Annotated in this window: 191 protein-coding genes, 1 tRNA gene and 1 riboswitch (2 of these 193 cut by a window edge); of the genes, 81 read left to right on the top strand and 111 right to left on the bottom strand. The window is 33.7% G+C overall.

Annotated features, from left to right (window positions below):
- From bamA to murI, 4 genes are all read left to right on the top strand, one after another.
- On the top strand, nucleotides 1-2648 hold the 3' portion of the coding sequence (gene bamA / locus ACM55F_RS01905; RefSeq protein WP_416852016.1) for an outer membrane protein assembly factor BamA. The gene continues 97 nt to the left of window position 1, outside the view; 2648 of the gene's 2745 nt are visible here — the last part of the coding sequence; the start codon falls outside the window, past its left edge; its stop codon occupies nucleotides 2646-2648.
- Nucleotides 2649-2685: 37 nt separating this feature from the next.
- Entirely contained in the window at nucleotides 2686-3918 is a 1233-nt protein-coding gene (locus tag ACM55F_RS01900) for an OmpH/Skp family outer membrane protein (RefSeq protein ID WP_416852015.1), read from the top strand.
- Between the two features lie 20 nt (nucleotides 3919-3938).
- Nucleotides 3939-4439 carry an OmpH/Skp family outer membrane protein gene (locus ACM55F_RS01895; RefSeq protein WP_416852014.1) on the top strand — a complete coding sequence of 167 codons (501 nt, stop codon included), beginning with the start codon at nucleotides 3939-3941 and terminating at the stop codon, nucleotides 4437-4439.
- A 110-nt stretch (nucleotides 4440-4549) separates the two neighbouring features.
- Nucleotides 4550-5326, top strand: a complete 777-nt coding sequence (gene murI, locus ACM55F_RS01890; protein WP_416852012.1) for a glutamate racemase — start codon at nucleotides 4550-4552, stop codon at nucleotides 5324-5326.
- 1 nt (nucleotide 5327) lies between these two features.
- Here the strand turns inward: murI and ACM55F_RS01885 are convergent, their stop codons facing one another.
- Together ACM55F_RS01885 and ACM55F_RS01880 are read right to left on the bottom strand one after the other, a co-directional pair.
- Nucleotides 5328-6563 carry an aromatic hydrocarbon degradation protein gene (locus ACM55F_RS01885; protein WP_416852010.1) on the bottom strand — a complete coding sequence of 412 codons (1236 nt, stop codon included), beginning with the start codon at nucleotides 6561-6563 and terminating at the stop codon, nucleotides 5328-5330.
- Nucleotides 6564-7886, bottom strand: a complete 1323-nt coding sequence (locus ACM55F_RS01880; protein ID WP_416852008.1) for a DUF4270 family protein — start codon at nucleotides 7884-7886, stop codon at nucleotides 6564-6566.
- 262 nt (nucleotides 7887-8148) lie between these two features.
- Between ACM55F_RS01880 and ACM55F_RS01875 the strand changes: the two genes are divergently transcribed.
- The 5 genes from ACM55F_RS01875 (at nucleotide 8149) to ACM55F_RS01855 (ending at nucleotide 12193) form a co-directional block, all read left to right on the top strand.
- Nucleotides 8149-8964 carry a hypothetical protein gene (locus tag ACM55F_RS01875; protein ID WP_416852007.1) on the top strand — a complete coding sequence of 272 codons (816 nt, stop codon included), beginning with the start codon at nucleotides 8149-8151 and terminating at the stop codon, nucleotides 8962-8964.
- A 16-nt stretch (nucleotides 8965-8980) separates the two neighbouring features.
- Nucleotides 8981-9988 (top strand): Kelch repeat-containing protein, encoded by a 1008-nt coding sequence (locus ACM55F_RS01870; protein WP_416852006.1) that lies wholly within the window; start codon nucleotides 8981-8983, stop codon nucleotides 9986-9988.
- 136 nt (nucleotides 9989-10124) lie between these two features.
- Complete coding sequence (locus tag ACM55F_RS01865; protein WP_416852005.1) at nucleotides 10125-10337, top strand: DUF4907 domain-containing protein; 213 nt, start codon at nucleotides 10125-10127, stop codon at nucleotides 10335-10337.
- Nucleotides 10338-11426: a sensor histidine kinase gene (locus ACM55F_RS01860; RefSeq protein ID WP_416852004.1), complete on the top strand. Its 1089-nt coding sequence runs from the start codon at nucleotides 10338-10340 to the stop codon at nucleotides 11424-11426.
- A 53-nt stretch (nucleotides 11427-11479) separates the two neighbouring features.
- Nucleotides 11480-12193 (top strand): LytR/AlgR family response regulator transcription factor, encoded by a 714-nt coding sequence (locus ACM55F_RS01855; RefSeq protein ID WP_416852003.1) that lies wholly within the window; start codon nucleotides 11480-11482, stop codon nucleotides 12191-12193.
- A gap of 13 nt (nucleotides 12194-12206) precedes the next feature.
- Here the strand turns inward: ACM55F_RS01855 and ACM55F_RS01850 are convergent, their stop codons facing one another.
- Nucleotides 12207-12722, bottom strand: coding sequence for a gamma carbonic anhydrase family protein (locus ACM55F_RS01850; RefSeq protein ID WP_416852001.1), 516 nt, complete (start codon nucleotides 12720-12722; stop codon nucleotides 12207-12209).
- Between the two features lie 12 nt (nucleotides 12723-12734).
- Nucleotides 12735-13733 (bottom strand): PorP/SprF family type IX secretion system membrane protein, encoded by a 999-nt coding sequence (locus ACM55F_RS01845; RefSeq protein ID WP_416852000.1) that lies wholly within the window; start codon nucleotides 13731-13733, stop codon nucleotides 12735-12737.
- Between the two features lie 153 nt (nucleotides 13734-13886).
- Between ACM55F_RS01845 and ACM55F_RS01840 the strand changes: the two genes are divergently transcribed.
- The 4 genes from ACM55F_RS01840 (at nucleotide 13887) to ACM55F_RS01825 (ending at nucleotide 16964) form a co-directional block, all read left to right on the top strand.
- Nucleotides 13887-14786: a NifU family protein gene (locus ACM55F_RS01840; RefSeq protein WP_416851998.1), complete on the top strand. Its 900-nt coding sequence runs from the start codon at nucleotides 13887-13889 to the stop codon at nucleotides 14784-14786.
- Between the two features lie 126 nt (nucleotides 14787-14912).
- Complete coding sequence (locus ACM55F_RS01835) at nucleotides 14913-15113, top strand: dodecin family protein (RefSeq protein ID WP_416851996.1); 201 nt, start codon at nucleotides 14913-14915, stop codon at nucleotides 15111-15113.
- A 345-nt stretch (nucleotides 15114-15458) separates the two neighbouring features.
- Nucleotides 15459-16055, top strand: a complete 597-nt coding sequence (locus ACM55F_RS01830) for a hypothetical protein (RefSeq protein WP_416851994.1) — start codon at nucleotides 15459-15461, stop codon at nucleotides 16053-16055.
- 81 nt (nucleotides 16056-16136) lie between these two features.
- A complete protein-coding gene (locus tag ACM55F_RS01825; protein ID WP_416851992.1) occupies nucleotides 16137-16964 on the top strand; it encodes a mechanosensitive ion channel family protein in 828 nt (275 codons plus the stop codon).
- Between the two features lie 9 nt (nucleotides 16965-16973).
- Here ACM55F_RS01825 and tsaB read toward each other — a convergent pair whose 3' ends face one another.
- The 3 genes from tsaB to ACM55F_RS01810 form a co-directional block, all read right to left on the bottom strand.
- Entirely contained in the window at nucleotides 16974-17642 is a 669-nt protein-coding gene (gene tsaB, locus ACM55F_RS01820) for a tRNA (adenosine(37)-N6)-threonylcarbamoyltransferase complex dimerization subunit type 1 TsaB (protein WP_416851991.1), read from the bottom strand.
- 84 nt (nucleotides 17643-17726) lie between these two features.
- Complete coding sequence (locus tag ACM55F_RS01815) at nucleotides 17727-19031, bottom strand: efflux RND transporter periplasmic adaptor subunit (RefSeq protein ID WP_416851989.1); 1305 nt, start codon at nucleotides 19029-19031, stop codon at nucleotides 17727-17729.
- 6 nt (nucleotides 19032-19037) lie between these two features.
- Complete coding sequence (locus ACM55F_RS01810) at nucleotides 19038-20411, bottom strand: TolC family protein (RefSeq protein WP_416851988.1); 1374 nt, start codon at nucleotides 20409-20411, stop codon at nucleotides 19038-19040.
- 194 nt (nucleotides 20412-20605) lie between these two features.
- Here ACM55F_RS01810 and ACM55F_RS01805 point away from each other — a divergent pair, with 194 nt between their 5' ends.
- Nucleotides 20606-22015 (top strand): DUF4403 family protein, encoded by a 1410-nt coding sequence (locus ACM55F_RS01805; RefSeq protein WP_416851986.1) that lies wholly within the window; start codon nucleotides 20606-20608, stop codon nucleotides 22013-22015.
- 10 nt (nucleotides 22016-22025) lie between these two features.
- Here ACM55F_RS01805 and ACM55F_RS01800 read toward each other — a convergent pair whose 3' ends face one another.
- The 28 genes from ACM55F_RS01800 to ACM55F_RS01665 form a co-directional block, all read right to left on the bottom strand.
- A complete protein-coding gene (locus tag ACM55F_RS01800; RefSeq protein ID WP_416851985.1) occupies nucleotides 22026-22295 on the bottom strand; it encodes a hypothetical protein in 270 nt (89 codons plus the stop codon).
- On the bottom strand, nucleotides 22285-22827 hold the full coding sequence (locus tag ACM55F_RS01795) for a DUF420 domain-containing protein (RefSeq protein WP_416851984.1): 543 nt from the start codon (nucleotides 22825-22827) through the stop codon (nucleotides 22285-22287). The genes ACM55F_RS01800 and ACM55F_RS01795 overlap by 11 nt, the downstream gene beginning before the upstream one ends.
- Before the next feature lies 1 nt (nucleotide 22828).
- Entirely contained in the window at nucleotides 22829-23515 is a 687-nt protein-coding gene (locus ACM55F_RS01790) for an SCO family protein (RefSeq protein WP_416851983.1), read from the bottom strand.
- An 11-nt stretch (nucleotides 23516-23526) separates the two neighbouring features.
- Nucleotides 23527-24168, bottom strand: a complete 642-nt coding sequence (locus tag ACM55F_RS01785) for a hypothetical protein (protein ID WP_416851982.1) — start codon at nucleotides 24166-24168, stop codon at nucleotides 23527-23529.
- Between the two features lie 75 nt (nucleotides 24169-24243).
- Nucleotides 24244-24594 carry a cytochrome C oxidase subunit IV family protein gene (locus ACM55F_RS01780; protein ID WP_416851981.1) on the bottom strand — a complete coding sequence of 117 codons (351 nt, stop codon included), beginning with the start codon at nucleotides 24592-24594 and terminating at the stop codon, nucleotides 24244-24246.
- Between the two features lie 18 nt (nucleotides 24595-24612).
- Nucleotides 24613-25590, bottom strand: a complete 978-nt coding sequence (locus ACM55F_RS01775) for a cytochrome c oxidase subunit 3 (protein WP_416851980.1) — start codon at nucleotides 25588-25590, stop codon at nucleotides 24613-24615.
- Nucleotides 25591-25632: 42 nt separating this feature from the next.
- Nucleotides 25633-26220 carry a cytochrome c oxidase subunit 3 gene (locus ACM55F_RS01770; protein ID WP_416851979.1) on the bottom strand — a complete coding sequence of 196 codons (588 nt, stop codon included), beginning with the start codon at nucleotides 26218-26220 and terminating at the stop codon, nucleotides 25633-25635.
- A gap of 2 nt (nucleotides 26221-26222) precedes the next feature.
- Nucleotides 26223-27125 (bottom strand): heme o synthase, encoded by a 903-nt coding sequence (gene cyoE / locus ACM55F_RS01765; protein ID WP_416851977.1) that lies wholly within the window; start codon nucleotides 27123-27125, stop codon nucleotides 26223-26225.
- 106 nt (nucleotides 27126-27231) lie between these two features.
- Nucleotides 27232-29355, bottom strand: coding sequence for a gliding motility protein RemB (locus ACM55F_RS01760; RefSeq protein WP_416851975.1), 2124 nt, complete (start codon nucleotides 29353-29355; stop codon nucleotides 27232-27234).
- Nucleotides 29356-29373: 18 nt separating this feature from the next.
- Entirely contained in the window at nucleotides 29374-30117 is a 744-nt protein-coding gene (gene deoC / locus ACM55F_RS01755; protein WP_416851974.1) for a deoxyribose-phosphate aldolase, read from the bottom strand.
- Between the two features lie 185 nt (nucleotides 30118-30302).
- Nucleotides 30303-30728, bottom strand: coding sequence for a VanZ family protein (locus ACM55F_RS01750; RefSeq protein WP_416851973.1), 426 nt, complete (start codon nucleotides 30726-30728; stop codon nucleotides 30303-30305).
- Nucleotides 30679-31059: a glycine cleavage system protein GcvH gene (gcvH, locus tag ACM55F_RS01745; RefSeq protein WP_416851972.1), complete on the bottom strand. Its 381-nt coding sequence runs from the start codon at nucleotides 31057-31059 to the stop codon at nucleotides 30679-30681. The genes ACM55F_RS01750 and gcvH overlap by 50 nt, the downstream gene beginning before the upstream one ends.
- A gap of 94 nt (nucleotides 31060-31153) precedes the next feature.
- On the bottom strand, nucleotides 31154-38302 hold the full coding sequence (sov, locus tag ACM55F_RS01740; protein WP_416851970.1) for a T9SS outer membrane translocon Sov/SprA: 7149 nt from the start codon (nucleotides 38300-38302) through the stop codon (nucleotides 31154-31156).
- A gap of 23 nt (nucleotides 38303-38325) precedes the next feature.
- Nucleotides 38326-38907 carry a Holliday junction branch migration protein RuvA gene (gene ruvA / locus ACM55F_RS01735; protein ID WP_416851969.1) on the bottom strand — a complete coding sequence of 194 codons (582 nt, stop codon included), beginning with the start codon at nucleotides 38905-38907 and terminating at the stop codon, nucleotides 38326-38328.
- Nucleotides 38908-38995: 88 nt separating this feature from the next.
- Complete coding sequence (locus ACM55F_RS01730) at nucleotides 38996-41287, bottom strand: NADP-dependent malic enzyme (protein WP_416851968.1); 2292 nt, start codon at nucleotides 41285-41287, stop codon at nucleotides 38996-38998.
- Between the two features lie 158 nt (nucleotides 41288-41445).
- Nucleotides 41446-41871: a CBS domain-containing protein gene (locus ACM55F_RS01725; RefSeq protein WP_416851967.1), complete on the bottom strand. Its 426-nt coding sequence runs from the start codon at nucleotides 41869-41871 to the stop codon at nucleotides 41446-41448.
- A gap of 74 nt (nucleotides 41872-41945) precedes the next feature.
- Nucleotides 41946-43811, bottom strand: coding sequence for a trehalase family glycosidase (locus ACM55F_RS01720; protein ID WP_416851966.1), 1866 nt, complete (start codon nucleotides 43809-43811; stop codon nucleotides 41946-41948).
- Entirely contained in the window at nucleotides 43808-45022 is a 1215-nt protein-coding gene (locus ACM55F_RS01715) for an MFS transporter (protein WP_416851965.1), read from the bottom strand. Before ACM55F_RS01715 ends, ACM55F_RS01720 begins: the two co-directional genes overlap by 4 nt.
- 131 nt (nucleotides 45023-45153) lie before the next feature.
- Nucleotides 45154-46890, bottom strand: coding sequence for an alpha-amylase family protein (locus ACM55F_RS01710; protein WP_416851964.1), 1737 nt, complete (start codon nucleotides 46888-46890; stop codon nucleotides 45154-45156).
- Between the two features lie 6 nt (nucleotides 46891-46896).
- Nucleotides 46897-47847, bottom strand: coding sequence for a carbohydrate kinase family protein (locus tag ACM55F_RS01705; RefSeq protein WP_416851963.1), 951 nt, complete (start codon nucleotides 47845-47847; stop codon nucleotides 46897-46899).
- Nucleotide 47848: 1 nt separating this feature from the next.
- Nucleotides 47849-49144, bottom strand: a complete 1296-nt coding sequence (locus ACM55F_RS01700) for an MFS transporter (protein ID WP_416851962.1) — start codon at nucleotides 49142-49144, stop codon at nucleotides 47849-47851.
- Nucleotides 49145-49285: 141 nt separating this feature from the next.
- Complete coding sequence (locus tag ACM55F_RS01695) at nucleotides 49286-50203, bottom strand: GyrI-like domain-containing protein (RefSeq protein ID WP_416851961.1); 918 nt, start codon at nucleotides 50201-50203, stop codon at nucleotides 49286-49288.
- A gap of 2 nt (nucleotides 50204-50205) precedes the next feature.
- Nucleotides 50206-51531, bottom strand: coding sequence for a vanadium-dependent haloperoxidase (locus ACM55F_RS01690; RefSeq protein WP_416851960.1), 1326 nt, complete (start codon nucleotides 51529-51531; stop codon nucleotides 50206-50208).
- Nucleotides 51532-51565: 34 nt separating this feature from the next.
- The gene (locus ACM55F_RS01685; RefSeq protein ID WP_416851959.1) at nucleotides 51566-54826 is read right to left on the bottom strand and encodes a VCBS repeat-containing protein; all 3261 of its coding nucleotides are present in this window, start codon (nucleotides 54824-54826) and stop codon (nucleotides 51566-51568) included.
- Nucleotides 54819-58136 carry a VCBS repeat-containing protein gene (locus ACM55F_RS01680; RefSeq protein ID WP_416851957.1) on the bottom strand — a complete coding sequence of 1106 codons (3318 nt, stop codon included), beginning with the start codon at nucleotides 58134-58136 and terminating at the stop codon, nucleotides 54819-54821. Before ACM55F_RS01680 ends, ACM55F_RS01685 begins: the two co-directional genes overlap by 8 nt.
- Nucleotides 58137-58406: 270 nt before the next feature.
- Nucleotides 58407-59921 carry a RagB/SusD family nutrient uptake outer membrane protein gene (locus tag ACM55F_RS01675; RefSeq protein WP_416851955.1) on the bottom strand — a complete coding sequence of 505 codons (1515 nt, stop codon included), beginning with the start codon at nucleotides 59919-59921 and terminating at the stop codon, nucleotides 58407-58409.
- A gap of 10 nt (nucleotides 59922-59931) precedes the next feature.
- Entirely contained in the window at nucleotides 59932-62904 is a 2973-nt protein-coding gene (locus tag ACM55F_RS01670) for a SusC/RagA family TonB-linked outer membrane protein (RefSeq protein ID WP_416851953.1), read from the bottom strand.
- A gap of 546 nt (nucleotides 62905-63450) precedes the next feature.
- Nucleotides 63451-65460: a glycosyl hydrolase family 95 catalytic domain-containing protein gene (locus ACM55F_RS01665; protein WP_416851952.1), complete on the bottom strand. Its 2010-nt coding sequence runs from the start codon at nucleotides 65458-65460 to the stop codon at nucleotides 63451-63453.
- A 198-nt stretch (nucleotides 65461-65658) separates the two neighbouring features.
- Between ACM55F_RS01665 and ACM55F_RS01660 the strand changes: the two genes are divergently transcribed.
- The 7 genes from ACM55F_RS01660 to ACM55F_RS01630 all read left to right on the top strand — a co-directional run bounded on the left by ACM55F_RS01660 (nucleotide 65659) and on the right by ACM55F_RS01630 (nucleotide 75044).
- Complete coding sequence (locus tag ACM55F_RS01660) at nucleotides 65659-67248, top strand: glycoside hydrolase family 32 protein (RefSeq protein WP_416851951.1); 1590 nt, start codon at nucleotides 65659-65661, stop codon at nucleotides 67246-67248.
- An 85-nt stretch (nucleotides 67249-67333) separates the two neighbouring features.
- Nucleotides 67334-68665, top strand: a complete 1332-nt coding sequence (locus ACM55F_RS01655; RefSeq protein WP_416851950.1) for a sugar porter family MFS transporter — start codon at nucleotides 67334-67336, stop codon at nucleotides 68663-68665.
- On the top strand, nucleotides 68658-69572 hold the full coding sequence (locus ACM55F_RS01650) for a carbohydrate kinase family protein (protein WP_416851949.1): 915 nt from the start codon (nucleotides 68658-68660) through the stop codon (nucleotides 69570-69572). The genes ACM55F_RS01655 and ACM55F_RS01650 overlap by 8 nt, the downstream gene beginning before the upstream one ends.
- A gap of 26 nt (nucleotides 69573-69598) precedes the next feature.
- Nucleotides 69599-71347, top strand: a complete 1749-nt coding sequence (locus ACM55F_RS01645) for a glycoside hydrolase family 13 protein (protein ID WP_416851948.1) — start codon at nucleotides 69599-69601, stop codon at nucleotides 71345-71347.
- 140 nt (nucleotides 71348-71487) lie between these two features.
- On the top strand, nucleotides 71488-72507 hold the full coding sequence (locus ACM55F_RS01640) for a LacI family DNA-binding transcriptional regulator (protein WP_416851947.1): 1020 nt from the start codon (nucleotides 71488-71490) through the stop codon (nucleotides 72505-72507).
- A gap of 240 nt (nucleotides 72508-72747) precedes the next feature.
- Nucleotides 72748-73767, top strand: a complete 1020-nt coding sequence (locus ACM55F_RS01635) for a LacI family DNA-binding transcriptional regulator (RefSeq protein ID WP_416851946.1) — start codon at nucleotides 72748-72750, stop codon at nucleotides 73765-73767.
- A gap of 233 nt (nucleotides 73768-74000) precedes the next feature.
- Complete coding sequence (locus ACM55F_RS01630) at nucleotides 74001-75044, top strand: LacI family DNA-binding transcriptional regulator (protein WP_416851945.1); 1044 nt, start codon at nucleotides 74001-74003, stop codon at nucleotides 75042-75044.
- Nucleotides 75045-75069: 25 nt separating this feature from the next.
- Here the strand turns inward: ACM55F_RS01630 and queG are convergent, their stop codons facing one another.
- The 10 genes from queG to ACM55F_RS01580 all read right to left on the bottom strand — a co-directional run bounded on the left by queG (nucleotide 75070) and on the right by ACM55F_RS01580 (nucleotide 88648).
- Nucleotides 75070-75993, bottom strand: a complete 924-nt coding sequence (gene queG / locus ACM55F_RS01625) for a tRNA epoxyqueuosine(34) reductase QueG (RefSeq protein ID WP_416852043.1) — start codon at nucleotides 75991-75993, stop codon at nucleotides 75070-75072.
- 183 nt (nucleotides 75994-76176) lie between these two features.
- A complete protein-coding gene (gene ruvB / locus ACM55F_RS01620; RefSeq protein WP_314898418.1) occupies nucleotides 76177-77199 on the bottom strand; it encodes a Holliday junction branch migration DNA helicase RuvB in 1023 nt (340 codons plus the stop codon).
- Between the two features lie 139 nt (nucleotides 77200-77338).
- A complete protein-coding gene (locus ACM55F_RS01615; RefSeq protein ID WP_416851944.1) occupies nucleotides 77339-79135 on the bottom strand; it encodes a cytochrome c oxidase subunit I in 1797 nt (598 codons plus the stop codon).
- Nucleotides 79136-79163: 28 nt separating this feature from the next.
- The gene (locus tag ACM55F_RS01610; RefSeq protein ID WP_416851943.1) at nucleotides 79164-80318 is read right to left on the bottom strand and encodes a cytochrome c oxidase subunit II; all 1155 of its coding nucleotides are present in this window, start codon (nucleotides 80316-80318) and stop codon (nucleotides 79164-79166) included.
- A 19-nt stretch (nucleotides 80319-80337) separates the two neighbouring features.
- Nucleotides 80338-81690: a quinol:cytochrome C oxidoreductase gene (locus ACM55F_RS01605; protein ID WP_416851942.1), complete on the bottom strand. Its 1353-nt coding sequence runs from the start codon at nucleotides 81688-81690 to the stop codon at nucleotides 80338-80340.
- A gap of 27 nt (nucleotides 81691-81717) precedes the next feature.
- A complete protein-coding gene (locus tag ACM55F_RS01600; protein ID WP_416851941.1) occupies nucleotides 81718-82263 on the bottom strand; it encodes a c-type cytochrome in 546 nt (181 codons plus the stop codon).
- 8 nt (nucleotides 82264-82271) lie between these two features.
- The gene (locus ACM55F_RS01595; protein ID WP_314898422.1) at nucleotides 82272-82796 is read right to left on the bottom strand and encodes a DUF3341 domain-containing protein; all 525 of its coding nucleotides are present in this window, start codon (nucleotides 82794-82796) and stop codon (nucleotides 82272-82274) included.
- Entirely contained in the window at nucleotides 82789-84192 is a 1404-nt protein-coding gene (gene nrfD / locus ACM55F_RS01590; protein WP_314898424.1) for an NrfD/PsrC family molybdoenzyme membrane anchor subunit, read from the bottom strand. The genes ACM55F_RS01595 and nrfD overlap by 8 nt, the downstream gene beginning before the upstream one ends.
- Before the next feature lie 38 nt (nucleotides 84193-84230).
- Nucleotides 84231-87287: a TAT-variant-translocated molybdopterin oxidoreductase gene (locus ACM55F_RS01585; RefSeq protein ID WP_416851940.1), complete on the bottom strand. Its 3057-nt coding sequence runs from the start codon at nucleotides 87285-87287 to the stop codon at nucleotides 84231-84233.
- Nucleotides 87288-87316: 29 nt separating this feature from the next.
- Entirely contained in the window at nucleotides 87317-88648 is a 1332-nt protein-coding gene (locus ACM55F_RS01580) for a cytochrome c3 family protein (protein WP_416851939.1), read from the bottom strand.
- 218 nt (nucleotides 88649-88866) lie between these two features.
- Between ACM55F_RS01580 and ACM55F_RS01575 the strand changes: the two genes are divergently transcribed.
- Nucleotides 88867-89256, top strand: a complete 390-nt coding sequence (locus ACM55F_RS01575) for an SPOR domain-containing protein (RefSeq protein ID WP_416851938.1) — start codon at nucleotides 88867-88869, stop codon at nucleotides 89254-89256.
- A gap of 171 nt (nucleotides 89257-89427) precedes the next feature.
- Here the strand turns inward: ACM55F_RS01575 and ACM55F_RS01570 are convergent, their stop codons facing one another.
- The 4 genes from ACM55F_RS01570 to rimP form a co-directional block, all read right to left on the bottom strand.
- Nucleotides 89428-91551, bottom strand: coding sequence for a S9 family peptidase (locus ACM55F_RS01570; RefSeq protein ID WP_416851937.1), 2124 nt, complete (start codon nucleotides 91549-91551; stop codon nucleotides 89428-89430).
- Between the two features lie 144 nt (nucleotides 91552-91695).
- A complete protein-coding gene (infB, locus tag ACM55F_RS01565) occupies nucleotides 91696-94593 on the bottom strand; it encodes a translation initiation factor IF-2 (protein WP_416851936.1) in 2898 nt (965 codons plus the stop codon).
- A gap of 112 nt (nucleotides 94594-94705) precedes the next feature.
- Nucleotides 94706-95959, bottom strand: a complete 1254-nt coding sequence (gene nusA / locus ACM55F_RS01560) for a transcription termination factor NusA (RefSeq protein ID WP_416851935.1) — start codon at nucleotides 95957-95959, stop codon at nucleotides 94706-94708.
- 13 nt (nucleotides 95960-95972) lie between these two features.
- Nucleotides 95973-96437, bottom strand: coding sequence for a ribosome assembly cofactor RimP (rimP, locus tag ACM55F_RS01555; protein WP_416851934.1), 465 nt, complete (start codon nucleotides 96435-96437; stop codon nucleotides 95973-95975).
- Nucleotides 96438-96614: 177 nt separating this feature from the next.
- Here rimP and ACM55F_RS01550 point away from each other — a divergent pair, with 177 nt between their 5' ends.
- The gene (locus ACM55F_RS01550; protein WP_416851933.1) at nucleotides 96615-97439 is read left to right on the top strand and encodes a universal stress protein; all 825 of its coding nucleotides are present in this window, start codon (nucleotides 96615-96617) and stop codon (nucleotides 97437-97439) included.
- A gap of 119 nt (nucleotides 97440-97558) precedes the next feature.
- Here the strand turns inward: ACM55F_RS01550 and ACM55F_RS01545 are convergent.
- Nucleotides 97559-97629 (bottom strand) — tRNA-Gln (locus tag ACM55F_RS01545).
- Nucleotides 97630-97876: 247 nt separating this feature from the next.
- Between ACM55F_RS01545 and ACM55F_RS01540 the strand changes: the two genes are divergently transcribed.
- The gene (locus tag ACM55F_RS01540; protein ID WP_416851932.1) at nucleotides 97877-101152 is read left to right on the top strand and encodes a glycosyltransferase family 117 protein; all 3276 of its coding nucleotides are present in this window, start codon (nucleotides 97877-97879) and stop codon (nucleotides 101150-101152) included.
- A gap of 81 nt (nucleotides 101153-101233) precedes the next feature.
- A complete protein-coding gene (locus ACM55F_RS01535) occupies nucleotides 101234-101887 on the top strand; it encodes a polysaccharide deacetylase family protein (protein WP_416851930.1) in 654 nt (217 codons plus the stop codon).
- Nucleotides 101888-101895: 8 nt separating this feature from the next.
- Here ACM55F_RS01535 and ACM55F_RS01530 read toward each other — a convergent pair whose 3' ends face one another.
- The 3 genes from ACM55F_RS01530 to ACM55F_RS01520 all read right to left on the bottom strand — a co-directional run bounded on the left by ACM55F_RS01530 (nucleotide 101896) and on the right by ACM55F_RS01520 (nucleotide 105206).
- Nucleotides 101896-102192 carry a thioredoxin family protein gene (locus ACM55F_RS01530; RefSeq protein ID WP_039108730.1) on the bottom strand — a complete coding sequence of 99 codons (297 nt, stop codon included), beginning with the start codon at nucleotides 102190-102192 and terminating at the stop codon, nucleotides 101896-101898.
- 73 nt (nucleotides 102193-102265) lie between these two features.
- A complete protein-coding gene (locus ACM55F_RS01525; protein ID WP_416851928.1) occupies nucleotides 102266-103501 on the bottom strand; it encodes a metallophosphoesterase in 1236 nt (411 codons plus the stop codon).
- A gap of 193 nt (nucleotides 103502-103694) precedes the next feature.
- On the bottom strand, nucleotides 103695-105206 hold the full coding sequence (locus ACM55F_RS01520) for a hypothetical protein (protein WP_416851927.1): 1512 nt from the start codon (nucleotides 105204-105206) through the stop codon (nucleotides 103695-103697).
- A 371-nt stretch (nucleotides 105207-105577) separates the two neighbouring features.
- On the opposite strand from ACM55F_RS01520, the gene polA reads away from it, so the two are divergent.
- A complete protein-coding gene (gene polA / locus ACM55F_RS01515) occupies nucleotides 105578-108418 on the top strand; it encodes a DNA polymerase I (protein ID WP_416851926.1) in 2841 nt (946 codons plus the stop codon).
- A gap of 86 nt (nucleotides 108419-108504) precedes the next feature.
- Here the strand turns inward: polA and ACM55F_RS01510 are convergent, their stop codons facing one another.
- A complete protein-coding gene (locus ACM55F_RS01510; protein WP_416851925.1) occupies nucleotides 108505-109530 on the bottom strand; it encodes a LacI family DNA-binding transcriptional regulator in 1026 nt (341 codons plus the stop codon).
- A gap of 342 nt (nucleotides 109531-109872) precedes the next feature.
- On the opposite strand from ACM55F_RS01510, the gene rplM reads away from it, so the two are divergent.
- The 15 genes from rplM to ACM55F_RS01435 all read left to right on the top strand — a co-directional run bounded on the left by rplM (nucleotide 109873) and on the right by ACM55F_RS01435 (nucleotide 121854).
- Nucleotides 109873-110328 carry a 50S ribosomal protein L13 gene (rplM, locus tag ACM55F_RS01505; RefSeq protein WP_073204674.1) on the top strand — a complete coding sequence of 152 codons (456 nt, stop codon included), beginning with the start codon at nucleotides 109873-109875 and terminating at the stop codon, nucleotides 110326-110328.
- On the top strand, nucleotides 110328-110714 hold the full coding sequence (gene rpsI / locus ACM55F_RS01500; RefSeq protein ID WP_035669712.1) for a 30S ribosomal protein S9: 387 nt from the start codon (nucleotides 110328-110330) through the stop codon (nucleotides 110712-110714). The genes rplM and rpsI overlap by 1 nt, the downstream gene beginning before the upstream one ends.
- A gap of 173 nt (nucleotides 110715-110887) precedes the next feature.
- Nucleotides 110888-111685: a 30S ribosomal protein S2 gene (gene rpsB, locus ACM55F_RS01495; protein ID WP_039108714.1), complete on the top strand. Its 798-nt coding sequence runs from the start codon at nucleotides 110888-110890 to the stop codon at nucleotides 111683-111685.
- A 132-nt stretch (nucleotides 111686-111817) separates the two neighbouring features.
- Complete coding sequence (tsf, locus tag ACM55F_RS01490) at nucleotides 111818-112642, top strand: translation elongation factor Ts (protein ID WP_416835958.1); 825 nt, start codon at nucleotides 111818-111820, stop codon at nucleotides 112640-112642.
- A 164-nt stretch (nucleotides 112643-112806) separates the two neighbouring features.
- Nucleotides 112807-113460 (top strand): queuosine precursor transporter, encoded by a 654-nt coding sequence (locus ACM55F_RS01485; protein ID WP_416851923.1) that lies wholly within the window; start codon nucleotides 112807-112809, stop codon nucleotides 113458-113460.
- Nucleotides 113461-113463: 3 nt separating this feature from the next.
- A complete protein-coding gene (locus ACM55F_RS01480) occupies nucleotides 113464-114027 on the top strand; it encodes a DNA-3-methyladenine glycosylase I (protein WP_416851922.1) in 564 nt (187 codons plus the stop codon).
- 113 nt (nucleotides 114028-114140) lie between these two features.
- Nucleotides 114141-114237: riboswitch (TPP riboswitch) on the top strand.
- 63 nt (nucleotides 114238-114300) lie between these two features.
- A complete protein-coding gene (gene thiS, locus ACM55F_RS01475; RefSeq protein WP_416851921.1) occupies nucleotides 114301-114507 on the top strand; it encodes a sulfur carrier protein ThiS in 207 nt (68 codons plus the stop codon).
- A gap of 186 nt (nucleotides 114508-114693) precedes the next feature.
- Nucleotides 114694-116517: a phosphomethylpyrimidine synthase ThiC gene (gene thiC / locus ACM55F_RS01470; RefSeq protein ID WP_416851919.1), complete on the top strand. Its 1824-nt coding sequence runs from the start codon at nucleotides 114694-114696 to the stop codon at nucleotides 116515-116517.
- Between the two features lie 77 nt (nucleotides 116518-116594).
- Nucleotides 116595-117194: a thiamine phosphate synthase gene (locus ACM55F_RS01465; protein WP_416851917.1), complete on the top strand. Its 600-nt coding sequence runs from the start codon at nucleotides 116595-116597 to the stop codon at nucleotides 117192-117194.
- A complete protein-coding gene (locus ACM55F_RS01460; RefSeq protein WP_416851916.1) occupies nucleotides 117167-117922 on the top strand; it encodes a hydroxymethylpyrimidine/phosphomethylpyrimidine kinase in 756 nt (251 codons plus the stop codon). Before ACM55F_RS01465 ends, ACM55F_RS01460 begins: the two co-directional genes overlap by 28 nt.
- Nucleotides 117915-118547 carry a thiamine phosphate synthase gene (locus ACM55F_RS01455; RefSeq protein WP_416851915.1) on the top strand — a complete coding sequence of 211 codons (633 nt, stop codon included), beginning with the start codon at nucleotides 117915-117917 and terminating at the stop codon, nucleotides 118545-118547. The genes ACM55F_RS01460 and ACM55F_RS01455 overlap by 8 nt, the downstream gene beginning before the upstream one ends.
- Nucleotides 118534-119304, top strand: a complete 771-nt coding sequence (locus ACM55F_RS01450) for a thiazole synthase (RefSeq protein WP_416851914.1) — start codon at nucleotides 118534-118536, stop codon at nucleotides 119302-119304. Before ACM55F_RS01455 ends, ACM55F_RS01450 begins: the two co-directional genes overlap by 14 nt.
- A gap of 170 nt (nucleotides 119305-119474) precedes the next feature.
- A complete protein-coding gene (locus tag ACM55F_RS01445) occupies nucleotides 119475-119852 on the top strand; it encodes a GxxExxY protein (protein ID WP_416851913.1) in 378 nt (125 codons plus the stop codon).
- Nucleotides 119853-120003: 151 nt separating this feature from the next.
- Complete coding sequence (gene thiH, locus ACM55F_RS01440; RefSeq protein ID WP_416851912.1) at nucleotides 120004-121125, top strand: 2-iminoacetate synthase ThiH; 1122 nt, start codon at nucleotides 120004-120006, stop codon at nucleotides 121123-121125.
- A gap of 18 nt (nucleotides 121126-121143) precedes the next feature.
- A complete protein-coding gene (locus ACM55F_RS01435) occupies nucleotides 121144-121854 on the top strand; it encodes a HesA/MoeB/ThiF family protein (protein WP_416851911.1) in 711 nt (236 codons plus the stop codon).
- 3 nt (nucleotides 121855-121857) lie between these two features.
- Here the strand turns inward: ACM55F_RS01435 and aat are convergent, their stop codons facing one another.
- The 3 genes from aat to ACM55F_RS01420 form a co-directional block, all read right to left on the bottom strand.
- Nucleotides 121858-122496, bottom strand: a complete 639-nt coding sequence (gene aat, locus ACM55F_RS01430) for a leucyl/phenylalanyl-tRNA--protein transferase (protein WP_416851910.1) — start codon at nucleotides 122494-122496, stop codon at nucleotides 121858-121860.
- A 79-nt stretch (nucleotides 122497-122575) separates the two neighbouring features.
- The gene (locus ACM55F_RS01425) at nucleotides 122576-122953 is read right to left on the bottom strand and encodes a DUF3127 domain-containing protein (protein ID WP_039108700.1); all 378 of its coding nucleotides are present in this window, start codon (nucleotides 122951-122953) and stop codon (nucleotides 122576-122578) included.
- A gap of 24 nt (nucleotides 122954-122977) precedes the next feature.
- Complete coding sequence (locus ACM55F_RS01420; RefSeq protein ID WP_416851909.1) at nucleotides 122978-123859, bottom strand: flavin reductase family protein; 882 nt, start codon at nucleotides 123857-123859, stop codon at nucleotides 122978-122980.
- A gap of 164 nt (nucleotides 123860-124023) precedes the next feature.
- Between ACM55F_RS01420 and ACM55F_RS01415 the strand changes: the two genes are divergently transcribed.
- Nucleotides 124024-125178 (top strand): sensor histidine kinase, encoded by a 1155-nt coding sequence (locus ACM55F_RS01415; RefSeq protein WP_416851908.1) that lies wholly within the window; start codon nucleotides 124024-124026, stop codon nucleotides 125176-125178.
- Here the strand turns inward: ACM55F_RS01415 and ACM55F_RS01410 are convergent.
- From ACM55F_RS01410 to greA, 3 genes are all read right to left on the bottom strand, one after another.
- Nucleotides 125170-126342 carry a transglutaminase domain-containing protein gene (locus ACM55F_RS01410; protein ID WP_416851907.1) on the bottom strand — a complete coding sequence of 391 codons (1173 nt, stop codon included), beginning with the start codon at nucleotides 126340-126342 and terminating at the stop codon, nucleotides 125170-125172. The two genes, ACM55F_RS01415 and ACM55F_RS01410, sit on opposite strands and share 9 nt — an antisense overlap.
- Nucleotides 126343-126441: 99 nt before the next feature.
- On the bottom strand, nucleotides 126442-126831 hold the full coding sequence (locus ACM55F_RS01405; RefSeq protein ID WP_416851906.1) for an HIT family protein: 390 nt from the start codon (nucleotides 126829-126831) through the stop codon (nucleotides 126442-126444).
- Between the two features lie 65 nt (nucleotides 126832-126896).
- Complete coding sequence (gene greA, locus ACM55F_RS01400) at nucleotides 126897-127373, bottom strand: transcription elongation factor GreA (RefSeq protein ID WP_416851905.1); 477 nt, start codon at nucleotides 127371-127373, stop codon at nucleotides 126897-126899.
- A gap of 161 nt (nucleotides 127374-127534) precedes the next feature.
- Here greA and ACM55F_RS01395 point away from each other — a divergent pair, with 161 nt between their 5' ends.
- Nucleotides 127535-127954, top strand: coding sequence for a Rieske (2Fe-2S) protein (locus ACM55F_RS01395; protein ID WP_416851904.1), 420 nt, complete (start codon nucleotides 127535-127537; stop codon nucleotides 127952-127954).
- A 55-nt stretch (nucleotides 127955-128009) separates the two neighbouring features.
- Here ACM55F_RS01395 and ACM55F_RS01390 read toward each other — a convergent pair whose 3' ends face one another.
- The 6 genes from ACM55F_RS01390 to ACM55F_RS01365 form a co-directional block, all read right to left on the bottom strand.
- Complete coding sequence (locus ACM55F_RS01390) at nucleotides 128010-130205, bottom strand: TonB-dependent receptor (protein ID WP_416851903.1); 2196 nt, start codon at nucleotides 130203-130205, stop codon at nucleotides 128010-128012.
- A gap of 265 nt (nucleotides 130206-130470) precedes the next feature.
- The gene (gene arfB / locus ACM55F_RS01385) at nucleotides 130471-130875 is read right to left on the bottom strand and encodes an alternative ribosome rescue aminoacyl-tRNA hydrolase ArfB (protein ID WP_416851902.1); all 405 of its coding nucleotides are present in this window, start codon (nucleotides 130873-130875) and stop codon (nucleotides 130471-130473) included.
- 38 nt (nucleotides 130876-130913) lie between these two features.
- The gene (locus tag ACM55F_RS01380) at nucleotides 130914-133037 is read right to left on the bottom strand and encodes a DUF4301 family protein (RefSeq protein ID WP_416851901.1); all 2124 of its coding nucleotides are present in this window, start codon (nucleotides 133035-133037) and stop codon (nucleotides 130914-130916) included.
- Nucleotides 132989-133621, bottom strand: a complete 633-nt coding sequence (gene pnuC, locus ACM55F_RS01375) for a nicotinamide riboside transporter PnuC (RefSeq protein WP_416851900.1) — start codon at nucleotides 133619-133621, stop codon at nucleotides 132989-132991. Before pnuC ends, ACM55F_RS01380 begins: the two co-directional genes overlap by 49 nt.
- Before the next feature lie 18 nt (nucleotides 133622-133639).
- Nucleotides 133640-134398 (bottom strand): phosphoglycerol geranylgeranyltransferase, encoded by a 759-nt coding sequence (locus ACM55F_RS01370; protein ID WP_416851899.1) that lies wholly within the window; start codon nucleotides 134396-134398, stop codon nucleotides 133640-133642.
- A gap of 55 nt (nucleotides 134399-134453) precedes the next feature.
- Complete coding sequence (locus tag ACM55F_RS01365; RefSeq protein WP_416851898.1) at nucleotides 134454-135110, bottom strand: 4'-phosphopantetheinyl transferase family protein; 657 nt, start codon at nucleotides 135108-135110, stop codon at nucleotides 134454-134456.
- A gap of 281 nt (nucleotides 135111-135391) precedes the next feature.
- Here ACM55F_RS01365 and ahcY point away from each other — a divergent pair, with 281 nt between their 5' ends.
- Nucleotides 135392-136708 carry an adenosylhomocysteinase gene (gene ahcY / locus ACM55F_RS01360; RefSeq protein WP_416851897.1) on the top strand — a complete coding sequence of 439 codons (1317 nt, stop codon included), beginning with the start codon at nucleotides 135392-135394 and terminating at the stop codon, nucleotides 136706-136708.
- A gap of 442 nt (nucleotides 136709-137150) precedes the next feature.
- Here ahcY and ACM55F_RS01355 read toward each other — a convergent pair whose 3' ends face one another.
- The 3 genes from ACM55F_RS01355 to rplU all read right to left on the bottom strand — a co-directional run bounded on the left by ACM55F_RS01355 (nucleotide 137151) and on the right by rplU (nucleotide 138966).
- Nucleotides 137151-137933, bottom strand: coding sequence for a hypothetical protein (locus ACM55F_RS01355; RefSeq protein WP_416851896.1), 783 nt, complete (start codon nucleotides 137931-137933; stop codon nucleotides 137151-137153).
- Between the two features lie 317 nt (nucleotides 137934-138250).
- Nucleotides 138251-138517 (bottom strand): 50S ribosomal protein L27, encoded by a 267-nt coding sequence (gene rpmA, locus ACM55F_RS01350; protein WP_086453627.1) that lies wholly within the window; start codon nucleotides 138515-138517, stop codon nucleotides 138251-138253.
- 23 nt (nucleotides 138518-138540) lie between these two features.
- Nucleotides 138541-138966 carry a 50S ribosomal protein L21 gene (gene rplU, locus ACM55F_RS01345; protein ID WP_039108679.1) on the bottom strand — a complete coding sequence of 142 codons (426 nt, stop codon included), beginning with the start codon at nucleotides 138964-138966 and terminating at the stop codon, nucleotides 138541-138543.
- A gap of 264 nt (nucleotides 138967-139230) precedes the next feature.
- On the opposite strand from rplU, the gene ACM55F_RS01340 reads away from it, so the two are divergent.
- Both ACM55F_RS01340 and ACM55F_RS01335 read left to right on the top strand, forming a co-directional pair.
- The gene (locus tag ACM55F_RS01340) at nucleotides 139231-140556 is read left to right on the top strand and encodes a M16 family metallopeptidase (RefSeq protein ID WP_416851895.1); all 1326 of its coding nucleotides are present in this window, start codon (nucleotides 139231-139233) and stop codon (nucleotides 140554-140556) included.
- A 13-nt stretch (nucleotides 140557-140569) separates the two neighbouring features.
- Nucleotides 140570-141985: a M16 family metallopeptidase gene (locus ACM55F_RS01335; RefSeq protein ID WP_416851894.1), complete on the top strand. Its 1416-nt coding sequence runs from the start codon at nucleotides 140570-140572 to the stop codon at nucleotides 141983-141985.
- A 111-nt stretch (nucleotides 141986-142096) separates the two neighbouring features.
- Here ACM55F_RS01335 and ACM55F_RS01330 read toward each other — a convergent pair whose 3' ends face one another.
- Nucleotides 142097-142963, bottom strand: coding sequence for a DMT family transporter (locus tag ACM55F_RS01330; RefSeq protein WP_416851892.1), 867 nt, complete (start codon nucleotides 142961-142963; stop codon nucleotides 142097-142099).
- A 105-nt stretch (nucleotides 142964-143068) separates the two neighbouring features.
- Between ACM55F_RS01330 and ACM55F_RS01325 the strand changes: the two genes are divergently transcribed.
- Nucleotides 143069-143452: a heavy-metal-associated domain-containing protein gene (locus ACM55F_RS01325; protein ID WP_416851891.1), complete on the top strand. Its 384-nt coding sequence runs from the start codon at nucleotides 143069-143071 to the stop codon at nucleotides 143450-143452.
- Nucleotides 143453-143641: 189 nt separating this feature from the next.
- On the opposite strand, the gene gldD is transcribed toward ACM55F_RS01325, so the two are convergent.
- From gldD to mutY, 4 genes are all read right to left on the bottom strand, one after another.
- The gene (gene gldD / locus ACM55F_RS01320; protein WP_416851889.1) at nucleotides 143642-144205 is read right to left on the bottom strand and encodes a gliding motility lipoprotein GldD; all 564 of its coding nucleotides are present in this window, start codon (nucleotides 144203-144205) and stop codon (nucleotides 143642-143644) included.
- An 88-nt stretch (nucleotides 144206-144293) separates the two neighbouring features.
- Complete coding sequence (locus ACM55F_RS01315) at nucleotides 144294-145589, bottom strand: gliding motility-associated protein GldE (protein ID WP_416851888.1); 1296 nt, start codon at nucleotides 145587-145589, stop codon at nucleotides 144294-144296.
- 23 nt (nucleotides 145590-145612) lie between these two features.
- Nucleotides 145613-146053 carry a single-stranded DNA-binding protein gene (locus ACM55F_RS01310; protein ID WP_416851886.1) on the bottom strand — a complete coding sequence of 147 codons (441 nt, stop codon included), beginning with the start codon at nucleotides 146051-146053 and terminating at the stop codon, nucleotides 145613-145615.
- 47 nt (nucleotides 146054-146100) lie between these two features.
- Nucleotides 146101-147138: an A/G-specific adenine glycosylase gene (gene mutY, locus ACM55F_RS01305; RefSeq protein ID WP_416851885.1), complete on the bottom strand. Its 1038-nt coding sequence runs from the start codon at nucleotides 147136-147138 to the stop codon at nucleotides 146101-146103.
- Between the two features lie 133 nt (nucleotides 147139-147271).
- On the opposite strand from mutY, the gene ACM55F_RS01300 reads away from it, so the two are divergent.
- Together ACM55F_RS01300 and ACM55F_RS01295 are read left to right on the top strand one after the other, a co-directional pair.
- Nucleotides 147272-147562 carry an HU family DNA-binding protein gene (locus tag ACM55F_RS01300; RefSeq protein ID WP_016989051.1) on the top strand — a complete coding sequence of 97 codons (291 nt, stop codon included), beginning with the start codon at nucleotides 147272-147274 and terminating at the stop codon, nucleotides 147560-147562.
- A gap of 315 nt (nucleotides 147563-147877) precedes the next feature.
- Nucleotides 147878-149422, top strand: a complete 1545-nt coding sequence (locus ACM55F_RS01295; RefSeq protein WP_416851884.1) for an Rne/Rng family ribonuclease — start codon at nucleotides 147878-147880, stop codon at nucleotides 149420-149422.
- 74 nt (nucleotides 149423-149496) lie between these two features.
- Here the strand turns inward: ACM55F_RS01295 and ACM55F_RS01290 are convergent, their stop codons facing one another.
- A complete protein-coding gene (locus ACM55F_RS01290; RefSeq protein ID WP_416851883.1) occupies nucleotides 149497-150663 on the bottom strand; it encodes an MFS transporter in 1167 nt (388 codons plus the stop codon).
- 209 nt (nucleotides 150664-150872) lie between these two features.
- Between ACM55F_RS01290 and ACM55F_RS01285 the strand changes: the two genes are divergently transcribed.
- Nucleotides 150873-151706 (top strand): AraC family transcriptional regulator, encoded by an 834-nt coding sequence (locus tag ACM55F_RS01285; protein ID WP_416851882.1) that lies wholly within the window; start codon nucleotides 150873-150875, stop codon nucleotides 151704-151706.
- Between the two features lie 82 nt (nucleotides 151707-151788).
- Here the strand turns inward: ACM55F_RS01285 and ACM55F_RS01280 are convergent, their stop codons facing one another.
- The gene (locus tag ACM55F_RS01280; protein ID WP_416851880.1) at nucleotides 151789-152232 is read right to left on the bottom strand and encodes a nucleoside deaminase; all 444 of its coding nucleotides are present in this window, start codon (nucleotides 152230-152232) and stop codon (nucleotides 151789-151791) included.
- Nucleotides 152233-152270: 38 nt separating this feature from the next.
- Here ACM55F_RS01280 and ACM55F_RS01275 point away from each other — a divergent pair, with 38 nt between their 5' ends.
- Together ACM55F_RS01275 and ACM55F_RS01270 are read left to right on the top strand one after the other, a co-directional pair.
- Nucleotides 152271-154052, top strand: coding sequence for a 1-deoxy-D-xylulose-5-phosphate synthase (locus ACM55F_RS01275; RefSeq protein ID WP_416851878.1), 1782 nt, complete (start codon nucleotides 152271-152273; stop codon nucleotides 154050-154052).
- Nucleotides 154053-154089: 37 nt separating this feature from the next.
- Entirely contained in the window at nucleotides 154090-155130 is a 1041-nt protein-coding gene (locus ACM55F_RS01270) for a DUF3078 domain-containing protein (protein ID WP_416851876.1), read from the top strand.
- Nucleotides 155131-155133: 3 nt separating this feature from the next.
- Here the strand turns inward: ACM55F_RS01270 and dgt are convergent, their stop codons facing one another.
- Together dgt and ACM55F_RS01260 are read right to left on the bottom strand one after the other, a co-directional pair.
- Complete coding sequence (gene dgt / locus ACM55F_RS01265) at nucleotides 155134-156480, bottom strand: dGTP triphosphohydrolase (RefSeq protein WP_416851875.1); 1347 nt, start codon at nucleotides 156478-156480, stop codon at nucleotides 155134-155136.
- Nucleotides 156481-156712: 232 nt separating this feature from the next.
- Nucleotides 156713-157174, bottom strand: a complete 462-nt coding sequence (locus ACM55F_RS01260; RefSeq protein WP_282710921.1) for an Lrp/AsnC family transcriptional regulator — start codon at nucleotides 157172-157174, stop codon at nucleotides 156713-156715.
- A gap of 155 nt (nucleotides 157175-157329) precedes the next feature.
- Between ACM55F_RS01260 and metE the strand changes: the two genes are divergently transcribed.
- Nucleotides 157330-159654, top strand: coding sequence for a 5-methyltetrahydropteroyltriglutamate--homocysteine S-methyltransferase (gene metE / locus ACM55F_RS01255; RefSeq protein WP_416851874.1), 2325 nt, complete (start codon nucleotides 157330-157332; stop codon nucleotides 159652-159654).
- 67 nt (nucleotides 159655-159721) lie between these two features.
- Here the strand turns inward: metE and ACM55F_RS01250 are convergent, their stop codons facing one another.
- The 5 genes from ACM55F_RS01250 to ACM55F_RS01230 all read right to left on the bottom strand — a co-directional run bounded on the left by ACM55F_RS01250 (nucleotide 159722) and on the right by ACM55F_RS01230 (nucleotide 165547).
- The gene (locus tag ACM55F_RS01250; RefSeq protein ID WP_416851872.1) at nucleotides 159722-160216 is read right to left on the bottom strand and encodes an RDD family protein; all 495 of its coding nucleotides are present in this window, start codon (nucleotides 160214-160216) and stop codon (nucleotides 159722-159724) included.
- Between the two features lie 127 nt (nucleotides 160217-160343).
- Nucleotides 160344-160826, bottom strand: coding sequence for a GyrI-like domain-containing protein (locus ACM55F_RS01245; RefSeq protein WP_416851871.1), 483 nt, complete (start codon nucleotides 160824-160826; stop codon nucleotides 160344-160346).
- Nucleotides 160827-161097: 271 nt separating this feature from the next.
- A complete protein-coding gene (locus ACM55F_RS01240) occupies nucleotides 161098-163512 on the bottom strand; it encodes a ribonucleoside-diphosphate reductase subunit alpha (RefSeq protein ID WP_416851869.1) in 2415 nt (804 codons plus the stop codon).
- Nucleotides 163513-163739: 227 nt separating this feature from the next.
- Complete coding sequence (locus ACM55F_RS01235) at nucleotides 163740-164717, bottom strand: ribonucleotide-diphosphate reductase subunit beta (protein WP_282727534.1); 978 nt, start codon at nucleotides 164715-164717, stop codon at nucleotides 163740-163742.
- Nucleotides 164718-164980: 263 nt separating this feature from the next.
- The gene (locus ACM55F_RS01230) at nucleotides 164981-165547 is read right to left on the bottom strand and encodes a DUF3109 family protein (RefSeq protein WP_416851867.1); all 567 of its coding nucleotides are present in this window, start codon (nucleotides 165545-165547) and stop codon (nucleotides 164981-164983) included.
- 271 nt (nucleotides 165548-165818) lie between these two features.
- Here ACM55F_RS01230 and ACM55F_RS01225 point away from each other — a divergent pair, with 271 nt between their 5' ends.
- The 4 genes from ACM55F_RS01225 to ACM55F_RS01210 all read left to right on the top strand — a co-directional run bounded on the left by ACM55F_RS01225 (nucleotide 165819) and on the right by ACM55F_RS01210 (nucleotide 168150).
- Nucleotides 165819-166397, top strand: a complete 579-nt coding sequence (locus tag ACM55F_RS01225) for a MarC family protein (protein ID WP_143387537.1) — start codon at nucleotides 165819-165821, stop codon at nucleotides 166395-166397.
- 123 nt (nucleotides 166398-166520) lie between these two features.
- Entirely contained in the window at nucleotides 166521-166724 is a 204-nt protein-coding gene (locus ACM55F_RS01220; protein ID WP_416851865.1) for a hypothetical protein, read from the top strand.
- A 1-nt stretch (nucleotide 166725) separates the two neighbouring features.
- On the top strand, nucleotides 166726-167331 hold the full coding sequence (locus ACM55F_RS01215; RefSeq protein WP_416852042.1) for an FAD-dependent oxidoreductase: 606 nt from the start codon (nucleotides 166726-166728) through the stop codon (nucleotides 167329-167331).
- A 69-nt stretch (nucleotides 167332-167400) separates the two neighbouring features.
- Entirely contained in the window at nucleotides 167401-168150 is a 750-nt protein-coding gene (locus tag ACM55F_RS01210) for a lysophospholipid acyltransferase family protein (RefSeq protein ID WP_416851863.1), read from the top strand.
- A 40-nt stretch (nucleotides 168151-168190) separates the two neighbouring features.
- Here the strand turns inward: ACM55F_RS01210 and ACM55F_RS01205 are convergent, their stop codons facing one another.
- The 4 genes from ACM55F_RS01205 to ACM55F_RS01190 are packed head-to-tail and all read right to left on the bottom strand — an operon-like array spanning nucleotide 168191 to nucleotide 170996.
- Entirely contained in the window at nucleotides 168191-168373 is a 183-nt protein-coding gene (locus ACM55F_RS01205; protein WP_416851862.1) for a hypothetical protein, read from the bottom strand.
- A gap of 17 nt (nucleotides 168374-168390) precedes the next feature.
- A complete protein-coding gene (locus ACM55F_RS01200) occupies nucleotides 168391-169965 on the bottom strand; it encodes a S41 family peptidase (RefSeq protein WP_416851861.1) in 1575 nt (524 codons plus the stop codon).
- A gap of 1 nt (nucleotide 169966) precedes the next feature.
- Nucleotides 169967-170398 (bottom strand): deoxycytidylate deaminase, encoded by a 432-nt coding sequence (locus ACM55F_RS01195; RefSeq protein WP_416851860.1) that lies wholly within the window; start codon nucleotides 170396-170398, stop codon nucleotides 169967-169969.
- A 4-nt stretch (nucleotides 170399-170402) separates the two neighbouring features.
- On the bottom strand, nucleotides 170403-170996 hold the full coding sequence (locus tag ACM55F_RS01190) for a HupE/UreJ family protein (protein ID WP_416851858.1): 594 nt from the start codon (nucleotides 170994-170996) through the stop codon (nucleotides 170403-170405).
- 191 nt (nucleotides 170997-171187) lie between these two features.
- On the opposite strand from ACM55F_RS01190, the gene ACM55F_RS01185 reads away from it, so the two are divergent.
- On the top strand, nucleotides 171188-171619 hold the full coding sequence (locus ACM55F_RS01185; protein WP_416851856.1) for a tellurite resistance TerB family protein: 432 nt from the start codon (nucleotides 171188-171190) through the stop codon (nucleotides 171617-171619).
- A gap of 48 nt (nucleotides 171620-171667) precedes the next feature.
- On the opposite strand, the gene fbp is transcribed toward ACM55F_RS01185, so the two are convergent.
- Nucleotides 171668-172687 carry a class 1 fructose-bisphosphatase gene (gene fbp, locus ACM55F_RS01180; protein WP_416851855.1) on the bottom strand — a complete coding sequence of 340 codons (1020 nt, stop codon included), beginning with the start codon at nucleotides 172685-172687 and terminating at the stop codon, nucleotides 171668-171670.
- Between the two features lie 170 nt (nucleotides 172688-172857).
- On the opposite strand from fbp, the gene ACM55F_RS01175 reads away from it, so the two are divergent.
- The 4 genes from ACM55F_RS01175 (at nucleotide 172858) to ACM55F_RS01160 (ending at nucleotide 179384) form a co-directional block, all read left to right on the top strand.
- Entirely contained in the window at nucleotides 172858-173337 is a 480-nt protein-coding gene (locus ACM55F_RS01175; protein WP_416851854.1) for a GNAT family N-acetyltransferase, read from the top strand.
- Between the two features lie 28 nt (nucleotides 173338-173365).
- A complete protein-coding gene (locus tag ACM55F_RS01170; RefSeq protein ID WP_416851853.1) occupies nucleotides 173366-174622 on the top strand; it encodes an aspartate kinase in 1257 nt (418 codons plus the stop codon).
- Between the two features lie 84 nt (nucleotides 174623-174706).
- Nucleotides 174707-178138 carry a hypothetical protein gene (locus ACM55F_RS01165; protein WP_416851852.1) on the top strand — a complete coding sequence of 1144 codons (3432 nt, stop codon included), beginning with the start codon at nucleotides 174707-174709 and terminating at the stop codon, nucleotides 178136-178138.
- A 175-nt stretch (nucleotides 178139-178313) separates the two neighbouring features.
- Entirely contained in the window at nucleotides 178314-179384 is a 1071-nt protein-coding gene (locus ACM55F_RS01160; protein ID WP_416851851.1) for a glycosyltransferase, read from the top strand.
- A 162-nt stretch (nucleotides 179385-179546) separates the two neighbouring features.
- Here ACM55F_RS01160 and phoU read toward each other — a convergent pair whose 3' ends face one another.
- The 8 genes from phoU to ACM55F_RS01120 all read right to left on the bottom strand — a co-directional run bounded on the left by phoU (nucleotide 179547) and on the right by ACM55F_RS01120 (nucleotide 187663).
- Nucleotides 179547-180224 carry a phosphate signaling complex protein PhoU gene (phoU, locus tag ACM55F_RS01155; protein WP_416851850.1) on the bottom strand — a complete coding sequence of 226 codons (678 nt, stop codon included), beginning with the start codon at nucleotides 180222-180224 and terminating at the stop codon, nucleotides 179547-179549.
- A gap of 78 nt (nucleotides 180225-180302) precedes the next feature.
- Nucleotides 180303-181061, bottom strand: a complete 759-nt coding sequence (pstB, locus tag ACM55F_RS01150) for a phosphate ABC transporter ATP-binding protein PstB (protein WP_416851849.1) — start codon at nucleotides 181059-181061, stop codon at nucleotides 180303-180305.
- A 44-nt stretch (nucleotides 181062-181105) separates the two neighbouring features.
- Nucleotides 181106-182050: a phosphate ABC transporter permease PstA gene (gene pstA / locus ACM55F_RS01145; RefSeq protein ID WP_416851848.1), complete on the bottom strand. Its 945-nt coding sequence runs from the start codon at nucleotides 182048-182050 to the stop codon at nucleotides 181106-181108.
- A gap of 2 nt (nucleotides 182051-182052) precedes the next feature.
- Nucleotides 182053-183306 carry a phosphate ABC transporter permease subunit PstC gene (pstC, locus tag ACM55F_RS01140; protein WP_416851847.1) on the bottom strand — a complete coding sequence of 418 codons (1254 nt, stop codon included), beginning with the start codon at nucleotides 183304-183306 and terminating at the stop codon, nucleotides 182053-182055.
- A gap of 79 nt (nucleotides 183307-183385) precedes the next feature.
- Nucleotides 183386-184219: a phosphate ABC transporter substrate-binding protein gene (locus ACM55F_RS01135; protein ID WP_416851846.1), complete on the bottom strand. Its 834-nt coding sequence runs from the start codon at nucleotides 184217-184219 to the stop codon at nucleotides 183386-183388.
- A gap of 145 nt (nucleotides 184220-184364) precedes the next feature.
- The gene (locus ACM55F_RS01130; protein WP_416851845.1) at nucleotides 184365-185657 is read right to left on the bottom strand and encodes a porin; all 1293 of its coding nucleotides are present in this window, start codon (nucleotides 185655-185657) and stop codon (nucleotides 184365-184367) included.
- Nucleotides 185658-185833: 176 nt separating this feature from the next.
- The gene (locus ACM55F_RS01125) at nucleotides 185834-186922 is read right to left on the bottom strand and encodes a sensor histidine kinase (RefSeq protein WP_416851844.1); all 1089 of its coding nucleotides are present in this window, start codon (nucleotides 186920-186922) and stop codon (nucleotides 185834-185836) included.
- Nucleotides 186923-186979: 57 nt separating this feature from the next.
- Nucleotides 186980-187663 (bottom strand): response regulator transcription factor, encoded by a 684-nt coding sequence (locus ACM55F_RS01120; protein WP_416851843.1) that lies wholly within the window; start codon nucleotides 187661-187663, stop codon nucleotides 186980-186982.
- 226 nt (nucleotides 187664-187889) lie between these two features.
- On the opposite strand from ACM55F_RS01120, the gene ACM55F_RS01115 reads away from it, so the two are divergent.
- The 4 genes from ACM55F_RS01115 to ACM55F_RS01100 all read left to right on the top strand — a co-directional run bounded on the left by ACM55F_RS01115 (nucleotide 187890) and on the right by ACM55F_RS01100 (nucleotide 193624).
- Nucleotides 187890-190670: a TonB-dependent receptor gene (locus ACM55F_RS01115; protein ID WP_416851842.1), complete on the top strand. Its 2781-nt coding sequence runs from the start codon at nucleotides 187890-187892 to the stop codon at nucleotides 190668-190670.
- Between the two features lie 181 nt (nucleotides 190671-190851).
- The gene (locus ACM55F_RS01110) at nucleotides 190852-192042 is read left to right on the top strand and encodes a hypothetical protein (protein WP_416851841.1); all 1191 of its coding nucleotides are present in this window, start codon (nucleotides 190852-190854) and stop codon (nucleotides 192040-192042) included.
- Between the two features lie 107 nt (nucleotides 192043-192149).
- On the top strand, nucleotides 192150-192488 hold the full coding sequence (locus ACM55F_RS01105; RefSeq protein ID WP_416851840.1) for a T9SS type A sorting domain-containing protein: 339 nt from the start codon (nucleotides 192150-192152) through the stop codon (nucleotides 192486-192488).
- A gap of 155 nt (nucleotides 192489-192643) precedes the next feature.
- Nucleotides 192644-193624, top strand: coding sequence for a LuxE/PaaK family acyltransferase (locus ACM55F_RS01100; protein ID WP_416851839.1), 981 nt, complete (start codon nucleotides 192644-192646; stop codon nucleotides 193622-193624).
- A gap of 42 nt (nucleotides 193625-193666) precedes the next feature.
- Here the strand turns inward: ACM55F_RS01100 and tyrS are convergent, their stop codons facing one another.
- Nucleotides 193667-194959 carry a tyrosine--tRNA ligase gene (gene tyrS, locus ACM55F_RS01095; protein ID WP_416851838.1) on the bottom strand — a complete coding sequence of 431 codons (1293 nt, stop codon included), beginning with the start codon at nucleotides 194957-194959 and terminating at the stop codon, nucleotides 193667-193669.
- A gap of 94 nt (nucleotides 194960-195053) precedes the next feature.
- Here tyrS and ACM55F_RS01090 point away from each other — a divergent pair, with 94 nt between their 5' ends.
- Nucleotides 195054-196055 (top strand): NAD-dependent epimerase/dehydratase family protein, encoded by a 1002-nt coding sequence (locus tag ACM55F_RS01090; RefSeq protein ID WP_416851836.1) that lies wholly within the window; start codon nucleotides 195054-195056, stop codon nucleotides 196053-196055.
- On the opposite strand, the gene ACM55F_RS01085 is transcribed toward ACM55F_RS01090, so the two are convergent.
- Genes ACM55F_RS01085 through ACM55F_RS01075 form a run of 3 tightly spaced genes read right to left on the bottom strand, consistent with a single transcriptional unit; the run spans nucleotide 196056 to nucleotide 198594 of the window.
- The gene (locus ACM55F_RS01085; protein ID WP_416851835.1) at nucleotides 196056-196505 is read right to left on the bottom strand and encodes a DUF4296 domain-containing protein; all 450 of its coding nucleotides are present in this window, start codon (nucleotides 196503-196505) and stop codon (nucleotides 196056-196058) included.
- 10 nt (nucleotides 196506-196515) lie between these two features.
- Nucleotides 196516-197856 carry a dihydroorotase gene (locus tag ACM55F_RS01080; RefSeq protein WP_416851834.1) on the bottom strand — a complete coding sequence of 447 codons (1341 nt, stop codon included), beginning with the start codon at nucleotides 197854-197856 and terminating at the stop codon, nucleotides 196516-196518.
- A 12-nt stretch (nucleotides 197857-197868) separates the two neighbouring features.
- Nucleotides 197869-198594 carry a polyprenol monophosphomannose synthase gene (locus ACM55F_RS01075; RefSeq protein WP_416851832.1) on the bottom strand — a complete coding sequence of 242 codons (726 nt, stop codon included), beginning with the start codon at nucleotides 198592-198594 and terminating at the stop codon, nucleotides 197869-197871.
- 105 nt (nucleotides 198595-198699) lie between these two features.
- On the opposite strand from ACM55F_RS01075, the gene ACM55F_RS01070 reads away from it, so the two are divergent.
- From ACM55F_RS01070 to ACM55F_RS01060, 3 genes are all read left to right on the top strand, one after another.
- Nucleotides 198700-199371: a DUF4271 domain-containing protein gene (locus ACM55F_RS01070; RefSeq protein ID WP_416851830.1), complete on the top strand. Its 672-nt coding sequence runs from the start codon at nucleotides 198700-198702 to the stop codon at nucleotides 199369-199371.
- Nucleotides 199372-199384: 13 nt separating this feature from the next.
- The gene (locus ACM55F_RS01065; protein ID WP_416851829.1) at nucleotides 199385-200134 is read left to right on the top strand and encodes a uroporphyrinogen-III synthase; all 750 of its coding nucleotides are present in this window, start codon (nucleotides 199385-199387) and stop codon (nucleotides 200132-200134) included.
- A gap of 345 nt (nucleotides 200135-200479) precedes the next feature.
- On the top strand, nucleotides 200480-200950 hold the full coding sequence (locus ACM55F_RS01060) for an Lrp/AsnC ligand binding domain-containing protein (protein WP_143387568.1): 471 nt from the start codon (nucleotides 200480-200482) through the stop codon (nucleotides 200948-200950).
- Nucleotides 200951-201050: 100 nt separating this feature from the next.
- Here the strand turns inward: ACM55F_RS01060 and ACM55F_RS01055 are convergent, their stop codons facing one another.
- Nucleotides 201051-201740: a zinc metallopeptidase gene (locus ACM55F_RS01055; protein ID WP_196852946.1), complete on the bottom strand. Its 690-nt coding sequence runs from the start codon at nucleotides 201738-201740 to the stop codon at nucleotides 201051-201053.
- Between the two features lie 207 nt (nucleotides 201741-201947).
- Nucleotides 201948-204812: a leucine--tRNA ligase gene (leuS, locus tag ACM55F_RS01050; protein WP_416851828.1), complete on the bottom strand. Its 2865-nt coding sequence runs from the start codon at nucleotides 204810-204812 to the stop codon at nucleotides 201948-201950.
- A 313-nt stretch (nucleotides 204813-205125) separates the two neighbouring features.
- On the opposite strand from leuS, the gene ACM55F_RS01045 reads away from it, so the two are divergent.
- From ACM55F_RS01045 to truB, 6 genes are all read left to right on the top strand, one after another.
- Complete coding sequence (locus tag ACM55F_RS01045; RefSeq protein ID WP_416851827.1) at nucleotides 205126-205473, top strand: winged helix-turn-helix domain-containing protein; 348 nt, start codon at nucleotides 205126-205128, stop codon at nucleotides 205471-205473.
- 159 nt (nucleotides 205474-205632) lie between these two features.
- Nucleotides 205633-208200, top strand: a complete 2568-nt coding sequence (locus ACM55F_RS01040) for a TonB-dependent receptor (RefSeq protein ID WP_416851826.1) — start codon at nucleotides 205633-205635, stop codon at nucleotides 208198-208200.
- Between the two features lie 130 nt (nucleotides 208201-208330).
- Nucleotides 208331-209206, top strand: coding sequence for a cell division protein FtsX (locus ACM55F_RS01035; protein WP_416851825.1), 876 nt, complete (start codon nucleotides 208331-208333; stop codon nucleotides 209204-209206).
- 91 nt (nucleotides 209207-209297) lie between these two features.
- Nucleotides 209298-209537 (top strand): DUF3098 domain-containing protein, encoded by a 240-nt coding sequence (locus ACM55F_RS01030; protein ID WP_416851824.1) that lies wholly within the window; start codon nucleotides 209298-209300, stop codon nucleotides 209535-209537.
- A gap of 82 nt (nucleotides 209538-209619) precedes the next feature.
- Nucleotides 209620-210441 carry an undecaprenyl-diphosphate phosphatase gene (locus tag ACM55F_RS01025; protein WP_416851823.1) on the top strand — a complete coding sequence of 274 codons (822 nt, stop codon included), beginning with the start codon at nucleotides 209620-209622 and terminating at the stop codon, nucleotides 210439-210441.
- A gap of 6 nt (nucleotides 210442-210447) precedes the next feature.
- Nucleotides 210448-211149: a tRNA pseudouridine(55) synthase TruB gene (truB, locus tag ACM55F_RS01020; RefSeq protein WP_416851821.1), complete on the top strand. Its 702-nt coding sequence runs from the start codon at nucleotides 210448-210450 to the stop codon at nucleotides 211147-211149.
- A gap of 375 nt (nucleotides 211150-211524) precedes the next feature.
- Here truB and ACM55F_RS01015 read toward each other — a convergent pair whose 3' ends face one another.
- Nucleotides 211525-212124, bottom strand: coding sequence for a thioredoxin family protein (locus tag ACM55F_RS01015; RefSeq protein ID WP_416851820.1), 600 nt, complete (start codon nucleotides 212122-212124; stop codon nucleotides 211525-211527).
- Nucleotides 212125-212229: 105 nt separating this feature from the next.
- On the opposite strand from ACM55F_RS01015, the gene ACM55F_RS01010 reads away from it, so the two are divergent.
- From ACM55F_RS01010 to ACM55F_RS00995, 4 genes are all read left to right on the top strand, one after another.
- Nucleotides 212230-213009, top strand: coding sequence for a patatin-like phospholipase family protein (locus tag ACM55F_RS01010; RefSeq protein WP_416851819.1), 780 nt, complete (start codon nucleotides 212230-212232; stop codon nucleotides 213007-213009).
- 68 nt (nucleotides 213010-213077) lie between these two features.
- On the top strand, nucleotides 213078-213785 hold the full coding sequence (pyrH, locus tag ACM55F_RS01005) for a UMP kinase (protein ID WP_416851818.1): 708 nt from the start codon (nucleotides 213078-213080) through the stop codon (nucleotides 213783-213785).
- A gap of 82 nt (nucleotides 213786-213867) precedes the next feature.
- Complete coding sequence (gene frr, locus ACM55F_RS01000) at nucleotides 213868-214431, top strand: ribosome recycling factor (protein ID WP_039108610.1); 564 nt, start codon at nucleotides 213868-213870, stop codon at nucleotides 214429-214431.
- A gap of 116 nt (nucleotides 214432-214547) precedes the next feature.
- Nucleotides 214548-217046, top strand: coding sequence for a DUF5686 family protein (locus tag ACM55F_RS00995; protein ID WP_416851817.1), 2499 nt, complete (start codon nucleotides 214548-214550; stop codon nucleotides 217044-217046).
- Here the strand turns inward: ACM55F_RS00995 and ACM55F_RS00990 are convergent.
- The gene (locus ACM55F_RS00990) at nucleotides 217043-217372 is read right to left on the bottom strand and encodes a DMT family transporter (protein ID WP_416851815.1); all 330 of its coding nucleotides are present in this window, start codon (nucleotides 217370-217372) and stop codon (nucleotides 217043-217045) included. The two genes, ACM55F_RS00995 and ACM55F_RS00990, sit on opposite strands and share 4 nt — an antisense overlap.
- Before the next feature lies 1 nt (nucleotide 217373).
- Nucleotides 217374-219644 (bottom strand): cation:proton antiporter domain-containing protein, encoded by a 2271-nt coding sequence (locus ACM55F_RS00985; RefSeq protein ID WP_416851814.1) that lies wholly within the window; start codon nucleotides 219642-219644, stop codon nucleotides 217374-217376.
- A 198-nt stretch (nucleotides 219645-219842) separates the two neighbouring features.
- Between ACM55F_RS00985 and ACM55F_RS00980 the strand changes: the two genes are divergently transcribed.
- Nucleotides 219843-222257, top strand: coding sequence for an efflux RND transporter permease subunit (locus tag ACM55F_RS00980; protein WP_416851813.1), 2415 nt, complete (start codon nucleotides 219843-219845; stop codon nucleotides 222255-222257).
- A 300-nt stretch (nucleotides 222258-222557) separates the two neighbouring features.
- Here the strand turns inward: ACM55F_RS00980 and ACM55F_RS00975 are convergent, their stop codons facing one another.
- The 6 genes from ACM55F_RS00975 to ACM55F_RS00950 form a co-directional block, all read right to left on the bottom strand.
- On the bottom strand, nucleotides 222558-224657 hold the full coding sequence (locus ACM55F_RS00975) for a prolyl oligopeptidase family serine peptidase (protein WP_416851812.1): 2100 nt from the start codon (nucleotides 224655-224657) through the stop codon (nucleotides 222558-222560).
- Nucleotides 224658-225845: 1188 nt separating this feature from the next.
- Nucleotides 225846-228095 (bottom strand): TonB-dependent receptor, encoded by a 2250-nt coding sequence (locus ACM55F_RS00970; protein ID WP_416851811.1) that lies wholly within the window; start codon nucleotides 228093-228095, stop codon nucleotides 225846-225848.
- A 126-nt stretch (nucleotides 228096-228221) separates the two neighbouring features.
- A complete protein-coding gene (locus tag ACM55F_RS00965) occupies nucleotides 228222-228575 on the bottom strand; it encodes a hypothetical protein (protein WP_416851810.1) in 354 nt (117 codons plus the stop codon).
- 248 nt (nucleotides 228576-228823) lie between these two features.
- A complete protein-coding gene (locus tag ACM55F_RS00960; RefSeq protein WP_416851809.1) occupies nucleotides 228824-229813 on the bottom strand; it encodes an aspartate-semialdehyde dehydrogenase in 990 nt (329 codons plus the stop codon).
- Nucleotides 229814-229999: 186 nt separating this feature from the next.
- Nucleotides 230000-230416: a large conductance mechanosensitive channel protein MscL gene (mscL, locus tag ACM55F_RS00955; protein ID WP_416851808.1), complete on the bottom strand. Its 417-nt coding sequence runs from the start codon at nucleotides 230414-230416 to the stop codon at nucleotides 230000-230002.
- An 88-nt stretch (nucleotides 230417-230504) separates the two neighbouring features.
- A protein-coding gene (locus tag ACM55F_RS00950) for a bifunctional UDP-N-acetylmuramoyl-tripeptide:D-alanyl-D-alanine ligase/alanine racemase (protein ID WP_416851807.1) crosses the window boundary here: on the bottom strand, nucleotides 230505-230686 show its 3' portion. Its footprint extends 2266 nt past the window's final position; only the last 182 of its 2448 coding nucleotides appear in the window; its start codon lies off the right edge, out of view; the stop codon is at nucleotides 230505-230507.

The following is a 230686-nucleotide window of genomic DNA, read 5'->3' as shown; positions in this document are numbered from 1 at the left end:
CAGTCCTTACAATTTTGATATTTGGTAGTTTTACTCAAATTAAAGCTCAAGATAGAGTTCCTTTTGACCAAGGAAAAAAATACATTCTAGCCGATGTTGCCGTTATTGGAAAAATAAGTTTCAATTCTCAGACCGTCGTAACTTTTGCAGGACTTCAAAAAGGACAGGAAATAACCATTCCGGGTGAAGAAATAAGCAGTGCTATTAAAAAACTTGGGAAATTAGGACTTTTTGATGAAATTTCATTTTACGTTAACAGAGTCCAAAACGACAGTATTTATCTTGACTTAAACATAGCCGAATTACCTAAGTTAAATGAGGTCAAATTTGTTGGTATTAAGAAAAACAAAACTGAAGCTTTAATTAAAGATAACAGTCTTACTAAAAATAAAATTGTAAACGAAAATTTAATTACTACCACTAAAAACTACATTGAAAATAAATACAAAAAAGACGGTTATTACAATACTAAAGTAACCATAAACACCACTAAAGACACTGCAACAGTAAATCAAGTAAATATGCTTGTAAATATTGATAAAGGTGAAAAAGTAAAAATTCAAGAGATTGATTTTGTTGGGAATACCAAATTATCTGATAAGGTTTTGCGTAAAGCAATGAAAGATACAAAACAGAAAAATCCAATTCGAGTCTTAAAAGCGTCTAAATTTATACAGGCAAAATATAAAACCGACTTAGAAAAAGTAATCGCTGCCTATAAAGAAAAAGGATATCGAGATGCGAGAATACTTTCGGATTCTGTTTCTTTTGATAAAAACAAAAAAGCATTATCTATTAAAATAAATGTAGAAGAGGGAAATAAATACTACTTTGGAAATATTAAATTTTTAGGAAATACTGTTTATTCAGATCAATTGTTGAGCAGAATATTAAGTGTTAAAAAAGGAGAAACATACAATGGTGTACTTCTAGAGAAAAGAATCGCAGACAAATCTAAACCGGACGGTGAGGATATTACCAATTTATATCAAAATAATGGGTATTTATTTTCTAATATAAATGCCGTAGAGGTAAAAACGGCAAACGACACTATCGATTTTGAGATAAGAGTTACTGAAGGACCTTTGGCTTATTTCAATAAGATTACGGTTGTAGGAAATGACAAAACAAATGACCGCGTTATCTATAGAGAATTAAGAACTAAACCAGGAGAAAAATACAGCAAAGAAGAACTAGTGAGAACCATTCGTGAGATAGGACAATTAGGATTTTTTGATCCTGAAACAATTGATCCAAAATTCAAAAATGTAGATTCTGGAGCCGGAACTGTTGATATAGAATACAACCTGGTTGAAAAAGGATCAAGTCAAATAGAACTACAAGGTGGTTATGGCGGTGGTGGTTTTATAGGTACTTTAGGATTATCATTTAACAATTTTTCAGCGAGAAACATTTTCAATAAAGAGTCATACAAACCTTTACCAATGGGTGATGGTCAAAAAGTTTCCTTACGATTACAAGGAAGTACTTACTTTCAAACGTATAGTATGTCATTCTCAGAACCTTGGTTTGGAGGAAAAAAACCAGTTCAATTTAGCACATCGCTATCGTACAGTAAACAGTTTTTAAATAATTACATTACACAAAGAGTTGATAAAACTAAAAGTTTTAATATTATGACTTTGTCTGTTGGTCTAGCTAAGAGATTAACTGTGCCGGACGATTTCTTCGTTTTATCACAATCAATAAGCTACCAACATTATGATTTGCAAAACTACAACACAGGATTATTTACATTTGGAAATGGAACGTCAAGAAACTTAGCCTATACCGTAGGATTAACACGAAGTAATAAAGGGGTGAATCCAATTTTTCCAACGTATGGTTCAGAATTTAGTATTTCAGCTAAACTGACGCCTCCCTATTCATTGATAAACGGCGTTGATTATGCAACATTAGGTGATCAACAAGAATACAAATACAAGTACACAGGTACAACTTACACAGGTTCAAACGGAATACAAGTAAATGATGGAGATTATGTTGAGGCTATTCCTAGCACAACGAACCTTACTCCAAATAAAGTTTCCAATTACCAAGATGCTGCTGCTGACCCTGCAAAAGTGGATCAAAAGAAATTTAATTGGTTAGAATATTATAAAATTAAGTTCAAAGCAGACTGGTACACAAAAATTTATGGTAAATTAGTACTCCGAACATTAACTGAATTTGGATTCCTTGGAGCATACAACCAAGAAAGAGGTGCTGTACCATTTGAAAGATTCTATGTAGGTGGTGATGGATTAGCCAATTATTCGATGGATGGTAGAGAAACCATTCAGCTGAGAGGATATCCAAACAACTCATTGACTCCGGTAAACAGTGCTGGTGAGCAAATTGGGGCAACGGTTTACAATAAATTTTCATTAGAAATGCGTTATCCAATAACATTAAAATCATCGGCATCTATTTATGCATTAACATTTTTAGAAGCAGGTTCGTCTTATGCTAATTTCAAGAGCTATAACCCTTTTGCATTAAGTCGTTCCGCAGGAGCTGGTCTACGAGTATTTATGCCGGCATTTGGATTATTGGGAATTGATTTTGGATATGGATTTGATGCTTTACCAGGAACAACAAAAGCAAATGGATGGGAAACCCATTTTATCATTGGACAACAATTTTAAAAAAATTAGTTAAAAATTTTTCTAATACCTTGAAGTTATGAGAAAACAATTTTTATTTCTATTTTTAGCCCTGATAGCTGCAAATACAATTGTAGCTCAAACCAGAGGAACCAAAGTTGGTTATATCGACATGGAGTATATTCTTCAGAATGTACAAGATTATACGGAAGCCAAAAATCAATTAGAGCAAAAAGCTCAAAAATGGAAGCAAGAGGTCGAAGTTAAAAAAAACGAAATTGATAAGCTGAAAAATGCCTTAAAAGCGGAACAAGCTTTGTTGACAAAAGAACTTATTGATGAAAGAGAAACAGAAATTAAGTTCCTTGAAAATGAAAATTTGGATTACCAACAGAAACGATTCGGGGCTAATGGCGATTTGATTCAACAAAAATCAGTACTGGCAAAGCCGATACAAGATCAGGTTTTTACCGCTATACAAGATATTGCAGAAGCAAAAAAATATGATTTCATTTTTGATAAATCATCTGATTTGACAATGCTTTTTGCAGCAAAAAGATTTGACATTAGCGATCAGGTTTTACGTGTATTGAATCGAACTGAAAAGAGAGAACAATTAAGTAAAAAACAACTTAAAGAAGAGGAAGCAAAAGAAAATAAAGAGGACGCATTGGATGAAAATCCGGTTTTGGCTGACAGACAAAAAATATTGGATGAGAAAAAAGCAGCTAGGGATAAAATTATAGCTGACCGGAAATTACTTCAAGAAGAAAAGAAAAAAGAATTTGAAGAAAGAAGACAACAACTTCTATCTGAGAGAGAAGCGAAAAAGACTGGAATTGTAACCGATAGTAAAAAAACGACAACAACTGATAAAGCCCAAGAAATTGAAGCTTCTAAAATAACTGCTGCCGAAGCAAAACAAAAACAAGCGGAACTTAGAGCAAAAACACTGGAAGATCGTAAGAAACTGATTGAAGATCGCAAAAAAGTAGCTGAAGAAAAAAGAAAACAAATACTCGAGGAAAGAGAAGCCAAAAAAAATGGCACGATTTCTGCCTCTGCTAAAACAGGAGATTTAAAAATTAAAACGACAGTCAATGATTCGACTGGAGTACCTTCAACAACAGCAGTAGAAGATACTAAACTAAAACAAGAGGAGCTAAAAACAAAAATTTTAGAAGATCGTAAAAAAGTACTTGAAGACCGTAAAAAAGCTTTAGAAGAAAAAAGAAAAAAAATACTGGAAGAAAGAGAAGCTACTAAAAAAGCGGCAGCTGAAAAATTAAAAGAAAATACAAACAAAAATTAATACTAAATATTTTAAAAACGATGAAACAAATCAAAACTTTACTAATTGCTGGAATACTTTTCTTTGGTGTAAACCAAACTATTAATGCACAAGCAAAAACAGCTCATGTTGATGTAAGTGAAATCATGTCAAAAATGCCAGCAATGTTAGACGCTCAAAAACAATTGGAGAAATTGAGTGGGACTTATGATGCTGATTACAAAAAAATGGTTGAAGAATACCAAGCAAAATTAAAAAAATACGAAGCAGAATCTGCAACAGTAACTGAAGCTGTAAATGGAGAACGTTCTAAAGAAGTTCAAGATATGCAAAAAAGAATTGTTGATTTTAGAGACAATGCTCAAAAAGAATTACAACAAAAAGAATCTGACATTGTAAAACCTTTAATGGAAAAAGTAAGAACTTCTATCCAAAAAGTTGGTAAAGCAAAAGGGTTTCAATATGTGTTAGATGGTTCTACACTTTTACTTGCTGATGGTCCAAACCTGACTGCTGATGTAAAAAAAGATTTAGGTTTCTAAAAAACCGCTCTAATAGTTTAAAAACTGCTCACCCAAAATATGGGATGAGCAGTTTTTTTTGTTAAAATAAATTTTAGGATATTTAAATGGTAGCACTTAACTTTGTTTCTATGGATAACAATCAACCAATAGGAATTTTTGACTCGGGAATTGGAGGCACTTCGATTTGGAAAGCAATCCATCAATTACTGCCTAATGAAAAAACCATATATCTGGCAGATAGTAAAAATGCCCCTTATGGACAAAAATCGAAAGAAGATATTGTTGCTTTAAGCATTAAAAATACTGATTTTCTGCTAAAAATGAACTGTAAGTTGATTGTAGTAGCTTGTAATACCGCGACTACAAATGCCATTCGAGAATTACGAGAAAAATATGATGTCCCTTTCATAGGTATTGAACCAGCCATAAAACCTGCCGCGACTCATTCTAAGACGCAAATCATAGGAATACTTGCTACACAAGGCACATTAAACAGTGAGCTTTTTAATAAGACTACTGAAATGTATCAAGACACCAAAATAATTGAGCAAGTAGGTCATGGATTAGTACAACTGATTGAAAATGGCGACATCAATTCGCCGGAAATGACAAAACTACTTCACTCCTATCTCACTCCTATGATTGAAGCTAACATTGATTATTTAGTATTAGGTTGCAGCCACTATCCTTATCTGATTCCTCAAATCAAAAAAATTCTTCCGGAGCACATTCAAATTATAGATTCCGGTGAAGCTGTCGCTAAACAAACTCAAAAAATATTAAGAGAAAAAATAGGTTTTTCATCAGCCGAAAAAAGCGAGCCGATTTTCTATACCAATAGCAATTCAAAAGTCTTAACTACGATTTTAGAAAATAAATATACTGTTGAAGAAATTGACTTTTAAACTACTCAAATTTTCTTTTAACAAACCAAATACCATCTAAACATAAATTAAGTGACAATTTATGGTAATTTTCTTTGATAAGGCCATCACTGATTCTCCCTTTTTGCCCATAGGAATAAGTAATATTCAACGCTGAAAAAGTGTTTTCGATAGGAAGTGAAACCCCCAGCGAAAATGACATAGAATTAATTCTTTTATTATCAACCTCCAGATAACCTGTATCATAATTCAATCCCGTTGAATATTGAATCCTATCCGAATAATTTCTTATATTTTTTGACTTACTATAAGAAAATCCCAGTGCAAATTTATCCTGGCTTACAAAATTGCCATACAAATCAGATTGATTTGTATTGTTCCACAACCCTTTACCATAGTCAAGTCTCAGATTTAAGTTGTTTTTAAAAACTTTACTTAAACCCAATCCTATTTCCAATGGCATATAATAATCATCGGTATCCGATTCCAGTTCTGACTCAATAGTCGTAAATCCTGAATTATTGGCAGAAGCTACGGATTGCACTTTGGTGGCATTTATTCTTGTTGGCGATTTTAAATTCATTCCCAAAGTAAACGTAGAATCGACTTTGAACTGACCTCCTAGAGATGCCCTGACTCCATTGTAATTAGTTTTTTTATAAATACTGGTTACAGAATTAGAAATAGTATAATCTCTTTCATCTGTAGTATTTCCAAAAAGAAAAGAGGTAGAAATTCCCAATGCTAGTTTTTTACCAATTCTATACCCATAGGAAATATCAAAATCATTTAATCCACCAGTTCCCGTAGCGTTCAAAGTGTAGTTTTCCTGACTATCCTGAATTGGTAATGATAAATTAGAGATTTTGAATGTGGAACTCGAATAAGGTTTTAGCGCTACACTAAAAGCTGATTTTTGTGTCACCGGAAAAGCAAAAGCAATATGTGAAAACTGAACGTTATTCCGATTTTCTTTTTTTGAATTATTTTTATAACTCGTTAAAATAGATTTACCTCCTACATCAAACAGAAAATGATTTTGATACATAAATCCCAAAGATGCAGGATTGAGATTATTGATAAATCGGTTCGAAGGTAAAGCAATTCCTGAAGATCCTATAGATGGAATCGAACCAAAATCTGAATTATACAAGCTTCCTAAACCGTAAAGTGAATATGGGGAACTGGAAATACTTTGTGAAAACGAAACTGTTGTTATAAAAAGAAACAAACCTACGAATGGTATTTTATTTTTCATTTAATAAGAAATATAATAAATTTTCAATTGAATTTTATTGTTGGCATTTTTCTGATCCCCTAAAACCAATCTGTCAACCGCTTTTGAAATACTGGGCAATGTGAGAATTAATGAAGATTTAGAATCCGATTCCTTTAGCATTTCAGCTTGTAAAAAAGCACCAATCGAAATTTTATACCCAATATTCTCATTAAATTCATCACTTGTAGCATTCAACACTGCATAAATTGGCTTCCCAGCTATAGTATTAAGTGTTCCTTTAATTCTATTTAATTTATCTCCAACAAAAACCCGTAATGAATCCACCAAAGGATATGCAGCCGAATAGGTATTATTTACTGGTTTTACGATTAATTCTGCATCTACAATTGCACCTTTCTCAGAGAGATATTTCAATTGTTTTATGTTAGGAAAATCTATTCGACATGCAATTCCTGTCCCTGATTGAATAAAGGCCCTATTACCTGTTTGCAAACTGGACAACTTACTGGATGAAATAGGCAAATCCTGAATTTGTGTTCCGGTTCTATCCAAAGTGATGTTATTAAATTGCTTTGAGACATCCAGAATAGAGAAGTCTTTGATGAATGAGGTCTCTGAATCGCCTTGGTATTTTGAATAATACAACCGAAGTGCGCTAGACATATTGAATCCTATAATACTGGAAGAATTAGCAGATGCTGACTTGATAACAAATCCTTTGAGATATTCTGTAAACTCATCAAAATTTGATATTTCCAGTTTTTTCAATTTTATAAAAAGGGCATTTCCAAATTCGTTATTCAATTTAACAACTACTGAATCTTTGCTATTTGGTTTTGGTTTAAATGAAATACTACCCAGACTTTCAGTATCATAACTTAAGTTGGAATTATTATAAAAGCTGTCATCATCTACGTTCGGCTTAACCTTTTGTGTCAATTTATGAATACTCAGAGATTGCACTTTTGTTGTATCACCGTAGAAATACGTATCTTCTTTTAAAACCATTTTAATGGAATCGAATACATAATTTGGAGCATCAGTATCAGAACTTTCATTATACAGATTGTAAGTTGTGGCTGAGAGTTGAAAATAACTTTCTGATTTTACTTTTCCTAGAATAGGGTCGTCATAATTTCCAACCAAAATCCTACTTTGACCGGATGTCACTAACGAATCAAAATTAATTGTAGTAACATCAACGGTTAAAGTATCAATCAAAATTACTTTATTATTAAGCGATAGATAATCTGAACCAACAACAAATTCTCCTTCATCAACGTCAGAGTTACACGAGGTTATTATAAGTCCAAAAAACAGCAACAACAATACCTTATACATAAATGTTTTTTGAACAAATATATAAGAGACCACTTTATGCCGCATAATAACATATACCGTTCGAAGCTTTCTATCTATAAAAAGCCAATTCTAATCTACAATTGAGATACAGGTTCTAATTATTCATTCGACCTTACAAATGCCTTGTTTGTCTATGAAATTGGGCGGTATATATATCTTCTTTTTTTTAATTGGATAACGTAGCTACTTTTGAATCAATAAAAAAATAATGAGAATAAAGACTTTAGCAAATCTGTTATTTATGATTCCAATTCTTAATGCATCGGCCCAAAGCGGATATTCCTTAGAGTTGAATATAAAAACACAACCAACGGAGAAAATCACAATAAATGAAACTGGAATCGGGGTGACCTTTTTTGGGAATATTAATTCGAAAAACAAAATAACAAACACCATCAAGTACAAAAATACCGGAATCAATTATTCATTAGAAGATTATGACTTACAAAATAATCTTAATCAGTTTACTGGTTTCGAAAATGATTTTGAATTCTCTCATCAACTTACTGGAAAAACAAAACTGAATTTAGAAATTAATCCAACGGTTAATTTCGAGAGTAATCTCGGAATTTCTGATATATCGCTTTTAGGTGGATTAGAAATGCATCATTCTTTTAATAGATCAAACACAATCAGCATTGGTGTAAAAAGGATGACACTTTTTGGCAAACCGGAAATACTGCCAACATTTTCTTTTTATCATCAAATAAACCGTAACGCATTTGTTGAAGCTGGCTTTCCAAACTCAACTATTTCTTATTCAAATAGCGCTCGAAATAGTTTCAGTTTTACAAATAGTTTCAATGGAAATTTTTACAATCTAGATTCCCCGAAAATTATTAATAACCTGGATGCAGCTACAAAAGTGAGTTTTTCTCAAATGACTTCGGCATTAGAATATGAAAGAAACATGGATTCAAACTGGTTTGTGAGTTTAAAAGGAGGCTATGAATTTAATAAAAAATACAATCTGACAAACAATAGTGGAGATTCAAAATTTGACTTTAAGAGCACTAACGGCTATATTTTTAACCTTGGAATAAAATACAAACATTAATAAATACACCTAAATTATGAATAGTTTTAAAAAAGGAATATTGTTCACTACACTCTTTGCAAGTTTGGTATTTACAGGCTGCAGTAATGATGATGATTCCGAAGATTTAATTGGAAACTGGATCAAAAAATCCTCCTTTGACGGACCTGCGAGATCAAGTGCTACGAGTTTTGTAATTGGCACTTACGCCTTTGTAACTACTGGATACACAGGAGATGAATATCTAAAAGATCTTTGGGCTTATAATTCTACAGGCGATTATTGGGAACAAAAAGCTGATTTTATTGGAACGGCAAGAAGTTCTGCTTCTGGATTTGAATTAAACGAAAAAGGCTATGTAGGTCTGGGTTATGATGGGACTAATAAATTAAAAGATTTCTATCAATACGATCCTACCAGCAATACTTGGACGCAAAAAGCTGATTTTGCAGGAACAGCGCGCTATTCAGCAGTAGGATTTCAAGTGGGCGGTAAAGCGTATTTTGGAACTGGTTATGACGGAAATTATCTGAAAGATTTTTATCAATACGACCCAACTACAGATTCTTGGTCATTGGCAAACGGATTTAGTGGAAACAAGAGAAGAAATGCAACTGTTTTTATAATTGATGATAAAGCCTATTTTGGAACAGGAGTAAATAGCGGAGTTTACCAAGCTGATTTTTGGATGTTTGATCCGGCAACCGATGTATGGACCAGAAAACGCGACATTGATCAAGACACCGAAGACGATTATGATTACAATGATGACTATGTGATTGTACGTTCTAATGCGTCTGGTTTTTCCATGAATGGATTAGGATATATCGCTTGCGGTGAAAGTTCAAAATCGATTTGGGAATACAATCCAGCAACTGATATTTGGTTAGAAAGAACGCCACTTGAAGGATCAGCAAGAACAGATGCAACAGGTTTTTCTATTAATCAACGAGGATTTATAATGCTGGGAAGAACCGGAACATCTTATTTTGATGATTCATGGGAATTTAAACCTTTAGAAGAGCAGAATGATGATGACAATTAATTTAACAAATAAATTCTTCTGGACAACAATCCAGAAGAATTTATCTTTAGTAATTACAAAAAATAATGCGCTCTTAGTATTGGGTTTATTCCTATTTATTTCTTGTAACAAAAATGAAAATTTAAACGTAAAATCTTTGAAAACACCTACGGGCTGGGGTTATTTTATAACTAACAATGAAAAAATTATAATAAAACAAACTGTAATTCCCGTTATTAGCGAAAATAAAAGCTTCAAAACCAAAGAAGAAGCGATGAAAGTTGGAAACTTGGTATTACAAAAATTGAAAGACAATTTATCGCCTACGGTAACAAAAAAAGATTTATTTTTATTAGCTGTAAAAATCTAGATGAACATAGAAGGAATTAAAAACAACAATTTAAACCAAATACTTTTTCATAGTATGATTTGGTGTTTCTTTATTGTTACCTCATTAATTCAGTTTTACGAAAGTCCTTTTCACATTAATACTGATTTCTATGTCCAGTGGATTACAGGGATCCTATTATTCTATCTGAATTATTTATACCTGGTTCCTTTATTGCTTTTGCAAAAAAAATATTGGCAATATTTTACTATTGTAATTTCTATAATAGTCCTTTTTATGATTGTTCGGTATATTTTTTTCATGCCCGAATTTCAAAATATGAGACCTCTCAGAACGATTAATTCATCTGGAAAAGAGATTTTAATAAACCCCAATTTGAAAAGAAAGCAACCGTTTTTTTTAAAGGCTGCTCCATCTTTTTTCTATATATTAATCATTACAATTGGCACAATTATTAAAACTTTGTCTGAATTATATAACAATCAGCAAAATAAATTAATTGCCGAAACACATCGGGCTTCAACTGAATTAAACTATCTAAGGAAACAGACTAATCCTCATTTTTTATTTAATTCCTTAAATAGCATTTATTCATTAGCCTATAAAAAATCCGATTTAGTTCCGGATGCAATTGTAACTTTGTCAGAAATGATGCGATATATGTTGTATGAAACCGATAATAAAACCGTGTTTCTGGAAAAAGAAATCAACTACATTAAAAACTATCTTGAGTTACAAAAACTGCGATTGAATAATATTGAAAATATCACAATTAATATTCATGGCGAGACAAAAAACAAATACATAGAGCCATTGCTTTTGATTTCATTTATTGAAAATGCCTTCAAATATGGCACTGATTATAAAGGAGCTGCTTTTGTAAAAATAAAAATAACAATTGAAGATAATATTTTAGATTTTTGGGTAGAAAACAAAATTGAAAATCACAGAAAAAATCCGGAAAATTCAGGAATAGGGATGACCAATATTGAAAATCGCCTGAATCTCCTTTATCCTAATGCACACCAACTCACTATTATTGAAACCGATAGTAATTACAGCGTTCATTTAAATTTAAAACTAGACCAAATTCAAACTTCTTTCAATTAGGAATTTTGATATTGATTTTAGTTATTCCAAATTCTAAATAAAAAACAAAAAAAATGAAATGTGTAATCATAGATGACGAACCTTTAGCGGTTGATTTAATTAAAGAATTTGTTAGCAAAGTAGATTCTCTTGAGCTGGTGAACACATTCACGAATGCCATTGATGCCATTTCGATAATCAACCAGTCCAATGTTGATTTGATTTTTTTGGATATAGAAATGCCTCATTTTTCGGGAATTGATTTTATTAATGCCATAGAGAAAAAACCGCTAATCATATTTACAACCGCTTATTCTAATTACGCTGTTGAAGGATTTAATCTTGGCGCGGTCGATTATTTGGTAAAACCCATTCCGTTTCATCGGTTTTTAAAATCCGTTTTACGGGCACAACAAATTTTCAATCCACAAAATCTACCAGTAAGTACCAATTTAATTTCCACACCTGAAATTGAACAGGATTTTATGTTTGTAAGGGCTGAATATGAAAATGTAAAATTGAACTTTTCAGATATTTTATTTATCGAAGGATTGAAAGATTATGTCAAAATATACACCACTGACAACAAGTATACACTAACATTAATCAGTCTTATAAAGCTGGAGAATTTACTTTCATCCAAAGGTTTTGCAAGAATTCACAGGTCCTATATCATCAATATAAAACACGTAAAATCAATCCAGAAAAACAAGGTTATAATTGCCGAAAAAAGACTCCCGATTAGCGAAAGCTACAAGAACTCATTCTTTGAAAAGATCAATTTATAAGTGCATTAAAATCCTATTCCTCTTTAAACCAACTAGAATACATTACATAATTATTCGAAATTCGCTCAATTTCACCTGCAAAGTCAGATTGATCAATATCTTTTACCTTTTTGGCAGGAACACCAGCCCAAATCGAACCTGAAGCAACGATTGTGTTTTGAGTAACAACAGCTCCAGCAGCAACAATAGAATTGCTTTCGATGACACAATTATCCATCACAATAGCTCCCATTCCTATCAATACATTGTCATGAATCGTGCAACCATGTACAATCGCATTATGACCAATGGAAACATTATTCCCTATAATTGTTGGATGTTTTTTATACGTACAATGAATTACCGCACCATCCTGAATGTTTACTTTATTACCTATTTTGATGAAGTTCACATCACCCCTAATTACGGCATTAAACCAAACACTACAAGAAGAACCAAAGGCAACATCACCTACAATAGTAGCATTCTCGGCTACATAACAATCTTCAGGTATTGAAGGTGTTTTTCCGTTAACAGATTTAATCAACATGGGTAAAGTAAATTAATTAATTGCTGGACAGTAACATTCATATTTTTCAGCCTTACAAAACAAATTGATCCCCAAAGTAATTTGATGGAATCCTCCATTATCAAATTTTACGGGACCCGATACATTTGAATACGTATAAGCAAACATGAAATTATTGAAATTGACTCCAACTATAGGAGTTATATATTGAAGCTTTTGTTTAGAAATTCCAGCTCCATCGGTGTATTCAGCTCCATCTAAACTTCTACGATAGGATAAACCTCCCCAAAGCTTTCCGAAATCCATACTTTTATATGCTTTAATATTAAAATCAATTGATTTTTCTTTAGTCTTGTCTACAAGTTGAAATAAAACCGATGGTTCCCATACTATTTTATCCGTATTTCCGAAAACATAACCGGCACTCAATAAATATTTTCTTAAATTATCACTTTCATATTCAGTGTAAATATCTCTTCTGGTTTCCATGGCATTTTTAACCGTTCCATGAACATAAAAATCTAAATAATTATAGGACGCTCCAATATCAAAATTGAAATAAGAATCTTTCTGCACAATAGTTCCATCAACAATAGGATCAAAATCACCGGACTGTAAAAACTCCGTTTCGTCTAATTGGCTTTGAATCAATCCAGCACTAATACCAAAAGACAATTGATTCAAATCAATTTCATCTCTGGAAAACATAAGATGATAGGCATAGGTAACTTTTATCCCTTTCTGAGAATGATACCCATTTTTATCATTAAAAAGAATAATCCCCGCTCCTGCTTTTTCACCCACTCTTCCATTAAAACTTAATGTTTGAAGTTCAGGCGCATCGTCTTGACTAAACCATTGTTTCCGCCCAGTAAGTCTAATTTTTGCACAATTTGCAGCGCCAGCCATTGAAGGATGAATTAAATAATAATTATCAGACAGGTAATCAGAATAAACTGCAACACCTTCTTGTGAAAAAGAATATTGGTATACAAAAAACAGGACCGCAAAAAATTTAATTTTGTTATACATAGAAATACTATTATATAAAGAAGATTGCTAAATCAATGAATTGCCCAAATACTTAGTTAATAACTAAATTTTTGTTAATTTATTTTATTAATATTCAAATATAGCTATTCGTGGAAAATAACTTTACTAAATTTGTAAAAATTTACAAAGATTATGATAAAACTTACGATAAAAGAAACACAAAACCCTACTATATTAAAATTTGAATTTCAAGATTTTATTACTCAAAATGAGAGTTTTGAGTTCAAAAACATAGATGAGGCAAAATCTTCTCCCCTCGCACAAAAATTGTTTTACTTGCCATTTGTAAAAACAATTTATATCTCGGGAAACTTCATTGCTATCGAAAAATATAGTATTGTGGAATGGGAAGATGTAAAAGATGCAGTGGCAGAACAAATAGAAAAATTTGTAAACGATGGAGGAACAATCATAACCATAGATGAAAACAAAACTAAAAAACAGCCCATTACGGTTTATGGAGAAACAACTCCAAATCCAGCTGCTTTGAAATTTGTGGTTAGCAAAATGTTGACTAAAAACGCTATTGAATTCAAAAATATTGATCAAACTGGCGCTTCACCATTGGCAAAAGAACTCTTCAAATTTCCTTACGTAAAAGAAATTTTCATTGATGAAAACTACATCTCTGTAACCAAATATGAAATCAATGACTGGCAGGAAATAACCTTAGAAATAAGAAGTTTCATCAAGCAATATATCGAAAACGGAGGAACCGTCTTAGATGAAAATTTTATTGAAACTGTAACAGCTGAAGAAACTATTAAAGCAAAAGAATTTGATAATCTTGATGTTACTTCCCAACAAATCATAAACATATTAGAGGAATATGTAAAACCGGCTGTACAAGCTGATGGGGGTAATATTGCATTCGATTCTTACAATGAAAATGACAAAACCGTAAAAGTAATTTTACAAGGTGCTTGTAGCGGTTGCCCGTCCTCAACATTCACTTTAAAAAGCGGTATCGAAAACATGCTGAAAAGTATGTTGAATGACGAAAACATCAAAGTAGAAGCGGTAAACGCATAAATTCGACACTGACATCGAAAACATAACTATTTGAAAACGTTTTGTTTACATTAAAATATATCTTTTTTTAAATTGAAATTTTAAATAAAATAGGTATATTTATAATTCACTTAACAAATAGAAATTATGTCAGTATTAAAAGTAATTGAAGTACTTTCCAACTCAGATATCAGTTGGGAAGATGCAGCTCGAAAGGGAGTTGCTAAGGCGGCTAAATCTGTAAAACATATACGATCTGTATACGTTAAAGACCATAGTGCATCCGTAAGTGGAGGAGAAATTACAGAATATAGAGTGACCCTAAAATTAACTTTCGAACTCGAATAGATTAATTTAAACAAATTAATTTAAGCGTTTCTTCTGAGACGCTTTTTTTATTTTTAGGAGCTATTTCAAGCTATACGTTACAATCTTTTAACTCGCCAAAAAAGGCGAGTCAAAAAGGATTTTCACTGCTTTATATACCCGATATTGTCTTTACTTGAACCCCGAAAACATACACTCTTCCATTTTTAGCTTCACGATATAAAAATGACGAAACGTTATTTCATGCTTGTCTAAACCAAATATATTTATCGCCAAACACTGATTTTCAGCAAATTATTAATGATTTAATACAGGGATCCTAGAAAAAATTGCTTAATATTGTAAGACTAATCAAATATAAATAACATGGGACTATCTTCATTTTTTAAAAATTTGTTTGGCTCAGCCAAAGAAACAACCAGCGAATTAGCCGACAAAACGGAAACAACTTTTGAAAAAGCAAAAGAAACTGCAGCACCTTATATCGAAAAAGCGGAAACATTTGCAGAAGAAACATTTGAGAAAGTAAAAGAAACTACAGCGCCATATCTAGAAAAAGCAGAAATTTTTGCGGAAGAAACATTTGAAAAAGTAAAAGAAACAGCAGCGCCAATCATAGCAAAAGTAGAGGATTTTACCGGTCAAGCTAAGGAAACAGCAGGTGATGTTTTAGGAAAAGTGGTGGAAACTGTAAAAGAAAAAACTGGCGTAACAGCAGATAAAGTTGAAGAAATAGCAACTGAAACCAAAGCTGTAACTTCGGATACTATAGAAACGATAAAAGAAAAGGCTGATGTAACTGCAGACAAAGTTGAAGATATAGCACGTGAAACCAAAGCAGTAGCTTCGGAAGCGGCCGAAACTATCGCTGAGAAAACAAATGAATTGGCAAAAGATGTCGATTCAGAAGCTACTGAAATTGCCAAAAAAAACATAAATAGAATAGAAGAAGACGCGGATTAATTGATATAAAAATAATTTATTTATATTTTTGCACTTCAAAATTAACCTTCTCTTTTGAGAGGGTTTTTTATTACTAAAAAAATGAACTTAGACCCGAATCAACTTACAAATTACGCAAGTACCTTTCTAAAAGCGCTAATTGATTACTCTCCAAAATTAATTTCTGCATTTCTTATTCTATTTGGTGGACTTTACATCATTCGACTTACCAATAGATTCATTAGAAAAATAATGATAAAAAGGGATTTAGACCCAACACTAACTAAATTTCTTGCTGATATATTGCTTTGGGTTTTAAGAATATTATTATTCGTATCCTTCATCTCAAAACTAGGAATAGAAACTTCTTCTTTTGTAGCCATACTCGGTGCAATGGGACTTGCAGTAGGTTTATCCCTTCAAGGTTCTTTATCTAATTTTGCAGGAGGAATGCTGATTATAATGTTCAAACCATTTAAAGTTGGCCATACAATTGAGGCGCAAGGCGTTATTGGAACAGTAAGTGAAATACAAATATTTGTAACCAAATTAATTACGGCTAACAATCAAACTATTTTTGTTCCAAATGGATCTCTATCGAATGGAACTATTACCAATTACTCCTTACAAGGATTTAGAAGAGCTGATTTGACGATTGCTATTTCCTATGACACTGATATTAAAAAAGCAAAAGATATCATTACTACTGTTTTAAACAACAATCCAAAAATACTTAAAACTCCTATTGCCGAAGTTTCGGTAAAGAATCTGACGGATAATGCCATCCAACTTGCGATTAGACCATGGGCAAATAATGAAGATTTTGGTATTGTTTTCTCTGAAACTTTAGAAAGCTGTAAGTTGGCATTTGATACGGCCGGAATTGTCATCCAACCTTATGTAAGAGAATCATCCAAGGCTAATTCTTAATTAAATATCTTATTTCTTTGAGGTTGTAATCATAAAATCTTTCAGATAATAAGGTTCAAAATAAGCGACATCTACCGTGTCGTTTAGTCTGAATTTTTCAAAACTTAACAAACTCATTTCCTTTGCCGAAGGAAATTTTATTTCGTCTAAAAAAACGAAATTTTCTTTAGTCAGAACTGTTTTACACTTCTCTGCACAATCTCCCACAAAATAAAGTGTTTCCTGAAAATCTTCAAATGAATTTTCAGTAATAATTTCGGCCAAAGTTGCTCTCTTATTTTCAAAATCCGGAGTAAAAATGGCACTATACACTTCCATTCTCCTGGCATCAAGCATCGGAATGATTAATCCACTTGAAACAGTTACCTGAGAAGCCAACGTTTTCAATGTGTCAATTGCAATTAAAGGTATGCCTAGAGCATAACACAGTCCTTTAGCGGCAGAAACTCCAATTCGTAATCCAGTATAAGACCCAGGGCCTTGACTCACCGCGACAGCGACTAAATCTTTGAAAGTAATTCCTACTTCTTGTATAATTTCTTCAATAAAAACATGTAAACGTTCGGCGTGAGAATACCCTTCTTCTGCAATTTCTTTGCACAGAATTGTTTTTCCTTCTTTTGCAAGAGCAACAGAACAGTTTTTGGTGGCGGTTTCAATGTTTAGAATATATTCCAATTGTATATTTTGTTTTTTACATGAAAATCACAATCATAAAATAAAATTTATAATTGTGATTTTCAAATATATGTACTTTATGTATTATTTCTTGCTTTCTTCTTTATCTTTTTCTGTTTTTAATGTTACTTTATCTCCAGAATTAAGCTCTTTAGAAACTGTAGTGTAAGGTCCTGTAATAACCACATCTCCCTTTTTTAGTCCAGTCAAAACTTCAATATTAGTATCATCCTGAATTCCAGTTTTAATGATTCTTATTTTAGCTTTATCACCCACTTTTACAAAAACACATTCAAATTTTTTATCACTTTTAGGTGCTGCTTTTTTTTCATCAGATTGAGGGTCCTCAATTTTTATTTCCTTAACCGCAGCGGTATCTGATTTTACTACAACTGAACTTATTGGCACAGACAAAACATTCTTTTTTGTTTTGGTAATAATATCAACTGTTGCTGTCATTCCCGGTCTAAAAGGAGAATAAGAAGCTGGCTTTCCTTCTAATAAATCCTGATAGGATTCTTTAAGTATTCTTACTTTTACTTTAAAATTTGTCACTTGATCAGCCGTCAAAGCAGAACTCGCCGAATTAGAAATACTCGTAACAATCCCTTGAAACTGTTTTTTTAAATAAGCATCAACTTCAACTTTTGCTTCATCACCCACTTTTATTTTTACAATATCATTTTCATTTACATCAACTTCAACTTCCATATTATTTAGGTTGGCAACTCTCAATATTTCGGTTCCAGCCATTTGTTGTGTTCCCAGTACACGCTCTCCAAGTTCCACATTAAGTACTGAAATTGTTCCGTCAGCAGGCGCATAGATAGTTGTTCTTCCGAGATTATCTTTAGCTTCATTTACAGTCGCCGAAGCACTTTGCACATTAAAGTAAGCGGTTTGTTTGGCTGCTTTTGCCACCTCAAAAGAGGCAATCGCCTTATCCCAATCGGATCTGGAAATAATTCCTTTTTCAAATAAGGTTTTATTTCTGTCGTAACTTGACTTAGCTTCTTTGAATGAAGCATCTGCCTGACTCAAACCTGCTTTTGTTCCTGATAAATTAGAAACGGAACGATTGTATCCTGAAGTATATAAATCAGGGTTTATTTTAACCAACAAATCCCCTTTCTTAACCACTTGCCCTTCTTTTACGTTCAAAGATATAATCTCACCCGATACTTCTGATGATATTTTCACTTCAATCTCAGGTTGAATTTTTCCTGTAGCTGAAACGGTTTCAACAATTGTAATAGCATCAACTTGGGCTATTTCTACTTCTTTTCCTTTATCTTTATTCCCTATAATTCCTTTTTTTGAAAGCACTATCAATAAAGCAATAATTACTACTGCACTACCTAATAAGATATAAATTGTTTTTTTTGACATGGTAAATTAGTTTTTGATAATTGGAATTCCAAAATAGAATTCTAATATTTTTATTTTAAAGATATAATCGTACTTGGTTCTAATAACTTCTGATTGCGCATTAGTAAGTAAAGTCTGTGATTGATTGAAATCGAAAGAATTCATTAAACCTACAGCATATTTTTCTTTAGCATAATTATAGGCTTCTTGTCTTGACTCTAATGCTACTATTGAAGATTCGTGAGCATTTAGCGCCCCTTTGGCATCAGTAAAAGCGGTATATACATTTCTTTGTAAATCCAAGTCCTGTTGTTCTAATGCAATTTTTGATTTTTCTAAACTAACTTTAGAACGCTCTACATTGTTTCTTACTGAAAACCCATTAAATATAGGAATTGATAATTGAGCCCCAAAAGATTGTCCTTTATTGTCACTAAATTGAGTCCAAAAAGGATCAGGGCTTTGAGTTCCAATTATAGTTCCGGTTGTGGGGTCATATTGGGGAACGTCTGCATATGATACACGACTGTTAAAACTATAGAACCCCTGAAGAGTCGGCTGAAAAGCTCCTTTTGCTATAGCTACATTTTTCTCTGCAATTTCTAAATTCGTTTTGGCAATTTTTAATTCGGTTCTACCTTCTTTAGCCTTTTCATAAATAGCAGTAGGAGTTTCAGTCATTATATTATTTTCATCTTTCGCAGAAGTACCCTCAATGACATCAAAATTTTCAAAATCTTTTAATTGTAACAATTGAGCTAAACTTAATTTAGAAATTAATAAGGCATTATCAGCAGCGATAACATTTTGATTGTTTGAGGCTACAGTGGCTTTTATGTCTAATAAATCTCCTCGAGGAATCGAACCTGCATTAACTAATTCTTCAGAACGGCTATATTGTTTTTCATTAATAGCCAATTGTTCTTTTTGCACTTTTAGATTTTCTTTATTAAAAAGCACTTGCAAAAAAGCATTAGCAACATTCAGCGCAACATCTTCCTGCATTTTTAACAGTTGATATTTTCCTGCAACTATCGAAAGATTAGCTTTGCGAAGGGTATTTTGATTTTGCAATCCTTTGTAAATATCAATACCAACATTTGCACCTGCAGAGGTAAATTGTGTCGTTTGATTTCTCAAAAGTCCTGTTGTAATATCCTGATTCAATCCAATATTCCAAGAATGAGAGGCATTGGCATTCAAGGAAGGAAGAAAATTCCCTTTGGCATCTTTTTTATCAATAGCGGCCGCTTTAGAATCTAATTCGGTTTGCTTGATAGAAATGTTGTTTTGTATGGCATATTTTATGCATTCTTCCAAGGTCCAATTTTTGGATTGAGCCTGAATTGTTATGCTACAAACTAACATCATAATTAAACTAAAAAAACTTCTTTTTTCCATATATTTTGAATAAAAGTACAGTATACCTGCTAAACAAATTTAACTTTTTCTATTAAAGAATTATGGAATAATATGAAATATTTCACCCATAAATCAGTTATAAAAACAATTAGACTTTGAAAATTAGCATTTGTTACAAAAAATCCTAAAAATATATTTGTTTTGTTAATTTTGTTCTTTTAAACTAAACTAAAATGCTAAAATTCTTTTCAATCCTACTTATCATTATGCTTACCGTGTGGATTTCCGGATGTTCTACTTCTCAAAAGCTAGCTACATTAAAACCCGAACCAGATGATGCAGTTCCTTTAGTTTATGAAAACATACCTTCTTTTATTAATTTACCAATTAGTATAAAATTAAAAGATATTGAGAACCAAACTAATTCTCTTTTGAATGGATTAATTTATGAGGACAATAACATTGAAGATGATGACATTGAAATGAAAATTTGGAAATTAGCTCCAATTACTATCGAAAATGATCACGAAAATTCCCAGGAAAGAATAAAAACCATTTTACCATTGAAAGCTATTGTAAAATACAGAATCGGCACAAAAAAGTTGGGTATGGAATTATACAACACGAAGGAATTCAACCTTAATGGTGTTGTGACTTTGGCAAGTGATGTGGATTTAATCAATTGGAAACTAAACACAAAAACAGAGCTTAAATCATTAGATTGGAATGAAAGTCCAACGATGACAATCTTTGGAAAAAGCATGCCCGTCACTTATTTAATCAATCCTGGTATAAAGCTTTTTAAATCGAAAATCGAAAAAAAGATTGATGATGCCATTGCAAAATCTATGGACTTTAAACCTAACGTTCTTTCTGCATTAGAAAAAATTTGTACTCCTTTTCAAATGAGTGACACTTATGAAAGTTGGCTTCGAATTGTCCCTATCGAAATTTATTCTACCAGCGCCAAACTAAAAAATGACACTTTTATACTGGGAATGGGAATGAAATGCAACATGGAAACATTGATAGGACGACAACCAGAATCTAAATTTAACAAAAATAAAATCGTTCTAAAACCCGTCATTAAAATTCCTGAAGAAATAACAGCAAATATTGTTGCAGTTTCTACCTATCAAGAAGCTTCAAAAATAATGACCAAAAATTTTTCCGGACAGGAATTTGGCTCAGGAAGCAAGAAAATTAAAGTACAAAACGTAGCTATTTGGCATAAGAACGGTAAGATGATAATTGCTTTAGACGTATTAGGATCTGTTGATGGAACTATTTATCTTACAGGTTTTCCACAATATAGCGACAAAACAAAAGAAGTGTTTTTTGACAAATTAGATTATGCCTTAGACACAAAGAATAAATTAATGCGTACTGCCAACTGGCTTGCTCAGGGATTAATTTTAAAAAAAATTCAGCAGAATTGTCGCTACTCTATAAAACCAAATTTAGAAGAAGGAAAACAAAACATGATGAATTACTTAAAAAATTATTCGCCTATGCCAGGTGTTTATGTAAATGGAAAAATGGAAGATATTCAATTCCAAAAAATTGAACTAACCAACCAGGCCATCATTGCTTTTATCGAAGTAAAAGGAACTGTAAATGTATCAATAGATGGTTTAAAATGAAAGGAATTATCTACTTTGATTTATTCTTTTTCATTCGATAAATAGCATATCCAATACCTGCAACAAGCAGATATGGAACTATCATTAAATAGACAATTCCGTCATTTACCGCAGCTGCTTTCGTCGCATTCCCTTTGCTCGTCAACGCAGCTCGACACATAGCACATTGTGCATTGGCAGATAGCGAAAAGAAGCTTGAAACCAGAAGAAAAATACAAACTGACAACTTACTGATACTATTTTTAGTACTTGGCATTTGATTTTTGGCTTTAGTATACATAATATGGAGAAATCATTAAGTAAACAACTACCCCAGTAACGGCAACATACAACCAAATAGGGAAAGTAATTTTAGCAATTTTTTTATGAGTATCAAATTTTTCTGCCAAAGCTCTAACATATGTAATTAAAACCATTGGAATAATAGCAATGGATAAAATGATATGTGTAATTAAAATAAAAAAATAAAAGTATCTTATTGTCCCTTCACCACCAAATTTGGTAGAATCAGCAGTCATGTGATACGCGACATACATAACAAGAAAAGCTACAGACAAAGCAATTGCTGAAGTCATCAATCTTTCATGAAGCATTCGTTTTCCGTTTTTAATAGCCACTACAGCAGCAATTAAAACAAGAGCAGTCATTCCATTGATAGTTGCGTAAATTGGAGGTAAAAAAGAAAGCGGTTCAACATTATAGCCAAAATCTTTTAGTTTTACTCCAAAAAGAATCGCTACTACAACTGGAATCACAATCGATACTATGATTATAAGCTTACTAAATTTTTGTTCTAATGAATTATCTTCCATTTTATTCTTCTAATAATATATTTATATCCTGCTGAATATTTCTTACCCCTTTTTTATCTAAACCATCGTAATATAAAATCGGATTTCCAAAGTCATCTTTTCGACAACGGATGTAACCATTTTTATCAATTAAGGCAAATAATCCCGAGTGCTCAAAACCTCCTGTCACTTTAGCATTTTCACCTGCATAAAGATTAAAGCCCTTATTGGCTAAATCAAAAACATAGGCCTTATCTCCAGTTAAAAAATTCCAATTTGAAGATTTAACACCTAAAAGAGCAGCGTGCTTTTTCAACACTTCCGGTGTGTCATTTTCAGGATCTATCGTAATAGAAACAATTCCAAAATTAGGATTCCCAAAAAAACTCTTTTCTATAGCCAACATACTCGCATTCATTTTCGGGCAAATTGTCGGGCAGGTTGAAAAGAAAAACTCCAGAACATACACTTTCCCTTTGTAAGTCTCATTAGTTATCTTTTTATTATCCTGATTTACTAATTCGAATTTTGGTGCAGGACCAATCTTGACTAATTTCTCATCTCCTTTGATTGCTGGATTGACTTTATCCAATCGATTCCCTTTTACAACTTCGTTATTTTGAATTTTATCTATTATTTTAGGCACAGCATAAATTCCGAAAATCAATATAATAAATGAAATTCCTATGTATGATTTATTTTTAAGCATAAATAAAAAAATTAAATTTTTCTGCTAGCATTATTATTTTTTTTAAGAGCAGCGCGATATTCATAAAGGATAACTTTAAAATCATCTAACATTTCATTACTTAACTCCGCCGGATGAAACGTATTATAGCCTTCTTTATAATCTTTTACCAGTTTTCTTCCTCTAAGATTTCTTTCTTTATCAATTATATAAACGTTTGGCGTCCCTAAATTCTCATCAAGTTTCCCTACCAACTTTAATTGATCGTAATAAGTATTTATCTCCTGTGGAGAGGTGAAAAGAAAATGCCATTGCGAAACATCGGTAAAAGCGGCTAAAGCATCAATTACTTTTTTAGCATCATTTTCAGTCCCAATAGGACAAATTACGACAAATTGTAAATCTTTGAAGTCATGATACCTTTGATAAATTTTTTGATTTAGATTGAAAAAATTTCCTCTGTTTTTTAAAAGCTCAGTACCCGAAAAACCAAGAATAGTGACTTTCCCGTCTAAACTGATTTTTTTTTCATCTAAAGACTCCCAATTACCAAAATCGGCAGTTTTCGGAGTTATAACAGGTAATTTAGTGAAACTATTTACACCAGATGCAAAAAAAAGATAGGCAACAATAGGCAAAATGAAAAGGACAAATAGGACAATATTTTTTTTCATTGTAATGATAAAATTTAAAGTACAAAAATAAAAAAAGGTACGCAATGCGTACCCTTTTTTTGAATTAATATCTTGTTAAAAATTCCATTTAATAGTAGAATTTTTAAAAACCTCATAAATATAATTCCCTTCAGTCAAAAGAATGAAGAGCAAATATAATATCAGAAAAATTACTGGGTAAACAACTGCACTTCTTAAAGTACTTTTCTCCCCTTCCATGTGCATAAAAGCCCATACAATATAATATGCCTTAAAAATAGTAAGAGCATAAAATATCCAATTAAGTAAATTCATACTTAAAAAATTGTTCATGTGAAGAAAATCTGGTTTCAAAATACCTAGATAAACTTCTATTATTGTTACGGCAGATAGTATTCCGAAAACTTTCCAGATTCTACCAGTATTAGATACGTGTTCGTGTGACATGATAATTACTTTTTGAAATTAAACGAGATAGAAAACTGTAAATACAAATACCCAAACTAAATCAACAAAGTGCCAATAAAGCCCCACTTTTTCTACCATCTCATAGCTTTTTCTTTTTTCATAAGTTCCAACTAATACATTAAAAAATATAATGATATTTATTATTACCCCTGAAAATACGTGAAAACCGTGGAATCCTGTTATAAAGAAAAAGAAATCTGCGAATAATTTACTTCCATATTCGTTTCTGGTTAAGTTCGCTCCTTCTACTACGTAACTAGCTTGGCTCAATCTTAATTCTGACTCTTCTCTAGAAAGAATTGTTTTTTGTTTTTCTTTGGTTATCACCTCAGTTCTGATCAAAAGATCAGGATGTGCTTTGAAACCTGCTTGAACTTCGGCTACAGAATAAGAAGGCAAAGCCGCCTCACTCATAAACCATTTCCCTTTATTTCGAGTCAATTGTTCTCTTTCTTCCGGCAAAGTTGCCGCAAAATCAGCAAGAGCCACACGGTGTCCATCTTTATCGACAAACTGAAGCAAACTACCTCCTTTTGTTTCAATTGCACCATATTCCCCTTTTATAAAGTTTTTCCATTCCCAAGCTTGAGATCCGACGAAAATCAAACCTCCGATAATGGTTAAAAACATATAAACCACGACTTTATTTTTTTTCATTTGATGACCTGCATCAACAGCCAAAACCATTGTTACAGATGAAAAAATCAAAATAAACGTCATTAATGCCACGTAATACATCGGAGCAGATACTCCATGCATAAATGGGAAGTGAGTAAACACTTCATCGGCCAAAGGCCATGTCTCAATAAATTTAAATCTAGAAAAACCATACGCTGCAAGAAATCCAGAGAACGTTAAGGCATCTGATACGATAAAAAACCACATCATCAATTTGCCATAACTTGCTCCCATTGGCTCATTGCCGCCTCCCCAAGTTTTTTCTTCACTATTAGCAGTAGTAACTGTCGCTTCCATAAAAGTTATTCGTTAAAAAGTTCCCAAATTTACGTTTTTTTCTTATTTAAAGAAATATAAAAACAAAAACAAATAAACCCATAATAGATCAAGAAAGTGCCAGTACATTGCACCTAGTTCTATTCCAAGGGTTTGAGTTGAATTGTATTTTTGTTTAAAATGATTATAAATTATAATTAGCAGTGAAATTAGGCCACCAGCAAGGTGAATCAGGTGCACAACCGTTACAACATATAAAAAAGTAGTCGTGATTGAGCTTCCACTTCCTGTGAAATAATAGCCGTTTTCCACTATTTGTCCAAAACCTACAAATTGTAAAATTACAAATAATATCCCTAATGCTAAAGTAGCGAAAAGAAATTTAGTAGTTGCATTTTGATTGTTTTTCTGAATAGCTTTTTTAGCCAAATAAAACGTCACACTGCACCCTATAATAGCTAAAGTACTATAATAAAACGCTGTCGGTAATTGAAAATCCTTTAACCAATCGGCTCTGGATTTACTTACTACGAATGCACTTGTAAGTCCTGCAAACATCATGGTCATACTAGCCATCGCAAATAGCAGTATCAATTTGTATGATCGCGCTGTTCTAGACTTATGTTCGTCTGTTGTCATTGTCATTTCCATAATTATCTTAAAAATTTATCAAATATATAAACTAATTGCAACAATGTTATATAAGAAACACTTACCAGCATCAGGGTCCTAGCTGCTTTTGCAGTTCTTAACTTATACAATTGCACTGCATAATAAAGCATCCAAATACCTAGTAAAAATACAACTATTGCTGTTACCGGGGTAATATACAAACGCCCTGTATAACCAAAAACTGGTATTAGCGAAGCTATAATAAGCCAAACTGTATATAAAATTATTTGTAAAGCCGTTCCTTTATCTTTTTTCCCAGTAGGCAACATAAAGAAACCTGCTTTTTCATAATCTTCATATAAAAACCAGCCAATAGCCCAAAAATGAGGGAATTGCCAGAAAAACTGTATTAGAAATAATGTTCCTGCTTCTATTCCAAACTCTCCTGTTGCCGCAACCCAACCTAACATAAAAGGAATTGCTCCCGGAAAAGCACCTACAAAAACAGACAACGATGTCATGGTTTTTAAAGGAGTATAAACACTGGTATAAAGAAATATTGAAATCGCACCAAACATGGCCGTTTTTGGGTTAATCGTATAAAGCAAAATGATTCCAACAACGGTTAGAAGACTAGCAATAATCAAAGCCGTACTTCGAGACATTCTACCTGCTGGAACGGGACGATTTTTCGTTCGATCCATCAAAGCATCTAAGTCTTTTTCGATAACTTGATTAAAAGCATTAGAAGCGCCCACCATGCAATAGCCACCAATAGCTAATTTGAATAATGTCATCCAACTAAAAGAATGAATATCAAAAATCCCAAGCATAAAACCCGCAATAGACGAAAACACAACGCTAACAGCTAGGCGCGCTTTAGTTATTTCGCGGAAATCAATATAAATAGATTTTAATGAAAGGGTATTTTGTGTTGCGTCCAATGCTACTGTTTATTTGCTTTGTAAAAACTTTTGCAAAAGTAGGGTATCAAAAGGGATTTGGCAAAAAACAATTCATAAAAAAGCTTTTTTAGAAAAATAATTAAAACTAATAATCAAAATACCAATTAAAAACATCGGAACGTATCCCTAAAGTAAACCAATTGGTACTCTCATTGAAAGTAGTTGCCGTATTTTTAGTTGGATCAAAACTTCTATAAATATAGCTTCCAAAAACCTTCAGATTAGTTGCTGGATTTATCAAATAACCGGCCTGAATATCTGTAATAAAAACAGCCGTTTTATTTCCCTGCCCTACTTTCACACCGCTATCCAAAGCCCTATTTTCATCGTAATCTTTATAAATATTCCCTCCGTAATTATAGCTGTCTTCAGCAGTATCAAAATCCAATCCACGGGTAGCCACAGTTATTTTTGCATCAGCAAAATACCTATCTTTATGATAACGGGCTATGGCAATAAACTCCTTAAAATTTCCTCCCCATTGATGCCCTATACTTTGATTGTTATGACCGTAATTTGTGATGGGAACACTATGCGAATATACATAAGGTCGAACGTGATTGTATTCTAACTGCAATAATAAGTCATCTACTTTGAACGCATTGTAATACTTAACTCCTAACTGATAACCGTATTTATTTTTCCAACTATTATCCCTTTCTTTAATATCTCCAAGAGAAAATTCATCAAGAATAAATTGTCCGTATAGATTTATTTGATTATTCCATTTGTATTTATAGGTCAACCCTAAAACCGCATTTCCAGTTCTGGCAGAAGAAGCAAATTCAACGGAACGGTAAAAAATAATTGGATTTACAAAACTCACATCAAATCCTCTATCATTCGTATTGGTCCAGATTACAGATTCAAAGAAACCAAGATTCAATTTATTAGATACATTCCAACTTAAGTAATGGTTTGCCATAAACTTTGTAGCATAGGTCCTTTCGAGTGTAACCTCAGGTCGAACATCTTTCAACCACATATAAGTATTAGTGTATTTTATTTTCCAAAAATTAGTATTTAATTTAAAATAGGGATAAGGACTCGCGGCATCACTTTCTAATAAAGAACGGTATCCATCCCCAATAAAGTTTCTTCCATAACCCAATTGCAAATCAACATATTTACTTGGTGCAAAAGTTATATTGGCTTCCGCCAAAGGAAAATCATACGCATCAGTTTTGAAATCTTTGGCAATTCCCATACCTGGAATAATCGCAGGATTTCCACCAGCAGGCTTTATTGATTCTGCATAACGATTAAAATAATCTGCAAATCGCCCTTGACTTTCAAAAACTGTAGTGGTAAAATTAAGCTGTTTTCCTAATCCCCCACGAAAATTGATTGCCCGCGTATTTACATAAGTGTAATTTGCTTTTGTTTGAGATGCTTTCCCAACCTGCAAATCCAATATAGGATTTAATGTAAACCAATATCCATCACCTTGAATTTCAACCGTATTTTCATTCCATAATTTTCTAGCCCACCAGCCGGAAACATTCTTCTTAAGTTTATTGTTTACCGCTTTTAGATCATAATACTTTGAAACTTCGGCATAAGTATAAGGTTTTGATGCAGTATGATTATTACTGCCAACTTGATTTAAAGAAGCGTCAAACTGAGCATAATAACTGTGTGAAAAAGGAATATTCAAATGACTTTCAAACTGTGGATTATTAAACTTTTTATAAACGATACTATCTAATTCAGTAAGTTGTTTTGTTGGATTTGGCAAAATTTCTGCGCGAGCAAGTGCTTCTGAAGCCAGTTGCTCCGGACTTCTTAACGGAATAGCAATTGCTATTGTATATTTGGAATAGGTTGGCTTCCCGTTATAAGTTGACGGTTTTATTTTAGGAAATACACCAAAAATCCGTTTGGTTTCTTTTATTAACTCTTCATCAATGGCATTAACATAAATCACTTTAAAAACACCGTTACTATCTACTTCAAAAAGAACCTCTACACTTCCCTTAAAATTATTTTGTTTAAGATTTTCAGGAACTTCAAAATTTTGAAAGACAAAATTTTGAACTTGATAATAAAAACAATTTTCTAATTCCTTAGATTGTAAGTTTTCACAATTCAAAAAAACAGGAAATCGTTCGGCCGATGCAGCTGACTGTATTGGGCTATTATTTATTTCTTGCGAATAAATAAAAAAGGAATAAAATGATAAAAGTAATGTTGCAAAACCTTTTTTCATGCTTTTTTCTTTGTGAATTTAGTAATCAGTTTGTGAATTTTGCCCATTTGCAATAGCTTTTGCTCCCGATGATCCGATCCGTTTTACTCCCAATCGAATCATTTCAACAGCCTCTTCATAAGTCCTTACTCCACCTGCCGCTTTTACAGGAAGTGGCGAAGCATTTTCCAACATAATAATAATCGAGTGAATTGTCGCACCATTTGGTAAATTATTTTCCGTTTTATAAAAACCTGTTGACGACTTTACAAAAACCGATTGGTACAACTCTTCTTTAAAATTTGAAATAACACTATTTTTTATCAAAGCAGACAATTGTATAATCTGTTTATCATCAAGTGCCGCCACTTCAATAATCCATTTTACGACCTTATTATTTTCAAGTCCCAAAAGCGTACATTTCAAAATCTCTTCTTTAACTAAATCAACATCTCCTTTTTTAAATGCGTGGTAATTACAAACGAAATCCAAATCATCAGCTCCATCTTCAATCGCCTGAATCGCTTCTGAAAGTTTTTCACTTACACTAGACTTCCCTTCCGGAAAATCAATTACGGTCCCTATTTGTAAATTTGAATTGGCGTCGACAATCATTTTTTTTGCCATAGAAACCATATTCGGCCGAATCATGATCAGCTTAAAATGCTCATCGATGCCTTCCTGAATGAATTCTTTAACAACACTAATTGTATCAGCTTCACTAAGACCTGCTTGCGATGCCGTTTTTAAATAAGTAGAATCTAAATATTGTTTAATATTCATTTTTCTTATGATTTCATAATATCCTTAAAGTCTATTAGCAAAAATACATTTTAAATTCACATTTAATTACTATTAGTGACTACTTCGCAAAGATGCAATGTTATTTTATACATTATTGATTGTAAAAAAAATAAATTCTTTTTGTACTATAAAAAAATCCCACCGAAGTGGGATTGTAATCCATATCAAACTTTATTTAAATTAGTGTACTTATTAAAAAACAAAAGCAAACAAATAGCGAGAGTTGTTCCTGATGAATTTGCTAACACATCCAATAAATCTCCCTTCCTAGTTTTTGTAAATAACTCCTGTGCTATTTCAATCCCTATTCCAAAAAAAACAGAAATCAAAAAAGCCGCTACCAAAGGCTTAAAAATATTTGAACTATTTAAATGCTTCTTAAAAAACAAAAACCAAAGAGATGTTAACACTAAATGAAAAAACGCATGAACAATTTTATCTAAATTTGAAATACGAACAACAGGAATAGCGCTTGATTTTACTAAACAAAAAAAAACTATTATTCCAGTCCAAGATAAAGCTGTCCAAAAATAGAATTGTTTAGGCACCAATAAGCTCTTTGTACGATTCACTTGAAAGCAATGAATCAATTTCTGCTTCGTTTGAAATTTTTATTTTTATCATCCATCCCGCTCCATAGGGATCAGAATTTACACTTTCTGGTGTATTTTCCAAAGCGTCATTAAACGCGATAATTTCACCTGATAATGGAAGAAACAAATCAGAAACAGTTTTTACCGCTTCAACAGTTCCAAAAACCTCATCTTTTTCTAAAGTCTGATCTAAAGTTTCCACTTCAACATATACGATATCCCCTAATTCTTTTTGTGCAAAATCAGTAATTCCTACTGTTGCGATATCGCCGTCAATACTAATCCATTCATGATCTTTAGTGTACTTTAAATTTGCTGGTATGTTCATATAAATACTAATTGATAATTATTAATTGTTATTCAAAATTTTATGTGACAAATGTAACAATCTCAATTCAAATCTTGTTTAGATTTTAAAAAAATTAATTCCCAAAATTATAACGCATCGTAAATCCAGATCTAATATTTGTTAAAGGAAAAGTAGTTGATATTACTGCTTTCGAAAATGAATGATCATAATAGAAAATTGCTGTCAAATTCTTACTAAAAGCATAATCCGCAGTAATCTTTAGAGACCAAATATTTTGCCCTCCCGCCAATTGATTGTTATCATAATCTAAATACCTGACAATCGTTTGATTATTTCGATAGGAAAGATCTCCTTTCAAGTTAATATCACTTTTTATAATTCCCGTTGGATTGTCCGCCAATCTGGAAGAGAAAATTACATCTTTAAATCGATAACCAAGTCCTACAATATATTCGACTCCCTTTACTTCTGTCAATAGATTATTGTCAAAACTCATCGATAGCGCTCTGTCTTTTTTAATCTCTGTAAGTACTTTTAATGAACTTTTCAATTCAAAATCCATTCTTATAAGCGGACTGAATTGCTCCACTAAATTGATGTTCGACATAATCGTTCTATTGAAAAAATTACCGCTTGCATCGACGCCGCTTGGTGCTTTATCATACTCAAAATTAGACCTAAACGCATTAATGGTGTAGGAAGCTCTATAGTTGTGTTGCATGGAAAAGCGTTTGAAATTCTTTTTGAAAAAAGCATAACGCATCAGTCCATTGTATTTCACAGCCCAGTTTGGTATTGGAAAATTTCTGAAAATTCCAAGCGAAACATCTGCTGCGTTAGTTCCTGAGTAAGCTGCTAAAAAAGCAGGCAGCAATACTGCTTGGTTATTTTTACCGTAACCTATAGGATACCCTTCAGCATCAAGATTTGCCGGATTATTGATATCTATCCCACGTTGCGTGGCCAATCGATTAGCAACTGCAAGTCTATTGTTTCTAAAATCTTCAAAAGCGACAGATTCATTTTCATCACTCGTTGAAAAAGATGTTTTAATTAAAACAGTAGAAATTGAAAAAAGACCGTAACTGTATGGTGATCGTGAATTGTATTGTCCATCGGTAACATCATATTGTTCTGAGAAGTTTTTAGAATAGGCTCTGTCTAATGACAAATCAACTTTTAAATCTGGTAACAAATCCACATTAGCTGTAGCTTTAAATAACCTATTGATAACTTGTGAGTAATTTTGATTAAAATCAGGGTAATTGGTAAGCCATCCGTTCTTAGCAGCTTCATATCGAACGTCATCCTGACTTCCAAAAATAAATCCTAAAGAAGGTCTTGATGAACCTAGGAATCCCACACCCGGTGTGTATCCTGGCAGAATTGTACCACTGTTTTCAGTATAATTCATTTGAATATTCTTAATGCTCGTTAAAACCCCAATCAAACCATCTACAAACTCATTGCTTTTTGCAATTTGCGGCGTAGCAGTATTCACAACTTTTTCTCCTGGTTTTGGAGCAGCAGTTTTAGATTTAGCTGCAGGTTTATTTGTGTTTTTTGTTAAGCCCAAATACTTATAAAACGCATCCATATTGAATGTCCCATTCAAATTATGTGAACTTGCATTTTGAACCGTATTCCCTAAATTATAACTATTTCCTTCAATTTCTATTTGAGACAAAGCATTAGAGGAACGCTGCCAGCTGTAATCACCTGTATACGAATAGTTCGCTTTAATAAAACTAAACACTGGAATTTTATTAATGGGTATTTCATAATTCACAACCAATTGTTGCATGTGCTGATTAGGATCTCCTATATCCCAATAACTATCCCATATCGTAAAACTATCGATAGGTTCATTGTCTTCGTTCAAATAGCTTTTTACAATATTGCTGGAAGAAGCTGTATAATTCAATTTTAATGACTTTGTCAAATTATAATTAAAACCATACTGATAATTGAATGCAAAATTTCTTCGGTACAATGGATCTAAACCAATTCCTTCTACATCAACTTGTCTAAATTGCTGACGATTGTACTGTCTGATAATATTAGTATTAAAAGAAATATTCGAAGGCAGGTAATTAAAGTTGAAATCACTCAGTAATTTCCAATAATCACTTTTTTTCATGAAAGCTGTTTTCTTGAACGGCTCGACAGGTTTTGGCTGAAAACTATACGCATAATCAACAGATGAATTTGCCTGTTGGTCAACATAATCCTCTATTTCAAAATCATGTCGCTCTACCTGGTTAAAAGACTGCGAGAAAGTGAAGTTCTCCGGGTCATAAACACGTTGTTTCTGCTCTGGACTTCTTTCTTTTCTAACCCCGATAAAATTGATGCTTTGTCGTTTCGTATAATCAATAGCTCTTCTTTCAATATTCTCTTTTTCGGCTTGGTCAGTGGTATTAGCCAACAACTGTTTTAATTTGATGTCCTGATTAAAAGGATCATATTCCGGAGTAATGGTTTCTTCACCAATAGCATAATTAAACGGCAAGTTAATACCCCATTTTGGAGGCAATAATTTCCCCAAATTAACATTAGTTACTATATTATATTGTTTAGTATCCTCACGATTTCTTTCATTTGGACCTTCTTCTAATGCTCCAAAACCAATCGTACTTTTTTTACCTGTGGCGGAAACTGTAGCAAAATCAGCAAAATTTGAATCTACATTCAACACGGCTGCCATCCCGCCTTGATTGTCCATATCGGCTAAACGCAATTCGTTGAACCAAACTTCTCCTTTAACATCTTGATGGGTTTCGTTGCTTTTTACACCAACCATTAATGTTCGGGCTAAACCAAAATTAGGATTTCCTTTTATACCCAATCTCAGTTTATTATTTTTATTCGCCAAAGAGGGATCTAGTTCCTCTTCGTTTTGATAATAAATTCCATCCAATGGAAGCGTGCTTGGGTCAATGCTCATAGCCAGAATCTTCAATTTGGTCAATAATGCCAATGACAAATCAATTTCATTATCTTCAGGCCAGACTGCTTCGGCACTTAAAGCAGCACAATCAGTACTAGACGCTGAAGAAGGCACCGTAACTTTTAAGGGTATTTCTATTTGATAAAAATTCTGTGTAAAATCATTTCCAAAACGAATAAAACCTACCATTTGATTATCCCGAAGCGCAATTTCATTTGGCAAAGATTCGGCATGTAAAAACATTTTCAATTTTTTGAACTGACGCATGTCTATACTTACATTTTTAAAAACAGCTCTTGAATCTTCCGGTTCTAATCCATCACCAGACACCCTCAAAGACAAGGATTGTTCATTCTGGTTGATAACGGTATTATTGTTATATAACTGTTCTCTAACCACCCCTGGAGGAGTGATGTAATTCACGGGGCATCTCTCATTATTTTCCTGAACATTTACAGCTAACACATCTAAAGTAGTTTCGTCATCAGCAACATTTGTATCATTAAAATCAAGTGTATTGGCATATCTTCTCCATTCTCCTCTTACCAAATCCAGCGCTCCAAAACGAACTGTTACCTGATCATTAAAACCCGTCATAAACATTCTCATGAAACGAATTGATCTAAAATCGGAGATATTTCCAATAGTATTTTCAGGTTGCGAAACAGGTATTTTAAACTGAATCCATCTAGCGTCAGTAATCGCCCCATTTGCCAATGTAACTTGGGTACTTCTTATATCAGTAATGTAATTTTGTCCAATACTCATATTAGGCTCAACATCAATACTATACTCGTAATACGCATTGATTGTATTCATAGTATTATCTCTATTGATATCTTCCACATCAGGAACAGTAGAAGCCCCTCTGTTGGGATCATTAATATCAACAGCGGAATTTCCGTCTACACCATTATACATTTTATATCGGTCTAAAATATCCCCTGAAGCATTCAAATAATAGGTATAATCATCTGCTGCAGGATCAGATTCAGACGCAAAATTACTGTAAACCGCTCCCTCTTTGACATTATCCAAACCATCTAAACCTACATCTTGATTGGTTCTATTATCGGCATTGGCATCAAAAGCGTAAATTAAAGATTGTGATGCAGGCACATCTCCCCAAATTGACTGTGGATTTGCTAATATTTGATCTGGACCAAGTCCATTTTCATATTGTTTTCTTCCATCTTTTAATACATCCTCAGATACTTCCCCTAAATTGAAGTAAATTTTACCCGTGTTTGACTGAGGTATTTCACCACTACCCACATAAGGATCTAATATCCAAAATTGAATATATTCAACATTTCCTTGTTCGAAATTAGTGGAATTTAAAGACCTCATGATCCCTCCAAAATTATCTGTCGGATTTGTAGACACATTCAAACTATTATTATAAGGCCCTCTGTCAGAAGGATAATAACTTAAATCTAATGTATTAACAACTTGAGATTGTCCTTGTGCAATATCAGTTAAAGGATAGAGTTCTTCACTAAAAATTCTTCTGGTGGTATTGAAAGACAATTCTTCATTTGAAATTCCTGATGGTTTTTGAGTATAAAATACAGGATCTATGGAGTACCATGCTAACTTGGCTCTTTTAAAACCATAACTCAAATCGTTAGCACTACCATTAAAGTCATAAGTGCTTCTTGCATTTTTATCAGGAGTAGATGACAAACTCCAAGCATAAGGAGAACGCATGTCGATGGTCGATTGTGAACCTTCAAAATCATCTACGTAAATAGTTGACTCCCCTTCGAAACGATCTGCTTTTGGAGAATCTGGTTTCAAAAATGCAATTTCTCCTCTCACAGAAAGATTAGAAGGCACATCAGTATCCAGATTAGGCAATTTATTTACTAATCGGGTTAAAAAGGGGACTTCAGTAGAAAAATTGGAATTGAATCCATAAATAGTATTATTTACAGATTCCTGACCAAAACTGGATTTTTGAGTAAACGGTCTTTCAGTCATTTTTAAAAAAGTCCCTCCAACCAAAAAATTATCAGAAATTTTATGTTCCACATTGACACCCATAAACCGTCTGGTTTGCTGACCAAAAATTGAATTATTTTCCAACGAAACTTCAATAGGCGTATTAGAGGCTTGAAGAGATGGATCTAGAATTTGAACTCGCCCCAACTGATAATTCACACTATAATCAACTCCTTCAACCAGAACTCGTCCTCCGGCAGTAACCACAACTGAACCTCTGGGAACATTGAAAGCACCAATTGGTATTCCATCACCACCCGTGGATTTGTACTTTCCTCTTAATAAGAACTTATTCTTTTCACTATCTTGTAAAGCACCGGATTGTGTGTTACGATACATGTTTCTAAACACATATTTTTTTTGATTGAGATTATATGTATTTACATCATTGTAATTTTCTCCTGAACCTGTGTTTGACAATTTAGAAAACAAAAGTTCTCCAAATGGCTCTTTAGTTGTAAATATTATTCTACCGTTTTGAGCATCTATCGTCAAGCCTTGCATAAAATCAAAAAAACCATCCCCTCCCGCTTGTGGATCATTATTATAATTCAGTTTATCTAAATTAAATACTTTAAGCAAAGGAGTTTCGGCGACTTCATTTTCTCTTGAAGGATTTGCTGGGAAAGGACTTCCCGGAACTTCGGTAATATAATTTAAAGCAGACGGATCCGTATAAAGAATATTAAATCTGAAGTCTTCCTGTTTCACTTGATAAGCCCCTGGAATCTGATAGATATTTTTCATCATTAGGTTCCAAACCGGATTTTTGACATTGGTCAAATTACTTTTCAGCATTTTCAATATCAAACTTTGCGTTATAATTGCCTGATTTGATTGATTAGCCCCCGTTACAACGGTTGCATCTACTCCATCATTACCAAATTCACCAACTTGATAAACTTTATCTCCAATTGTATATTGATACGCAACGGCTAAAACCTCATCATTAGCTAGTCGCTGTTGCAATGAAATATACCCTAACTGAGTATTAAAAGTATATTCGTTAGGGTTCAATTTTCTGGCATTTTCTAATTTAGAATAGTCCTGACCTTCACTTACAGTACCATTAAATCCAGAACTTGAAGTTACAATTTCACGAATATTATTGTTTAACAAACCACTTCCAGCAGCTATTTGTGCAGGATCATAATCATTATTTGAATTATCTGAAGGAGAATCTACCGGATTATTAAACATCGCAGTTGAAGGATCTAACACAACCACTTCATTATCTGCTAAACCTGTTAATTGCCCTTCACCTAAATCCTGAAGTGCAATAATATTTCTTAGATTATTATTGGTCGTATTTACACGATTTTGTCTGTTGGTAACCCAAATCTCCAATCTTGAAATCTGAACTCTACTATCAATAAAAGGATAGTTTTTTAAGGATGCATCGTATCTGTTTCTAAAATATTGTGACAAGAAAAAGTGTCTGTCGTTATCATAATCCAGTGCATACATATCAAAGTCCTGAATTGTTCCGCCTCCTTGAGCAATTAAACTTTTAGTCTGGGATTTTTGTTCCGAAAATATACCTGTGACAGTAGTTTTACCAAATTGCAATTGTGTTTTTACACCAAATAAACTTTGTGCTCCCCTAATCAGCGAGCTATTCAAAGGCATACTTACATTCCCCACTTCAATTTTCTGAATAATATCATCTTCTGAAGGAGCATATTCCAACTTCATAAGATTTTGAAAAGCAAATGTTGACTGGGTATCGTAATTAGCATTTACATTAAGTCGTGTTCCCACTTTCCCCATCAAGCTCATACTTATCCTTTGATCAAAATCGAAAGAAAGATTCGATCTGTTTCTTGGTGAAAACGAAGGATTATCTTGTTTTGTATAACGCATACCCAAATCCAGTTCGATAGATCCGGTTGGTTTTACATCGATGGTATTACTTCCGAAAATGGACTCAAAAAGCCCTGATTTTACATAATACCTTGGTAATAAATCTTTTTTAGCCGCTTCACTACCTTCTTTTTTCCCTTCTATAGCATCTACTTTTTTCTTGAAATAATCTCGCATAGATTCTTTCAAGAGTAAACTTTCATACTCTTTTGGAGTTAAAATAATAGGATAGTTAATAGAAAATCCATCAACTGAATTAGTGTAAATATACCTATCGGTAACTGGATCATAAGTATAAGCAGAAAGAACACTTTGAGGATCTTTTAACTGGACTTTCCCTGTAGCAAAACCAGTTACAATTGTATCCTGAGCGGCTGGTGTTACCTGAGCTTGCGATACAAAACCACAAAATATGACTAGCAAAAAAATACAAATTTTATGCATATAATCCGTGTTTTGAGTACCTTTTATAAGTTTTTTAAAGCTTTCTTAATAATCGATTCAACAGAAGCCTCTGGATCCTCTTTTACAATTTTTTCTACGATTCGTTCTGAAGTTTTTCGAACAAAACCTAACACCTCCAAAGCAGATAACGCTTCATCTCGATTTGTATTGCTTTGCGACATAGAAACTTCATCTAAATCATACAATTTCAATACTTTTTCTTTCAAATCAAGTATTACTCTTTGTGCCGTTTTGCTACCAATTCCTTTTATAGATTGAATTGTAACTACATCACCTGATGCAATAGCATTTGTAATTTGTTTTGGGTCTAATGATGACAACATGGTTCTGGCAATGCTAGCCCCAATACCTGAAACAGATAATAATAATTTAAAAATTTCCCTTTCTGATTTTTCTACAAAACCAAATAAAGTATGCGCATCTTCTTTTATTTGAAGATGCGTATACAATTTTATAAAGTCAGTATTGGGAAGCAACGAGTAGGTATGTAAGGATATATTTACATGATATCCCACGCCTCCACAATCAATAACTACCTGTGTTGGTGTCTTTTCTACTAATTTCCCCTGTATATGTGCAATCATTTTTTATAATATATGTTACCAAATATAATAAAATTAGCACATAATTTTACTAAATCAATCTATTTAAATGCAGTTCATCGTCAAAGAACTACTCACTTACATTTATTTTTTTCTTCTCTTTTTCTTGTGCATCAATCACTGCAATAGCAGCCATATTAACCATTTCTTCTACGCTTGCTCCTAATTGAAATATGTGAACTGGTTTTCCCATTCCTAACATGATAGGCCCTATTGAATCAACTTTATTTAATTCTTTCAAAAGTTTATAGGTAATATTAGCCGATTCCAAATTAGGAAAAATTAAAGTATTTACTTTTTTACCTGCTAGTTTTGAAAACGGAAATTTTGCTTTTAACATTTCTGGATTCAACGCAAAATCAGCTTGAATTTCTCCATCAATAACCATATCAGGATGGTTTTTATGCAAATAAGCTACTGCTTCTCTTACTTTTGCAGCACTTTCATTTGTAGAAGAGCCAAAATTAGAATATGATATCATAGCAATTACCGGTTCCACTCCAAACATTCTAGCCGTTTTTGCAGTCATAATGGCAATTTTTGCTAAATCATCTGCCGAAGGATTAATATTTATTGCGGTATCCGACAAAAACATAGGTCCACGAGTCGTCATCATCATATTTGTAGTAGCAACAAGCGAAGCTCCTGGAGCTTTATCGATAAGTTGCAACATTGGTTTTACTACAGATGGATAACTTCTGGAATGTCCTGTAACTAATGCATCCGCCTCTCCCTCATTGACCATCATAGCAGCAAAATAGTTTCTTTCACGCATTAATTTCTGAGCATCCAATAAAGATATTCCACGTCTTTGTCTGGATTTCCAATAGGTTTTGGCAAACTTATTTCTTCTAGACTCCTCTTCTTTAATTTTTGGATCTATAATTTGAACATCGGCATCAAAGCCTAGTTCCTCTTTTAATTCCAAAATAATTTCTTTGTTCCCCAATAAAATTGGAAAACCAATCCCTTCTTCTAATACAATTTGAGCCGCTTTAAGAACATCTAAATGATCTGCTTCCGCAAAAACGATTCTTTTTGGATCCATTTTAGCCCTATTGGTAATCAATCGAACCATCTTGTTGTCATTCCCTAAACGATCTAAAAGCTCCTCTTCATACTTTTTCCAATCAGTAATAGGATTTAACGCTACTCCTGAATCCATAGCCGCTTTTGCAACAGCAGGTGCAACAATAGTTATCAATCTTGGGTCGAATGGTTTAGGAATAATATATTCTTTTCCAAAAACCAATTTAGTTGCCCCATAAGCAACATTTACTTGTTCTGGAACTGATTCTTTAGTCAATAAAGCAAGCGCTTTTACAGCTGCCATTTTCATGGCTTCGTTTATTTTGGTTGCACGAACATCAAGCGCTCCTCTAAAAATATATGGAAACCCAAGAACATTATTCACCTGATTAGGAAAATCAGAACGTCCTGTGGCCATGATAACATCTTTTCGAGTTGCGATAGCAAGATTATAATCAATTTCCGGATCTGGATTTGCCATTGCAAAAACGATTGGATTTTCCGCCATTCCCATCAACATTTGTGGAGACATAATCCCTCCTGTTGATAAACCCAAAAAGATATCTGCACCAACTAAAGCTTCTTCAAGACTCATTGGTTTTATGTCTTTAGCATATTTTTGTTGCAAAACAGAAAGAGAAGGATTGTCTTTCGTTAAAACTCCTTTACTGTTAAACATCAATATATTTTCAACTTTTACTCCTAATAAAACATATAAATCGGCACAAGCAAGAGCAGCAGAACCAGCTCCTGAAACGACCATTTTTACATCTTCTGATTTTTTATTAGCCAGTTCTAATGCGTTCAACAAAGCAGCTGATGATATAATAGCTGTTCCGTGTTGATCATCATGCATTACTGGAATATTCAACTCTTCAACCAATCTTCGTTCAATTTCAAAAGACTCCGGCGCTTTAATATCTTCTAAGTTAATTCCACCAAAAGTTGGTGCTATATTTTTAACTGTCTGGATAAATTCTTCAATATCCTTTGTTCCAATTTCGATGTCAAATACATCAATATCGGCAAAAATTTTAAACAACAATCCTTTACCTTCCATTACAGGTTTAGATGCTTCAGGTCCAATATCACCAAGTCCCAATACAGCTGTACCATTAGTAATTACAGCAACTAAATTTCCTTTTGCGGTATATTTATAAACATTATTAACATCTTTTGCAATCTCCAAACACGGCTCGGCTACACCAGGGGAATAAGCCAAAGACAAATCTCTTTGTGTTGCATATTTTTTAGTGGGAACTACTTGAATTTTACCAGGAGTTGGCTTTGCGTGGTATAATAATGCTTCTCTTCTTTTGCTATTTTTGTCCATTGTTTTTAGATTTTATTCTAGCTTACAAAGATAGGAGTCTTGATTTAAAAAAAGAGGACTTTTCCCCCATTCTTTTGTATAAAAACAAGCCTATTTGGATTCCAAAAAAAAGCTGCATTAACTGCAGCTTTTTATAATTATACCTTTTTTGATTCTTTTTATTGGGTAATGTAAGAGTTTAAATGTTGAATTGTATCTTTTTGGATTTCGATTATTGCTTTTACAACATCACTTATGGATATAATTCCTATGACAGTATCGTTTTCTAAAACAGGTAAATGTCTCACCCTTTTAGTACTCATTAATTCCATACAATAATCTAAGTTATCGGAAGGTTTTACTGTAACTACATCTGCCTCCATAATTTCATGAACCAAGGCTTTTTTTGAAGATTTAGCTTTCAAAACAATTTTTCTAGCATAATCTCTCTCAGACAAAACACCCTTCAAAATTCCATCTTCAATGATAAGAATGGCTCCAATGTTTTTTTCGCTCATCACTGTCAATGCTTCGTATACAGTGTTAGTGGAAAGTATGGAATAAACGTCCTTTCCTTTTGTGCTTAATATTTGATTAACAGTCATAATAAATAAGTTTAATTTACCATAAAGTTAAAAAAAATAGTATTCAAATGGTAAATTTATTTATTTATTTCACATTAAAATAATTCATCGGGTGAAGTCAGCTTATTTAGTTCTTGTTTTAAATTGTCACTCAATATTTGCAAACCGTATTGATACGATGCATTTACCCAACCAAATCCTTCCTTGGCGATATAATCAAATTCAGTTCCTACGTTACCATATTCAGCAAAGACTTTATGCGAACTGATTTCTAAATCAAATTTTTCAGGAATGGTTCCGTTATATTCAACCGCATTTTTAGTGATTAACCACAACCATCTGTATACCATTTCTTGAGCCTTATTGAAGAATTTATAGTTAATTAAACCCTCCCACAATAACATTTGATGTGGCGCCCAACCAAATGGATAATCCCATTGTCGTTGTGGTGCATCTTTTGAAAAACTATCACTACTCGCTTTTGTACTTCCTGTAATCCCCCCCATTTTTATAAATTGTGGCAAAGCAATGTCTACTAATTTTTTAGCTTGGTGCTCATTACACAACCCAGCCCATAAAGGAAAAAATGTAGTTGCTGCTTCAAATGGAAATTGTTTTTTATTTACAAAATCATAATCAAAATACATGCTTGATCCTTCATTCCAACACAATTCGTCAATTTTTTCTTTTCTAAAAAATGCTTTTTGTTCCCACTCTTCCGAAGTATATATTACATCTCCAACTTGGAAAGCATTATTGAAATACTCTTTTATCAAATAAGTAATGTCTTTTTCATATTTGTAAAGAAAACTATTGACATCTACCGAGTTTAAATTGGCACACGTATTTATAAGTCTATCTGTAGTATCATGACCACTTTCTCTCAAGCTTCGATCATGAACGAAATACATATCAAGTTCGGCATCAACAAGAGTTCGATTTAAGTATTGTTTTTCAAATTCTCGAATTGGTAAGTTGTATTTTTTAGCATACGGCTCTAAAACATCATCAAAGTGCCCAGGCTCTACCTCGAAGGGCATTCCAACTCCATCTGCTTTATATCGATTTAAACCTGTTGGCGTCAATCGGTTTCCTTGCACCATCCAAACGGAATTATATTCCAAAATAACCGTTTCCAAATGACTTCTCAACCATTCTAAACTTGGCACTTTCTTTTTTACAATTTCGATTATCAACGAAGAATACAACGGTGGTTGCGTTCTTGTCAAGTAATAACTTCTATTCGCATTTAAAATCTTACCGTAATGTATGATTTGATATTTAAAGTTTTCGGCAATGGACATTGCTTTATCCAGTTGATTATCTATGATTAAACCAATACCAATAAAATAGCTATCCCAGCCATACATTTCATTAAATCTTCCTCCAGGAACAACAAAAGGAACGCCTTGTAAACTGTATATTTTTTGTTCTAAAGCCAAAGCCAAAATACCCGGTTTTGTATTTAATGTGTCTACATATTCCATCGAAAAATTTTCGGGCAAAATACCAACTTTAAAATTTTGAAGTTCTTTTTCCAATTCCTGAAAATAAGCAACCCCTTGTTTGTCTTTTGCTGATACATAAAGTGTAGGAACCTCATTAGTCGTTTTTTCGTCGTTAAGAATTTGACATAAACCCTTCCTGTCAATTGTTCTGGTCAATTCATTCCAATAATCTTCTCGAATTTTTCTTGTAATTCGTTGTACCGGATTTTCTTGAATGCGACTTAAATTTATCTCACCACTAACCACTTTATTTTCTTTTAACAAAGCCAATTCCTGTAGCAAATTTGACAAATGATACGTTCCCTCAACAACAATTTCTTGTTTTGTGTTTTCATCAACTAAAGTGAACTTTTTAGGTCCATTATCATCCTTAGTGATTTTTTTATCTTTATCGGTATCTTCCTGAAGTAGTAATTCATGAAATACCTTGTCTATGTTAATTAAGAAATTCATATTTTAGAAGTAAGTTTTTTTAGAATAAAAAATGAAACGAGCAGTAACGACATTGGAATTAAAGTATAGAAAAATGCATTTTCAGGGCCTTCATTTTTGAATAAATAACCAATGATTCTAGATCCAAGAGTACCTCCAAGAGCCGAGAAAACAACGATTAAACCCGTCATTGAACTGTGCATTTTTTTTGGCAAAGCACTCAAAACAACCGAATTTAAAAGTGGATAAATCGGCGCAATAAAAAGTCCAACCAATGGAAATGCAAATCCTATTAATGGAATATCGCTAAGTGAATTGATTTCTTTTACCTCCAACCCAACTGTTTTAGGAAGAACAAAAATAACAATCAACATAGCCATCACGATACAAAAACTGAGTACCCAAATCCAATCAATTTTTTTAGTAATCACACCTGCTAAAAGTCGTCCAACTGCTAAAGTAATTGCCAATATACTCGCCATCATGATGCTGATATTCTCTGGAAGATGCAGGACTTTACTATTAAAAGTTGGCAGCCAAGACATAATCCCTTGTTCAATCATTACAAACAAGAAAGCACTTATTACGAAGACGATAGTGAGAAGCTGAGCAAACAATTTGAACATTTGAGCAAAATCATCGACCAGATTAACTCCCGGAATCTCCGCTTGATTCTCGAATTTTGCAAAAAATAAAAACACAAAAGAGACTATAGAAATTCCGGCCAACAACCAATACACATTTAACCATGAATCTGGATTTGCATCAGAATTAAAAACAGGAAATAAAAAGTAAGCCAAGGCAATTCCTATCATAAAAACTCCTTCAATACTGCTCATCAAGCTATTATGCTCTTTCTGATTTTCCGTAATTGTTCCTATTAATGAGTAAACCGAAACTTTAATCAAAGCAAATGAAACTCCAACAGTTGCAAAAAGTATTTTTGCGGTACCAAATGAGTTTCCAAAATACATATTTATACACGCTACAGAAACCAATGCCAATCCAATAAGCATGGCTTTTTTATATCCAATTCGTGGTAAAAAAGAAGCGATTAAAAAAGAAACTATAGCAATAGGCAAATCTTTAAACGCTTCGAGAATACTTGCTTGTAATTCATCAACACCATAATTTGCTTGTGATTTCAGAATTACAATTCCTACGCTGTTCAGCAAAATTGCAAACACAAAATAATTGAGGTACATGGCAATCTTAACAGTGTTTTTTTGCATTATTTGTTTATTTATGAATTGTTATTATTAATGAATCCAAATTTAAATATTCCTTAAAATTTATTCCTTCAGGCAATCTTCCCACATTTTGAAGTTTTAATACTCCCATTTTTTCGATTACAATATGAAATTTAAAAACTCATAGTGCTTGTCATACCGTTTTCAGTATGGTCAATTGTAAAACGATTGGTTTGAAGGTTTGCCTTTAGATGCGCAACTGTGGTGCCATTCACCCATTTGACATCTATAATAGCATCCACGGCATCATTTATTTCTACATGACCTGAAAATGCATTTGAAGTATTTCTTAAGCGCATAATTTCTAGTTGTTTATTTACAACTTCCGTTTTCAACCCTTGCGCTATATCCTGCATTGTCAATGTGGTACGGTTAATTTCTTTATGTCCGGCACTGCCTCCATTATCTGCAGCTTCATAATTGTTTTTACCTGCAAAAATATCTAAATACCAAACCTGCGGTATTCCTGGCATAAACATTTGAATAACTCTCGCAAGAAGTAACTTCTGTTCGTCTTCACCTAGTGCACTAAAAAATGTAGCATTTATTTGATAATAAGAAATTTTATTCCCTGAAGGATCGTAAAGATTCTTTACACGACCGCCACGTTCCATGATTTTATTCATGATACTTTCTATCTCAGCATCTTCTAACAATCCTTTATTATAAACGCCATTTACCTCCTTGCCTTTTAAATCTAGAACAGGTATTCCATCATGGCAACCAAGCATGTTTACTGTTTTATATCCTTTAGCAATAATTTCCTTAGCCCAACTTAACAAGGCTTTACTAGTTTTATTTTCGATAGTATGTATCGTTAAACCAGGTAAGAAAAAGTCATAGATATAATACCCTTCATTGGCTACCTCATCATGTAAATGCAAACCATATTCTGCGTGAATTTCTGGCAATAGCATCAAATTATTTTGCTGTGCTATTTTCTTAATACGCTCTAAATATTCCCAAGTCCCCGGTTTATTAAAAAAATTGGATTCCCCTACTTGTTTATGCAAATAGGCAAAAGCATCTAATCGAAGGATATTACAACCATAACCATTTAATTTCTTTAGTGTCTCCTCATAAAAATCCCATACTAAAGGCGATGCAGCATTGACATCCATTTGTCCTAAATAAGAACGCTTTTGTTCTACAATTTGTAAAATTTCTGATTTAAAAGGTCTACAATCTTCAAAATTAATGGTCGTAAAATCTTGATTATCATTAATTGCAGTATTAATTACGGCAACAATAAATAGACTTTGCTCTTCAGTCAATCCTTTTACATTTTGTAAATCTGATACAGCAATTGGATTGTAGGTTATTTGCTGATAAAAAGTATTCCAATAAGGCTGTTCTGTACCATCCGGAAAACGTACTTTCAATATAGGCAAACCCGACTTTCTCATGAATAATTTATTGAGAAACTCTGGTTTTGGAATTACAATTCCATCTTCATTTTTTACCCCGTTTCCCACCCAGAATTCATTCCAATTGATAAAAAAATCTTTAAATTTAGATTCATTACCGTGTTGCAGCATGTCTTTAAACTGAGGAGAAGCTACAGAAAGATGATTTAACACAATATCAAATTTCAGCTTTATCTGGAGCTCATTCAAGTCCTTTAAATCTTTTGTGTCTACTAAATCTTTATTTATATCATAATCAATAATAGAAAAACCTCTATCTAAATCACTATTAAAAAAGGTGGGTAACACGTATATTAAAGAAAATACATCTTTAAACTCTGCCATTTTAAGCATGGCTATGGTGTCATTAAATTTTTCTCCAATACTATCTGGATAAACATTGAGCATTACACCATTACTGATTTTTTTACTATTTTGTTGCATCGTATTTTATAAAAGTTTAGAGAGGATATTGATGTTATCCGGTAATCGCCCTACATTTTGTAGTTTTAAAGCTGCTAATTTTAAAGCGATATCCAAACATTCATTAATTGATTTTTCTTTTATATAAGCAAATAAAAATCCAGACCAAAAAGCATCACCAGCTCCAGTGGAGTCCATAACTTTGTCAATTTTTATTGCTGGCATTTGTATTACTTCTTTCCCCTTTTGAGATAATTTCACCCCTTTGCTACCTAAAGTTAAGCAAACAGTATCTACTCCTTGATTGTGAAAAAAATCAAATATCTCTTCATGAGGAAGTTCCTTCTCAAAAAGACGCAGCATATCATCTTCACTAATTTTTATTAATGGATTGAACTGGCAATAGGTTTTGATTACTTTAAAAGCCTTCTTTTGACTTTTCCATAGCTTTCTTGCATAGTTAACATCGATACTTAGCTTACATCCTAAATCATATGCTTCTTGTGCTTTCTTTAAGATAGTTTTCTGTGCAGGATTTTTACTTAAAGCGAAACAGGTAGTATGAAATATCTTTGTATGAGATAGTATTTCCTTTGAAATTTGTTCTTCATAAATGCAACAATCTGCTGAACGATACGGAATAAAATCTGGCGTACCCTCAGACCTTGAAACAAAAATCACGCTAGTCGATTTATCATCCAGGACGTTAAGGTGGTTTGTATTTACTCCAACACTCGTTAATCGTTCCGTAATATAGGAACCAAAACCGTCGTTCCCTACTGTTGCAACCATGATAGTATTCAAACCTAATCGTGTTGAATTCATAGCAACGTTAGTAGGCGAACCTCCTAAATACCTATGATAATCTCTAGTTTCATTAATAAGCACATTTTCTTGATGTCCAATAAAATCTACAAGTACTTCGCCAACACAAAGGATGTCTATTTCATCCATATTATTATTTATTGAATTATTCATTTTATTTTGTCTTTTTTGTTTTTATTAACAAGGTGCATAGAGCAGCAATCAGTAACAATACTCCCGCAAAACTGATAGCTTGACGGGGGTCGTTATCTAAGAAGTTCTTTAAAATGTAACCAAATGATAGGTTTTGGATAATCATTGGAATAACAATCATCATATTAATAATTCCCATATAGACTCCATAACGCTCTTTTGGAACAACAGCTACAACCATCAAATACGGAATGCCCATCATACTTGCCCAAGCAATTCCATAGCCAATAATCACAGCAAAAAACACATATTGATTTTGTACTATTGGAAACCACAAAAAAGAAACGGCTCCTAATAACAGACATACAAAATGAATTATTTTAGCACCGTGTTTTTTGGCCAATTTCGCCAAATAAAAAGCAATTGAGAATGTAACTATAAATCCAAAAGCACCGATTAATCCGTTCCATTCTACCGCTTTTTCGTAGCCCATTACATTCTTTGGAGTTACATTCCATACTGACAATGCAATACTTTTTGAATTGTTTTGCCAATAACACATCATGGCATACCACTGAAACAAATAGACAAGGAATAGTTGCCACATCACCGTTGGCATTTCTAAAACTGCTTTGTAGATATCGATGAAAGGTGAAAAAACATTTAAAGGTTCTGCTTTTAAAATTGCTATTTCTTCTGCTGTTGGTGGGATTTCTTTTGTTTTACTCATACTCCACCAAATAGAAGTTACAGAAAGGACCGCTCCTAAAAAGAAGGAGGCGTAAATCCAAGTTGGTAACGATCCGGTATACCCAACAAAAACAATTGGAAATAGAAATAGCGAAATATAGGCTAGAAACTGTCCGAAACCAGTAAAAAAACTTTGAGCCTGAAAACCTGTTGGTTGTTGTTCTTCATCCAGCGTATCCGCAATAAAAGCGCGATACGGCTCCATAGCAGTATTGTTACCAACATCCAGAATCCAAAGCAAACCTGCTGCCATCCATAATGAACTGCTAAATGGAAATAAAAATAAAGCAATACTACAAATTATGGCTCCAATAAAAAAGTAAGGTTTTCGCCTACCCCATCTGGGATGCCACGTTTTATCACTCATGGCGCCAATTATAGGTTGAATCAACAATCCCGTTAGAGGTCCCGCAAGATTTAGTATCGGAATTTGATCCGGACTTGCATGTAAAAAATCATATATTGGATTCACGGCACTTTGCTGCAAGCCAAAGCTGTATTGTATGCCAAAAAAGCCAACGTTCATATTGATAATCTGCCAAAAACTTAATTTTATTTTACTTCCCATACTTTGGTTTATGTATTGGTTTGTTAATTTTTTCTAAAATTAATTTTTAAATTCCCAATTCAATAAATAATTAAAACAAAAACGTTTTCGGAATAACCGAAAACGTTTTCGAAATGTTAAAATAACAGCTGTAAAAAATATTTATTTTGTCGCAAATGGGATAATTATTATTGCTTCCCATTCCAGTTCAACACCCCCATTAAAAGGATTTGCAAGAAAATGTTCTAATGGTTTATTTTCTATTTTAATATCATTCTTCTTTGCATAATCCCACAAAGCAAACCAGGCTCTGTCTGAAGTTCTGAAACTCCCATAATAGGTAGCCTTCAAACCTCTTATGGCTGACAATGTTTTGAATTTAACAAGCTCATTTTCGATAATTTTGGTGCTCTTATCAATTGGAAAACAATAATTAAAATTGATTGTTTCTTTATCAAGATTCCAACTTTCAATTTCTAAATAAGGTCTTCCTATTATCTTAATATTGTTCTCTCGCAAAAAACCTGTTATAATTGCATCATTTGCGATCATGCTTTGTGCTTTTTCCTGTAATACACTTTTTAAGCTTAAATAAGCTACAAATGTTTCTTCAGAAGAACCTGCGCCATCTATTTTAATTTTAAAGTTTTCTAAATAATTATTTAATCCATTTTTAAAATCGGTAATCTTTTTGATTTGTTCAATCTTAAAATTTGTACTGTAAAAAGGAGCCATAAGTCTATTGTAAATACTGTTATTCAAATCTTTTATGCCAATATTTACTTTAGTCACAGAATCGTTTATCGATTGAATATCCCAAGTATATTCCATATGAGCATTCCCCTTTTTCATTTCTTGTTTAATGAAATCAAAATTTCTCTTCTCAAGAATGACATAATTTTCTTTATTATTTTTCAGTTGTATTGAAGACCATTCTTGAACACCTTGAAAAACGGTTCCTGTAGCAGTTTTAACTTCAAATGAAATAACATAGTCACTCTCTTTTATAAGTAAATACCAAACTAAAAACAATGAAAAAAACACACCAAATCCTATTATAATTTTTTTTCTAACTGTCATTGTTATTTAATCATCTTTAATTTTTTTACAATAAAATCGCCTATATTCTTTCCTTGACCAATTCCATTAATAATTGCTGCTTTGTAATGAATTCCACCATAAAAACGGCTCATTGCCGCCTCTTTAGCAGCAGCATCAAAAGAAGTGAATGTTCTTTTCGGCAATCCAAATTGCAGTTCAGTATCGTCTACAAAAGCAAAATTATCGCCAAAAACAGATGTCAAAACAGTTGCAGAACTATTAGAAACTACAGAGTGACCACTAGAATATTCAGGAAATGGTGGTGTTTGTAATAAAGGCTTCCAGTTTTCATCAATATTTTGGTTGATTACGGTTTCCGGACGCACCACATTACTTCTAAATTTTTCATCCCAACAACTAATAAACCCTTCAAAAATTCCAATCGACGTTTTGGTGTAGGCAAAAACTGTTTTTGCAAAATCGGCATTCGATTTTCTACAGGCAATTTGTACAATTCCCATCCAATGCCCTCCTGGTGTGATTTTCTTTTTGGCAAACATCATGTGACCCTGACTCACTGACACATAGGGATTACAATCCCAGAATTGGGCAATTTTAATTTCCTCTGAATTGTCTCCTTTTTTAATCATCTCTTTGCTTATGTCGTACACTTCTTGTACTTCTTTAAAAAATGGTGATTTTTTTTCTAAAGAAAATGACAAAGCAGGCACTGGCTTAAACTGCGAAGCCGAATCCAAAACCAAAGTCCTGATTTCTCCCCAATGCGGCTCTACGGCATCCATATAGGCTGGAGGAGTTGGCTGCCATCTTCCCGGTTGATTTGCGTAAACAGAAAATTTAGACATGGTTCGGGTTTGTTTGTAATTATCCTTTCCCATCCATTTTTTGATACGTTCAGCCACTTTAAGTCCATATTCTTTGGAAGCTTCAAACTCTACTTCATTTTCATCACTCCATTTTTGATACAAACTATCTCTGAATTTTTCCACTAATTCTTCAGAAAAAACTAATTGCTTAGTTACTTCCATGTGTGCAATCAATGCAGCTATTGGTTGATTCACACCATTCTTTGAATCTAATTTTGGTATAGAATCCAATCCGTTCAGTTGATTTTGGAGACTTGCATAGGTTTTACTATTTTGGGCTATTACTTCATAAGCCGCAATATTTGGGTAGACAAAAATTCTACTCGCAACCGGAGGCGAAAATATATCGTGAATCATAATTTGAGTCACATTATCTATTGCCGCATGATATTCGTTGGTAGTAACTATAATAGATTTATCCTTTTTACAAGAAATAAAAAGAAGGCAAATCACCGCAATACTTAAAATTTTCGTTTTCATTTTTTTATTAATTTGTAGGTTCCTTTTTATATTGTTATTTCTTTATTGAAGGCATTTCATACAACTCCGCCTTTTTATTATTTATGGTAATCAACATGTATTTTTTACCATTGAAATTGATTAGATCCAAATGTCTGACTGCTTTTTGAGTCAAATCAATCCCGATTTGATTTCCTAAAAATATTGTTTTTTCATTTTTGATTAAAGCACCTGAAAATCCGTCAAACCTGCTATGATAAGGGGAAACTCCAAAATAATTACCTGCTACAAAAACTTCCTCCTTGGCATCTGAATCAAAATTGGATTTCAGAAAACTTGTAATTGGTGCAACTTGCATTTTATTCGAAAAAGGAACAAAAGTAAATATCCCTTTATCATTTCTTAAATAACCAGATTTCAAATTATGAACTTCAAACAATTTTCCTTTCTCAAGCATTTTTGGATCAAAAACTTCTTCAAGTGTTTTTCCTGCAAAAGATTTATAACTGTTGAATTTCTTTTTAAGCATCCCGCTGAATTGTTCCGCTAATTCGTCGAGACTCATTGTGGTATAATATTGCCCTTTTTTTTCTATTGCCACAATGGTTTCAAAAGATCCGTTAGTATCAAAATCATCATAATACATCTTCATCGGGAAATCCTGTGAAGCTTTAAATTTAGAATTCATTCCCCAGTTTCCAACCAAATAATCTTCGTCACCATCATGGTCTATATCGAAAGAAAGTACTGATTGCCATAATCCATTGCTTTTTTCTGGAAAAACCGTTGCTGTTACATCCGTGAATTTACCGTTTTTATTAGCAAAAAAAGTAGGCTTCATCCATTCACCCACTATAATCAAATCTATTTTTCCGTCTTTGTTAAAATCACTGAAAATAGCATCCGTAACCATTCCTATTTTCTCAAAAGTTTTATTTTCAACAATAGTGAATACTCCTTTATTGTTGTTCAACAAATAGCAATCCGGCATGCTTCCAAATCTATTATTTATTGAATTATTACCAACAAAAATATCTAAATCCCCATCGTTATCATAATCAAAAGTCTTCACAACCGATGCATTTTGAGCCAGCTTAGGCAAAACTGCATTCAGCAATTGGTTGTTTTTATTTAAATACAAACGGTCTTGCAAATTAGATGCATTTTCACCGCCACCGGAAGCCACATATAAATCATTCGCTTTATCATTATTGAAATCGCCTATAACAACTGAAGCATCTTCAAAAACAGAATCTTTTTCGATTGCAGCAAATCCTTTTTTGACAAATCCATTTGGATTCTGAATATAAATCGCTGCTTTTTTACCTTTCGAAGCTCCAAAGAAAACATCGTCCTTTCCATCTCCATTTAAATCACCAACTGCAGTTGCAGCACCTCGATCAGTGCGTTGGTATGGCATTAATTTTTGTGCTAAAATATCAATAAAATCATTTTCCTGATGCATAAAGTCAATTCCCAAACCAGCTTCTACCTTTTTAAAAATTGGCAAAACTGCCGGATGCAATTTTTTATAATCAAAAGCTTTTCTACTCTGATTGGCTTTTATGGTAAGCGTTTGACACGTTTTAACATTCTTTAATGTTTGGTAGGTTTTATCAGGCCAAATCACCACTAATGAATCAATCTTAGTTGTTTTTCCATAACCAAAATGAATCATAGGTTCCGATGAAGACTGAAACCCTCTGGTGGTCTGCAGTTCTTTAAATTGTTTTTTTCCTTTGGAATAAGAAATTACTTTGGCTCCAATCCCAAAAGTATTTTTCCCGGTAAACCGCAGTTTCAATTTTAAATAGTTTGATTTGGTATCGGTTTTATTGATATAAACCGAAGCAATAGCATTAGTATTATTGGTAATTACATCTAAATCTCCATCGTTATCAATATCAGCATAGGCACTACCATTTGAAATTATAGAATCATTTTCTATCCAATCACTCGAGCGGTTTTTAAACTGCAAATCAGCTGCACCTTGAAAAACATAATTCGTCACATTTCCCTTTGGCATTCTCTTCAACGCTTCTTTATCTAATAACTTCGTCGTACTAATTTTGCTTTTTATTTGATCATTTGAATAATATTTCACATAATCCAAATCATTTGGACGCTTTGGAATTCCGTTACTAACAAAAATATCTTGTTCTCCATCTTGATCATAATCCCCAAATAAAGTACTCCAACTCCAATCGGTTGCTGCTACACCACTCAATAAAGCAGTTTCTGTAAAATGTCCTCCTGCTTGATTTAATTGCAACGTATTTCTGGAGTACTGATAATGATACCCTAGTTTTTCGGTTCTCATTTTTAACATTTGTACATTATCATCCCCTAAGGACGATTTCAAAACTTTTTCGTCTTCTGGAAGCATGTCTAAGCTCAGGATATCCGGAAAACCATCATGATTAACATCTGCAACATCAACACCCATTGAGAATCGGCTGGTGTGACCAAAATACTGTTTCAAACTTTCCGTAAAAGTTCCATCACCATTATTTAGATAGTAATAATCATCTTCGTGAAAATCATTCCCTACATAAATATCTGGATAACCATCTAAATTAAAATCCGAAACCGCTAATCCTAAACCATACCCATTGGCACCTCCAAAAATTCCTGCCTGCTCACTTACATCAACAAATTTTCCGTTATCATTTCGGAATAATTTATCCCCACACTCATAACTTCTTTTATTTCTAATATCGGCATTTCCAAAAGATGATTCAGAGTGAACGGCATGATTCAATAAATACATGTCTAAATCTCCGTCTAAATCATAATCAAAAAAAGCTGCTGAAGAGCTGTAATTATCTAAATCTAATCCGTATTCTGCCGCACTTTCGGTAAACGTATTGTCCTTATTATTGATGAACAATTCATTCTGACCTTCAAAACCATTAATTCCAACTACCGCACAAACATAAATATCAAGATATCCATCTCCATTTACATCAGCCATAACTGTCCCTGCGTTCCAATCACTTTGACTTTCTACACCTGCTTTTACTGAAATATCCTCAAATTTATTTTTCCCTTTATTTAAATACAATTTATTTTTTCCTTGATTGGAAGTAAAATAAATATCTACCAAACCATCATTATTGATGTCGCCAAGAGCCACACCACCACCGTTATAATAGTAGAGATAATCTAAAATGGAAATGTTTTTGGACTCTAATAATTCATTATTGAATGTAATATTGCTTTCCTCGGAAGACAATTTCTCAAATAGTTGCCCTTCTTTTTTGGAACAACCAATTAACAGCAATGAAGCCAGTCCTATTCTAAAAAAATTATTCATTGCGTCTAAATATTTTAGGGGTATTATCATTTACAACTGCTATAATTGAAACCGTTTTATTCTTATCCTTTATTATTCTCACCTGTTTCACTTCGCCTTTTATAAAGAAACCGGATTTATTGTAAGGCATCCATGAGAAAGTTCCATTTTTATTTCCTAAAAGCACGCTGCCATAATTAGCGTCCAATCTGGAGAATTGTGGTTTGAATTCATATTGATTTCCACCCAAGATTAAATCCAAAATCCCGTCATTATTCACATCAATTGTACTAATAGTGTTCACACAAGAAAACTGAACTTCTTTTGGAAGTGCTTTTATCTCAAACTTACCATTTCCTTTGTTGATTGCAATTACACTTTCTTGAATATTTACTGTCTTTTGAATCGAATTATCAACTACTTCTTTAGCAAATAATTCCTGAAATGTTTTCTTAGAATAATCAGCATAGCTCAAATTTTTCTTCTTAATCGAAGGAATCTGTTTTGCTAATTCTTGTTTTAGGTTTATTGGTAAATCCTTCCCATCAATAGATCTGGTTGCTATTTGTTCAATAGTTCCGTTATTATCAAAATCGTTCGTAAACAATTTCATAGGATTCGTATTGGTCGCTTTATAGTTCGTATTTGTTCCTTTATTACCCAGAATCAAATCTTTTTTACCATCATTGTTCAAGTCTACACAGCTAACTGCATTCCAAAAACCATGAAAATTCGTGAGATTCGATTTGAATTCTACCAATCGGCGTCCATTGTTTTTGAAAATCATAGGTGCAGTCCAATCTCCTACCAAAATTAAATCTTTTTTGGAATCATTATCAATATCTTCCCAAACCGCATCGGTTATCATTCCAACCGAGTTAATTTTGAATGCTTTTTTATCAGTCACGTTGGTGAAATTTCCTTTTCCGTCATTTTCCAATAACAAATGTTTAGGATCAATTCCATAAACACCCGGAACGCTTCGGCTTCCTATAAATACGTCGATATCACCATCATTGTCAAAATCATTTGACGCAATTACCGAGACGTTATTATTGGTTGTTGGCATATTGGTTTTGCTTTTTACAAAAACTCCTTTTCCGTTATTCAAATACAGACGGTTTTTATAATTAGCCTGATCCGATTTTTCATTTCCACCAGAACCCACTAATAAATCAATATCTCCATCATTATCAGCATCAAAAAAACTGGCTGCAGTATCTTCATAAATAGCATCTGCATCTAAGTCTTTTTGGCCCGTAACTGAAAAATTACCATTCCCTCTATTTACATATATTTTACCGGCTTGCCCTTTGGCTCCGCCAATAAAAACATCCTCATTTCCATCACCATTTAAATCAGCAACTGCTAGTGAAGGCCCTTCTTGAGAAAGCATTTTAGAGATTAACCCTTCATGATCAAAATCGACATAATCGTTTTCTTTATGCGCTAAAAATTGATTTTTCTTTTCGGTGAGCAATCGTTTTAGCTTGTCATTTTTAGGAACATAATCTACTTTAGCATTTGCAATATTCAAATTTATAGTACAATTATTGGCTATTTTTTTTATTGTCTGAAATTTACCATTTGGCCAAATTACTTGCAATGAATCAATTTTTTTTGTCCCAATTCCAAAAGTCATTACATAATCAATAGACGATTGAAAACCTCTGGAAGGAATTAATTCTTGTCTAAGAATTTCTTTACCCGAAAATAACTCAACAACACTTCCTACAGCAAATTTGTTTTGATTATCTCCTTTTAGTTTTACTTTAACATAGTGATTTTTTTTGTTTTTCTCCGAGTTGTTTCGATATACAAAAGATTCCATATTGACATTATTGACAATCAAATCTAAATCCCCGTCATTATCTAAATCCCCATAAGCAGCGCCATTAGAGAAACTTGGCGTGTCTAATCCCCATTTCATAGCTTCATTGCTAAAGGTCAGGTTTTTATTGTTCTTGTAGGCATAATTGGATATCGGTGTGCTTGGCATTTTACTGATAATTGTTTGAATTTCTTCTTTTTTACCTGTAACCACCATTTTCTGCATAAACTCATTAGCAAAAAAATCAACAAAATCTTGATTGGTTAAATCGTTATATATTCCGTTACAAACATAAATATCTTTGTAACCATCATTATCCATATCAAATAATAAAGCACCCCAACTCCAGTCGGTTTTGGCAACGCCAGCATGATTTGCTATTTCAAGAAATTGATTGTCGCCGTTATTAATTTGCAACGTATTTTGCATATATTGGTTGTAGAAATCCAAATTTACTTTTCTGGTAAATAAATCATAGTTTTCAAAATTTGTAGTCGTTTTTAAGCGTTCGTCCGGTTCCGGTAACATATCAGTTACAAAAATATCGGCTTTCCCGTCATTGTTAACATCGGCCATATCAGCACCCATTGAAGATTGGCTGATGTGTGATGTCCATCCCTGAATTTGTTCGGTAAAGGTTCCATTTTTATTGTTTATGTATAAATAGTCTCTTTCATAAAAATCATTTGAAATATAAATATCCGGATACAAATCTCCATTTACATCCCCTACGGTAACACCTAAACCAAAACCTATCAAACTACCATAGATACCTGATTTCTCACTTACATCAACAAATTTACCATTATCATTACGCAATAGTTTATCACCGCCTCCTTTTAGAATATCAGCGACATCCCAATCCTTATCTCTTAAGTCCCTTTTGTTGGAATAATTAAGACTACTCACAGGAATAAAACTGTTATTTAAAATATAACAATCTAAATCACCGTCTTTATCATAATCAAAAAAAGCGGCATGAGTTGTAATACCAGTGTCAGCAAGATTGTATTGTTCAGCCTTATCAGTAAAAGTCAAGTTACCGTTATTAATAAAAAGTTGGCTTTTTATTATCGAGTTAATGTTATTCCCAGCACTACAAACATAAATATCAAGAAGCCCATCCCCATTAATGTCAACCATTACGACACCAGTTGACCATGACTTATTTCCTTCGACTCCTGCTTTCTTAGAAACATCTTCAAATTTAAAATTACCTTTATTCAAATAAAGTTTGTTAGCCCCTAGATTTGATGTGAAAAATACATCTGAAAGCCCATCATTGTTGACATCCCCTATAGCTACACCACCACCATTATAAAAATTTCGGTATTTGAATATATTCATATCCGCACCATTTTTAACTTCGTTTACAAAATTAATTCCGGTATTTGAAGAATCTAATTTAGAGAATAGGGCATACTCATTTGTTGAATTTTCTTTAGAACAATTGGAGAAAATTAAAATTAAAAGTAGAAATAAAATAATACGATTAAACATATTTAAAAACTATTTGATTAGGTAATTATAATTGACCAATTTATATATAATTCATTATATAAAAAAATTAATACTGCAAATAAATTGTTGTTTTTGAAACTAAAAAAAAGGTTTAATTTTTCTTATAATCTAATGATTATTAGCAATTTTAGTTACTAAAAAATTACTCCAATAAAGTTTAAAAAGCTAGTTTAGTATAAAAAATAAAAGAGGGTATTAAAAATACCCTCTTTATAACTAACTCAAAACATAATTAATTGTAAACAACTCTTAGTAACCAGGGTTTTGTTTTAAATTTGCATTAAACAAAGCATCTGCCGGTATAGGAAACAAAGCATATCTATTATCAGATACATAAGGTTTCAATTCTCTTGAAGCAAGAAATTTACCAAAACGAATCATATCATTTCTTCTCCATCCTTCATGCCATAATTCTTTACCTCTTTCAAGATATACTCCATCCAAAGTTGCTGGAGAAGCAGCTTGACCCGATCTAGCAGCAATATCAGTCATAATAGTTCCAACACTTCCTGCTCCACCTCTTAATACAGCTTCAGCTTTCATTAATAAAGCATCAGAATAACGCATCAATTCGTAGTCATTTTCTGGAGTACCTAAATTTTCAGCATCTGGGATATATTTTTGAGTTCTAATACCTGCAGTTTCTAAAGTAGCACCTCCGGTAATCAAAGTTAATGCAGCAGTATATACTAATGGGTTACCATTTCTATCTTGTAATGGAGTTACACCACCTGGTTTGTACATTTGACCAACTTGAAATCCAACATTGTTACCAAAAGATGCAATAATCGCTGGATCTGCATTTTTAATACGTCTGTCATTAGGATCAAATTTGTTATAGTATTCAGCTACAGTAGCAAAACCATTCCATCCATCAGGTGTTTGGTTATAATGCATACCCGCTCTCCATCTTGATTGGATTCCTCCACCGGCACCACCTCTTAAATTTTTAGAAGAGAATAATATCTCTGGAGATGTATTGTTGTTTGGTTTAAAGTTATCCCAATAATCCGCTGCCAAAGAGCTGCTTATTGCATCTACATGAGATACTACTTTTGTCATATCAGCTGCATCAAAAACATAAGGTCCTGCAGCATCAGCAGCATTGAAAACCCCTTTGTTCAAGTACAATTTAGCTAATAAAAAGTGAGCCGCATCTTTGTTTGCAATACTGGCATCCCCAGCAACACGAGCAGGTAAACTTCCAACTATCGCTTCTAATTCGCTTATTACAAAAGCAGTTGCTTCTTGTCTAGTCCAAACTTTAGGATCAGCTTCTAATGAAGAACCCGCTTCTCTATAAGGTGCTTGACCGTACAAATCAACTACATTATAATAATAAAATGCTCTTAAAAAACGAGCTTGAACTACCTCAGTAGCTGTACCGTTTTCAACAACCAAATTACAATTGTAAACGTTTGATAATAAAGAATTCCATGCTCCTCTAATCTCATTATTATCAGGTGCCCATGTGTGTGTATGCAATTGTCTCCATTTTGCATTATCATCCCAGTCACCACCACGAGTAGGCCCAACTAAAGCATCACTTGACATTTCGTCTAAGGCGAACATTCCGCCTATATCTTGAAAACCTCTTAATCCATTGTATGCACTAGTCAATAAAGATGCTGTATTAACAGTACCTCCTGCAGTATTATCAATAACTACACCATCTAATACTTCTTCATCTAGATTAGTACAACTTACCCCTAGTACAATTGTACTGGCAAATAAGATGCTTTTTATAATATTATTTCTTTTCATTGTTTTTTAATTAAAATGTTACGTTAAGTCCAACAGCTACACTTTTCTCTCTTGGATAAGATAAATACTCCATACCAGCAGAAGGTACACCATTCAAAGATTTATCAGTATCTACCTCAGGATCAGAACCTGAATAATCTGTAATTATAAATAGATTTGATGCATTCACATAGAAACGAGCTGTTTTAATTTTAAACTTCTCTAAAACATCTCCTTTAACTGTATAACCAAATGTTAAATTACCCATTCTTAAGAAATCCCCTTTTTCTAAATATTTAGTAGATGGTGAGTTTGGATCTCCTTGAGCTTGTGGTGAAGCAGCTGCTTCTTGAGTAACGTTTCTACCTCCAAGGAAAGCCCCTTTAAAGAAATAAGCATTAGTTGTATTATTATAGATGTAATGACCAAATGCGCCATAGAAAGAAGCACTAGCATCAAATCCTTTAAAAGCAAGACTAGTAGAGAAACCAACATTTATTTTTGGTAAAGGTTGTTTGTCCAATAATTTTTTAGCCGCAGTACCTAAACCTGTATCATTACCAGCTGCATCAGCATAGATAGAATTTCCACTAGCATCATACCCTCTCCACTCGTACATATAATAAGTATATGCTGGTTTATTGTTTGTAATTACCTGAGCATAAGCATCTGATAATCCTTGACCGTTCAATCCTCCTGTAGAGATGAAACCAGCAAAGTTTTTAACTTCATTGCTTAAGAAAGATGCATTTCCTGAAACATCCCAAGTCAAATCTTCTGTATCAATTACTTTATAATTTAAAGAGACTTCAACACCTTTATTAATTAAATTTCCAGGTAAGTTTTTGAAACGTGGAGATGGTGGTCCTGGTTGCGTAGCAGCTGCAGGTACTGGGAAAATTAAATCCTTAGTATCTCTTTGGAAATAATCCAATGAACCTGTCAATTTATTGTTAAACAATTCAAAATCAGTTCCCACACCATACGATTTAGTAGTTTCCCATCTCAAATCAGCATTAGAATTAGTATCTACAGCCAAAGTACCGTTAATTCCATAAGAACCTCTTGAAATTGCGGAGTTTGGAGCAAATTCTTGATTTCCTGTAATACCGTAATTCCCTCTAATTTTGAAGCTATTCAACAAACCTTCTTTATCTTCTATAACTTTATAAGCTATACCAACAGATGGAAAATAATCGTATTTATTATTTACTCCTAATTTAGTAGATCCATCAGATCTTAAAGTTCCTGTAAGAATTAATTTTTTGTATAATGTAGCATTTACTCTCCCAAAATAAGATTGTAATTCTACTCTATTTCTATAAGAAGAAACTCTAAATTCATTTTGAAGACCACCTTCGATATTATCAATCAAGTTAGTTTGAGCCAAATCAAATCCTTTAGCACTTGAAAAACTTCCATCAGCTGTATAATCATAATAAGAATATCCTACTAATGCATCTAAATTAAAGTTATCACCAAAATCATTATTATAATTCAATGTATGCTCAAAAGTTTTATTAAACTTGTTTTGACTATTGATTGAAGCCTGACCATGTTTAACTTCAGTAGAACCAGGAACAGCTGCCTGAGCAACATTCAAGATATCAATAGTTGGCAATAATTGACTTTTTCTAATAGAATTAGAACTTTCTATACCAAATAAGAATTGGTATTTCAATTTACTGTTGATCTTCCAAGTAGTATTAATACTTCCCAAAACTTTATTAGTATTAGTATAATCTTTGTAAGCATCTAACAACTGTACAGGATTCAAATACGTATTACTTACTACATTATAAGAACCATTTGCATTATAAATTGGCAATGTTGGATTCCAATACAATGCTGTACCAATTAAATTACCAATAAAACCTGCATTATTAGATAACAATGTAGTTTCATCTTTTATAGAAGCGTAAATCAATCTTGATTCAACTTTTAAAGCTCCACCAAAGAAATCATTTGAATTGTAAACCGAAGCACTGTATTTATCTAAACCTGAATTTTTAACAATACCGTTTGTATTAGCTGCTCCAAAAGATACTCTAGTATTTGAGTTTTCGGTTGTTTTGCTAAAAGACAAATCATGATTCATAGAAAATCCATTACGTAAAACTGCATCTTTCCAGTCATAAGTTCTTGATCCTTTATCAACTCCACCAGCAGCAACAAATTCATCTGCACCCATTACACCAAATTTACCTGACATCTTACTGAATTGTACTGATGTACTGTAAGCTAATTGAGGTTCTTTTGATTTTCCTTTTTTAGTAGTAATTACAATTACACCATTAGCACCACGAGAACCGTAGATAGCAGTAGAAGAAGCATCTTTCAATACACTTATACTTTCAATATCATTTTGATTCACAAAGTTCAATGGGTTTCTTGCTGAAGACGCTCCTAATAAATCATCACCACCACCAGAAACACTTCCACCATCTAATGGCACACCATCAATAACAATTAACGGTCCGTTTCCAGAACGAATAGATGAGTTACCACGAACTCTAATAGCAACACCAGCTCCTGGCTCTCCACTAGATTGTGTAACTTGAACACCTGCAACTTTACCTCTCAATAATTGAGCAGGCGAAGGAGAAGATACATTGTCAAAATCTTTTGCTCCAATTTGATCAACTGCACCCGTTGCATCTTTCTTTCTAACTGAACCGTAGCCTATAACTACTACTTCTTTTAATTCAGCTGAGTCTTCTTTTAACACTACATTAACTGTGCTCTTTCCTGCTACATTTACCTCTTGAGTTTTAAGACCAATGTAACTAAAAACTAAAACTGCGTTTGAGCCAACATTCTTGATAGTAAATTTTCCATCGAAATCAGTTTGTGCTCCATTTGTTGTTCCTTTTACTAAAATAGAAGCCCCTGGAAGCGGACCGCTAGAATCAGATATTGTACCGGACACATCTTGCGAGTAGGTCAAACTAGTACATAGCATCGTTAGAAACACCATCAAGCCTTTAATTAGACTATTTTTCATACGTAATAAATAAGTTGGTTAATAATTTGTTTTAATGGTTTGTTTTAAAATATTTCGTAAACATAATACTAATTTTATGATAATTTTAAGAAAATTACTAACTACAACGTTTTCGTTGAGTCGAAAACGTTTTCGATTTTAAAATTAATACTTTAAAATATTAATACTAAAATTATATAAAATATAAAAAAAGATATGAAAAAAAACATATTATTATAATTTACCTTAATTTATGAAACGAAAGACTTAAATATTCCCCAATAAAAAAGTCTTTTAAAAGAAACCATTAAAGATTCTTTGATTTATTTGCCTTTTATATGCATATTCAATAAATAGTCTTTCTATTGAAATAGATGAATCAACTTATCTTTTATGGAATACTTTATTAAGATCCAAACACTTTTGGATTGCTCTATATTTTTACAATAATTTTTATCCCACTGCTTTTTTGGATAATTACTATAAAAAAAGCCACGAATACAACTCTTTTAATAATCTCAAACGGATTAAAAAGTGTATTCGCGGCAAAAAGTATTAGTTTTTATATTATTGTTCTATAGTGATAGTTTTATTATCTAATCCTAAACCAATTATCTTTAGGGACTTCCATTTTTTTGGCAGCAGCCCTTTATTGTATTTCAATCCAAGATCAGTTTGTTCTACACCTCCAAAACCATAAATAACAGCTTGAAGCATCGCACCGGCACCTGTAGCAAAATAAGGATTATTACTATTGGCTGATTCCGAAAATACACCAAAAGGAGGACGGCTGTTAGGCAAATAGGATTTTACAAAATAATTATATGCCTTTTCTTTATCCCCCAAACGCGCGTATAAAACAGATAAAACTCCGGAAGACATGGCCGGACCATCTTTCTTGTCAATTTTCTCTGCATAATATTCCAGATCTCTTTTGATTTGATCTTTATCTGTAATAACGTGTAAAGGATACGCAAGTAAATTAACATCCGCTTGTTTTATTATTTGCCCTCGATATCCTTTATAATTTTGGGTAATACCATTTTCAACATGAATAGCTAATTTATCTGATACTGCTATCCATCTTGGATCAATTGGTTCATTCAAAATTGTAGCTGCCTTAATCGTATTTTTTAGCGACTCAATGGCTGAAGCATTCGTAAAGGCATTATCATCTATGTGTTGCGCATATTCATCAGCGCCCACTACATTTAAAATAGAAAAACTTCCATCCTGATTTTTAACCACACGGCTGACCCAAAAATCAGCGGTCTCTTTCAGCACAGCCCATTCTTTTTTCAACCAAGACTTATCTTGCGTGTAGGAGTAATAATTCCAAAAAGCTATCGAAACATCAGCGGTAATGTGTTGTTCAAAAATCCCTGTCAATGCCCAGGTTGGCGTGGCCTCTTCACCAGTATCATCTGACTCCCAAGGATACATCGCTCCTTTATAACCATAAATAAACGCTTTTTGTTTGGCTTTTTGCAAACGATCTGAACGGTAATCTAAACATGATTTAGCCATGTCAGGCTGTAATGCTAAAAGTGTTGGATACATCCATAGTTCCGTGTCCCAAAAAATATGTCCATTATACCCTTGTGATGATAATCCCATAGGAGCAATACTTTGTCTGGTTCCGGGACGGATGTAAGAATATAAATTATACAAAGCAAAACGAACGCGTTGCTGTGCATCTAAATCCCCTTCAATTTGAATATCTCCTGTACTCCATAATTCAGCCCAAGCTTGCTTGTGACGATTGAGTAATTTATCAATTCCTTCCTGCAAAGCATAAATAGGCTGTCGCTCGGATTCATTCAAAGGATCCGTAACATCTTTTGAAGTACAAATCCCTCCCGCTACTGCAAATCGGTATTTTTTTCCTTTAAGTAATTTTTTAGCAAACCCAACTTCGTTACCATTTTGTTTTAGGGATTCGCTTTGTCCGTCAAAAAGAAAAGTCGTCGAAGCCGCAACCGTATATTTGCCAGTTAATGTTTTAGCAGTTGTTCCAAAAACAGGCATCATATACTGATTGTCTTTTAAAACTCGAAACTGACTTTTAGCATCTTTCAATTCATCTGGAACTATCATATAATTATTCGCAATAATTTCGATGTCTTTATTAGGCATAATTTCAACAATAGCCATTGCAGAAAAAGGAATTGCTCGATTGGCCAAAATCGTATAATTAATACTTGCAAAATCTTTGAAATTAAATGAAGTTGTACTTGTCCCCTCTTTCATAGAAACCACTTGACTCCAGTTGTCTATATTATCAGATTTGATTTCTTGGTTATTTATAGTTAAATGAAGATTCAAAAATTCTATTCCTCTTACAATTCTACTAATTCCATTTTCAGGACTGCCATCATAAACACCATTAAGAATTATCTCTTTTGTTTTTAAAGGGGTATCGTCTGTAACAATTCCTATTTGACCATTTGCCATCGCAACTCCATAATAATTTTCTCTGGAGTTTGCATATAAATGCCACTCATCTGATTTTGTTTGACCAAAAACAATTGGACTCACGAAAAACAGGAATATCAGGCTTTTAAAATTTGAAATCATAATTGTAATTTTTTAAAAATATTTTCAAACTTATATAATTAATTTGTTAAAAAAATAAATAATCTCATATAGTACGTTGATTACAAATCGAAAACGTTTTCGACTTATCGAAAACGTTTTTGATTATCACATATTAAATAATTAAAAAAAAATAATTCTATTTTTATAGAGATAATATAAAAATAAATCATTTTTTAAATGAAATTCATAAGTAAAATCCTATTTATCTTTCTTTCCCTCGCAATCGTATTATCCTTTTTTTCTTGTAAAAAAGAAGAAAGTAATGATGTCATTACAATTCATTCTTCTGAAAAAATAGCAATTGATTCTTCAAAAATATACAAAGAGCCCTTTCGTCCACAATTTCATTTTTCTCCAGAAAAAAACTGGATGAATGATCCTAACGGCATGGTATATTATAAAGGAGTCTATCATTTGTTTTACCAATATTATCCGGAAGACATTGTTTGGGGACCGATGCATTGGGGGCATGCAACCAGTACTGATTTAATTCATTGGCAACAAAAAAAAATTGCCTTATTCCCTGATAAACTTGGAATGATATTTTCCGGAAGTGCTGTAGTGGACTTAAAAAACACTTCTGGTTTAGGAACTTTAGCAAACCCGCCAATGATTGCTATTTTCACCTATCATGATATGGAAGGCGAAAAATCAGGAAAAACAAATTTTCAAACACAAGGATTAGCCTACAGTTTAGACGAAGGAAATACTTGGTTGAAATATGAAGGAAATCCAATCATAGGAAATGTTGATATAAAAGATTTTAGAGACCCCAAAGTTTTTTGGAACTCAGTAACAAATCTTTGGAATTTGGTTTTAGTAGCTGGTGATCATGCTCAATTTTACACTTCAAAAAACCTAATAAATTGGACATTCGAGAGCGAATTTGGCAAAGGCATCGGAGCACATGGCGGCGTTTGGGAATGTCCCGATATTTTCAAGTTAAAAGTAGCCAATTCCAATGAAGAAAAATGGGTTTTGCTTATCAGTATCAATCCTGGCGCACCCAATGGCGGATCAGGTACACAATATTTCATTGGTGATTTTGATGGAAAAAGTTTTAAAACCAAGCAAAAAGAGGTTAAATGGGTTGATTATGGAGCAGATAATTATGCAGGAGTAACTTATAATGATGCACCAAAAAACAAACGCATATTTATAGGATGGATGAGTAATTGGCATTATGCTCGAAATACACCCACAAAAAACTGGAGAAGTGCCATGACGGTACCCAGAGAACTTTCCCTTGAAAAGCTAAGAGGCGATTATGTCCTAAAAAACGCTGCAGTTGAACAACTTAAAAAACAAGTGATTTCTGAATTCTCAAAAGATGTATTGGTCATCCCAGCAAATCAGACTATCACTTTAATTTACGATAATCTTAATCAATCGGAGGTAAAATTTAAGGCGCAGTCAAAAAATCTAAAATTGATATTTTCTAATACAGTAAAAGACTCCTTAGTAATTGATTACAATGTCACAAAAAACATTTTTTCCATCGACAGACGCCATTCTGGATTTGTAAATTTCGAAGAAAATTTCGGAAAAGAGATTCACAAAACTTCAATTCCCAATATTATTTCGAAAACTGTAGAATATCGTATCCTTTTAGACTGGTCCTCGATTGAAATTTTCTTAAATGGCGGTATTTATAGCTTTACAGAACAAATTTTTCCAAAAAAACCTTATACCAATTTAAGCATTCAATCAAATGAAGAGCAGGAAATTAAAAACATTACAATAAACAAGATAAAAGGAATTTGGTAAATTAATATCCTTTCTTAGAAAATCAAAAAACAACCAAAACAACCAAAACAAACAACCAAAACAAATAACCAAAAAACTATAAAAAATGAATAACGTCCGAAATTGGTCTCTTACCGTAGCTGTAGCGGGATTCTTATTTGGTTTTGACACCGTGGTAATATCAGGCGCGAATTTGCCGATCAAAGAATTATGGCACACCACACCATTATTTCATGGAATTTTTATCATGTCTATGGCATTATGGGGAACAGTTTTTGGTGCTTTATTCGGTGGAATTCCATGTGATAGATTGGGCCGAAAAAAGACCCTTTTCTGGATCGGTATCTTATTTTTAGTATCGGCATTAGGTTCTGCATTAGCGCCAGATCCTTATACTTTTTCATTCTTCCGTTTTATAGGAGGAATAGGAGTTGGAGCTTCTTCAGTAGCGGCGCCAATTTATATTTCTGAGATTTCCAGTGCAAAAAACAGAGGAAAGCTAGTTGCTTTATTTCAATTCAATATCGTATTTGGAATCTTGATTGCTTTCTTCTCCAATTACTTGTTTGAAGGTTTTGGAGGCGTAAATGACTGGCGTTGGATGATAGGAATTGTAGCTGTTCCTGCGTTGATTTATAGCATTATAGTTTTACAAATTCCAGACAGCCCGCGTTGGTTAATCTTAAAAAAGAGAGATGATGCAGCCGGTTTGCAGGTATTGGAAATGATCTACGAAAAAGAGGAAGCTTTAGAAAGTTTTAATGAAATTAAAAAAGATGTTATTGATGCTTCAGTGAAAGAAACTATTTTTTCAAACAAATACAAACTGCCTGTTATATTAGCTTTTCTGCTTGCTTTTTTTAATCAATTATCAGGAATCAATTTCATCTTGTATTACGCTCCGGAAATACTGGAAATGGCGGGTTTAGCCTCCAAAGAATCTTTGTTGAATTCCATTTTAATTGGATTAACAAATTTAATCTTCACTATCGTTGGCATGCGATTAATAGATGTTCTGGGAAGAAAACAACTGATGATAATAGGTTCAATTGGATATATTGTGAGTTTAGGAATGGTCGCTTTCGCATTTCACAATAATTTAGGTGCTATTATTTTAATGATATCCATCTTACTATTTATTGCCTCACATGCTATAGGACAAGGAGCGGTAATTTGGGTTTTTATCTCAGAAATATTCCCGAATAATGTTCGTGCTAATGGGCAATCGTTTGGAACCGGGATTCACTGGATTTTTGCAGCCCTAATTACTTTGGCTGGACCAGTTGTTATTGATTTATTTAAAGAAAATCCTTGGCCTATATTTGCCTTTTTTGCCTTTATGATGGTTTTACAATTGGTCTTTGTACTATTTATGATGCCCGAAACTAAAGGATTATCACTAGAAGAATTAGAACATAAAATGCTTAACAATGAATAATATCAAAAAAAAACTCAATGTTGTTTGTTTTGGAGAAGTCTTGTTTGATGTTTTTCCAACACATAAAAAAATTGGCGGAGCACCATTGAATGTAGCACTACGCTTGGCTTCTCTAGGAGTGAATGCTCAAATAATAAGTCGCATCGGAAATGATGAAATAGGCAAAGAGCTATTAAATTTCATCAAAGAAAATGGTGTATCAACAAACACTATTCAAATCGACGAATCCCTTTCAACCGGAGAAGTATTAGTTCAATTAGACAAAAAAGGATCTGCGTCCTACACCATCAATTACCCTGTGGCTTGGGATAAAATCGAATGCAATCCAGAAGTTGAAAGTGTCGTGAAAAAAGCTGATGCATTTGTTTATGGAAGTCTTGTTTGCAGGGATTTAATTTCGTTCAATACTTTATTAGAGCTAATAAATTATGCGAAATACAAAATATTTGATGTCAATTTACGTGCGCCATTTTACACAAAAGAAGTTCTTATTAGATTAATGTTACAATCCGATTTTATAAAATTTAATGATGATGAATTGTATGAAATAAGTGCTTTTTTAAAATCCCCTTACCATTCACTGGAGCAAAATATTCTTTTTATAGCAGAGCATACCAATACAAAACACATCTGTGTAACCAAAGGTAGCCATGGAGCAGTTTTATACTACAACGAAAAAATGTATTACAATAGCGGCTATAAAATTGATGTTGTTGATACCGTAGGATCCGGAGATTCATTTTTGGCCGCATTACTTTGCAAATTATTAAACAATGACGATCCACAAAACGCAATTGATTTTGCCTGTGCGATGGGCGCTTTAGTAGCAAAAAATGAAGGCGCAAACCCAAAAATAACAGATAAAGCAATTCATACATTTATGAACCCTACAAAAAACAACACCTAACATCCAGATAATTAACACAAAAAACCATGAAATCTATTATCAAATTACACTTATTATGTGCTCTGATGTTATTTGCAGCAGGGAGCACATCCGCACAAAACATGTCTGTAAAAACAACTCAAAAGAATGATACAAAATGGTGGAAAGAAGCCGTTGTTTATCAAATATATCCTAGAAGTTTCAAAGACAGTGATGGTGATGGCGTTGGAGATTTAAAAGGAATCATTTCTAAACTGGATTATGTAAAAAGCTTAGGGATAGATGCTGTTTGGCTCAATCCCATTTATACTTCTCCAAATGATGATAATGGTTATGATATTAGCGATTATCGCGAAATCATGAAAGATTTTGGAACAATGGAGGATTTTGATCTTTTGTTAAAAGAGATGCACAAACGAAACATTAAACTCATTATGGATTTAGTGGTGAATCACAGTAGCGACGAACATGAATGGTTCAAACAATCCAGAAGTTCCAGAGATAATAAATATAGAGATTATTACCATTGGTGGCCAGCCGAAAAAGGTAAACCACCTTACAGATGGAGCTTTTTTGACGTGAATAGTGACGCTTGGAAATATGATGCTCAAACGGATTCCTATTATCTTCATTATTTTTCTCAGAAACAACCCGATTTAAATTGGGAAAACCCAAAAGTTAGATATGAAGTTTATGATATCATGAAATTTTGGTTAGACAAAGGCATTGATGGCTTTAGAATGGACGCTTTTCAATTTGCTTCAAAAGACACCACTTGGCCAGAACTACCAAAAGGATATGAAAAAAACATCATAAAGTACTATGGAGTTGGTCCGCATTTACATGACTATTTGCAAGAAATGAACAGAGAAGTTTTTAGCAAATATGATATTATGACCGTTGCGGAAGGTGCCGGGAGTTCTCCTGAAGATGCATTACTATTTGTTGATCCCGATCGAAAAGAATTAAACATGGCTTACCATTTCGAAAGTGTTGATATTGGCAAACATTTAAATGATTTTGGTCTTGTAAAATACAAAGAAATTTTTTCTCGTTATGACGAAGCCTTTAAAGACAAAGGTTGGCTTTCTATTTTTATCGCTAATCACGACCAACCTAGAATGGTCAGCAAATTTGGTAATGATACTCCTGAATTTCGAGAAATTTCATCAAAAATGCTTTCTACTTTTGTGATGACAATGCGAGGAACTCCTTATTATTATTATGGAGATGAATTAGGAATGGTCAACATTCGATTCGATTCCATAGAGGATTATACCGATGTAGATACGCGCAACAAATACATTGGTTTAAAAAATAAAGGTGGCGATTTACAGGCTTTTCTAGAAGGTCAAAAACAAACGTCCAGAGAAAACGGAAGGACTCCTTTTCAATGGGATAAAACTCAAAACGCAGGTTTTACTACTGGAAAACCATGGTTAAAAGTAAACCCTAACTACGAAAGCATTAATGTCGAAGTACAAGAAAAAGACCCAAATTCAGTCTTGAATTATTTTAGAAAATTAGTGCAACTACACAAAAAAGAGCCAACACTTATTTATGGGAAATACACGTTATTAGACAAAGAAAATCCAAATGTATATGCCTACACAAGAGAATTAGATGGTAAAAAATTATTGGTATTATTAAATTTTACTGATAAAAACAGCACTTATAACATTGGGATTTCCACTGCTAAATCTAAAATAATTTTAGACAATTATACTGGAATTAAAAAACTGGAAAACAATATTTTACGCCCTTACGAAGCCATCATAATAGAGTTCAAACAATAATTAAAAACAAAAAATTAGACTAAAATAGATAATTTCCAGTTAAACTGTTTCTTGAAAATTGAATTACAACAAATAAATTGTAAATTCGTTTTTCAAGAAACAGTTTTTTATTCGGCTTTTACTATTTAGAGTATTGAAACATGAATAACACCACTCTCAAACAAATTGCCTCTCAACTGGGAATTTCTATAACAACCGTTTCAAAGTCTTTGAAAGGGTACTCAGATGTTAGTGAAAAAACAAAAAAAACAGTTATCGATTTAGCGAAGCAACTAAATTACACTCCAAATAGTTTTGCTGTAAACTTAAGAACTAAAGAGTCCAAAACAATAGGTTTGATAATCCCTACTCTTGTTCATGATTTTTTTTCAAATGTAATTCAAGGAATTCTTGAAGAAGCTGAGAAGAGAGATTACTTGGTCATTATTTTACAATCAAATGAAAAATTAGAGTTTGAAAAAAAACAAATTGATCTTTTATTGAATAAAAGAGTTGATGGTATTTTAATCTCCTTATCCAATGAAACTGGTGAATTTGAACATTTAAAGACAATTCTTTCTCACAATACTCCACTCGTACTTTTTGATAAAATTGCAAAACTTGTTAACTGTTCTAAAGTAACTATAAATGATAGAAAAGCAGCTTATGATGCTGTTAGTTATCTTATAAAAAAAGGATATAAAAAAATTGCCCATTTTAGGGGTGCCTACTTACCACAGAATTCCATTGACCGATTTTTAGGGTATAAAAAAGCACTCGAAGATAATAACATCCCCTATGATTCATCGTTGGTTTATGTGTGTGACAACAACATGGATTTTGAAAATGGTTATGAAAACGCAAAAAAAATTGTAAATGAGCACCCGGAAATCGATGCGATTTTTGCAGTTACAGATTTAGTAGCTATTGGAATTATTAAATATTTGAACGAAGTAGAAATTGCAATCCCTCAACAGATTGCCGTCTTAGGTTTTAGCAATTGGTTCATGTCTAGCGTAATGAGTCCTAAACTTTCAACAATTGACCAACCTGGATTTGAAATTGGAAAAAAGTCTGCTTCTATTTTATTCGATGAAATTAATTTAAAAAAGAACAATTCACCTGTAATTTTTCAGTCAATTGAATTAGGAACAAGCATAATTGAAAGGCAGTCCACTTAAAAATCTAAGAATTTAACAAGGCAGTAAACTACAGTATTTAACAATTTAACTGATCTGCAATTAATTAATTTATTTTGATAAAAAAAACAGAAATACGATAAAAATTAACATCTTGTAAAAGAATATACTAAAGTATAGCCATTTTTAATAAATATAAATTAAGTCTAAGACTTATCAAATTTTAAAAAAACTGTTCCTGAAAAATATTTTCATAAAATTAAATACGTAGAAATCCAATTCATGAAAGATACCACTCTTAAGGAAATTGCAACAAAATTAGGAATTTCAATAACAACTGTTTCAAAAGCATTGAAAAACTATCCTGATGTTAGTGCAAAAACTAAACAAGCAGTAATTGATCTCGCTCAAAATCTACATTATACACCTAACAGTTTTGCAGTAAACTTAAGAACAAAAGAATCTAAAACAATAGGTTTGATAATCCCTACACTTGTTCATGACTTTTTTTCAAATGTTATTCAAGGAATTCTTGAAGAAGCTGAGAAGAGGGATTACCTGGTTATTATTTTACAATCAAATGAAAAATTCGAGTTTGAAAAAAAACAAATTGACCTTTTATTAAATAAAAGAGTTGATGGAATTTTAATGTCTTTGTCTAACGAAACTGATGAATTTGAACATTTAAAGACTATCCTTTCCCATAATACTCCACTCGTACTTTTTGATAAAATTGCAAAACTTGTTAACTGTTCTAAAGTAACTATTAACGATAGAAAAGCAGCTTATGATGCCGTTAGTTATCTTATAAAAAAAGGATATAAAAAAATTGCCCATTTTAGAGGTTCCTATCTACCCCAAAATTCTATTGATCGATTTTTAGGTTACAAAAAAGCATTGGAAGACAATAACATTGCCTATGATTCGTCTCTAGTTTTTGTATGTGAAAACAACCCGGATTTTGAAGATGGTTACGCAAATGCAAAAAAAGTAGTTAATGAACATCCAGAAATAGACGCTATTTTTGCAGTCACTGATTTAGTTGCGGTTGGAATTATTAAATACTGTAATGAAGTAGGTATTGCTATTCCAACACAAATTGCTGTTTTTGGCTTTAGCAATTGGTTTATGTCAAGTGTAATAAGTCCAAAACTTTCAACCATTGACCAACCCGGATTTGAAATTGGAAGAAAATCAGCATCAATTTTATTCGATGAAATTAATTTAAAAAAGAACAATTCACCTGTAATTTTTCAGTCAATTGAATTAGGAACAAGCATAATTGAAAGGGAATCTACTTAATAATTTTAACTTATTAAAGAAAAACATTTAATTAGTATTTATTTGATTTAACTAATTTCTACAAAACTGTTTATTTTAATAAAAAGCATAGAAATAAGATAAAAAATAATACCTTGGTAAAAAGAATTTAAACTTAAACCTTTTTTTATACTATAAGAGTTTAAAAAAAGAGACACAAGAGAACCGTTTCAAAAAAATATTGTTCTAAAATTAAATACAAAGAAATTTCATTCATGAAAGACATTACACTTAAAGAAATTGCAACGAAATTAGGAATTTCAATAACAACTGTCTCAAAAGCTTTGAAAGACTATCCAGATGTTAGTGCAAAAACGAAACAAGCAGTAATTGAACTTGCTCAAAATCTACATTATACTCCTAATAGTTTTGCAGTTAATTTAAGAACAAAAGAATCAAAAACTATTGGTTTAATTATCCCTGAGGTTGTACATCATTTTTTTTCGAACGTGGTAAATGCTATTATTGATGAAGCCGAAAAAAATGGTTATTTGGTTATTATTTTACAATCAAATGAATCAGTAGCTTTAGAGAAAAAACAGGTAGAACTTTTGATCAAAAAAAGAGTTGATGGAATTATTATTTCACTTTCTAATGAGTCAAATAATGACGATCATTTAAAAGAAATTGTCAACAGGAACATCCCTTTTGTCATGTTTGATAAAATTAACAAATTAATCAACTGTTCAAAAGTAATCATAGATGACCAAAAAGCAGCATTTAATGCTGTTCAACATTTAATTGACAATGGTTGTAAAAAGATTGTTCACATTCGAGGCCCTTTAAATCCTCAAAATTCAATTGACCGCTATATAGGATATAAAAAAGCTTTAGAAAAAAACAATATTCTTTTTGATACAAAATTAGTTTATACATGTGAAACAGTGACTTTTCAGGAAGGATTAGATTTTGCAAAACAGATAATAAAAGATCATCCTGATGTTGATGGAATATTTGCAGTTACAGATTTGGTTGCAGTAGGTGTACTATCGCATTTTAATGACAACAAAATTAAAGTTCCTCAGCAAGTTGCTGTAATTGGTTTCAGTAATTGGTTTATGTCACAAGTATTGACACCCAAATTGAGCACAATAGATCAGCCAACTCATGAAATGGGAATCGAGTCTTTTAATTTATTATTGGAAGAAATGAATTGCCATAAAGAAGGAATTCCTTTTACACCGAGAACTATTGAATTAGAAACCAATGTTATCATAAGAGAATCTTCTCAAAAATCTAATCAAGTTCATTTACCTTAAAATCAACCAATTAAAATACAAAAAATTATTTTAAAAAATCAAAATTTCGTTTAATTCCTTGAAATTTTGCTCTTTTAAGAGGCGAATTTTTAAACACAACTTTAAATGTTTCTTCAGTAATATCATTCCAATCTTTTTTGGACATGAAAAGCAATTCTGGATTTGGATTAAACAACGGTTCATTGTGTGCTTTTGAAAACTTATTCCATGGGCAAACATCCTGACATACATCACACCCAAAAGCCCAATCATCAAACTTACCTTTCATTTCTTGAGGAATATTCTCTTTTAGTTCTATTGTAAAATAAGAAATACATTTACTGCCGTCTACAATATACGGCCCTACAATCGCTTCGGTTGGACAAGCGTCGATACAAGCGGTACAAGTTCCGCAATGATCTGTTGTAGAATTATCATATTCTAAATCTAAGTCGATAATAAGCTCCGCAATAAAATAAAAAGAACCTACTTTTTGAGTCAACAAATTACTGTTTTTACCAATCCAGCCTAAACCACTTTTTGCAGCCCAAGCTTTATCAAGTACAGGAGCCGAATCAACAAATGCTCGTCCTGAAACTTCACCAATACTTGATTGAATAGAAAATAAAAACTCTTTAAGCTTTTCTTTAATTACAAAATGATAATCCTGCCCGTAAGCATATTTTGAAATTTTATAAGAATCCTGATTTTGTAGTTCTTCAGGATAATAATTTAGCAAAAGCGAAACAACACTTTTAGCATCATCGACCAGTAAAGTTGGATTTAAACGTTTGTCGAAATGATTTTCCATGTACGACATTTCACCATTTCTATTTTTATTAAGCCAATTTTCTAACCGTGGCGCTTCATTCTCTAAAAATTCAGCTTTAGAAATACCACAAGACAAAAATCCGAGGCGTTTAGCTTCTGATTTAATGAACTGAGTGTATTTAGATTTTTGAATTATGATACAAAAGTTAAATTAATGGTTTATTCAAACTAGCCCTGATTACTTCACTTAGCTTCTATTTTTATAGGAGTTCAGTGAACTTCGTTTGAAGCGGCATCCTATCTCGTTTTTTTTTTGCGAGATAGATATAGCGAATAGCAGGACACAAGCGTAGCGAACTGACGAAGTAAATAGCTCCTAAAATTAAAACAATCCACCTTGAATATTTGTATTTAATTTTCCTAAATGTTTATAAGCTTTGTCCGTAACTTCTCTTCCTCTAGGCGTTCTCATGATAAACCCCTCTTGAATAAGAAATGGCTCATATACTTCTTCAATTGTTTCGCTACTTTCGGATACGGCTGTCGCCAAAGTTGATAGACCTACTGGTCCCCCTTTGAACTTTTCAATAATTGTAGTTAGTATTTTATTGTCCATTTCATCTAATCCATGAGCATCTACATTAAGTGCTTTTAGTGCATAACGGGCAATTTCTATGTCAATTTTACCATTTCCTTTTATTTGCGCAAAATCACGAACACGACGCAATAATGCATTGGCAATACGTGGTGTACCTCTGCTTCTACCGGCAATTTCAATCGCTGCCTCCATAGTAATAGGCATTTTGAATATGGCAGCACTTCTTTCAACGATTGTGGTTAATAGCTCCGTAGTATAATATTGTAGTCGTGATGATATTCCAAAGCGGGCTCTCATAGGAGCAGTTAACAGTCCAGAACGCGTCGTAGCGCCAATTAATGTAAAAGGGTTTAAGTTGATTTGAACCGTGCGAGCATTTGGGCCAGATTCAATCATTATATCAATTTTGAAGTCTTCCATTGCCGAATACAAATATTCTTCAACTATGGGACTTAAACGATGAATTTCATCAATAAACAACACGTCCCGTTCTTCAAGATTAGTTAATAAACCTGCTAAATCACCAGGCTTGTCTAAAACGGGTCCTGAAGTAATTTTTATGCCTACTTGTAGCTCATTAGCAAGAATATTGGCCAAAGTGGTTTTCCCCAAACCTGGAGGGCCATGAAAAAGGGTGTGATCAAGTGCTTCGTTTCTTTGATTTGCAGCCTGTACAAAAACCTTTAAATTTTCCAGTATTTGGTCTTGACCGGCGAAATCATCAAATGAAAGTGGCCTTAATCTTTTTTCAAGATCAAGTTCTTCTGCATTATAACCGTTTGTTGTTGGATCTAGATTTTCATTCATTTAACAAAGATAAAGAAAGTATTTAGTTTGGCAGAATTCCGTCTGAAGACTTTATTAAAATTGTCCATTAAAATAATTATCCTATCAGTTCAAAATAAAAAAGCCTCTACTTTCGCAGAGGCTGATTAATATATTAAGATTAGTGGTGTAAAACTTCTTCACCTTCCTTCATTGGGACATTTTGAGGTACAAAATCAACATCGTGTGCTGGATTACTGTAATCATAAGGCCAACGATGAACTTCAGGGATTTCTCCTGGCCAGTTACCGTGCATGTGCTCTACAGGCGCAGTCCATTCAAGTGTATTAGATTTCCAAGGATTTTGAACCGCTCTTTTACCGTAGAAAATACTACTGAAAAAGTTGTATAAAAACACCAATTGAAAAGCTCCACCAATCAACGCGAATGTAGTTATAAGAACATTTACATTTTGCAAATCATCAAATAATGGAAAGTTTGTGTTCGTATAATAACGTCTTGGCAAACCAGCTAATCCTATAAAGTGCATTGGAAAAAACACACCATAAGCACAAACTGCAGTTACCCAAAAGTGAACATAACCTAGATTTTTATTAAGCATTCTTCCATACATTTTTGGAAACCAGTGATAAATACCGGCAAACATACCATAAAGAGCAGAAATACCCATTACTAAGTGAAAGTGAGCCACAACAAAATACGTGTCGTGAACATTGATATCCAAAGTACTATCTCCAAGAATAATACCTGTTAAACCACCTGTTATAAAAGTAGAAACTAAACCAATTGAAAACAACATCGCTGGGTTCAATTGTAAATTTCCTTTCCAAAGTGTTGTAATATAATTAAAGGCTTTTACAGCAGAAGGAATCGCAATTAATAAAGTTGTAAATGTAAATACAGACCCTAAGAATGGATTCATCCCTGATATAAACATGTGATGTCCCCAAACAATTGTTGATAAGAATGCGATTGCCAAAATTGACATAATCATCGCTCTGTAACCAAAAATAGGTTTACGAGAATTAGTAGCAATAACTTCAGATGTAATACCTAAAGCAGGCAACAATACAATATAAACTTCAGGATGTCCTAAAAACCAAAATAAGTGTTCAAACAAAACTGGAGAACCACCTTGATAATGCAATACTTCACCAGCAATATAAATGTCAGATAAGAAGAATGATGTTCCAAAACTTCTGTCAAAAATCAGTAATAACGCAGCTGATAACAAAACTGGAAAAGAAACAATACCAATAATTGCAGTCACGAAGAAAGCCCAAATAGTAAGAGGCAATCTTGTCATAGACATTCCTTTAGTTCTAAGATTGATTACTGTAACTACATAGTTTAAAGATCCCATTAATGAAGATGCAATAAATATAGCCATAGAAACTAACCATAATGTCATACCCATCCCTGAACCAGGAATTGCTTGTGGAAGTGCACTCAAAGGCGGATAAATAGTCCAACCGGCTGATGCTGGTCCAGCTTCTACGAATAATGAACAAACCATGATTACACTTGACAAAAAGAATAACCAATAAGAAATCATATTCATAAAACCAGATGCCATATCTCTTGCACCAATCTGAAGAGGAATCAATAAATTACTAAAAGTTCCGCTCAATCCAGCGGTAAGAACGAAGAATACCATTATCGTTCCATGAATTGTAACTAATGCCAAATAAATATCGTTAGCCATAACCCCATTTGGAGCAAATTTATCACCAAGTAATATATTAAATATTTTGAATGATTCTTCTGGCCATGCCAATTGCATTCTAAAAAGCATAGACATACCAACACCAATAACTCCCATAATAATACCTGTTAAAAGGTATTGTTTAGCAATCATTTTGTGATCAATACTAAAAATATATTTAGTAATGAAAGTGTCTTTATGGTGGTGTTCGTGTTCGTGATCTTGTCCGTGATCGTGACCTTCTGCTGACATATATGTATACTTTAAATTTTCTTAATAATTATTTCATAGCTATTTTAGCAACAGCTGCGGTGTCTTTGGTATTTGTAGAATCTTTACCTGTTCCTCCTTCAACGGGAGCTGGTGTATTGGCAGTTTTTACTTCTTGTACTAAAGTTGCTTTATCACTTAACCATTTCTTATAATCCTCTGGAGTATCTACAATAATTTTCATTTGCATATTATAATGAGATGCACCACAAATTTTATTACATAACAACAAATAGTCAAAAGTATAAGGATCAAGTGCAGTTTCTCCTTTGGCTAGCAATTCAGCACTTTTTTTAGCTCTTAGAATGTTTATTTTAGCTACTTTTTCTACCATGAAAGGTAATTCTCTATATTCATCTGTAGTGTAAATTGGCGTAAAAGCAAATTCAGTAACCATTCCAGGAACACAGTTCATCTGAGCTCTAAAATGAGGCATATATGCAGAATGCAAAACATCTTGAGAACGCATTTTAAAATGCACTTTTTTCCCTTTAGGTATATGCAACTCCGTTACAACAATATCATCTTGTGAATAAGGATCAGACAAATCAACTCCAACCGAGTTAGCACCTTCAATAAACCTAACATTAGCTTTACCTAATACATTATCATTTCCTGAATATCTAGCTTTCCAGTTAAATTGTTGCGCATACAATTCTATAACAACAGTGTCTTCTTCTTCATCAACAAACATAATGTTTGTCCAAGCATACAAACCATAAAGGATTAAACCTGCAAGAACAACAGCTGGAATAACACTCCAGATTGCTTCCAATTTATTATTGTCTGCAAAATACAATGCTTTTTGATCTTTTTTACCTCTATATTTAAAAGCAAAATAATGCAAAAGAACTTGAGTGATTGCTTGAACAATAAAAATTAAAACCCAAGTAATATTCATAAGATTATCCACAAGCGCACCATGCTCAGAAGCAGGCGTATGAAGAACTAGCGGACTCCATTTAAACAATCCATAGATTGTAAAAATATAAATGAATGCCAAGAAACCAAACATTAAATAACCTTGTACATTATTATCATTATCAGTAGCTACTTGAGAACTGTCCGAATTTGAACCTACTTGCGTGAGGTCGAATATTTTCGTCAATTGCCACAAAGCAACAGCTAATAAAACTAAAACTATAATTACCAACAAACTTGTCATCTGTTTTTTTCTTTAAATATTAATAATGAAAATGTTTACTTTCTTCTATAAATGGATTTCTTTTTGGCAACAAAGGAGCTTTAGTCAATGCTGTAAAAACAACATAAATAAATAATCCTAGAAAGAAAAGAACCGATGCAATTTCTGAAATTCCGATAAACCATCTATCTCCAACTGTTCCTGGCATTATCATATTAAAGAAATCAATATAATGTCCTAGCAATATTACAATACCTGCCATTACTAGTACCCATGTAATTCTTTTGAAATCTGTATTTATCAAAATCAAAATTGGAAACAAGAAGTTCATCACAACAGCACCAAAGAAAGGAAGATTATACAATTGTATTCTTGTTATAAAATAAGTAACCTCTTCTGGAATATTCGCATACCATATCAACATGAATTGTGAAAACCATAAGTAAGTCCAAAAAACACTTATTCCAAACATAAATTTGGCTAAATCATGAATATGACTTGTATTAACATGTTCTAAATATCCTCTTGATTTTAAATACAACGTTACCATAGTAATCATAGTGATACCGCTTACAAAAAAACTGGCAAAAACATACCAACCAAATAATGTACTGAACCAATGAGGATCAATAGACATAATCCAATCCCATGACATAATCGATTCTGACACGATGAAGAAAACTAAAAATCCTGCAGATATTTTAAAATTCTTTTTGTACAAATTATCATCTGTAGCTTCATCCTGCGCTAAACAATTTTTTCTAGAATAATAACGGTATAAATTCCATCCAAATAAAAATATAGCCGCTCTAACAATCCAAAAAGGAAAATTTAAATACCCAGCTTTCGTTTGGATTATTTTATCGTGAGCTACCACTTCAGGATCTAACCAAATAAATAAATGATTAAAATGCAAACCACATAACACCAAGAAAATAAAAAATAAAACTGATCCTATCGGTAAATATGCAGTTATACCTTGCATTACTCTAAACAGAACCGGAGACCATCCAGCTTGTGCTACTTGTTGTATAGCATAAAAAGCTAATACACCCATTGAAATAAGCAAGAAGAAAATACAAGCAACATATAATGCGGCCCATGGCTTATTTTGCAGTTGATGCAAAACATGTGTTAAATGTTCTTTGTGTTCAGTAGCTTCTTTAGCATCTGTTGCTTCTTTGTGTTCCGCTGCCACTTCATTTTCTTTGTGAGAAGAATTTGAAACTTCATGCTGAACTTCACCATGACCACCATGACTATCAGCAGCAAGCAGATTCTCAACTTCTTGAATATCTTTTGGTGCAGTTAAAAAACCATATCCAATTCCTAAAAGACCAACAGCCATTAAGATGAAAGAAAAAGTTTTTAATTTACTTGAAAATGTATACATATCTATTACGATCAGTTTGTTCAACAATTATAATTCGCTTTTTAGTTTTAGAACATAGTCAGTAACTAACCATCGTTCATGGGCACTCAATTGATTAGCGTGTGAACCCATTGCATTTAAACCATACGTTATTACGTGAAAGACACTTCCTTCAGTAATTGGTCTGTCAGCATAGCTTGGTACTCCAAGAAATTTTTCTCTTTCAACTAATTTACCTTTACCGTTTCCAGTTGCACCGTGACAACTTACACAATAAATTTCAAAAAGTGCTTTCCCCTCTTCAGAATTAGTACTCAATGAATCTAATGGTGACTTAAGATTAGCTTTTGCCAATTCGTAACCAGCAGTAGAATTTTCATAATCATAAACATCGAATCCTCTGTTTATAGTTCCTGATACAGGAAGTTGACCTTCTTTACCATTGTTAAATGCATCCGATTCAGCATAAGTTTCATACCCAACTGACTCATACATATTTGGAAAATACTGATAGTTTGGCGCTGCATTATTATGACAAGACGCAACTAAAATAGTTAAACCAAATAAAAGTGTTATTTTATATATCCTTTTCATAGCTATGATTACTGCTTTTCTATTACTTTAACTTCTACTGCTCCTGTGTTTTTGAAAAATGAAACTAACTCTTCTTCATTATCATTTATAGCAACTTCCATCAAAAAATGATCATCTGTTGTTCTCACATCTGGATTCTCAGCCTGCTTAAATGGCCATAATTTACTTCTCATATAAAAAGTAATAACCATTAAATGCGCCGCAAAAAAAACAGTCTCTTCAAACATAATTGGCACGAATGCCGGCATATTTTCTATGTAACTAAAACTTGGTTTTCCACCAATATCCTGTGGCCAATCCTGAATCATTATATAGTTCATCATCCAAGTTCCAAAAGACAAACCAATCAATCCATAAATAAAAGCACAGATAGCTAACCTTGTAGGAGCAAGCCCCATCGCTTTATCCAAACCGTGTACCGGAAAAGGAGTAAAAACTTCTTCAATATGATGATGTGCTGCACGCGTTTTTTTAACGGCATCCATCAATATATCATCGTCATTGTATATGGCGTATATTACTTTATTACTCATGATGTAAATCTTTATTTGCTTCTCTTTCTCTTTTATAATTATCTCCAGTCCCTTTTAATATTGTTTTTACTTCCGCTTGAGCAATTACCGGGAATGTTCTAGAATATAATAAAAACAACACAAAGAAGAAACCTATTGTTCCAATAAAAATACCAATATCAACGAATGTCGGTGAGAACATTGTCCAAGAAGATGGTAAGTAATCCCTATGTAAAGAAGTTACAATAATTACAAATCTTTCAAACCACATTCCAATATTTACTACAATTGAAATTATAAAAGAAAACATAATACTTGTTCTCAATTTTTTGAACCACATGAATTGTGGTGAAAATACGTTACAAGTCATCATTGACCAATATGCCCACCAGTAAGGTCCCGTAGCTCTGTTTAAGAAAGCATATTGTTCGTATTCTACACCAGAGTACCAAGCAATGAAAAGCTCAGTAATATAGGCAACACCTACTATAGAACCTGTAATCATAATTACAATATTCATTAATTCTATGTGTTGAATTGTAATATAACCTTCTAAATTAGATACTTTTCTCATAATGATAAGCAAAGTATTTACCATTGCAAATCCTGAGAAAACCGCTCCAGCAACAAAGTATGGAGGGAAGATTGTAGTGTGCCATCCAGGGATAACTGAAGTAGCAAAGTCCATCGATACAATAGTGTGTACAGAAAGTACAAGTGGAGTAGCCAAACCTGCAAGAACCAAAGAAACTTCTTCAAAACGTTGCCAGTCTTTAGCTCTACCGCTCCATCCAAAGCTTAATATTGAGTAAACTCTTTTATTAAAAGGAGTTATTGCTCTATCACGTAACATCGCAAAATCAGGCAACAAACCAGTCCACCAGAAAACTAATGAAACAGAAAGATATGTTGAAATTGCAAATACATCCCAAAGTAATGGCGAGTTAAAATTTACCCAAAGAGAACCGAATTGATTCGGAATTGGTAAAACCCAATATGCTAACCATGGACGACCCATGTGAATGATTGGAAATAAACCTGCTTGAATAACTGAGAAAATTGTCATTGCTTCTGCAGAACGGTTAATAGCCATTCTCCATCGTTGACGGAAAAGTAATAATACAGCAGAAATTAAGGTCCCTGCGTGACCAATACCAACCCACCAAACAAAGTTCGTGATATCCCAAGCCCAACCAACTGTTTTATTTAATCCCCATGTTCCAATACCTGTAGATACGGTGTAAATTATACAGCCTAATCCCCAAAGGAAGGCTATTAATGCGATTGAAAATACAATCCACCAATGTTTGTTTGCTTTACCCTCAACAGGTGCAGCTACATCTACAGTTACATCGTGATAAGATTTATCACCTATAACTAAAGGTTTTCTAATGGTTGCTTCGTAGTGAGACGACATAATCCTTTATATTGATTCTTAATTAATTATTTTTTGTACTAGGTATTTCTAACTTTAACGTGATAAATCACATTTGGTTTTGTTCCAACATGCTCCAATAAATGATACATTCTATCATCAGCAGCTAATTTAGCTACTTCCGCTTCTTTATCATTTACATCTCCAAAAATCATTGCTCCTGTAGAACAAGCATTTGAACATGCAGTTTGGAATTCACCATCTACGATTGCTCTTCCTTCTCTTTTTGCTTTTAAAATTGTTGACTGTGTCATTTGAATACACATAGAACATTTTTCCATAACTCCACGAGAACGAACATTAACATCTGGATTTAATACCATACGCCCTAAATCGTCATTCATGTGATAATCGAATTCACTGTTTTTGTTGTACAAGAACCAGTTAAAACGACGCACTTTGTATGGACAGTTGTTAGCACAGTAACGTGTACCAACACATCTGTTATACGCCATATGATTTTGACCTTGACGACCATGTGAAGTTGCAGCAACTGGGCAAACCGTTTCACAAGGTGCATGATTACAATGTTGACACATTACAGGTTGAAAAGAAACTTGTGGGTTATCACCCGCTTTTTCCATTTCATTAAATGTAGATAATGAACTTGATAAACCAGCTATATTTTCTTTTCTTTTATTATCGCCTTCAAATGTACTTTCAGAAGAATAATATCTATCGATACGCAACCAGTGCATGTCGCGACTTCTTCTAACTTCTGATTTCCCAACAACTGGAACGTTATTTTCTGCATGACAAGCAATTACACAAGCACCACAACCGGTACAAGCATTTAAATCGATAGAAAGATTAAAATGATGTCCGATAGAACGGTCAAAAGAATCCCATAAATCAACTTTAGTTGCTTCTACTTCTTTGTGATCTAAAGACACCATTGGTTGTTCGTTCCACTCTTTAGCATCTTTTGTATTGAATATCTCCAAAGAAGTTTCTTTAATAATATCCCCTCTTCCCATCAATGTTTTCTGACCTTGAACACAAGCAAACTCATGTTCTCCTCCAGCTTTCACCAATGCAACAGACTGTACATTATTGAAACCTTTATATAAAGAATAGGCATTTAAACCTACCATCATTTCTTCTTTCAAAGCCGCTTTACGACCATATCCTAAAGCTAGACCAACTGTCCCAACAGCTTGTCCTGGCTGAACAATTACCGGAACATTTTCTAATTTAATTCCATCAGCAGTAGTTATAGTAGCATAACTTCCGTTTAAACCTCCGTTAGCAACAATTTCATTAGACAATTCGTATTTCTTAGCATCAGCATTCGAAACGGTAACATAATTATCCCAAGAAACTCTTGTAATTGGGTCTGGAAACTCTTGCAACCAAGGGTTATTAGCTTGCTGTCCATCTCCCATACCTGTTTTAGTATACAACACAAGTTCTAATCCTTCAGTTGCTTTTGATTTCGCTAAAGCATTTGCAGCAGCACTATAATCAGCAGAACCTGCAGATACCGTTGGTATAATACCAACAAAAACACCATCATGCAATACTTTATTCCATGAAGAACCCGAGATTAATGTTGAAGCATTAGCTTTAATATAATCATAGAATGTCCCTGAAACACCATTTAAAGACAATAAAACATCTTGAAATTGTTTAGTCTTGAAAAGAGGACGAATTGTAGGCTGTGTTATGCCGTAAGTACCTTTTGTAATACTTACATCATTCCATGATTCTAAATAATGAGGAACTGCAGCCGCTATGGTACTTACCAAAGCAGTTTCATCTTCTTTTAGAGAAAATGACACAGAGGTTTTTACTTTTTTAAGTCCTTCAACAAAAGAAATACTATCCGCTAAAGTGTAAACTGGATTAACTCCACTCATAATTAAAGTATGAACACTTCCCGCTTTCATATCATTAATTAATTGAGCCACTTTTTCATTAGATCCTTTTCTTATTTGTCTTACTCCAGAAGTACTGAAAGCCTCACTTGCCAACACTTGGTTGATAGCCAAAACTAACAATTGAGCATTTTTATCTTGAATACCTGACACCAATACCCCTTTTGAACCGGCTGCTTTTAATTGTTGAGCCGCTTTTGTAACTTCTGCTTTAAATTTATCTTCTAAACTTACAGCAACAGAAGAACCAGTTACAATATTATATATATGGACTAAAGCTTGTTTTTGATTAGCCGTAGACATCGGTAAACGTTTATCAGCAGCAGCACCAGACAAAGTCATATTAGCTTCTAGTTGAAAATGACGAGACATTTTTCCGTTTTTCGGAATTCTACCTTGAGCATAACCAGAATCATAACCCCCACCTTGCCAATCTCCTAGAAAATCTGCACCAACAGAAACTATAAGAGAAGCTTTTGAAAAATCATAATCCACCAAAGCTCTTTCACCGTAAACTGTTTCAAATGCATCAAGTGCTTCTGACGAAGAAACAGCATCATAAACTACGTGTTTTGAGTTTGGATTTTTAGCAATAAAATCAGCAATCAATTTTTCAGTTGAAGGACTTGCTAATGTATTTGTTAATAAGACAATTTGACCGCCTTTTGCTTTGGCATCATCAATACTTGACTTAATTTTTGAATCAACAACAGACCAAGTTGCATCTTTACCCTCGATTTTTGGTTCTTTCAAACGCATGTTATCATATAATGATAAGATAGACGCATGAATTCTTGCATTGGCAGTAAATTTTGCTCCAGTAATAGTATTATTATCTATTTTAATAGGACGACCTTCACGTGTTTTAACTAAAAGGTTTGCAAAATCATAACCGTCAAAAACAGAAGTTGCGTAATAATCTGCTACTCCAGGAATAATTTGCTCTGGTTGTAACACATAAGGTATTGACTTGTGCACAGGTCCTTCGCAAGCCGCAAGCGTAGCTGCCGCAGTACTAAATCCAACGTACTTTAAAAAATCACGACGTGTTGTAGAAGAAGATGACAATGCATCATTATTTCCTAAAAATTCATCTGTAGGAATTTCTTCAACAAATTCGTTGTTTTTAAGCGCCTCAACAATAGAACTATTTCCGTCTAGTTCTTCAACACTTTTCCAGTATTTTTTGTTTGATGACATATATAAATATTAAAATCTTAATAATTTGATTAATAGTGACATTTACCACATTCTAAACCTCCCATTTGCGCAGCAGTCAATTTGTCTACACCATATTTTTTAGAAAGCTGTTCATGGATTTTAGCATAATATTCATTGCCTTCCATCTTAACATCTGTTTTTCTGTGGCAATCAACACACCAACCCATTGTAAGCGGAGCGAACTGTTTTTGAATTTCATATTCCTGAACTGGACCATGACAAGTCTGACATTCAATTCCTGCAACCGTAACGTGTTGTGAGTGATTAAAATAAACAAAATCAGGCAAGTTATGAATTCGAACCCATTTTACAGGCTGCGTTTTTCCAGTATAAGATTGAGTTGTTTTATCCCAACCCACTGCTGTATATAATTTTTGGATTTGCTCATCATAAAATGCTTTGCTGTATTCAGGAGTAGCAGTAGTTTCAGCAACTTCTGAAATATTTTTATGACAGTTCATACAAACATTCAACGAAGGAATACCTGCATTTTTACTTACACGCGCAGCAGAGTGACAATATTTACAATTTATTTCATTATCCCCAGCATGTATCTTGTGTGAATAATGAATTGGCTGAATTGGCGCATAATCTTGATCAACACCAACCTGCATTAAAAAACCATACACAAAATAAGCACCTGACAACAATAGAAAAATTGAAGTAACTAAGACTAAAAATTGATTTCTTGCAAATGCTTTCCAAATTGGCAATGTTGCTTCTTTTGGCGCAACTTCTATTCCATTTGATTTAGCAACTTTTCGCAAAACATTGTTTACTAAAAACAACATTACTACAAGCATTGCCATAACAAGCGCCAGAGCACCTAGAATAACATTATTTGAAATACCACCGCTTTCAGTACCTGCAGTACCAGCTGCCGCAACAGCACCTGCCACTACCGGAGCTTCCGCTTTTGGCTCTGAGGTATACGCAATAATATTATCAATATCCCCAGTTGACAATTGAGGAAAAGCAGTCATTACTGCTTTATTGTTTTCATCAAAAACTTTTACAGCTTGAGCATCACCAGATTTAATCAAATCAGAGCTATTACTAACCCATTTGTAAATCCACGACATTTCATACTTACCAGACACACCTCTAAGAGCTGGACCCGTAGATTTCGCATCTAATTTATGACATGCAGCACAATTTGCATTAAAAAGTTCTTTACCTTTTACAGCATCTCCACCTGTTGCCGCAGCAGGAGCTGCAGACGCATCGACTGCTGCAGGTGCAGCGTCTTGAGCAAATGAAGTTAGAGAGAAAATTAGCGTTAAAGCTAAGCCTAAATATAATTTTCTTGACATCGAATTATGGTTACCCACCTTTTTCATATAGTATAATGATTATCCACTAAAATTGGTACGGTTTTTTCTATAAACATTTTGAGAAAAAACGAATACATTATTTTAAAACTTGGACAAAAATACGACTTAAGAACTATTCTCAAAACCTTAAAATAGTCTTAAATTCAATTTATATTAATTCTAAATAATATTTATTATTTCGTTTCAATCTATAAATAGTACTTTTGCACAAAAACTATCACATTATGAGAATTTTAACAAATAGAAAAGCCTTTTTTTACGCAGTTACTTTATGCCTCACCACAAGCTATATAAATGCCCAAGATGCAAATATCTCAGTAAGTCAAGACCCTAAATTCGAACAATTACTAAATGAAAAAAGAAAAACAAACGTTTCAAATGCTGTAAATGACCGGTATAAAATTCAAATTTTTAGTGGCGAAAGTGAAAAGGCAAAGAAAACATTGATCGAATTCAAACAAGAATTTAGCGACATCGACGGAACAATCGTATTCAACACCCCTAACTATAAGGTTTGGATTGGGAATTTTAAAACACGGATTGAAGCAGAAAGAAATCTAATTGAGATTAGAAAAAAATACAATAACGTGCATTTGATAAAACCTAACAAATAAAATTTATCTTTATTTTAAATTGCAACATTCAAAAGAAATCACCAATAAAAAACAACTAAAAAAAGCAAGTCGAATAAAGTTGCTTTTTTGTTTTTTAACCATCATTACGGGTACAAAATCAGAGACATTTACAGCATTCCTGACTAGCACTTAGAAGAGCGGATACCCAAACTACTTAATGATTCCTTCTAAGGTGAATAAGAACGAATAGGCTAGAGATACATCTTTTAAATAATCAAAACGTCCACTCGCACCGCCGTGGCCAAATTCCATATTCGTTTTAAGTAACAAAACATTATTATCCGTTTTTGTGGCTCTTAGTTTAGCAACCCATTTTGCAGGTTCAAAATATTGCACTTGACTGTCATGTAATCCTGTGGTTACTAACATATTTGGATACCTTTTCGCTTCGATATTTTCATATGGACTATAACTCTTCATATAAAAATAGGCTTCTTTATTTTTCGGATTTCCCCATTCGTCAAATTCATTTGTGGTCAACGGAATACTTTCGTCCAACATCGTGTTAACAACATCTACAAACGGTACAGCCGCAATAATTCCATGCCACATTTCCGGAGCCATATTTGCAACTGCACCCATTAGTAATCCCCCAGCACTTCCTCCATTAGCATACAAATGATCTTTGCTAGTATAGTTTTCATTGATTAAGAATTGACCACAATCAATAAAATCCGTGAAGGTATTTTTCTTTTTCATCATTTTACCGTCTTCATACCATTGCCTCCCCATTTCTTGACCACCACGTATGTGCGCAATCGCAAAAACAAAACCTCTGTCTAACAAACTTAAACGCGTACTGCTGAAACCCGCATCCGAGCTACTCCCATAACTACCATAAGAATAAAGCAGCAATGGCGCTTTACCGTCTTTCTTAAAACCTTTTTTATACACTAATGAGATTGGAATCTTTGTTCCATCAATTGCAGTGGCATACAAACGTTCCGAAACATATTCGGAAGCTTTATAATCCCCAATGACTTCCTGTTGTTTCATCAGCTTTTTGTCACGGGTCAATAGGTTATAATCATAAGTGGAATTGGGGATAGTTAAGGAAGTGTAACCGTAACGTAAAGTTGTGCTGTTGTATTCTTGATTTGCACCGAAATAAGCTGTGTAAGTTGCTTCTCCAAAATTAAGGTAATGTTCCGAATTATCTATTAAATTCTTAACACACATGGTTACCAATCCACCTTTTCGTTCATTAATAACGATAAAATCTTTAAATTCTTCTATGTCCTGCAGCAATACCTCTTTTCGATGTGGTATAACTTCTTTCCAATTGTCCGCATTGGTATTATTTAATGAACATTCCATTAATTTAAAATTCAAAGCCCTATCTTTATTAGTCCGAATTAAAAACTTATCTACCAATGGGACAATATCATATAAAACATCTTTCATACGTTGCTGAAATACTTTAAATACATCATTTGGTTTTAAAGCATCAATCATTCTAAATTCTGAAGACATGGTTGAACGGGATACAATGAAAATGTATTTACTGTTTTTGCTTTTCCCAACACCTATATAGTTACTCTTATCTTTTTCGTCGTATACAATAACATCTTTTACAGAACCCAACACATGGCGCTTTATCTTTTCAGACAAAAGTGTTATAGGGTTTTTGAACGTATAAAAAAATGTTTTGTTATCATTAGCCCAACAAGGATCACCTTCTGTATTTACAACAATGTCTTTCAGGATTTTACCTGTTTCAAGATTTTTTATATAGATAGTATATTGTCTTCTGCTTACTTCATCCACCCCAAAAGCCAATAGTTTATTATTTTCGCTTACAGCAAATCCTGAAGCAGCATAATAAGGATGTCCTTCGGCCATTTTATCAATATCCAGCAACACTTCTTCTACAGCATCCAAGCTTCCTTTTTTACGACAGTATTTGTAATATTGCTTTCCTTCTTCCGTTCTTGAATAATAGTAATACCCATTTTTAAAGACTGGTAAACTTTCATCTTTTTCTTTTATTCTGGCTTTCATTTCCTGGAACAAATCGACTTGCATCTTTTTCGTACCGATCATTGAAATTTCTAAATATGCATTTTCCGCTTTCAAATAATCAACCACTTTAGTACTATCAGGCCCTTTTCCAAAATAATCATACATCCAATAATAATTGTCCAATACTTTGTCATCGTGAATTGTACGCCAATGTACTTTTTTTTCTGCAACTGGAGTTGCTACAGGTTGAAATTGCGCACTTACAATTGCTTTAAAAAAAAACATACTTAATAATACTAATGTCTTATTCATAATTCATTTGATTTTTATTACGTTTATAAATATTTTCAACTGTCACTTCCACAATAGCATAACTCTATTTATATCAAAACATTAACCCTAAGGTAAAAAAAAATCCCGACGAATCGGGATTTTAATTTTTAATATATTGAAATTTTATTTCAATTTCTTTTTAACTGCTACCTCATGGTACGATTCAATAACATCTCTTTCTTCAATGTCATTATAACCTTTTACTTGAATACCACAATCGTATCCTTTAGCTACTTCTTTTACATCATCTTTGAAACGTTTCAACGCTAACAATTCTCCTGTAAACACAACAACACCTTCTCTAATGATTCTCATTTTAGCACTTCTGGCAATTTTACCATCCATTACCATACAACCTGCAATTGAACCAACTTTAGAGATTTTGAATATCTCTCTAATCTCAGCAGTACCAAGAATTTCTTCTTTCATTTCAGGAGCTAACATTCCTTCCATTGCATCTTTCAAGTCATCGATCGCTGCATAAATAATAGAGTAGTAACGGATATCGATTTCCTCTTTGTCAGCTAATTGTCTTGCATTTCCTGCAGGACGAACATTAAATCCGATAATAATTGCATCTGAAGCAGAAGCTAACATTACGTCAGTTTCTGTAATTGCCCCAACACCTTTATGAATAATATTAATTTGAATTTCTTCAGTAGATAATTTAGAGAACGAATCAGACAATGCTTCAACAGAACCATCTACATCTCCTTTAAGGATAATGTTCAATTCTTTAAATTGACCCAATGCAATTCTACGTCCAATTTCATCTAATGTAATATGACGTTGTGTACGTACGGATTGCTCACGCATCAATTGAGAACGTTTTGAAGCAATTTGTTTAGCTTCTTTCTCATCTTCAAAAATATTGAACTTATCACCCGCAGTTGCTGCTCCATCAAGACCTAGAACTGAAACTGGAGTCGAAGGACCCGCAACAGTAACTACATTCCCTCTTTCATCATGCATGGCTTTAATTTTACCATGATGCTTACCAGCCAACATATAATCTCCAATTTTCAAAGTTCCGTTTTGAACTAATATCGTAGAAACATATCCTTTTCCTTTATCAAGGAAAGCCTCAACAACAGTTCCAGAAGCCGCTTTATTTGGATTTGCTTTCAAATCTAAAAGTTCCGCTTCTAACAATACTTTTTCTAATAATTCTTTAACACCAGTACCTACTTTCGCAGAAATATCATGTGATTGAATTTTTCCTCCCCAATCTTCTACAAGTAAATTCATACCTGCTAATCTTTCTTTTACTTTTTCAGGATTAGCATTTGGCTTATCAATTTTATTGATAGCAAATATGATAGGAACCCCAGCTGCTTGAGCATGGCTAATTGCTTCTTTAGTTTGCGGCATGATGTCATCATCAGCAGCAATCACAATAATAGCAATATCTGTAACTTGAGCACCACGCGCACGCATCGCAGTAAACGCTTCGTGACCCGGTGTATCTAAGAATGCAATTTTTTGTCCGTTATCTAAAGTTACTCCGTAGGCACCAATATGTTGTGTTATTCCTCCAGACTCACCTGCAATTACGTTTTCTTTACGAATGTAATCCAGTAACGATGTTTTACCGTGATCGACGTGCCCCATTACCGTTACAATTGGCGCTCTGAAAACTAAATCTTCTTCTCTGTCTTCAACAACCTGAATTGCTTCTTCGATGTCTACAGTGATAAATTCAACTTCATAACCAAATTCATCAGCAACGATAGTCAATGTTTCTGCATCAAGACGTTGATTCATGGTAACCATGATTCCAAGTGACATACACGTACCAATAACTTTAGTAATTGGCACATCCATCATGATAGCAATTTCACCTACAGTAACAAACTCAGTAACCTTAATAGTTTTACTTCCTTCGTCAATAGCTCTTTGCTCATCATCAGATTTCTGACGGTGCGTATCTCTTTTATCTCTTCTATATTTAGCCGCTTTAGATTTACCACCTTTACCTTGTAATTTTTCTAAAGTCTCTCTAATCTGATTTTTAACTTCTTCTTCAGTAGGCTCCACTTTTGCAACAATTGCAGGTCTGTTTCCTTTTACAAAACCAGGTCTTGCACTTCTGTTAGCATTGAATCCACCGCCACCTACATTAGGTGTAATCTTATTAGGATTTGGCGCACCAGGAACTCCCGGTGTTGCAGGCGGTCTAGGAGCACCCGGTTTAGGAGCAATCCTTTTACGCTTGTTTTTATTTGCATTGGCTGCAGCCGAACCTGGAGCACCGGGTTTATTCGGAGTGATTTTTGGCTCTTCTTTTTTCTTTTTCGGTTTGTTGAATTGAGATAAATCAATTATTTGACCCGTTAAAGTAGTTCCCGATAGTTTTTGATATTGCGTTGTGATGGTTTCATCAACAGGTGCTTCATCAACCTTAACTGCTTCGGTTTTCGCAACCACTTTTGGTTCAGCAGGGACTTCTTTTACAGTCTCTGTTTTAACCTCTTTTATCCCAACAACAGGTTTTACCTCTTTTTTGTCTGAAACAACTTTTTCTTCCAAAGGTTTTTCTGGTGACGGTTTTTCTGCTGAAACTTCTTTTTGAACAGCTTTTACCTCAGGCACTTTAGCCACGGGAATCTCCGCTTTTTCAACAGCTTTTACAGGTGGAACGATTGAAGGTTTCTTAGGATTAAGATCAATCTTACCCACTTGAACAGGACCTGCTATAACAGCTCTCGCTTTTATAACCTCTTGCTGCTTAAGACGCTCTTCCTCTATTTTACGTTTGTCTTCGATTTCTTTCTCTCGTTCTAAACGCAAAGCTTCTTTTTCTTTTCTTTTCTCTTCCCCTACTTCTTTAGAAGCCTCCTTATTCCCTTTGTCACCTGCAAACTGACCGCACAAGACATTGTATACATCATCAGAAATTTTTGCGTTTGGATTTGCTTCAATAGCAATCCCCTTATCTTTTAGATAATCCACAGCTCTTTCTAAAGAAATATTCAATTCCCTTAAAACTTTGTTTATTCTAATAATTCTCTCTTCAGACATAAAACCTTTTTATTATTACCTTTTTTGTTATTCCTCACTTTACTCCCAACTCGATACCTACCGAGCAAGAATTAATTGTAAAGTGGCATGTTTATCGTTGAAGACACATTGACTAACTGTCAAATTCTTCTTTCAATATTCTCATTACATCCAGAATAGTTTCCTCTTCCAGGTCTGTTCTTCTTACTAAATCTTCTACTTCTTGTTTTAAGATACTTTTTGCTGTATCCAAACCAATTTTTGCAAATTCTTCAATAACCCAGTCTTCGATTTCATCTGAAAACTCAGTTAATTCAACATCATCCTCATCAGCAGTAGCACCTGCAACATCGCCTTCACGAATAACGTCTAGCTCATAACCAGTCAATAAACCTGCTAATTTAATATTGTGTCCGCCACGACCAATTGCTTTTGAAACTTCTTCAAGCTTCAAGAAAACTTCTGCTCTTTTTGTATCTTCATTTATCTTAATAGAAGACACTTTTGCAGGACTTAATGCTCTCGTTATATACAGTTGAATGTTATTTGTGTAATTAATAACATCGATATTTTCGTTTCCTAATTCACGAACAATTCCATGAATACGAGATCCTTTCATCCCCACACAAGCTCCTACCGGATCAATTCTATCGTCATAAGAATCAACGGCTACTTTTGCTTTTTCACCAGGTATTCTTACCACTTTTTTAACCATGATTAAACCGTCAAATACTTCAGGAATTTCTTGTTCAAATAATTTTTCCAAAAACTTCTCAGAAGTTCTGGACATAATAATTTGAGGTTTATTTCCTTTTAATTCAACGCTTTCTATTATTCCTCTAACATTATCTCCCTTGCGGAAAAAGTCAGAAGGTATTTGTTTTTCTTTTGGTAATATAATTTCATTTCCTTCATCATCAACCAAAATCACGACTCTTGGACGCACATGGTGTACTTCAGCAGTATAGATATCACCTATTAAATCTTTAAATTGTTTGTAAAGATTCGTGTTATCATGTTCATGAATTTTAGAAATTAAATTCTGACGTAAAGCTAAAATTGCTCTTCTTCCTAAATCAATTAATTTTACTTCTTCGGAAACTTCTTCACCAATTTCGAAATCAGGCTCAATTTTTCTAGCTTCAGTCAAAGTAATTTCAAGATGATCAAAATCTAAGTCTTCATCAGCAACGATTACTCTTCTCTGCCATATCTCCATATCTCCTTTATCAGGATTTATAATGATATCGAAATTATCATCTGAACCGTATTTTTTCTTCAATGCATTTCTAAATACATCTTCCAAAATTGCCATAAGCGTTACACGATCAATAAGTTTATCGTCTTTAAACTCTGAGAATGAATCGATTAATGCTAAATTTTCCATGCGAATTCTTTAATTAAAATGTTACTGTAACAATTGCTTCTTTAATATCTCCGTAAGGCAGTTTAAGTTCTTTTTGAACTGTTTCCTTTCCTTTTCCTATCTTTTTAGGCTCTCTTGCTTTCCAAGACAAAATTACAAAATCATCATTAGCTTCCACTAATTCCGCTTCAATTATTTCTGTCCCAGTCTTTACGATCAATGTGCGCCCTATATTTTTCTTGTATTGTCTTACTAATTTCAATGCCGACCCAACTCCTACCGAAGCTACTTCTAAAGAATAATCTTGTTCCTCACGATCCAAATTATTATCTATAAAACGACTCACATCGATACAATCCTGAAGCGCCACTCCATTATCTCCGTCCAAAGTCACAATAACCTTGAAAGCATCCGTAATAATGAGGTCTATCAAAAAAATTGATGGCTTTTCTAAAAGGCATTCCGCCAATAACGTATTTACTTTTTCTTTAAATGTCATATTTTTATAAAAAGAGGGGACATTTAGTCCCCTCATTATCTAGATTTTAATAAATAACGGTGCAAATATAGTGTTTTTTTTTATTAATTGAAATAATCGATTGCTGTTAAAATATTTCTTACCTTTAATATAGCATTAAAATAACTGTTTTTTACATAATTTAATACTTTTTTAATTATGAAACGAATTTTAGTACCAACCGATTTTTCAGAACACGCCGAGGACGCCTTGAAAGTAGCCGCACAAATTGCCAAAAAAAATAATTGCGAAATATTCTTACTGCACATGTTGGAACTTCCAAGCCAAATGAGCGACGCTATTTCTGGCGGGAGCGGCATTCCAGAAGTAATGCTATTTATAAAAAAAGCAAACGAAACCTTTCAAAAAATTAAAGAACATCCCTATTTAAATGGCATTTCAGTTAGCGAAACTGTACAATTCGAAAGAGCTTCGAATGGCATATTGTCATTCTGCAAAAAGAACAAAATTGATTTAATTATCATGGGATCACACGGATCTTCAGGAATTGAAGAAATGCTAATTGGTTCCAATACTGAAAAAGTAGTACGCCTTTCAGACATACCTGTTTTAGTTATTAAAAAAGATATCGGCAAATTTGATGCTAGAAATTTCGTTTTTGCGTCTGATTTTTCGAAAGAGATAAAAAAACCATTCAAAAAAATGATTGAATTTGCTAAAATTTTTGATGTAAATCTATTTTTAGTAATGATTTGCACTCCCAATAATTTCAAAACAACCCTAGCTTCCGAAAAAATAATGAGTGATTTTATTTCTGATTTTGATATTCAAAACTACTCCTTACACATTTTTAATGATGTGAATGTCGAAAATGGAATACTCAATTTTTCAAATACTATTAATGCCGATTTAATCGGACTTTGTACACATGGCAGAACTGGATTAGCACATTTTTTTAACGGAAGTATTAGTGAGGACCTAGTAAACCATACCGTTAAACCAGTAATTACTTTTAAAATTTGATTTTTAGTACTAAAAACAAACCTTAAAATACCAAAAAAAAAATCATCCAGCATTTACTTCAAAACTTCAACAAAATCTTTCAATAAAAAAAGCCTCTCAAAAAATTGAGAGGCTTTACGTTGGTCTACAAGGACTCGAACCTTGAAAGACTGCACCAAAAACAGTTGTGTTACCATTACACCATAGACCAGCATTGCTTTTGCTAAGCGAGTGCAAATTTAATACAAATTTTAATTTGTACAAATTTTTAAGTGCTTTTTATTCAAAAAAATTTCATAAAAAATCACAAACACCCTTTAAAATTTAGAAAAAGTCTAGAAACCAAGCTGTTGCTTCACTTCATTTGTTTTTTAGAAATTTTTGTTAATGCTCGTATCGTTACATAAAAAAACATTTTCTTTGTAACTCAAAATTTAACTACAATTTAGCACTGAAATATGGCAGCATTCAATTTCAATAAATGGAATACGATTATAGGTTGGTTTACATTTGGAATCGCATTAATAACATATACACTCACAGTTGAACCCACAATGAGTTTTTGGGATTGTGGCGAATACATTGCCACAGCAGCAAAATTAGAAGTAGGGCATCCACCTGGAGCGCCTTTATTTCAAATGATTGGTGCCTTTTTTGCTATGTTTGCTTCAGACGATCAGCATGTTGCGTTAATGGTCAATATGATGTCCGTTTTCTCAAGTGCCTTTACTATATTATTTATGTATTGGTCCTCAACAATTTTATTAAAAAAACTAATTTCTAGATTTTCCGAAACAAATACAAATAATGATATTGTTATTTTAGGCAGTTCATTTGTAGGCACCTTAGCCTATACTTTTTCCGATAGTTTTTGGTTTAATGCCGTGGAAGCCGAGGTTTACGCCATGGCATCTTTATTAATTTCCTTATTATTTTGGTTAGGTTTACACTGGGAACAAGACATGGAGACGCCCAGAGGAAATAAATGGTTATTGATCATTTCACTTGTTATAGGACTTTCGTTTGGAGTACATTTCATGGCTTTATTAACAATCCCAGCCATTGGTTTTCTTTATTATTTCAAACATTATAAAGTTGTCACTGTCAAAAATTTCATCATTGCAAATATTGTAGTTATTGCCATTTTACTATTTATATTCAAATTATTACTACCATTAACAATGGCTTTCTTTGGTAAAACCGAAGTTTTTATGGTAAACAAAATGGGAATGCCATTTGATTCAGGGAGTATTTTTGTTGGACTTCTATTCATTGCTTTCTTTTACTTTGGTTTAAAATACACGAAACATAAAGGTTTGGTGTTCTACAATACAATAATCCTTTGTATCTTATTTATTTTAATTGGTTTCTCCACTTGGATGATGTTACCTATCAGAGCGAATGCCAATACAGTAATTAATGAAAACAAACCTTCGGATGCCGCTGAAGTTCTTGCTTATTATAACAGAGAGCAATATGGCGTAAATCCTTTATTTTACGGTTCTCAATATACCGAAACCTTTGCTGGTTTAGACAAAGACAATCCTTATTTAGACAAAGCTCCAAACTACGAAAGAGACCATAAAACAGGCAAATATATCATCACAAATAATTTTAAAAATGCCGAACAAAATAGTGATGACAATCAAAAAACTATTTTACCTAGAATGTGGAGTACCGACCATGTAGCGAATTATATGAATTTCTCAAACCCTCCAGAATTCAAAATTAATCCAGATTATCCGTATGAAGATGATTTAGCAAAATATGGTATTGACCCAAGTAAATTAACCGAAGAAGAATACAACAAAGCCATTGCGCAGTTAAAAAATGAAGTCGAAAAAACAGTAACTGAATTCAGACAAGCATATGCCCAAAAACAAATTGACAATGACGGTTATGTTTCTTTCTTGAAAAGCTATAGCGATTACTTAATCATAGAAAAACCAACAACGGTTGACAATTTTAGTTTTATGTTCGAATACCAATTTGGTTATATGTATTGGAGGTATTTGATGTGGAATTTTGTTGGGCGCCAAAGCGACGTACAAGGAAAATACGATAATTTAGACGGAAATTGGATTAGCGGAATAAAATTTATTGACAGCCTGCATCTGGGTTCACAAGATAATTTACCATCAGATGTATTGAATAATAAGGGCCGAAATGTCTATTTCTTTTTGCCTTTTATACTTGGACTTATTGGTTTGATGTATCATGCTAATAAAGATTTAAAGAGTTTTTATGTTTTATTAGTCTTATTTTTATTTACTGGTCTAGCACTAAAAATTTACTTAAACGAAAGACCTTTTGAACCTCGTGAAAGAGATTATGCTTTAGTAGGTTCTTTCTATGTATTTGCCATCTGGATAGGATTTGGAGTGTATGCACTATACGAAAGTGCCTGTAAATATTTGACTCCAAAAATAGCTGGACCACTACTCATTGGAGCCAGTTTATTAGCCGCTCCGGTTCTTATGGCCTCTCAAAACTGGGATGACCATGATCGTTCTGATAAATATACCGCAGTCGCAATGGCAAAAGCATATCTTACTTCTTGCGATCCAAATGCAATACTGTTTACCATTGGAGACAATGACACTTTCCCGCTTTGGTACGCTCAGGAAATTGAAAAAGTAAGGACAGACGTTAAGATTGTAAATACTAGTCTTTTCATGACCGATTGGTATATTGACCAAATGAAAACCAAGACATACGAATCAGACCCTTTACCTATTTCGTTTATACACGATGAATATGTAGGAGACAAACTGGATTATGTAGCTCATATTCCAAAAGTAGAAAGTAGATGGGAAGTAAAAGACTTTATAAGTTTTATTAAAAACCCAAAATCTACTGTTGAAATGCAAAATGGACAAACTATTCATTTTTACCCAACAAACAAATTAAGAATTCCTGTTGATAAAAATGCTATCATCAAGAACAAAGTTGTTTCTGCCCAATACAATGATTCAATTGTTCCTTACATCGACATTGACATCAAAGGAAATGCGTTATACAAAAACAGATTGATGATGCTTGATATTGTAGCAAATAACAACTGGAAAAGACCTATTTACTTTAGTGGTGGCGCCTTTGACAATGAAGATTATTTATGGATGAAAGATTATCTTCAGTTAGACGGAATGGTTTATAAGTTAGTTCCTTTAAAAACCAAAATGGGCAAAGATGACAATCAAATGGAAATGGGACAGATTGATGCTGACAAAATGTATTCGAACGTTATGAAATGGGATTGGGGAAATAGTGAAAGTTTAACAATTTATCATGATCCTGAAACCAGAAGAAATAGTATTACGTACCGAATGAATCTTGCCCGATTAATGAACCAGTTAATAGCTGAAGGAAAGAAAGACAAGGCTAAAAGCATTATCGATTTAGCCATGACAAAAATGCCTTTGGATAAATTTGGCTATTACTCTCTAGTTGAGCCATTTGCCAAAGGATATTATGCTATTGGAGAAAAAGCAAAAGCGCAAGAACTACTGGAAAAATTGATGGCAAAATATAAAGAAAATCTAAACTACTATGTTAATCTTAATGCTGTAGATCAAACCGATATTGCAGTAGACATAATAACAGATATTGAACGCTACAGAAGCTTGCTTCTTGTAATGAAAGAAAGCGGTGATTCAACTTTTTACAATAAAAATAAAATAATTTTCAACACGTATATTAAAATGTTTGAACGTTTTGGTCGCGATAAAGAGTAATTTAATTATAAAATTTGACTAGCAAAAATGTAGCGATATTGAAAAATGTCGCTACATTTTTTTACTTTTAAAATAAAAAAAATGAACTTTTACTGGACAAAAACAAATCAGATTATAAAACAAATATTCTCAAATTTCATTTGGGATATACCCAATACTGAAAACAAAGTTTATCTCACCTTTGACGATGGACCTATTCCAGAAATCACAGAATGGGTTTTAGAGGAGTTAAGAAAACATAACTCAAAAGCAACTTTTTTCTGTATTGGAGATAATATTAACAAACATCCTGAACTATTCAAAAAAGTAATTCGTGACGGTCATGCTATAGGGAATCATACATTCAATCATCTGAATGGTTGGAAAACAGCAACGCAGGATTATTTAGCGAACACAGAGTTATGTCAGGAAATGATTTACAAACATTCTGAAGTTTTAAATCTAAAACCTAAACTCTTCCGCCCGCCTTATGGTAAGATAAAAACATCTCAATCTAAACAAATACGAAAATTAGGATACCAAATAATAATGTGGGATGTACTAAGTGCTGATTTCGATCAAAACCAATCTAAGGAAGCTTGTTTAGAAAATGTACTTTCAAACGTAAAATCAGGAAGTATAATTGTATTTCATGACAGTATAAAAGCCTTCAAAAACTTAGAATATGCACTTCCTAGAACTTTAGCTTATTTAAACGAAAACAACTTTATTTGCGATGTTATAAAACAGAAATAAGAACAATACTAAAATTGCTCTTGAACAATACTAATAATAGTGTTAGCATCTAATTCTCCTGATTGTCTCCAAATCATTAAACCCTCTTTATAAATCATTAGCGTAGGAAGACCTTTTATTCGCAAAGCTTCCGCTAATTCTTGGTTTTTATCAACATCTATTTTAATTACTTTTGCTTTATCGCCAAGCGCTGCAGCAACATCTCTAATAACAGGATGCATTGAAACAGAAGATTCGTTCCAATCCGTATAAAAGTCAATCAACACAGGAATTTGTGTATTTATAAGTTCTCCAAATTTTGACATAAAAGCAAAAATTTAATTTTCTAAATCTACTAAAAAAAGATAATTATTCTACAAATGTAACATTTTAAACGAATTAAGCCACATCCTTGCCTTTTTTTAGTTCGATGACAGTAATTTCAGGCATTATTCCAACTCTTCCAGGATAAGCATGAAAGCCAAACCCTCTATTTACATAAACATACCGTCCTACATTTTCATATAAACCAGCCCATTGCTTGTAAACGTATTGCGCCAAACTCCATTTGAAATAACCAGGAATTTCTATTCCAAATTGCATTCCGTGTGTATGACCTGAAAGTGTTAAGTGAAAATGTTTATCATGATGCTGCACTTCATGTTCCCAATGAGAAGGGTCATGACTCATCAAAATTTTGAAATCTTCTTTCTTTACATGTTGAGACGCTTTATTTATATCTCCCGCTTTCTTAAAATTATGCCCCCAATTTTCTACACCAATTAATGCAATTTTATCATCCCCTTTTTCAATAAAAGTGTGTTCGTTTAACAACAGTTTAAAATCAATTTCACCATATAAATTTTTTATGGCTTGAAAATTATCTTCCTTATCCTTTTCTGTAGGCCAGGTTACATACTCCCCATAATCATGATTCCCTAAAACCGAATATTTTCCATACTCATGTTTTTTTATTCTGTTGAACGTTTCAATCCAAGGATGCATTTCCTTAGCATCTGTATTTACAATATCACCGGTAAACAAAATCAGATCTGAATTCTGTTCGTTCACTAAATCTATCGCATAATTTATTTTCTCTGGATTATCAAAACTTCCGCTATGAACATCCGATATTTGAGTAATTGTAAAACCATCAAACGCATCAGGTAAATCCGGAAAAAAGATCTGTTGTTTGATTACTTTATAATTGTATTTACCTATCGTCACTCCATAAATTAGTGATAAAAAAGGGACTGCTGCCAATCCCAACCCAATCTGACTGACAAATTTCCTTCTTGAAGCAAAAAAAGCTACACTATCATTCCTCTCTAGAAAATAATTTACTGACCCCGCTCCAACTCTAAAAATATCTTCTCCTATTAATACAAGAGTCAGAATTAATTTTGGAACATAAACAATAAGAAGCAAACCCATGATAACCATCATTTGTTTGGTTTGCCCTACGCTTCGGTCAAATTGCATCAAAGAATAAACAATATATATTAAAACTAATATGCTTATAAGCTGAATTGAAAACAATACTGGCTTTGATTTTATCAAGGTTTTCAAAACTTGAAAAGTATAAAGCTCAATAATAAGAAGGATTAAACACAAGAATACGATACGAAAGATCATTTTAATCAGATTTTAGACAAAATAACAAAACAATTAATTAAAATGGATTGGTATTAATTAAAATTTAACTGTTGATTAAACCTTAATAAAGTCACAAATACCCTAAAAAGACAAAAACAATCATATATAGCAAATAAAAAACCGCATTATTCTAAAAATAAACAATACGATTTTTACAAATTATAATTTTTTTTTATTTCATAGACATATTATAAGAACGAAACGTAAGTGTTTTATCAGCACCCGTTAGTCTTGCTGCATGTAATTCAATATAATCACCGCTATTTAATTGTACGGTCCCAGTAACTGGAAAACTTTGCATAAAACCAGAATTCGAGTCAATATAGGTTTCTGAAGATGTTATAATACTTGGCTGGCCAGATGTTGAATATTTAACAAAAAAAAACAAATAGTCTGACACGCCAGATCCTGCAGCTTCAAATGATATTGAGGCAGAAACAGCAAAAGTTCTTGATTTTCTACCTAAATAAGCCAGTCTATTATTTGTTTCACCATTAACCCTATACAAGTTAGTAGAAACTGTCGTCCCGGGTATTTTGTATGCTGTGGTGGCAGTAGGAAATGTAAGGGTAGGAGAAGTGACAGTTCTATTCAAATATAAATTTCCTGTTGCAAAAGAATCTCCTTCATTTGGAATTCCTGTTGAACGTACTGACCAAAAATCATTAAAATTATATCCAATATAGCTACCTACCGTATATCCTTTTACATACTTTCCTGTTGTAAGCGTACCAGTAAAAACAACCGATTCAACTACCGCATCTCCAGTAATTGTCGGATTGCTTGAGATATCAAGACCAACACTCACTCCGGAGACTTGGCTAAATCCACCCGTTTTTTCAACTAAGCCAAAAGTTCCTTGAAATGCTTCATAAGTTCCAGAATTATTCCCAAACCAAGCTGCATTACTAAGCAACACTTTACTGATATCTTTATAAATAATTCCTGTAGTATTTCCTACATACTGTACGATACTTACAAAAGCTAATACGAAATTTTCAATTTTACCTACATTAGAAGAGCTCGCAACGATACAATCTCTTAAAACTAAACTTTGTGTTTGTGTCCCTAACGCTATAGATCCTGTACCTATAACATTAAAAACATTACCACTTGTTGCTGTCAAGGTTAATACCTTGATAGAACCTCCTGTTGTACCCGTAAAAAGATCTCCAGACACCTTAATTAATTTGTCTTCCCCAGCATCCATACCAATAAGATAAGCATTATTCAATTCTATAGGCAGATTAACCGTGACTGAACCATTAATTTCATACAACGTTCCAGCATCTAAAAGATATTTAGAACCATCACCTGCGGCCAATTCTGTTGCCAAAACAGTCGCTAAAACATCTGTAGATTTAATAATTTTGAATTTTAGTCTGCCATTAGCTTCGCTACTCATCTTGTTCCAAGATGTTAAAGTTGAATTGTAATGATAAAAAGATTTCAAATCCGTATCATACACTATAAGACCGTCTGCTGGAGATCCAATTTCGGTCCGTTGAACTGTTGTCATTCTGGGTGTCAACATCCCTTGGGTTGTTGATGAAACATCCAATACTGAACTTGCATGGGGTGTGATAGTTCCTATACCTACTTGGGCAAACACATTTGTCGTTATTATTATGAAAAATAATAGGGAGGCTTGCAAAACCATTTTAGCAGAGTAATTTTTTTTCATAATACACGAATTAAAAGATTAAATATAAAGAACATCATTAGACTCTAACATCATCTAATAAATTTACACAATATAACGTTTAAATACGTATTTTATCGATTAAATACATATATTTTATTAATATATATTTATAATCCTATAAAATTTAATTTACCATGATTGCTATTTTAAGATAAGTAATCATTTTCCCTCAGATTATAATTATACAGCATTTACCCTCTTCAAAGAAATTTTCTATTAAGCAATTTTTACACTGCATTTTTTCGACTTCACAAAGTAAATTCAGACATGAATTCTAAGAAATATTTCAAACTGTCTGTTCTTTATCTGACAAGTTTTGTACTTTTGAAAACTTTACAAAATCACAATTCATGTCACAACAAAAACGTCTTTTCCTTCTCGATGCTTATGCCTTAATCTTTCGAGGCTATTATGCTTTTATAAAAAATCCACGAATCAATTCTAAAGGAATGGATACATCGGCTATTATGGGATTCATGAATTCCCTGATGGATGTAATAAAAAGAGAAAAACCAGATCACTTAGCAGTTGCTTTTGACAATGGCGGAAGTCAATTAAGAAACGACATATTCCCAGAATATAAAGCCCATCGTGATGCTACTCCAGAAGCTATAAAAATTGCTATTCCTTATATACAGGATTTACTGAAAGCCATGCATATTCCAATCATTGAAGTCAAAGGTTATGAAGCCGATGATTTAATTGGAACAATTGCTAAACAAGCCGAAAAACAGAATTACAAAGTCTTCATGGTTACACCAGATAAGGATTTTGCACAACTAGTTTCCGAAAATATTTTCATGTATAAACCTGCCCGAATGGGTAACGGGATAGAAATTTGGGGAATTCCTGAAGTATTGGCAAAATTCGAAATTGAAAGACCAGATCAAGTGATTGATTTTCTTGGAATGATGGGCGATGCTGCTGATAATATTCCCGGATTACCTGGTGTAGGCGAAGTTACTGCAAAGAAATTATTAAAGGAATTCGGAACGATGGAAAATCTTTTAGCAAATACTGATAAGCTAAAAGGAAAAATGAAAGAGAACATCGAAGCCAATAAAGAAAAAGGATTATTATCTAAAACCTTGGCTACTATTTTACTTGACTGTCCTGTAGTTTTTGACGAAACAGATTACGAATTATCAACTCCTGATGTTGAAAAAACAGATGCACTTTTCAACGAATTAGAATTTCGTAGAATGGCGGAACAATTTGATGCAATATTTAAAAAAGGCGGAACTGCAACAGCGAATAAACCCGTTGATGAAGCCAAATTATATAAAAAACCACAACCCAAAAACGAGGAACAATTTGATCTTTTTGGAAGCACAATTACAGATGAGACTTCGGAAGAAACACGCCATCAATATTATAATTCGTTAGAAAACACGGAGCATTCCTATCAAATCATTCAAGGCGATTTAGGACTAAAATTATTGTTGCAAAATTTACAAAACCAGACTTCCGTTTGTTTTGATACCGAAACAACAGGATTAGATGCTTTGCATGCGGAATTAGTTGGAATCTCATTTTCATATGAAAAAGGTAAAGGTTTCTATGTTCCATTTCCAGAAAATCAAGATGAAGCACAAACTTTAATCGAAAAATTTATTCCTTTTTTCGAAAATGAATCTATTGAAAAAATTGGACAAAATTTAAAATATGATTTAAAAATTCTTTCTAATTACAACATTAAAGTAGAAGGAAAATTATTCGATACGATGATTGCTCATTACCTGATTAATCCAGATATGCGCCATAATATGGATATTTTAGCGGAAACGTATTTAAAGTATTCTCCTCAATCCATTGAAGCTTTAATTGGAAAAAAAGGAAAAAACCAGAAATCAATGCGCGACGTTGAACTGGAAGAAATTAAAGAATATGCTGTTGAAGATGCTGACGTAACCTTACAACTCAAGGAAATATTCACCTTGGAGTTAGACAAAACCAGCACCAAAAAACTTTTTGAGGAAATCGAAATTCCATTGGTAAAGGTCTTAGCTGACATGGAAAAGGAAGGGATTCGTGTAGATGTAGATTTCTTGAAATCACTTTCAAAAACATTAGACGATGACATTAAAATATTAGAAGCAAACATTTTTGAAACTGCCGGAGAGAAATTCAATCTGGCTTCTCCAAAACAATTAGGTGATATTTTATTCGATAAATTAAAAATTGGAGGAGTAAAACAAAAGAAAACCAAGACCGGTCAATATGCAACCGGAGAGGAAATTTTGAGTTATTTGTCTACCGAAAACCCAATTGTAAAAGACATCCTTGATTGGCGACAATTGGTAAAACTGCAAAATACCTATGTCGAGGCTTTGCCAAACCAAGTAGATAAAATCACGCAACGCATCCACACCGATTATATGCAAACGGTGGCTGCAACAGGTCGTTTGAGTTCGAATAATCCGAACTTACAAAACATTCCTATTCGTACCGAACGTGGCCGACAAATAAGAAAAGCATTCGTGGCCCGAGATGAAAACTACACTTTGGTTTCTGCTGATTATTCCCAAATAGAATTGCGTGTAATTGCCGCATTAAGTGGTGAAGAAAATATGATTAAGGCATTCCAAAATCATGAAGACATTCATAAATCTACCGCTTCAAAAGTATTTAATGTTCCACTGGAAGAAGTGACGCGCGAACAAAGAAGTCATGCCAAAACGGTGAATTTCGGTATTATTTATGGTGTTTCGGCTTTTGGATTGAGCAATCAAACTTCCTTATCCAGAAGTGAAAGTGCCGCTTTAATTGAAGCGTATTACAAAACGTATCCAAGATTAAAATCCTATATTCAGGAACAAATTGATTTTGCGAGAGACAATGGATATGTACAAACAGTTCTGGGTCGTCGTCGTTATTTGAAAGATATTAATTCTCAAAATGCAATTGTTCGCGGTGGCGCAGAACGAAATGCGGTAAATGCCCCGATACAAGGAAGCGCTGCTGATATCATTAAAATCGCAATGATTAATATTCATAAAAAACTAACGTCCGAAAACTGGAAAAGCAAAATGCTCTTGCAGGTTCACGATGAGCTTGTGTTTGACGTGCACAATTCGGAACTCGAAAAAATCCAACCGATGATAAAATACGAAATGGAACATGCTTTCAAGCTCGATGTACCTTTGGATGTTGATTTAGGAACAGGAAAAGACTGGCTGGAAGCGCACTAGAATTACCCCTTTTTATCTATACTCATAAAAAAATCTCTAATCATTAAAAAACGATTAGAGATTTTTTTAAACTAATTTATGTCGAATTACAATTTCCTCGTTGATTCTCTTTCTTTCAATTTTGTTTTGATTACCACTGTCTCATAAGGTAGATCCTCTTCTTTTGACTCTAATCTGTCGATAAGCAATTTAGCAGCAACTTCGCCTATTTCAATTCCGTGCTGGCTTACCGTCGTTAAACTTGGAGATAATCTTCTGGAAGCAAGAATTCCATCTGCAAATCCTATAATAGAAATTTCTTCCGGTACTTTATACCCTTTTTTAATGGCAATTCGCAACGCAGCCACTGAGTCATTTTCTTCCAAAGCAAAGATTCCGTCAATTTTATTATTATCAAAAACAGTTTTAATTTTATCTTTCAAATCATCCTCAGAATCAGTTCGGATAATTAAATTTTCATTTACAGGCATATTATTTTTTTCCAATGCCTTAAGATATCCTTCTGCTCTTAACTTACCGACACTTAAATTATCTACCGAAGAAAATAAAGCAATGTTTTTACAGCCTAAATCTATTAAACGTTGTGTAGAATTTAAAGCTGAATCGAAATCATCAACTATTACTTTATCACATTCTACGCCTTCAGCAATTCTATCGAACATAACTATAGGAGTACCATCATTAATAATTTCTTTGAAATGATTGTATTCATGAAGTTTTTGTGCTTCTTCTGAAACAGACAAGATAAATCCGTCAATGGTTCCATTACTCAACATTTCAAGAGTATGCGCTTCTTTTTCTAATGATTCATTAGAAATACACATTATTACATTGTACCCTTTTTCATCAGCAATTTTTTCAATTCCGCTAAATACTTTTGCAAAAAAAGAATTCAAAATATTAGGAATAATTACCCCAATCGTTTTTGTTTTTCTGTTTTTAAGATTTAGACCAATAACGTTTGGTTTGTAATTTTTTAGTTTTGCGTATTCTTTGATTTTAATTTTTGTTAATTCACTAATTTCAGGACTATCATTAAGTGCTTTTGAAACTGTAGAAACAGAAACATTTAGTTCTTTTGCAATTTGTTTTAAAGTTGCTTTAGCTTTCATAGGTCGGAATTTATTGCTTTTTAATGATTATAAAAAAGGGCAATTTAAAATAGATAAATAATTGTGTTTCTTAAACAAAATAGTTATTTCATAATGTAAAAACTGCGTTTACAAAAGTGGAATATACAAATTTTATTTGACAACAAATGTAATACAATTATTGAAAGACCTGTTATAAGTATAATTCGAAAAAACATATCTTAAATTTAATCTAAATATACATTTGATTATCAGAGTAAAAACAAGGAGAAAATAATCTTTTAAGGTATTTGTATTTAAAATAATTAATTGTACTTTTGCAACCCCTTTATCGGGGATGGAATGTTTAATTAAAAAAATATTATGGACGCATTAAGCTACAAGACACAATCAGCAAGCAAAGCCACAGTTACAAAAGAGTGGATTGTTGTAGATGCTGATGGTCATAACTTAGGTCGTCTTGCTTCAAAAGTCGCTATGATTTTGAGAGGTAAGTACAAACCAAGTTACACACCACACGTGGACTGCGGTGATAACGTAATCGTTATCAACTCAGAAAAAATCAACCTTACAGGTAACAAAATGGATGAAAAAACATACATCCGTCACACTGGTTACCCAGGAGGTCAAAGAACTTTAACTGCTAAAGTACTGCAAGCTAAAAATCCTGCATTATTAGTAGAGAAAGCTATTAAAGGGATGTTACCTAAAAATAAATTAGGAGCTGAACTTTTTAGAAATTTAAATGTTGTTGTAGGATCAGAGCACAAACAAGGCGCTCAAAAACCTAAAACAGTTAACCTTAACGATCTTAAGTAATGGGAGTTATTCACAAAATCGGTAGAAGAAAAACCGCTGTTGCACGTGTTTATGTTTCGGAAGGAACAGGAGTAATCACTGTAAACAAAAAAGCATTCGAAACATACTTCCCAACTGCAACTTTACAATACAAAGTTTTACAACCAATGTCTATGACAGAAAATGTAAGCAACTTTGACGTAAAAGTTAACGTTTACGGTGGTGGTTCAACTGGTCAAGCAGAAGCTGTAAGAATGGCATTAGCACGTGTTATGTGTGAAGTAAATGCTGAAAACAGAGGAATATTGAAACCAGAAGGTTTATTAACAAGAGATCCAAGAATGGTTGAACGTAAGAAATTCGGTCAGAAGAAAGCTCGTAAGAGATTCCAATTCTCTAAACGTTAATATTACCTGTCTTGTTCAAATGGGACAAGACATCGTTCATTTATTATTGAATTTAAAAAAACAGTTGTTGTTGCTCTCCTACTGAGGTAGGAAATAGTTTAGCATCTAAATGTATAAAGCCGAGAAATCGCCATTTATTCATTGCTAATCAACAGAACGTAAACTAGAACAAAATGGCAAACAAAGTAGAAGTAAAAGAATTACTAGAAGCAGGTGTTCACTTCGGACACATGACTAGAAAATGGGATCCAAACATGGCTCCTTACATTTATATGGAGCGTAATGGTATTCACATTATCAATCTATATAAAACTGCAGCAAAAATTGAAGAAGCTAATGAAGCTTTGAAAAAAATCGCTGCATCAGGTAGAAAAATATTATTCGTTGCTACCAAAAAACAAGCAAAAGACATCGTTGCTGAAAAAGCAAAAGCTGCAAACATGCCTTACATCACTGAAAGATGGCCTGGTGGAATGCTAACTAACTTCGTAACTATCCGTAAAGCTGTTAAAAAAATGGCTACTATTGATAAAATGAAGAAAGATGGTACATTCATGACCCTTTCTAAAAAAGAGCGTTTACAAGTGGATCGTCTTCGTGCTAAATTAGAGAAAAATTTAGGTTCAATCGCTGACATGTCTAGACTACCAGCTGCATTGTTCGTAGTTGATATCAAAGCGGAACACATCGCAATAAAAGAAGCTCAAAAATTAAACATTCCAGTTTTCGCAATGGTGGATACTAATTCTGACCCAAGAGAGGTTGAATTCGTAATCCCATCTAACGATGATGCTTCTAAATCAATTGATAAAATTTTATCTTTAGTTACAGCTGCAATCGTTGAAGGACTTTCTGATAGAGGTTCTGACAAAGAAGGTGAAGCTACTGCTGAAGTTGTTGCTCCTGCTGCTGAAGCTGTAGAAGTAGCTCCTGCTGTAGAAGCAGCTGCTCCAACTGCAACTGAAGAATAAATAAACATTTAATTCCAAGTTTTAATTCCTCTCCATAAAAAATTAGAAACCTAAAGTTGATAATTTAATAAAATTGGAAATTGGATTTGAAACTTGGAATTTTTTACTTTTAACCTTAAAAAATAATACAACATGGCAACAATTACTGCTGCAGACGTAAATAAATTAAGAACAATCACTGGTGCAGGAATGATGGACTGCAAAAAAGCTTTGGTTGAAGCAGACGGAGATTTTGATTTAGCTATCGAAAACCTACGTAAAAAAGGACAAAAAGTAGCTGCTAACCGTTCAGATAGAGAATCTACTGAAGGTGCTGCAATTGCTGTTGTAAATGCTGACAAAACTGCTGGTGTAGTTATCACATTAAACTGTGAAACTGACTTCGTAGGTATGAATGAAAATTTTGTAAAAATGGCTACTGAAATGGCTAATTTAGCATTGACTTTTGATACTAAAGAAGCATTTTTAGCAGCTGACTTCAATGGAGTTACTGTTGCTGATAAATTAATCGAGCAAACTGGAGTTATTGGTGAAAAACTAGAAATCAGAACTTTTGAGAAATTAGAAGGTGCTTTTATCGGGTCTTACATCCACTCTGGAAACAAAATTGCAACTTTAGTTGGTCTTTCTGCAAAAATTGAAGGTGCTGATGAAGTAGCAAGAAACATCGCTATGCAAGCTGCAGCTATGTCACCTATCGCATTAGACGAAAGTGGTGTAGACGCTGAAACTATCGAAAAAGAAATAGAAATTGCTAAAGATATCCTACGTCAAGAAGGAAAACCAGAAGCAATGTTAGACAATATCGCTAAAGGTAAATTGGCTCGTTTCTTTAAAGACAATACTTTAGTAAACCAAGATTATATCAAAGACAACAAAATGAGCGTTGCTGCTTATGCTAAATCTTTAGATAAAGATCTTATCGTTACAGGTTTCAAAAGAGCTGCTTTAGGATAATTTATTCTATCCCGAAGTTTCGGGACTGTTTCAGAATCTCTAATTTATTTTAGGAGCTTTCTAAACCAAATATAAAATCCCATTTTGTTGTAAAAACAAGATGGGATTTTTTTATTATCTAAAAAGAAATTAAAATACTAAATTTGGGAAACTAATAGTTTTTTATGTTTAGATCCAAAAAAGATATTGTGTTCGTAATCCTAGCAGGAATCTTCATTACCAATGCAGTTGTAGCTGAATTAATTGGTGGAAAATTGATACAAGTGGGTCCTTTCGTTATGAGTATCGGAATTTTGCCATGGCCAGTAGTTTTCCTCACTACCGATTTAATCAATGAATACTTTGGAGAAAAAGGAGTAAAAAAACTGTCTTTAATCACTGCTGGTTTAATTGCTTATGCTTTTATCCTTTTGTTTTTAGCCATAAGCATTCCCGCAGCAAAAGGAATAAGTCCGGTAAACGACGATCAATTCTTTGCAGTTTTTGGACAAAGCATGTGGATAATTGTTGGAAGTATCATCGCCTTCTTGGTTTCTCAATTAATTGATGTAACTATTTTTTGGTTTTTCAAAAACCGTACAGGTAATAAAAAAATATGGCTCAGAGCAACGGGTTCCACTATAGTTTCCCAATTATTCGATTCTTTTATTGTACTTGGAATTGCTTTTTGGTTACCCGGAAAAATTAACTTTGATACTTTTATAACTTCCGCTTTGACGGGTTATACATTCAAACTAGGAATTGCTATTTTATTGACCCCGCTAATATATTTGGGACACCACCTTATAAAAAAATATTTATCAGAAGAAAAGGAATAAATCATGGAAGAAAAAATAAGATGTAAATGGTGTGTTGGTATTGAGATTTACGAAAAATATCACGATGAAGAATGGGGAGTTCCTGTTTATGATGATCAAAAATTATTTGAATTTCTAATTTTGGAAACCTTTCAAGCCGGGTTAAGTTGGATTACAATTTTAAAAAAGAGAGAAAACTTCAAATTAGCCTTTGATGATTTTGACTATAAAAAAGTCGCTCTTTATACCGAAGATAAAATCCAGGAATTACTTCAAGACGCAGGCATTATTCGCAATCAGTTAAAAATTCGTGCAGCAGTTTCAAATGCGGTTGCCTTCATGAAAGTACAAGATGAATTTGGCACTTTTTCCAAATACATTTGGGAATTCACTGAAGGAAAACCAATAAATAACAATAGAAAAACCCTGAAAGGAGTACCTGCCACCACTCCACTTTCTGACGCTATCAGTAAAGATTTGAAAAAACGCGGGTTTAAATTTGTGGGATCCACCGTAGTTTATGCCCATATGCAAGCAACGGGAATGGTCGATGATCACGTAGAAGATTGCTGGAAGAAAACTAAGTAATCAGATTGCAGTGGCAGTTTTCAGCTATCGAAAATATCACAAAAAACATTTAGGCCACCATAACTTTAAACATTAAACTTTAAGCATCTAAACAAAAAAACTATTACATTTGCTCCACACTTTAGGGGTGTCTACAACATTGTAGGCTGAGAATTACCCTCTGAACCTGATCTAGTTCATACTAGCGTAGGGAAAAGTAAGAAGACTTCTGCGCACATTTATGTGTCATTGTAGCCATTCCTAAAGTATAACTGTATACTAAACTCAAAAGGAATGGAGCTCAAAATCAACAATCAAACAAAACAATTTGCAACTAACAGTCTTACTGTTCAGGCACTTCTTGACTTGGAAATTCCCATCAAACAAAACGGAATTGCCGTAGCCATTAACAATACCGTGATTCCAAAATCCAACTGGAATTCCCATCCTATACAAGAAACCGACGACATTCTCATCATCTCTGCAACTCAAGGAGGATAGTTTGGCTGCTCGAGCGGGCTATCCATTTCAAGTCCGCAGTTGCAACCCTATAAAACATAGTATTAGTCAAAGCTTCCTTACGGTCGCTTTACTAATCCTTGTTTTATTTGTCTTTCAACTTTACGGGCTTTCCATTACTATCCCTAGCAGAAGACAAACACTCCTAAAATCATAAAATTCAAACAAATGAATAACGAAGAAAAAATCTCAAGAACTCCTTTCCCAAACTCTACAAAAATTTACGTGGACGGAACAATTCATCCCATAAAAGTAGCGATGCGAGAAATTGCATTGGCAGACACTAAATTATCTAACGGACGAATAGAAAAAAATCCACCGGTAACCGTTTACGATACTTCCGGCCCATTCACCGACCCAAATATTGAAATCGACATTCGAAAAGGATTACCACGCATCCGTGAACAATGGATTTTGGATCGTAATGATGTAGAAGAATTGACTGAAATCTCTTCTGAATATGGAAAAAAGCGTTTGAATGACGAAAAACTAAACGAATTGCGTTTTGAATATTTGCACAAACCCATGCGTGCCAAAAAGGGAGCTAATGTATCTCAATTGTATTACGCAAAACAGGGAATCATTACACCCGAAATGGAATACATTGCCATTCGTGAAAACCAACGCTTGGAGTTGATAAATGAACAAACCAAAGCCATGCAATGCCAACACGGCGGAAACAGTTTTGGAGCCAATACCCCAAAATCTAAAATCACACCTGAATTTGTCCGTAGCGAAGTAGCCAGAGGTCGTGCCATTATTCCAAACAACATCAACCACCCAGAAAGCGAACCTATGATTGTAGGTCGTAACTTCTTGGTGAAAATTAATGCTAACATTGGAAACAGTGCCGTAACATCAACTATCGAAGAAGAAGTAGAAAAAGCGGTTTGGGCTTGTCGTTGGGGAGCTGATACGATTATGGATTTATCAACAGGTAAAAATATTCACGAAACCAGAGAATGGATTATCCGAAATTCTCCAGTACCTATTGGAACGGTGCCTATTTACCAAGCTTTGGAGAAAGTAAACGGTGTTGCCGAAGATTTAACTTGGGAAGTATTCCGCGATACTTTAATAGAACAAGCCGAACAAGGTGTTTCTTATTTTACAATCCATGCCGGTGTTTTATTGCGTTACATCCATTTAACGGCAAATCGCGTTACCGGAATTGTTTCCCGTGGTGGTTCCATCATGGCAAAATGGTGTTTGTTTCACCACAAAGAAAACTTTCTTTATACTCATTTCGAGGAAATTTGCGAAATCATGAAACAGTATGATGTAGCTTTTTCATTAGGAGACGGATTGCGCCCGGGTTCTATTGCCGATGCAAATGACGCCGCACAATTTGCCGAATTAGAAACACTTGGTGAACTGACAAAAGTAGCCTGGAAACACGATGTCCAAGTATTTATTGAAGGTCCTGGTCACGTGCCGATGCACATGATTAAAGAAAACATGGACAAACAATTGGAACATTGTGATGAAGCTCCTTTTTATACTTTAGGACCATTAACGACAGATATCGCCCCGGGTTATGACCACATCACCTCAGCCATTGGTGCAGCTATGATTGGCTGGTACGGATGCGCGATGTTATGCTATGTTACGCCAAAAGAACACCTTGGTTTACCCAACAAAAAAGACGTAAAAGACGGTGTTATCACCTATAAGATTTCCGCTCATGCAGCCGACTTAGCCAAAGGTCATCCGGGATCACAATACCGTGACAATGCCTTGAGTAAAGCCCGTTTCGAATTCCGTTGGGAAGACCAATTTAACTTGTCTTTAGATCCGGATACAGCTCGTGAATTTCACGATGAAACATTACCGGCAGATGGCGCAAAAGTGGCTCATTTTTGTTCCATGTGCGGTCCAAAATTCTGTTCTATGAAAATTTCGCAGGAAATTCGTGATGTTGCTGAAGCTGAGAAAGGCATGAAAGAGAAATCAGAAGAGTTTATTGAACAAGGAAAAGAAATTTACATCTAAAAAGAGGGAAGTGGGAAGTTAGAGGTGGGAAGTTAAACTTCACCTCTAACCTCTAACTTCTTATCTCTAACCTAACAATGATAGTAATCACAAGTCCAATTCTGATAGCTAATGAAATCGACACCGTTCATTCTCTTTTTGAGAATGGATTGGAGTTGCTTCATATTCGAAAGCCTGATTTTTCCGAAGCAGAAATGATTTTTTTTCTATCAGAAATAAAATCAGATTTCAGACAACAATTGGTATTGCACGGCCACCATCAATTGGCTACAGAGTTTGGCATACATCGCATTCATTTTACGGAAAAAATGAGAGCCGAAACATCTGAAGAAAGTTTAAAAAAAAGTAAAGAACGAGAATTTAAACTCTCCACTTCCATTCACAAAATGGTTGATTTTGAAAAATTATCTGATGTTTTCGATTATGCATTTTTCGGACCCGTTTTCGAAAGTATTTCTAAACCAAATTACATTTCGGATATTGATTTTGAAAAAGAATTAAAACAAAGAAATACAAAAAAAACTGCACTGATTGCTCTTGGAGGAATTACATCCGATAAAATCAAAACTGCATTAGAATATGGTTTTGAAGATGTGGCGCTTTTAGGCACCATTTGGAACAGCAATAACTCAATAGAAAATTTCAAACTATGTCAGCAAATCGCCCTTTCGTATTAACAATTGCAGGCTTTGATCCTTCTGGAGGTGCAGGGATTTTGGCAGATGCGAAAACATTTGAGCAACATCATGTGTATGGGTTTGCTGTCAATACCGGCAATACCATTCAAACCGAAAATGAGTTCTTCGAAATAGAATGGACCGCCTTAGATTTTGTTTTGAAATCATTGGAAAAATTGTTCTACAACTATACTATCAAAGCCGTAAAAATTGGAATTGTTCCTTCATTGAATTATTTAAAAGAAATTGTTTCACTTGTAAAAAAACTTTCGCCAAAAACAAAAATCGTTTGGGATACCGTTTTAAAATCCACTACCGACTTCGATTTTATAATCATCAAAAACCAAGCTGTTTTGATCGAAATATTAGAAAAAATTGATTTGATAACACCGAATTACAATGAGATTTTGCAACTGTCTTCGGAAGAAATCAAGGCAGAAACAATTGCCGTAACCCTTTCTAAATATTGCCCCGTTCTGCTAAAAGGAGGTCATAATCCAGACGAAATAGGTGTTGATTATTTATATCTGGAAAATACGATTTTCAAGCTTACACCAAATAACACTTTGGTTTTCGAAAAGCATGGCTCCGGTTGCGTATTATCATCAGCCATTGCGGCAAATATAGCTTTGGGACAAGACCTGAAAACAGCTTGCAGTAATGCCAAAAAATATATAGAAACCTACTTACAATCTAACCAAACCAAATTAGGACACCATCATGTATAACAAGTTACAATACATTTCACAGGGAAATACAGTCGAAGAGCAATTGTACAACATTCACAGAGCGCTGGATAACGGTTGTGATTGGATACAATTGCGATTCAAAAACCAAAATGCGATTGAAGTTTTCACTTTGGCGGAAGCCGTAAAAATGTTATGCAAAGAATATTTAGCCACTTTTATCATCAATGACAACGTCCATTTAGCACAACAATTAGATGCTGATGGAGTCCATTTAGGTTTGAGTGACATGAACATTGAAGAAGCAAGATTCATTTTAGGAAAAACAAAAATTATTGGAGGCACCGCAAATACTTTTGATGATGTACTTCAAAGAACAGCCGAAAATTGTGATTATATTGGTTTGGGACCATTCCAATTTACAACTACCAAACAAAATTTAAGTCCAATTCTAGGATTGGAAGGATATCGTTCGATTATCGGTCAAATGAAAATAAAAAATATCAAAGTTCCCATTTATGCCATTGGAGGCATCACACTTGAAAATGTAGAAAGTTTAATGAAAACTGGAATTCACGGAATAGCTGTTTCCGGTTTGATTACACAAACCGAAAATGCATCGCAACTTATCAATCAACTTAACGAGAAATTATATGTTACCATTTAAAATAGGAGACAAAACCTTCGGATCCCGCTTGTTTTTAGGCACAGGGAAATTCGGTTCCAATCAACAGATGGAAGAAGCCATTCTAGCGTCAGGAAGCGAGCTAGTAACCGTAGCTTTAAAACGTGTTGATTTAGAAACTGAAACAGATGCCATTTTATCACATCTGAAACACCCGAAAATTAATTTATTACCTAATACTTCAGGCGCAAGAAATGCCAAAGAAGCCATTTTTGCAGCACAATTAGCCCGAGAAGCATTAGAAACCAATTGGCTTAAACTGGAAATTCATCCCGATCCAAAGTATTTAATGCCTGATGCGATAGAAACCTTAAAAGCTACGGAAGCATTAGCCAAATTAGGATTTATCGTTCTGCCTTACATTCATGCGGATCCAGTTTTGTGCAAACGTTTAGAAGACGCCGGAACTTCGGCTGTGATGCCTTTGGGATCGCCGATTGGAAGTAACAAAGGATTAAAAACTATCGATTTTTTAGAAATTATTATCGAACAAAGTAGAGTCCCTGTAATTATAGATGCAGGAATTGGGGTACCTTCTGATGCTGCAAAAGCAATGGAACTTGGAGCTGACGCGGTTTTGGTAAATACTGCGATTGCTGTGGCAGGAAACCCAATACTGATGGCAGAAGCTTTCAGAGAAGCTGTTATTGCAGGCCGAAAAGCCTACGAAGCGCAACTAGCACAAAAGGTTAATCATGCAATAGCTTCAAGTCCTTTGACAGCATTTTTATATGAGTAAGATATTTTTAAATGACATGCAGATTTTGCAAATTTTCATAGATAAAATTTAACAAACATATTTTAAAATCTGCTAAAATCCTTAAAATCTGCGTGCAACAGAAATTTATAATTGTATTAAAATAACTACATTTAATTTTTAATTAGTGCTAATTTTTAAATTCTTAAAAAATGACAGAAAACGACATATCATACCAAATTAGAGGAGCAATTTTTAAGGTTTACAACACACTCGGTCCAGGTTTATTTGAATCCGTCTATGAAAGTGCATTATATTATGAATTAACAAAATCTAATTTAAAAGTTCAAAGACAACTTGAAATCACTATTCCTTATGACGAAATCATATTAGATGTTGCTTTTAAAATTGATTTATTAGTAGAAGACAAAGTAATCATTGAGTTAAAATCGGTTGAGGATTTAGGACCTATACATTATAAACAAATCACAAACTATTTAAAACTTACTAATAAAAAACTAGGAATTCTTGTCAATTTCAACACTGTCAATATTTTAGATGATATTAAACGAATTGCAAATAAAATATAAATTGAGAATTAAAAATGAGCACGCAGATTTTGCAGATTTACGCAGACAAAATTAAAAATACGCTTAAAAAAAATTACAAAAATTTGCAAAAATTTGCAAAATCTGCTCGCAACAAAACAGCATCTTTTTTTTGGTAAAAAAAAATCATAAAATGAACACATTTAAATCGGTATTTAATCAATACGATTGGGAAACAATCAAAACAAAAATATACAGTACCACTTCAATAGAAGTCGAATATGCGTTGGCCAAAAACAAACGCAGTCTCGATGATTTTCTGGCGTTAATTTCACCCGCTGCCCAACCCTATTTAGAGCAAATGGCACAACTGGCCCATGAATTAACCAAAAAAAGATTTGGCAAAACGATTCAGATGTATGCTCCTTTGTATTTAAGTAACGAATGTCAGAACATTTGCACCTATTGTGGTTTTAGTTTGGATAACAAAATCAAGCGAAAAACACTTACTGAAAGTGAAATTACGCTAGAAATTGAGGTCTTAAAAAAAGCGGGATTTGATCATGTTTTGTTGGTTACCGGCGAAGCAAATCATACTGTAAACGTTCATTATTTTCTAAAGACAATTGCTCAAATAAAAAACGATTTTTCTACTATTTCAGCCGAAGTACAACCACTTTCAACAAAAGAATACGAGCAATTGCATAACGCTGGAATCTATTCGATTTTAGTATACCAAGAAACGTATCATCGTGATGTTTACAAGCAATACCACACAAAAGGAAAAAAATCCAATTTCGATTTTCGTTTGGAAACACCGGATCGAGTAGGAACTGCAGGTATTCATAAAATTGGATTGGGTGTTTTATTAGGATTGGAAGATTGGCGTACGGACAGTTTTTTCAATGCCTTGCATTTGGATTATTTACAAAAAACATATTGGCAAACTAAATATGCGGTTTCTTTCCCTAGATTAAGACCCGCAGAAGGAGTTATTGAGCCCAACTTTATCATGGATGATACTGATTTGACCCAACTCATTTGTGCCTACCGTTTGTGGAATGAAGATTTAGAAATCTCCATGTCAACCCGTGAAAATGAAAAATTTCGTGATAATATTATTCCTATTGGGATTACCAGTATGAGTGCCGGTTCTAAAACTAATCCTGGCGGTTATGTCGTTGATCCACAATCATTGGAGCAATTTGAAATCAGTGACGAACGATCGGCTTCGGAGATTGCGAAAGTCATTTCCAGTAGAGGATACGAACCCGTTTGGAAAGACTGGGACAGAAGTTATACAAATATAGATTAACATTTTAGATTGCAGAAAATGAGTATTATTCAAGATTTTTTACGATATAACCGACAAATGATGTTACCGGAAATAGGTGATTCAGGACAAGAAAAACTCAAGAAAGCTAAAGTTTTAGTGATTGGCGCAGGCGGATTGGGTTGTCCTATTTTACAATACGTGGCAACTGCAGGAGTAGGAACCATCGGAATTGTAGATTTTGACACAATAGAATTACACAACCTTCACCGTCAAATTTTATATACTGAGGAGCAAGTTGGCAAATCAAAAGCAATTACGGCAAAATCAGTTTTGGAAACTTTAAATCCATTGATTGATATTATCGCTTTTGAAGAAAAACTAACTATGGAAAACGCCACACAAATCATCATGAATTTTGATGTAGTTGTTGATGGGAGCGATAATTTTGCAACTCGTTATTTAGTTAACGATACTTGTGTGATGTTAGGAAAATCATTAGTCTACGGCAGCATTTTAAACTTTGAGGGACAAATGGCGGTTTTTAATCATAATGGGAATAAAAATCTTCGTGACTTATTCCCTGAACCACCAAATCCAAAAGATGTTCCCAATTGTAATTTGAATGGTGTATTGGGCACACTTCCGGGGATGATTGGTACAATGATGGCGCATGAAACTTTGAAGCTGATTATGGATTTACCAACATTGGACAATGAATTGGTTCTTTTTAATACGCTAGATTGGAGTTTTAAAAAATTAAGATTTTAAGTGTTATTTGCTTTTCAATATTTCCATAAAATCCGTTCTTTCAATTTCACGGCAGCCCAAACTTTCGAGATGCGGATTATAAACTTGGCAATCCAACAGTTTATAATTTTCTTTTTTTAATTGGTTGACCAAAGCAATAAAAGCCACTTTTGAAGCATTCGAAACTGTAGAAAACATACTTTCCCCACAGAAAACATGTCCTAAATCGACACCATACAAACCTCCAACTAATTCATCATCTTGCCAAACTTCTACCGATTTAGCTATACCTAATTCATGGAGTTTGCAATAGGCTTCAATCATGTCATTGGTAATCCAAGTCCCGTTTTGACCGTCTCGTTTTATGTTTTGACAGTTTGAAATTACATCCCTGAAATTCTGATTAAACGTAACCTTAAAAATATTTCTATTGAGAATGTTGCGCATACTCTTGGAAACAATCAATTCATCCAGAAACAAAACCATTCTGGGGTTAGGTGACCACCAAGTAATAGGTTCTCCATCTTCAAACCATGGAAAAATCCCATTCGCATAAGCAAGCTGTAGTCGCTCAGTCGACAAATCTCCTCCAAGAGCAAGAATACCCGTAGAATTAGTCTGAGAAACTGGAGGAAAGAATAGTGCTGCAGTTAAATAATACATTCTTTATTAAAAAATAAAACCCGACAGTTAAAAGATAGCTGTCGGGTTTGATTACTACATCAATAGAAAATCAAATGATTTAGAATGGTAAATCGTCTGCTTCTTCTTCGTTTAAGTTTGTTGCTGGTGCAAATGCTTCAGCAGCTGGCATTGGAGGCATTTGTGCAGAAGGAGCTTCAGCTTGAACTTTTCCTATTCTCCATCCTTGGATTGTATTGAAATAAACAGTTTCTCCCTGAGGATTTGTCCATTCTCTACCTCTTAAATTAATATCAATTTTCACCGCTTCTCCTACTTGAAAACCGTTCAATAAGTCACATTTATCCTGAACAAACTGAACTAGAATATGTTGTGGATATTGCTCATCAGTAGTAACAACTACATCTCTTTTTTTGAAACCTCCAGATCCAACTTCTTTAGTTTGATCGATCATTTTAATTTTTCCTGTAACTTCCATCTTCTATGTTTTAATTGTTTTGCTCTATTTTTTTCTTTCAGCCAAAAGTACTTTCCATGCTGAAAACACATCATTACTATCTAAATATTTTTTAGCTTCTAAATGTACTTTTATAGTATCATCGGAGCTTAAAACGCCTTTTACAGCAAAATTCTGTTTTACAAATATACTAACTTCTTCCATTGTAGGCAAGGCTTCAATATTACCTAACATTCCTAAATCATTTCCATTAAAAACTGTGCTTTCCTTTATAAAATTAGGAATTGCATCCACACCTATACCTAGTGTTGACAATGGCTTTGGCACTTCAAAAAGACCTTGATTCGATCTGGAATACCAGTTGCCTCCTAATCTGGAAACCAAGTCAATTTTATATTGATCAATAGCTCCGTTTTCGTCTAAAACGGATTCATCAATATGAATGCGCACTACTTCACAAAGCACTAAATTCCCGGCTCCTCCTTCAGTTCCCAAAGGAATAATCTGAGTGACTTTACATTCAAATTGAACTGGTGATTCTTTTACTCTAAAAGGTTTTACCACCTCAGAAGCAATTGGCGTCAAGCCAGATTTTATAAACTCATCTACTCCATCAGCATATTCTGTACTTGCTAAAGATGTTTGTTGCACCATCTCATAATTCACCACATTAATTACCACTTCCCGAGTTGCTTCGGCATTGATTAACGTGTGTTTTATCGAATTATCACGAACGCGTCTTGCTGGTGAAAAAATAAGAATTGGAGGATTGGCACTGAACACATTAAAGAAACTAAAAGGCGATACATTAGGAATTCCATTGACACCAATAGTACTGGCAAAAGCTATAGGCCTTGGCCCAACTGAACTTTGCAAATAGCCTTGCAACTTAGCTGTTTCAATACTTTTAGGATCAATACTAATCATATATTTTTAATTTATCTTCGAAAGATACAAAAGTAGACAAATGAATCAAGTTTAAGAAGTAGTAATCGAGATTTAGAATATAATTATTCTAAAAATAATTCTTTGCATAAAACTAAAATAATAGTGCTGATATTTCGTTATATTTATACCTCAAAATTGAATTTATGCAGTTTTCTGAAAGAAAAAATACAACTCGTTGGATTATAATTTTTGCATCTTTTTTAATAATTTCATTAATTCTCTGGAACACGTACACTTTTTTTCAAATCTTCAAGAATGAAGAACGATTAAAAATGAACCTTTGGGCGAAAGCACAAAAAACACTTATCAATGCAGGCGAAAATACTGATGTGGAACTTCCGCTCCAAATTTTCAGTAACAACACTTCGATTCCCATTATACTCACTGAGAATGACAGCATCATAAATACAGTCAATATTGATGAGGAAATTGTAAAAGACAAACAAAAAGTTGAAACTTTTTTATCTGGTCTAAAAAATGAAAATGAGCCTATTGTTATTGAATATGTACCTGGGAAATTTCAAAAACTCTATTATGGTAATTCGGCATTACTGAATAAACTTAAATATTACCCGATTGCTTTATTACTCATTATAGTACTATTTGGCGGCTTAGTTTATAATTTCTATCGAAGTACCAAAATGGCCACGCAAAATAAACTTTGGGCAGGAATGGCGAAAGAAACCGCACACCAAATAGGAACACCACTTTCTTCTTTGATAGGTTGGGTTGAACTCTTGAAATCCGAAAATGTAGATGAAAGCACTACTTTCGAAATTGAAAAAGATATTGAACGTTTACAAACCATAACAGATCGTTTTTCGAAAATAGGCTCGGAACCAAAATTAGAAAACAAAGACATTGTAGCTGAAACACTGCAGTCTTACGATTATCTGCAATCTCGATTTTCAAAACAAATTGAATTTTCATTTAAAGCACCAAAGTCACCTATTATGGTTTCACTTAATCCAACTCTACACAGTTGGACCATTGAAAATTTGGTAAAAAATGCAATCGATGCCATGAAAGGAAGAGGGAAATTAGCTCTGGAAATCGAGCAAGAAGGGGATTATGTAAAAATAAACATTATGGATTCAGGAGGTGGAATTCAGAAAAAACAATTCAAAACCATATTTGAACCTGGTTTTACGACTAAAAAACGGGGTTGGGGCTTAGGGCTTTCTTTAACAAAAAGAATTGTGGAAGAATACCATAAAGGAACCATAAAAGTGCTTAATTCCGAAATAGGAAAAGGGACAACAATGCAGGTCAGTTTTAAAAAAAGTGCTTTAGTTTAATAGAATTCCAGACCAAAAAACCTTTGTAAACATAGTTTTTCTGACTATTTTAGACTTACTCAAATATTCTTGTACAAATAACTCATGTTCTTTTGCTTGCGCCAAAACATCACTGATAGATTTTTTCAACGAAGTTAAATTAGAAGAATTCTCAGTTCCAACCGAACCGATTGCATAAATAGCGCCTTGACATTTAACTAATTTTTCAATTGGCGCTTCAATCATTCGGCTAATTTCATCATCAGACAAAATGGGCTTAAACTTATTATTTCTATAATGAACAAATTCGTTTAATAAGTCGACAGCTTCATTGTAATTATTGACTATTGAATTCAATTTTTCAACATTCGAATTTCGTCGTAAATAAGTCATCTCTTTCTTTTTACCTTCCAGACGTTGTAAAATCATAGTGTTTTTTACCCCATTTTTCTCTATTCTTGCTGCTGACTCAAATAATTTATCAATTTCTGATAAAGTATTATATTCACCAATTTCACTTTCAAAATTGAAATATTTCTTCGATTTATTAATTTGAGTTCTCCCTTCATAAAACTCATTATTGGTAATTGGATAATTTAAAAACTGCCATAAATAATCAAAAGGAATATGGGAAGAAATCAATTTTGTGGGTTCCGCCTTAAAGTAATTCTCATTTAATTTTTTGAAAAATTTTCCATTACTGACGTAGCCGGAAGCCCAAGTAGGGTCAAACAAGTACCACTTATTGTCAATTTTTGCAGCACACCAGGCATGAGCCAAATTTGCTACTTTTCCATATTGCTTTGTATAGCCTTCTATTATGTATGACTGTATTCCTATTTTATTCGAAATATCATTAAAAACGGTAGCATAATGAATACAAACCCCTTTCTTTGTTTTCAAGGTTTTCGCTATTTGCTGTTGTGGAGTTTCATTGAAGTTAACCGTAAGCATATTAACAACATCATAGCTAACATTTGATGCCGTCCAATAAAAAGCCGCACGAATTTTATCGGTATCTGTTTTAAAATTATCATTTATATAATCAGCAATAGCCTGAGTAGAATTAGTAGAACTAATGGGAATATTAGACATTTTATTGTCAATCAAAGCATGTCCTGCATTAACCTGACCGAAACTTAAAATGGTAAAAAAGAAAGAAATAATTAAATAAATATTTTTCATCTTACAGAGTACTAGACTTATAAATTAGAAAGGGAATAGATTTTCACCTATTCCCTTTCTAAACGAAAACCGTACCAATTTATTTTTTTTGTGCAACTATTATAAATTGGCTTTAATACGTATTGTTAATGCTTCAAATTCTTCTTTTGAAAGTGACACTTTATTTTGAAAACGCATTTCATCCATTTCATTCAATGGGATCAAATGAACGTGTGCATGAGGAACTTCAAGGCCTATAACCGCCATTCCAATTCTTTTACATGGAACCGTTTTCTCCAATGCAATGGCTATTTTTTTTGAGAACTGCATTAGTCCAATATACAAATCATCTTCAATATCAAAAATCTTATCAATTTCCTGTTTTGGAATGCAAAGCGTATGTCCTTTTGCGTTTGGATTTACATCCAAAAATGCCAAAAAATTATCATCCTCAGCGATTTTATAACAAGGGATTTCTCCGTTTACGATTTTAGTGAAAATACTTGACATATTTGATGTATGATATTTGATGTACAATATTGAAAACTACTACTATAAATAACTGAATACTGGATTTAGTCTCGGGAAATTTCTAGAATTTCGAATTTCAAAACACCATTAGGAACTGTAATCTCAGCAAATTCGCCAACAGATTTCCCTAGTAAACCTTTTCCAATTGGTGAGGTTACAGAGATTTTTCCTGTCTTTAAATCGGCTTCACTTTCGGCTACCAACGTGTATTTCATTTCCATTCCATTGTTTTGGTTTTTGATTTTTACATTAGACAAAACCAATACTTTAGAAAGATCAAGATGCGTTTCATCGATTAATCGAGCGTTAGAATGTACTTCTTCCAGTTTTGCAATTCGCATTTCAAGCATTCCTTGTGCTTCTTTGGCTGCATCATATTCTGCATTTTCAGACAAATCACCTTTATCTCTTGCCTCAGCTATATCTGCAGATGCTTTTGGACGCATTACACTTTTCAAATAATCTAATTCTTCTCTTAACTTCTTTAATCCTTCTGCGGTGTAATAAGATACTGTGCTCATAATTTCGTCATTTATATAAATAGAAAAAATCCCATCAGGACGGGATTTCTTTCCACAAAGATACTATTAATTTTTTTAGCCTATAAATATATGTTAATCATATATAATTCAAAGTTAAATAAATTAAATTTGTTTCGCTAATTCTTTTACTATATTTTAAAATGAAAAAATACATCCTACTTTTCCTTATTATTTCTTTTTTCTTTAGTTGTAGCGATAATGGTTTTGACAATAAAAATCCATATCTCCCAAATTATAGTTTTACCATAGATATCAATATGAATTTACCGGCATATTCTAATCTTCAGTATCCAAGTAACGCAATTTATTATTCAGGTGTTGGCGCTAAAGGGATATTTGTATTCAATACCGGAAGTGGCTATAATGCATTCGATGCCGCTTGTCCTAATCAAGCGCTAAGTAGCTGCTCTACTATGACTATAAAGGGAATTAATATCGTTTGTCCTTGTGACAGCAAAGAATATAGTTTGTTTACGGGTCAAGCCCAAGGAGGCGCACAATATCCCTTAAAACAATATCGAGTAGAAGTGAATGGAAATGTATTGCGGGTATATAATTAAAAAAGCCTGAAAATTTTTAATTTCCAGACTTTAAAACTAGATAACTATTATAAATCTAGAACTTCAGTGTTAAGCCTACAAGAAAGTTGATTCCAGCTTGAGGATAATATCCAGCTCCTTCTATTGTTGTAATTGCCGGCGGATTAGAATAATCCTCATCATAGGTATAGAAATAGCCATTCGATACATACTTATAGTCAAAAACATTATTTACCAAACCAGACAGCAATACTGATTTAAAAATTGCCTTAGGCTTAAATTCATACGAAATGTTTATATCATTTACATAATAAGCTTTTAATTTAGACGCTTCAGAATCTATATTTCCCATATATTGATCACCAACAATCTTTGACAACAAGGATACCTGAAAATTATTTATCGGCATAAAAGTCATAATATTACCCGCGATAAAATTTGGAGAATAAGCTATGTTTGTATTTCCTAAAGACGATAAAACACCATCTCTTTTAAAATAAAAATCTTTATTTTTATTTGTACTTATGGTAACATTCGGACGAATAATTAAATTATCTAAAATTGCAACAGTAGCATCAATCTCAATTCCAAAGCGATAACTATCTCCACTGTTTTTCCTAATAGGACTTCCTACATCATCCAACTCCCCTGTTAGAATCAATTGGTCTTTATACCCCATATAATAAATATTAGCATTCCATTTTACTTTTGCCGAAGCATGGCGCAATCCTAACTCAAAATCATCTAGTTTTTCAGGTCTTGGACTTCCGTTTTCATAATCAGTTCTGTTTGGTTCCCGATTGGCTTTAGCATACGAAAAATACAATTTGCTTTTAGCATTGATATCAAAATTCAATCCTGCCTTTGGATTGAAAAAATTAAAGGTATCATTTACCAAACCTGTTTCGTAACTGTTGGCTTTGTATTGAACACTTCTAAACTGTAAATCTCCGAATAGGCTTATTCTCTCCGTTATTTGATAATTTGCTTTTGCAAAAACATTTCCATCAGTTTTCGTTGCAAAATCGTCATAATAATGATTTCCCAATTCACTTTGAGAAGCATATCGTGCCCAAATTACTTTTCCAAAATGATCGCCTTCGTATTTGTTATAACCGCCTCCAAAAATGACATCTAGTTTTTCAGTTGTATAATTTGCAGAAAATGTGGTTCCGTAGAAATCATTATCCAACCATTTTTGACGAATTAAATCGGTTGTAGTTACTATACCAATTGGCTGTAATCCATAATCAGCGAAATCAGCATCTTCTTTATAATTTTCATAATACCCTTTCCCTTTGGTGTAATGAAAAGCTAAATTCGTGCTCCAATTTTTTGAAATTTTTTCGTTCCAATGTAATTGAGAGTGATCTTGTTGGTAATTATCCGTTTCATTATCATAATAGCGTGTTTGGCCAAACTCATCCGTAAAAATTCCGGCTGAATTAAACGTTCTGTCGCTGTTTAAAGTTGCTTCGTCAATTCCATTCCAAGATTGATACGTTTTCTCTTTTCCACCAAAAACCAAGGCTTTAATTAACGTTGTTTTCCCCACATAAGTTCCTTGAAGAAAATAAGATTTCAAATCAGATGCAGCTCTATCAATGTAACCATCCGATTTCAAAGCAGATAAACGTCCCGCGATTTCGAAATGATCATTCATCAAACCTGTACTGAATTTTACCGTATGTTTTCTGGTATTGAAACTTCCAAAAGAGTTCGAGATTTCACCTGTGCTTTCTTTCGCAAAATTATCAGTAAGCATATTTAAACTGGCACCAAAAGCTCCTGCTCCATTTGTAGAAGTCCCTACGCCGCGTTGCAATTGCAAACTCTCCACTGAAGACGCAAAATCAGGCATATTTACCCAATACGTTCCATGACTTTCAGAATCATTGTAAGGAATCCCGTTGATAGTAACATTCACTCTTGTTGCATCACTTCCGCGGACACGAATTCCAGTGTAACCCACGCCGTTTCCAGCATCAGAAGTTGTGACAACTGACGGCAGATAATTCATCAGAATAGGAATATCTTGTCCTAAATTTCGGAATCTGATTTCTTTTTTGTCCAAATTGCTAAAACTAACCGGTGTTTTTGTGGTCACACGAACTGCCGAAACCAAAACTTCATCGAGTTGGCTGACTTTGGTAGTGTCTTTAACTTGTGAAAAAGAATAAATGGATAATAGAGAAAAGATAATAGACAGCAAAAATCTTGAACTTTGTGTCTTTGCGCCTTTGAGGCCAATAAAATAAAATAAAGTATTCATCCGTAAAAAGATTACGAATAAAAGGGGGAATTATTCTTTTGTTAAATTAAAATGATTGTTTCCTATGACAATTAAAGTAGCGTACAAGCTGCTTTTTTGTCATTTTTTCCCTTGACAACATTACTTGTCCAGGTTCTTTGGGTATAATCTCAGCTCGTTATTTAGAGCACCCCTTTGAGACGGTGCAAATTTAGAAAAGATTTTTAGATATTCAGATTGTTTGACCGTTAGATTTAAAAAAATAATCATAACCGAAAAAATATAATTAATTTAAATCTGGTTTCCTTCGATTTTTCTTGACTTCAGAAATATTCTTTTTATCTTTTATTCGTTTTCTAATAACTGACTTTGGAATTTTAGTTGCTTTCCTTTCTTTGGGAACCTGCAAGCCATTTTTGATTATTTCTAAAAATCGTTTGATTACAATTTCTTTGTTTTTAAGTTGACTTCGATCTTCGTCACAGTTTAAGATTAATACTAAATCTGTTGTTAATCTTGAAGATAATTTGGTTTCCAGCAATATTTTTTGCTCTTCCGTCAAGGCTTTAGAATTTTTTAAATCAAAAGTCAAAACCACTTTAGAGGAGACTTTGTTTACATTTTGTCCGCCAGCACCACTACTACGAACCGCTTTGAAAGTTAATTCTGATATGATTTTTTCGTTATCCATTTATGCTGTCCCGAAACTTCGGGATTGTTTCAGTAAAATTATTGAGGTTGGTGTGCTGATTTTAATAAATCATTTACACTTTTTACTGGATTAAAGGTAATTAAAGGAACTTGGACAAATATGGTAATCCAGTTTGCCATAGCGCCATTCCATAATCCAGGTAATTCGTATGATTTAATATCTCTTCCAAAAGTAGTTTTCTCCACTATAAAACCACTATTACGATCAACGTATTGCGTTAAATCAAACTTTTCTTTTTTATAATTCTTAATTCCACAAACTAAGTCTACAGGATTAAAATGTGTCGAACTATTAAGGATTTTCTTTTGATTCTCATTCGATAAATCTACTTGGGAGCTTTCTACAATTTGCAACGAAATAATTCCTTTATCATCTTTTACCCAAAATGGTCCACCTCCTGCTTCACCTTCATTTTTAACCATTCCACAAACCCGTATAGGTTTGTTTAAAAGAGATTTTATTTCGATTATTTTATTTTCAAAACTAAGTTTGTAAAAATCGTCTGGAATTTTAATATTTAATTTTTCTTCCAAAAAAAGTAAAATAGCATCAATATATTCTTGTTGAATTTCTTTAGCATCAATTTCGTGGAGGTACTTAAATATCTGTTGCTGTAATTCTATCAAAATTCCTGCTAAAGCTTTTTTATACCTTGCCGTTTTTTCAATATTGTTTTGAATTACGTTATCGATATTTTTGATAAATATAATATCCGCATCTAATTGATTTAGATTTTCTATCAAAGCACCATGACCTCCTGGTCTAAAGAACAATCTCCCATTTTCATCCCTAAATGGGTTGTTCTCAAAATCTACTGCGAGGGTATCCGTATTCTTATTCTGAAATGAATAACTTACATTTATTGCTATTTCTGATTGCATTTCTGCTTCACTTTTAATGGCGTCAATTATAGTTTCAAATTGCCCCAGATGTGACTCTGACATTGTAAAATGCATATTTGAACTATTATCAGAACTTGCATAATAAATGCACTCATGAAGATGCTCTTCAACTGGAGTTACAATACGCTTTTTATATTTATGAAAAGGAAGCGCACCTTTTGGTTTACTTGAAAAATCAAAGTAATCTTTAGCTAAAAGTAATTTTATGAAATAATAATTTTTATAATCTCTATCGAAAGATTCAAAGTCAGGAAATTCTTCTCTTAATTTTTTATCAATTATCTTAAAAAATGGAAATTTTTCTAAGCCAACTATAAAAATAGATAATTCCGTATCTTTTTTTCTGTTTATATATGCATTGATGGTTTCATTTTCAATATCATAATCTTTCAAAAAAGAAAGCAAAAACTTAAACATTCTACTTGCCGCACCCGATGCAGGAACGAATTTTTCCAATTTTAATTTCGATTTGTTTTCATCAAAAAACATTGCTTTTTCTTGAAAATTACTTTCAGATAATTTCAAAATACCGTTAAACAAAGTTGCAGGCCCTACTAAATTACTCTTTGTTATTCCATTCCTGAAAAAACTCAATTGTTGTTTGATGTTTTCCAATGGAATTTCATTTTCATAAATTTGGACAAAATCAACAGAAGAAAAACCCATTTTTTTTGCTTCTGTCAAATCATCGATTATTGAAATAGCTTTATTTAATCGTAAATTCTTGTCTCCCGTAAGCGTTATAAATGGTTTTTTATTATCAATTAAGGATTGCTTAAAAACTGCAAACACGGATTCTCTTTTTTCTGGACTATCTCTTAAATCATCTTTTTCCCACGGAACGTCAATATCAGTCAGAAAAAATAAATCGTATTCATGTTCAAGAGCCGCTTGGTTTAATAATGGATCACAATAATCATAATATACTTCCGAAAAAACCTTGGTCACCAATAAATTAGTATCACAAAAAAGATATTTATTAGCAATTAAAGCGCTTTCATTTTCTAATTTAGTTTGCCCTAAAGCAATAGGAAGCATGTCGTCAATATCACAAATTTGCTGATTTTCATTCCATTTTTCTTGAAGATAATCCCGTGCGAACTCAGGCACCCATTCCGTTTTATAATATTCGGCGAGTTGTTTTGCTAATGTCGTTTTACCCGTACTTTCAGGACCAAAAAGAGCAATTTTTATGATTTCTGTAGTTCCATTTGGGAACTGTCTAAGTTTTTTTTCCATTCTAAATAGCCGTAAACGGCAACTATTGTAAATACTACGTATTGAAAACTTGTAAAAGTAAATCCTTTTGAAAAATATAATGGAATTGAAATTACATCTCCAATAATCCAAAATACCCAATTTTCTACTTTCCTTTTGGCCATGAGCCACATCCCTACAAAGAAAATTCCTGTGATAAATGTATCTACATAAGCATACCAAGTGGTGAATTTTCCGAAATAGTGATACACCGAAACCACAAAAGCGACCGTAAATATAAAAAGAATTATCGCAATTCGTTTTTCAGAACTGGAAATTTTTGAAATTGGGAACTCAACCGTATCATCTTTTTTTCTGGTCCAATGGTACCAACCATAAATACTCATCACAAAATAGTATCCATTGATCATCATATCACCCCATAAAGTCCATTTCCAAAGCAAATAAACATAAATAAATGTACTTACCAGTCCTGTTGGGAAAACCAAAATATTATCTTTTTTAGCGTACCAAACACTTAACAAACCAAAAACGACTGCTACAATTTCCAAAACTATGTCGAATGTTGGGTAATCTCTATATTGAGAAAAAAAATATTCTATCATTTGATTTTAGATTGCTGATTAACGATTTTTGACCCGAGCGTTAGCGAACTGGCGAAGCATTTCAGAATTAAAAAAATTAATATTGTTTTCAAAAGCGGTTCCTATAATTACTAAATCAGCTCCTGCATAGTAAGCGTTTTGAATTCCTTGCAAATCTACAATTCCGCCGCCAACCAATACTGGAATTTCAATATTTTGAGCTACTTGTTTAATCATTTCGAGGGGAACTGCTTGTTTTGCTCCACTTCCCGCTTCCAGATAAATCAACTTATTACCTAACATTTCACCAGCTTGTGCCGTTGCCAATGCTAAATCCAGATTGTTTCTGCCTAAAGGCTTTGTTTTGCTCACTCTTTCCACGGCAGTTTCAGTGCCACTTTCTATGAGAATATATCCAGTGGGAATGATTTCGAGTTGGGTTTTCTTTAAAATGGGTGCCGCATTTACCTGATGTTCGATTAAAAAATCAGGATTGCGACCAGAGATTAAAGACAAAAACAAAATCGCATCGGCTTTATCTGAAATCTGGGATGGATTTCCTGGAAAAAGAACGATTGGCAAATCACAATTTTGTTTAATTTGTACAATCAATTCATCTAGAATATTAGTTGTAACCTGGCTTCCACCAATGAAAATATGAGTTGCCGGCGATTGATTTATTTTTGAAATTAAAACGGATAAATTCTCCAAAACTACTTTATCAGGATCAAGAAGAATCGCCAAGAGTTTTTGACGTTTGACTTTCGATTGGATGATTTCGTTATAAATGTTTGTCATTTTTGGCATGCAGATAACGCGGGTTTTACTTTTACACGGATTATTTAACTGATTACTAATTTTCGAAGGCATAAACTAAAGTGAATTCCTCTATTTCTTCAAAATGAATATTGAAATCCTTAACCAAATTATTAAAATGAAGTTTGGCTATAGTTTGTTTAATGTTAATTTCAAAATTTTCAACACATATGTGGTCTTTGAAACTGATTCCTTTTTCGTTTCGGATTTTAAAGATGGCTTCTTTGGCGCCCCAAATTACGGTCAATTTCCGAATGTAATCTTGTTTTTTTTCAGTCCCGAAGCTTGGTGATAAGAATTGAAATTCTGAGTCACAGAATTTATCGGCGATTCGGATGATTTTGTCTCTTTGCAATTCGATGTCAATACCTACGGTTTCATCACTGATAATAATTGCCGAAAAATTATGGGAATGTGTTATCGAAATATGCTTCTCTCCATTAAGATGCGGTTTCCCGAATTCATCATAATACAAATCTAAATCGGTGTGGCCCGTTTCCTGCAATAATTTGCGAACACTGAGAAAGGCGCGTTGGTGCATTTCGGATTTCATTCCATCGAACCGTATGCGGTTGCTATCGTTTAAGACCACTTGTTCTAATAATTCAGCATAGGATTCGGTTACTTTCCAAACGAGAATTTGGGTGGTGGTCCCGACGCTTCGGGAGAAATTTATGGTTTTGAAAAGTGGCATCGTGTTCAGGTTTTGTTTTTTAGCCCCGGTAGTAGCGGCATCCTTTTTTCACGCTTTTTTGCGTGTAAAAAGATATAGCGAATAACGGGAAATAGCTCCAGAAACTGAAACAAGTTCAGCTTAAAGAAATTATTTAGTTAATGTTCAAAAGATTAGCGAATTAAACAATTCATAAATCTTCTAGAAAATAGTTAAATTCTAAAGTTATTCCGTAAATTTGCAAAAAATTTTACGCCCGAGCCTAAAGGCGAACGGACGAAGTAATTACAAATATACTATAAATGAGTACTACAACTATGCCTTTTGTGGCTTTCAAAGTTAAAGACATTTCTCTAGCGGCTTGGGGAAGAAAAGAAATTGAACTAGCAGAAGCTGAAATGCCAGGTTTAATGGCGCTTCGTGCTGAATACAAAAACGAACAACCACTTGCTGGCGCTCGTATTGCAGGATGTTTGCACATGACAATCCAAACTGCAGTTTTGATTGAAACTTTAATCGCTCTTGGTGCTGAAGTTACTTGGAGTTCTTGTAACATTTTCTCTACTCAAGATCAGGCTGCTGCTGCGATTGCTGCTGCAGGGATTCAAGTTTATGCTTGGAAAGGGTTGAACGAAGTTGATTTTGACTGGTGTATTGAGCAAACATTATTCTTTGGTGAAGACAGAAAACCATTGAACATGATTCTTGATGACGGTGGAGATTTGACGAATATGGTTATTGACCGTTTCCCGGAATTGGTTGCTGGTATCAAAGGATTATCTGAAGAAACTACTACTGGTGTTCATAGATTATACGAAAGAGTAAAAGCTGGAACATTACCAATGCCTGCTATCAACGTAAATGACTCGGTTACTAAATCGAAATTTGATAATAAATACGGTTGTAAAGAATCTGCAGTTGATGCGGTTCGTCGTGCAACTGATATTATGCTTGCTGCAAAAAGAGTAATCGTTTGTGGTTACGGTGACGTAGGTAAAGGAACTGCGGCTTCTTTTAGAGGTGCTGGTTCTATTGTTACCGTTACTGAAATTGACCCAATTTGTGCGCTTCAAGCTGCAATGGACGGTTTTGAAGTGAAGAAATTAGATACCGTTATCGCTACTGCTGATATTATCATTACTACTACTGGAAATAAAGATATTGTTTTGGGTTCTCATTTCGAAAAAATGAAAGACAAAACTATCGTTTGTAACATTGGACATTTTGATAACGAAATTGATATGGCTTGGTTGAACACAAACCACGGTGCATCAAAAATCGAAATCAAACCACAAGTTGACAAATATACTATCGCTGGAAAAGACATTCTTATCCTTGCTGAAGGTCGTTTGGTAAACCTAGGTTGTGCAACAGGTCACCCAAGTTTTGTAATGAGTAATTCATTTACTAACCAAACTTTGGCACAAATCGAGTTATGGAAAAACAGCGCGGCTTACAACAATGACGTGTACATGTTACCAAAACACCTTGATGAGAAAGTAGCAATGTTACACTTAGCTAAATTAGGTGTTGAATTGGAAACGTTACGTGTTGATCAAGCTGATTATATCGGTGTTCCAGTTGAAGGTCCATTCAAACCGGAGTATTACAGATATTAGTATTAAGAGATTTAGTACTAAATATTAAGATAGAACCCTCGCAGAAATGTGAGGGTTTTTTGTTTTTGGGCGTGACCCTTCGTAAAAACTACGGGTCGGGCTATTCGTTGCAATCTTTTATTTCGCTACGCTGCATAAAAGGATTTCCACTGCTATCCCTTACGCATTATCCGCCGAAAGTACATTTTAAAAGCAAAGCAATTCGACGCTTTGTAGTAAATTGTTTAATATATTTGAAAGAAAATAATGTTTAAATTCAGAACAATTGAAGGTTTGATTCGTAAATATGAGGAGCTTAAAATTTTGCTTAACCTGAAAAATTAAATAACCAGACCACGAAAATTTACAATCTGCACCTACAAACATAAACCACAATATCAATTTTCACAAAAAACTCGTTTTTTTCGAAACGGGTTTTTTGTGAAAATTATAGTCTTTATGATTATCGAACTTTTTTAATCAAAGTTGCAGTATAAGCCCATTTCAGGTCTCTTGAAGCCAGACCATCTTGAAATGCTTTTTGTTGTGCCGCTGTATAAACGGTATCACTATCATTAGATCTTCCAAAATATTGATTGAAATCTTTAAACATATCTACAGTAATATGGGAAGCATAAGTAGCACTCCCAATGGGAGACATGAACCTTAATAATTCCCAACTGGCTCTATTTCCTTTATCCACCTGTTTTTGATGATCTGGTTTAAAGGTTTTTGATTCGGCATTTTCATATTTCTCATAGTTGTCAAGAGCTACTTTCATTAAATTAATTGTAGCAACAGTCCCTACAGGCATATCAAATTGTCCATTTGTATGATCAATTTGTTCCAAATAAATCCTTGCCGCTAAATCCCTGCTTTTAGCTGACTGGTTCAATTTATTGATAAGATCTTGCTCTGACATTGCAGGATATGCTTTTTTGGCTGCTGCCATCAAATCACCCCCACCTTGAAACATTTTGACCGGATCTTTAAAAACCTGAACCGTTAGATATTGATAGCCCTGATCTTCACCTCCTGGTTGCATCGACCAAAGATCCCATCCTATAATATCTCCATTTTTAACACGTTGGTCATGAATTTTTTCCCAAAAACTCTCCGTTTCCCCATAAGCGGTTTCTTGCTCATTGTCAACTTTCATAAACTCGAATAGTAAATAAAGCTTGTCTTGAGCAATCATATTGCCACTAAACAAAATTACTGCGGTAAACATGAATAATTTTTTCATAATTGTACAATTTAATGATTAGTAATACTATAATTTACTACTAAAAGTACTAAATATTTATTGTTAAAATCATTAAAACAAAACGCATTAACCTCTTTTTCAATTAATTAAAGAATATTCTGACTGATAGACATACCCCCTAGTTCAATCTTGCAGATTTACAATCTAGAAAAATGAACGGTATTAAAATTGCAGTTATTCCTATTTTTAAAATAAAGATGAAGTCTTAATAAGTACCCATTACAGATTCATATTATCGCTAAAAACAAAAAACCCGTTTCTTTCGAAACGGGTTTTTAAATAATTGAGAAAATCAATTATGCTTCAACTTCGAATGGAAGTATAGAAACATAAGATTTGTTATCTCTTTTCTTTTGGAAGAAAACAACTCCATCTACTCTTGCGTGTAGCGTGTGATCTTTACTGATGTAAACATTTGCACCTGGATTATGTTTTGAACCTCTTTGTCTTACGATGATGTTCCCAGCAATAGCAGCTTGACCACCAAAAATCTTAACACCTAAACGTTTTGATTCTGATTCTCTACCATTCTTAGAACTACCGACACCTTTCTTGTGAGCCATGACGTATTAGTTTTATTTTGTTATTATTCTTGTGTATCTTCTTTTTTAGCTTTAGCTACCTTTTTCTTAGGAGCTTCAACTTCTTCTTCTGTAGTTGCTTCAACTGCTGCTTTTTTAGGAGCTGCTTTCTTAGCACCAACACCAGTAATACCTTCAATTACAATTTGAGTAAGATATTGTCTGTGACCGTTTCTCTTTTTGTATCCTTTTCTTCTTTTCTTTTTGAAAACGATAACTTTATCTCCTTTTAAGTGTTGTAACACTTTAGCTTCTACTGAAGCACCTTCTATAGCTGGGGCGCCTATTGTGATTGTACCGTTATCATCTAACAAATAAACTTTATCGAAAGAAACTTTCGAACCTTCTTCATTTGTCAAACGGTTAACGTAAACCTTTAGGTCTTTGCTTACTTTGAACTGTTGCCCTGCTATCTCTACGATTGCATACATACTGAATTGTTTTAATAATTTTTAAGGTTGCAAATATACAATTAAATATTTATCCCGCAATCCCTCAAGCAAAAAAATACTTCATCTGTTTTAAAGTTTGTTTTTCAACACTTTATATATTCCTAAACAGTATTTATCCAGTCAAAATTTGTTAAAATTAACTGAAACTTGAAATCATCAGACAATCATGATTAAAAAAAGGTATTTTTGAGGTATAAATATTTTTCGTTTTTATCTATTGTAAATAGAAATGTATTAATCCGTATGAAAAAATTAATAATAATGTTAAGTACTGCACTTATGCTGGGAGGAATAGCTTCGGCTCAAAAAATAGCTTTCGAAGAATATGATTTAGACAATGGCATGCATGTCATATTACATAACGATCCATCAGCGCCAGTTGTTGTGACTTCTGTAATGTATCATGTAGGTTCGAAAGATGAAACACCGGACAGAACTGGATTTGCCCATTTTTTTGAACACCTTTTATTCGAAGGAACTGAAAATATTAAACGTGGCGAATGGTTCAAAATCGTCACTTCAAATGGCGGAATAAATAATGCCAACACCTCTGATGATCGTACCTATTATTATGAAGTATTCCCATCAAACAATTTAGAATTGGCACTTTGGATGGAATCCGAAAGATTAATGCATCCCGTAATCAATAAAATAGGCGTTGACACTCAAAACGGAGTGATAAAAGAAGAAAAAAGAAGTCGTTATGACAATCAACCTTATGGAAATATTATTGGCGCTGTAAAAGAAAACATGTTCAAGAACCATCCGTATCGATGGACAACAATTGGTTCGATGGAACATCTGGATGCCGCCACTTTAGAAGAATTCCAGGCTTTTAATAAAAAGTTTTACATTCCAAACAACGCAGTTTTGGTAGTAGCAGGAGATTTCGAAAAAAACAAAGCTAAAGAATGGATTCAGAAATATTTTGGATCAATCCAAAAAGGGAAGGAAATAAAAAAACAAATTTTCACCGAAGAACCTATTACACAAACTATAAGAGCAACCTACGAGGATTCAAATATTCAGATTCCAATGGTTGTAGCTACTTACAGAACTCCTTCGATGAAAACGAGAGACGCCAGAGTATTGGACTTAATATCCTCTTATTTAAGCGACGGGAAAAGTTCTAAACTATACAAGAAAATTGTTGACGAGAAAAAAATGGCTTTACAAATTGATGCTGTTGGTTTTAGTCAGGAAGATTACGGTATGTATATTTTGTATGGTTTACCAATGGGAAAGCACACTTCAGCTGATTTAATAAAAGAGGTTGATGAGGAAATTGTAAAAATCCAGACCGAATTGATTTCGGAGAAAGATTTTCAAAAATTAAAAAATACATTTGACAATCGTTTTGTGAATAAGAATGGAAACCTGGAAGGAATTGCCGAAAATCTAGCGACTTACTATTTGCTTTATGGCGATGTGAATTTGATTAACACAGAGATTGATTTATTTCATTCTATAACACGTGAAGAAATTAGAGATGTAGCCAACAAATATTTAAATCCAAATCAAAGACTTATTTTGGATTATGTTCCTTCAAAAGCGGAGGCTCGAAATTAAGACCTTTTCAATCATGAAAAAAACAACTATTCTATTATTCATTTTGTTCATAACAGGAATCATGCAAGCACAAAATCGTCCACAACCAAAACCTGGAACTTCTCCAGTCGTAAATATAAAAAAACCGCAAACCTTTACTTTAGACAATGGTTTAAAAGTAATGATTGTAGAAAATCACAAATTACCCAGAGTAACTTTTAATCTTGCATTAGACAACGCTCCATTTGCAGAAGGCAATAAAAAAGGTGTCGATGAATTATGCAATAACCTGATAGGAAACGGAAGTGTGAAAATTGCAAAAGATGCTTTCAACGAAGAAATTGATTTTTTGGGCGCCAACATCAACTTTAGTTCGCAAGGCGCTTATGCCAGTTCCCTATCTAAATATTCAGGAAGAATCTTAGAACTTATGGCTTCAGGAGCATTGCATCCAAAATTTACCCAAGAAGAATTCGATAAAGAGAAAGCCAAATTATTAGAAGGACTCAAAGCGCAGGAAAAAAGCGTTCCTGCAATTGCTAACAGAGTGGTTGATGCGCTTGCCTTTGGAAAAAACCATCCTTCCGGTGAATACATGACCGAAGAGACACTTAAAAACGTAACGCTTGCTGATGTGGAATCCAATTATCAAAACTACTTCGTTCCCGAAAATGGATATTTGGTAATTATTGGAGATATTAAATATGACGATGTTAAACCTATTGTTGAAAAACTTTTTGGTTCATGGGAAAAAAGAAGCACTCCAAAATTGACCTATGCCGCTCCCCAAAATGTACCTTTTACCCAAATCAATTTTGTTGATGTCCCTAATGCAGTTCAATCAGAGATTTCATTAGTAAATACGGTAAATTTAAAAATGAGCGACAAAGACTTCTTCCCTGCAGTTATTGCTACTTATATTCTTGGCGGAGATTTCAATAGTTACCTCAATATGAATTTAAGAGAAAAAAATGGTTGGACTTATGGCGCAAATGCAATCATCGGCTCTGGAAAATACGTTACTAAATTGAGAGCAACATCTGCTGTAAAAAGTACCGTTACCGATAGTGCCGTTGTGGAATTCATCAAAGAAATTAAAAAAATAAGAACCGAGAAGGTATCTCCTGAATTACTTAAAAGTGTAAAAGCAGGATATATAGGACGCTTTGTAATGCAGGTAGAAAAACCTCAGGCAATTGCACGGTATGCCTTAAACATAGAAACCGAAGATCTTCCCGCTGATTTTTATGAAAATTACATCAAAACCATAAACGCTGTAACGCCAGATGATATTCTTCGTGCTGCCAACAAGTATTTCCTTTTAGACAATACCCGAATAATTATTGCAGGAAAAGGATCAGAAGTGATTCCAGGATTGGAAAAACTAAAAATTCCAATATTTTACTTTGATAATTATGGAAATTCGGTAGAAAAACCCGTTTACAAATAAAATCTGTTCTTACGTTAAAAAACAACAAAGGCTGCCTTAAAAGACAGCCTTTGTTCTTAAATGAATAGTTACAATCTATCATCTACTCGTCTATTATCTTTTATCCAAGCACTATTTCTTAGCCGATAAATAAACCCCAATCAAAATAATAAAAGCCCCGAAAAACTGAACTGGCGTCAACATTTCATTATCCAATAACCCCCAAAAGAAAGCAACTATTGGAATTAAATACGTTACTGAAGTAGCAAAAACAGGAGAAGACATTTGGATAAGTTTAAAGAACAGAATATTTGCAATTCCAGTTCCTACAACCCCGAGAACCATTATAAACAAAACCGACTCCTGCACTTTCACATCGTGTACCACTTCGAAAAAACCGGAGAAAAATAAAATACTTATTGTTGGCAACAACAGAAATGCAAAATTCCCCGTAGTGATACTCAATGGACTCAAATCATGCAAATATTTTTTTAACAAATTGACATTCACAGCATAGCAAACAGAAGCAATTAGAACTAAAATAGCGTAATAGTAATTTTGTTCCGGATGATGAATAGCTCCATTCAAAATCAACAAAGCACTTCCTATTAAACCAATTAAAACTCCAAAAATTTGATTTCGTCTAAACTGTAACCCAAACGCCAAAGCTCCCAAAACTAAAGTATTTAAAGGCGTTAATGAATTCAAAATTGAACTTACGGAACTGTCGATTTCCGTTTGGGCAATCGCAAAAAGATAGGCTGGAATAAAAGTACCAAACATAGAAGTCAGGGCTATATATTTCCATTTTTCTTTTGGGATTTTTGCTAAACTTTTAAAACCTATCAACAAAAGAAAAACCGCAGCAAAAATGATTCGTAATGACCCTAATTGTAAAGCAGTTAAGCCGACCAATCCTTTTTTTATCAATATAAATGAACTTCCCCAAACTAAGGCAAGAACCATCAAGTAAAACCATTTCAATTGTTTCGAATTCATAAATCTAATTTTGTCCCAAAATTGTAATAATTTTATGAAATAGGGCTTCTTTTTTTCATTAATTTTGCAGCTGATAATTAGACCTTTAATTTAAATCCCATAAAAATGAATTTCACAAAATCAATAGCAGCTATAACACTTGCTGGCCTTTTGTTTGTAAGTTGCAAAAAAAACACTGTAGAAACTACTTCGACTACAAAGGCTTCAACAGAAACAACCGTACCGAAAGTTAAAAAAGAAATTGCTGCCGCTAATCTGCAAACCACAAGTTTCAAAGTGGAAGGAATGACTTGCGCGATTGGTTGTGCCAAAACTATTCAAGAAGATTTAACCGGACTTGAAGGAGTTCAAAAAGCAACGGTAGATTTTGACACAAAACTAGCCACCGTGACTTTTGACAAAACGGTTCAAACTCCAGAAAAATTAACTACAGTTGTGGAAGCAGCTGCAGATGGTAAAACATACAAAGTTTCAAATTTGAAGTCGTAATTCAGACTTTCAAATTTTATAAAAAAAGCATTCGTTACTGGCGAATGCTTTTTTTTATTGAACCATATGAAATTGAAGGTCACTTAAGAATTATGGCTTGAATGACAATTATAAATAAACTTATTTGTTCTTAAATATCTTATGTAGTTAAAAATTACTGCTAATCGTTTTACCACTATTTTCATTTAATTATTTCCACGTCAAAGTTTCCATCAACCGCTGCATATCATTTTTGATATAACTTGCAGCAGGCATAATGGAGTCAAAATTAGGTTTTGTATAGAAATAAACGGAACCCGTTACAAAATGCTTGGCACTGTCCGTTGCATAAAACTGTGAGTTCGTTGCCGCATTCCCATCTACCTGATAAAACATGCCATACACCTTTTTGCTGGGATTCAAATACGGTTGTTCTAATATATCATCTGCTTTTATCACATGCTCATAGGTTAGCTTTTGAGCATCACGCAATAATTTGTCGATATCATTATTCACCGGTTTATACGTAAGATAAATAGTAGCTTTCATTTTTGGATACAAAATAGTAAACCCACAATTTTTCTCCCCTTTAATAACAGCATCTGAATTTATTTCGAAAGCAAATGGACAATCATTTTCGAAATTTACATATTTTGCTTCCGGATAATCCAATCGTAAATAACTGGATGGTTTTGGTATAACATCGTCTTTACAGCTAAAACTCAAGAATGACATCAACACTATCATCGAGAAAGTAATTGTTTTTTTTAACATTTTTATTCTAAATTTATTTAATCTTCTGAAATTTTAAAATAACATATTCAAACATCACTTCCCCTACTTAGTAGGGGCTAGGGGAGCATTATTCAATCGTTACTTTTATTTGTTTAATTCTTTTTTTATCCACCGCTTCTACCGTGAATTGGCAGTTTTCAAATGAGATTTTCTGATCTTTTTTTGGAAAATTCCCTAAAATCTCAAGAATAAATCCGGCTAATGTTTCGGCCTCTCCTTTTTTAATTTCGAATAACTCTTCGTCTACATCAATAATTCTATAGAAATCTTTGAGATTTATTTTTCCTTCAAAAAGATAATTTTTATCATCAATTTGAGAAAAATTAATATTTTCATCATCAAATTCATCACTGATATCACCAACAATTTCTTCGATTATATCTTCCAAAGAAACCAAACCGGAAGTCCCCCCGTATTCATCGACTACAATTGCCAAATGACTTTTCATACTTTGAAAATCCTTCAACAAATTATCTAATTTTTTATTTTCTGGAACAAAAAATGGTTCTCTTAATAATGATTTCCAATCAAATTCACTTGTGTTAATATGCGGAAGTAAATCTTTTACAAATAAAACGCCTTCTATTTGATCAATATTATCTCTATAAACAGGAATTCTCGAATATCCTTTTTCTATAATTTTTGGACAAATAACTGAAAAAATTTCATCTATTTCTAAAGCAAAAATATCGATTCTGGGACTCATCACCTGTTTTGTATCCGTATTTCCAAAACTCACAATTCCTTCTAATATTTTTTGCTCTTCTGAAGAAGTTTCATCTGAAGCTGTCAGTTCCAGCGCCTGAGACAATTGATTGACGGAGAAGTTTGTTTTTTGTTTTCCTAATTTATTATGCAAATAGATAATGGCAGCGCGCATGGGTAAACTTATCGGAGAAAGTAATTTATCAAGTGCTGCAACGGGATATGCAATCAACTTAGCAAACTTGATATTGTTTCTGCTGGCATATACTTTTGGTAAAACTTCTCCAAATAACAATAGTAAGAAGGTAACCACAATTACCTCCAAAATAAATTTTATGACCGACGAAGTTACTGCAGCAAACAAATTTCTTCCAACAAATGAAAATAAGATTACTACTCCAATGTTGATAAAATTATTGGCGACTAGAAGTGTAGCTAAAAGTTTTTTGGGTTTTTCTAAAAGATCAGAGATAATTTTTCCTTTTGAAACATTTTCGTGCAACGCTTCGTCAATGTCTTTTTGAGACAAAGAAAACAATGCCACTTCAGCTCCTGAAACAATTGCAGAACAAAAAAGTAAGGCAAATATGCCAACAAAACCAAACACCAAGTCAGTGTCTATGGCGTAAGCAAAAAATAAACTGGGCTCTGGGTCCAAATTAAAAAAGATTAGTTAAACAATCAAAACGGCAAATCATTGACTGGCAAACCGTTGTTTTGCGGGTCAAAGTTAGCGTTTTTTATGGGTTCAGGATTTGGGCTTTGTTTGTTATTCTCGTTATCCTTCTTAGTGGATAAAAAAGTAAATTCAGTCACTTGAATTTCGGTTGTATATTTAGTTGATCCGTCTTCCGCTTGCCACTGACGTGATTTTAATCGGCCTTCTACATATATTTTATCTCCTTTCGAGAGGTACTTTTCACAAAGTTCGGCCGCTTTATTGCGAACAACCAAATTATGCCACTCCGTAGAAGTGATTTTTTCGTTAGTAGTTTTATTAATATAAACTTCATTCGTTGCCAATTGAAATCTACCGATACAATTTCCTCCATCAAAATAATGCATTTTGACATCATCCCCAAGATGACCTATCAGCATAACTTTATTCAATGTTCCGTTCATATATGTTTGAATTGTATTTCTACCAAAGATACATTTTTTTAGAAACTTTATAAATCCTTTTCAATAAAATTATGAATCACAATAGGAAAGGGAAATGTTTTCAAATCGACATTATTTATTCCTTTTTTGAGGACACCATTGATATTCACTTTCCAAAACTTAATATATAAATGTTGGTGCGATAATTTATGAATAATGCTTTTTCCATTACATTCAGCAACACTTATAATTTCATGATTAACGCCAAAATCCTTTTGTATTTGTGTTGAAATAAAACTAAATTCTTCTTCCTTTTCGGTTTCTATCAAAGGAAACTCATATAAATTGTGCCAAATTCCTTTATCAGTTCGCTTTTGAATTATTGTATTATTATTTTCATCATTAAGAACTAAATAATTAAAAAAACGATTCCTTACTTTGAGTTTCTTAGACTTTACAGGTAATTGATCAACTTTATTTTTTTGCAAAGCGACACAACTTCCGTTAAAAACACAAATACTGCAATTAGGACTTTTAGGAACACATTGCAAAGCCCCAAACTCCATGATGGCTTGATTAAAAATGGCAGGATTATCTTTCGGCATTAATTCAAAAGCCAGAGCAGCAAATTCCTTTTTGGCGGAAGCCGCAACAATATCAGTTTCTATATCAAAATAACGCGACAAAACCCGAAACACATTTCCATCAACAACAGGAACCACTTCATTATAAGAAAAAGATGCAATTGCCGCCGCGGTATATTCTCCAATTCCTTTTAATTGCAACAAGTCCTTATAAGTAGTCGGGAAAACACCTGATAATTCATCCGCAACATGCTGAGCCGTTTTGTGTAAATTTCGGGCACGGGAATAATACCCCAAACCTTGCCAAAGTTTCAAAACTTGCTCTTCATCGGCTTTCGCCAAATCAAAAACGGTAGGAAATGCGGCTGTAAATGAAAGAAAATAAGGCATCCCCTGAGCGACTCTTGTCTGTTGCAACATAATTTCCGAGAGCCAAATAGGGTAAGGATTGGTTGTATTCCGCCAAGGCAAATCGCGCTTGTTATGTAAATACCATTGTATTAGCAAGTTAGAAAAAGTCATATTTTAATTATTTGTTGGCAAAAGTAAAAGTTTATGTTATTAAAATTTAATGAATTAGCTTGAATAATTGTTTTTTAAATTCCTATATTTGCAAACTCAAAAAAATAGTACAACATAATAAATAGGAAAGAAAATGACGAAAGCAGATATCGTAGCAAAAATTTCAGAAAAATTAGGTCTTGAAAAAGGAGATGTGCAAGCAACTGTAGAGACTTTTATGAATGAAGTAAAAAATTCATTAGAAACTGGAGACAATGTTTATTTAAGAGGTTTTGGAAGTTTTATCGTAAAAACTAGAGCTGAAAAAACAGGTAGAAATATCTCTAAAAATACAACAATAAAAATTCCTGCACACAACATTCCAGCCTTCAAACCTGCAAAAGTTTTTGTTGAAGGAGTAAAAATAAATAACGAAGCAAAATAATAAATTAATTAATCATAAAATCTTCAAGATATGCCAAGCGGTAAAAAAAGAAAGAGACATAAGGTAGCGACTCACAAACGTAAAAAAAGAGCGAGAGCTAACCGTCACAAAAAGAAAAAGTAGTTTTAAACTACTTTTTTCTTTTTAAACGTTCATTGAAATCGAAAGTTAGTAATCAGTATTCAGTTTTTAGTATTCAGTCAACTGCGAACTTAACACTGCAAACTGCCAGCTAATTTTCCCCGGGTTCAATACCTGTTAAAATATTGTTTAATCCATTTGTTCGCCTTGGCGAATAGATAAAAAATTTACAGTGTGAATAAAGAATTAATCATTAGATCTAGTTCTGAAGCAGTAGATTTTGCCTTATTAAAAGATGGAAAACTAATTGAATTACACAAAGAAGAAGAAAAAAGCAACTTCCAGGTAGGTGATATTTTTATTGCCAAAATTAGGAAACCCGTTGCCGGACTTAACGCTGCTTTTGTAAATGTAGGCTTCGAAAAAGATGCTTTTTTACATTATCACGATTTAGGCCCTAATCTATCTTCCCAACTGAAATTCATAAAACTTGTAAGCGCAGGTAAATTAAAAGATTTCTCCCTAAAAACCTTTCAGTTTGAAAAAGAAATAGACAAAGATGGTACCATTACAGATGTAATAAGTGCCAATCAATCTATTTTAGTACAAGTCGTCAAAGAACCAATATCTACAAAAGGTCCAAGAATTAGCGCTGAGCTTTCTCTTGCCGGAAGATTTATAGTTTTAGTTCCGTTTTCTGACCGTGTTTCTATTTCTCAAAAAATAGAAGACAAAAAGGAAAAAGAACGCTTGAAACGATTAGTACAATCCATCAAACCAAAAGGATTTGGTGTTATTGTTCGCACAGTAGCCGAAGGCAAAAATACAGCCGAATTAGAAAAAGATTTGCAGAACCTGCTTAGCAGATGGACTGCAATGTGTAAAAAATTACCAACTGCTCATCATCCGTCCAAAGTATTAGGAGAACTCAACAGAGCCTCTTCAATATTAAGAGACGTGTTTAATGATACCTTTAGTGGTATTCAAATTGATGATGAAGAGTTGTACAACCAAACGAAGGATTATTTGCAAGAAATTGCACCTTCAAAACAATCAATTGTTAAGTTTTATCAATCAAATGATACGCCTATTTTTGAGAAATATAACATAGAGAGACAAATCAAAACATCCTTTGGAAAAACCGTTTCCATGAGTAAAGGAGCTTATCTTATTATCGAACATACTGAAGCTTTGCACGTTATAGACGTAAATAGCGGAAACCGTTCTAATAAAGCTACCAACCAGGAAGATACGGCCATGGAAGTGAATATGATTGCTGCTGCTGAAATTGCAAGACAATTGCGTCTTCGCGATATGGGTGGTATCATTGTAGTAGATTTTATCGATATGTCTAATCCCGAAAATCGTAAAGTTTTGTTCGAATTCCTAAGAGAAGAAATGAGCGATGATAAAGCAAAACATAAAATCTTACCTCCGAGCAAATTTGGATTAGTTCAAATTACTAGACAAAGAGTAAGACCCGAAGTAAACATTAAAACTAGAGAAGAAGATCCAAACAATGAAAATGGAGAAATTGAAGCTCCAATATTAATCATTGATAAAATTGCTTCTGATTTAGAAAGAGTTTTAAAAAACCACAAAGAAGTGGTACTTAATGTACATCCATTTGTGGCAGCATACCTTACCAAAGGTTTTCCATCATTACGTTCAAAATGGTTTCTTGAACATAAAAAGTGGGTGAAAATCATACCTCGTGACGCTTACACGTATTTAGAATATCATTTCTACGATAAAAAAGAAAATGTTATTATAGAATAAATTAAAACTGCCTTTCGTGAGATTGGCGGTTTTTTTATGTCTTTTTTTTAAATAAAATGTGCACATTTAAATATTTAAACAGCTTGCAACTTCAAAGCGCTTCTCTTTCTTTGAAGAAATGCAAAAGCAACAAGAACTCCCACAAGCGACATACCAACACCAATTAAATTGGGAGATGCATAACTAAACCCAAGCACCAAAGGTAATCCGCCGAGGAAAGCCCCCAAAGCATTTCCGATATTAAATGCAGCCTGAATTGCTGCTGAAGCAATCATTTCAGCACCAACAGCTGTCTGAATCATAAGCACCTGAATTGGCGCCACAATTGCAAAAGAAATACAACCCGTAGAAAATACTAATACTAAAGTCATATACTGACTTGAAGAAAAGAAATACACTAACAATAAATCCAAGGCCATTATAAAAAGCAGCATTATAATTGTTTTTGCAGGAGAAAATTTATCAGCTAATTTTCCTCCGATAAAATTTCCAAAAACCATTCCCAAACCTGCCAAGACTAAGATATATGGCACATCTTCAGCGGAAAATTTAGAAACATCTGTCAATAGCGGAGCAATATAGCTAATCCAGCAAAATAATCCACCACAACCAAAAGCAGTAATTGAAATAATCAACCAGGCTTCAGTTTGCTTAAAAAACTGCAACTGGCTTTTAATTGTTTCTTTTGCTCCTGCTCTAAGGTTCGGCATCCAAAAATAAAGAGAAACAAAAGTTAAGAACCCAACAATTGTAATTATTATAAACGTATAACGCCACGTATAATGATGTCCAATATAGGTTCCAATTGGAACTCCCGCAAGATTCGCTATTGTCAATCCCGAAAACATAATGGATATAGCATGCGCTTCTTTTCCTTTATCAGCCAGACTGCTGGCAACAACAGCTCCAACTCCAAAAAAAGCTCCATGAGGCAATCCAGAAAGCAATCTTGAAGCGAATAAAAATTCATAATTTGGTGCAATAATCGAAAGCGCATTAAAAAAAGTAAGCATAGCAGCCAAAATCAAAAGTATTTTTTTAGGCGGATAATTTCTTGCAATAATAACCAATAAGGGCGCGCCAATTACGACTCCCAAAGCATAAGCAGAAATTAAATATCCAGCGACTGGTATTGTAATTTTTAAATCTGAAGCAATGTCCGGCAATAAACCCATCATCACAAATTCTGTTATTCCTATAGTTAAACCACCCAATGAGAGCGCGATGAGACTTTTTTTCATTTTGTTTTTTATAAAAATATTAATGTATTTAAAAATGTTTTTTGAGATAATTTTTGAAACGAAGTTTCGATTTTAGGATTTCCCGCGATTAGATAAAAAGGCGACAACAATACCTGATATCCTAATTTGTGTTTTTACATGGGGCAAATTTATTTATAGCAAATTCAAATAAGTTGTATTTTTGCAACATAAACTTGTAATTATACGCTATGCCTAAATTAAATCAATTTGAAACATTAGTTATTGATGAGTTTGAAGAAGACAAATTTCACCTTCCAACCCATAGTCATACCTATTATGAAATTATTTATATAGCAAAAGGTAACGGCATCCATCATTTGAACAACAATCTATTATCGTATAAAACAGGGGATTTATTTGTAATTTCACCTGACGATGAGCACTACTTTGATATTAAAAAAAGTACGCGGTTTGTCTTTATAAAATTCACGGACAATTATTTCAATTCAAATAAAAAGCTGTCCTGTGACGAGTTTCTGTTGAATACACCGGAAAATTTTATGCGAGATAAATCACTAAAAGAAAACGTTTTAAAACTGGATGAACCCTGTAAGACAATTTTAAAAAATACAGTAGAAAACATTACTGCTTACAATAGCAAAACGAATGTTTCAACATCGCCAATTGTTTTTTACCAAGTTTTATCAATTTTCGGATTAATCAAGGAAACAATGCGTTGCATGAATATGCAAGTTACAGGAACAAATATTGACAACGAACAGATTACTTCTTACATTCATCAAAATATATACAATCCAAAACTGATTCAAATCAAATCAATTTCGAGACATTTTAATATCTCCCATACTTACTTCGGTACTTATTTCAAACGAAGTTTTTCGATAACCTATAGAGATTACATCAAGAATCTACGAACCAAATTAATCGAAAAAAGAATTTCCAACAACCAAATGTCCATCAAACAAATTGCTTATGAATTTGGTTTTACAGACGAAAGCCATCTATCGAATTACTTTAAAAAACAAAAAAACATGAAGCCTAGCGACTTTAAGAAACTGTGATTTTTTTAATGAATCAATCACCAAAGAAAAAAGTCTGCTCTTTTATCCCAACATTTCGAAAATTTTTAAAGGAAATTGCTTTTTATTTTCTTCTCTCCACAAAAAACCGCTTCATCAATTCCGAAGCTTCATTCGCCAGAACACCTCGAACAACAGTAGTTTTAGGATGCAATTGCGTTCCCATTTTTGTAAAACCTCGATTTTCATCGGTTGCACCAAAAACAATTTTAGAAATCTGACTCCAGTATAAAGCGCCAGCGCACATCTGGCAAGGCTCTAGGGTCACATAAAGTGTGCAACCAATTAAGTATTTTCCGCCAAGGAAATTAGCCGCAGCAGTAATCGCCTGCATTTCGGCATGAGCCGTTACGTCAACAAGCATTTCGGTAAGATTATGACCTCGTGCAATCACTTTATTATCAATGACAATAAGAGCTCCAACAGGAATTTCGCCTTTTTCAAAAGCCATTTCGGCTTCCTGCAAAGCTTTTTTCATAAAATATTCGTCAGTGAAAGGATTTATCATAGTTACAAAAATAAGAATTCAATTCGTACATTTGCTTCATGTCAGATAATTTACTTTCAAACATAAATAACCCAACCGATTTACGCTTGCTGGATGAAACCCAACTTCTTCAAGTCGCTCAGGAATTACGTGATTTCATTATTGATGTTGTATCTGTAAAAGAAGGACATCTTGGTGCCAGTCTTGGAGTTGTAGAACTTACCATCGCTTTGCATTATGTTTTTGACACACCAAACGATTTATTGATTTGGGACGTAGGTCATCAAGCTTACGGACATAAAATACTGACAGGAAGAAGAGAAAATTTTCATACCAATCGGCAATTGGGCGGTATTTCCGGTTTCCCAAAAAGAAGTGAGAGTATTTACGATGCTTTTGGTGTAGGCCACTCCTCTACTTCCATTTCGGCAGCTCTAGGAATGGCAATTGCTTCCAATTTAAAAGGCGATAATAATAAACAACACATCGCAGTAATTGGAGATGCCTCCATCGCTTCAGGAATGGCTTTTGAAGGACTAAATCACGCTGGAGTTACTGACGCAAATTTATTAGTAATTCTTAATGATAATGCCATAGGTATTGATCCAAGTGTGGGAGCATTAAAACAGTATCTCACTGCCGTGAAAGAAGGAAAGAATCCAAGACAAAACAACATGATTAAGTCCCTGAATTTTAATTATTCAGGACCAATAGACGGCCATGATATTTTTGCCGTTAATAAAGAATTGAAACGTTTGCAAAAAATAAAAGGTCCAAAATTCCTCCATGTTATTACTACCAAAGGAAAAGGATTGCAACAAGCTGAAGACGATCAGGTAAAATACCATGCTCCCGGAAAATTTGATGCAAACACAGGTGAAATCCATATAAAATCCGAAGAAAATTTACCTCCTAAATACCAAGATGTTTTTGGGTTAACCGTATTAGATTTGGCAAAAGCCAATGAAAAAATAATAGGAATTACACCAGCAATGCCATCAGGAAGCTCTTTAAAATTTATGATGGATGCGTTTCCAAAACGGGCGATTGATGTGGGAATTGCCGAGCAACATGCGGTAACTTTGGCAGCTGGAATGGCAACTCAAGGGATGATTGTTTTCTGCAATATTTACTCTACTTTTTTACAAAGAGGCTACGATCAGGTGATTCATGATGTGGCTTTACAAAATTTACCCGTTATTTTTTGCTTAGACAGAGCCGGATTAGTTGGAGAAGACGGCGCAACACATCACGGCGTTTTTGACTTGGCTTATTTACGTTGCATTCCCAATATGATTGTTTATGCACCGATGAACGAAGTAGCTCTACAAAATATTTTATACACAGCACAATTGGGATTAAATCATCCCATAGCGATAAGGTATCCACGTGGTCGTGGTGTTATTGCAAATTGGCAAACTAAACATCTTGGAAAGTATAAAAAAATAGAAATTGGAAAAAGTATTTGCATAAAAGAAGGTTCTGCAATAGCCGTTCTATCCAATGGAACTATTGGCAATAATGTCACTTTGGCTATAGCCAAAATAAACCATCCAAAAACTATTGCACATTATGATTTTTCTTTTGTTAAACCATTAGACAAAAACGCCTTACACTCCATTTTTGCTAAATTTACAACTATAATCACAATAGAAGATGGCGTTGTCAAAGGCGGCTTTGGAAGTGCGATTCTCGAGTTTGCATCCGAGAATAATTATACTTCAAAAGTAACTGTTCTTGGGATTCCTGATGAATTTATCGAGCAGGGATCCGTTGCCGAATTACAACAATATTGCAAAATTGACGTTAAAAGTCTTGAAATACTTTTTTCAAGTTACTAAAATAATTATTTTGCACCCTTAAATTCAATACGCTTCTATGAAATTACTATCCTACGCATTACTCTTCTTTTCATTAACAATTTCTATAAATAGTTTTTCTCAAGAGACAATAGCAACTCCAGTAATAGCTGGGCTCACACCTACAACAGCACTTGTAAAAGTAACTACATTCGCACCTTTGACAGTTGCACTAAAAATACACCCGCCAATCCCAATAATTACCGTATCTCCTTGGACAAAAAAAAATAGTTTAGGTTTCTATCTCTCTGAAATTGCATTTGTTAATTGGAGTGCCGGGGGAACAAGTTCCATATCCGGATTAATTAAAGGTGATTTTTCAAGAGTTTATGCCAAAAAAAATCGCAAATGGGTAAACGAACTTGTTATTCGATATGGTTTAAATAAACAAGACGGAATTGAAGTAAGAAAATCCGATGATGCATTACAATTTAACTCCACATTTGGTTATAGAAAAGATACGATAACCAATTGGTATCACAGTGCAAAATTCAATTTTAACACCCAGTTTACAAATGGATATTCCTACCCAAACAAGGAAATTGCCATTTCAAAACCTTTAGCTCCAGCGTACGCATTTATGGGTATAGGCGCCGAAAATGCCAATAAAGGTAAAAATAGAATATTCTATATTTCGCCATTTACTTTTAAAACCACATTGGTTTTAGATCAAAAATTAGCCAATCAAGGTGCTTTTGGTGTTGAGAAAGCCACTTATGACAGTGATGGTATTTTAATTTCTGAAGGCAAACGATCAAAAACAGAACTTGGTTTTTTGATGACCAGTCTTTACAAAAAAGAAATTTTTAAAAATGTCAATATAGAAAATCGTGTAAGTATTTACTCTGATTACATTAATAATTTTGGCAATGTTGATGTCGATTATGATTTATTATTGGACTTAGTCGTAAACCAATACGTAAAAGCAAATATTGGCACCCGAATAGTTTATGATGATGATATAAAATCCAAAAAGGAAATTGACGGTAAACAAGTTACTGAAGGCGCAAAAATACAATTGAAACAACTTTTAGGTGTGGGAATAGTATATGCTTTCTAATGATTAAGCTTTCTTCCTTCCATTAATAGTTTCAAATAATTCGAGTGCATTTCCATCAGTCAAAAGAGACACATAATGACAAATATGAAGTAATCTTCCATAAAGATTTTCTTTTTCCAAATGATGTTTCTCTGGCAACATTTTCATGATTAAGGTATCATAATTTGATGCTTCGCCGTTGAATTTATTATTGAAAGCGGTTATGAATTTATCCAATAAAGTTTGTATAATTTGATAGCCAACGATTTCTTTCTCGATGACTTCACGACTTTGATAGATGTTTTTAACGCTAATTTTGATAATATCATCCATTTGTGCTTTGTACTTGCTTTTATCCATAATTGCAAAAGGAAATTTACCTTCCAGAATTAACCCTTCATTTTCGATAAAAACTTTGACTGCATCATTAATTAAGCTTCCTATTGCCAAAGCGCGTAAATAACTTATTCGGTCTTCTTTGGTTTCTAAAGTCTTGTATTTAGAAGTATCAATGCTATCTTTCACCAATTTTATCAAATATTCTAAAGCAAAATCTTCGGAAACTAATCCTAAGTTTATTCCGTCTTCAAAATCAATAATGGTGTAACAAATATCATCCGCAGCTTCGACTAAATAAGCCAAAGGATGTCTTTCGAAACCTATATTATCTCCCGATTTATTTGGAATCAAACCCATATCAGAAGCTACATCTTGAAAAAAGGCTTTATCGGTTTGAAAGAAACCGTATTTTTTATCGGCAATAGCTGCGGTTGGTTTTTTCGGTAAACTTTCCTTTGGATATTTCATGAAAGCACCAAGAGTAGCATAAGAAATTCTAAGTCCGCCTTCGATTCCGGGACGACCTGCTGTCAGTACCGAAAATCCATTCGCATTCCCTTCAAAATCAATTAAATCCTGCCATTCTTTTGCGGTAAGTTGGTCTTTGTATTGCTGTCCTTTTCCAATAGAAAAATATTCTCCAATCGCTTTTTCACCAGAATGTCCAAAAGGTGGATTTCCAATATCATGAGCCAATGATGCTGCGGCAACAATAGCCCCAAAATCATTCATGTGATAGCCGTGAACTTCTTTTAAATGTGGATATTTTTCTATAATTTTTTTACCCACCAATCGCCCTAAAGAACGACCCACGACCGAAACTTCCAAACTATGTGTCAATCTGGTGTGCACAAAATCAGTTTTTGACAATGGAATAACCTGTGTTTTATCCTGCAAACTTCTAAAAGCGGACGAGAAGATTATACGGTCATAATCAACTTCAAAACCCAAACGGGTATCGTCCTGTTCTACACGTAATCTTTTGCCTTTGTCGCCTTGTCTTTTTAGTGATAAAAGTTGTTCCCAGTTCATTATGATTTATAATTTCAGATTAACGAATTTTGATTTCAGATTTAAAAGAACCAAAAATACATTTTATTTTAAGATTTTCTTAAGCAATAGGTCTTCGCTTTTAAAAAATTCGTTGTTTCAATTATTCAAATTTTATAAAATATGCTCGATCTGCTAAATCTGCGTGCCTATATTTTTTACGCAGATTTAAAAAAATCTCTTACTCCCAAATTAATAAAATAATTTCGCGCTGTTAAATAGCCAATGCGGTACTGTGCTTGATTTCTCCCATCACAAAAACGCTTTGAGTATTACCAATATTCTCAATAGTTGATAATTTATTCATTACAAAATCTTGATAACTGGACATATCTTCGACCAAAATTTTCAGCATAAAATCATAATCCCCTGCTATATTGTAACATTCTATAATTTCAGGAAGCGCAACAATATCTTTCACAAAATTGCTTCCCACATTTTTGGCATGTTCCTTTAACCGAACATTACAAAAAACAGTCATTCCAAGATTTAATTTTTTCTTATCTAGCAAGGCAACATATTTCATAATATAGCCATCTCGTTCCAGTCTTTTTATACGTTCATAGACTGGTGTAACCGTCAGGAATAATTTACTTGCTAGCTCTTTAGTATTGATATTCGAGTTTTCTTGCAGGTGTTTTAAGATTTGCAAATCAATGTTGTCAATATTTTCCATAGTATTTTTTACTGTTAAAAATCATTTTCAAAGTTTCATTCAGAACTAAAACCTACCATACCTCCATATAATGCTTTTATTCACTGAAACAATAGGCTAATTTAAGTTTAAATATCCAATACAATAACTTTGCATAGTAAAAAATACTGTATATAATGAAAACAAACAATCTAGGTTATCCAAGAATTGGTAGCAACAGAGAATTAAAAAAAGCCTGTGAATCGTATTGGGCAGGAAAAATTTCGGCAGAAGAACTTTTAACTGTAGGCGCAACTATCCGCAAAGAAAACTGGCAATTACAAGTAGAAGCCGGAATCGATTTAATCCCTTCCAATGACTTTTCGTTTTACGACCAAGTACTGGATTTATCACTTACATTAGGTGTTATTCCAAAACGTTATCAAGGACTAGCCAAAACAAACTCCACTATCGATTTGTATTTTGCCATGGCAAGAGGTTCGCAAAAAGAAGGACAAGATGTAGTAGCCATGGAAATGACAAAATGGTTTGACACCAATTACCATTACATCGTACCGGAATTCACAAAAGATCAAGAATTCAAATTATTCTCCGAAAAAATAATCGATGAATTCAAAGAAGCCAATGCTTTAGGGATTGCAACAAAACCGGTACTTATAGGACCTGTAACTTATTTGCTTCTTGGAAAGGAAAAGGAAGAAGGTTTTCATAGAATAGATCTTATCGATAAATTGCTTCCGGTTTATTTTGAAATTTTGCAAAAACTGGAGGATCAAAAAGTAGAATGGATTCAATTTGACGAACCGTTTTTAGCCTTGAATTTAACCGATAAAGAAAGAAATGCAATCACTTATGTATATAATGAAATCAATAAACGTTTCCCAAAAATCAAACTAATTCTTGCTAATTATTTTGATTGCTTTGGAGAGAATCTTGACACTGTTCTTGCTTTACCCGTTCATACTTTGCATTTAGATTTGGTTCGTTGTCATTCCCAATTGGATGATATTCTGGAATCAGGGCAATTGTCCAGTAATGTAAACCTATCACTTGGTGTTGTAGATGGAAGAAATATTTGGAAAAATGATTTCAAAAAATCTTTAGCCCTTATTAAGAAAGCGACAAATGCACTCGGCGAAAACAGAATCCTGATTGCGCCATCGTGTTCCCTTATTCACTCGCCATGTGATTTGGAATTAGAAACTAACAACGCAACACTAACTCCTGAAATCAAGCAATGGTTGGCTTTCGCCAAACAAAAAACTGAAGAAATAGTACTGCTCAAATATTTTGCTTCGAATGAAATAGACATTAGTAATTCTATTCGCTTTGAAGAAAATACTATCGCCAATGAAAACAGAAAAACATCCGCTTTAATACATAATGATGCGGTGAAAAATCGTGTCGCCAGTATTACAACTGGTGATGATCAAAGAGAAAACCCATTTTCCATTCGTAGAAAAAAACAAATAGACGTATTAAATCTTCCTTTATTTCCTACTACAACTATTGGTTCTTTCCCGCAAACTACCGAAGTGCGCAGCTGGAGAGCGAAGTTCAAAAAAGGAGAATTAAATCAACAACAATATGATGATTTGCTCCAAAAAGAAACCGAAGAAACGATTCGCTTTCAAGAAAAAACAGGAATTGATGTATTGGTTCACGGAGAATTTGAACGCAACGACATGGTCGAATATTTTGGAGAACAATTAGACGGATTTACTTTTACCAAAAACGGTTGGGTACAAAGTTATGGTAGCCGTTGTGTAAAACCTCCCGTTATTTATGGTGATGTTTCCCGTCCAAATCCGATGACTGTGAAATGGGCTGAATTTGCACAATCGCTTACGCCAAAATGGGTAAAAGGAATGCTAACCGGTCCCGTAACTATTTTGCAATGGTCATTTGTCCGTAACGATCAACCGCGATCTGAAACCTGCACCCAAATTGCATTAGCGATTAGAGATGAAGTGGTTGACTTAGAAAATGCGGGAATTAAGATTATCCAAATTGATGAACCTGCCATTCGAGAAGGATTGCCTTTACGAAAAGAAGAATGGGCAACCTATTTGGATTGGGCTGTAAAAGCGTTTAGAATTTCGGCCAGTGGCGTAAAAGATGATACACAGATTCACACCCACATGTGTTATAGTGAGTTCAACGATATCATCCAGAATATTGCTGACATGGATGCCGATGTAATCACCATAGAATGTTCGCGTTCGCAAATGGAATTACTGGATGCTTTTGCCGATTTCAATTATCCAAACGAAATAGGTCCTGGTGTGTATGATATCCACTCGCCTCGCGTACCTTCCAGTACCGAAATGGTGAAATTATTAGAAAAAGCTTCGGCAGTTATTCCATTAGATCAGCTTTGGGTAAATCCGGATTGTGGTTTAAAAACCCGTCATTGGGATGAAACTAAAAAGGCTTTAATCGAAATGGTAGCCGCAGCTCAAGAGATGAGAATTGCTGAAGAAAACATTGCAATTGTTTAATAATTAAAAATAGAAAACCTAGTAGATTTAAAAATTTACTAGGTTTTGTTTTTAAGTAAAACTATTGTTAAACTGCAATTTCATCAGATGGATCAAGCAATTTCTTTTTTGCAATAAACTCCTGCTTTTTCACCACATACGTAACGGACAATGTGTCGTGCCATCCTCGCGAATCACCTGCTAAAAAGGAAAAAGGCTCCAAAGGAATTAATCTGGAGACTGTACGTATAATAATACTTTTCATATTGGGTTTTGAACCATCATGTTTTACAACTAATGTTTCAGTAAAATATTTGGCGAAGGTTCTGGAGAAATACATTTCAGTAAGTCCGTAGTAAAAAAACAGGATAATGAGTTCAAAAAAGGAATTTTCAATTATGCTCAATGATTTAACCCAATTCGAGGCAGCATAACTATGGGTCAAGTCTCCAATTATAATGATGGTCGTGCCAATACTGATTCCGATAATATAAATAATCAGTAAATCGATAAGGAAATTCAGGAAACGCTGGCTTTTGGAAGCTAATAAATCATCTGTAACAGTAAATTTTTTATTTTCCATAGTAGTTAGTATAAAAAACGATTACTTATAATGATAACTATCTCAAATATAATGAATTATTTACAAAAACTCACTTACAAACCCCATTATTATGTACTTATCAAGCACGTTATTTAAACAGCACTAACTATTTAGTACCCGTATTTAAAGGCAAATATATTTCAATTATTGAGTTTGGCTTGTTCCACTGAAAACGAAAGTCATATTTCTCAAAATGGATAAAACCTACTTTGGAATGGTGCTCAATATTTAGCCCTGAATTTGGTAATACTTTTTTATAGATGTTGTAAATCGTATTTTTTATCTCATCCATTTTTCCTGTATGAACAAAAAAGACATACTCCCCTTTTGGAATTTCTTTATAAACAAAATTATCTGGCACTATTTGTCCAAAATAGGGAATCGATGCCATATAGAAATACTTTTCGTTTATTTTATAGGTAATCCCATATTTTTCCCAATTTCCGCCATTCTGTTTTAAATTTAATCTCTTCAATTCAGCATTAAATTTTACCCAATGGTCTTGGATTATTACAAAATTTTGACTCTGCGAAGTTGTTATTTCAATAGAAAGTCCACAAGTCAGTATATTATTTAATTGGGATGTCATTTTTATTGCTTTGGGTTCTAAATCAATTATAAAAAACGATTGTATTTGAGCCCCGATTACAGTGAAAATCCTTTTTATTTTTTCTTTAAAAATAAAAAGATTGCAACGGAAAGCGGGACACGAGCGAAGCGAACTGACGAAGTAAATAGCTTCAAAAAAAAAGCAGTTATCATTACAATAACTGCTTGAAATCTCTCCTTCACCAAAATGACAAAAGGCTTATATATCACTGATTTTTGATCAAAAATCGTTAATCATCATTCTGAAATTTTTAAGAACCACACATTTCACAATCGTCCGGACCGGCATTTTTAGCCAATTCAATCATTGCTTTGTATTCTTCGGTAGTCATTTCTACTTGTTCTGCTACTACAGGAACAGCGATTGACTGTTCTTGAATTTCAATTGGCTCTGCTTTTTTATCATTGTTCAATGTGAATTTAATCGCATCTACCGCAGCTTTTGTTCTTAAATAATACATTCCTGTTTTCAATCCGGATTGCCAAGCGTAGAAATGCATCGATGTCAATTTAGAATAATTGGCATTTTGCATGAATAAGTTCAACGATTGTGATTGATCCACAAAATAACCACGTTGACGGGACATATCAATAATGTCTTTCATAGACATTTCCCAAACTGTTTTGTACAATTCTTTCAAGTCTTGCGGAATGTTAAGGTCTTGAACCGAACCGTTATTTCGCATTAATTCTTGTTTCAATGTTTCGTTCCACAAACTACGTTCCACTAAATCGTGTAACAAGTGCTTGTTTACCACAATAAATTCTCCCGAAAGTACTCTTCTGGTGTAAATATTAGAAGTATATGGTTCGAATGCTTCGTTGTTACCCAAGATTTGAGAAGTCGAAGCCGTTGGCATTGGCGCTACTAACAATGAGTTTCTCACCCCGTGTTGCATCACTTCTTTTCTTAATGAAGCCCAGTCCCAACGACCGGATAATTCCTCATCTTTCATCCCCCACAAATTGTACTGGAATTCTCCTTGAGACATTGGCGAACCTTCGAAAGTAGAATACGGTCCTTCTTCTTTGGCCATTTCCATTGAAGCGGTAACGGCTGCAAAATATAAAGTTTCAAAAATTTCCTGGTTCAGTTTCTTGGCTTCGTCACTCGTAAACGGCAAACGCAACATAATGAAAGCATCGGCAAGACCTTGTACTCCAAGACCAACTGGTCTGTGACGCATATTAGAGTTTTCCGCTTCTATTACCGGATAATAATTTCTGTCAATAACTTTATTTAAGTTTCTGGTCACGCGTTTGGTAACGGTGTACAACAAATCGTGATTGAATTTTTTGTTTTCCACAAACATTGGCAACGAAAGTGAAGCCAGGTTACAAACCGCAATTTCATCTTTCGAAGTGTATTCCATAATCTCGGTACACAAATTCGAAGAACGAATCGTACCTAGATTTTTTTGGTTTGATTTTCTGTTGGCAGCATCTTTGTACAACATGTAAGGCGTTCCAGTTTCAATTTGTGATTCTAGAATTTTTTCCCACAATTCATGTGCTTTGATGGTTTTTCTACCTTTTCCACGTTTCTCGTAATCAATGTACATCGCTTCAAATTCTTCGCCATACACATCATACAATCCCGGACATTCATTAGGACACATCAAGGTCCAATAGCTATCTTCTTGTACTCTTTTCATGAATAAATCCGAAGTCCACATCGCAAAAAACAAATCTCTTGCACGCATTTCTTCTTTTCCGGTATTCTTTTTCAAGTCTAAGAATTCAAAGATATCTGCATGCCAAGTTTCGATATAAATAGCAAAACTACCTTTACGTTTTCCACCACCTTGATCCACATAACGAGCGGTATCATTGAAAACACGTAACATAGGAACAATTCCGTTTGAGGTTCCGTTTGTCCCACGTATGTAAGAACCTGTAGCCCTCACATTATGAATAGAAAGTCCAACTCCACCTGCTGATTGAGAGATTTTAGCCGTTTGTTTCAACGTATCATAAATCCCGTCAATACTATCGTCTTGCATTGCCAAAAGGAAACAAGAAGACATTTGAGGTTTTGGCGTTCCGGCGTTGAACAATGTTGGCGTTGCATGCGTAAAGAATTTTTTCGACATTAAGTCGTAGGTTTCTATTACCGATTTCAAATCGTCTAAGTGAATCCCGACAGACACCCGCATCAACATGTGTTGCGGACGCTCTACGATTTTACCGTTTATTTTTAGCAAATACGATCTTTCCAAGGTTTTAAAACCAAAATAATCGTAGTTGAAATCTCTATTGTATATAATATGTGAGTCTAAAAACTCTGCATTATCCATAATTACTTTATGCACTTCCTCAGAAAGTAACGGAGCATATTGACCGTTTCTTGGGTTTACATAATTGAACATATCACTCATCGTTTCCGAAAATGATTTTTTTGTATTCGAATGTAAATTTGAGATTGCAATACGAGCGGCTAATTGTGCATAATCAGGATGCGCAATAGTCATTGACGCAGCAGTTTCGGCAGCAAGATTATCCAACTCAGATGTTGAAACACCATCGTAAAGTCCTTCGATTACTCGCATTGCCACTTTCACGGCATCAACCAAATCATTCAAACCATAACATAGTTTTTTAATTCTATCTGTGATTTTGTCGAACATTACCGGCTCTTTGTGACCATCTCTTTTAACTACATACATACGCTTAATTGTTTTAAAAAACAGAAAATCCCTTTCCCGTTTTTGAGTATTTGTTTCATTTTTTTGGGAAGCTAATCCCGGCATTAATTGTATTGTTTTTTGCCACAAAGACACGAAGTCCCAAAGTTTTTTGGTTTAGTATTTGTAATAAGATTTAACCTTAGATTAAATTATCACTACTGTTTTTAATTTTCTTCGTGACTTAGCGTCTTTGCGGCGAAAAAATATTAAAAATCAGCATCAAAACTAATTTTCTGAGCATCTTCATCGGTATTCATTACACCTGCTTTTTGATATTCGGCCACTTTCTTTTCAAAGAAATTTGTTTTCCCTTGAAGCGAAATCATGTCCATAAAATCAAACGGATTTGAAGTGTTGTATTCTCTGTCGCAACCTAATTCCACTAATAATCTGTCCGCAACAAATTCCAAATATTGTGTCATCAATACCGCATTCATTCCTATTAAACTCACAGGAAGTGATTCGGTGATAAATTCTCTTTCAATATTCAAAGCATCAACGATAATACTTCTGATTCTTTCTTTTGGCACTTTGTTTACCAAATGGTGGTTGTGTAAATGCACTGCAAAATCACAATGAACCCCTTCATCACGAGAAATCAGTTCATTAGAAAAAGTCAATCCTGGCATTAATCCACGTTTTTTCAACCAATAAATAGAACAAAATGCTCCCGAAAAGAAAATTCCTTCCACAGCTGCAAAAGCAATCAAACGCTCCGCAAACGAATCAGATTCAATCCATTTCAAAGCCCAGTCCGCTTTTTTCTTAATCGCCGGAAAAACCTCTAAAGCGTTGAACAATTCATCTTTCTCTACTTCATCTTTCACATACGTATCAATCAACAAAGAATACGTTTCACTGTGAATGTTTTCCATCATGATTTGAAAACCGTAAAAGAATTTTGCTTCAGCATATTGCACTTCGTTCACAAAATTTTCTGCTAAATTCTCATTTACAATTCCGTCAGAAGCAGCAAAAAAAGCAAGAATGTGTTTTACAAAATAACGTTCCTCATCAGAAAGTTTATTATTCCAGTCATTTAAATCTTGTGACAAATCGATTTCTTCAGCAGTCCAGAAACTGGCTTCCATACTTTTATAAAATTCCCAAATATCATGGTGTTTGATAGGGAAAATTACGAAACGATTTTTATTTTCTTGTAAAATTGGTTCAACTTGCGCCATTATAATTGTTTATTTTTTTGAGATTTTAACGAAATTTTATGCTTTCTGTGGATTACAAAGATTGTGAAATATTGCCGAAATTAAAAGTCAAACTTATTCACAATCGGACCTAGTTTTGAACAAATAGAAAAAATTAAGACATTTTTCATGTAAACTATAAAAAACTGTATATCAGTAATTTAAAATTTAAAAAAGAGTGTAAAGTACCGTAAAATATAGGATTTTAAAAACAGAAAACAAGAAAAATTTAATTTTTTTTAGATTTATTTTTTCATGTCCAGAGCCACTTTTTCAAGCTCTGCATACCAGTCTTCTCCAAACTTTCTAATCAATGCTTCTTTAACAAATTTGTAAACAGGAACTTCGAGTTCCTGACCTAAAGAACAGGCTGCATCACAAATATCCCACTTGTCATAATTGACAGCAGCAAACTCAGTAAAATCTTTTACACGAATAGGATATAAATGACAAGAAACTGGTTTTTTCCAGTCAATTATTCCTTGATTGTACGCCTGTTCAATACCGCAAAGTGCTGTTTTTCCGTCAAAAATCACGTAAGCACAATCTTTATCGTCAATCAGTGGTGTTTCAAGATCACCATCTGTTCCTTTTACCCAAGTTCCTTGCGCTTCAATAACAGCAATTCCTTGTTTACGAAGAAACGGTTTTACTTTAGGATAAATTTCTTCTAATATCTTAGTTTCCTCAACGCTCAATGGAGCTCCGGCATCGCCATCTACGCAACAAGCCCCTTTACAGGCTGACAAATTGCAAACAAAATCTTTTTCGAGTATGTCTTCTGAGACAATGGTTTTTCCTAATTGAAACATTCTTTTGAGGTACTGTGATTATAAAGCGCAAAGGTAGTCAAAGTAATTTGTAATTTTTTAGATAAAAACTAACTTTAACTTTCTTTGCAAATCAACTTATCAATAGACTTTTTAAAATAATTAACAAGCTAATAATAAGCCTTATACAATCTAAAATATCAAAAAAAAATAATTGAATAGGAATCCATAAAAAAAGCTCAAACTAACTGTAATAAAATTCGATTTTAATCAAAAATCTATCGAAAAGTTTAACTTTGCAAACAAAAAAATTATGTTTGAAATCGATTTTAGAGAAATAATTACGGTTGGAATGGTACTTTTTGCCGTAATTGACATCGTGGGAACCATTCCTATTATTGTTGATTTAAGATCAAAACACGGACATATAGAATCTGAAAAAGCTTCAATAGTAGCAGGTATAATCATGATTGTTTTCCTTTTTGTGGGAGAAGAATTATTGAATTTAATCGGAATTGATGTGAATTCTTTTGCCGTTGCAGGTTCTTTTGTATTATTCTTTTTAGCATTAGAAATGATTTTAGGAATTCGTATTTATCGTGACGAAGAAGCGAGTTCCGCATCAATAGTACCTCTTGCCTTTCCTTTGATTGCCGGAGCAGGGACTATGACAACTTTATTGTCCTTGCGTTCCCAATTTCATACTGTAAATATAGTACTTGCGATAATTTTGAATATTATTCTAGTATATATTGTTTTGAAATCATCCTCTAAAATCGAAAAAATACTAGGAGAAAATGGACTTGGAGTCATCCGCAAGACATTTGGAGTGGTACTTCTTGCAATTGCTGTTAAATTATTCGCTGCTAATGTTAAAGGTTTGTTTGTCTAAAATAAATTTTCATAAATTTACCCCATAACGTAATAAATGTAAAATAATTTGATTTTATTTGGACTTAAATTTCCAAAAGAAATGTTCCTAACCATCTTTTTACATTAAAAACAAAAACATATTATGAAAATTTTCACTAACATCTTGGTGTTTTTAGCAATAGCGCTAATCATATTTAATGTTACTTTGCTTGATTTCAGAAATCCATTTCAAGGAGACAGTGTTGTTGCTTTTATCGGAATTGCAGCTTCTTTTTGCGCTGTTTTGATTCTTCTAATTTTTAGAATGTCTAAAAAAATTGAAGAAAACTCAAATGACAAACTTTAATATGTTTGACACTCTTATTTTTGGCGGTGGTGTTTCAGGAATGTCTTGTGCCCTTGTTTTGGGTTCTGCACAAAACAAATCCTTTGCCACTGATAAAAAAATCGGCATTTTTACGCATCAAAAGACATCTGCTCTTCAGGAAGCATTGTTTAATAATGCTTACGGGATAGCCGCAGGCAAATTAGGCTCCGAATTATTGACTGAAAGCGTTCAACATCTTTCCCAAACCTATCCGCACATTATACAAATCCCTGTTGAAAAAGCACTAAAAATTGAAGGGAAATTTCCTGAATTTATAGTTACTACAAATAGGAATACCTACAAAACTAAAACAATCGTCATAGGCATTGGATCTGCAAATACTTTTGCAATAGAAGGATTAATGCAATATATTGAACCACACCAAAAAGCACTTCCTGAGAAACAAAGAATCCAACTCAAAAATAGTGACCACAAAGTAACTGATGGGATTTATGTTATTGGAACTTTAGCGGGTTGGAGAAGCCAACTGGCCATTGCTGCCGGAAGTGGCGCTGCCGTTGCTACAGACATCCTTACTTTATGGAATGGTGGCGTTCAAACACATTGTCATGATAGTATAAGATAAATAGAATCTCATTGTGAAAAATCTCTAGAAAAATAATGGTAGGTTTACACATTCATTAATCTATTTTTTATGTTATCACTTTTATTGAGCTTCACAAGACTCATCGTTTTTATAGTATTTGTTTCCTTTTTCTCGATTATTTTCTATTTCATGAGTTTCTTTTGGAGTGAAGAAACTAATACTAAAAAAGCACTCGTATTACGCGATTTTTTAATAAAAGTATCCAATGTAATTTTAGGGATGCGCACCATCGTTTATGGCGAAAAACCCACAGTACAAGGGCTAATCGTAGCCAATCATCGATCTTATCTTGACCCAATCGTAATTGTAAATTTAATTCATGCCTATCCTGTTGGAAAAATAGAAGTTGCTTCATGGCCACTTATTGGATACATCTGTAAAATATCAGGGGTGTTATTTGTGGACAGAAAATGTTCGAAAAGCAGACAAAATACTGCCGAAAATATTCGAGAAATTCTTAGCAAAGGATACTCAATCATCAATTTTCCCGAAGGTACAACTCATGATTTGCCTACAACTGTAGCTTTCAATTATGGCTCATTTGTCATGGCTACTAAAATAGAATCCGCAGTTATACCAATTGCGATTGATTATAAAGAAAAAACGGATGCCTTCATAGGAAACGACACTTTTATTCCACATTTTTTAAAATGTTTTGGAAAACCTACCACCGAGATTAAAATAACTTTCTTTCCTCCTATTTATTCTGAAGATGCAACCTATCTATTGAACACATCCAAAGACATGATAGACAAAGAACTCATTCGATATAGAAAAGACTGGGACAATGAAAATTAGTTTTCATTAATAATAATAAAAATAAGAGTGCATTTCTTGATTAACTATCAAGTCCTAAGCTAACAATTATATCAAAAATAGATTCTTCATTTAATTCAAGCTTCCTCAGAATAGATTTAATTCCGTCAACATCTTTTTGCTTCAAACAATTGTCAAAATCATTCATAAGACCGCCAACATATAAACGTTCATTAACTGTCATTCCAGTAAACTTACTTTCCATACTGTAAAATGTATTGATTATTTTTTTCCGAAAACCGCTTTAATCATCGCATCATCTTTCAAAACAATTTCATAATAGTATTTTTCCCCATAAACTTGTCGGGCAAATTCTGCGGCAAGGTAACGTTTTACTAATGACTTGCTTTTCCCGAATTTCAGATCCAATCCGTTTTGGAAAATATACTTTTGGAAAGAATCAAAATACCTATCCGTTCCATTCATTTTAGTTATGAATTGTTGAAAAGACAATCCTTTAAAAACATTTCTATTTTTATCTAATTCTTCGAATACGAAATGCCCCACGATTCCCGATTGCATTAAATAAGCAGTGCTTTCATTTCCATGTTCTACTTCCAGTGGTACAAAAACATCAGGAACAATTCCACCTCCTCCATATACGATTTTACCTTTTTTAGTTTTAAATTTTAAGGAGTCTGAAACTTTTATACTGTCTTTTTCAAACAATTCTCCATTTTCAAAACGAGTATCTGATTCTTTAAAATAGGCTTCATTCCCTTTCGAATAAGGCTTTTGAATCGAGCGACCCGTTGGCGTGTAATATCTCGCTATAGTCAATCTAACGGCTGAACCGTCTTCAAAATCCATTTCACGTTGTACCAATCCTTTACCAAAAGAGCGTCGCCCTACAATTGTTCCTCTGTCATTATCCTGTATCGCTCCTGCAAGAATTTCGCTTGCTGACGCACTGTTTTCATTAATTAAGACAAATACATTTCCACTTTCGAAACTTCCTCTTTCCGTTGCAAAAGTTTTATCTACATTTCCTTTTTTATTTTTGGTAAAAACAATCAATTGACCGTCTTTCAATAATTCATCTGCAACTGCAATAGCTTCCTCCATATAACCACCGCCGTTATCACGAAGGTCAATAATTAAGGATTGAGCCCCTTGTTTTTTCAATGTAACCAATCCCTTTTTAAACTCGCCATAAGTGGTTTCAGCAAATCGATTTATTTTTATATATCCGGTATTATTTTTCAAAAGCATAGAAACATCAACGCTTTTTAAAGGAATAACATCTCGTTTTACTATTAATTTAATTTTTTTACCCTCTGATTTCCTGTAAACTGTAAGTTCAATTTCGGAACCCACAGTACCTTTCAGCTTAGAAAACAAACTGTCATTCGGTAATTTACGTCCGAATAATTTGGTTTTATCAGCATACAAAATTCGGTCGCCCGCTTTCACTCCTGCTTTTGCCGAAGGGCCATTTTCAACTGGTTTTATTATCGCCACAGAATCATTATACATGTAAAAATTCACACCTATGCCAACAAAATCACCTCTCATGCTTTCAACAACTTCCGTTTGCTCACTCGGAGGAACATATACAGAATGCGGATCTAATTTGGCCAGAATATTGTCAACAGTAAGATTTACAATAGAATCCGTATTCACATCATCTACATACTCGTTATCAATGAAATCAATGAGCTCATTCAGCTTATTTTTCGAACTGTTTTTAGAGAAAAAATGATTTTGATTTGGAGCATTTAACAACCCTCCAAGAACAATTCCTATAGCAAGAGCTACACTAATAATTATAGGCAAGTATTTATTATCAATTTTCATTTTATTCTTCTAATACCGAAATATGCTCTACTTCAACTCCCGCTTTTATCAAAAACTGAATTCCGGAATCATCGCGGTACCCATTGTGATACACTACTCTTTTTATTCCGGATTGATGGATTAATTTACTACATTCTTTGCAAGGCGAAAGCGTAATATATAACGTAGCGCCTTCACAAGATTGCGTTGATCGAGCCACCTTTAGTATTGCATTGGCTTCAGCATGCAGTACATCCCAACGGGTCAACCCTTCCTCATCTTCGCAACAATTTTCAAAACCCGATGGCGTTCCGTTATACCCATCAGAAATTATCATTCTATCTCTTACTATGATGGCGCCAACTTGCTTTCTTTTACAATAAGACAAAAGTCCCCATTCAGTTGCAATTCTAAGATACGCTTTATCGTATTTATTTAATTTTTTTGTACTCATTTTTTTATCTAATCCAGATTTCACTTTCAACAATCATTGGTAAAACTACTCCTATTATAAATGCCGACATCACCAAAGTCCAATCGCGTTTCGAAAATCTAAAAACCGTTTGAACAATATAAGATAAAACCAACACAACAAAAACCACAACAATTTGAGCAGCTTCTATACCTAAGGCAAATTCTCCCAAAGGCAATAATTTAGAAGTTGCACTTCCTCCCAGAATTGATTTAAAATAGTTTGAAAAACCCAAACCATGAATAATTCCAAAGAAAAGTGTGATAAAGAACACTACGCTTATGCTCTCTTTTTTACTTGATTTTCCAGCCGTAAAAAGATTATAAAACGCTGTTATTAATATTGTTATCGGAATCAACAACTCAACCACATTTACTTTAATGGCAATTATACCAAAAATAGAAAGCAACAAAGCCATAGTATGTCCAATTGTAAAAAGTGTTACCAGCAACACTATACGTTTCCAATCCTTGAAAGAGAAAGGAACGGCTAATGCTATTAAAAACAAAACATGATCGTACGCATGAATATCCAAAACGTGTTTTAATCCTATTTGAAAGTAAATCCAAAATTCTGACATAGGTAGGTAATTTATTAAATTGATATTGGGGCTGTAAACTTACGATTAATTTTGAAAATGATTGATTTGAAAATATAAATCATTACTTAAAAAATGATTTAAAAACACGCTACTTTACGAAACAAAATTTAAAATAAAAAATAAATAATTTAAAAATAGACCTATCTTTGTAAGATAAAAAATTAATAATTATGTCATTTTCAGATTTATTTGATAGCGAATTCAAACAAAGAAATAAAGGTCATTTTTCAGCCATAGTTCGCGTAGCACTTGCCGACGAGAAGTTCGCTCCAGAAGAAAAAATGTTTTTGGATAAACTGGCCGTTAGACTAGAAATTTCTCAAGAGGAATATGCAGAAATTTTAGAAAACCCATTAAAATATCCTATTAACGCTCCTTATTTACACGAGCAGAGATTGGAACGTCTATATGATTTAGTCAGAATGGTTCATGTTGATCATCAGTTAGGAGACAAACAAGAATTATTGTTAAGAAAAATTGGTTTAGCATTGGGTTTTACTGCCGAAAACGTAAATTATATCGTAGATAAGGCATTATCATTAGTAGATAAAAAAGTAGACTTAGACACTTTCATTTTCGAAATGCAAAACATGCATAAATAAAAATCATAAAAAAGCTCCCAAAATCTAGGGAGCTTTTTTTATAGTTATTTAGTACTTGCTTAATTTAGCTTTATGCATAAAATCTTCCGCTTTCTCTACCATATTATAGCTTCCACAGAAAAAAGGAACACGTTGGTGTAGTTCTGTAGGTACAATTTCCATTATACTTCCAAAACCATCAGAGGCTTTACCCCCTGCCTGTTCTACAATAAACGCCATTGGATTACATTCATATAACAGACGTAATTTCCCTTTTGGGGCTTTGGAGCTTGTCGGATAAATATAAATTCCACCTTTTATCATATTTCTATGAATATCTGAAACTAAACTTCCAATATAGCGTGACGTATAAGGTCTCTCTCCCTCTTCAAGCTGGCAATATTTGATATAATCCTTTACTCCTTGCGGGAAATGAACATAATTTCCTTCATTAATGGAATAAATATTTCCATCCTTGGAAAACTGCATGTTTGGATGTGATAAATAAAAGGTTCCAATTGCCGGATTTAATGTAAATCCATTTACGCCATGACCTGTAGTATAAACCAACATTGTTGATGTACCATAAATCACATAACCTGCTGCTACTTGATTGATTCCAGGCTGTAAAAAATCTTCAATTGTAACCGGAGTACCAATTGGGGTAACGCGTCTGTACACTGAAAATATTGTTCCCACGGAAACATTTACATCAATATTAGAAGATCCATCAAGAGGATCCATTAATACCACATATTTATTGTTGTGGCTTTTATCACTTCCTTCCACTGTAATAAAGTCATCATTTTCTTCGGAAGCGATTCCGCATACAATTTCACGGTTGATTAAAGTTTGAATAAAAATATCATTGGCATAAACATCTAGTTTTTGCTGATCTTCTCCTTGTATATTTTGTTCCCCGGCGGCACCAATTATATCTACCAGTCCCGCTTTGTTTACTTTGTAATTGACCACTTTTGCAGCCAGCCGAATGGAATTGATAATCCGGGATAATTCGCCTGACGAATATTGAAAAGCATTTTGGTTTTCGATGATAAATTCACCTAGTGTTCTGTTGCGTTCTTCCATTACGAAATCGTTGTAGTTAGTTTGAAGTCACAAATATCGGATTTTTTGTGAAAATGAATTGAATAATATTTACTTAGTTTACCAGTATTGTATATTTGCTAAGAAAATAGTTGAATAATGAATGAAAAATGCTTTATTTTGAACAATTCAACCATTTAAAATAAGAATACATGAATATTAGAAAAGGGAATCCCGAAGACATGCCAGCAGTTCTAGGACTTATTCAAGAATTAGCAGACTTCGAAAAAGAACCTGACGCAGTCCTTATAACTGTTGATGATTTAGTGCGTGATGGTTTTGGAACAACTCCTTTATTTCATGTTTTTGTTGCCGAAGTAGATTCAGAAATTGTGGGCATTGCGTTGTATTATTATCGCTATTCTACCTGGAAAGGAAAAATAATCCATCTGGAAGATTTAGTGGTAAAGGACAAGATGAGAGGCACAGGATTGGGCTATGCATTGTATTCTGAAATCATCAAACAAGGCAAGAGAGACAATGTTCGAAGAATTGACTGGCATGTTCTGGACTGGAACACTCCTGCTATCGAATTTTATGAAAAATCAGGTGCAAAAGTGCTAAGAGACTGGTATGTGGCACAAATGGACGAAGCGGGAATTAACAATTTTGTAGATAATAGATTAAAATAGAATTACAAATTTTTTTGTTTAAAAAATTATGAGAGTATTCAAATTTGGTGGTGCTTCTGTAAAAGATGCAGCAGGAATAAAAAACGTATATGACGTTTTACAAAAAGTAGGTTATGAGGATGTATTGTTGGTCGTTTCTGCAATGGGAAAAACCACGAATGCTCTTGAACTAGTAATAAAAAACTATTTCGATAAGTCGGCTGAATTAAACTCATCTGTTCAAGAAGTAAAAAAATACCATAATCAGATTCTGATGGATTTGTTTGAGGACGAAAAAAACGAAGTTTTTACTGCTGTAAACGCTCAATTTTCCGACTTAGAATATTTTTTAGCTCATAATAAATCTCCAAATTATAATTTCGTTTACGATCAAATCGTAAGTTATGGTGAATTAATTTCCACTACTATCCTGAGCCATTTTATGAGCTTTATGGGAATAAAAACACAGTGGTTAGATGTTCGAAATTTCATAAAAACAGATGCAAATTATAGAGATGCAGAAGTAGATTGGGAATTGACACAAAAGAATATTGCTAAAAACGTAAAAAGGAAAATATTAAATATTACACAAGGTTTCCTGGGTTCTGACGAAAACAACTTTACTACCACTTTAGGCCGTGAAGGCTCCGATTATACTGCGGCGATTTTTGCGTATTGCCTGAATGCGGAAAGTGTAACCATCTGGAAAGATGTTCCTGGAGTTATGAATGCTGACCCTAGATATTTTGAAAATGCGAGTTTGCTAAACCAGATTTCGTACCGCGAAGCAATTGAGTTAGCATTTTATGGCGCAACAGTTATTCACCCAAAAACCTTACAGCCTTTACAAAAAAAAGAAATTCCTTTGTTTGTAAAATCGTTTATCAATCCTCTTTTGCCAGGAACACGTGTTGCCAAAGGTGCCGACCTAGAGCCTTATTTACCTTGCTTTATTGTCAAAAGAAACCAACTCTTGATTTCGCTTTCGTCAATAGATTTCTCTTTTATCATGGAAGAAAATATCAGCGAAATTTTTGCTTTGTTTCACCAATTTAAAATAAAAGTAAATCTGATTCAAAATTCTGCGATTAGTTTTTCTGTTTGTGTGGAAGATAAATTTGAAAATTTCAAAGCTTTGAACGCCATCCTTTCGAAAAAATTTAAAGTTGAATTTGACGAAAATGTTACTTTATATACCATTAGACATTTCAATGATAAAGCAGCACAAACTGTCGAAGAAAACAAAGTTGTTTTGTTAAAACAGGTAAGCCGCGAGACGATGCAGGTTATAACGAAAGAAAGTTAAAAATTCTTTTTATAGTAAAATTTTGAGTTCTACTTATTGTTTTACAGAATACACTACTTTTGATGCATAGACGTTATACCATCTATGTTGAAAAAAGTAGTGTTTTTGTTTCTAATGATGTGTTTTTCCGGACTACAAGCCCAGGAAACTAATTTGCTATACAAAACCAAAAAAAACCCCGCTACTCGTGACACTATTCATCTGGAAAATGAGAGCATTAATTCTAGTTTCTTCAAAGTGCTTGACGCCAATGAAAAACCTATAGACACCACTTTTTATAAAATAAATTTCCAAAAATCGGTCTTAATTTTTAATGCGAATTTCCCTCAAAAGTCAGATTCCATAACGATTCATTATCTCAAACTTCCTGAAATTCTAACCAAAGAATATCGCATTTACGATTCGAACCTAGTAGTCAGTAACGAAGCCGCATCAGGAAATTTATATAAAATTGAGACAAATACAACCAAAAAAAACATCCCTTTTGATGGATTAAATACTTCTGGAAGCATCACGCGTGGAGTTACTATTGGCAACAATCAAAACACAGTTTTAAATTCCAATTTAGATTTACAAATCACAGGAAAATTATCCGAAAAAGTAAACCTGAGAGCCTCACTACAAGACAGCAATATTCCGTTACAAGACGGAGGTTATTCGCAGAAGCTAGATCAATTTGACAATGTCTTTATGGAACTTTTTAGTGACAAATGGAACATTAGGGCAGGCGATATCTTTCTTGAAAACAAAAAAACGCAGTTCCTTAATTTCAATAAAAAAGTACAGGGACTTGCTACTAATTTCAACTTTGGGACTGAAGACAGCAAAACCAATATCTTCGCATCGGCGGCTTTAGTGAAAGGACAATATGCCAAAAGTAATTTTGTGGGTCAGGAAGGCAATCAGGGTCCGTATAAATTAAAAGGTCAAAATGGCGAATTATATGTTCTCGTTATTTCAGGTTCAGAACGGGTTTATGTAAATGGAATTTTATTAAAGCGAGGAGAAAATAATGATTATACCATTGATTACAATGCCGGCGAAATCTTGTTTACCCCGCTTTTCACAATTACTTCTGAAATGCGAATTACTATAGAATACCAATATTCAGATCGAAATTACTCTCGATTTGTGACTTATGCCGGTGGCTCGCATGATAATGAAAAATGGAGTTTCGGCAGTTATTTATACTCCGAAAGTGATTTAAAAAGTCAGCCTTTACAACAAAACCTTTCTCAAGAACAAGCTCAAATTTTAGTGAATGCAGGCGACAATATGGACTTGATGACGGCACCTTCGGCTTATGCGGATTCCTATTCCGATAATAAAGTATTGTATCGAAAAATCATCGCCAATTCTATTGAGATTTTTGAATATTCAAATAATCCCGAAGACGAGTTGTTCAATGTTCGGTTTAGTTTAGTGGGAACAAATAAGGGAAATTACATTTTAAAAAACTCATCGGCTAATGGCCGAATTTATGAATATACCCAACCAATTAATACTATTTCGCAAGGGAATTATGAGCCAATTATACAATTAGTTGCTCCAACGAAAATTCAAGTGGCAACATTTTTAGGAAAATATAAACCGACAGGAAAAACAGCTTTTGATTACGAAATAGGATTTAGCAACAATGATAAAAATCTTTTTTCGCCAATAAATGATTCAGATAACCGCGGTATGGCAGCCAAAATAAATGCAAAACAACGCTTGTTTTCAAAAAAATGGAATGTTGATGCTTTTGCCAGTTATCAATTTATCCAGAAAAATTTTAGATCTGTGGAACGCCTTTACAGCATTGAATTTGATCGAGATTGGAATTTAGGAACTACTGCCATAGGAAATCAAAGTTTGCTGGTTTCTGGCTTACATTTCGAATTAAACCCTAAAGCAAATTCTCAAAACAGAGGATTGCTAAACTATCAATTTGAAAAACTGGATTTCTCCGCAAGCTTTTCGGGAAATAGACATAGCATTGATGGAGCATTTAAATTGAAAAATTGGACCATTCAAAATCATGGCAGCTTCTTAAAAAGCGATGGAATTGAATCTTCTTCAAAATTTTACAGGAATCAAACACAGACGCGTTATCATTTTGGCAAGAACTGGATTGGCACCAGCCTTAGATTAGAAGACAATCAAGAAAAAATCAAAACTACCAATCAATTTTCGGCATTAAGCCAAAGATTCACTGAACATAGTTTTTTTACAGGTCGTGGCGACAGCACTAAAGTTTTTGTCGAATTAGGATATTTGAGACGAATAAATGACAGCTTGCAAAATGGATTGATACAGCGCGTAAATGCGTCCCAAACCTATTTTTTAAAATCAAAGTTAATCCAAACAAAGAAAAGTGATTTAACCGCTTATATAAATTACAGAGTACTTGATTTTGCAGACATTACAAAGAAAAAAGAAACCTCATTAAATTCCAGAATAGTGTATACTGATCGTTTTTTCAATCAATTGATTCAAAGTACAACCGTTTATGAAACCAATTCAGGAAGTATTCCACAACAGGAATTTACCTATCTTGAAGTTCCGGCAGGGCAAGGCGTTTATACCTGGAATGATTATAATGCGAACGGAATTCAGGAAATACAAGAATTTGAAGTTGCACCATTTATTGACCAGGCTAAATATATTCGGATATTTTTACCGAACCGAATTTATATAAAAACGCATCAAAATAAGTTCTCACAAGCGGTAACCATAAATCCAAATCAATGGCAAAATGAACTTGGAATAAAAAAACTGCTTTCCTATTTTTATAATCAAGCCTCGTTTATAATCGATAGAAAAATAAAAAGTGAAGGCGATAATTTCGAACTAAATCCTTTTAAATCCAACAAGGAAAACGTGTTGGGATTGAATTCCAGTTTCAGGAATAGTTTGTTTTATAACCGAGGAAAACAAAACCATTCTGTTACCTATTCTTATTTGCAAAACAAAACAAAAAACTTACTTTCCATAGGGTCTCAGGAATCCGAAAATGATTCTCATCAATTACAGTACGCCCATTTATACAAGAAAAGTTGGTTATTTGGCTTTTTTGTCAAAACAATCCAGACAGCCATAAAATCAGAGAACTATCCTGAAAAAAATTACGCTATCGATGGTTATTCATTGGCTCCAAAAATCAGTTACCTCTTTTCAAAAAACACCAGTTGGGATTTATTTTACGAGTTCCAAAACAAGGAAAATCAGATTGGAAGTTTGGAAAGGCTGCTCCAAAACCGATTGGGAACTTCCTTTTCATACGCGGGTGAAAAAAAAATCACTGTCAATGGAGAGGTTTCCTTTTATCAAAATAAATTCACGGGAGATGAATTCTCTTCTATAGGATTTCAAATGCTCGAAGGTTTACAAACAGGCCAAAACTTGACTTGGAGATTACTGCTACAAAAAAATCTGACCCAATTTTTGGATATAAACTTAAATTATCAAGGTAGAAAAAGTGAAACCAGTCAAACTATTCATACCGGAAATGTACAATTGAGAGCTTATTTTTAATTTATTGTTTGATATTATTTTATGATGAATCGTTTTTTTTTAAACCAGATATAAAAGAGGAATAGTAATGTAAATTTACCAGAATAAATTAATAGTTTGGTAATGCCTTAGAAATATGAAAAACCACTTCATTGAGTAACTTTCAAATTTAAATAACGAATATATACATCGCCAAATGGATTTGAATACTAACAATAAGACTATTTTAATTGCTCCTTTGAATTGGGGTCTGGGACACGCTACTCGCTGCATTCCGATTATTAAGGCTTTGCAAGAGAATAATTATATCCCAATAATCGCCTCCGATGGTATTGCACTGGAATTATTGCGAAAAGAATTTCCATATCTAAAAGCATTGGAATTACCCTCATACGAAATAGAATATTCTAAAAATGGTAAAAATTTTAAATGGAAATTATTACAAAATTGTCCGAAAATGATTGAAGCCATTTGGGCTGAAAAAAAATTAGTAAAGAAATGGATAAAGAAATATTCCATTGACGGCGTACTATCTGATAATAGACTTGGCGTATTTAGTAAAAAAGTGCCTTCTGTATTTATGACGCATCAATTGAACGTGATGACGGGAAATACCACTTGGATTACCAGTATGCTCCATCAACATATTATAAAAAAATATGCTGAATGCTGGATACCGGATTTAGAAGGAACTCCAAATTTGACCGGTAAATTAGGACATCTAAAAAAAGCTGATTTTCTAACAAAATACATTGGACCATTAAGCCGATTACACAAACGCGAGACTCCAAAACGATATGATTTGATGGTCATTTTATCTGGCCCGGAACCGCAACGAGGCTTGCTGGAAGATAAATTAAAAACCGAAATATTGAAATATAATGGTACGGTTGTATTCATAAAAGGTATTATAGAAAAAGACCAAATAAAGGAACAAATCGATAATGTTACCTATTATAATTTTATGAATACGCGCCAACTTGAACAAACTTTTAATGAAAGTGATACTGTTTTATGCAGGTCTGGGTATACTACCATTATGGACTTGGCAAAACTTAACAAGAAGGCTTTTTTCATTCCTACTCCCGGTCAATATGAACAGGAATATCTGGCAAAAAAATTAAAAAAAGAAGGATTGGTCCCTTATGCGGAGCAAAACGATTTTAGAATAGAAAACCTCGAAGAAATTGACTTATACAAAGGTCTGCCACAATTAGATACAGCAATGGATTGGAAAACATTGTTTCAAATTTTTGAAAAGAATTAATAATTTTTTTACGATGTACTTTGTAAAATACAATGAATTCAAATGACTGTTTTACAATTCTTTTACAATTAAAAAGCACACTAATTACTATACTTTCAAAGTATCTAATTAGTGTGCTTTTATATAAAATCTACAAATTAATTGCAGATTAATAGTATTAAATTAATTATCTTGTTTCTTATCACCAAATTTTTCGTGTTTGATTATTTTAGCATTAATCATAAAGTAAACATACTCTGCAATATTGGTACAATGCTCAGAAACACGCTCTAAATGTTTTAAAACAATCACAAGATTTGTTCCTGAAACTACGGTTTTAGAATTTGACTTCATTTCATTGATGATATTATGTATTGCATCATCGCATTCATTTTTTATAGTATTATTCAAAATAAAGATCTCACCAATGGTACTTTCATTCCGAGTTAAGAAACATTCATTCGTTTTTATGGTAATAACCTCAACTTGTCTGGCTATATCCGTAATATTAAACTTAACAATTAAGTCATGTTTATCTTTAATATTCTTAGCCTTTTTTATGATGCTTATCGCCAAATCCCCAATTCTTTCTATCTCATTGCTAATTTGCATGGCTGACATAATAAAACGCAAATCAGAAGCGACTGGCTGTTGCAAAGCAAAAATACTTTGACAAATCTCATCGATTTTCACATCTAATTTATCTATCTTATTTTCTGTTTTCTTTACTTCTTTTCCTTCAGCAACAGGTTCTGACAGCAAAGCGTTTACAGATTCGCTCACTTGAATTTCTGCAAGTTTACCTATTTTTACAATTACATTTTTTAGTTTTTCTAATTCTATTTCAAAGTGTGATGCCATGTTTTTTTATTTAAAAATTCAAAAGATTAAAAAATCAAAATACGCTTTTTAAAAAGTCTATTTCTATTTATACACCTTTTATCCAAATCTTCCTGTGATATAATCTTCAGTCTGCTTTTGTTCTGGTTTGGTAAATATAGCATTAGTTTTACCCATTTCAATCAATTCACCCATATAAAAGAACCCAGTATAATCACTGGTTCTTGCTGCTTGTTGCATATTATGGGTAACAATTATTATTGTGTACTGTTCTTTCAACTCATGAACTAATTCCTCAATTTTTGAAGTAGAAATAGGATCCAATGCACTTGCAGGTTCATCCATAAGAATAATGTCCGGGCTAACCGCTAAAGTTCGGGCAATACACAAACGCTGTTGCTGTCCACCTGAAAGACCCAGTGCCGAATCATCCAAACGATCTTTCAATTCATCCCAAATCGCGGCCTGACGCAATGAAGTTTCAACGATTTCGTTTAACTGTGTTTTATCCTTAATCCCATTTATTTTAGGACCGTACGCAATGTTTTCATAAATAGATTTTGGAAAAGGGTTTGACTTTTGAAAAACCATTCCAATTTTTTTTCTAATATTTACAACATCTACATTTTTGTTATAAATATCAATTCCTTCAACCAGCATTTCACCCGTAATTTTCACACTCGGAATAAGATCATTCATTCTATTGATACATCTTAAAAAAGTAGATTTACCGCAACCAGAAGGTCCTATTAATGCCGTCACTTTATTCGCCGGAATTTGCATTGAAATTTCCTTTAAGGCCTTTTTCTCGCCATAATACAACGACAAATCCTTAACCTCTATTTTTATATCTCTCATGTTTTTTTTATTAAATCTAAAATAATTAGCTGCTGTCTTTGAAATTATTTTGCTCTTCTCCTAATTCTTGATCTGATAATTACTGCCACCAGATTTAATGACAAAGTAAGAATTAACAGTACTAATGTGGTTGCGAACTGAATAGGCATTGTTTTCTCTACATCCGAAGATTGTGTAGACATAATATAAACATGGTATCCCAGATTCATGAATTGATCACTCAAAGACTCCGGCAAAGTGGCTAGATAATAGGCTGCTCCGGTAAATAAAATAGGCGCTACCTCTCCAGCACCTCTACTCACAGCAAGAATGGTTCCTGTCATAATTCCAGAAATAGAACCTGGAAAAACTACTTTTTTAATGGTTTGCCATTTTGTGGCTCCCAAAGCCAAACTGGCCTCCCTTAGTTCTCGGGGGATCGTTTTTAACGCCTCTTCCACAGAAACGATAATCACTGGAAGTGTAAGCAATGCCATAGTCAAACTTGCCCAAAGAATATTAGGTTGTCCCCAATGCAATTCACCATCATTGAAAGCAGAATCCATTCCTGTTCCAACAAATTGGATAAAAAATCCAAGTCCGAAAAGACCAAAAATAATAGAAGGCACTACTGCCAATGTTCTAATTGAAAATCGTACTGCTGCAGCAAATTTTGAATTTTCCTTGGCATATTCCGTTAAATAAATGGCTGTAATAGTCCCAAAAGGAACTGCCGCTATTGACATGACGATAACTAATATAAAAGTTCCTATCAAAGCAGGGAAAATACCTCCTTTGGTCATTCCGTCGGTTGGAAAAGAACTTATAAATTCCCATGAAAATTTTTCACGTCCTTGGTATATAATAATTCCTAGAATTATAAACAAAATAGCAATAATCAAAAGAACAGCAATTTGTGTTAATCCAACAATTGCATTTTCTTTTATATTTTCACTCTTTTTTTTAGTTTTACAAAACGGGTTTTCTGATACACTGATTGCTTTTTCCATGTTTATTTACCTTGGAATTTTTTAATTAATTTTCCTTTGACATAAAATTCTGCCACTGCATTTAATATAAACGAGAAAATGAAAAGCAAAGACCCAATAAAAAACAACACGCTGTAATGGGTTTCCCCAAAAACAGTCTCCGCCATTTCTGACCCAATCGTTGCTGCAAAAGTTCGCACACTTTCAAAAGGATTTGCTGACAAAAGTGCTGCATTCCCTGTTGCCATTAATGCAATCATTGTTTCGCCAAAAACTCTACCTATACCTAACAATATAGCAGCAAAAATACCTGGAGTTGCGGCGGGAAGAATTACAAAAAATGCAGTTTGTGCCTTACTTGCTCCCAGCGCTAAACTGGCCTCAGTAAATGTTTTAGGGACTGCTGACAAGGCATCTTCTGAAATGGTATAAATAATTGGAATAGCTGCTAATGCCATAGCAACACCTCCAATAAAAGCATTCAATCGAGAATCATACCCAAAAATATCCTGAAAAAAAGTAGCTAAAACCATCATGGCAAAAAATCCAATTACCACTGATGGAAATGCCGCTAACATTTCGATAATAGGTTTTATGATTTCCTTTCTTCTGTTTGAAGCAAAACAAGAAGTGTAAACCGCTGCTAATATTGCCAAAGGACCTGCAATCAACATGGCAATTATAGTAACTTTTAAAGTTCCAATAAGTAATGCTATCAAACCAAAACGTGGATTATCCGAAACTGGAACCCATTCTGTAGAAAAAAAAGTACTCCAAGTTCTATCTGCTCCTTCTTTATTTTCTGTAACTTTTTCGTCAACAACAACTTTCTGATCCGTTGCTGTTTCTGAATTCAAATCTTCGGTTACTGTACCGTAGGTTTCCGGCTCTAGATTTTCTGATTCTGAACTTTGTGTTTCCTCTGTTACCGGATTTAAATCTTCAGTAGGCGCTCCATAGGTTTCAGGCTCTAACTCTTCTGCAGGTGCTCCGTATGTCTCTGGCTGAATTTCTTTGGTTGTAGTTTCCGCTCCGCCATAGCTTTCTACTTTTACATCTGAAGTTGTTTGTATTTCGGTCTTCACTTTGTCTTTTTTACCAAAACTAAATAATGGCAGTGATTCTTTGAAAACAAAAATAAATATCAAAAAGATAATAGCTATCGACAAGAAAGCTACTAAAGAAATGACTTTCTCAGCTAGGAACTCTGAAAACCTGAATTGTTTTTTTAAACTCTCTTTGGTGAAAGTTTGTTTACTTGGAAGTGGAGAATTCATTTAATTAATTTAAGAATTCATAAATTTTTTAAAAAAAATATCCCTCCATAATTAAAGAGAGGGATATTTTTATGCTTTTTTATTTTACAGGAAAATAACCTACTTCTGTAATCATTTTTTGTCCTTCTGGTCCCAAAACCCAGTCAATAAAAGCTTTAGTCTCACCTGTTGGCTTAGATTTCAAATACATATACAAGTATCTTGAAATAGGATATGTTTTATTTTTTATAGTCGCTGCAGTTGGTAAAACACCTTTACTTTTAGCGTCTTTCTTCACTTTACAATCTTTCACACCTTCAGCATAAGCCGCCCCACCATAACCAATACTATATTTATCTTTTTTCACTGCATTTACAATAGCAGCTGTTCCTGGCAACGTTTGACACGTTGGAGAAAAATCCCCTTTCACGACATGCTCTTTAAAGAATTCAAAAGTACCTGAACTACTTTCTCTACCGTACAATTGAATTTTCGCATCAGCTCCACCGACTTGCTTCCAGTTGGTTATTTTTCCAGAGAAAATAGCACCTAACTGTTGGATTGTCAATTCAGAAACTGTATTTCCTTTGTTCAAGAAAACAGACAAACCATCTTTTGCACAAGCAATTTCAACACCACTTTTTTTGTATTTCGTTTTTATTTTTTCTAATTCAGACGGCTTTATAGGACGGCTTGAATTTGCTATATCAGTAGAACCATTAATTAATGCTGCAAGACCAACTCCTGATCCGCCACCAGTCACCTGAATAGTTGTTTCCGGGTGTTTTTTCATATATGCTTCAGCCCATTGCTGTGACAAAATCACCATCGTGTCTGAACCTTTAATTGTTATTTTACTCAAAGAAGTAAATGAATACCCCATAGCCATTACGACTAATAAAATTGCTGCTATTTTTAATTTAGTTTTATTCATTTTAAAGTTTATTTAAATTTTCGACAAAAATAAAGCTCTTACATTAAATCTATGTTAAGCCAGTATTATTCAATCTTTATTATTTGGGTAATTTTTACAATAATTTTACAATAAAAAAACCTCCAGTAACAGTTTTTATTTAAAATTAAAAGTTGAACTGCGCTTGTAATCTCAATAAATTTCCTCGTTGTCTATTATTTGGAAGCGCGCTATCTTCAAACGTTCTATCAGCAATTACCCATTCTGCCACTAATTCAAATGCTTTAATAGGCTGCCATTCTATTCCTAATTCGTAATCTCTCACCACATAACTTCTGGCATCTTTCTCAAATTTCTTTCCACCATCATAATATTGGAATTTGGCAAAAGGATAAATATATTGATGCTTCGGTAAATCCCATTTGTAATTTAAAGTCACATAACCTCCTTCTAAATCAGAAGATTCTACCGTATTAGTCAGTTTATCATAGCGAGGTCCTTTTCCTATATTATATTCCGCTTGAACTCCAAATGGTTTAGGGTAAAGTATAAAAGAAGCTGCAAGCCTTTGATCTAATGTATATAGTTTATCTGCCGTAGTCACTCCTGTGGAAAGTTCATTAGTAAATGCCCATTTTCCAGTATAGGCCTGTAAACCTGGCTCTATAATTTGACCTCCAACCTCAAAAGGATAACTTATTCTTGTTACTACATGTAAGTTTCTATTTGCTTCAGACTTGTTGGCCGTTTGTCCATTATAAGCACCAAACGCAAATACTCCATAATCTCCAGAACCTTTGTATCCATCTTTTACCAGCATTGCAAAACGATCTCTGATTTTACTTGGAGCCCAGTAAAAAAACACTCCTAAATCTCTTTCGTTTGCCACAGCACTATTCATGGCATCATTACGATCTAATGTTAAACGGTTTTGACTGGATTGTAAATTTTCAAATCCAAAAGGCACTTTACTTTGTCCAATTCTCAAACGAAATTCTTTCTTGGCATCAAATGATAAATCAAAATATGCATCTCTGATTTGAGCAAAATTATTCACACCAGATGTCGGAGAACTTGCAAAGTCAGGTTGAATATAAAAATATACATTAGGGTGAATTTGTCCTGAAAATACGATACGGGCTCGTCTTATAAAAAGACCATTATTCGATTTTGCATCGATTGCTGTTGAAGTTGTACCCCAAGATTTGTCACATTGATCGCATGAAACTTTATCGTTAGAAGAAAGCAGCCCATTATATCTTACCTGCACGTAACCTCTGATACCTATATTATCATACCAATGTTCTTTCTTAACCTTCGTTTTTTCTTCTGCTACTTTTACTTTATTTATAGAGTCCAAAACACGAACCACTTCTTTTGCGATTTCGTCTTTCTTCACCTCCTGTGCATTAGCCATACATGATAGAACAACCAAACCTGCAAATAAAATTTTTTTCATCTTTATTATATGATTAATTTTTTTGCAAAGGTCATGGAGTAATGTTAAGCTAATGTTAACACAATGTTATGTTGACGATAAGTTATCGTTTCGTAAAGGTTTCGAATCCAGTTTTATAGGATTTTTTTTAAAATTTTTAAACTTATTATTTATTTAAGTTATTGATATTAAGTAATTTATTTTATTTTTTGTTCCAATTCTGGTTTTTTAAATCTGGCCTTCTCAATTGTAAAGGAAAATTCAGATCCAATACCAAACTCGCTCTCCACATATATTTTTTCTTTATGTGCTTCTATAATATGTTTTACAATTGCCAATCCTAAACCTGATCCTCCTTCTGAACGGGAACCACTTTTATTCACTCTATAAAAACGTTCAAAAAGCCTTGGAATATTTTGTTTTTCTATTCCTTCACCATTGTCTGTTATTCGGACTAAAACCTTTTTCTTTGTCAAATTGACGATAGCAACTTCTGTAAGTCCGCCTTCTTTACCGTATTTAATGGAGTTTACAATTAAGTTCTCAACAACTTGTTGTATCTTGTCTTTGTCTCCATGCACCAGAATAGGCTGTATCCGATCATTTTCAAAAGCCAATGTTATTTTCTTTTTATCCGCTTTCATTTCCAATAAATCGAAAACGTTTTGTATTAGTTCCACAATGTCAAAATCAGAAATCTCCAGATTCAAATCTCCAGATTCTAATTTTGTGATCATATCTAAATCTTCGACAATGTAGATTAATCGTTCCACTCCTTTCTCGGCACGTTTTAAATACTTTTTCCGAACTGCTTTATCATCCATCGCGCCATCTATAAGTGTAGATAAATAACCTTGAACTGTAAACAAAGGTGTTTTAAGTTCGTGGGAAACATTACCGAGAAATTCTCTTCGATATTCTTCTCGTACCTGCAACATTTCTATTTCCAATTTTTTATCTGTGGCGAATTTCTTAACTTCTCGGGTCAGCGTTTCCATATCAGTAGTAATGGGCTGATTTATAAACGAACTGCTTTCCAGTAAGGAGACATCATCGTATATTTTTTTGACACGTCTGTAAATAAAACGTTCGACGCGATATTGTAAAACCACAAAAGAGAACAAATAAATGATGACAAGAGAAACGATTGCAAACAACAGTAAATTATTGACTTTGAACCCAAAGAATAACAACACCATTAATACGACAAATCCAGTAGCAAAAAGGCTAATGAACAAAGCAGATTTTATGGCAAATTTATAGGTTTTCTTAAAATTTATTTTCATCACATTTATGCCTCACTTTTAAAGCAATTTGTTATTCTTATAAAAAAGCATATCTAATTACACTTCAAATTTATAACCTACTCCTTTAATCGTTTTGAAAAAATCTTCTCCAATTTTTTCACGTAATTTCCTAATATGAACATCTATGGTTCTTCCGCCAACTACCACTTCATTTCCCCAAACCTTATCCAGAATCTCATCACGTTTGAATACCTTTCCTGGTTTTGAAGCTAACAAGTAAAATAATTCAAACTCTTTTCGAGGCAAAGCTATTTCAACATCGTCTTTTCTTATTTTATACTCTTCTCGATTGATCTCAATTCCTCCTACATTAAGTGTTTCACTATTTTGTTCTTGCTCTTTCAAGCGACGCAATAATGCTTTCACTTTACTAACCAATAATTTTGGTTTAATTGGTTTTGTAATATAATCATCTGCGCCAGCATCAAAACCGGCCACTTGTGAATAATCTTCACTTCTTGCTGTCAAGAAAGTAATGATCACATTATTCAATTCTGGGATTTTTCTAATATTTTCACAAGCTTCCATACCATCCATCTCCGGCATCATTACATCCATGATAATAAGGTCAGGCAATTCCTTTTTCGCTTTTGCTATTGCTTCTTTTCCGTTTGCGGCTGTAAATATCTGATATCCCTCCTGAGTAAGGTTATACCCTACAATTTCTAAAATATCCGGTTCGTCATCTACTAGTAAAATCTTTGTGTTTCTTTTTTTCATAAATAGAAAAATTATATTAATCTGATTGAATTAACACCTGATAATATTCAGTGATTTTCAATTCCGATTGTAAATATAGCAATAAAAGAATTGTTTAAAAATCACATTTACCGTAATTTAATATGTTAACGATTTATTAATGCTTACGAAACCAAATGGTAATAATCAAGTAACTTTTACTTTACAAATCAAGCATTACTTTGCATAAAAATTAAACACAAAAAAAATGAAATTTAGAATATTGTTTATAGCGTTATTAATAACAGCTATTTCTTTTTCACAGAATAAAGGTACGGTTTCAGGAATCCTAACTGATAAAGATGCTAGCAACCAATCATTGCCATTTGCAAACGTACTTATAAAAGGAACCACTATAGGAACCAATACTGACATTGATGGCAAATACGCCATTGCTATTGCGCCTGGAAATTATACTGTCCAATTCAGTTTTGTAGGTTATGAATCAGTAGAAATTCCTGTAACCATAATCGCAAATGAAACTGTAAATCTAAATCAAGCAATTGGTTCAGGAAGTTACAAACTGGAAGATGTTGTTATAAAAAATACGGCAAGTAGAGAAAAAGAAACAGCCTTATTGCTAGATCAAAAACAAGCCGTGGTTATCAAACAAAGTATTGGCGCCCAAGAAATGGCTCGTAAAGGAGTTAGCGACGTTGAAGAAGGTTTGACAAAAATAACTGGGATCACTAAAGTTGACGGCAGAGGATTATTCATTAGAGGATTAGAGGACCGATACAATAATCTATTGATAAATGATTTACAATCCCCATCAAACAGCCCTTTCAAAAAAATCATTCCTTTGGATTTATTCCCAACGGATGTAGTAGGAGTTTTGAATATTTACAAAACTTTCAACCCTAATATTTCAGGAGATTTCGCTGGAGCAACGGTTAATATTGAAACACCTCAGCCAAAAAATATTACCAAATTAAATATTGGTTTTGGATACACTACAAACAATAATCTGGAGAAATTTTTACTGTCAAATGATGCTAATTCCACAAACGGAACTTTAGGACTTATAGGCAAGGATAGAGAACTTTCAAGCGTTTTTGGATCTGTTCCAGGCGGAAAAAAACTTTCTCCATCAGAATATGAAAATGCATACGGTAAAAATTCTTGGGATGTTGACGAGACAAAAAGCCCTCTGAATTCTAGTATTGGATTTTTACATGCTCAAAAATTTAATTTGGAGAATGAAAGAAACATCAGCTACATCATGTCTTTCAATTTTGATAACAAATACTCTTTTAGAGAAGGTGTTGACAGAACTTTTAATCTTGGACAAGGAAATTACGACAACAATCTTTACACTACACAATACAGTTATCAAACCACCTTTTCTGGATTAGCAGGCTTGAAATATAAAACAAACCGATTGAATGTAAACTTAAATACTTTTTTAATTAAAGCGACTGAAAGTAAAATTCAAGATCAATTAGGATATACTAATAGCTTAGCAAATCAAACTAATAATCTTATCAGATTAAACCAATATGAAGAATCAAACTATTGGAACACCCAATTATTTGGCGACTATAAATTGACTGAAGATGGAAAACATACAGTTAAAGCCGGAGGTTCTTACGTAAAAACATCTTTTCAACAACCAGACAGAAAATTCATCACAGGTATTAAAGTAAATGACGATGAAATAAACATGTCCTATGGTGGTAATAATTTGAATCGTCAGTATCTTGACGTAAAAGGAAACTTTTATTATTCTTCATTTTTAGAATATAATTTGAAATTTGGAAACAAAGAAGAATCAAATAAATTATCAATAGGATACAACAGTTTTCTTAATGATATGCAATCCAGCTACCGTTTCTTTTCCGGAAGAAAAAATATTGAGAAAAACTATACTGCTAACTTAAACACTATAAGCGAAAACATCAATAACGATGTCAATAACGGAATTGTTTATGTACAAGAAGAATCAAATGGAGATTACAAAGTAAAATTAAATCAGTTTGTAAATGCCGGATATTTCAATTTATTCTTGAATCTTGGAGAAAATTGGGATTTGAATGCAGGAATTAGAGCAGAGAGTTCTATTCGTGAAATAAAATACAGAGAACAAGGAGATCCTTTTGGAAGTGCTTACCGCAAAAAATCTGACGATAAACTTGATATCTTACCGTCTATAAATGCTAAACGTATTTTAAACGACTATAGCAATTTGAGACTTTCATTAGCAAAAACAATAACTCGTCCTGTTGCTATGGAATTATTACCAATAAATTACATCAACGCAGATGGAACTTCAGAAAGTGGAAATCCAAATTTAAAAGACAGTGAAAACTACAATGTAGATTTCAAATATGAATTGTTCCCAAACAACAAAGAATTATTTGCTGTAGGATTATTTGGAAAAATGATTAACAATCCTATCGAAAGAGTATTCAAACCAACTGCAAATAGTGGTGGACAAATCACAACCTTTAGAAACTCAGAACAAGCAGTTATTTTTGGAGCAGAAATCGAGATGCTACTTCAATTGAGCAGAATTAGCGAATCACTTTCTAACTTTTCTCTAGGTTTCAATACGTCATTAATGAGCACTGATGTAAAAGTGGATCCTACTAAACAAGGAAACGAATTAGAAAACAGTACAAATCGTAAATTACAAGGTGCTTCAAGCTGGTTAATAAATTCAGATTTGAAATATGATTTCATACTAAACAAAGATTGGAAAAACTCCATGACATTAGTTTATAACGTTTATGGAGATCGAATTTTCGCGGTAGGTTCATCTGGAATTGATCACATTTATGAAAAATCTTTTAGCAAATTAGATTTTGTTTGGTCTAATTCCATTTCAAAAAATATTGAACTTAAATTTGGTGTAGATAATATATTAAATCCAAGTTATAAAAAAGAACTGGGTAGCAAAAGCACGCTGAATATTTCAGAAGATTCTTTAATTGTAAGAGAATACAAAAAGGGTGTCGGGTTCTCCTTTAATATAGGATACACATTTTAAAAATGATAAGAAAAGAGCTGATATGGCTCTTTTTTTATTTTAAACAAGTAACATAAAGTTTACATGAAATTCATTGTTATATAATACTTTAATAACAATTACGTAACTAAATTAAAGAAGATACAGTGTACTTTTGAATATAATAAATAACAAAAAAATTATAATTTTAAAATCATTAAAAATGAAAAAATTAGTATTCAGCCTTGCCTTATTAAGCTTAGTTTTTACAAGTTGTACATCAAGTGACGACGAAGTAACAACTACTCCGCCAATAGCAACAGGCGATATTACAGGTGATATTACAGCGGCTAAAACTTATGCAAAAGGCGTTTATACAATTAGCGGTACAGTTAGAGTAAAAAGTGGTGCTACATTAACTTTTGAAGCTGGTTCAGTAGTCACTGCGGATGTGACTGATGGTGCAGATGCTTTATTGGTAGAAAACGGAGGGAAATTAAATATTTCAGGTACAGCAGCAGAACCAGTTGTATTTACTGAAAAATCAAAAACTGCAGGTTCTTGGGGTGGAATAATCATGTTTGGAGATGCTCCTATCGTATCTGGAAAAAATACTACTACTGGAACTCCTATAACAACTGCTACTTCAGAAGATGGTACTAACATTGTTTATGGTGGTACAAATGCGACTCACAACGGTGGTTCTTTGAAATATGTTCGTGTGGAGTATGCAGGTAAAAAAATCCTTGATGGAAATTCTGAAATGAATGGGTTTTCATTCTACTCAGTAGGTTCTGGAACAGTATTAGAAAACCTTGTGGCTTACAAAGGAGCTGATGATGGTTTTGAATTTTATGGAGGAACTGTAAGTGCTAAAAACCTTATTTCTTATGGAAACACAGATGATTCTTTTGACTGGCAAGATGGATGGCAAGGTCAAGCCAATACTAACTGGTACGCTTATCAAACTGGAGCTGGAAATTTTGGAATGGAAATCGAAGCAAAAAGTGTGAACAATGCATTTTTTCCAAAAGTATCTAACATCACTTTAAGAAGGGCTGCCGGAACGGTAACGGAAGCTGGTAACCCACTTGAAATAGATGCAATCCAATTCAAAAAAGAAGGAAACGGAGAATATAGCAATGTAGTAATTTCAGGTTACACAACTGCTAATGCTACTTCAGTTAGAATACAAGATGCAGCTACAAATACAAATCAAGTTCTTACTGGTAAAATAAAAATGCTAAATGTAAAAATTGCTGACAACACTACTTTATGGGGTGCTGGTGCAACTACTTTTACGGTAGCTTTCCCAACTGCAAATTTTACAACTGGTACAACTGCAACTGGAGCTGCATTGACTCCTGGAGCTTGGGCTATAGTTGACGGTGTTAATTTATTAGGAAATCTATAACAAACACTAAAATATTTTATATCAAACATCCTGATTTTCAGGATGTTTTTTTTTGTGGTACAGTATTTGAAATATTTTTTATATATTTACAATAACAAATCGAAATCATGGCAAAAAACTACTTTTATATTATTATCTTATTGGTTTTTTTCTTTTCCATGAGCCTCACCGCTCAAGAAAACAAGCAACAGCCAAGAACACAAGAAACTGCTTCGATAGAGGGTCTAAGTTTGTACCCAAACCCCGTAAGCAATGGTAAGGTCTACATTTCTTCAAAAAATGACTTAGATAAAGAGATAATTATCTTTGATGTTTTAGGAAAAAAAGTACTCCAAACAATGATTAGTTCAAGAGAACTAAATGTCTCAAATCTTACTTCAGGTGTTTATATCATAAAAATCAATGAAAATGAAGCATCGGCAACAAGAAAATTAATTGTACGATAATAACTCCACACAAAAATTTAAAGCTCCAATTTTATTGGAGCTTTTTTTATTATAAAATACCTCCGCCATTTATCAAATTCAAGAAAAACACTTTCAAAGAGTTTCTGTTTCTAAGTGCTAACATTTTTTTTACCTACTTTTGTAAAAAACAATTCTTGATTCCAACTACTGATATATTTTCCATTTCGAGCCAAAAGCTATTTGAAAAAATAGCCTTAAAAGTGTTCCGTTTCCAATACGAAAACAACTTAGTCTATCAAGAATTTTGTGATTTTTTGAAAACAGATCCTCATAAAGTAAAATCATTACAGCAGATTCCTTTTCTACCAATTCAGTTTTTCAAGAGTCATCAGATAGTTTCTAATACAGACGCAATTGAAGAAACGTTTACCAGCAGCGGAACAACGGGAATGATTACCAGTACCCATTTAGTCACTGATGCTTCCATATATGAAGAAAGTTATCGCAAAGGATTTTCTCAATTTTATGGAAACATTGAAGATTATCTTATTTTGGCTTTACTTCCTTCTTATCTTGAAAGAGAAGGTTCTTCATTGATTTATATGGTCGAAGATTTGATTACACTTTCCAAGCATCCGGAAAGCGGTTTTTATCTGCACAATCATGACGAACTTATAGCCAAACTCACTGCCTTAGATCAAGCTGGACAAAATGTCATTTTGATAGGAGTTACTTATGCTTTATTAGATTTGATTGAAAAACATCCTTTTCAACTGCAAAATACTATTATCATGGAAACGGGCGGAATGAAAGGCAAACGAAAAGAAATGATTCGAGAAGAATTACACGAACAATTGTGTAAAGGATTTGGCGTTTCGGCTATTCATTCTGAATATGGAATGACCGAATTACTTTCGCAAGCCTATTCTTTAGGAAATGGCGTGTTTGAATGCCCTTCCTGGATGCAAATCCTAATTCGTGACACTGAAGATGCTTTGACCTACATTCAAGACGGAAAAACAGGAGGAATCAACGTGATTGATTTGGCCAACATTAATTCCTGTTCGTTTATTGCCACACAGGATTTGGGCAAAAAAAATCCCAACAACTCTTTCGAGGTATTGGGACGTTTTGATAATTCTGATATTCGAGGTTGTAACCTAATGGTAATTTAAAGTTTATTGGTAATTTGTTTAATCGGTTAAACAAATAAACGGTTAAACAATTCTCACCACAAAATAATTTTTCTTTCCACTTTGCAACAATACAAATTGATTATTGATTAAATCTTTGGTCGAAAGCACAAAATCTTCGGCAACTTTTTCTTTATTTACCGAAATAGAATTAGCTGTCAAAGCGCGTCTTGCTTCACCATTCGATTTCATAAAACCTGTTTTTTCGTTCAAAACAGCAACAATATCAATTCCGGCTTCAATCTCGTTTCTGGTGATTTCCGCTTGAGGAACACCATCAAAAACATCCAAGAAAGTCGCTTCGTCTAATTGTTTCAAATCATCTGAAGTAGAATTCCCGAACAAAATATTCGATGCTTTTATCGCATTTTCTAAATCTTCTGCTGAATGTACCATCACCGTAATTTCTTCTGCTAAACGTTTTTGCAACAAACGTAAATGTGGTGCTTCTCTATGTTTTTCGGTGAAAATCTCAATTTCCTCTTTCGATAAAAAAGTAAAAATCTTAATATATTTTTCCGCATCTGCATCGGATGTGTTCAACCAATATTGGTAAAATTTATATGGAGAAGTTCTGGCTGCATCCAACCAAATATTCCCACCTTCTGATTTTCCGAATTTTGTTCCATCCGCTTTTGTAATCAACGGACAAGTCAATGCATACGCCTTTCCGCTGGCTATTCTGCGCACTAATTCGGTTCCTGTGGTAATGTTTCCCCACTGGTCACTTCCACCCATTTGTAGTGTACAATTTTTATTTTTGTACAAATGTAAAAAGTCATATCCTTGAACCAATTGGTACGTAAACTCCGTAAATGACATTCCTTCGGCAGCTTCAGAAGACAAACGTTTCTTCACTGAATCTTTGGACATCATATAATTTACCGTAATGTGCTTTCCAATATCCCGAATGAAATCAAGAAATGAAAAGTTCTTCATCCAGTCGTAATTATTCACTAATTCAGCCGCATTAGCCGCATCAGAAGTAAAATCAAGAAAACGAGCCAATTGTCCTTTTATAGCTTCTTGATTGTGTCGCAATGTCGCTTCGTCCAATAAATTTCTTTCATTCGATTTTCCTGACGGATCACCAATCATTCCTGTTGCACCACCCACTAACGCTAATGGTTTATGTCCCGATAGTTGAAAATGTTTCAATAACATCACTCCTACTAAATGTCCTATATGCAATGAATCGGCAGTTGGGTCAATTCCCACATACGCCACACGCATTTGTTCCATCAAATGTTCTTCTGTGCCAGGCATAACATCGTGGAGCATTCCTCTCCAAGTTACTTCTTCAATAAAATTCTTCATCTTTTTAATCAATTTGCACAAAGATAAAATTTATTGTGGATTCGGTTATTTGTTTATTAGGTTATTCGAAAAAAATTATTCGTATTTTCGTAGCATGATTTTAGTCACAGGAGGAACAGGTTTAGTAGGCGCACATTTATTGCTTCATTTAATTGAAAATGGAGAAAAAGTACGCGCTATTTATCGCAATACAAAAAGTATAGAAAAGACTAAAAACTTATTTAAGTTATATAAAAAGGCTGATTTATTTGATACAATCGAATGGATTCAAGCTGATATTACTGACATTCCTGCTTTAGAAAAAGCTTTTGAGGAAATCGATTACGTGTACCATTGCGCCGCTTTGATTTCTTTCGATCCGAAAGACGAAGATTTAATTCGAAAAACCAACATTGAAGGAACCGCAAATATTGTCAATTTTTGTATTGCCAATGCTATAAAAAAACTGTGTTTTGTGAGTTCAATTGCTGCACTTGGCGATTTAGCACCACATGAAAAAGTTCTAACAGAAGAAACTGAATGGAATCCCGAAAAGCCGCACAGCGATTATGCCATTTCTAAATATGGCGCCGAAATGGAAATATGGCGTGGACAGCAGGAAGGATTGCAAGTGATAATTATAAATCCTGGTGTTATTATTGGCCCCGTCCCGAAGTGTCGGGATTGGGAACAGGGAAGCGGACAACTTTTTATGAAAGTAAAAAAAGGATTGTCATTTTACACGCTGGGAAGTTCCGGATTTGTTGCCGTAACTGATGTAGTCCGAATCGCAACTCAATTAATGGAAAGTGAAATTTATAATGAACGATTTACATTGGTTGCAAAAAATGTCATATTCCGTGATATATTAAACAGTATTGCTGACACCCTTCGCGTAAAAAGACCTACGTTTCATGCGAAACCGTTGTTTATGGAAATTAGCTGGAGGATTGATTGGGTACTATCGAATGTTTTCATGAAAGAGAGAGCGTTGACTAGCGCTACGGCAAAAGCATCTTATTCTAAAAATGAGTATTCTAATGAAAAAATTACAACTGCTTTAAAAACTGAGTTTTTAGACATTCATCAGTACATCAAAGAAATTTCAATTTTGTAACTAAAGCCGTTTTCTTTGATTGATTTCTAATGAATCTATCAGTTTGGTTGTTGGTGAAACTGGTTTTTCAATTGTTTTTTTCTTCTTCTTATTCTTTTTTTCTTCAGCCTTAATTATAGTAGCTATCTCCTCTTTCTTTTTAGTTAGCCTATCTTCTAATTCAACAACAATAGCTGTATATTCTTCATAATTAGAAGCATAGTACGTATTGCTTTTAGCAAATTGCAGACTGTCGATTTTATATTTTTTATAAATATATTTTTTTGGATTTATTTTAAAGGTATCCAAAGAAGCTGGGTTTTGGTATTTAATAGCTTCCAGCAACGACAAATCGTACATAATATTAAGCATCACTTCTTTTTCTATAAGACGATCCGGTTTTTTTACAACCTCCTCCTTACAGCTAACAAATATTAAAATAATCGCTAAAAGTGATATTATTTTCTTCATTTCTTCCCTTTTATCTGTCAAATAACAATCGTTTCCCTGCACGAATTTCTTTCACTTTAAAAGCCGTATAAACTAATTGCCCGTTAACAAAAGTATGGGTAATTCTAGATTTAAAAGTAAATCCTTCAAATGGTGACCAGCCGCATTTAGCAAGAATATTCTCTTTTTTAACGCTCCATGGCAAACCTGAATTTATTATGACTAAATCGGCATAATACCCTTCTTTTATAAAACCACGTTTCTCTATTTTGAAAATCTTAGCCGGGTTATGACACATTTTTTCAACAATTTTTTCAATACTGATTTTACCTTGATGATGCGCTTCAAACATAGCCACGACAGCATGTTGCACTAAAGGCCCACCAGAAGGAGCTTTAAGATACGGTAATTTTTTTTCTTCCAATGTATGTGGCGCGTGATCCGTTGCAATCACATCAATTCTGTCATCGAGCAACGCTTCCCATAACACTTTTCGGTCATTAGCTGTTTTTACCGCCGGATTCCATTTAATTAAATTGCCTTTGGTTGCATAATCCTCATTGGTAAACCATAAATGATGTACACAAACTTCAGCAGTAATTTTCTTGTCTTCCAATGGGATTTTATTCGTAAACAAATCCATTTCTTTGGCAGTTGAAAGATGAAAAATATGCAAACGTGCACCCGTTTTTTTAGCCAGAGCAATCGCTTTTGAAGATGAAATATAACACGCTTCTTCACTTCGGATAAGATGGTGGACCGTTACGGGGACATCTTCGCCAAACTCTTCTTTGTACTTTTCTAAATTATTTTTGATGGTGGTTTCATCTTCACAATGAACTGCAATAAGCATTGGTGTACTTGAGAATATTTTTTCTAGAGTAGCTTCATTATCCACCAACATATTACCTGTAGATGAACCTAAAAATATTTTTATCCCTGCAACATTCTTCGGATTTGTTTTAAGAACCTCTTCTAAATTATCGTTTGTTGCACCCATCATAAAAGAATAATTCGCATAGGATTTCTCCGCAGCAATTTTATATTTTTCTTCTAAAATTTCTTGTGTAACTGCATTAGGAACCGTATTAGGCTGCTCTATGTAAGAAGTAATTCCTCCTGCAACTGCAGCTTTAGATTCTGATTCTATATCTCCTTTGTACGTAAGACCCGGCTCTCTAAAATGAACCTGATCGTCTATCGCGCCCGGAATTAGATAATTCCCTTCAGCATCAATGATTTTACATTGAGAAGATTTTGCACTTATGCTTTCTGCAATTTCAACAATTAAGTCGTCTTCAATTAGTACATCGCCTTCAAAAATCGTTCCTTCATTTACTATTTTGGCATTCTTAATTAAAATCCTGTTCATCGTATCTTCTGCTTATAATGTGTTGACTAATTTTTTTAATCTAAGTGAAATAACCCCAAAAACTGCTTCAACAATTATAGAGTTACTCATTTTGGATTGTCCTTTTGTTCTATCCGTAAAAATGATGGGAACCTCAACAATTTGGAATTTCTTACAGTAGGTTCTGTATTTCATTTCAATTTGAAAGGCATATCCAACAAATTTTATCTTATTTAAATTGATACTTTCCAGTACTTGCCTTTTATAACAAACAAAACCTGCTGTAGCATCATGAATTTTCATTCCGGTTATTAACTTAACGTAAACAGAAGCAAAATATGACATTAGCACTCGACTTAAAGGCCAGTTAACCACATTTACACCGGTTACATATCGGGAGCCAATTGCTAAATCAGCATCTCCTAAATGACACGCATCATATAATTTTTCCAAATCATTTGGATTGTGCGAAAAATCAGCATCCATTTCGAAAATAAAATCATATTTACGTTCCAAAGCCCATTTAAAACCATGGACATAAGCGGTTCCTAACCCTGACTTTTTAGCTCTTTTTTCTAAAAACAATCTGTCCTTAAATTCAGACTGAAGCACAACTACTTTATCGGCAGTGCCATCTGGTGAATTATCATCAATAATAAGAACATGAAAAGGCTTGTGTTGAGAAAGCACAGTTCTGATAATGCTTTCGATATTTTCAATTTCGTTATAGGTAGGAATTATAACAATACAATCGTTCATATTTTGAGTAATTTCAACGCAAAAGTAAACTTTTTATGCCATTTGATTCATAATAAATTTATAATAAAAAAGAATGATGTAAAAAATTAGTAATTTTGTATCGCTATGATTGAACATGTACTTCATCCAAGAATAACCGAAAATAAAGACTGGGCCACACTTTTATTTGTGTTGTCTTTTGCTATTATTGCTATTACCAAATCCGTTTTTGAAAATCGTTTTGGTGATTTTGCAAATTTAATTTTTTCAAATAAATACACCAAAATATATAGAGACAGCAGTCACCTTAAAAGCGGCTTTACTGTTGCCTTATTTTTTGTTCAGGTTATTTCCTTTGCCTTTTTTATTCAACTTTCTTTGAGCTATTTTGGATTTGCTTCAAAAACAGATTGGATTCTATACATTCAAATAATTACTTTCCTTATATTTTTTGTTTTATCAAAATATCTGATAGAAAAAATTATTGGCACAGCATTCAATATGGAGGAATTTGTGGAACAATTTAACCTTCAAAAAGTAACTTACAGGACCTATATTGGATTATTTATACTTCCAATCAATATCATTTTGTTCTATTACGACTCAATATCAAGAAATATTCCATTATTTATTATTTCTACAGTACTGATAATAAACATACTAACATATTTAATTTCAATAAAAAATTATCAAAATTTAATATTCGGTAAGTTGTTTTATTTTATTTTATATCTTTGCGCACTTGAAATAGCCCCCTATTATTTTATGTATTATTGGTTTACAAAAGGGAGCGCGTAGAAAATGTTAAAATATGAAAGTGAAAACAATTTTGGTGTCACAGCCCGAACCTAAAGTGGAAAATTCCCCTTACTTTGAGCTTCAACAAAAGCATAAAGTTAAAATTGATTTCAGACCTTTTATTCATGTAGAAGGCGTTAGTGCAAAAGAGATTAGACTTCAAAAAATTGATCTTAATCATTACACGGCAATTATTTTGACAAGCAAAAATGCTGTTGATCATTTTTTCAGAGTTGCTGACGAAATGCGTTTTAAAGTTCCTGAGGGATTAAAGTATTTTTGCCAGTCTGAAGCAATTGCTTTTTATCTGCAAAAATATGTCGTCTATAGAAAACGTAAAATTTACGTAGGTCCTAAAGATTTTGCTGATTTATCTCCACTGATAAAAAAATACAAAGACGAAAAATTCTTATTGCCTGCTTCAGACCAATTAAATGCAGATGCGCCAATAACGCTTAATGCATTGAAAGTAGACTGGACTCCTGCCGTTTTTTACAAAACAGTGATGAGTGATTTATCTGATTTAGCAGATGTATATTATGATGTTTTGGCTTTCTTTAGCCCAACAGGTATCAAATCATTGTTTAAGAACTTTCCTGATTTTGAACAAAACAATACCAGAATTGCGGTTTTTGGAAGTACAACTCAAAAAGAAGCTTTGGATCATGGATTACGCATCGATATTATGGCTCCAACTCCTGGAACCCCTTCTATGACTATGGCTTTAGAAAAATATATCGCTGAAGCAAATAAAGGAAAATAGAAAATTACTTTTAGATACAATCAAAAGCCATTCGTAATCCGAATGGCTTTTTTTATGCAACAAAATTGAACAATTGCATTATTAAAATGAACTTCTATTTCTTATATATTGATAAATACAAACCATATAAGAAATAGAAGTTCATTTAAGCCTTAAAAAAACACAGTAATCTTATATTTTTCATTAACATTAATCGTTTTTATCTTAAATTTGATTTTCAATTCAAACTAAATTTAATAGTTTGGTTTAAAATAATAACTTATGAAATCGCCATGATTCAAAATCACAAACAATAATGGAGAATGGCGATACCATATTCCTATAAAAAACAAATATTAACTTCGTATGAAAATCAACTCCCTTATAGTAGAAATAGACGGTATCGATAAAGAAATTTTACGTGACCTAATGGAAGATGCCCGAAAACCAATTCTTCAAATCGCAAATAAAATAGGGATTTCGGGAGCGGCGATTCACCAGCGATTGCGAAAACTGGAGCAATCCGGTGTGATTTCGGGTTCCAAGTTTACTGTAAATCATAAGATTTTAGGTTATAATACAATGGCGTTTGTTGGGATTTATTTGGACAAAGCAGCCAGAAATCCAGAAGCCGTACGGGATTTAAAGAAAATTCCGGAAGTATTGGAATGCCATTATACTACAGGAAACTGGTCGATTCTGATAAAAATTATTTGTCGTGATAACGAACATTTAATGCATTTGCTCAACACCAAAATCCAAGCGATAGAAGGCGTTTCCAGAACAGAAACATTCATTTCCTTAGACCAACAAATCGACAGACAGATTCAACTTTAGTCAGATTGTTAGATAATTGGATTGTTAGATTTATACGAACACAAAAAAGCCGTTTTTAGTACAAACGGCTTTCTTCTAATTATCTAAAAAATCCAATAATCTAATCTCTTCTGCTTCCTCCCATATAAATCGAAACATAATACAACAGCGTTGCGATAGATCCCAAAGCAGCTACGACATACGTTCTGGCAGCCCATTTAAGCGAATCTTTAGCTCCTGCTTGTTCTTGTTGCGTCAGCATTCTTTTGTTTTCTAACCAAGCCAATGCACGATTACTCGCATCATATTCTACCGGCAAAGTAACAATCGAAAACAAAGTGGTTGCTGCAAAAATGATAATTCCTACCAATAGCAATTGTGGAAAAGTTTTCATCATCAAGATTCCGGCAAGCAAAATCCATTGCATATACGTTGATGCCACATTCACCACAGGTACTAATTTAGAACGCATCGTTAGCCATTGATACCCCACGGCATGTTGCACGGCGTGACCACATTCGTGCGCCGCAACAGCAGCCGCAGCCGCATTTCGTTGGTTGTAAACCGCCTCACTTAGATTCACGGTTTTATCTACTGGATTGTAATGATCCGTCAAACGTCCCGGTGTAGAGATAACTCTTACATCGCGAATTCCATTATCGGCAAGCATTTTTTCGGCGATTTCTGCGCCAGACATTCCGTTTTGTAATTGTAATTTAGAATAATGTTCAAATTTGCTTTTTAGTCTTGAACTAACTAACCAGCTGAAAAGCATAATTGCTCCGGCAAGAATCAAATAACCCATTCCCATATTTTTGTTTTTTAATTTTATTGTTTAAAGTTATAAAAGAATCATCAAAATCTGAACCAATTTTTTACAATGTCAATTTGGCATTCCTAAAATGGAACGCGGATAACGCGGTTGAAACGAATTTGCACGGATTTTTATGGATTAAAATAAAAAAAATCCAAATTCTAAAATAGAATTTGGATTTTTGAACATTTGTAAATTCTATTTTTATCCCACCAAATTAATGATTTTTCCCGGAACAATAATCACTTTATTTGGCGTTCTGCCTTCTAATTGTTTGATGGTTCTTTCGTCTTTCATTACGATTTCCTTGATTTGTTCCTTGGTTAAATTCAAAGGTAAAACCATCGTGAAACGCATTTTTCCGTTGAAAGAAACTGGATATTCTTTGCTGCTTTCTACCAAATGTACCGGTTCAAATATTGGAAAAGCAACCGTTGCAACTGAACCTGTATTTCCTAACAACGACCATAATTCTTCGGCAATGTGCGGTGCATAAGGCGAAATCACAATTGCTAATGGTTCCAAAATAGCACGAGAATGACAATTTTGGGTTGACAATTCATTCACACAAATCATAAACTGAGAAACCGATGTATTAAAAGAGAAACCTTCAATATCTTCCGCTACTTTTTTGATGGTTTTGTGCAATGATTTTAAGTTGTCTTTGGTTGGTTTGTCATTGGTAACAATCAAATCATTTTCATCAAAATACAAACGACATAGTTTTTTCAAGAACCCAAAAACTCCTGAAATTCCAGCCGTGTTCCAAGGTTTTGCTTGTTCCAAAGGCCCTAAGAACATTTCATACAAACGCAACGTATCGGCTCCGTATTCATTACAAATATCATCTGGAGTTACGACATTATATTTGGATTTCGACATTTTTTCAATTTCGCGACCGACTATGTATTTTCCGTTTTCTTCAGTAATGTATTCGGCATCTTTATAATCTTCTCTCCAGTTTTTAAACTTTTCAATATCTAATTCATCTGAAGTATTAACCATTGCAACATCCACATGAATAGGCTGGACTTTTTGTCCATCGATTTTATTTTTAGAAACATACGTATTTGTCCCGTCTAATCTATAGACAAACGCACTCATTCCCAAAATCATTCCCTGATTAATCAGTTTTTTGAATGGTTCTTCTGTTGGAGCAAAACCTTTGTCTTTTAGGAATTTGTTCCAAAAACGGGAATACAATAAATGTCCGGTTGCGTGTTCGCTTCCGCCAATGTATAAATCCACACTTTCCCAATATGCCAAGGCTTCTTTGCTCGCAAATTCATTCTCATTGTGCGCATCCATATAACGCATCCAATACCATGAACTTCCCGCCCAACCTGGCATCGTGTTCAATTCTAAAGGAAATATTGTTTTGTTGTCGACTAAATCCGTATTAACTACTTCATTCGTTTCTGTATTCCAAGCCCACACCAAAGCATTTCCTAAAGGTGGCAAACCTTCTTCGGTTGGCAAGTATTTCTCTACTTCCGGAAGGATGATTGGCAAATGTTTCGCATCAATCATTTGCGGCAAACCATTTACATAATATACAGGAAACGGCTCTCCCCAATATCTTTGACGAGAGAAAACGGCATCACGCAAACGGTAATTCGTTTTTCCTTTTCCTTGGTTTAATTTCTCCAATTCTTCAATAGCTTTTTTGGTGGCTTCTTTGTAATTCAATCCGTTTAGGAAATCAGAATTAGCGATAATCACATTGTCTTTAGAACCATACGCTACTTCAGAAATATCGACATTCGCAAAAATATTTTTGATTTCCTGCATTCCGTTTTGACCTTTGAAGAAATTCGCAAAAGCATAATCTCTTTCGTCGCCACAAGGAACCGCCATAACCGCGCCTGTTCCGTAACCTGCCAAAACATAATCTCCAATCCAAACCGGAATTGGTTCTTTCGTAAATGGATGTTCCGCATATGCTCCCGTAAATACTCCCGAAATGGTTTTCACATCGGCCATACGTTCTCTTTCGGAACGTTTTGACGTTTTTTCTATATACGCTTCCACTTCCGATTTTTGTTCCGGAGTAGTTATTTGTGAAACTAATTCATGTTCTGGCGCCAATGTCATGAACGTAACTCCAAAAATGGTATCAGGTCTGGTGGTAAAAACCGCAATTTTAGCTTCCGAATTTTGAACATTGAATTCTACAGTCGCTCCAACGGATTTTCCAATCCAGTTTCTTTGGCTTTCTTTGATGCTTTCGCTCCAGTCAATATCATTCAAACCTTGCAACAAACGTTCTGCATAAGCCGAAATTCGCATGCTCCATTGCGTCATTTTCTTACGAACAACCGTAAAACCGCCACGTTCTGAAACACCATTTACGATTTCGTCATTTGCCAAAACGGTTCCTAATCCCGGACACCAGTTCACCTCAGTCTCGGCTAAATAAGTCAATCTGTATTGCAGCAAAATTCTCTCCTGTTGTTCTTTTGCGAAAGCGTTCCATTCATTTGCTGAAAAAGCTTCTATATTTTCATCGCAAACCGCATTGACATTTGCATTTCCTTCCGTTGAAAAAATGGAAACCAAAGTCGAAATATCTTCGGCTTTGTCGCTGTTTTTATTGTACCAAGAATTGAATAATTGAATGAAAATCCACTGTGTATGTTTGTAATAATCCGGATTTGAAGTGCGCACTTCTCTACTCCAATCGAATGAAAACCCAATTTTATCCAATTGTTTTCTGTAACCGGCAATTTTATTTCCTTCTTTATCTGTTCCACCATCAATATTTACTGATGTCGTATCTTCCGGACGTTGCCCCGTTTGAATGGCATATTGTTCCGCAGGCAAACCAAAACTATCGTAGCCCATCGGGTGCAACACATTAAAACCTTGGTGTCTTTTGTATCTTGAATACACATCAGAGGCGATGTATCCCAGCGGATGTCCTACGTGCAATCCCGCTCCAGATGGATAAGGAAACATATCAAGTACGTAATATTTAGGTTTAGTTGAATTGTTTTCGGCTTTAAAGGTTGCGTTGTCTAACCAATATTTCTGCCATTTGGCCTCTATTTCGTTCGGATTGTATTTCATTCTACTTTCTTAATTGTTCTTTTAATGGAGTCATGCTTCCGCACACTCAAGTCATAATTAGGTATTTATTTAACCCTTTCAGGGTTTTGAACCCTGAAAGGGTTGCACAAAAATTGAGTGGCAAATTTACGTTTATTGTACATTGTACCAAAGCTATTTCTTTGACAAAGAAAAAAATAAATAATTAATTAAAACTACGTAAAAATACTTATGTTTGTAAAATAATATCTACGTATTTTAAATTTATCAAATCTTACAAAATCTCATTTATAAGCAGTTAGTTGCTTTTCACTATATTTTTTAAAACATACTGATGGAAGAAAATAAAAAATACACCATAGCAGTCAGAATCTGGATTGAAGAAGCTGACGGTCCTTTTTTGGGCATTGGAAAGATATGGTTACTGGAGAATATCGCAAAAACGGGTTCTATCACTAATGCAGCCAAAGAAATGAAAATGGCGTATCGTCAAGCTTGGCAATTAGTGGCAGAAATGAACAAACGTGCCGAAAAACCACTGGTAGAAAAACTACTTGGCGGCAAAGGTGGTGGCGGTGCCAGATTGACGGAGGCAGGAGAAAGAGCCATTCAGACTTTTTATGAATTAGAAAAGAAAATTCAAGATTTTGCCAGAAAAGAAACGTTGAATTTGAAATTTTAAAAAATTTGAATAGCAGTATTCTTTTTAAAACATACTGAAACAAACCAACTATTAAATGAATTAAAGAAAACTAACTACACAACCAAAAACCTTAATCATCAGTAGTATTCCTTTTTAAACATACTGAAAAATCAAAACTATTATGAAATCAAAACTATTATGAAATCAAAATTATATGTAATGCTATTATTACTGAGCTTAAAAAGCTTAGCACAATCCCAAAAAGAAAATTCAAAAACAAGCCGGGACAGCATCAAAAAAGAAATACTTAAAGAAGTAGTCATCACCGCTTCACGTACCCAGGAAACTTTTTTGCGTTCTCCGATAAGTATTGAACAATTAAAATCTACCGATGTAAAAAACATGGGGTCCCCGTCCAATTTTGACGCATTGGAAAACCTGAAAAGCGTACAAATAATCACCCCAAGTTTGGGCTTTAAAGTCATAAACACCCGAGGATTTGCCAACACAACCAACGTCCGGTTTGCCCAATTGGTAGATGGCGTAGACAATCAAACACCGCATTTGGGAGCCCCAATTGCCAATGCATTCGGAGCGAACGACTTGGATATCGATAAAATCGAAATAATTCCAGGAGCAGCTTCTGCATTATACGGGATGAACGCCATCAATGGATTGGCGAATATTCAAACCAAAAATCCATTTGAATATCAAGGGTTGAGCATTCAACAATTAACCGGAGTCAATCATGTTGGGAATATAGACCGCTTTTCACCTCAGCTTTATACCCAAGCTAATTTTCGTTATGCAAAAGCATTAAATTCAAAAATTGCTTTCAAAATAAACGGTTCCACAACTGGAGGCACGGATTGGGTGGCAGACAACAGAACCGATTTGGTTCCAACTATCAATTCCTCAACTAATTTATATGGTACTGACAACCCTGCTTTTGATGAAGTTAATGGTTACGGTAACGAATCGGCAAATAGAAAAACATTGACCTTAAATGGAAAAAAATACGTTGTTGCCCGAACGGGATATAGAGAAGAAGATATTGCAGATTATAACATCCAAAATCACAAAGGAGATGTTGGTTTGTATTTCCGACCAAAAAAAGGACACCAATTAGCTGTTACTTATAGGGGAGCTTTAATTAATACCGTCTATCAGCGCTCCAATCGTTTCAGATTAGAGGATTACACGCTAAATCAATACGCGATCGATTATCAGTCGGATATTTTTCAAATACGAACGTATTTAACTCAAGAGAACACAGGAAAATCATACAATATGCGTTCCCTTGCTGAAAATATGGACAGGGCCTTCAAATCAGATGACCAATGGTTTTCGGATTACATCACCGCTTATAAAAACGCAATAAATGGAGGGTCAAACGTTGCAAATGCTCATAAAACAGCAAGAGAACTATCAAACCGGGGAAGATTTCAACCCGGAACTGATGCCTATAATCAGAAAAAAGACGAATTAGTCAACATCAATAATTGGGATTATGGCGCAGCGCTTAGAGTAAAATCAAGCCTATTCCATTCCGAAGGGGTATTGAATTGGGACAAGCTTTTTTCTTCTTTTTTCAAAAAAATTGACGCACAACTCTTAAGTGGTTTTGATTACAGAACTTACATTATTGTTCCGGACGGAAACTACTTTATTAATCCTGTCAATAGTTCAAAAAATCTAACCTATGGAAAAACGGGTGGATTTACCCAATTAAGCAAAGATTTATTTGATAAAAAACTACGATTGAGCGCAACCATGCGTTTGGACAAAGCGGACTATTTCGATTTGAAATTTACACCACGAATTACCGCAGTATATTCGCCCAAAGAAGAAATTAATTTCAGAGCTTCCTACCAAAGTGGTTATCGATTTCCAAGTATTTTTGAAGGTTTTTCAAATGTAAACAGCGGAGGCGTAAAACGAGTGGGTGGATTACGAATAATGTCAGATGGGATTTTTGAAAATTCTTATACAAAAGCATCCATAGACAAATTTCAAGCCCAAGTTAACAGCGACATTAATACACTTGGTCTAACGCAGGCACAAGCAATTGACAAAAACAAAGCTATAATCCAGAAAAATCCATATACCTATTTACAACCTGAATTTGTTCGTTCTTTTGAATTTGGATTTAGAGGAGTTGTCCTAAAAAAGAGCTTGTTTATTGATGCCGATTTTTATTACAACTCGTATGAGAATTTTATTGCACAAGTTGAAGCAAGTATTCCCAATACAACGGATGCAGCACTTATACCAACTTCACTATATTCTAAAGCTTCTCAAAGTCGCTATCGTTTATGGACCAATTCTAAAAGTAAAATCTACAATTATGGTGGTAGTTTAGGATTAAAATACAAATACAACAATGTGTTTTCATTTTTAGGGAATTTAACCTACACTAAATTAGACCGAACAGATGATAAAGATGGACTGGAAGATGGTTTTAACACGCCTAAATTTATTGTGAATGGAACAGTCATTGCAGAAAATTTATGGAGAAACCTTGGCGCAAGTGTTACGTATCGCTATCAAAATAAATATGATTATGTTTCTTTCCTGGTTAGCGGCGAAGTACCCACCTATTGGTCAATGGATGCGCAAGTAAATTATAATTTTAAAAAACCAGGCGTAACTGCTAAACTGGGAGGAACTAATTTCCTCAACAAAACCTATTATTCTATGTTAGGCGGGCCTTCAATTGGAGGATTGTATTATTTATCATTGACTTGGAATGTTGGTAAAATTTAAAAAAAGAGTCTTTAAAAGATTGGTTTGCTTTTGAAATTTACGTTTATTGTACGAAAGTTAAAACTTTGAGCGTTATTAACTTTAAATAAAGAAATTCTTTATTATTTTTACCCCATAATTTAAGTAAACTATGAGTTCTTCCTTTGATAAATTTCAAAAACGCAGATTAATTTCCTCTTATTTTTCAGTAGTACTAAGTGTATTCTTGGTTTTATTTCTACTTGGAATACTGGGTCTTTTTATTATAAATTCTAAAAAATTAGCTGACGATTTCAAAGAAAATATTGCCATGACGGTCTTTTTTAAGAACGAAGCCAATGACAGCATATTGAAGGCTTTTGGAACCGAATTAAAATCAAGCCGTTTTACTAAATCATACGATTACGTTACGAAAGAAGCTGCTGCTAAACAACATACCGACATTATCGGAGAGGATTTTATGGAATTTTTGGGTGAAAATCCATTGCAAAACTCTTACGATATTCACTTAAAAGCCGATTATGTAATTAAAGATAGTATTGCAAAAATCGAAGCTGGTTTACGCAAAAATCCTATGATATCGGATATTGTATATGACAAACAATTAGTGAATTTGGTCAACGACAACATCAAGAAAGTAAGTATGTGGATTCTAATAATCAGCGGATTCTTAGCCTTTATTGCCGTATTACTGATTAATAGCTCGTTGCGTTTATCAATCCATTCCAACCGATTTATCATTAAAACCATGCAAATGGTGGGTGCCACTAAAGCTTTTATCAGAAAACCATTTGTAATGCGAAGCATAAAACTGGGAATGATTGGCGCAGGACTGGCAGTTCTCGCATTGATTGGGGTTTTGATTTACGTTGAAACAAACTTTCCTAATCTTGGCATATTGGAAGATAAAGCTTTAATTGGATTGGTATTACTGGCTGTTTTGGGAATTGGTGTTTTAATTACTTGGTTAAGCACCTATTTTGCCACACAACGCTTTTTGAATTTGAGAACAGACGATCTTTATTAATTTCAGATTACAGATTAACGATTTTAGAATTCAGATTTAATTACACCATCATAATTCAGCATTTTTAGACGCTGAAATAAATCAAGCATAAATGAAAGATAACGACCAAAAACATGAATTCCTTTTTGACAAAATAAATTATAAAATTCTATTAATCGGAATTGGAGTAATTGGTTTGGGATTTATACTAATGTCTGGCGGAGGAAGTAATGATCCAAATGTGTTTAACGAAGACATCTTTAATTTTAGAAGAATTCGATTAGCGCCCACTACTGTTTTAATCGGTTTTGGAATTACCGTTTATGCCATTCTTAAAAATCCCAAAAAATAGTAAACGGTGAAGAGTAATAAGTTGCAGTATAAAGCAAACTAAATTAACTGAACACTAAAAACTGAACACTGATCACTATATAATGAATACATTACAAGCATTTTTAATTGCTGTCATTGAAGGATTAACAGAATATCTTCCGGTTTCTTCAACGGCGCACATGGTTTTTGTCAGTTCGTATTTTGGAATTCAAGAGGACGATTTCGTCAAGCTTTTTCAAGTTTCCATTCAGTTTGGAGCCATTCTGGCGGTTGTCGCTTTGTATTGGAAAAAATTTTTCGATTTCTCTTCCCGAAGTGTTGCCATCAACTTTTACCTCAAACTTATTTATGCCGTAATTCCAGCCTTGGTTTTAGGGAAATTATTTGATGATAAAATTGAAGCAGTTCTAGGAGATCCTATTCCAATTGCGATTGTATTAATTTTGGGTGGAATTATTTTGCTTTTTATTGACAGTCGTTTCCAAAATCCAACTGTTATTCAAGAAGAAGATATAACAGTTAAAAAAGCCGTAATCATTGGTTTTTGGCAATGCTTAGCGATGATGCCGGGAACAAGTCGTTCCGCCGCTTCTATAATTGGAGGAATGCAACAAGGATTAACCCGTCATGCTGCTGCGGAATTCTCTTTCTTTTTGGCGGTTCCCACAATGACGGCAGTTACCTGTTATTCCGTGTTCTTAAAAACGTATGAGTCTTCGCAAATGAAAGGCTATGAATTGATTCTAAAGTCTAACGAAAACATACAACTATTCCTAATAGGAAACATTGTGGCTTTTATTGTTGCCATTATAGCAATTAAATTCTTCATTGAAATCATTAAAAAATACGGTTTCAAACCTTGGGGATGGTACCGAATAATAGTAGGTATCTTTTTATTGATTTACTTTTCATACTTAAAATAATTTCTTTTGAAGACAGCCGAAGATTTCCAAAACGGACAAATTTTACTCATTGACAAACCCTTGAATTGGACTTCTTTTCAGGCAGTCAATAAATTGAAATGGGCTTTAATCAGCAAACTGAATCTTCCAAAAAAATTTAAGATTGGTCACGCCGGAACTTTAGATCCCTTAGCAACTGGATTACTATTAGTTTGTACAGGGAAATTTACCAAAAGAATCACCGAACTTCAGGGTCAAGCCAAAGAATATACCGGAACATTCTATATTGGAGCCACGACACCTTCGTATGATTTAGAAACTGAAATAGACCAAACTTTCCCAACGGATCATATTGACGAAACTTTAATTCGGGAAACCGTAAAACAATTTCTGGGCGAAATAGATCAAAAACCACCCATTTATTCAGCTATAAAAAAAGATGGCGTTCGCTTATACGAACATGCCAGAGCTGGGGAAACAATCGAAATTGCCACTAGAAAAACGACTATCCACGAATTTGAAATCACACGTATCGCGCTTCCTGAAGTCGATTTCAGAGTGGTTTGCAGTAAAGGAACCTATATTCGCTCTTTAGCTTACGATTTTGGAAAAGCCATGTCTTCAGGTTCTCATTTAACCGTTTTACGTAGAACAAAAATTGGAGATTATGATGTAAATGAGGCTATGGATGTGACTTTATTTGAAGAAAGTCTAACGCCTCGATTGTAATCAAAAAACAAAAACACATGACAAATACTAAATTGAATTTGCGATGTGTTTTTTCTAAAATTTAAAGTAGTTTTAATCCATACTCTTTTTTTGTCTACTTGGCTGCGCCATTGGTTTAATAATGAGTTACGTTTTTACCTCCAAACAGTAAACACGATAAATAATCATAAACCCTTTCAAATAGCTTTTTCATGACGATGTTTTTTAAAAAAATTGTGATACAATATTTAAACACCCATAAAAAAAGTAAATCAAATAGTAGACTTGGTTGGCAGCCACCAATTTACAATTTTTTCTTTAATACTCCAAAAAAATAGACCAAAAAAAACTAAATTATTTGATATAAAAAAACGTATCCCTAAATAGCGTTTTGCATTAGAGATTTTGCATTAAATTAATTATTTCTTCCTGAGTGCTCAATCCTTTATCTTTCAAATACCACAATTGCAAGTTGGTTTTTACTGTTTCATCAATTACTCCGAATTCTTTTTTATAATCATTAATTAAATAGGTAGCACCTTTGGGTCTTGGGCCCCAGCTTCCAAGAACACTTCCTGTTTCTTTCTCTACGACAATCACTATTGGAATTGATTTCTTTTTATTGGTCAAAAACAACTTCATCAATTCGTCATTTTCATCACGCATAACAATTTTCAATTCTATTTTACCGGAATCTATTGCCATTTTATTGATAATTGGCAAGAGTTGGGCTGCATCACCGCACCAACCTTCTGAAATTACTAACCAAATGTATTCACTATTTAAGTTCTTTAATTTCAAACTATTTTCATTGGTAATTTTCATCGTTTTATCCAAACGATTCATTCGGGTTTCATTTAACTCACTGTAATGTTTTAAATCTTCAGATTGTTCATTACCGGTTGATTTTCCTTCAAGTAATAAATCTGAAACTAGTTTTCTATACTCCGGATAAGAGTGACTATTAAACAATGCTTTAGCTACTGGAATTTTCATAATGAATTATTTATTTTCACAAAGTTACCATAAAATTGGAGCATAAATATGATATATGTCACTTTCAATTCCACAAAAAGAGTAATTTTATCACAAATAAAAAAGATGGATTTAAAAACAAAATCGATAGGATTAGTACTTTCCGGCGGAGGTTCTAAAGGTATAGCTCATGCTGGTGTGATTAAATTTTTAGAAGAAAAAAACATCCGTCCGTCTCAAATAGCAGGAACAAGCGCAGGTGCAATTGTTGGTGCAATGTATGCCTGGGGGAAAACTCCCGAAGAAATTCTGGAATTTTTCAAATCGATATACCTTTTTCACTGGAAGCATTTAACGTTCAAAAAAGCCGGATTAATTGATTCTGAATCTTTTAAAACTTATTTTCACAGTATTTTTAAAGATGCGTTATTAGGAGACCTAAAAATTCCTATACAAATTACAGCAACGGATATGATTAGAGGAAAACTAAAAATATTTGGCCCTGAAACAAAAATTATTGATGCCATTTTAGCTTCTTCAGCATTTCCAGGAATTTTGTCGCCATTTGAAATTAAAGGAAAATTATACAGTGACGGTGGCATATTAAACCATTTTCCAACTGATATTTTACAAGGACAATGCGATACCATAATTGGAGTTTACGTGAGTCCAATTCAAAAAATCGAAGCCAAAGATCTAAGTTCTATAAAAGCGGTAACCACCCGAGCTTTTGATATCCTTTCGGCAAATTCAAACCTGCACAAATTTAATATTTGCGACTGGGTTATAGAACCAAAGGATTTATGCCTTTACAGCACTTTTGAAACCAGCAAAGTAAAGATGGATGCAGTCTTCAACATTGGCTATGAAGCCGCAAAAAAATCCTACGAAAAACTTAATTTATAAAATTTAAGGAACGCTTTTTTTAAAAAACAGAATATGTCTATATTTGCACCAATCAACTCAATACAAAAATGAAATACAAAAGAATTCTTCTAAAACTAAGTGGCGAAGCTTTAATGGGCGACTTGCAATACGGAATTGACCCAAAAAGATTAGCTGAATATGCCGATGAAATCAAGCAAATTCATGCAAAAGGAGTAGAAATTGCTATCGTGATTGGTGGTGGAAATATTTTTAGAGGTGTTGCCGGAGCAAGTGCAGGAATGGACAGAGTACAAGGCGATTATATGGGAATGTTAGCCACTGTTATTAACGGAATGGCATTACAAGGCGCATTAGAAGACAAAGGAATGAAAACACGTTTACAGACTGCCTTAAAAATGGAGTCTATAGCTGAGCCATATATTAAAAGAAGAGCAGTTCGTCATCTTGAAAAAGGCAGAATTGTGATTTTTGGTGCAGGAACTGGAAATCCTTATTTTACAACGGATACCGCTGCCGTTTTACGTGGTGTGGAAATCAATGCCGATGTAATTCTGAAAGGAACTCGCGTTGATGGTGTATATGATTGTGATCCGGAAAAAAATGCATCAGCAATAAAATTTGATTTTATCTCCTTTGACGATGTCCTTAAAAAAGGATTGAATGTAATGGACACGACTGCATTTACATTAAGCCAAGAAAATAAATTACCAATCGTAGTTTTCGACATGAATAAAGTAGGTAATCTATTGAAAATTTGTGAAGGAGAAAATATAGGAACAGTAGTAAATATATAAATAGACAAATTAGATTGTTAGACTTTTAGATTGTCAGACAGTCTAAAGATCTAAAAAATCTAATAATCCAAAGATCTAAATTATGACTGAAGAAATTGAATTTATATTAGATAGTACCAAAGAATCTATGACCGGTTCTATTGCGCATTTAGAAAAAGAATTTTTGAACATTCGTGCAGGAAAAGCATCTCCTGCAATGCTTGGAAGCGTTTTTGTAGATTATTACGGATCTGCAACACCACTTTCTCAAGTATCAAAAATTAGTGTTCCTGATGCAAGAACGATTACTTTACAGCCTTTTGAAAAAAATATGCTACAAGTAATTGAAAAAGCAATTATGGTAGCAAACATTGGTTTTAATCCAATGAATAACGGTGATGTAATCATCATTAGCGTTCCCGCATTAACTGAGGAAAGAAGGCGCGATCTTGCCAAACAGGCCAAAGTAGAAGCCGAAGACGCAAAAGTCGGTATTCGTAATGCCAGAAAAGATGCTAATACAGATATTAAAAAATTAGAAAAAGAAGGAACATCAGAAGACATTTGCAAAAGTGCCGAAGAAGAAGTTCAAAACTTAACCAACAGTTACATCAGAAAAATAGATGAACTTCTAGTTCTAAAAGAAGCTGAAATCATGAAGGTTTAAGTTTCCCACAAATCAATATTGAAAATCCGCTTCGTCAAAATAACGAGGCGGATTTTTTATTGTTATTTTTGCCGCAACAAAATGAGATCGCACCCGTTTTGTAATAAACCCTATTTATGAAGCAATTGTGTTTGTTATTCTTTTTTTTAACGCTTTCACTACAGGCGCAATTTCAGGTAAATGGAATTGTGAAAGAATCCACAACCAACAAACCGTTGCCGTTTGCCACGATTACCACAAATAATGGCTTAAATACCATCTCTGATGTCGATGGAAAATTTAGCATTGTCTCTACAATTCCCTTTACAGCCTTTTATATTTCTTATATTGGTTTCATCAAAGCTAGGATTGCCATCGAAAAAAATAAAAATTATTATGTTGTCGTTCTTTCTCAAAAGACAGATAATTTGAATGAAGTGATGGTTCCAAGTGAAAACCCGGCTTTAGCAATTATCAGAAAGGCAATCGAAAACAAGGACAACAATAATCCCCAAAAAAAACTCCGCAGTTTTGAATTTAAATCCTATAACAAACTCATTGTAACCGCAAATCCTGATTCTATTGACGGAGGAATCGATTCTGTTTTTGTCCAAAAATCTATTGGAAAACAATTCTCAAAAATTGACTCCTCCAATTATAAATTTAAAGAAGTCATTAGTAAACAACATCTTTTTCAAACCGAAAAAGTGTCACAATATCAATTTGCTAATAATACATTAAAAGAAACCATATTAGGCACCAAAATGGCTGGTTTTAAGCAACCTGTTTATGAAATCATTGCCTTCAATTTACAGTCATTCTCTATTTACGATTCCAGTTACGAGCTTTTTGAAACCAAATACAACAGTCCCATTGCCAATGATGCGCTAAAAGATTACAACTATAAGCTCTTGGATTCACTCATCATTGACGGTAGAAACACCTACATGATTTACTTTAAAAACAAGAAAAAAAGAAAAGCATCAGGACTGAAAGGCGTGCTTTATATTGACCAAAATAATTTTGCTGTGGCCAAAGCAGTAATGCGCATAAAAGGCGTTCTTGACATTAGCGGGATTCATGATTTTAAGTACATTCCCAATGAAAAACTATGGTTTCCAACGGACAAAACTTTTAAAATTGTAAAAGGTAAAAATGATGACGATATAAAAATCCTTGGCGGAACGATTCAATTTGATGGCGATGTAGAACAAGATTTTAAAGAAAGAAAGAAAGTCGCCTCAGATTTCACTTATTTGCTTTCACACACGAATAATTTTGAAATTCAGTATAACATTCCGATACAAATTAAAAAATCGGCTATTTATATCGAAATCAAAGACGATGCAATTAACAAACCGGAACGTTTTTGGAACACCTACAGAAAAGACAGTTTAGACAGCCGAAGCAAAAAAACGTATTTGGCATTGGACAGTATTTCTTCCAAAAAACGAATTGAAAGTCGCATCCGTTTTGGACGAAAAATCATCAACGGATATTTACCCATTGGGAAATTCGATTTAGACTTACGTAAATTATTCAGTTATAATAATTACGAAGGATTTAGATTGGGAATTGGCGGAGTCACCAATGAACAATTTTCAAAAAAATTCAGAATCGAAGGATACACCGCTTATGGAACAAAGGATGGCAATTTCAAATATAATTTGGGAATGGCGACTCGGGTAGGCAAATTTTCCAATTCCTGGATTGGCGTTTCCTATACTGATGATGTTCGGGAAATTGCAAGCACCGTGTTTACAATTGATAAAAAAGCGTTCAAAATCTATGATCCAAGACCTATAAACATCAGTACATTTTACAATTATGTGAGTTGGAAAACATTTATAGAAACCAAAATTATTCCAAAAACCGAAAGCTTCTGGGAACTTTCCCGGGCCGCAATAGAACCTAAATTCAATTATATATACAACTTAAACGAGAAATTATATACGAGTTATGTTATGACAACCGCAATGGTTTCTTTGCGTTGGAATCCATTCAGCGATTACATGCAAACGCCTACGGGACGAATTGAAGTAGAAAAACGTTTCCCGAAATTCACTTTTCAATACACACAATCCCTGCCTAAGGTTATGCAAAATGATTTTGAATTCAGCAAATTAGATTTCAAAACAGAGTATGAAAAGAAATATTTAAACGGTCAAAAAACAAGTTTACTTTTCGAGGCCGGTTATGCTCTTGGTGATGTACCGCTGACGCATTTGTACAACACGTCTCCCAATAATATCACCAAAGAAACTATTATGCAGAGAATCACTTTTGCAGGAAAAAATAGTTTTGAAACAATGTTTTTCAATGAGTTTTTCTCCAGTGAATACGCCTATTTTCAATTCAAACATGGCTTTAGTCGCGTAACATTATTCAAAAAAGTAAAACCTTCCTTAGTTCTCGTTTCCAGAATGGCTTGGGGTAATTTACGTAAACCGGAACAACATGTCGGATTGGATTATAAAACGCTGAACAAAGGTTATTTCGAATCTGGAATAGAGCTAAATCAAATTTATAATGGCTTGGGATTAGGCGGATTTTACCGTTATGGCCCGAATCAACTGAGTAAATTTCAAGATAATATAGCTGTCAAAATAAGTTTCGTTCTTAATCTCGGGCTTTAATGACTCGAAACAAATTTCAAACCAATAATCGAACTGATTAAAGTGGTGATGAAGAAAATTCTCCAAAAATCAGCGGGTTCTTTAAATACAAAAATCCCAACCAGAACTGTTCCCACAGCACCTATTCCTGTCCAAACCGCATACGCTGTTCCGATAGGCAATGTTTGTGTGGCTTTGTAAAGCAATACCATACTAATAGTTAAGCAAATTAAGAATCCGCCCAACCACAATGTTGCTGTCATTCCGGAACTTTCTTTGGCTTTGCCCAAACAAGTTGCAAAACCTACTTCAAAAAGCCCCCCAATAATCAATAAAAGCCAGTTCATCTTAATGCTTTAAAATTAATACTGAAGGAACGCCACTCAACCAAACACTTCTGGAATCCACGAGTTCTTTCCAGCTTTCGAAACTAATTAACATTAAATCCTGTTTGGCTAAAAATTCTTTTTTAACTGTTTTATCCGTAACTAAACCAATGTTATTCGGATATTTTTGTTCTAGAGAATCTATAGCACTGTTCAAAACAAAATTAGTCTCTACATATCCATTTACATCCAAAATGACAATTTTTGAATTGCTGTTGTAAATTAATTTTTGAACATAATCAATCAAAAATGAATCTTCAGGACTAAATATTGGAATAAAAACCTGATTAACATTTTGCAACTCTTTATCAATCAAAATCCCTATTGGCATTTTGGTTTTAGAAATAATCTGTCTGGTCCTTTCATCAAAAGGGGAATTTTCGAACAAACCTTCTTTTCCGGTGAATTTATCAATCAATCGATCCGGATTAATTATCCTTGTGGTAAAACCAATTACTTTTCCGAGAATTGTCCCTTCAAAAATGGATTTTCCTAAACCTATCAACAACAAATCATAATCACCTTGATTCGCTACATCTGCAATTTCGGTTTCAATATCAAGGGTTGCTTTGAAAATAGTGGTGATATCTTGGTTTAATAGTTGCGATTCCTCGACAATAGGATAAAAACTATTTTTTTCTTTGTCTTCCATATTGAACGTATGTACCTCATCACTTAATGACAAATGCATCACCGTAATGCTGGATTTTGCTTTTTGTTTCTTTATAAAACTGTTAGCCAATCGCAATAAGGATTTCCCTTTTTCATTGTTCCCAAACGAAATTAAAATTCGGTATTTATTATGGTTTGTTTGTTCTAAAATTTCAACACCATCTTTAGTTTTAAAGATATAATTGATTAAATCCAATGCTGGTCCAGTCATAAAAGTAGTCACTAATGCCATGATAACCATCATTGTAAAAACTTCAGGAGTCAAAACTTTAAGCTCCAACCCGATATTCAATACAATCAACTCCATTAAACCACGCGTGTTCATCAAAGCACCAATAGTCAAACTGTCTCGCCAACTCTGACCTACAAATTTAGCAGCCAATGCACTTCCTAAAAATTTTCCCACCACGGCTACCAAAATAATAAAACCGGTAACCTTCCATAAATAGGGATCATTGATAAGGCCAATTTCAGTTTTCAAACCAGTAAACACAAAAAACAAAGGCAGTAAAAGAATCAATGCAACATCTTCCACTTTTTCTATGAATATCGTTCTGAATTTTGGAACATCAGGCATAATAGCTCCAGCCATAAAAGCACCAAAAAGCGCATGAATACCAATCACTTCAGTAGCATAAGACGAAAGTATAAGTACCAGAAAAAAGATTGCCACTACAGGTTTTACTATACTGTCTTTAGAACCATATAAATCCCCTATCCTTTTCAAAAATGGTTTTACAATAAAAATCATGGCCGCAACATAAATTATAGCCAGCATAATAATGTATAACGAACTAACAAAAGTTCCCGCTTTTACAATTGCGATTACTACAGCCAGAATACACCAGGCGGTAATATCATCGGCGGCGGCACATGTAATAACAATTGCTCCAAGTTTGGTTTTATGAATCCCTCTTTCCTGAACGATTCTTGCCAAAACAGGAAATGCGGTTATACTCAGGGCAATTCCCATAAACAAACTGAAAGCAAGGAATTTCACTCCTTCGGGAGCAAAACGGTTGTAAACAAAATAGGCCAGTCCAATCCCGAGTGCAAATGGAATGACAATGCTCGCATGACTAATCACAACCGCTTCATTGGCTTTGTTTTTCAATACTTTCATATCGAGTTCCATTCCTATGACGAACATAAAAAGAATCAATCCTATTTGACTTAAAAATTTTAAGTTTCCTAACGATTCGACTGGAAATAAAGCACTTGAAAATTCCGGAAAATACATTCCTAATAAAGAGGGTCCAAGAACAATCCCTGCAATGATTTCTCCTATAACTGATGGCTGTCCGATTTTTTTAAAAACCCACCCAAAAAAACGAGCCACAAGGATTATCGTAATAATTTGTGCCAAAAGAATAGCCAATGGATCCTGAAAATTGTGTTGCATAGAAGCTATGAAATCATTCCACGAACCATTTCCACTTACAGGCATTACAATCGTTTCACTTGCCTCTAAGTTTTTTCCTTTACTAATAATCCAATATATTAATGCGGTGAAACCACCTGTTACAACTAAATAAAATATTGTGTTTTTATAATTCTTCATATGTATTTTTATGTGGACTTTCTCGTGTTTAAAGAAACAAAGATGAGAAATTCAAATGTATAATTTATATCCCATAAAATTAATATATTGTAAAATAAAAAACCTCTGGAATTAACCTCATAACACACCAAAAAGTTTTATTTAAAACAAATGATTTATAGCGGTTTTGACTACCTTTACCGCCGTTAAATATGAATTATGATTAAGTGGTTTAGTTTAGGATTTTGGGAATTAATAGCTCGAGTTGTCCTTAGAAATAGAATTTTAATGTTATCCATTATTGTAGCGATAACAGCTCTTTTAGCGATGCAATGGAAGAATATCCATTTCACTTTCACCGAAGCTAACTTATTACCGGACGACAATATTGTAAATATAGAATACAATGCCTTTTTGAATAAATTTGGTGAAGAAGGAAATTTAGTCATCTTAGGCGTAAAAGACAATGCCATTTTTACTCCAAAAGCCTATACTTCTTGGAGTAAACTGATGAACAGCCTCAAAGGAGACAAAGCGGTTGATTTAGTTATTTCCTTAAACGACTTAAAGAAATTACAGAAAAACGATTCGCTGGAAACCTTCGAATTGGTTCCTTTTGTTAACCAAAGCAAAACCGTTGACAAAGCCTATCTCCAAAAAATAAAGACAGCACTTTTTAATGATTTGCCTTTTTACGAAGGTTTACTTTTCAATAAAAGATCCGGGAGTATTCGTTCCGCAGTTTATCTGGATAAAAAAATTGTAAACACCGCTGCACGAAAAGAATTTATTCTTGGCAAGTTAGTTCCCGCAGTAGAAACATTCGAAAAAGAAACCGGAATTGACCTTCGTGTCTCGGGAATGCCATACATCAGGACACTTAATGCACAAACGATACTTAACGAAATAGGAATTTTCATTGGAGCCTCATTATTGGTAACCTCATTGCTTTTCTTTTTCTTTTTCAGAAGTTTTAGAGCAACCTTAATTTCAATGATTATTGTAATCATTGGTGTGATGTGGTCTTTTGGTTTTTTAGGATTGCTAAATTATGAAATCACGGTTTTAACCGCTTTAGTTCCTTCTTTAATAATCGTTATCGGGATTCCGAATTGTATTTTCCTAACCAATAAATACCATCAGGAGTACAAAGTCCATCGAAATAAAGTCAAAGCTTTACAGCGTGTCACCACCAAAGTGGGAATGGCAACACTAATGACAAACCTTACCACGGCCATAGGTTTTGCCACATTTATCGCTTCCAATAATCAATTATTATTAGAGTTTGGGGTCGTGACTTCTATCAATATCATGGCACTTTTCTTTTTGTGCATTATTGTTATCCCTATTTTTCACAGTTATATTCCACCGCCAAAAGACAGACATATTGAGCATTTAGATCGAAATTACGTTAAGGTTTTTATGGCCTGGATTCTGAGAAACGTAAAATACAATCGGTTTTCGATATATGTGGTTGCAGTTATACTTTTGGTAATTAGCATTATTGGCATTTACAAAATGCGTATTTCGGGCAGTTTAATTGAAGACATGCCTAAAAAAGAGGCGTTTTTTGAAGATATTGTTTTCTTCGAAAAAGAATTTGATGGCGTTATGCCGCTAGAAATCATGATTGATACCAAACGCAAAAAAGGAGTCATGAAATTGTCTACGCTCAAGCGAATGGAAGAACTCGAGGAAACCATTGACGAAATTCCGGAACTGTCAAAACCCATTTCGATTGTCAATTTAGTTAAATATTCCAAGCAAGCCTATTATAATGGAAATCCGGAATATTATGAACTGCCAACGTCACAAGAACAGTCATTTATTTTGTCGTATGCCAAAAATGCCACTAAAAATTCCAAAGACAATTTGATGAAAAGCTACGTGGATTCGACAGGACAATATGCACGAATTACCACTTTTATGCGCGATGAAAGCGGAGACAATATTGCCAAAATTGAAGCTGAAATTCGCAAAAAAGCCGATAAAATTTTCCCGTCAGACCAATATAAGGTAACCATTACAGGAAAAGCACTAGTCTTCCAAAAAGGAACCGGTTACCTACTGGACAATTTACTTTCCTCTTTGATTTTTGCCTTTTTCCTGACGGCGCTTTTGGTCGCTTTTATGTTCCGTTCCTTCAAAATGGTATTGGTTTCCATCATCCCTAATCTATTGCCATTAATGTTAACCGCAGGAATTATGGGCTTTCTGGACATTCCGCTGAAACCGTCAACGATATTGGTTTTCGGTATCGCATTTGGGCTTTCGGTGGATGACACCGTCCGATTCTTGTCACAATACCGCGAGGAATTAAATAAAAATAATTGGAAAATACGCAAATCCGTTTACGCCACATTTACGGATGCCGGCTTGAGTATGTTCTATACTTCCATCGTATTATTCTTTGGATTTTCGGTATTTATGCTGTCCAGTTTTGGCGGAACAATCGCACTTGGCGGATTGATTTCGTTGACTTTATTGTTCGGAATGCTTTCAAATTTGATGTTGCTTCCAGCTTTGGTGTTGACCTTGAATAAAACACTGGCAAACGAACAGGATTTCATCGAGCCAAAAATTGACATCATTGAACCCAGTGATGAGGAGATTGATGCTTTGAAGAAAAAATAGTCTTTTTTTGGAGCTTTTTCCCGCTATCCGCTACAATCTTTATATTTTTTAAAGAAAAAACATAAAGGATTTTCACTGCTATCGGGGCTAAGGAACTAGATAAATTATTTAATTCTTTTACAAGGTTCAAAAACCCGTTACAGGACAAACATCAAAATTTTTAAGAAAAAGACCAAATATTTCCATTAGGTTAGCCCCGATTGCAGGCGATATCCTTTTTTGAGGCGATTTTTTCTTCGCCTCAAAAAAGATAAAGCCGGAAAGCGGGAAATAGCTTCCAAAATAAATTCAGAACAGGTCTTAATTATTTAACTTCTGCAATACGTTTACCCCCATATTATACAAAGTAAATGCTTGGATATCTACATTTTCCTGAATGGTTGCCGCCACGGATTTTCCTGCACCGTGTCCTGCATTGATATCAATTCGGATTAGGGTTGGGTTTGTTCCAGTCTGTTTTTCTTGCAATTCGGCAGCAAATTTAAAACTGTGCGCCGGCACTACTCTATCATCGTGATCGCCCGTAGTGACCATCGTGGCCGGATATTGAATCCCATTTTTTATATTGTGTACGGGAGAATAGCCCTTGATGTAGTCAAACATTTCCTTACTGTCTTGTGCCGTTCCGTAATCATACGCCCAACCTGCACCTGAGGTAAAAGTATGGTAGCGCAACATGTCCATCACGCCTACGGCCGGTAAAGCGACTTTCATCAAGTCCGGACGTTGGTTCATGGTAGCACCCACGAGCAATCCGCCGTTTGACCCGCCACGAATGGCAAGAAATGGTGGAGACGTGTAGTTACCGGCAATCAGGTATTCTGCCGCTGCGATGAAATCATCAAAGACATTTTGTTTTTGCATTTTGGTTCCGGCATCGTGCCATTTTTTTCCGTATTCTCCACCGCCACGTAAATTTGGCACGGCCAAAATGCCTCCGTTTTCCATCCAAACGGCATTGGCAATACTGAAACTTGGCGTCAAGCTTACGTTAAATCCACCGTACCCATACAACATCGTTGGATTTGTACCGTCGAGTTTCAATCCTTTTTTGTGGGTGATTAGCATCGGAATTTTGGTTCCGTCTTTGGAAGTGTAGAACACTTGTTTGGACTCATATTCTTCGCTGTTGAAATCTACTTTTGGTTTTTCATATACGGCTGAAGTTCCTGATTTTGGTTCAAATGAGAAGATAGAACCCGGAGTAATATAGTTCGTGAACGAATAATAGAGTGTTTTTTCTTTTTTCTTTCCACCAAAACCACCGGCAGTTCCTACGCCCGGCAATTGAATTTCACGAACCAATTTTCCAGAATAATCGTATTGTTTCACCACCGAAACGGCATCTTTCATATAATTGGCAAAGAAATAACCGCCGCCAGTTGTTGGAGTTAAAACATTCTCGGTTTCGGGAATGAAATCTTTCCAGTTTTCGGGTTTTGGGTTGTTAAAATCCACGGTAACGATGCGTTTGTTGGGCGCATTCAAGTCGGTTTCAATGAATAATTTCCCACCTTCGTTGTCAATAATGTTGTTGTCGCTCTTGAAATTATCCACAATGGTCAAAATAGGACTATTGGGCTTGGTCAAGTCTTGAATATACAATTCATTTCCATACGTAGAAGTTGATGCTGTAATGACCAAATAATGATCGTCCTCCGTAACGCCCCCACCTACATAACGTCGTTTTTGGTCTGCGCCAAAAATTACTTTATCTTCTTTTTGTGGTGTTCCTAGCTTGTGGAAATACAGTTTGTGTTGGTCCGTTTTTGCCGATAATTCGCTTCCTTTTGGTTTGTCATAACTAGAATAATAGAATCCTTCGTTTCCTCTCCAAGATACACCGCTGAATTTTACATCAACAAGAGTGTCTTCTATAATTTTTTGGGTGATGGCATCCATGATAATGACTTTTCTCCAGTCACTTCCGCCTTCTGAAATGGCATACGCAACTTTCGAACCGTCTTTGGAAAAATCCAGTCCGCCAAGAGAAGTGGTTCCGTCTTTAGAAAATGTATTTGGATCCAGGAAAACAGTTTCGTTTCCTTTGGCATCTTTTCTGTACAACACCGATTGGTTTTGCAAGCCGTTATTTTTGTAGTAATAGGTGAAATTTCCCTCGATAAAAGGCGCACCTATTTTCTCATAATTCCACAGTTTTTCCATCCTTACTTTTAACGCATCCCGAAACGGGATTTGGTCTAAATAATCATAGGTCACTTTGTTTTGGGCTTTTACCCAAGCACCCGTTTCAACAGATTTGTCGTCTTCGAGCCAGCGGTAAGGATCGGCAACTTCAGTATCGAAATACACATCGACTGTTTTTCCTTTATTAGTAGTTGGATATTTTATGGGATTTTGGTTTTGACCAAAGGTTGCTATTGTAGTAGATGCGACCATTATTAAAAAAGTTTTTTTTATTAAATTCTGATTTAAATCGTTACAAAAATAGACAAATAGTTGCTGTTCCTTATTTAAGTAACTGTTTCAAATTAAATCATCCTATTTTTCTTGTTCTTTCGCCCTTTTTCGGCGTTAAAAAACCTTTCAATAGCGGTGCTATTCAAAGGTTTTTTGCCTTGAAAAAGAACAAAATAACGTCGCCAAATTTGGACGCTTATTTCAAAACAGCTACTAAGGAATTCTTAAAAAAGAGTTAGTTGTACCAATGCTGTTTTTATTACAGTTATGTGAATGTCGCAAATTAAAATCAATTCAATTGCGAACTCAGTGCGTTCGCAATTGAATAATTAAATCATTTCTTATATGTTGAGAAATATAAACCATGTAAGAAATATAAGTTCATTTAAGTTAAAACCAAAAAACGCTACCCTGAAGAGTAACGGTTTGATTATAATAGACTTGCCGCGAATTTAAAGAAAGTTGGGTACTTTGACACATAGTTGCTAACTCAGAAAAGCGTTGTCAACCGTAAGCAGATGAAATAGGTTCGCTAAAGCGAAATATAAAAAACAGATTTCCCACAACACTAATCTGCTGAATCTGCAAAATCTGCGTGAAAATTTTTTAGCACGCAGATTCCGCAGATTTTATAGTGCCGTAGTCCTATTTCGAATTCTTAATCCCAACCATTTGAAAAGAGTTAGATAGAATTTCACTAATTCAAAACGAATTTTCATTTGGATTACAAGTATCAAAATGAAACATTTAGTATTAAACTTAAACGAATTTCAAAACCAATCCAATTGTGCCCACAGTGCGGTCATAATTCAAATAATAAAATCAATTCTTAAATGGACTTATATCTCTTATATGTTGAAAACCACAAACCATGTAAGAGATATAAGTTCATTTAAATTAAAGCCAAAAACGCTAGTCTTTCATTTGGATTACAAGTATCAAAAATGAAATATTTAGGACTAAACTTTAACAAATTTCAAAACCAATCCAATTGTGTCTACACTGCGGACATAATTCAAATAATAAAATCAATTCTTAAATGGACTTATATCTCTTATATGTTGAGAAAAACAAACCATGTAAGCAATATAAGTTCATTTAAGTTAAAGCCAAAAACGCTATTCTTTCGAATAGCGTTTTTTATGTTTTTTTGCTTACGCAACAGCGTTACAAAATAAAATTCACCCCAAAAATAATGTTTCTTCCTATGTTAGGAATCCCATCAATTTTTAGACGGGAAAGATGCGCAATGTATCTTTTATCGAATAAATTATTCCCATTCAGGCTGATATCAAAAGCCGTTTTACCCAGTTTTACTTTTCCTCCAAAACCTAGATTCACTAATGAATAGCCATTGGATTCTATTTCAAAACCACTCACGTTATTTTGACCGAAAGTAGTAGAAACATTCAAAGCGGCAAAACCGTCATCAAACCAGTTTTTGATTTTGAACTCTGTTCTAATAGTATTATTCCAATTGTTAGCCGGAATTAACGGCAAATAGTCCCCATTTTGTTTCTTCCCGGTTACAGTTTCAAAACTCGTTTCATAATGCAACCAATCCAAAGGATGCGGATGAAAATGCAGTCCGATTTCTCCTCCATATAACTTGGCGTTATTCTGAATATAATCAAAAACAGCATTTTCATCGATTACCATACCCGTTGGCGAGGTGTAAATATAATTGTTGATATGGTTGTAAAATCCGTTCACAAAAAACTCGAAATGATCCGTTCTGTATTCTAAATTCAAATCGGTTTGTACATTTTGCTCGGTTTCCAAATCACTGTTTCCCACTTCATAACGATTCGTTCCTTCGTGAACACCATTGGACGTTAATTCGGCGAGGTTTGGCGCTCTAAATCCAGAAGCGAGATTCAGTCGCAATGTCAAATCATCAACGAGATTGGTTTTGTAACCCAAAGAAGCATTGAAACTATCGTATGATTTTTCGATAGCTTCAAATGAACCTTCCTCACCGGGAGTACCATAGGCTTGGGTAGTAATTTTTCGATTGTCAAAACGCAAACCGGCTTGAAGTACATTCGTTTTCCATTCGTAATTAGCGGTACCAAAAAAACCAAAATCATTTGTAATTGCATCTGGAATTAAATATTCCTCTCCTGAGTTGGTGTTCGTTTGGTGCATTCCCTGAATTCCAAAAATAGTTTCTACTTTGCCAATCGTTGGCAAATGGTATTTTGCATCGTAATTGAATGTTTTCAATTTCATGTGCAAAATCGCAACATCACTATCTTCAAACTCACTTCGATCATTAGCAACATAACCCAAATCGACATCCAGTTTTGATTTCTGGAAAAAGAAAACGTTGTTCAAACTTAACAAATGATTAAAAACGCCCTGTTTTGGAAATCCTGTTTTCTTACTCGTAGTTTGTTCCGCTCCCGACGCTTCGGGACCATCTTCCGGAATTCCTAAGTCGAGCTCGTTGTAATTGTAACGCAGTACACTTGAAAATTTGGCATTGTTGAACCCAATTCCTGTTTTGAAGTCCGTTTCATTGTAACGTGTATTACTTACTCGTTCGCCGTCTGCACCCGAGGTCGAAGACCGAACTGGCAAAGCAATTTTATAATCGGAATGCATATTGTAACTTCCTCTAGCAAGAAATTTCCAGTTATCAGTAGATGTTTTCAATCCCAAAGAGGAATTACTTCCCAGGGTATTAGAAAATAATTTTTGACTGAAATTAGCTTTGAATGTATTGACATCTGCAAATTTTTCGGGATTAAAATACAAAACACCACCCAAAGCATCCGAACCATACAATAAAGAAGCTGGGCCTTTTATTACCTCAACACTTTCTATTCCTGAGTCATTTAATCCTAATCCGTGTTCGTCACCAAACTGTTGGTTTTCCATTCGAACACCTTGCGAATACACCAAAACCCGATTCCCGCTCAATCCACGAATTACGGGTTTCCCAATAGAAGTTCCTGTAGAAACCTGTGAAACACCTGGGATGGTAGCCAGTCCTTCTATCAAGGTGGCGGTTCCTTTTCGTTGCATCTCTTTGATGCTTTCGTGTTCGACTTTCATCACGTTTTGCGATTGTATTTTATTGAAAGCCGTGGAAACAATCACTTCATCCATCTCAAATATTGTTTCTTCGAGGATTACATCTAGTGTGTTTTCTTTTTGTAAACTGCTTATGGTTTTATTCTGTGTTCCAAATCCTATAAATGTAAAGGTGAGTTTTAATTTTCCGTTAGGGAGATTGGTAAATGTGAATTTTCCATTCTCATCAGTTGTTGTTCCTTTATGCAATTCTGTTGCATATACTGAAACGCCTTTTATGGGTTGGTTTATCTTATTGGTTACGGTCCCCGATATTAAATTTTGCGCTTGGAGCATAGCAGAAAACCCCAAGAATAGGGCTATAATAAATTTTTTCATTGAAAATGATTGTGTTATTCCTCACCCCAACCCTCTCCAAAGGAGAGGGAGACGAGTCCGAAATTATTTAGTAAATAAAATAGAAATGATACCTGCTGAAAAAAATCAACAGAAGCTGAAATAAATTCAGCTTAAATTATTTACAGGTGGTCCGCGGTGGGAATACAAACTTCCAGAAAACGAAAGAATCGTTTCTGAGTCAGCAAAGAAATAAGGTATTTCTTTGTATGGGGTATATAATTGACAGGAGAAATCAGTCGGGGAAATGTAACTGCTGGAAGTGAATTCACAAAGCAAACAATGGTCAAAACCTCTATGCTGATGGGTTAATTCTGCCTTATTAGAATCGTTTTTGTGATAACAGGCCTTTTCTGAAAGTTTTTTTTCCAGATGCTCATACCCATGAAACGATTGAAACACTATAGAGAACAATAGTGCAATCGCAAAGAAAAGATTAATTATGAGCTGTTTCTTTTTCATCCTTGACAAAGGTAACGAAACAATTTAGAAAAAGTAACATGCTTCTTTTTTACCATATAAGAAATTTAAAGAAACATAAGTTTTAAACTTAAATAAAAAATCATTCTCTTAAATGAACTTACATCCTTATCTGTTTTAAAAATCAACTTTTTTTTGGCTAGGAAAAACTGTAAAAAAGAAAACCATTTGTTCTGACAAATTATATTTTGACAAAACAAATGGTTTTAATTTGAACTAAAAATCAAGTATTACACCAATTTAGCAGCAATCAAATATTCTGCAATTTGTATGGTGTTTGTAGCGGCTCCTTTTCTCAAGTTATCAGCAACAATCCACATATTCAAGGTGTTTTCCTGACTTTCGTCACGACGAATTCTACCTACAAAAACATCATCTTTCCCTTGTGCATACATTGGCATTGGGTAGGTATAGGTATCATTGTTGTCTTGAACCACAACACCATCCGTATGATGCAAAATATTTTGTACTTCGCTAATATCAAAATCATTAGTGAATTCAACATTTACCGCTTCACTGTGTCCACCAACGATTGGCACACGAACAGCTGTAGCCGTAACTGCAATTGTATTATCACTTAATATTTTTTTAGTTTCACGAACTAATTTCATTTCTTCTTTAGTGTACCCGTTATCTTCAAATGAATCACATTGTGGAATTGCATTTCTGTGAATTGGATATTTGTAAGCCATTTCACCTTGAACTCCTGCATATTCATTTTCTAACTGTTGTACTGCTTTTACACCTGTTCCAGTGATGGATTGATACGTAGAAACAATAACACGTTTGATGTTGTATTTTCTATGCAATGGAGCCAAAACCAATACCATTTGTATCGTAGAACAGTTTGGATTTGCAATGATTTTATCTGCTGCAGTCAATTCAGATGCATTGATTTCAGGAACGATTAATTTTTTGGTTGGATCCATTCTCCAAGCTGATGAATTATCGATAACGGTTGTTCCCGCTGCTGCAAATTTTGGAGCCCATTCCAGTGAAGTATCTCCTCCTGCAGAAAACAAAGCAATATCCGCTTTCATGTCCACAGCAGTTTGCATACCAACCACTTTATATTTTTTACCTTTATATTCTATTTCTTTTCCCACTGATCTTTCAGAAGCAACCGGGATTAATTCTGTTACAGGGAAATTTCTTTCTGCCAATACTTTTAACATTACTTCGCCAACCATTCCAGTAGCGCCTACAACTGCTATTCTCATAGTATATTTTTATTATTGAGTACTAAATTTGAATGGCAAAAGTAAGTAATATTCAAATTAAAACAAGCGTGTTCACAAAAAATAACAAAATGTTATAAATATAACAATTCATAATTTCGTATTTTAACAAAAAGAAAAACCGCCTCCATACGAAGCGGTTTAGTTAGAATATATAGTGTAGCGGTATTATTTTTTCAATAAATCTCTAATTTGTGTAAGCAATTCTTCCTGCGTAGGTCCAGTTGGAGCAGCAGGAGCAACTTCTTCTTTCTTTTTAGCCTTTTCAGCAGCTCTTAAAATAATAAAAATAAAGAAGGCAATAATAACAAAATTAATTATGGCTTGCACCAAATTTCCATAAGTGATTACAGCTGCACCGGCAGTTTTTGCAGCAGCTAAAGTTTCATAGCTGTTCCCGTCTAGTGTGACAAATTTTTGCGTAAAATCAATTCCGCCAGTTATCAAACCTACAATTGGCATAATAACGTCATCTACAGCTGACCCTACAATTTTACCAAACGCAGCACCAATAACAACTGCAGTTGCTAAACTCAACACATCACCTTTCATTAAAGAAGCTTTAAAATCACCGAAAAATCCCATAATTAATTTTTTTAGGTTAAAATATATTTTTTGCTAAACGAATTTAATCAAAATTTTAATACAATTAACAGCCGTTTGCCTAAATTTATTATTCCCTATAAAACACCCGTTTCACTCGTTGCGAAATACTGGTAAGAACTTCATACGGTATCGTGTTTAATTTCTGGGCAATATAATTGACTGTTGGGCTTTCGCCAAAAATGATTGCGGCATCCCCTTCTTTACAATCAATTTCGCTGATATCCACCATTAACATATCCATGCAAATAC

It is taken from the genome of Flavobacterium melibiosi, assembly GCF_048158545.1.
GTDB lineage: Bacteria > Bacteroidota > Bacteroidia > Flavobacteriales > Flavobacteriaceae > Flavobacterium > Flavobacterium melibiosi.
This window is presented reverse-complemented; position numbering and strand designations above follow the sequence as displayed.

Bases quoted from the DNA above. Each gene is read 5' to 3' on its own strand.
- ACM55F_RS01290 (WP_416851883.1), bottom strand. From the start codon at position 150,663: ATGAAAAAAAGTCTCATCGCGCTCTCATTGGGTGGTTTAACTATAGGA.
- ACM55F_RS01645 (WP_416851948.1), top strand. From the start codon at position 69,599: ATGAAATCTATTATCAAATTACACTTATTATGTGCTCTGATGTTATTT.
- ACM55F_RS01405 (WP_416851906.1), bottom strand. From the start codon at position 126,831: ATGTCAAGTATTTTCACTAAAATCGTAAACGGAGAAATCCCTTGTTAT.
- ACM55F_RS01685 (WP_416851959.1), bottom strand. From the start codon at position 54,826: ATGAATAATTTTTTTAGAATAGGACTGGCTTCATTGCTGTTAATTGGT.
- thiH (WP_416851912.1), top strand. From the start codon at position 120,004: ATGAACACATTTAAATCGGTATTTAATCAATACGATTGGGAAACAATC.
- ACM55F_RS01330 (WP_416851892.1), bottom strand. From the start codon at position 142,963: ATGAATTCGAAACAATTGAAATGGTTTTACTTGATGGTTCTTGCCTTA.
- phoU (WP_416851850.1), bottom strand. From the start codon at position 180,224: ATGGCATCACACTTTGAAATAGAATTAGAAAAACTAAAAAATGTAATT.
- ACM55F_RS01485 (WP_416851923.1), top strand. From the start codon at position 112,807: ATGTTTAGATCCAAAAAAGATATTGTGTTCGTAATCCTAGCAGGAATC.
- ACM55F_RS01520 (WP_416851927.1), bottom strand. From the start codon at position 105,206: ATGAAAAAAAATTACTCTGCTAAAATGGTTTTGCAAGCCTCCCTATTA.
- ACM55F_RS01075 (WP_416851832.1), bottom strand. From the start codon at position 198,594: ATGAACGATTGTATTGTTATAATTCCTACCTATAACGAAATTGAAAAT.
- ACM55F_RS01425 (WP_039108700.1), bottom strand. From the start codon at position 122,953: ATGGAAGTTACAGGAAAAATTAAAATGATCGATCAAACTAAAGAAGTT.
- gldD (WP_416851889.1), bottom strand. From the start codon at position 144,205: ATGTTAAAAAAAACAATTACTTTCTCGATGATAGTGTTGATGTCATTC.
- ACM55F_RS01800 (WP_416851985.1), bottom strand. From the start codon at position 22,295: ATGTATACTAAAGCCAAAAATCAAATGCCAAGTACTAAAAATAGTATC.
- rpsB (WP_039108714.1), top strand. From the start codon at position 110,888: ATGGCAAACAAAGTAGAAGTAAAAGAATTACTAGAAGCAGGTGTTCAC.
- ACM55F_RS01790 (WP_416851983.1), bottom strand. From the start codon at position 23,515: ATGCTTAAAAATAAATCATACATAGGAATTTCATTTATTATATTGATT.
- ACM55F_RS01720 (WP_416851966.1), bottom strand. From the start codon at position 43,811: ATGAATTTCTTAATTAACATAGACAAGGTATTTCATGAATTACTACTT.
- ACM55F_RS01335 (WP_416851894.1), top strand. From the start codon at position 140,570: ATGAAAAAAACAACTATTCTATTATTCATTTTGTTCATAACAGGAATC.
- ACM55F_RS01300 (WP_016989051.1), top strand. From the start codon at position 147,272: ATGACGAAAGCAGATATCGTAGCAAAAATTTCAGAAAAATTAGGTCTT.
- ACM55F_RS01215 (WP_416852042.1), top strand. From the start codon at position 166,726: ATGTTTGACACTCTTATTTTTGGCGGTGGTGTTTCAGGAATGTCTTGT.
- ACM55F_RS01580 (WP_416851939.1), bottom strand. From the start codon at position 88,648: ATGAAAAAGGTGGGTAACCATAATTCGATGTCAAGAAAATTATATTTA.
- ACM55F_RS00995 (WP_416851817.1), top strand. From the start codon at position 214,548: ATGAAGCAATTGTGTTTGTTATTCTTTTTTTTAACGCTTTCACTACAG.
- ACM55F_RS00975 (WP_416851812.1), bottom strand. From the start codon at position 224,657: ATGGTCGCATCTACTACAATAGCAACCTTTGGTCAAAACCAAAATCCC.
- ACM55F_RS01615 (WP_416851944.1), bottom strand. From the start codon at position 79,135: ATGTCAGCAGAAGGTCACGATCACGGACAAGATCACGAACACGAACAC.
- pstA (WP_416851848.1), bottom strand. From the start codon at position 182,050: ATGGAAAAAGCAATCAGTGTATCAGAAAACCCGTTTTGTAAAACTAAA.
- leuS (WP_416851828.1), bottom strand. From the start codon at position 204,812: ATGAAATACAATCCGAACGAAATAGAGGCCAAATGGCAGAAATATTGG.
- ACM55F_RS01605 (WP_416851942.1), bottom strand. From the start codon at position 81,690: ATGTATACATTTTCAAGTAAATTAAAAACTTTTTCTTTCATCTTAATG.
- rplM (WP_073204674.1), top strand. From the start codon at position 109,873: ATGGACGCATTAAGCTACAAGACACAATCAGCAAGCAAAGCCACAGTT.
- ACM55F_RS01805 (WP_416851986.1), top strand. From the start codon at position 20,606: ATGCTAAAATTCTTTTCAATCCTACTTATCATTATGCTTACCGTGTGG.
- ACM55F_RS01660 (WP_416851951.1), top strand. From the start codon at position 65,659: ATGAAATTCATAAGTAAAATCCTATTTATCTTTCTTTCCCTCGCAATC.
- ACM55F_RS01120 (WP_416851843.1), bottom strand. From the start codon at position 187,663: ATGAAAAAAAGAAACACAAAGATTTTACTAGTAGATGACGAACCGGAT.
- ACM55F_RS01235 (WP_282727534.1), bottom strand. From the start codon at position 164,717: ATGGCGCAAGTTGAACCAATTTTACAAGAAAATAAAAATCGTTTCGTA.
- ACM55F_RS01775 (WP_416851980.1), bottom strand. From the start codon at position 25,590: ATGGAAGCGACAGTTACTACTGCTAATAGTGAAGAAAAAACTTGGGGA.
- ACM55F_RS01030 (WP_416851824.1), top strand. From the start codon at position 209,298: ATGAAAGATAACGACCAAAAACATGAATTCCTTTTTGACAAAATAAAT.
- ACM55F_RS01185 (WP_416851856.1), top strand. From the start codon at position 171,188: ATGTCATTTTCAGATTTATTTGATAGCGAATTCAAACAAAGAAATAAA.
- ACM55F_RS01610 (WP_416851943.1), bottom strand. From the start codon at position 80,318: ATGACAAGTTTGTTGGTAATTATAGTTTTAGTTTTATTAGCTGTTGCT.
- ACM55F_RS01250 (WP_416851872.1), bottom strand. From the start codon at position 160,216: ATGGAAAATAAAAAATTTACTGTTACAGATGATTTATTAGCTTCCAAA.
- ACM55F_RS01270 (WP_416851876.1), top strand. From the start codon at position 154,090: ATGAAATTACTATCCTACGCATTACTCTTCTTTTCATTAACAATTTCT.
- ACM55F_RS01085 (WP_416851835.1), bottom strand. From the start codon at position 196,505: ATGAAGAAAATAATATCACTTTTAGCGATTATTTTAATATTTGTTAGC.
- ahcY (WP_416851897.1), top strand. From the start codon at position 135,392: ATGAGTACTACAACTATGCCTTTTGTGGCTTTCAAAGTTAAAGACATT.
- greA (WP_416851905.1), bottom strand. From the start codon at position 127,373: ATGAGCACAGTATCTTATTACACCGCAGAAGGATTAAAGAAGTTAAGA.
- ACM55F_RS01015 (WP_416851820.1), bottom strand. From the start codon at position 212,124: ATGAAAATTCCAGTAGCTAAAGCATTGTTTAATAGTCACTCTTATCCG.
- ACM55F_RS01595 (WP_314898422.1), bottom strand. From the start codon at position 82,796: ATGAGTAATAAAGTAATATACGCCATATACAATGACGATGATATATTG.
- ACM55F_RS01530 (WP_039108730.1), bottom strand. From the start codon at position 102,192: ATGTCAAAATTTGGAGAACTTATAAATACACAAATTCCTGTGTTGATT.
- ACM55F_RS00985 (WP_416851814.1), bottom strand. From the start codon at position 219,644: ATGAAGAATTATAAAAACACAATATTTTATTTAGTTGTAACAGGTGGT.
- fbp (WP_416851855.1), bottom strand. From the start codon at position 172,687: ATGGAAGAACGCAACAGAACACTAGGTGAATTTATCATCGAAAACCAA.
- ACM55F_RS01665 (WP_416851952.1), bottom strand. From the start codon at position 65,460: ATGATTTCAAATTTTAAAAGCCTGATATTCCTGTTTTTCGTGAGTCCA.
- thiC (WP_416851919.1), top strand. From the start codon at position 114,694: ATGAATAACGAAGAAAAAATCTCAAGAACTCCTTTCCCAAACTCTACA.
- ACM55F_RS01175 (WP_416851854.1), top strand. From the start codon at position 172,858: ATGAATATTAGAAAAGGGAATCCCGAAGACATGCCAGCAGTTCTAGGA.
- ACM55F_RS01770 (WP_416851979.1), bottom strand. From the start codon at position 26,220: ATGGAAATGACAATGACAACAGACGAACATAAGTCTAGAACAGCGCGA.
- ACM55F_RS01650 (WP_416851949.1), top strand. From the start codon at position 68,658: ATGAATAATATCAAAAAAAAACTCAATGTTGTTTGTTTTGGAGAAGTC.
- ACM55F_RS01435 (WP_416851911.1), top strand. From the start codon at position 121,144: ATGAGTATTATTCAAGATTTTTTACGATATAACCGACAAATGATGTTA.
- ACM55F_RS01835 (WP_416851996.1), top strand. From the start codon at position 14,913: ATGTCAGTATTAAAAGTAATTGAAGTACTTTCCAACTCAGATATCAGT.
- ACM55F_RS00980 (WP_416851813.1), top strand. From the start codon at position 219,843: ATGATTAAGTGGTTTAGTTTAGGATTTTGGGAATTAATAGCTCGAGTT.
- ACM55F_RS01010 (WP_416851819.1), top strand. From the start codon at position 212,230: ATGGATTTAAAAACAAAATCGATAGGATTAGTACTTTCCGGCGGAGGT.
- ACM55F_RS01730 (WP_416851968.1), bottom strand. From the start codon at position 41,287: ATGGACAAAAATAGCAAAAGAAGAGAAGCATTATTATACCACGCAAAG.
- ACM55F_RS01380 (WP_416851901.1), bottom strand. From the start codon at position 133,037: ATGGAAAAAAAACTTAGACAGTTCCCAAATGGAACTACAGAAATCATA.
- ACM55F_RS01460 (WP_416851916.1), top strand. From the start codon at position 117,167: ATGTCAGCAAATCGCCCTTTCGTATTAACAATTGCAGGCTTTGATCCT.
- ACM55F_RS00965 (WP_416851810.1), bottom strand. From the start codon at position 228,575: ATGAAAAAGAAACAGCTCATAATTAATCTTTTCTTTGCGATTGCACTA.
- ACM55F_RS01600 (WP_416851941.1), bottom strand. From the start codon at position 82,263: ATGAAAAGGATATATAAAATAACACTTTTATTTGGTTTAACTATTTTA.
- ACM55F_RS01310 (WP_416851886.1), bottom strand. From the start codon at position 146,053: ATGAACGGAACATTGAATAAAGTTATGCTGATAGGTCATCTTGGGGAT.
- rpsI (WP_035669712.1), top strand. From the start codon at position 110,328: ATGGGAGTTATTCACAAAATCGGTAGAAGAAAAACCGCTGTTGCACGT.
- ACM55F_RS01055 (WP_196852946.1), bottom strand. From the start codon at position 201,740: ATGGGAATGGGTTATTTGATTCTTGCCGGAGCAATTATGCTTTTCAGC.
- ACM55F_RS01370 (WP_416851899.1), bottom strand. From the start codon at position 134,398: ATGACAAACATTTATAACGAAATCATCCAATCGAAAGTCAAACGTCAA.
- ACM55F_RS01795 (WP_416851984.1), bottom strand. From the start codon at position 22,827: ATGGAAGATAATTCATTAGAACAAAAATTTAGTAAGCTTATAATCATA.
- ACM55F_RS01700 (WP_416851962.1), bottom strand. From the start codon at position 49,144: ATGGGAAGTAAAATAAAATTAAGTTTTTGGCAGATTATCAATATGAAC.
- ACM55F_RS01715 (WP_416851965.1), bottom strand. From the start codon at position 45,022: ATGCAAAAAAACACTGTTAAGATTGCCATGTACCTCAATTATTTTGTG.
- nusA (WP_416851935.1), bottom strand. From the start codon at position 95,959: ATGGAAAATTTAGCATTAATCGATTCATTCTCAGAGTTTAAAGACGAT.
- ACM55F_RS01390 (WP_416851903.1), bottom strand. From the start codon at position 130,205: ATGAATACTTTATTTTATTTTATTGGCCTCAAAGGCGCAAAGACACAA.
- ACM55F_RS01675 (WP_416851955.1), bottom strand. From the start codon at position 59,921: ATGAAAAGAAATAATATTATAAAAAGCATCTTATTTGCCAGTACAATT.
- ACM55F_RS00990 (WP_416851815.1), bottom strand. From the start codon at position 217,372: ATGAACTGGCTTTTATTGATTATTGGGGGGCTTTTTGAAGTAGGTTTT.
- pyrH (WP_416851818.1), top strand. From the start codon at position 213,078: ATGAAATACAAAAGAATTCTTCTAAAACTAAGTGGCGAAGCTTTAATG.
- pstB (WP_416851849.1), bottom strand. From the start codon at position 181,061: ATGAGAGATATAAAAATAGAGGTTAAGGATTTGTCGTTGTATTATGGC.
- ACM55F_RS01705 (WP_416851963.1), bottom strand. From the start codon at position 47,847: ATGAATAATTCAATAAATAATAATATGGATGAAATAGACATCCTTTGT.
- ACM55F_RS01525 (WP_416851928.1), bottom strand. From the start codon at position 103,501: ATGATCTTTCGTATCGTATTCTTGTGTTTAATCCTTCTTATTATTGAG.
- ACM55F_RS01845 (WP_416852000.1), bottom strand. From the start codon at position 13,733: ATGTATAACAAAATTAAATTTTTTGCGGTCCTGTTTTTTGTATACCAA.
- ACM55F_RS01065 (WP_416851829.1), top strand. From the start codon at position 199,385: ATGAAAGTGAAAACAATTTTGGTGTCACAGCCCGAACCTAAAGTGGAA.
- infB (WP_416851936.1), bottom strand. From the start codon at position 94,593: ATGTCTGAAGAGAGAATTATTAGAATAAACAAAGTTTTAAGGGAATTG.
- ACM55F_RS01640 (WP_416851947.1), top strand. From the start codon at position 71,488: ATGAATAACACCACTCTCAAACAAATTGCCTCTCAACTGGGAATTTCT.
- ACM55F_RS01840 (WP_416851998.1), top strand. From the start codon at position 13,887: ATGATAAAACTTACGATAAAAGAAACACAAAACCCTACTATATTAAAA.
- ACM55F_RS01060 (WP_143387568.1), top strand. From the start codon at position 200,480: ATGAAAATCAACTCCCTTATAGTAGAAATAGACGGTATCGATAAAGAA.
- ACM55F_RS01535 (WP_416851930.1), top strand. From the start codon at position 101,234: ATGAACTTTTACTGGACAAAAACAAATCAGATTATAAAACAAATATTC.
- ACM55F_RS01655 (WP_416851950.1), top strand. From the start codon at position 67,334: ATGAATAACGTCCGAAATTGGTCTCTTACCGTAGCTGTAGCGGGATTC.
- sov (WP_416851970.1), bottom strand. From the start codon at position 38,302: ATGCATAAAATTTGTATTTTTTTGCTAGTCATATTTTGTGGTTTTGTA.
- deoC (WP_416851974.1), bottom strand. From the start codon at position 30,117: ATGAATATTAAACAATATTTAGATTCTACTTATTTAAAAACGGCATCG.
- ACM55F_RS01725 (WP_416851967.1), bottom strand. From the start codon at position 41,871: ATGACTGTTAATCAAATATTAAGCACAAAAGGAAAGGACGTTTATTCC.
- ACM55F_RS01130 (WP_416851845.1), bottom strand. From the start codon at position 185,657: ATGAAAAAAATTTTATTTGCAGGTTTGGTTGTTCTATCATGTATGGCT.
- ACM55F_RS01210 (WP_416851863.1), top strand. From the start codon at position 167,401: ATGTTATCACTTTTATTGAGCTTCACAAGACTCATCGTTTTTATAGTA.
- ACM55F_RS01245 (WP_416851871.1), bottom strand. From the start codon at position 160,826: ATGACATCCCAATTAAATAATATACTGACTTGTGGACTTTCTATTGAA.
- arfB (WP_416851902.1), bottom strand. From the start codon at position 130,875: ATGGATAACGAAAAAATCATATCAGAATTAACTTTCAAAGCGGTTCGT.
- thiS (WP_416851921.1), top strand. From the start codon at position 114,301: ATGGAGCTCAAAATCAACAATCAAACAAAACAATTTGCAACTAACAGT.
- ACM55F_RS01480 (WP_416851922.1), top strand. From the start codon at position 113,464: ATGGAAGAAAAAATAAGATGTAAATGGTGTGTTGGTATTGAGATTTAC.
- ACM55F_RS01875 (WP_416852007.1), top strand. From the start codon at position 8,149: ATGATTCCAATTCTTAATGCATCGGCCCAAAGCGGATATTCCTTAGAG.
- ACM55F_RS01195 (WP_416851860.1), bottom strand. From the start codon at position 170,398: ATGAGTACAAAAAAATTAAATAAATACGATAAAGCGTATCTTAGAATT.
- ACM55F_RS01220 (WP_416851865.1), top strand. From the start codon at position 166,521: ATGAAAATTTTCACTAACATCTTGGTGTTTTTAGCAATAGCGCTAATC.
- ACM55F_RS01710 (WP_416851964.1), bottom strand. From the start codon at position 46,890: ATGCAACAAAATAGTAAAAAAATCAGTAATGGTGTAATGCTCAATGTT.
- ACM55F_RS01780 (WP_416851981.1), bottom strand. From the start codon at position 24,594: ATGTCACACGAACACGTATCTAATACTGGTAGAATCTGGAAAGTTTTC.
- rimP (WP_416851934.1), bottom strand. From the start codon at position 96,437: ATGACATTTAAAGAAAAAGTAAATACGTTATTGGCGGAATGCCTTTTA.
- tsf (WP_416835958.1), top strand. From the start codon at position 111,818: ATGGCAACAATTACTGCTGCAGACGTAAATAAATTAAGAACAATCACT.
- ACM55F_RS01450 (WP_416851914.1), top strand. From the start codon at position 118,534: ATGTTACCATTTAAAATAGGAGACAAAACCTTCGGATCCCGCTTGTTT.
- ACM55F_RS01785 (WP_416851982.1), bottom strand. From the start codon at position 24,168: ATGAAAAAAAATATTGTCCTATTTGTCCTTTTCATTTTGCCTATTGTT.
- ACM55F_RS01415 (WP_416851908.1), top strand. From the start codon at position 124,024: ATGCAGTTTTCTGAAAGAAAAAATACAACTCGTTGGATTATAATTTTT.
- rpmA (WP_086453627.1), bottom strand. From the start codon at position 138,517: ATGGCTCACAAGAAAGGTGTCGGTAGTTCTAAGAATGGTAGAGAATCA.
- ACM55F_RS01280 (WP_416851880.1), bottom strand. From the start codon at position 152,232: ATGATAAATCCTTTCACTGACGAATATTTTATGAAAAAAGCTTTGCAG.
- ACM55F_RS01900 (WP_416852015.1), top strand. From the start codon at position 2,686: ATGAGAAAACAATTTTTATTTCTATTTTTAGCCCTGATAGCTGCAAAT.
- aat (WP_416851910.1), bottom strand. From the start codon at position 122,496: ATGTATTATTTAACTGCAGCACTATTCTTTCCTCCAGTTTCTCAGACT.
- gcvH (WP_416851972.1), bottom strand. From the start codon at position 31,059: ATGAACATACCAGCAAATTTAAAGTACACTAAAGATCATGAATGGATT.
- ACM55F_RS01160 (WP_416851851.1), top strand. From the start codon at position 178,314: ATGGATTTGAATACTAACAATAAGACTATTTTAATTGCTCCTTTGAAT.
- ACM55F_RS01510 (WP_416851925.1), bottom strand. From the start codon at position 109,530: ATGAAAGCTAAAGCAACTTTAAAACAAATTGCAAAAGAACTAAATGTT.
- ACM55F_RS01045 (WP_416851827.1), top strand. From the start codon at position 205,126: ATGGAAGAAAATAAAAAATACACCATAGCAGTCAGAATCTGGATTGAA.
- mscL (WP_416851808.1), bottom strand. From the start codon at position 230,416: ATGGGATTTTTCGGTGATTTTAAAGCTTCTTTAATGAAAGGTGATGTG.
- ACM55F_RS01325 (WP_416851891.1), top strand. From the start codon at position 143,069: ATGAATTTCACAAAATCAATAGCAGCTATAACACTTGCTGGCCTTTTG.
- ACM55F_RS01850 (WP_416852001.1), bottom strand. From the start codon at position 12,722: ATGTTGATTAAATCTGTTAACGGAAAAACACCTTCAATACCTGAAGAT.
- ACM55F_RS01395 (WP_416851904.1), top strand. From the start codon at position 127,535: ATGAAAAAATACATCCTACTTTTCCTTATTATTTCTTTTTTCTTTAGT.
- ACM55F_RS01170 (WP_416851853.1), top strand. From the start codon at position 173,366: ATGAGAGTATTCAAATTTGGTGGTGCTTCTGTAAAAGATGCAGCAGGA.
- ACM55F_RS01690 (WP_416851960.1), bottom strand. From the start codon at position 51,531: ATGAAAACGAAAATTTTAAGTATTGCGGTGATTTGCCTTCTTTTTATT.
- rplU (WP_039108679.1), bottom strand. From the start codon at position 138,966: ATGTATGCAATCGTAGAGATAGCAGGGCAACAGTTCAAAGTAAGCAAA.
- ACM55F_RS01630 (WP_416851945.1), top strand. From the start codon at position 74,001: ATGAAAGACATTACACTTAAAGAAATTGCAACGAAATTAGGAATTTCA.
- ACM55F_RS01830 (WP_416851994.1), top strand. From the start codon at position 15,459: ATGGGACTATCTTCATTTTTTAAAAATTTGTTTGGCTCAGCCAAAGAA.
- ACM55F_RS01115 (WP_416851842.1), top strand. From the start codon at position 187,890: ATGAAATTTAGAATATTGTTTATAGCGTTATTAATAACAGCTATTTCT.
- metE (WP_416851874.1), top strand. From the start codon at position 157,330: ATGAAAACAAACAATCTAGGTTATCCAAGAATTGGTAGCAACAGAGAA.
- ACM55F_RS00970 (WP_416851811.1), bottom strand. From the start codon at position 228,095: ATGAAAAAATTTATTATAGCCCTATTCTTGGGGTTTTCTGCTATGCTC.
- ACM55F_RS01410 (WP_416851907.1), bottom strand. From the start codon at position 126,342: ATGAAAAATATTTATTTAATTATTTCTTTCTTTTTTACCATTTTAAGT.
- ACM55F_RS01570 (WP_416851937.1), bottom strand. From the start codon at position 91,551: ATGAATAAGACATTAGTATTATTAAGTATGTTTTTTTTTAAAGCAATT.
- ACM55F_RS01465 (WP_416851917.1), top strand. From the start codon at position 116,595: ATGATAGTAATCACAAGTCCAATTCTGATAGCTAATGAAATCGACACC.
- ACM55F_RS01105 (WP_416851840.1), top strand. From the start codon at position 192,150: ATGGCAAAAAACTACTTTTATATTATTATCTTATTGGTTTTTTTCTTT.
- tyrS (WP_416851838.1), bottom strand. From the start codon at position 194,959: ATGAAGAATTTTATTGAAGAAGTAACTTGGAGAGGAATGCTCCACGAT.
- ACM55F_RS01230 (WP_416851867.1), bottom strand. From the start codon at position 165,547: ATGTTTCAATTAGGAAAAACCATTGTCTCAGAAGACATACTCGAAAAA.
- ACM55F_RS01550 (WP_416851933.1), top strand. From the start codon at position 96,615: ATGAAACGAATTTTAGTACCAACCGATTTTTCAGAACACGCCGAGGAC.
- ACM55F_RS01575 (WP_416851938.1), top strand. From the start codon at position 88,867: ATGAGAATTTTAACAAATAGAAAAGCCTTTTTTTACGCAGTTACTTTA.
- ACM55F_RS01165 (WP_416851852.1), top strand. From the start codon at position 174,707: ATGTTGAAAAAAGTAGTGTTTTTGTTTCTAATGATGTGTTTTTCCGGA.
- ACM55F_RS01455 (WP_416851915.1), top strand. From the start codon at position 117,915: ATGTATAACAAGTTACAATACATTTCACAGGGAAATACAGTCGAAGAG.
- ACM55F_RS01070 (WP_416851830.1), top strand. From the start codon at position 198,700: ATGATTGAACATGTACTTCATCCAAGAATAACCGAAAATAAAGACTGG.
- ACM55F_RS01825 (WP_416851992.1), top strand. From the start codon at position 16,137: ATGAACTTAGACCCGAATCAACTTACAAATTACGCAAGTACCTTTCTA.
- ACM55F_RS01225 (WP_143387537.1), top strand. From the start codon at position 165,819: ATGTTTGAAATCGATTTTAGAGAAATAATTACGGTTGGAATGGTACTT.
- dgt (WP_416851875.1), bottom strand. From the start codon at position 156,480: ATGAACTGGGAACAACTTTTATCACTAAAAAGACAAGGCGACAAAGGC.
- ACM55F_RS01680 (WP_416851957.1), bottom strand. From the start codon at position 58,136: ATGTTTAATCGTATTATTTTATTTCTACTTTTAATTTTAATTTTCTCC.
- ACM55F_RS01125 (WP_416851844.1), bottom strand. From the start codon at position 186,922: ATGAAAATAAATTTTAAGAAAACCTATAAATTTGCCATAAAATCTGCT.
- ACM55F_RS01445 (WP_416851913.1), top strand. From the start codon at position 119,475: ATGACAGAAAACGACATATCATACCAAATTAGAGGAGCAATTTTTAAG.
- ACM55F_RS01205 (WP_416851862.1), bottom strand. From the start codon at position 168,373: ATGGAAAGTAAGTTTACTGGAATGACAGTTAATGAACGTTTATATGTT.
- ACM55F_RS01810 (WP_416851988.1), bottom strand. From the start codon at position 20,411: ATGGAAAAAAGAAGTTTTTTTAGTTTAATTATGATGTTAGTTTGTAGC.
- ACM55F_RS01110 (WP_416851841.1), top strand. From the start codon at position 190,852: ATGAAAAAATTAGTATTCAGCCTTGCCTTATTAAGCTTAGTTTTTACA.
- ACM55F_RS01860 (WP_416852004.1), top strand. From the start codon at position 10,338: ATGAACATAGAAGGAATTAAAAACAACAATTTAAACCAAATACTTTTT.
- ACM55F_RS01585 (WP_416851940.1), bottom strand. From the start codon at position 87,287: ATGTCATCAAACAAAAAATACTGGAAAAGTGTTGAAGAACTAGACGGA.
- ACM55F_RS01025 (WP_416851823.1), top strand. From the start codon at position 209,620: ATGAATACATTACAAGCATTTTTAATTGCTGTCATTGAAGGATTAACA.
- ACM55F_RS01080 (WP_416851834.1), bottom strand. From the start codon at position 197,856: ATGAACAGGATTTTAATTAAGAATGCCAAAATAGTAAATGAAGGAACG.
- nrfD (WP_314898424.1), bottom strand. From the start codon at position 84,192: ATGTCGTCTCACTACGAAGCAACCATTAGAAAACCTTTAGTTATAGGT.
- polA (WP_416851926.1), top strand. From the start codon at position 105,578: ATGTCACAACAAAAACGTCTTTTCCTTCTCGATGCTTATGCCTTAATC.
- ACM55F_RS01815 (WP_416851989.1), bottom strand. From the start codon at position 19,031: ATGTCAAAAAAAACAATTTATATCTTATTAGGTAGTGCAGTAGTAATT.
- ACM55F_RS01635 (WP_416851946.1), top strand. From the start codon at position 72,748: ATGAAAGATACCACTCTTAAGGAAATTGCAACAAAATTAGGAATTTCA.
- ACM55F_RS01695 (WP_416851961.1), bottom strand. From the start codon at position 50,203: ATGACAGTTAGAAAAAAAATTATAATAGGATTTGGTGTGTTTTTTTCA.
- frr (WP_039108610.1), top strand. From the start codon at position 213,868: ATGACTGAAGAAATTGAATTTATATTAGATAGTACCAAAGAATCTATG.
- ACM55F_RS01200 (WP_416851861.1), bottom strand. From the start codon at position 169,965: ATGAAAATTGATAATAAATACTTGCCTATAATTATTAGTGTAGCTCTT.
- ACM55F_RS01760 (WP_416851975.1), bottom strand. From the start codon at position 29,355: ATGAAAAAAGGTTTTGCAACATTACTTTTATCATTTTATTCCTTTTTT.
- pnuC (WP_416851900.1), bottom strand. From the start codon at position 133,621: ATGATAGAATATTTTTTTTCTCAATATAGAGATTACCCAACATTCGAC.
- ACM55F_RS01260 (WP_282710921.1), bottom strand. From the start codon at position 157,174: ATGGAAAATATTGACAACATTGATTTGCAAATCTTAAAACACCTGCAA.
- ACM55F_RS01420 (WP_416851909.1), bottom strand. From the start codon at position 123,859: ATGATTAGTATTGATCCTAAAAGTATTGAAACAGCTAAGTTGCAAGGC.
- ACM55F_RS01895 (WP_416852014.1), top strand. From the start codon at position 3,939: ATGAAACAAATCAAAACTTTACTAATTGCTGGAATACTTTTCTTTGGT.
- ACM55F_RS01355 (WP_416851896.1), bottom strand. From the start codon at position 137,933: ATGAAAAAATTATTCATGTTTACCGCAGTAATTTTGTTTAGTGGCAAT.
- ACM55F_RS01035 (WP_416851825.1), top strand. From the start codon at position 208,331: ATGAGTTCTTCCTTTGATAAATTTCAAAAACGCAGATTAATTTCCTCT.
- ACM55F_RS01670 (WP_416851953.1), bottom strand. From the start codon at position 62,904: ATGAAAAATAGTCTAATTAAAGGCTTGATGGTGTTTCTAACGATGCTA.
- ACM55F_RS01540 (WP_416851932.1), top strand. From the start codon at position 97,877: ATGGCAGCATTCAATTTCAATAAATGGAATACGATTATAGGTTGGTTT.
- ACM55F_RS01275 (WP_416851878.1), top strand. From the start codon at position 152,271: ATGTCAGATAATTTACTTTCAAACATAAATAACCCAACCGATTTACGC.
- ACM55F_RS01870 (WP_416852006.1), top strand. From the start codon at position 8,981: ATGAATAGTTTTAAAAAAGGAATATTGTTCACTACACTCTTTGCAAGT.
- ACM55F_RS01040 (WP_416851826.1), top strand. From the start codon at position 205,633: ATGAAATCAAAATTATATGTAATGCTATTATTACTGAGCTTAAAAAGC.
- ACM55F_RS01135 (WP_416851846.1), bottom strand. From the start codon at position 184,219: ATGAATAAAACTAAATTAAAAATAGCAGCAATTTTATTAGTCGTAATG.
- pstC (WP_416851847.1), bottom strand. From the start codon at position 183,306: ATGAATTCTCCACTTCCAAGTAAACAAACTTTCACCAAAGAGAGTTTA.
- ACM55F_RS01365 (WP_416851898.1), bottom strand. From the start codon at position 135,110: ATGCCACTTTTCAAAACCATAAATTTCTCCCGAAGCGTCGGGACCACC.
- ACM55F_RS01090 (WP_416851836.1), top strand. From the start codon at position 195,054: ATGATTTTAGTCACAGGAGGAACAGGTTTAGTAGGCGCACATTTATTG.
- ACM55F_RS01240 (WP_416851869.1), bottom strand. From the start codon at position 163,512: ATGTATGTAGTTAAAAGAGATGGTCACAAAGAGCCGGTAATGTTCGAC.
- ACM55F_RS01340 (WP_416851895.1), top strand. From the start codon at position 139,231: ATGAAAAAATTAATAATAATGTTAAGTACTGCACTTATGCTGGGAGGA.
- ACM55F_RS01190 (WP_416851858.1), bottom strand. From the start codon at position 170,996: ATGTCAGAATTTTGGATTTACTTTCAAATAGGATTAAAACACGTTTTG.
- ruvA (WP_416851969.1), bottom strand. From the start codon at position 38,907: ATGATTGCACATATACAGGGGAAATTAGTAGAAAAGACACCAACACAG.
- ACM55F_RS01855 (WP_416852003.1), top strand. From the start codon at position 11,480: ATGAAATGTGTAATCATAGATGACGAACCTTTAGCGGTTGATTTAATT.
- ACM55F_RS00960 (WP_416851809.1), bottom strand. From the start codon at position 229,813: ATGAGAATAGCAGTTGTAGGCGCTACTGGAATGGTTGGCGAAGTAATG.
- ACM55F_RS01285 (WP_416851882.1), top strand. From the start codon at position 150,873: ATGCCTAAATTAAATCAATTTGAAACATTAGTTATTGATGAGTTTGAA.
- ACM55F_RS01885 (WP_416852010.1), bottom strand. From the start codon at position 6,563: ATGAAAAATAAAATACCATTCGTAGGTTTGTTTCTTTTTATAACAACA.
- ruvB (WP_314898418.1), bottom strand. From the start codon at position 77,199: ATGAATGAAAATCTAGATCCAACAACAAACGGTTATAATGCAGAAGAA.
- ACM55F_RS01880 (WP_416852008.1), bottom strand. From the start codon at position 7,886: ATGTATAAGGTATTGTTGTTGCTGTTTTTTGGACTTATAATAACCTCG.
- murI (WP_416852012.1), top strand. From the start codon at position 4,550: ATGGATAACAATCAACCAATAGGAATTTTTGACTCGGGAATTGGAGGC.
- mutY (WP_416851885.1), bottom strand. From the start codon at position 147,138: ATGACTTTTTCTAACTTGCTAATACAATGGTATTTACATAACAAGCGC.